Annotated in this window: 186 protein-coding genes and 1 pseudogene (1 of these 187 running past the window's edge); 96 read left to right on the top strand and 91 right to left on the bottom strand. The window is 64.9% G+C overall.

What is annotated here, in order from left to right; translation table 11 throughout:
• The 5 genes from BM382_RS01955 to BM382_RS01975 all read right to left on the bottom strand — a co-directional run.
• A protein-coding gene (locus BM382_RS01955) for an AraC family transcriptional regulator (RefSeq protein WP_072441640.1) crosses the window boundary here: on the bottom strand, positions 1-670 show its 5' portion. 209 nt of this gene lie to the left of the window's left edge; 670 of the gene's 879 nt are visible here — the first part of the coding sequence; it begins with the start codon at positions 668-670; the stop codon falls past the left edge of the window.
• Between the two features lie 25 nt (positions 671-695).
• A complete protein-coding gene (locus BM382_RS01960; RefSeq protein WP_011061598.1) occupies positions 696-1,199 on the bottom strand; it encodes a VOC family protein in 504 nt (167 codons plus the stop codon).
• A gap of 85 nt (positions 1,200-1,284) precedes the next feature.
• A complete protein-coding gene (locus BM382_RS01965) occupies positions 1,285-3,759 on the bottom strand; it encodes a TonB-dependent siderophore receptor (protein WP_072441643.1) in 2,475 nt (824 codons plus the stop codon).
• 98 nt (positions 3,760-3,857) lie between these two features.
• On the bottom strand, positions 3,858-4,829 hold the full coding sequence (locus BM382_RS01970; protein WP_072441645.1) for a FecR domain-containing protein: 972 nt from the start codon (positions 4,827-4,829) through the stop codon (positions 3,858-3,860).
• A gap of 3 nt (positions 4,830-4,832) precedes the next feature.
• The gene (locus BM382_RS01975) at positions 4,833-5,366 is read right to left on the bottom strand and encodes a sigma-70 family RNA polymerase sigma factor (protein ID WP_072441648.1); all 534 of its coding nucleotides are present in this window, start codon (positions 5,364-5,366) and stop codon (positions 4,833-4,835) included.
• 324 nt (positions 5,367-5,690) lie between these two features.
• Here BM382_RS01975 and BM382_RS01980 point away from each other — a divergent pair, with 324 nt between their 5' ends.
• Positions 5,691-7,778, top strand: a complete 2,088-nt coding sequence (locus BM382_RS01980; protein ID WP_011061594.1) for an EAL domain-containing protein — start codon at positions 5,691-5,693, stop codon at positions 7,776-7,778.
• Between the two features lie 9 nt (positions 7,779-7,787).
• On the opposite strand, the gene BM382_RS01985 is transcribed toward BM382_RS01980, so the two are convergent.
• Positions 7,788-10,232: a hypothetical protein gene (locus BM382_RS01985; RefSeq protein ID WP_072441651.1), complete on the bottom strand. Its 2,445-nt coding sequence runs from the start codon at positions 10,230-10,232 to the stop codon at positions 7,788-7,790.
• Between the two features lie 334 nt (positions 10,233-10,566).
• Here BM382_RS01985 and BM382_RS01990 point away from each other — a divergent pair, with 334 nt between their 5' ends.
• The 3 genes from BM382_RS01990 to BM382_RS02000 all read left to right on the top strand — a co-directional run bounded on the left by BM382_RS01990 (position 10,567) and on the right by BM382_RS02000 (position 13,050).
• Positions 10,567-10,824: a hypothetical protein gene (locus tag BM382_RS01990; RefSeq protein WP_011061592.1), complete on the top strand. Its 258-nt coding sequence runs from the start codon at positions 10,567-10,569 to the stop codon at positions 10,822-10,824.
• The gene (locus tag BM382_RS01995; RefSeq protein ID WP_011061591.1) at positions 10,811-11,983 is read left to right on the top strand and encodes an NnrS family protein; all 1,173 of its coding nucleotides are present in this window, start codon (positions 10,811-10,813) and stop codon (positions 11,981-11,983) included. The genes BM382_RS01990 and BM382_RS01995 overlap by 14 nt, the downstream gene beginning before the upstream one ends.
• Positions 11,984-12,081: 98 nt before the next feature.
• Positions 12,082-13,050, top strand: a complete 969-nt coding sequence (locus BM382_RS02000) for a sensor domain-containing diguanylate cyclase (RefSeq protein ID WP_019095501.1) — start codon at positions 12,082-12,084, stop codon at positions 13,048-13,050.
• 63 nt (positions 13,051-13,113) lie between these two features.
• Here the strand turns inward: BM382_RS02000 and BM382_RS02005 are convergent, their stop codons facing one another.
• The 9 genes from BM382_RS02005 to gloB form a co-directional block, all read right to left on the bottom strand.
• Complete coding sequence (locus BM382_RS02005; protein ID WP_072441654.1) at positions 13,114-13,989, bottom strand: hypothetical protein; 876 nt, start codon at positions 13,987-13,989, stop codon at positions 13,114-13,116.
• Positions 13,990-14,059: 70 nt separating this feature from the next.
• On the bottom strand, positions 14,060-14,854 hold the full coding sequence (gene fabI / locus BM382_RS02010) for an enoyl-ACP reductase FabI (protein ID WP_011061588.1): 795 nt from the start codon (positions 14,852-14,854) through the stop codon (positions 14,060-14,062).
• A 22-nt stretch (positions 14,855-14,876) separates the two neighbouring features.
• Positions 14,877-16,487 (bottom strand): ABC transporter ATP-binding protein, encoded by a 1,611-nt coding sequence (locus BM382_RS02015; RefSeq protein ID WP_072441657.1) that lies wholly within the window; start codon positions 16,485-16,487, stop codon positions 14,877-14,879.
• Position 16,488: 1 nt separating this feature from the next.
• The gene (locus tag BM382_RS02020) at positions 16,489-17,508 is read right to left on the bottom strand and encodes an ABC transporter permease (protein WP_011061586.1); all 1,020 of its coding nucleotides are present in this window, start codon (positions 17,506-17,508) and stop codon (positions 16,489-16,491) included.
• A gap of 1 nt (position 17,509) precedes the next feature.
• On the bottom strand, positions 17,510-18,583 hold the full coding sequence (locus BM382_RS02025) for a microcin C ABC transporter permease YejB (protein WP_011061585.1): 1,074 nt from the start codon (positions 18,581-18,583) through the stop codon (positions 17,510-17,512).
• Between the two features lie 2 nt (positions 18,584-18,585).
• Positions 18,586-20,439 carry an extracellular solute-binding protein gene (locus BM382_RS02030; protein ID WP_011061584.1) on the bottom strand — a complete coding sequence of 618 codons (1,854 nt, stop codon included), beginning with the start codon at positions 20,437-20,439 and terminating at the stop codon, positions 18,586-18,588.
• A complete protein-coding gene (locus tag BM382_RS02035) occupies positions 20,436-22,265 on the bottom strand; it encodes an extracellular solute-binding protein (protein ID WP_072441661.1) in 1,830 nt (609 codons plus the stop codon). Before BM382_RS02035 ends, BM382_RS02030 begins: the two co-directional genes overlap by 4 nt.
• A gap of 171 nt (positions 22,266-22,436) precedes the next feature.
• On the bottom strand, positions 22,437-23,864 hold the full coding sequence (locus tag BM382_RS02040; protein ID WP_072441664.1) for a transglycosylase SLT domain-containing protein: 1,428 nt from the start codon (positions 23,862-23,864) through the stop codon (positions 22,437-22,439).
• 99 nt (positions 23,865-23,963) lie between these two features.
• On the bottom strand, positions 23,964-24,731 hold the full coding sequence (gene gloB, locus BM382_RS02045; protein WP_011061581.1) for a hydroxyacylglutathione hydrolase: 768 nt from the start codon (positions 24,729-24,731) through the stop codon (positions 23,964-23,966).
• 65 nt (positions 24,732-24,796) lie between these two features.
• Here gloB and BM382_RS02050 point away from each other — a divergent pair, with 65 nt between their 5' ends.
• Positions 24,797-25,555, top strand: a complete 759-nt coding sequence (locus BM382_RS02050) for a methyltransferase domain-containing protein (protein WP_015635818.1) — start codon at positions 24,797-24,799, stop codon at positions 25,553-25,555.
• Positions 25,556-25,664: 109 nt separating this feature from the next.
• The gene (gene rnhA, locus BM382_RS02055) at positions 25,665-26,117 is read left to right on the top strand and encodes a ribonuclease HI (RefSeq protein WP_011061579.1); all 453 of its coding nucleotides are present in this window, start codon (positions 25,665-25,667) and stop codon (positions 26,115-26,117) included.
• A gap of 16 nt (positions 26,118-26,133) precedes the next feature.
• Here rnhA and BM382_RS02060 read toward each other — a convergent pair whose 3' ends face one another.
• Together BM382_RS02060 and BM382_RS02065 are read right to left on the bottom strand one after the other, a co-directional pair.
• Entirely contained in the window at positions 26,134-27,084 is a 951-nt protein-coding gene (locus BM382_RS02060; protein WP_072441667.1) for a glycerophosphodiester phosphodiesterase family protein, read from the bottom strand.
• A 146-nt stretch (positions 27,085-27,230) separates the two neighbouring features.
• A complete protein-coding gene (locus tag BM382_RS02065; protein WP_065364174.1) occupies positions 27,231-27,554 on the bottom strand; it encodes a DUF2388 domain-containing protein in 324 nt (107 codons plus the stop codon).
• A 196-nt stretch (positions 27,555-27,750) separates the two neighbouring features.
• Between BM382_RS02065 and dnaQ the strand changes: the two genes are divergently transcribed.
• From dnaQ to BM382_RS02085, 3 genes are all read left to right on the top strand, one after another.
• Positions 27,751-28,500 carry a DNA polymerase III subunit epsilon gene (gene dnaQ, locus BM382_RS02070; protein WP_011061576.1) on the top strand — a complete coding sequence of 250 codons (750 nt, stop codon included), beginning with the start codon at positions 27,751-27,753 and terminating at the stop codon, positions 28,498-28,500.
• A 312-nt stretch (positions 28,501-28,812) separates the two neighbouring features.
• A complete protein-coding gene (locus BM382_RS02080; RefSeq protein WP_015635813.1) occupies positions 28,813-31,068 on the top strand; it encodes an Orn/Lys/Arg family decarboxylase in 2,256 nt (751 codons plus the stop codon).
• A gap of 14 nt (positions 31,069-31,082) precedes the next feature.
• Complete coding sequence (locus BM382_RS02085) at positions 31,083-31,670, top strand: GNAT family N-acetyltransferase (RefSeq protein ID WP_015635812.1); 588 nt, start codon at positions 31,083-31,085, stop codon at positions 31,668-31,670.
• On the opposite strand, the gene BM382_RS02090 is transcribed toward BM382_RS02085, so the two are convergent.
• Together BM382_RS02090 and BM382_RS02095 are read right to left on the bottom strand one after the other, a co-directional pair.
• Positions 31,667-32,560, bottom strand: a complete 894-nt coding sequence (locus BM382_RS02090; protein WP_011061573.1) for a LysR family transcriptional regulator — start codon at positions 32,558-32,560, stop codon at positions 31,667-31,669. The two genes, BM382_RS02085 and BM382_RS02090, sit on opposite strands and share 4 nt — an antisense overlap.
• Before the next feature lie 93 nt (positions 32,561-32,653).
• On the bottom strand, positions 32,654-32,890 hold the full coding sequence (locus tag BM382_RS02095; RefSeq protein WP_011061572.1) for a hypothetical protein: 237 nt from the start codon (positions 32,888-32,890) through the stop codon (positions 32,654-32,656).
• 228 nt (positions 32,891-33,118) lie between these two features.
• On the opposite strand from BM382_RS02095, the gene BM382_RS02100 reads away from it, so the two are divergent.
• Together BM382_RS02100 and BM382_RS02105 are read left to right on the top strand one after the other, a co-directional pair.
• Positions 33,119-33,676: an NADPH-dependent FMN reductase gene (locus BM382_RS02100; protein WP_072441673.1), complete on the top strand. Its 558-nt coding sequence runs from the start codon at positions 33,119-33,121 to the stop codon at positions 33,674-33,676.
• A 116-nt stretch (positions 33,677-33,792) separates the two neighbouring features.
• Entirely contained in the window at positions 33,793-35,079 is a 1,287-nt protein-coding gene (locus tag BM382_RS02105; protein ID WP_072441676.1) for an arsenic transporter, read from the top strand.
• A 58-nt stretch (positions 35,080-35,137) separates the two neighbouring features.
• Here the strand turns inward: BM382_RS02105 and BM382_RS02110 are convergent, their stop codons facing one another.
• Positions 35,138-36,091: a DUF1853 family protein gene (locus tag BM382_RS02110; RefSeq protein ID WP_026019952.1), complete on the bottom strand. Its 954-nt coding sequence runs from the start codon at positions 36,089-36,091 to the stop codon at positions 35,138-35,140.
• A 162-nt stretch (positions 36,092-36,253) separates the two neighbouring features.
• Between BM382_RS02110 and BM382_RS02115 the strand changes: the two genes are divergently transcribed.
• The 6 genes from BM382_RS02115 to pepN are packed head-to-tail and all read left to right on the top strand — an operon-like array spanning position 36,254 to position 42,751.
• A complete protein-coding gene (locus tag BM382_RS02115; protein WP_007920913.1) occupies positions 36,254-37,144 on the top strand; it encodes an NAD(+) kinase in 891 nt (296 codons plus the stop codon).
• On the top strand, positions 37,141-38,115 hold the full coding sequence (locus BM382_RS02120) for a metallophosphoesterase (protein WP_169891843.1): 975 nt from the start codon (positions 37,141-37,143) through the stop codon (positions 38,113-38,115). Before BM382_RS02115 ends, BM382_RS02120 begins: the two co-directional genes overlap by 4 nt.
• Entirely contained in the window at positions 38,112-38,978 is an 867-nt protein-coding gene (locus BM382_RS02125; protein WP_019092920.1) for a rhomboid family intramembrane serine protease, read from the top strand. The genes BM382_RS02120 and BM382_RS02125 overlap by 4 nt, the downstream gene beginning before the upstream one ends.
• Positions 38,979-38,993: 15 nt before the next feature.
• Positions 38,994-39,254 (top strand): YeaC family protein, encoded by a 261-nt coding sequence (locus tag BM382_RS02130; protein ID WP_011061566.1) that lies wholly within the window; start codon positions 38,994-38,996, stop codon positions 39,252-39,254.
• Positions 39,251-40,081, top strand: a complete 831-nt coding sequence (locus BM382_RS02135; protein WP_019092921.1) for a DUF2797 domain-containing protein — start codon at positions 39,251-39,253, stop codon at positions 40,079-40,081. Before BM382_RS02130 ends, BM382_RS02135 begins: the two co-directional genes overlap by 4 nt.
• A 12-nt stretch (positions 40,082-40,093) precedes the next feature.
• Positions 40,094-42,751, top strand: coding sequence for an aminopeptidase N (pepN, locus tag BM382_RS02140; RefSeq protein ID WP_019092922.1), 2,658 nt, complete (start codon positions 40,094-40,096; stop codon positions 42,749-42,751).
• A gap of 149 nt (positions 42,752-42,900) precedes the next feature.
• On the opposite strand, the gene BM382_RS02145 is transcribed toward pepN, so the two are convergent.
• Complete coding sequence (locus BM382_RS02145) at positions 42,901-44,562, bottom strand: SulP family inorganic anion transporter (RefSeq protein WP_072441679.1); 1,662 nt, start codon at positions 44,560-44,562, stop codon at positions 42,901-42,903.
• A gap of 346 nt (positions 44,563-44,908) precedes the next feature.
• On the opposite strand from BM382_RS02145, the gene BM382_RS02150 reads away from it, so the two are divergent.
• From BM382_RS02150 to BM382_RS02180, 8 genes are all read left to right on the top strand, one after another.
• Positions 44,909-45,958, top strand: a complete 1,050-nt coding sequence (locus tag BM382_RS02150) for a WD40/YVTN/BNR-like repeat-containing protein (RefSeq protein WP_011061562.1) — start codon at positions 44,909-44,911, stop codon at positions 45,956-45,958.
• Between the two features lie 32 nt (positions 45,959-45,990).
• Complete coding sequence (locus BM382_RS02155) at positions 45,991-48,366, top strand: efflux RND transporter permease subunit (RefSeq protein ID WP_011061561.1); 2,376 nt, start codon at positions 45,991-45,993, stop codon at positions 48,364-48,366.
• A 214-nt stretch (positions 48,367-48,580) separates the two neighbouring features.
• Entirely contained in the window at positions 48,581-48,874 is a 294-nt protein-coding gene (locus BM382_RS02160; protein ID WP_011061560.1) for a DUF5629 family protein, read from the top strand.
• A complete protein-coding gene (locus BM382_RS02165; RefSeq protein ID WP_019094608.1) occupies positions 48,861-50,039 on the top strand; it encodes a lactonase family protein in 1,179 nt (392 codons plus the stop codon). Before BM382_RS02160 ends, BM382_RS02165 begins: the two co-directional genes overlap by 14 nt.
• Before the next feature lie 155 nt (positions 50,040-50,194).
• Entirely contained in the window at positions 50,195-50,374 is a 180-nt protein-coding gene (locus BM382_RS02170; RefSeq protein ID WP_015635803.1) for a hypothetical protein, read from the top strand.
• Between the two features lie 196 nt (positions 50,375-50,570).
• Complete coding sequence (locus BM382_RS32160) at positions 50,571-50,696, top strand: hypothetical protein (protein WP_015635802.1); 126 nt, start codon at positions 50,571-50,573, stop codon at positions 50,694-50,696.
• Positions 50,697-50,808: 112 nt separating this feature from the next.
• Positions 50,809-50,988, top strand: a complete 180-nt coding sequence (locus tag BM382_RS02175; protein WP_019094606.1) for a hypothetical protein — start codon at positions 50,809-50,811, stop codon at positions 50,986-50,988.
• Positions 50,985-51,245, top strand: coding sequence for a hypothetical protein (locus tag BM382_RS02180; protein ID WP_072441682.1), 261 nt, complete (start codon positions 50,985-50,987; stop codon positions 51,243-51,245). The genes BM382_RS02175 and BM382_RS02180 overlap by 4 nt, the downstream gene beginning before the upstream one ends.
• 60 nt (positions 51,246-51,305) lie before the next feature.
• Here the strand turns inward: BM382_RS02180 and BM382_RS02185 are convergent, their stop codons facing one another.
• Positions 51,306-54,404 carry an efflux RND transporter permease subunit gene (locus tag BM382_RS02185; protein ID WP_019095826.1) on the bottom strand — a complete coding sequence of 1,033 codons (3,099 nt, stop codon included), beginning with the start codon at positions 54,402-54,404 and terminating at the stop codon, positions 51,306-51,308.
• Positions 54,405-54,413: 9 nt separating this feature from the next.
• Entirely contained in the window at positions 54,414-55,568 is a 1,155-nt protein-coding gene (locus tag BM382_RS02190; RefSeq protein ID WP_011061553.1) for an efflux RND transporter periplasmic adaptor subunit, read from the bottom strand.
• A 202-nt stretch (positions 55,569-55,770) separates the two neighbouring features.
• Between BM382_RS02190 and BM382_RS02195 the strand changes: the two genes are divergently transcribed.
• The 5 genes from BM382_RS02195 (at position 55,771) to nudC (ending at position 60,682) form a co-directional block, all read left to right on the top strand.
• A complete protein-coding gene (locus BM382_RS02195) occupies positions 55,771-56,472 on the top strand; it encodes a response regulator (RefSeq protein ID WP_011061552.1) in 702 nt (233 codons plus the stop codon).
• A gap of 4 nt (positions 56,473-56,476) precedes the next feature.
• Positions 56,477-57,781: an ATP-binding protein gene (locus BM382_RS02200; RefSeq protein ID WP_011061551.1), complete on the top strand. Its 1,305-nt coding sequence runs from the start codon at positions 56,477-56,479 to the stop codon at positions 57,779-57,781.
• A gap of 276 nt (positions 57,782-58,057) precedes the next feature.
• Positions 58,058-58,834 (top strand): class I SAM-dependent methyltransferase, encoded by a 777-nt coding sequence (locus tag BM382_RS02205; protein WP_015635798.1) that lies wholly within the window; start codon positions 58,058-58,060, stop codon positions 58,832-58,834.
• A 198-nt stretch (positions 58,835-59,032) separates the two neighbouring features.
• Positions 59,033-59,845 (top strand): crotonase/enoyl-CoA hydratase family protein, encoded by an 813-nt coding sequence (locus BM382_RS02210; RefSeq protein WP_015635797.1) that lies wholly within the window; start codon positions 59,033-59,035, stop codon positions 59,843-59,845.
• A 6-nt stretch (positions 59,846-59,851) separates the two neighbouring features.
• Positions 59,852-60,682, top strand: a complete 831-nt coding sequence (nudC, locus tag BM382_RS02215; RefSeq protein WP_011061549.1) for an NAD(+) diphosphatase — start codon at positions 59,852-59,854, stop codon at positions 60,680-60,682.
• Here the strand turns inward: nudC and BM382_RS02220 are convergent.
• Positions 60,650-61,429, bottom strand: a complete 780-nt coding sequence (locus BM382_RS02220; RefSeq protein WP_011061548.1) for a TSUP family transporter — start codon at positions 61,427-61,429, stop codon at positions 60,650-60,652. The two genes, nudC and BM382_RS02220, sit on opposite strands and share 33 nt — an antisense overlap.
• Positions 61,430-61,717: 288 nt before the next feature.
• Entirely contained in the window at positions 61,718-62,953 is a 1,236-nt protein-coding gene (locus BM382_RS02225) for an acyl-CoA dehydrogenase family protein (RefSeq protein WP_011061547.1), read from the bottom strand.
• 334 nt (positions 62,954-63,287) lie between these two features.
• Here BM382_RS02225 and sfnG point away from each other — a divergent pair, with 334 nt between their 5' ends.
• Positions 63,288-64,382 carry a dimethylsulfone monooxygenase SfnG gene (sfnG, locus tag BM382_RS02230; protein ID WP_011061546.1) on the top strand — a complete coding sequence of 365 codons (1,095 nt, stop codon included), beginning with the start codon at positions 63,288-63,290 and terminating at the stop codon, positions 64,380-64,382.
• Between the two features lie 98 nt (positions 64,383-64,480).
• Here sfnG and BM382_RS02235 read toward each other — a convergent pair whose 3' ends face one another.
• Positions 64,481-64,960 (bottom strand): nuclear transport factor 2 family protein, encoded by a 480-nt coding sequence (locus BM382_RS02235; RefSeq protein ID WP_011061545.1) that lies wholly within the window; start codon positions 64,958-64,960, stop codon positions 64,481-64,483.
• Positions 64,961-65,018: 58 nt separating this feature from the next.
• The gene (locus tag BM382_RS02240) at positions 65,019-65,582 is read right to left on the bottom strand and encodes a TetR/AcrR family transcriptional regulator (protein ID WP_053151874.1); all 564 of its coding nucleotides are present in this window, start codon (positions 65,580-65,582) and stop codon (positions 65,019-65,021) included.
• Positions 65,583-65,856: 274 nt separating this feature from the next.
• Between BM382_RS02240 and pssA the strand changes: the two genes are divergently transcribed.
• Positions 65,857-67,200: a CDP-diacylglycerol--serine O-phosphatidyltransferase gene (gene pssA / locus BM382_RS02245; RefSeq protein WP_011061543.1), complete on the top strand. Its 1,344-nt coding sequence runs from the start codon at positions 65,857-65,859 to the stop codon at positions 67,198-67,200.
• A 334-nt stretch (positions 67,201-67,534) separates the two neighbouring features.
• Here the strand turns inward: pssA and BM382_RS02250 are convergent, their stop codons facing one another.
• The 8 genes from BM382_RS02250 to BM382_RS02285 form a co-directional block, all read right to left on the bottom strand.
• Positions 67,535-68,740 carry an MFS transporter gene (locus tag BM382_RS02250; RefSeq protein WP_011061542.1) on the bottom strand — a complete coding sequence of 402 codons (1,206 nt, stop codon included), beginning with the start codon at positions 68,738-68,740 and terminating at the stop codon, positions 67,535-67,537.
• A gap of 294 nt (positions 68,741-69,034) precedes the next feature.
• The gene (gene efeO, locus BM382_RS02255; RefSeq protein WP_011061541.1) at positions 69,035-69,859 is read right to left on the bottom strand and encodes an iron uptake system protein EfeO; all 825 of its coding nucleotides are present in this window, start codon (positions 69,857-69,859) and stop codon (positions 69,035-69,037) included.
• 35 nt (positions 69,860-69,894) lie between these two features.
• On the bottom strand, positions 69,895-71,205 hold the full coding sequence (gene efeB / locus BM382_RS02260; RefSeq protein WP_011061540.1) for an iron uptake transporter deferrochelatase/peroxidase subunit: 1,311 nt from the start codon (positions 71,203-71,205) through the stop codon (positions 69,895-69,897).
• A gap of 15 nt (positions 71,206-71,220) precedes the next feature.
• Positions 71,221-72,420, bottom strand: coding sequence for an iron uptake system protein EfeO (gene efeO / locus BM382_RS02265; RefSeq protein ID WP_072441686.1), 1,200 nt, complete (start codon positions 72,418-72,420; stop codon positions 71,221-71,223).
• A gap of 8 nt (positions 72,421-72,428) precedes the next feature.
• Positions 72,429-73,277 carry an iron uptake transporter permease EfeU gene (gene efeU, locus BM382_RS02270; protein WP_072441689.1) on the bottom strand — a complete coding sequence of 283 codons (849 nt, stop codon included), beginning with the start codon at positions 73,275-73,277 and terminating at the stop codon, positions 72,429-72,431.
• Between the two features lie 260 nt (positions 73,278-73,537).
• Positions 73,538-74,443 (bottom strand): AraC family transcriptional regulator, encoded by a 906-nt coding sequence (locus BM382_RS02275; protein WP_011061537.1) that lies wholly within the window; start codon positions 74,441-74,443, stop codon positions 73,538-73,540.
• 244 nt (positions 74,444-74,687) lie between these two features.
• Positions 74,688-75,986: a glycosyltransferase gene (locus tag BM382_RS02280; protein ID WP_072441692.1), complete on the bottom strand. Its 1,299-nt coding sequence runs from the start codon at positions 75,984-75,986 to the stop codon at positions 74,688-74,690.
• A gap of 83 nt (positions 75,987-76,069) precedes the next feature.
• A complete protein-coding gene (locus BM382_RS02285; RefSeq protein WP_011061535.1) occupies positions 76,070-76,429 on the bottom strand; it encodes a response regulator in 360 nt (119 codons plus the stop codon).
• A 256-nt stretch (positions 76,430-76,685) separates the two neighbouring features.
• On the opposite strand from BM382_RS02285, the gene BM382_RS02290 reads away from it, so the two are divergent.
• From BM382_RS02290 to BM382_RS02310, 5 genes are all read left to right on the top strand, one after another.
• Entirely contained in the window at positions 76,686-80,180 is a 3,495-nt protein-coding gene (locus tag BM382_RS02290) for a response regulator (RefSeq protein WP_011061534.1), read from the top strand.
• Positions 80,180-80,995: a CheR family methyltransferase gene (locus BM382_RS02295; protein WP_011061533.1), complete on the top strand. Its 816-nt coding sequence runs from the start codon at positions 80,180-80,182 to the stop codon at positions 80,993-80,995. The genes BM382_RS02290 and BM382_RS02295 overlap by 1 nt, the downstream gene beginning before the upstream one ends.
• Complete coding sequence (locus tag BM382_RS02300) at positions 80,992-81,600, top strand: chemotaxis protein CheB (RefSeq protein WP_011061532.1); 609 nt, start codon at positions 80,992-80,994, stop codon at positions 81,598-81,600. The genes BM382_RS02295 and BM382_RS02300 overlap by 4 nt, the downstream gene beginning before the upstream one ends.
• A complete protein-coding gene (locus BM382_RS02305) occupies positions 81,590-82,771 on the top strand; it encodes a hybrid sensor histidine kinase/response regulator (RefSeq protein WP_011061531.1) in 1,182 nt (393 codons plus the stop codon). The genes BM382_RS02300 and BM382_RS02305 overlap by 11 nt, the downstream gene beginning before the upstream one ends.
• 100 nt (positions 82,772-82,871) lie before the next feature.
• Positions 82,872-83,249, top strand: coding sequence for a response regulator (locus BM382_RS02310; RefSeq protein ID WP_011061530.1), 378 nt, complete (start codon positions 82,872-82,874; stop codon positions 83,247-83,249).
• 10 nt (positions 83,250-83,259) lie between these two features.
• Here BM382_RS02310 and BM382_RS02315 read toward each other — a convergent pair whose 3' ends face one another.
• The 8 genes from BM382_RS02315 to BM382_RS02350 form a co-directional block, all read right to left on the bottom strand.
• Complete coding sequence (locus tag BM382_RS02315) at positions 83,260-84,930, bottom strand: ATP-binding protein (RefSeq protein WP_011061529.1); 1,671 nt, start codon at positions 84,928-84,930, stop codon at positions 83,260-83,262.
• A complete protein-coding gene (locus BM382_RS02320) occupies positions 84,927-86,429 on the bottom strand; it encodes an ATPase domain-containing protein (protein WP_072441694.1) in 1,503 nt (500 codons plus the stop codon). Before BM382_RS02320 ends, BM382_RS02315 begins: the two co-directional genes overlap by 4 nt.
• A 315-nt stretch (positions 86,430-86,744) precedes the next feature.
• Positions 86,745-87,800 carry a tetratricopeptide repeat protein gene (locus tag BM382_RS02325; protein ID WP_011061527.1) on the bottom strand — a complete coding sequence of 352 codons (1,056 nt, stop codon included), beginning with the start codon at positions 87,798-87,800 and terminating at the stop codon, positions 86,745-86,747.
• A gap of 74 nt (positions 87,801-87,874) precedes the next feature.
• Positions 87,875-88,774: a bestrophin family protein gene (locus BM382_RS02330; RefSeq protein WP_011061526.1), complete on the bottom strand. Its 900-nt coding sequence runs from the start codon at positions 88,772-88,774 to the stop codon at positions 87,875-87,877.
• Between the two features lie 338 nt (positions 88,775-89,112).
• Positions 89,113-90,534 carry an efflux transporter outer membrane subunit gene (locus tag BM382_RS02335; RefSeq protein WP_072441696.1) on the bottom strand — a complete coding sequence of 474 codons (1,422 nt, stop codon included), beginning with the start codon at positions 90,532-90,534 and terminating at the stop codon, positions 89,113-89,115.
• Complete coding sequence (locus BM382_RS02340; RefSeq protein WP_011061524.1) at positions 90,531-93,710, bottom strand: efflux RND transporter permease subunit; 3,180 nt, start codon at positions 93,708-93,710, stop codon at positions 90,531-90,533. The genes BM382_RS02335 and BM382_RS02340 overlap by 4 nt, the downstream gene beginning before the upstream one ends.
• Positions 93,711-93,725: 15 nt before the next feature.
• The gene (gene mexE / locus BM382_RS02345) at positions 93,726-94,973 is read right to left on the bottom strand and encodes a multidrug efflux RND transporter periplasmic adaptor subunit MexE (RefSeq protein WP_011061523.1); all 1,248 of its coding nucleotides are present in this window, start codon (positions 94,971-94,973) and stop codon (positions 93,726-93,728) included.
• A 282-nt stretch (positions 94,974-95,255) separates the two neighbouring features.
• Positions 95,256-95,645, bottom strand: a complete 390-nt coding sequence (locus BM382_RS02350; protein ID WP_019095332.1) for a MerR family transcriptional regulator — start codon at positions 95,643-95,645, stop codon at positions 95,256-95,258.
• A gap of 74 nt (positions 95,646-95,719) precedes the next feature.
• Here BM382_RS02350 and BM382_RS02355 point away from each other — a divergent pair, with 74 nt between their 5' ends.
• Positions 95,720-96,790 (top strand): SDR family oxidoreductase, encoded by a 1,071-nt coding sequence (locus BM382_RS02355; protein WP_072441698.1) that lies wholly within the window; start codon positions 95,720-95,722, stop codon positions 96,788-96,790.
• Between the two features lie 166 nt (positions 96,791-96,956).
• Here the strand turns inward: BM382_RS02355 and BM382_RS02360 are convergent, their stop codons facing one another.
• The gene (locus BM382_RS02360; RefSeq protein WP_011061517.1) at positions 96,957-97,871 is read right to left on the bottom strand and encodes a LysR family transcriptional regulator; all 915 of its coding nucleotides are present in this window, start codon (positions 97,869-97,871) and stop codon (positions 96,957-96,959) included.
• A gap of 269 nt (positions 97,872-98,140) precedes the next feature.
• Here BM382_RS02360 and BM382_RS02365 point away from each other — a divergent pair, with 269 nt between their 5' ends.
• Both BM382_RS02365 and pgm read left to right on the top strand, forming a co-directional pair.
• Complete coding sequence (locus tag BM382_RS02365; RefSeq protein ID WP_072441700.1) at positions 98,141-99,163, top strand: zinc-dependent alcohol dehydrogenase family protein; 1,023 nt, start codon at positions 98,141-98,143, stop codon at positions 99,161-99,163.
• A gap of 210 nt (positions 99,164-99,373) precedes the next feature.
• Positions 99,374-101,020 carry a phosphoglucomutase (alpha-D-glucose-1,6-bisphosphate-dependent) gene (gene pgm, locus BM382_RS02370; RefSeq protein ID WP_072441702.1) on the top strand — a complete coding sequence of 549 codons (1,647 nt, stop codon included), beginning with the start codon at positions 99,374-99,376 and terminating at the stop codon, positions 101,018-101,020.
• A 73-nt stretch (positions 101,021-101,093) separates the two neighbouring features.
• Here pgm and BM382_RS02375 read toward each other — a convergent pair whose 3' ends face one another.
• On the bottom strand, positions 101,094-101,789 hold the full coding sequence (locus BM382_RS02375; protein ID WP_019095330.1) for a pirin family protein: 696 nt from the start codon (positions 101,787-101,789) through the stop codon (positions 101,094-101,096).
• Positions 101,790-102,064: 275 nt separating this feature from the next.
• Here BM382_RS02375 and BM382_RS02380 point away from each other — a divergent pair, with 275 nt between their 5' ends.
• Complete coding sequence (locus BM382_RS02380) at positions 102,065-104,530, top strand: UvrD-helicase domain-containing protein (RefSeq protein ID WP_072441704.1); 2,466 nt, start codon at positions 102,065-102,067, stop codon at positions 104,528-104,530.
• 45 nt (positions 104,531-104,575) lie between these two features.
• Here BM382_RS02380 and BM382_RS02385 read toward each other — a convergent pair whose 3' ends face one another.
• Positions 104,576-104,845: a DUF1652 domain-containing protein gene (locus BM382_RS02385; RefSeq protein ID WP_072441706.1), complete on the bottom strand. Its 270-nt coding sequence runs from the start codon at positions 104,843-104,845 to the stop codon at positions 104,576-104,578.
• Between the two features lie 277 nt (positions 104,846-105,122).
• Between BM382_RS02385 and BM382_RS02390 the strand changes: the two genes are divergently transcribed.
• Genes BM382_RS02390 through BM382_RS02405 form a run of 4 tightly spaced genes read left to right on the top strand, consistent with a single transcriptional unit; the run spans position 105,123 to position 108,934 of the window.
• The gene (locus tag BM382_RS02390; RefSeq protein WP_011061511.1) at positions 105,123-105,938 is read left to right on the top strand and encodes a helix-turn-helix domain-containing protein; all 816 of its coding nucleotides are present in this window, start codon (positions 105,123-105,125) and stop codon (positions 105,936-105,938) included.
• 51 nt (positions 105,939-105,989) lie between these two features.
• Positions 105,990-107,396 carry an NAD(P)/FAD-dependent oxidoreductase gene (locus tag BM382_RS02395; RefSeq protein ID WP_019095327.1) on the top strand — a complete coding sequence of 469 codons (1,407 nt, stop codon included), beginning with the start codon at positions 105,990-105,992 and terminating at the stop codon, positions 107,394-107,396.
• Positions 107,397-107,453: 57 nt separating this feature from the next.
• The gene (locus BM382_RS02400) at positions 107,454-107,795 is read left to right on the top strand and encodes a cupin domain-containing protein (protein ID WP_019095326.1); all 342 of its coding nucleotides are present in this window, start codon (positions 107,454-107,456) and stop codon (positions 107,793-107,795) included.
• Positions 107,796-107,842: 47 nt separating this feature from the next.
• A complete protein-coding gene (locus BM382_RS02405) occupies positions 107,843-108,934 on the top strand; it encodes a polyamine ABC transporter substrate-binding protein (protein ID WP_011061508.1) in 1,092 nt (363 codons plus the stop codon).
• A 163-nt stretch (positions 108,935-109,097) separates the two neighbouring features.
• Here the strand turns inward: BM382_RS02405 and BM382_RS02410 are convergent, their stop codons facing one another.
• From BM382_RS02410 to BM382_RS02430, 5 genes are all read right to left on the bottom strand, one after another.
• Positions 109,098-109,859 (bottom strand): SDR family oxidoreductase, encoded by a 762-nt coding sequence (locus BM382_RS02410; RefSeq protein WP_011061507.1) that lies wholly within the window; start codon positions 109,857-109,859, stop codon positions 109,098-109,100.
• Positions 109,856-111,238: an aspartate aminotransferase family protein gene (locus BM382_RS02415; RefSeq protein ID WP_011061506.1), complete on the bottom strand. Its 1,383-nt coding sequence runs from the start codon at positions 111,236-111,238 to the stop codon at positions 109,856-109,858. Before BM382_RS02415 ends, BM382_RS02410 begins: the two co-directional genes overlap by 4 nt.
• Positions 111,239-111,316: 78 nt before the next feature.
• Positions 111,317-112,132, bottom strand: a complete 816-nt coding sequence (locus BM382_RS02420; protein ID WP_072441708.1) for a molybdenum cofactor biosynthesis F family protein — start codon at positions 112,130-112,132, stop codon at positions 111,317-111,319.
• Positions 112,133-112,219: 87 nt separating this feature from the next.
• The gene (locus tag BM382_RS02425; RefSeq protein WP_019095321.1) at positions 112,220-112,894 is read right to left on the bottom strand and encodes a helix-turn-helix transcriptional regulator; all 675 of its coding nucleotides are present in this window, start codon (positions 112,892-112,894) and stop codon (positions 112,220-112,222) included.
• A 206-nt stretch (positions 112,895-113,100) separates the two neighbouring features.
• Positions 113,101-114,435 carry an aspartate aminotransferase family protein gene (locus tag BM382_RS02430; RefSeq protein WP_019095320.1) on the bottom strand — a complete coding sequence of 445 codons (1,335 nt, stop codon included), beginning with the start codon at positions 114,433-114,435 and terminating at the stop codon, positions 113,101-113,103.
• A 284-nt stretch (positions 114,436-114,719) separates the two neighbouring features.
• Between BM382_RS02430 and BM382_RS02435 the strand changes: the two genes are divergently transcribed.
• The 4 genes from BM382_RS02435 to feaR all read left to right on the top strand — a co-directional run bounded on the left by BM382_RS02435 (position 114,720) and on the right by feaR (position 119,627).
• On the top strand, positions 114,720-116,207 hold the full coding sequence (locus BM382_RS02435; RefSeq protein ID WP_011061501.1) for an aldehyde dehydrogenase family protein: 1,488 nt from the start codon (positions 114,720-114,722) through the stop codon (positions 116,205-116,207).
• A gap of 252 nt (positions 116,208-116,459) precedes the next feature.
• On the top strand, positions 116,460-117,980 hold the full coding sequence (locus BM382_RS02440; RefSeq protein ID WP_072441710.1) for an APC family permease: 1,521 nt from the start codon (positions 116,460-116,462) through the stop codon (positions 117,978-117,980).
• Positions 117,946-118,539, top strand: a complete 594-nt coding sequence (locus BM382_RS02445) for a DUF3156 family protein (RefSeq protein ID WP_019095318.1) — start codon at positions 117,946-117,948, stop codon at positions 118,537-118,539. The genes BM382_RS02440 and BM382_RS02445 overlap by 35 nt, the downstream gene beginning before the upstream one ends.
• A gap of 149 nt (positions 118,540-118,688) precedes the next feature.
• Positions 118,689-119,627 (top strand): transcriptional regulator FeaR, encoded by a 939-nt coding sequence (gene feaR, locus BM382_RS02450; protein WP_019095317.1) that lies wholly within the window; start codon positions 118,689-118,691, stop codon positions 119,625-119,627.
• Between the two features lie 373 nt (positions 119,628-120,000).
• On the opposite strand, the gene BM382_RS02455 is transcribed toward feaR, so the two are convergent.
• Positions 120,001-120,804, bottom strand: coding sequence for a helix-turn-helix transcriptional regulator (locus tag BM382_RS02455; RefSeq protein ID WP_011061497.1), 804 nt, complete (start codon positions 120,802-120,804; stop codon positions 120,001-120,003).
• A 204-nt stretch (positions 120,805-121,008) separates the two neighbouring features.
• Between BM382_RS02455 and BM382_RS02460 the strand changes: the two genes are divergently transcribed.
• The 12 genes from BM382_RS02460 (at position 121,009) to BM382_RS02515 (ending at position 140,998) form a co-directional block, all read left to right on the top strand.
• Positions 121,009-122,373, top strand: coding sequence for an APC family permease (locus tag BM382_RS02460; RefSeq protein ID WP_011061496.1), 1,365 nt, complete (start codon positions 121,009-121,011; stop codon positions 122,371-122,373).
• 9 nt (positions 122,374-122,382) lie between these two features.
• Complete coding sequence (locus BM382_RS02465; RefSeq protein WP_072441712.1) at positions 122,383-123,483, top strand: DmpA family aminopeptidase; 1,101 nt, start codon at positions 122,383-122,385, stop codon at positions 123,481-123,483.
• Positions 123,484-123,782: 299 nt separating this feature from the next.
• The gene (locus tag BM382_RS02470; RefSeq protein ID WP_011061494.1) at positions 123,783-125,231 is read left to right on the top strand and encodes a serralysin family metalloprotease; all 1,449 of its coding nucleotides are present in this window, start codon (positions 123,783-123,785) and stop codon (positions 125,229-125,231) included.
• Positions 125,232-125,324: 93 nt separating this feature from the next.
• Complete coding sequence (locus BM382_RS02475) at positions 125,325-125,711, top strand: AprI/Inh family metalloprotease inhibitor (RefSeq protein WP_011061493.1); 387 nt, start codon at positions 125,325-125,327, stop codon at positions 125,709-125,711.
• Between the two features lie 209 nt (positions 125,712-125,920).
• Entirely contained in the window at positions 125,921-127,702 is a 1,782-nt protein-coding gene (locus BM382_RS02480; RefSeq protein ID WP_072441714.1) for a type I secretion system permease/ATPase, read from the top strand.
• Positions 127,699-129,033 (top strand): HlyD family type I secretion periplasmic adaptor subunit, encoded by a 1,335-nt coding sequence (locus BM382_RS02485; RefSeq protein ID WP_015635758.1) that lies wholly within the window; start codon positions 127,699-127,701, stop codon positions 129,031-129,033. The genes BM382_RS02480 and BM382_RS02485 overlap by 4 nt, the downstream gene beginning before the upstream one ends.
• A gap of 2 nt (positions 129,034-129,035) precedes the next feature.
• A complete protein-coding gene (locus BM382_RS02490; protein WP_053151831.1) occupies positions 129,036-130,397 on the top strand; it encodes a TolC family outer membrane protein in 1,362 nt (453 codons plus the stop codon).
• A 49-nt stretch (positions 130,398-130,446) separates the two neighbouring features.
• Positions 130,447-132,132: a polyurethane esterase B gene (locus BM382_RS02495; protein WP_072441716.1), complete on the top strand. Its 1,686-nt coding sequence runs from the start codon at positions 130,447-130,449 to the stop codon at positions 132,130-132,132.
• Between the two features lie 193 nt (positions 132,133-132,325).
• On the top strand, positions 132,326-135,304 hold the full coding sequence (locus BM382_RS02500; protein WP_072441719.1) for an autotransporter serine peptidase EprS: 2,979 nt from the start codon (positions 132,326-132,328) through the stop codon (positions 135,302-135,304).
• 65 nt (positions 135,305-135,369) lie between these two features.
• Positions 135,370-138,486, top strand: a complete 3,117-nt coding sequence (locus BM382_RS02505; RefSeq protein ID WP_072441721.1) for an autotransporter serine protease — start codon at positions 135,370-135,372, stop codon at positions 138,484-138,486.
• Between the two features lie 113 nt (positions 138,487-138,599).
• Positions 138,600-140,453, top strand: a complete 1,854-nt coding sequence (locus BM382_RS02510) for a polyurethane esterase A (protein ID WP_072441723.1) — start codon at positions 138,600-138,602, stop codon at positions 140,451-140,453.
• A gap of 164 nt (positions 140,454-140,617) precedes the next feature.
• A complete protein-coding gene (locus BM382_RS02515) occupies positions 140,618-140,998 on the top strand; it encodes a hypothetical protein (protein ID WP_041774262.1) in 381 nt (126 codons plus the stop codon).
• 16 nt (positions 140,999-141,014) lie between these two features.
• Here BM382_RS02515 and BM382_RS02520 read toward each other — a convergent pair whose 3' ends face one another.
• Positions 141,015-141,239, bottom strand: a complete 225-nt coding sequence (locus BM382_RS02520; RefSeq protein WP_011061484.1) for a YgdI/YgdR family lipoprotein — start codon at positions 141,237-141,239, stop codon at positions 141,015-141,017.
• A 206-nt stretch (positions 141,240-141,445) separates the two neighbouring features.
• Here BM382_RS02520 and BM382_RS02525 point away from each other — a divergent pair, with 206 nt between their 5' ends.
• Positions 141,446-143,092, top strand: coding sequence for a VRR-NUC domain-containing protein (locus BM382_RS02525; RefSeq protein ID WP_072441726.1), 1,647 nt, complete (start codon positions 141,446-141,448; stop codon positions 143,090-143,092).
• Positions 143,089-145,365, top strand: coding sequence for an ATP-dependent DNA helicase (locus BM382_RS02530; protein ID WP_072441728.1), 2,277 nt, complete (start codon positions 143,089-143,091; stop codon positions 145,363-145,365). Before BM382_RS02525 ends, BM382_RS02530 begins: the two co-directional genes overlap by 4 nt.
• Positions 145,366-145,389: 24 nt before the next feature.
• On the opposite strand, the gene BM382_RS02535 is transcribed toward BM382_RS02530, so the two are convergent.
• From BM382_RS02535 to BM382_RS02560, 6 genes are all read right to left on the bottom strand, one after another.
• Positions 145,390-145,797: a TIGR03067 domain-containing protein gene (locus tag BM382_RS02535; protein ID WP_015635749.1), complete on the bottom strand. Its 408-nt coding sequence runs from the start codon at positions 145,795-145,797 to the stop codon at positions 145,390-145,392.
• 26 nt (positions 145,798-145,823) lie between these two features.
• Positions 145,824-146,471: a response regulator gene (locus tag BM382_RS02540; RefSeq protein WP_011061481.1), complete on the bottom strand. Its 648-nt coding sequence runs from the start codon at positions 146,469-146,471 to the stop codon at positions 145,824-145,826.
• Between the two features lie 74 nt (positions 146,472-146,545).
• Positions 146,546-149,725, bottom strand: coding sequence for a hybrid sensor histidine kinase/response regulator (locus BM382_RS02545; protein WP_072441731.1), 3,180 nt, complete (start codon positions 149,723-149,725; stop codon positions 146,546-146,548).
• Positions 149,726-149,831: 106 nt separating this feature from the next.
• A complete protein-coding gene (locus BM382_RS02550; protein WP_072441733.1) occupies positions 149,832-151,022 on the bottom strand; it encodes a response regulator cyclic di-GMP phosphodiesterase PvrR in 1,191 nt (396 codons plus the stop codon).
• Positions 151,009-153,846, bottom strand: a complete 2,838-nt coding sequence (locus BM382_RS02555) for an ATP-binding protein (protein WP_011061478.1) — start codon at positions 153,844-153,846, stop codon at positions 151,009-151,011. Before BM382_RS02555 ends, BM382_RS02550 begins: the two co-directional genes overlap by 14 nt.
• A 202-nt stretch (positions 153,847-154,048) precedes the next feature.
• Complete coding sequence (locus BM382_RS02560; protein ID WP_011061477.1) at positions 154,049-154,870, bottom strand: aldo/keto reductase; 822 nt, start codon at positions 154,868-154,870, stop codon at positions 154,049-154,051.
• Between the two features lie 222 nt (positions 154,871-155,092).
• Between BM382_RS02560 and BM382_RS02565 the strand changes: the two genes are divergently transcribed.
• Genes BM382_RS02565 through BM382_RS02585 form a run of 5 tightly spaced genes read left to right on the top strand, consistent with a single transcriptional unit; the run spans position 155,093 to position 158,867 of the window.
• Entirely contained in the window at positions 155,093-155,308 is a 216-nt protein-coding gene (locus tag BM382_RS02565; protein ID WP_011061476.1) for a TOBE domain-containing protein, read from the top strand.
• A gap of 41 nt (positions 155,309-155,349) precedes the next feature.
• Entirely contained in the window at positions 155,350-156,387 is a 1,038-nt protein-coding gene (locus BM382_RS02570; RefSeq protein ID WP_011061475.1) for an isopenicillin N synthase family dioxygenase, read from the top strand.
• A gap of 28 nt (positions 156,388-156,415) precedes the next feature.
• Positions 156,416-157,225, top strand: coding sequence for a MetQ/NlpA family ABC transporter substrate-binding protein (locus tag BM382_RS02575; RefSeq protein WP_011061474.1), 810 nt, complete (start codon positions 156,416-156,418; stop codon positions 157,223-157,225).
• A complete protein-coding gene (locus BM382_RS02580) occupies positions 157,222-158,199 on the top strand; it encodes a methionine ABC transporter ATP-binding protein (protein WP_011061473.1) in 978 nt (325 codons plus the stop codon). The genes BM382_RS02575 and BM382_RS02580 overlap by 4 nt, the downstream gene beginning before the upstream one ends.
• Positions 158,196-158,867 (top strand): methionine ABC transporter permease, encoded by a 672-nt coding sequence (locus BM382_RS02585; protein ID WP_015635740.1) that lies wholly within the window; start codon positions 158,196-158,198, stop codon positions 158,865-158,867. The genes BM382_RS02580 and BM382_RS02585 overlap by 4 nt, the downstream gene beginning before the upstream one ends.
• A gap of 18 nt (positions 158,868-158,885) precedes the next feature.
• On the opposite strand, the gene BM382_RS02590 is transcribed toward BM382_RS02585, so the two are convergent.
• Positions 158,886-159,797 (bottom strand): AraC family transcriptional regulator, encoded by a 912-nt coding sequence (locus tag BM382_RS02590; RefSeq protein WP_011061472.1) that lies wholly within the window; start codon positions 159,795-159,797, stop codon positions 158,886-158,888.
• Positions 159,798-159,901: 104 nt separating this feature from the next.
• On the opposite strand from BM382_RS02590, the gene BM382_RS02595 reads away from it, so the two are divergent.
• From BM382_RS02595 to BM382_RS02615, 5 genes are read left to right on the top strand one after another with little or no spacing between them, the layout of a single operon-like run.
• Positions 159,902-160,462: a carboxymuconolactone decarboxylase family protein gene (locus tag BM382_RS02595; RefSeq protein ID WP_015635738.1), complete on the top strand. Its 561-nt coding sequence runs from the start codon at positions 159,902-159,904 to the stop codon at positions 160,460-160,462.
• Between the two features lie 49 nt (positions 160,463-160,511).
• Positions 160,512-161,582, top strand: coding sequence for an acyl-CoA dehydrogenase family protein (locus BM382_RS02600; protein WP_011061470.1), 1,071 nt, complete (start codon positions 160,512-160,514; stop codon positions 161,580-161,582).
• Positions 161,579-162,418 carry an ABC transporter ATP-binding protein gene (locus BM382_RS02605; RefSeq protein ID WP_011061469.1) on the top strand — a complete coding sequence of 280 codons (840 nt, stop codon included), beginning with the start codon at positions 161,579-161,581 and terminating at the stop codon, positions 162,416-162,418. The genes BM382_RS02600 and BM382_RS02605 overlap by 4 nt, the downstream gene beginning before the upstream one ends.
• Positions 162,384-163,583 carry an ABC transporter substrate-binding protein gene (locus BM382_RS02610; RefSeq protein ID WP_011061468.1) on the top strand — a complete coding sequence of 400 codons (1,200 nt, stop codon included), beginning with the start codon at positions 162,384-162,386 and terminating at the stop codon, positions 163,581-163,583. Before BM382_RS02605 ends, BM382_RS02610 begins: the two co-directional genes overlap by 35 nt.
• Positions 163,583-164,347, top strand: coding sequence for an ABC transporter permease (locus tag BM382_RS02615; protein ID WP_011061467.1), 765 nt, complete (start codon positions 163,583-163,585; stop codon positions 164,345-164,347). Before BM382_RS02610 ends, BM382_RS02615 begins: the two co-directional genes overlap by 1 nt.
• Before the next feature lie 185 nt (positions 164,348-164,532).
• Here BM382_RS02615 and BM382_RS02620 read toward each other — a convergent pair whose 3' ends face one another.
• The 11 genes from BM382_RS02620 to BM382_RS02670 form a co-directional block, all read right to left on the bottom strand.
• The gene (locus BM382_RS02620; RefSeq protein ID WP_072441735.1) at positions 164,533-165,330 is read right to left on the bottom strand and encodes an ABC transporter ATP-binding protein; all 798 of its coding nucleotides are present in this window, start codon (positions 165,328-165,330) and stop codon (positions 164,533-164,535) included.
• Between the two features lie 9 nt (positions 165,331-165,339).
• Entirely contained in the window at positions 165,340-166,101 is a 762-nt protein-coding gene (locus tag BM382_RS02625) for an ABC transporter permease (RefSeq protein ID WP_015635737.1), read from the bottom strand.
• 10 nt (positions 166,102-166,111) lie between these two features.
• Positions 166,112-166,879 (bottom strand): ABC transporter permease, encoded by a 768-nt coding sequence (locus BM382_RS02630; RefSeq protein WP_019094960.1) that lies wholly within the window; start codon positions 166,877-166,879, stop codon positions 166,112-166,114.
• A 484-nt stretch (positions 166,880-167,363) separates the two neighbouring features.
• Positions 167,364-169,835 (bottom strand): TonB-dependent receptor plug domain-containing protein, encoded by a 2,472-nt coding sequence (locus BM382_RS02635; protein ID WP_072441736.1) that lies wholly within the window; start codon positions 169,833-169,835, stop codon positions 167,364-167,366.
• A 190-nt stretch (positions 169,836-170,025) separates the two neighbouring features.
• Positions 170,026-172,296 carry a TonB-dependent receptor gene (locus BM382_RS02640; RefSeq protein WP_072442430.1) on the bottom strand — a complete coding sequence of 757 codons (2,271 nt, stop codon included), beginning with the start codon at positions 172,294-172,296 and terminating at the stop codon, positions 170,026-170,028.
• Positions 172,297-172,692: 396 nt separating this feature from the next.
• A complete protein-coding gene (locus tag BM382_RS02645; RefSeq protein ID WP_019094957.1) occupies positions 172,693-173,751 on the bottom strand; it encodes an ABC transporter substrate-binding protein in 1,059 nt (352 codons plus the stop codon).
• 37 nt (positions 173,752-173,788) lie between these two features.
• Complete coding sequence (locus BM382_RS02650) at positions 173,789-174,841, bottom strand: ABC transporter substrate-binding protein (RefSeq protein ID WP_072441738.1); 1,053 nt, start codon at positions 174,839-174,841, stop codon at positions 173,789-173,791.
• Between the two features lie 19 nt (positions 174,842-174,860).
• Complete coding sequence (locus BM382_RS02655; RefSeq protein WP_072441740.1) at positions 174,861-176,018, bottom strand: LLM class flavin-dependent oxidoreductase; 1,158 nt, start codon at positions 176,016-176,018, stop codon at positions 174,861-174,863.
• A gap of 271 nt (positions 176,019-176,289) precedes the next feature.
• Positions 176,290-178,197 (bottom strand): ABC transporter ATP-binding protein, encoded by a 1,908-nt coding sequence (locus BM382_RS02660; RefSeq protein WP_011061457.1) that lies wholly within the window; start codon positions 178,195-178,197, stop codon positions 176,290-176,292.
• The gene (locus BM382_RS02665; RefSeq protein WP_011061456.1) at positions 178,190-179,971 is read right to left on the bottom strand and encodes an ABC transporter ATP-binding protein; all 1,782 of its coding nucleotides are present in this window, start codon (positions 179,969-179,971) and stop codon (positions 178,190-178,192) included. The genes BM382_RS02660 and BM382_RS02665 overlap by 8 nt, the downstream gene beginning before the upstream one ends.
• Before the next feature lie 241 nt (positions 179,972-180,212).
• Positions 180,213-181,460: an acyl-CoA dehydrogenase family protein gene (locus BM382_RS02670; protein WP_011061455.1), complete on the bottom strand. Its 1,248-nt coding sequence runs from the start codon at positions 181,458-181,460 to the stop codon at positions 180,213-180,215.
• Between the two features lie 465 nt (positions 181,461-181,925).
• On the opposite strand from BM382_RS02670, the gene BM382_RS02675 reads away from it, so the two are divergent.
• The 8 genes from BM382_RS02675 (at position 181,926) to glsB (ending at position 191,556) form a co-directional block, all read left to right on the top strand.
• Positions 181,926-182,981 (top strand): ABC transporter substrate-binding protein, encoded by a 1,056-nt coding sequence (locus BM382_RS02675; RefSeq protein ID WP_019094953.1) that lies wholly within the window; start codon positions 181,926-181,928, stop codon positions 182,979-182,981.
• A 15-nt stretch (positions 182,982-182,996) separates the two neighbouring features.
• A complete protein-coding gene (locus tag BM382_RS02680; RefSeq protein ID WP_072441742.1) occupies positions 182,997-183,728 on the top strand; it encodes a class II aldolase/adducin family protein in 732 nt (243 codons plus the stop codon).
• A 187-nt stretch (positions 183,729-183,915) separates the two neighbouring features.
• Positions 183,916-185,115 (top strand): LLM class flavin-dependent oxidoreductase, encoded by a 1,200-nt coding sequence (locus tag BM382_RS02685; protein ID WP_072441744.1) that lies wholly within the window; start codon positions 183,916-183,918, stop codon positions 185,113-185,115.
• Between the two features lie 10 nt (positions 185,116-185,125).
• A complete protein-coding gene (locus tag BM382_RS02690) occupies positions 185,126-186,697 on the top strand; it encodes an ABC transporter substrate-binding protein (RefSeq protein ID WP_072441746.1) in 1,572 nt (523 codons plus the stop codon).
• The gene (locus tag BM382_RS02695; protein ID WP_015635723.1) at positions 186,690-187,751 is read left to right on the top strand and encodes an ABC transporter permease; all 1,062 of its coding nucleotides are present in this window, start codon (positions 186,690-186,692) and stop codon (positions 187,749-187,751) included. The genes BM382_RS02690 and BM382_RS02695 overlap by 8 nt, the downstream gene beginning before the upstream one ends.
• Before the next feature lie 23 nt (positions 187,752-187,774).
• Positions 187,775-188,620, top strand: a complete 846-nt coding sequence (locus BM382_RS02700) for an ABC transporter permease (protein ID WP_072441748.1) — start codon at positions 187,775-187,777, stop codon at positions 188,618-188,620.
• The gene (locus BM382_RS02705) at positions 188,617-190,407 is read left to right on the top strand and encodes a dipeptide ABC transporter ATP-binding protein (protein ID WP_011061447.1); all 1,791 of its coding nucleotides are present in this window, start codon (positions 188,617-188,619) and stop codon (positions 190,405-190,407) included. Before BM382_RS02700 ends, BM382_RS02705 begins: the two co-directional genes overlap by 4 nt.
• A gap of 240 nt (positions 190,408-190,647) precedes the next feature.
• On the top strand, positions 190,648-191,556 hold the full coding sequence (glsB, locus tag BM382_RS02710; protein ID WP_011061446.1) for a glutaminase B: 909 nt from the start codon (positions 190,648-190,650) through the stop codon (positions 191,554-191,556).
• Here the strand turns inward: glsB and BM382_RS02715 are convergent, their stop codons facing one another.
• Both BM382_RS02715 and BM382_RS02720 read right to left on the bottom strand, forming a co-directional pair.
• Positions 191,557-192,018 carry an LEA/WHy family protein gene (locus BM382_RS02715; protein ID WP_011061445.1) on the bottom strand — a complete coding sequence of 154 codons (462 nt, stop codon included), beginning with the start codon at positions 192,016-192,018 and terminating at the stop codon, positions 191,557-191,559.
• A gap of 167 nt (positions 192,019-192,185) precedes the next feature.
• Complete coding sequence (locus BM382_RS02720; protein ID WP_011061444.1) at positions 192,186-193,625, bottom strand: nucleobase:cation symporter-2 family protein; 1,440 nt, start codon at positions 193,623-193,625, stop codon at positions 192,186-192,188.
• A 259-nt stretch (positions 193,626-193,884) separates the two neighbouring features.
• Here BM382_RS02720 and BM382_RS02725 point away from each other — a divergent pair.
• The 8 genes and pseudogenes from BM382_RS02725 to chrA form a co-directional block, all read left to right on the top strand.
• Positions 193,885-194,382: pseudogene (locus BM382_RS02725) on the top strand (RNA polymerase sigma factor); the annotation flags it as partial.
• Between the two features lie 7 nt (positions 194,383-194,389).
• A complete protein-coding gene (locus BM382_RS02730) occupies positions 194,390-195,349 on the top strand; it encodes a FecR family protein (protein WP_072441750.1) in 960 nt (319 codons plus the stop codon).
• A gap of 122 nt (positions 195,350-195,471) precedes the next feature.
• Positions 195,472-197,949 (top strand): TonB-dependent receptor, encoded by a 2,478-nt coding sequence (locus BM382_RS02735; protein ID WP_011061441.1) that lies wholly within the window; start codon positions 195,472-195,474, stop codon positions 197,947-197,949.
• Positions 197,950-198,198: 249 nt separating this feature from the next.
• On the top strand, positions 198,199-198,915 hold the full coding sequence (locus BM382_RS02740; RefSeq protein WP_015635716.1) for a helix-turn-helix transcriptional regulator: 717 nt from the start codon (positions 198,199-198,201) through the stop codon (positions 198,913-198,915).
• A gap of 52 nt (positions 198,916-198,967) precedes the next feature.
• Positions 198,968-199,297: a nuclear transport factor 2 family protein gene (locus BM382_RS02745; protein WP_011061439.1), complete on the top strand. Its 330-nt coding sequence runs from the start codon at positions 198,968-198,970 to the stop codon at positions 199,295-199,297.
• Between the two features lie 176 nt (positions 199,298-199,473).
• On the top strand, positions 199,474-200,601 hold the full coding sequence (gene zapE / locus BM382_RS02750) for a cell division protein ZapE (RefSeq protein ID WP_072441752.1): 1,128 nt from the start codon (positions 199,474-199,476) through the stop codon (positions 200,599-200,601).
• A 158-nt stretch (positions 200,602-200,759) separates the two neighbouring features.
• A complete protein-coding gene (locus BM382_RS02755; RefSeq protein WP_072441754.1) occupies positions 200,760-201,233 on the top strand; it encodes a GNAT family N-acetyltransferase in 474 nt (157 codons plus the stop codon).
• On the top strand, positions 201,233-202,420 hold the full coding sequence (chrA, locus tag BM382_RS02760; protein WP_019093622.1) for a chromate efflux transporter: 1,188 nt from the start codon (positions 201,233-201,235) through the stop codon (positions 202,418-202,420). The genes BM382_RS02755 and chrA overlap by 1 nt, the downstream gene beginning before the upstream one ends.
• On the opposite strand, the gene BM382_RS02765 is transcribed toward chrA, so the two are convergent.
• From BM382_RS02765 to BM382_RS31820, 5 genes are all read right to left on the bottom strand, one after another.
• Positions 202,417-203,841 carry a heavy metal sensor histidine kinase gene (locus BM382_RS02765; protein ID WP_072441755.1) on the bottom strand — a complete coding sequence of 475 codons (1,425 nt, stop codon included), beginning with the start codon at positions 203,839-203,841 and terminating at the stop codon, positions 202,417-202,419. The genes chrA and BM382_RS02765 overlap by 4 nt on opposite strands.
• A complete protein-coding gene (locus BM382_RS02770; protein WP_011061434.1) occupies positions 203,838-204,512 on the bottom strand; it encodes a heavy metal response regulator transcription factor in 675 nt (224 codons plus the stop codon). Before BM382_RS02770 ends, BM382_RS02765 begins: the two co-directional genes overlap by 4 nt.
• 318 nt (positions 204,513-204,830) lie before the next feature.
• The gene (locus BM382_RS02775) at positions 204,831-205,055 is read right to left on the bottom strand and encodes a hypothetical protein (RefSeq protein WP_015635710.1); all 225 of its coding nucleotides are present in this window, start codon (positions 205,053-205,055) and stop codon (positions 204,831-204,833) included.
• Between the two features lie 292 nt (positions 205,056-205,347).
• The gene (locus BM382_RS02780; RefSeq protein WP_011061432.1) at positions 205,348-207,090 is read right to left on the bottom strand and encodes a phosphoethanolamine transferase CptA; all 1,743 of its coding nucleotides are present in this window, start codon (positions 207,088-207,090) and stop codon (positions 205,348-205,350) included.
• 244 nt (positions 207,091-207,334) lie between these two features.
• On the bottom strand, positions 207,335-207,511 hold the full coding sequence (locus BM382_RS31820; protein WP_015635709.1) for a DUF6026 family protein: 177 nt from the start codon (positions 207,509-207,511) through the stop codon (positions 207,335-207,337).
• 408 nt (positions 207,512-207,919) lie between these two features.
• Here BM382_RS31820 and gnd point away from each other — a divergent pair, with 408 nt between their 5' ends.
• From gnd to BM382_RS02795, 3 genes are read left to right on the top strand one after another with little or no spacing between them, the layout of a single operon-like run.
• Entirely contained in the window at positions 207,920-208,900 is a 981-nt protein-coding gene (gnd, locus tag BM382_RS02785; protein WP_011061431.1) for a phosphogluconate dehydrogenase (NAD(+)-dependent, decarboxylating), read from the top strand.
• Positions 208,897-210,414, top strand: a complete 1,518-nt coding sequence (gene zwf / locus BM382_RS02790) for a glucose-6-phosphate dehydrogenase (RefSeq protein ID WP_072441757.1) — start codon at positions 208,897-208,899, stop codon at positions 210,412-210,414. The genes gnd and zwf overlap by 4 nt, the downstream gene beginning before the upstream one ends.
• Complete coding sequence (locus BM382_RS02795) at positions 210,396-211,232, top strand: HAD family hydrolase (RefSeq protein ID WP_015635706.1); 837 nt, start codon at positions 210,396-210,398, stop codon at positions 211,230-211,232. Before zwf ends, BM382_RS02795 begins: the two co-directional genes overlap by 19 nt.
• 90 nt (positions 211,233-211,322) lie before the next feature.
• Here the strand turns inward: BM382_RS02795 and nhaB are convergent, their stop codons facing one another.
• The 12 genes from nhaB to paaG all read right to left on the bottom strand — a co-directional run bounded on the left by nhaB (position 211,323) and on the right by paaG (position 224,226).
• On the bottom strand, positions 211,323-212,825 hold the full coding sequence (gene nhaB, locus BM382_RS02800; RefSeq protein ID WP_019093618.1) for a sodium/proton antiporter NhaB: 1,503 nt from the start codon (positions 212,823-212,825) through the stop codon (positions 211,323-211,325).
• Between the two features lie 502 nt (positions 212,826-213,327).
• Positions 213,328-215,382, bottom strand: a complete 2,055-nt coding sequence (gene paaZ, locus BM382_RS02805) for a phenylacetic acid degradation bifunctional protein PaaZ (protein WP_072441759.1) — start codon at positions 215,380-215,382, stop codon at positions 213,328-213,330.
• A gap of 60 nt (positions 215,383-215,442) precedes the next feature.
• A complete protein-coding gene (locus BM382_RS02810) occupies positions 215,443-217,089 on the bottom strand; it encodes a cation acetate symporter (protein WP_072441761.1) in 1,647 nt (548 codons plus the stop codon).
• Positions 217,086-217,394 (bottom strand): DUF485 domain-containing protein, encoded by a 309-nt coding sequence (locus BM382_RS02815; protein WP_072441763.1) that lies wholly within the window; start codon positions 217,392-217,394, stop codon positions 217,086-217,088. The genes BM382_RS02810 and BM382_RS02815 overlap by 4 nt, the downstream gene beginning before the upstream one ends.
• A 110-nt stretch (positions 217,395-217,504) precedes the next feature.
• Positions 217,505-218,581 (bottom strand): 1,2-phenylacetyl-CoA epoxidase subunit PaaE, encoded by a 1,077-nt coding sequence (paaE, locus tag BM382_RS02820; RefSeq protein WP_072441764.1) that lies wholly within the window; start codon positions 218,579-218,581, stop codon positions 217,505-217,507.
• Positions 218,582-218,610: 29 nt separating this feature from the next.
• A complete protein-coding gene (paaD, locus tag BM382_RS02825) occupies positions 218,611-219,141 on the bottom strand; it encodes a 1,2-phenylacetyl-CoA epoxidase subunit PaaD (protein WP_011061423.1) in 531 nt (176 codons plus the stop codon).
• Positions 219,128-219,889: a 1,2-phenylacetyl-CoA epoxidase subunit PaaC gene (gene paaC / locus BM382_RS02830; RefSeq protein ID WP_011061422.1), complete on the bottom strand. Its 762-nt coding sequence runs from the start codon at positions 219,887-219,889 to the stop codon at positions 219,128-219,130. Before paaC ends, paaD begins: the two co-directional genes overlap by 14 nt.
• Before the next feature lie 8 nt (positions 219,890-219,897).
• Positions 219,898-220,179, bottom strand: coding sequence for a 1,2-phenylacetyl-CoA epoxidase subunit PaaB (gene paaB / locus BM382_RS02835; RefSeq protein ID WP_011061421.1), 282 nt, complete (start codon positions 220,177-220,179; stop codon positions 219,898-219,900).
• Between the two features lie 69 nt (positions 220,180-220,248).
• Positions 220,249-221,238 (bottom strand): 1,2-phenylacetyl-CoA epoxidase subunit PaaA, encoded by a 990-nt coding sequence (gene paaA, locus BM382_RS02840; RefSeq protein ID WP_011061420.1) that lies wholly within the window; start codon positions 221,236-221,238, stop codon positions 220,249-220,251.
• A gap of 177 nt (positions 221,239-221,415) precedes the next feature.
• Positions 221,416-222,738, bottom strand: a complete 1,323-nt coding sequence (gene paaK, locus BM382_RS02845; RefSeq protein WP_072441766.1) for a phenylacetate--CoA ligase PaaK — start codon at positions 222,736-222,738, stop codon at positions 221,416-221,418.
• Between the two features lie 219 nt (positions 222,739-222,957).
• Positions 222,958-223,407 (bottom strand): hydroxyphenylacetyl-CoA thioesterase PaaI, encoded by a 450-nt coding sequence (gene paaI / locus BM382_RS02850; protein WP_011061418.1) that lies wholly within the window; start codon positions 223,405-223,407, stop codon positions 222,958-222,960.
• A 27-nt stretch (positions 223,408-223,434) separates the two neighbouring features.
• On the bottom strand, positions 223,435-224,226 hold the full coding sequence (gene paaG, locus BM382_RS02855) for a 2-(1,2-epoxy-1,2-dihydrophenyl)acetyl-CoA isomerase PaaG (protein ID WP_011061417.1): 792 nt from the start codon (positions 224,224-224,226) through the stop codon (positions 223,435-223,437).
• A 426-nt stretch (positions 224,227-224,652) separates the two neighbouring features.
• Here paaG and paaY point away from each other — a divergent pair, with 426 nt between their 5' ends.
• The 4 genes from paaY (at position 224,653) to BM382_RS02875 (ending at position 229,999) form a co-directional block, all read left to right on the top strand.
• On the top strand, positions 224,653-225,246 hold the full coding sequence (gene paaY, locus BM382_RS02860; RefSeq protein ID WP_011061416.1) for a phenylacetic acid degradation protein PaaY: 594 nt from the start codon (positions 224,653-224,655) through the stop codon (positions 225,244-225,246).
• Between the two features lie 64 nt (positions 225,247-225,310).
• Complete coding sequence (paaX, locus tag BM382_RS02865) at positions 225,311-226,234, top strand: phenylacetic acid degradation operon negative regulatory protein PaaX (protein WP_011061415.1); 924 nt, start codon at positions 225,311-225,313, stop codon at positions 226,232-226,234.
• 317 nt (positions 226,235-226,551) lie between these two features.
• Positions 226,552-227,520 carry a poly(ethylene terephthalate) hydrolase family protein gene (locus BM382_RS02870; protein ID WP_225368807.1) on the top strand — a complete coding sequence of 323 codons (969 nt, stop codon included), beginning with the start codon at positions 226,552-226,554 and terminating at the stop codon, positions 227,518-227,520.
• 331 nt (positions 227,521-227,851) lie between these two features.
• Complete coding sequence (locus BM382_RS02875) at positions 227,852-229,999, top strand: phosphocholine-specific phospholipase C (RefSeq protein ID WP_011061413.1); 2,148 nt, start codon at positions 227,852-227,854, stop codon at positions 229,997-229,999.
• Positions 230,000-230,177: 178 nt separating this feature from the next.
• Here BM382_RS02875 and BM382_RS02880 read toward each other — a convergent pair whose 3' ends face one another.
• Positions 230,178-230,444: a hypothetical protein gene (locus BM382_RS02880; RefSeq protein ID WP_015635695.1), complete on the bottom strand. Its 267-nt coding sequence runs from the start codon at positions 230,442-230,444 to the stop codon at positions 230,178-230,180.
• Positions 230,445-230,686 lie beyond the last annotated feature (242 nt).

Here is a 230,686-nt window from a genome sequence, read left to right on the forward strand (position 1 = left end):
TGCCGTACTGCTGCTTGAAGGCGCGGATCAGGTAGGAGGCCGAAAGCTGCGCAGCCTGGCAGATCTGTTCCAGGTCCAGGGGCTCGGTACAGTGCTGGCGGATGAACTGCGCGGCCCGTTCAAGCTTGTGGTTGTTCTCCCGGGGCGGGGCCTTGGCCGGGTTCAGGCGCTGTTGCAGCTCGCTGAAGAACGCCACCACGCAGCTGTGCTTGTGCAGCGTCTCGGCCTGTGGGTCCACGAGGGCGTGGTACAGCTGCTCGAGGTCGGCGAAGAGTTGCGGGTCGTCGCTGCTGGTTTCCTCGAAGGGCTGGAACTGCAACTCGGGGCTCACGCCCAGTTCATGTTGCAGGCGGGTCAGCCAGGGCGTGTCGACGTACAGCATGCGGTACGACCAGGGCTGGTCGTCGATGGGGTTGCAGGCGTGGACCACCCCGGGGTTCATCAGCACCACGGTGCCGGCGCCCACCTGCCTTTGCGTCTGCTCGCTGACGTAGGTACTGACACCTGCGGTGATGCAGCCGATGGAGAACTGCTCATGGGCATGAGCGCAATAGCAGACCTTGCGCCCGTCGGCGATGGAGCGGGCCTCGATGAAGGGCAGGGCCACATCGCGCCAGAAGAGGGGGGCGTCTGCAGAGGGCGGGGCGGTTTTCGTCAAGGCCATATCCATCGCTCAAGGACCGGCCACGAGTGTATTAGCTTCGCGCGTCGAAGGCGCGTTGCAGCGTCGCGATATCGAGTTTTTTCATCCCCAGCAGGGCCTGCATCACCCGCTCGGAACGGGCCGGGTCGGGGTCGCACATCATCTGCGCGAGCGTCTGCGGCACGATCTGCCAGGACAGCCCGAAGCGGTCCTTGAGCCAGCCGCATTGCTGGGCCTGTTTCGGGCCGCCAAACCCCAGGGCATTCCAGTAGTGGTCGAGTTCGGCCTGGGTGCGGCAGTGCACTTGCAGCGACACCGCTTCGTTGAAGGTAAACGCCGGGCCGCCGTTGAGGGCACTGAAGCCCTGGCCGTCAAGCTCGAACGTCACGTTCATCACCGAGCCTTCGGCGCGGCCATGGAACTCGAAGCCGGCCTTGCCGTAGTGGCTGACGTGGGTGATGCGCGAGTGCTCGAAGATCGAGCAGTAGAACTGTGCGGCCTCGTGGGCCTGATGGTCGAACCACAGGCACGGGGTGATGGTCTGGATGCGTTGCATGGGGGCGCTCCTCTGCGGGTTGAGCACGCTCGCACAAGCGTAGTCAACCCGCAGCCGGAGCGGGCTACCGTGGATCGGCGCGGGGCTAGAAGTCCCAGCGGGTGGCCAGTTGCAGGCTGCGCGGCTCGCCGTAGAAGCCGGTGCTGAAGTTGCCGATACCGGTGTAGTACTTCTTGTCGAAGAGGTTCTTCACGTTCAGGGTCGAGCTCAGGTGCTGGCTGAACTGGTAGCGGGCCATGGCATCCACCAGGAAGTAGCCGTCCTGGGTGATGCGCGAGTCATGCCCGCCATTGACCGTATCGCTCGGGTCGGGCTGGTACACCTTGCCGAAGAACTGGCTCTGCCAGTTGACCCCGCCGCCCACCGTCAGGCGGTCCCAGGCGCCGGGCAGGTGGTAGGTGCTGAACAGCCGCGCCACCTGCTGCGGTTCGGTGCTCTGCAGCACCGAGCCGTAGACGTAGTCGTGATTGGCGTCGCGGGTGTGGTTGTAGCTGTAGCCGGCCGACAGGTTCCAGCCTTCGCTAAGTTCGCCAGCCACCTCGACCTCGAAACCCTTGGTGGTCGCGCCTTTGGTCGGGCGGTAGATGGCGTCGATGCCCCAGCCGTCCACCAGTTGCGCGACGTTGTCCTGCTCGGTGTGGAACACCGCGAAGCTGGCGTTGACCCGGCCATCCAGGTACTCGGCCTTGATCCCGGCTTCGTAGCTGTCGCCCTGCACCGGGTCGAGGATCTTGCCGTCGACGTCCTTGCTCATCTGCGGCTGGTAGATGCTGGTGTAGCTGGTGTACAGCGAGTAGCTGTCGTTGAGGTCGTAGACCAGCCCGGCATAGGGGGTGACCACGCCGGTCTGCTGGTAGCGCTGGCGTGCGTCGGGGCTGTTGGGGTCGAGGTAGCGGGTGTTGTCGATGCCCTTGAAGTCGCTGACCCGGGTGCCGAGGATCACCGCCAGGTCGTCGGTGGGCTTGAGGCGGGTGGCCAGGTAGGCGCCGGTCTGGCGCTGGAGGATGTCGTTGTCGCCGATCTTCGGGATGTCCGGCTTGGCGAACTCGCCGCGCCAGTCGTAGATGCTGCCGCCCACTGGCGGGTACACCGAACCGTGGACCGGGATGTCCTGTTTGGCGTTCATCAGCATGAAACCGGCGATCAGCTCGTGCTCGCGGCCGAACAGGCTGAAGGGCCCATGCAGGTTGATGTCCAGGTTGTCCTGGCGCTGGTCGCCCTTGAACTTGCCCATGTACATGAACATGCCGTCGCCGGTGGTCGGGTTCGGATTGCCGCCGCTGGCGGAGCCCAACAGGGTGTCGTGCTGGCGGCGCAGGCGGTCGTAGCTGACCTTCAGGGTCCAGTCATTGGCCAGTTGCTGTTCCAGGGAGGTGAACAGGGTCTGGTTCTTGAAGTCGCGGCGGCTCCAGTCGGTGGCCGGGTTGAACGAGCGGGAGAAGCGGGTGCGCGAGCCGTCGCTGAAGTACATCGGGAAGCCGGTCCAGGTGGCGCCTCGGGAACGGGTGTTCTGCTGGTCCAGGCCGAAGGTCAGCAGGGTGTCCGGGGTCAGGTCGGCTTCGAGAATGCCGTAGGCGATGTCCTTGGTGTTCTGGTAGTGATCCAGGTACGAGCTGCGATCCTGATAGACCCCGACAAAGCGTCCGCGCAGGTTGCCGCTTTCGGTCAGAGGCCCAGAGATATCGCCTTCGCTGCGGTAGTTGTCCCAGGAACCGACGGTGCCGGTGACCGAGGCCTTGAACTCTTTGGTCGGCCGCTTGCGGATCAGGTTGACGGTGGCCGACGGGTCACCGGAGCCGGTCATCAGGCCGGTGGCGCCCTTGATGATTTCCACCCGGTCGAAGGTCGCCATGTCGGTGCTGGTGGTGCCGTAGTCGTAGACCCCGTCGTAGGTGGCGTTGACCCCGTCGTACTGGAAATTGGTGATGGGCAAGCCGCGGCTGGAGAACTCCCAGCGCTCGCTGTCGTAGTTCTGCACGCTGACCCCGGGGGCCCGGCGCAGGGTGTCGGCGATGCTGGTGGCGCCCTGGTCGTCCATCTGTTGGCGGGTGATCACCGTCACCGTTTGCGGGGTTTCGCGCAGCGACAGGTTGAGGCCGGTGGCCGAGGCGCTGGCCCCGGTGGTGTAGCTCTGGCTGCCTTCGGTGACGCTGCCCAGGCCCTGGGCGGAAATCTGCGTGGTGCCCAGTTGCAGCGGGCCGCTGGTGGCGGGAAGTACCTTGAGCACATAGCCGCCGCTGACCGCCTGGGCTTGCAGCCCGGAGTTTGCCAGCAGCAGTTGCAGGGCCTCTGCGACGCTGTAGCGGCCGTTCAGGCCGGGGCTCTGCTTGCCGGCGGCCAGGTCGTTGTGCCCGGCAATGAACACCGCGCTCTGCTCGGCGAAGCGGTTGAGCACCGTGACCAGCGGCCCGGGGCCGATGCTGTAGCTGCGCCGTTCAGCCTGGGGCTGGTTCTGGCCCGCATCGGCAGCAGCGTGGGCCCAGGGCGCGGCGCCGCACAGCAGTGCGGTGCACAGGGGCAGGGTATGAAAGGGCAGGCGCGAACGACGGGGTGATGGCATGGGGTTCCCTTGTGGGTCGGCAATGTGAGGACTGTTACCGGGTTAACCGAAGGGCGTCGGAAAAAGGGAACCTGCCAGGTGAAAAAAGTTTTCCGGCTTCAGGTACGTGGCTCCAGGGTCACCCACCAGGACGCCAGGCGCTTGACCCGCACCGGCAACGCCGCTTCCAGCAGGGCCAGGGCCTGGTCGGAGTCGTGCAAGGGGAAAGAGCCCATCACCGGCAGTTGGGCGATGGCCGGGTCGCAACCCAGGTGGCCGTTGCGATAGCGCCCCAGTTCCTCCAGCAGTTGCTCCAGGGGCAGGTTGTCGGCCAGCAGCAGGCCGTGGCTCCAGGCTTCGCGGGCGGCACTGGCGACCTGCAGCGGCCCCAGGGTGCGGCCATCGAAGCGCAGCTGCTGGCCGGCATTCACCACCTGCAAGCCACTGGCGCTGCGTACCTCCACCGCGCCGGCGTAGACGTTGAGCAGGCTGTCGCTGGCGCCGCAGCGCACGCTGAAGCGCGTGCCCAGGGCGCGCAGGCGGCCGTGTTCGGTCTGCACCAGGAATGGCCGCTGCGGGTCCTTGGCGGTGTCGATGAGGATTTCCCCCAGGTGCAACGCCAGCAGCCGCTGCTCGGTGCTGTAGCGCACATCCACCGAGCTCAGGGCATTGAGCCACAGGCGCGTACCGTCGCTGAGCAGCGTGTCGCGGACTTCCCCGGTGCCGGTGGCGTAGTCGGCACGCCAGCGGCTCAGGGCCTGGGGCAGCGGGCTGTTGCGCCAGGTGCCCCAGCCCAGGCCAGCCAGCAGCAGTGCACCGAGCACCTGGCGCCGTGCCAGGGCCGGACGTCGGGCGGCGCTCAGGGCGCGGCTGGCGGATGGGCGGGTGTTGGCCTCCTGCAATGGCAGCAGGCGCTGGCTGACCCGCTCGACATAGCTCCAGGCCTGGCGGTGTTCCGCGCTCTGCTCGAACCAGTCCCGCCACTGGCGACGCTGTTCGTCGCTGCTGCCCTGGTCCTGCAGTTGCACGTACCAGTGCGCGGCCTGTTGCAGGCAGGCGTGGCTGAGCCGGCCGCCGGGTCGAGGGTCCATGGTTCAGTCCACCAGCAGGCCGTCGAGTTCGGCCTCCAGCAGTGCGCAATGCAGCAGGGCCTGGGCCAGGTACTTCTTCACCATGCGCTCCGATACCCCCAGCTCATCGGCGATGGCCTGGTAGGGCCGGCCGTGCAGTTGAGCGAGGATGAAGGCCGTGCGCACCTTGGCCGGCAGGCGGCTGAGCATGGCGTCCACTTCGTACAGGGTCTCGACAATGATTGCCTGCTGCTCCGCCGAGGGTTGCACCGCCTGCGGGCGTGCAGCCAGCGCCTGCAGCCAGGCCTGCTCCAGTTGCCGGCGCCGCCAGTGGTCGATGCACAGGCCCCGGGCCACGGTGGCCAGGTAGGAACGCTGGTGGACCTCGTCACGCAGCACCGGCGGGCGCTTGAGCACCCGGACAAAGATGTCGTGGGCCAGGTCGGCGGCGTCCCAGGCGTGATTCAGGCGCCGGCGCAACAACTCGTAGAGCCAGCGGTGATGGGCGTCGTAAAGGCTGTGGACCGAGTCCGGGCTGGCGAGAGGCGTGGAGGGCAAGGAGGCGTGTCCGCTGGCGATCTGGTTGTAAATGGGAATTGATCGCGATTAAAGCAAAAGCCATCGGCCCCTGCAAACGATATCGCCGCGCCCTGGCGCAATCGACCGTGCTTGAGCGGGTGGCCGCGCAGGCAGTCAAGCCTGGCGTGAACAGGACGATAAAAGACTGGGATCGGGGCCATTCAGTGCTTGCTGAATGGGGTTTCTTCAGTGGTATCTTCGCCGGTATTCGCTTGTCATGGCCTGGCGCTGCATTGCGTATCCATGGGGCGGGCGGCAACGTTCGGGGGGTATCGGACGCGCAGCGGCAAAGGGGCGGGGCTTATGCGAAACGTGGGGTTCAAGCTGTTTTTCACCCATCGTCTGGCACTCCTGGCGGGTGCCGAGTCATTACGCTCGATCCGCGAAGGCCTGTTGTGGCTGCTGCCATGCCTGCTGGTCTCGGCGCTGCTGCTGATCCTCGGCCAGTGCGCCCAGGCGCTGGGTGCGCCGCCAGCATTGGTGGAGCTGCTGACCGGCCTGCACAACCGCATCAGTTCGATCATTCCCCTGCTGGTGGCGGCGTCCATCGGCTACATGCTGGCGATCAAATACCGCCTGCCCCAACTGCCGGTGGCCTTCCTCTGCCTGTCCCATGTGGTGATCGCCATCTACCTGCTGCGCGACTACCCGCGGGCGGCGGCGACCTTCGTGCTGTTCATCGCCATCGCCTCGCCCCTGGTCAATGTGCCGCTGATGGCCCGGCTGCACCGCCAGCGCTGGACCCGGCTGGTGGACGAAGGGCTGGTGGGGCACAACCTCAAGGGCACCATCAACATGGTGCTGCCGGGGATGGTGACCTCTTTGGTGCTGGTCTGCGTGTTGCAACTGCTGCTGCAGTTCCATGATTTTGCCTACGTCGAGCGGCCGATCGATATCGACGACCTGGACAACCCCTACCTCAACGCGATCTTCCTGACCTCGACCAATTCGCTGCTGTGGTTCTTCGGCATTCATGGCGCCCATGCCATGCAGCCGCTGATGGATGTGATGGACCAGGCCGTGACGCTCAACGCCGCGGATCAGGCCGCTGGCCGGCCATTGCGCTATGCCTTGAACAGCGGCTTGCTGGGCTGTTTTGCCTTCATTGGCGGCTCTGGCGGTTCCCTGGCACTGGTGCTGGCGATCCTCGGCTTCTCGCGCAACCGCTCCATGCGTCTGCTGGCCTTGGCGAGCCTGGCGCTGTCGCTGTTCAACGTCAACGAACTGCTGTTGTTCGGTGTGCCGATCATCCTCAACCCGCGCCTGCTGGTACCGTTCATGCTGGTGCCGATGGTCAATGCCTGCCTGGCGCTGCTGGTGGTGCAACTGGGGTGGGTGAGCCCGGCGCTGGTGAGCCTGCCCTTTACCTCGCCGGTGCTGCTCAATGCCTACCTCAGCACCCAGGGCGACTGGGGCGCGGTGCTGCTGCAAGGGCTGCTGCTGGGGGTCGGCATCCTGATCTACATGCCCTATGTGCGCAGTATCCAGCGCCAGGGCGAGCAAAGTGCCCAGGTCTACCTGAAAACCTTCGACACCACCTTCCATGGCCTGGAGGAGCGGGGCCGGCTGTTCGAGCTGGACCCGATGGTGGCGTCCTATCAGCAGGCCGCCCAGCAGTCCTTGCAACTGGCCCGTATCCAGCAGTTGAGCGACTACGACTTCCACCTGGAGTATCAGCCCCAGGTGATCAAGGACAGCGGCTTGTGCAGCGGTTGCGAAGCGCTGATCCGCGCCCGTGACCGCGAGGGCAAGGTGCAGTCGCCCTGGGAACTGCTGCAGTGGCTGGGCCAGGCCAAGCTGATGCCCGAGGTGGATTTCTGGGTGGCGTCCCAGGCGGTGCGCCAGCACCTGGCGTGGCGCAAGGTCGGCTTCGAGCTGCCCATCACCATCAATATCTCCAGCGCCACCCTGGCTTCCCGGGAACATGGCCAGCGCCTGCTGGAGATTCTGGCCCGGGCCCAGGGCCAGGTGTCGGTGGAGATTACCGAGGATGCCCTGGTGGGCGATGCGCTGCTGACCCAGCAATGGATCGGCAAGCTCCATGCGCTGGGCGCCCGGGTCTATATCGATGACTTCGGCACCGGCTTTTCCGCCCTGAGCTACCTGCACCAGTTCCCGGTGGACGGGATCAAGATCGACCGCAGCTTTGTCCTCGCCCAGCGTGAACCCAAGGGCGCCCAGGTGTTGAACGGCCTGCTGCGTTTTTGCGAAACCCTCAAGCTCAAAGTGGTGGTGGAAGGGGTGGAAACCCGCGAGCAGCTGGATTTCCTGCAATCGAGTGCCGAGCTGACCATCCAGGGCTGGTACTACAGCAAATCCCTGCCCGGGGAGCAGATCCCCGGTTTTGTCAGCCAGCGCGCGCGGGACGCCCAGGCACTGAAGGCCGATTGACCCCGGGGCTCAAGCCCCGGCGCGGAAGGCCGGGTGCGCCGGGCGGCGCAGCGCCTGCCACGCCCTGGCCTGGGGCCAGTCGGTGGCGCTCAGCCACAGCCCCTGGTGTTCACGCAAGGGTTCGGCGGGCAGGCGCAACAGGTCCTCCAGTGCCCACTCCAGGCTGTGGCCCGGATCGGGATCGTCCGCCACCTGCCAATCCCGTTCGAACAGCTGCAGCGCCAGGCCCCGGGCATCGAAGTGCTGGAACAGCGGGCGGTGGCGCAGCCAGTCGGGGGCGATGCGCAGGCTGCGTTCCTGCACATCGAGCAGCAGCAACTGCCAGGCGCGGTAGCCCTGCTGCGGGTCGCCGGCGCCGAGCCGGAGCCGGGTCAAGGCCAGGTAGCGGGCGTCGGTGGACCAGATCAGCGACGGAGCCAGATCGCCTACTGCACAGCCGGAGGCGGTGAGCAGGTGGCCGCCGAGCCGCGGGCTGGTTTCCCGCAGCCAGCTGTCGGCGTACTCGGTTTCGCTGCCAAACAGCCACGCGGCGTCGCGGCCATCGGGGGCAGGCTGGATAAAGTCACCCTCGGCGACCGCGGCCTGAGGCCGATCCACCAGGCGCCAGGGCGCCACGGGCTGCAATTGGTCATCGATCACCTGCCAGTCCTGGCGCTCATAGCAGGGCTGCGAGGCCGGGCCTTCGGTGCAGAACGCCGCGGCGTGTTCAGGTGCGGGCGCCGGCCGGTTGAAGCGTTGCAGCGGGCTGCTGGCGTGGTCCGGGTCGAGGCGCCCGACCAGCACGGCCAGGCTCAGGCGGCCCTGGCGAAAGTCCAGCAGGCGCGCCGCCAGCAGTGCCGGGCTGTAGATCAGGCGCTGCTGTTGCAGGTCCGCCACCACCACCTGGGGGGCAAGCTCCAGGGTCTCGCTCCAGGGCAGCAGGGCCAGGTAGCGCTGGCAATCGGAAACCCGATGGTCCAGCAACCAGCACCCGGGCAGTTGCCAGGTGCCGATCTGGCATCGGTAGGCACCCAGGCCCCGGGGGTTGTCCGTCAGCCAGCTGAACAGCGCGCGCTGCTCGCCCAGCAGGGGCTGGGACTGGATCCGGCTTTCGCCCCGGGCCCCGCTGCCGTCCAGGGGCTGCAGCAACTGGGTGCGGGTCAGCGGCAGTGGCGCCACTTGCAGGCAGCCTTGCCGGTCATGGCCGACGCCGGTTTCGCTGTCGCTGTGGGTACTGTGCAAGCGATAGCCGTAGCGCCCGTGGTCCGCCTCGGCCAGGTCCAGGTATGCGCTGTAGCCCAGCCAGTGGCGGTCCAGGCTGAGCAGCGGGCCAGGGTAGAAGGATGGTTCTGCATGGCTGGCGACCCAGGGCGCGGGCAATGCCCGCCAGCCCTTGTCGGCCTGCCACAGCCAGCAGCACGCGGCCTCAGGCTGCGCCTGCTCGTGGGCGATGCAGGCCAGGGCCCGGCCATCGTCGCGCCAGATGCGGGGTGCGTCCGCCCGCAGCAGTAAGCCGCTGGGCTGGCCGTCGATGCTTATGCGATAGGGCGGCGTGCGCAGGGGTTCCAGGGGTTGCTCCAGGGCCCTGAGGCTGGCCGGCAGCGCCAGGCTGGCGTGCAGCCGGTGGCTGCCGTGGGGTGCGCTTTCTTCGAAATCCTGGCAAGCCAGGGCCTCCAGCCACTGGCCCGGCTCCAGCCAGAGATCGGCTACCGCCACCAGATCGACGCATTCGGCCTCCTGCAGCAGGCTGTTCAGGCTGGCCTGGTGCTGGCCGTTGTCCACCAGCGGGCTGTGGCGGCCGCTGAGGGTGTCGGCGCTGAAGGCATCCAGCTCCCAGAAGTGTTCCCGGTTGCAGCGGTACAGGCGGCGCTGTTCACGGTCGAGGATGGCCAGCCCCCAGTGTTGCCTGGAAGGCAGCGGCGCGGCGAAGTAGCGCCCGTCACTGGAAAACCGCGCCGAGGACCCCAGCCCTTGCAGCAGCACCCCATCGGGGAACAGGTAGTCGCAATAGGTGGGCCCGCCCATGGCGATCTCGCCGTGATTGAACACCCGGATCGGCTGGCCCTCCGGGGTCTGTTGCGGTTCGTTGCCGCCCCAGGCGCTGATCGGTGTGGGGCTCGGCTGCACCAGCCCCAGGCGGCGTTCCAGGTGGCTGACCGCTGCCAGCCCGGCAAAGATGCTGGTGAAGGCGGCGGCGATATCCCAGTAGGCCGGCAGGGCCCGACCCAGGCTGAAGCCCAGGCCGAACGCGGCGCTGATCATCAGCCGCGCCAGGCCGCGGGCGGTTTTAGGCCAGCCCAGGCGCGCCGCCAGGGTCATCGCCGCTGCGCAGCCGAGCAACACCCCCAGGGCCGCCGGGGGCGGCAGCAGGGTGACGAAGAAGATCGGGATGAGCAGGGCGGCCAACTGCCAGAGCAACTCCAGCAACAGGCGTGACAGGCTCTTTTCGGATGCGGGGGAGGAAGCTTCGGGCATCGGCGACATCCTTGTATGGGAGCGAGCGAGCTCGCGATGGGCGTCAACGATAACGCGGGTCTACAGGAAGTGCGCGGCGTTTTCCGATGCATCGCGAGCAAGCTCGCTCCAGCAGAGGGGGGATTGGCTCAAGAGGGGCAGTCTGCCCTTGCCGGCGAAAAAGGGCAGCGGGGAAAAATGCAGTCATATTGACTGCGTTGGCGGTCTTTATGACTTCTTCTTTATCTGGTCATAAAGACTCTTGAGGTGGCAGGGCCCGGTTTTACGGGCTCTGCGCGCTGGCATGAAACGTGAAGGGCCAGTCATGCCATTGTGTGTTCGAGGAGTTGTCGACATGAGCCGTTACTTCGATTCGCCGCTGCATGTACTGCACCTGTCCAATGCGCTGCTGTGGTCGGGCAGCCTGTTGCTGGGCCTGGGGGTGTACGCCGCCTATGTCCATTCCGGCCATTTGCCTATCGCCACCCTGGTGCTGATGCACAGCCTGGTGATGATCGGGCCGACCCTGTTGAAGATCGGTTATGTCATGCGCCTGCTGGCCCAGCGGCGCATGGCCCAGTGCCAGGGGAGGGCTGCCTGTGTCTTTGCCTGAAGCCTGGCACCGCTGGACCGGCCAGCCCCTCTGGAGCCTGGGGTTCCGCCCGTTCTTCCTCGCCGGCGCCGGCTTTGCCTGCCTTGCCCTGGTGGGTTGGGGCCTGTGGCTGCATGGTGCGCTGGCGGGCCTGCAACCGGTGGCCGGGATGCTGGCCTGGCACCGTCACGAAATGCTCTTCGGCTTTGCCGTGGCGATCGTTGCCGGCTTCCTGCTGACGGCGGTGGCCAACTGGACCGGCCGCCCGGGCCTGAGCCGTACGCCGTTGCTGTTGCTGTGGCTGCTGTGGCTGGCGGGGCGCCTGGCCTGGTGGCTGCCGCTGCCGGGCCCGCTGTTCGTTGTGGTGCAACTGGCGTTCATGCCGTTGCTGGCGGCGGTGATCGGGCGCGAGCTGTGGTGCGCCGGCAAGCGCGAGAACTACCCCATGGTCCTGGTCCTGGGGCTGCTGGCGCTGTTTCAGGGGCTGACCCTGTGGGGCCTGTTGGAACACCAGGACAGCTGGCAGCGGCGCGGCGAACTGGGTGCCTTGTGGCTGGTGGCGACCCTGATGACGGTGATCGGCGGCCGGGTGATTCCCTTCTTCATCCAGCGCGGGCTGCAACTGCCCCCCCAGGCGCCGACATCGCCCTGGCCGACCCGAGTGTTGCTGGTGGGCAGCCTGCTGGCCGCGTTGTCCATGGCCCTGGGCGGCGGTGACGCTCCCCGCGGGTGGCTGGCGCCGCTGTTCGCCCTGCTGGCGGGGCTGCAAGGCTGGCGCTTGTGGCGCTGGCACCGGCCGGGGCTGTGGAGGGTGCCGTTGCTTTGGTCGCTGTACCTGGCCTACGGGTGGCTGGCCCTGGCAACCCTGGGCATGGCGCTCTGGCACCTGGGCTGGTCGATACCCCAGAGCCTGGTGACCCATGCCCTGGCGGTGGGCGGCCTGGGCGGGCTGGTGCTGGGCATGGTGGCGCGGGTCAGCCTCGGCCACAGTGGCCGGCCCCTGCAGGCTTCGCGGGCCATGGCCGGTGGTTTTGCGCTGCTGTTCCTGGCGGCCTTGTGCCGGGTCCTGCTGGTGCCGTTCAGCAGCCTGGGGCTGGGCCTTTCAGCGCTGCTGGCAGGCCTGGCGTTTGCCGTGTTCGTGGCTGGCTACGGGAGGATTCTGTTGACCCCCCGGTTGTGAGGGCCACCTGCTCACTGGCTCCTGCCGCGCCGCTTTAAATGATAAGCCGTCGTTATTCTGGACTACGCTTGGAATCTTAGCCGCGAATGGAGTCAGCGATGTTGTATCCCAGCAAACCCAACAATGAGGCCTTGAGAATCCAGACCCTGCGGGAGCTGAATGTGCTCGATACCTCACCGGAGGAGCGTTTCGACCGCCTGACCCGGCTGGCCAAGCGTCTGTTCAACGTGCCCATTGCCCTGGTCAGCCTGGTGGATGCCGACCGGCAATGGTTCAAGTCCTGCGTGGGGCTCGACGTCAGCGAAACCTCGCGGGACATTTCCTTCTGTGGCCACGCGATCCTCGGCGACCAGATCCTCACCGTGCCCGACGCCGGCCTGGACGAACGCTTCCACGACAACCCGCTGGTGGTGGGCGCGCCGGGCATCCGCTTCTATGCCGGTTGCCCGCTGACGGTCACCAATGGCAGCAAGCTCGGCACTCTGTGCCTGATCGACATCAAGCCCCGCGACCTGGACGACGAGGATCGGGCACTGCTACGGGACCTGGCGCGCATGGCCGAGCAGGAACTGGCGGCGGTGCAGATGGCCAGCATGGACGAGCTGACCCTGCTGTCCAATCGCCGCGGCTTCGAGGCCCTGGCCCGGCATGCCCTGGGGGTGTGCAAGCGCCTGGAAAAACCGGCGACCCTGCTGTTCTTCGACCTCAACGACTTCAAGCAGATCAATGACACCTACGGCCATGCCGAAGGCGACGGCGCCCTGAAGACCTTCGCCGACGTGCTGCGCATCGCCTTTCGCGAGAGCGATGTGATCGGCCGCCTGGGGGGCGATGAGTTCGTGGCCCTGCTGACCGCTGCCGACCATATCGAGACTTCGGCGATCATGGCGCGCCTGCGGGAGATTCTCGACGAGCGCAATGCCACCTTGAAGCGGGGTTATGACATCCGCTTCAGCGTCGGCCAGATCGAATACGACGCCGAACGCCATCCCGACATCGAGGCGTTGCTGGCGGACGCCGACAAGGCCATGTACCTGCACAAGCAGGCGAGCAAGCGGGCTCGCTGAGGGTTGCTGCCGCCAAGCCCTGCCCGGTGACGCGGGGCAGGGAAGGGCGTCAGTGGCAGGGCGCTATTGGCCGCGCTCCATCAGCGGTGGGCTATAGCTTTCCTCGATGTCGACCCCGGCCGCCCTGGCTCGGCTTTCAACTTCTGAGCGACGTTGCAGCCGTTCTTTCAAATGCGCAGGGAACAGGGTTCTCCATTGGGCTCTTTGTGCCTCTGCAAAGTCGCGGGTCCAGAACGTGTCCAGGGACATCAGGTTCAGGCTTATCAAGTAGACAGCGCTTTGCAGGGGGGCGCTTTTCGAGTCGTAGCGCAGGGCTCGGACATGCGCAATGTAGTTGCCGTGATAGAGATACCAGTCATAGAACATGTTGTTGCCCAGCCACTGCTCAAGGCTCATCTCATGGTTGGCATCGAACAGCGGGTGGCTGAGTGGCTGGGTACCCAGGAGGCTTTCCTTCCAGTCCAGCTTGTGCAACTCGCCAGCGGCTATTCGGGGGGCGGAAGGGAAGTAGTATTTTTGCCATCCAGCGTTCTTCAACGTCCTGAGAAGGTTATAGACAAGCGCCTTGTTGGCCTTGTGAGTGCTGTTGTCCGGCAGCCCACGAAGGTCGATGTTCAATGCCTGGATGGTGTTTGAGGTATTGCCATCAACGGCAATCAGCAGCCCGGCCACCTGATCCAGTTCAAGCGTGCCCTCGGGCTGGGCCAGGCTCAGGTCAAGGAGTGCTCCCTGACGATCCGCCTCATACCAACATAGGTGGACCGCATCCAGGCAGTCGGCGGTAAAGCTCACCGGGCTCTTTTCCAGGAACTCGGCAACCGGTGTGCCCAAGGAGATGTGCAGGCGTGCGACGCTGCTCCGGGTTTTATTCGAGGCGGTATCTTGGGTGTTGTCGCAGCCGGCTAGAAACAGCGCGAGCAACAGATAGCACAGCTTCATGTTTGGCCTTTCCAATGAGCAGGAAGGGGCAGGGTGGCGAGGGCGCAAGCCCCCTCGCCACCGCCGCAGATCACTCGTCGAGGTTGCCCATGGCGGTGGTGTTGAACCCCCCGTCCACGTACATGATCTCGCCGCTGATGCCCGAGGCCAGGTCCGAGCAGAGGAAGGCGCCGGCGTTGCCGACTTCTTCGATGGTGACGTTGCGCCGCAGCGGGGTTTGCGCCTCGTTGGCCGCCAGCATCTTGCGGAAGTTCTTGATCCCCGAGGCCGCCAGGGTGCGGATCGGCCCGGCGGAAACGGCGTTGACCCGGGTGCCCTCCGGGCCCAGGGAGCCGGCCAGGTAGCGCACGCCGGCTTCCAGGGAGGCCTTGGCCATGCCCATCACGTTGTAGTTGGGCATGGTGCGTTCGGCGCCCAGGTAGGACAGGGTCAGCAGGCTGCCGTTGCGGCCCTTCATCATTTCCCGACCGGCCTTGGCCAGGGCCACGAAGCTGTAGGCGCTGATGTCGTGGGCAATGCGGAAGCCCTCGCGGGTGGTGGCATCGGTGAAGTCGCCTTCGAGCTGGTCGCCAGGGGCGAAGCCCACGGAGTGGACGATGCAGTCCAGGCCGTCCCATTTTTTTCCCAGCGCGGTGAAGACCTGGGCGATCTGCTCGTCACTGGCCACATCGCAAGGGAAGCACAGCTCGGCGCTGGAGCCCCAGCCTGTGGCGAATTCCTCGACCCGGCCCTTGAGTTTTTCGTTCTGATAAGTGAAGGCCAGCTCGGCGCCTTCACGATGCATGGCGGCAGCGATGCCGGAGGCGATCGACAGCTTGCTGGCGACACCGACGATCAGGACACGCTTCCCAGCGAGAAAACCCATATGCTGCTACTCCTGTTTCAGGTTATTCGGCGCTTGCCGGAGCCAGGAAGGCGGCTTCCAGCAGTTGCCGTGTGTAAGGGTGTTGCGGGGCGTCGAAGATGCCCCCGGCGTCCCCCTGTTCCACCACCTGGCCGTGCTTGATCACCATCAACTGGTGGCTCAGGGCCTTGACCACCGCCAGGTCGTGGCTGATGAACAGGTAGGTCAGGTTGTACTTGCTTTGCAGTGTGCGCAGCAGTTCCACCACCTGGCGCTGCACCGTGCGGTCCAGGGCCGAGGTCGGTTCGTCCAGCAGGATCAGCCGCGGCTTGAGCACCAGGGCCCGGGCAATGGCGATGCGCTGGCGTTGCCCGCCGGAGAACTCATGGGGGTAGCGGTGCCGGGTGTCCGGGTCCAGGCCGACCTCCTTGAGGGCTTCGATGATGGCCTGTTCCTGCTCCTGCTCACTGCCTATCTTGTGGATGCGCAGGCCCTCGCCGACGATCTGGCTCACGCTCATGCGCGGGCTGAGGCTGCCGAAAGGGTCCTGGAACACCACCTGCATTTCCCGCCGCAGCGGCCGAACCTGTTGCTGGGTCAGGCTGTCCAGTTGCTGGCCCTCGAAGCGAATGCCGCCCTGGCTGGCAATCAGGCGCAGGATCGCCAGGCCCAGGGTCGACTTGCCCGAGCCGCTTTCACCAACGATGCCCAGGGTCTGGCCCTGGGGCAGGCTGAAGTGGATGCCGTCCACTGCCTTGACGTGATCCACGGTGCTGCGCAGCAGGCCTTTCTTGATCGGGAACCAGACCTTGAGGTTGTCAACCTCCAGCAGCGGCGGGCCAATCTCGTTGGCCGCCGGCAGGCCGCTGGGTTCTGCGGCCAGCAGTTCCCGGGTGTAGGGATGCTGCGGCGCGCGGAACAGATCTTCGCAGGATGCCTGTTCGACGATGCAGCCCTTCTGCATGACACAGACCCGGTGGGCAATGCGCCGCACCAGGTTCAGGTCGTGGCTGATCAGCAGCAGCGCCATGCCCAGGCGCGCCTGCAGTTCCTTGAGCAGCTCGAGGATCTTCAGCTGCACGGTGACATCCAGGGCTGTGGTGGGCTCGTCGGCGATCAGCAGTTCCGGCTCGTTGGCCAGGGCCATGGCGATCATCACCCGTTGCCGCTGGCCGCCAGACAGCTCGTGGGGCAGGGCCTTGAGACGCTTGTGCGGTTCGGGGATGCCCACCAGCTCCAGCAGTTCCAGGGTGCGCCGGGTGGCGACCTTGCCGGTCAGGCCCTTGTGGATGCCCAGCACTTCGTTGATCTGCTTCTCGATGCTGTGCAGCGGGTTCAGCGAGGTCATGGGCTCCTGGAAGATCATCGCGATGCGGTTGCCGCGGATATGGCGGATGGTCTTCTCTTTCAGGGTCAGCAGGTCGTGCCCGGCATACTGGATGGTGCCGCTGGGGTGGTGCGCCAGAGGGTAGGGCAGCAGCCGCAGGATGGAGTGGGCGGTGACCGATTTGCCCGAGCCGCTTTCGCCCACCAGGGCCAGGGTCTCGCCGCGCTTGATGTCGAAGCTGACGCCTTGCACCACCCGCTGGCGGTGCTCGCCGGTGACGAACTCCACCGCCAGGTCGCGGACTTCGATCAGGTTGTCCTGGGTCATGTCATTTCCTCGGGTCGAAGGCATCGCGGGCGGATTCGCCGATGAACACCAGCAGGCTGAGCATGATCGCCAGCACGGCGAAGGCGCTCATGCCCAGCCAGGGCGCCTGCAGGTTGGACTTGCCCTGGGCCACCAGCTCGCCGAGGGATGGCGCCCCCGGCGGCAGGCCGAAACCGAGGAAGTCCAGGGCGGTGAGGGTGCCGATGGCGCCGGTGAGGATAAAGGGCATGAAGGTCATGGTGGAGACCATGGCGTTGGGCAGGATGTGGCGGAACATGATGGCGCCGTTCTGCATCCCCAGGGCCCGGGCCGCGCGCACGTACTCCAGGTTGCGCCCGCGCAGGAACTCGGCCCGCACCACGTCCACCAGGCTCATCCAGGAGAACAGCAGCATGATCCCCAGCAGCCACCAGAAGTTGGGTTGCACGAAGCTGGCGAGGATGATCAGCAGGTAGAGCACCGGCAGGCCGGACCAGATCTCCAGGAAGCGCTGGCCCACCAGGTCCACCCAGCCGCCGTAGAAGCCCTGCAGGGCGCCGGCGATGACGCCGATGATGGAGCTGAGAATGGTCAGGGTCAGGGCGAACAGCACCGACACCCGGAACCCGTAGATGACCCGGGCCAGTACGTCGCGGCCCTGGTCGTCGGTGCCCAGCAGGTTGTCCGCCGAGGGCGGCGCCGGGGCCGGCACCCGCAGGTCGTAGTTGATGCTCTGGTAGCTGAAGGGGATCGGTGCCCAGAGTACCCAGGCATCCTTCTGCGCCAGCAGTTCGCGGATGTAGGGGCTCTTGTAGTTGGCTTCCAGGGGGAATTCGCCGCCGAAGGTGGTTTCCGGGTAGCGCTTGAGGGCCGGGAAGTACCAGCCGCCTTCGTAGTGCACCACCAGCGGCTTGTCGTTGGCGATCAGCTCGGCGCCCAGGCTGAGGACGAACAGCACCAGGAACAGCCACAGCGACCACCAGCCGCGCTTGTTGGCCTTGAAGCGCTCGAAGCGCCGGCGATTGAGGGGGGACAGGTTCATCTCAATGCTCCCGGCTGTCGAAGTCGATGCGAGGGTCGACCAGGGTGTAGGTCAGGTCGCCGATCAGTTTCACCACCAGCCCCAGCAGGGTGAAGATGAACAGGGTGCCGAACACCACCGGGTAGTCGCGGTTGATCGCTGCCTCGAAGCTCATCAGGCCCAGGCCGTCGAGGGAGAAGATCACTTCCACCAGCAGGGAGCCGGTGAAGAAGATGCCGATGAAGGCCGAGGGGAAGCCGGCGATCACCAGCAGCATGGCGTTGCGGAATACATGGCCGTAGAGCACCCGGCGCTGGGTCAGGCCCTTGGCCTTGGCGGTGACCACGTACTGCTTGTTGATCTCGTCGAGGAAGCTGTTCTTGGTCAGCAGGGTCATGGTGGCGAAGTGGCCGATCACCAGGGCGGTGACCGGCAGCGCCAGGTGCCAGAAGTAGTCGAGGATCTTGCCGCCCCAGCTCAATTGGTCGAAGTCGTTGGAGGTCAGGCCGCGCAGGGGGAACCAGTTGAAATAGCTGCCGCCTGCGAATACCACGATCAGCAGGATGGCGAACAGGAAGGCCGGGATCGCGTAGCCGACGATGATCGCCGAACTGGTCCAGACATCGAAGTGGCTGCCGTGGCGGGTGGCCTTGGCGATCCCCAGGGGGATCGACACCAGGTACATGATCAGGGTGCTCCACAACCCGAGGGAGATGGACACCGGCATCTTTTCCTTGATCAGGTCCACCACCTTGGCGTCACGGAAGAAGCTGTTGCCGAAATCCAGGGTGGCGTAGTTCTTGATCATGATCCACAAGCGTTCCGGCGCCGACTTGTCGAAGCCGTACATGTGCTCGATTTCCTTGATCAGCGCCGGGTCCAGGCCCTGGGCGCCGCGGTAGCTGGAACCGGCCACCGAGACTTCGGCGCCGCCGCCGGCGATGCGGCTGGTGGCGCCGTCGAAGCCTTCGAGCTTGGCGATCATCTGCTCCACCGGGCCGCCGGGTGCGGCCTGGATGATCACGAAGTTGATCAGCAGGATGCCCAGCAGCGTGGGGATGATCAGCAGCAGGCGGCGAAAGATATAGGCCAGCATGGTCAGTACACCGCTTCGGCCGGGGCCGCCTGGTTGTCCGGGGTCGGTTCAACGGCCGGCTTGGCGCCGGGCTTGATCCACCAGGTGTTGACGCCGATGTCGTACTTGGGCGCGACCTTGGGGTGGCCGATATGGTCCCAGTAGGCCACGCGCCAGGTCTTGATGTGCCAGTTGGGAATCACGTAGTAGCCCCATTGCAGGACCCGGTCCAGGGCCTTGGCGTGGGCCACCAGGCTGGCGCGGGAATCGGCGTTGATCAGGTTTTCCACCAGGCTGTCGATGGCCGGGTCCTTGAGGCCGATGTAGTTGCGGCTGCCGGGCTTGTCGGCGCTGGAGGACATCCAGAACTCGCGTTGCTCGTTACCCGGGGAGTTGGACTGGGGGAAGCTGCCGACGATCATGTCGAAGTCCCGCGAGCGCACCCGGGTGATGTACTGGGACACGTCGACCCGGCGGATCACCAGGTCAATACCCAGGTCGGCCAGGTTGCGCTTGAACGGCAGCAGTACGCGCTCGAACTCGGTCTGGGCCAGCAGGAACTCGATCACCACCGGCTTGCCCTGGGCGTCGACCATCTTGTCGTCGACGATGCGCCAGCCGGCTTCCTGCAACAGCTGGTAGGCCTGGCGCTGCTGGGCGCGGATCATCCCGCTGCCGTCGCACACCGAAGGGGAGAAGGCCTGGTCGAATACCTGCGGGGGGATCTTGCCCCGCAGCGGTTCGAGGATGGCCAGTTCCTCGGGCCCCGGCAGGCCGGTGGCGGCCATTTCCGAGTTCTCGAAGTAGCTGCGGGTGCGGGTGTAGGCACCGTTGAACAGCTGCTTGTTGCTCCACTCGAAGTCCAGCAGCAGGCTCAGCGCGTGACGCACTCGCACGTCCTGGAACATCGGCCTGCGGGTGTTGAAGACAAAACCCTGCATGCCGGTGGGGTTGCCGTTGGCGATCTGCTCCTTGATCAGGCGGCCCTGGGCCACGGCCGGAATGTTGTACGCGTTGGCCCAGTTCTTCGCGCTCATTTCCAGCCAGTAGTCGAACTGGCCGGCCTTGAGCGCTTCCAGGGCCACGGTGTTGTCGCGGTAGTAGTCGCTGGTGATCACGTCGAAATTGTAGAAGCCGCGGTTGACCGGCAGGTCCTTGGCCCAATAGTCCTTGACCCGCTCGTAGCGGATCGAGCGCCCGGCCTTGACCTCGGTGACCTTGTAAGGGCCGCTGCCCAGGGGAATCTCCAGGTTGCTCTTGGCAAAGTCGCGGCTTTGCCACCAGTGCTTGGGCAGGATCGTCAGCTGGCCGAGGATCAGCGGCAGCTCGCGGTTGTTGGTGTGCTTGAACTTGAACAGCACCCGCTGCGGGTCTTCGGCGATCACCTGGTCGACGTCAGCGTAGTAGCCGCGGTACAGCGGCGAGCCGGCGCTCATCAGGGTCTGGAAGCTGAACACCACGTCTTCGGCGTGGATCGGCTGGCCGTCGTTGAAGCGCGCCTCGGGGCGCAGATAGAAGCGCACCCAGCTGTTGTCCGGGGCCTTCTCGATCTTGCTGGCCACCAGGCCGTACTCGGTGAACGGCTCATCCAGGCTCTGGGCCATCAGGGTGTCGTAGACCAGGCCGATGTTCAGCTCCGGCACGCCCTTGCTGATGAACGGGTTGAGGCTGTCGAAGCTGCCGAAGCCGGCCATGCGGAAGGTGCCGCCCTTGGGCGCGTCGGGATTGACGAAGTCGAAGTGCTGGAAGTTCGCCGGGTATTTCGGCGCTTCGTTGTACAGGGTCACGGCGTGTTGCGGCGCAGCCTGGGCATAGCAGGCGATGGCGCTGAACAACAGGCCGCTGGTGCGCAGGAGCAGGGCACGCAGGGGCATCATTGGGCGTTCTCCATGGACTTCAGCCACCAGGCGCCGAGGCCCAGGGTATAGGGCGGCGTGGTGACGAAGGCGAACCGGTTACGGTAGGCCAGGCGGTGATAGTTGAGGTACCAGTTGGGAATCATGTAGTGCTGCCACAGCAGCACCCGGTCCAGGGCCCGGCCCGCGGCCAGTTGGTCGTCGCGGGTCTGGGCGGCCAGCAGCTGTTCCAGCAGGTGATCGACCACCGGGTTGTTGATGCCTGCGTAGTTCTTGCTGCCCTTGACCGAGACCTGGCTGGAGTGGAAGTACTGCCATTGCTCCAGGCCCGGGCTCAGGGTCTGGTTGAGGGTCATGAGGATCATGTCGTAGTCGAACTGGTCCAGGCGCTGCTTGTATTGCGCCCGGTCCACGGTGCGCAGGCGGGCGTCGATGCCGATGCTCGCGAGGTTCTCCACGTAGGGCTGGAGAATCCGTTCCAGGTTGGGATTGACCAGCATCAGCTCGAAGCGCAGCGGCTGCCCGGCACTGTTCTGCAGTCGCTGGCCATTGAGCTTCCAGCCCGCCTCGCCGAGCAGCCTCAGGGCCTTGCGCAGGGTGTCCCGCGGGATGCCGCGGCCGTCGGTGCGCGGCAGGCTGAAGGCCTGGCTGAACAGGCTGGCGGGCAATTGCTCGCGGTAGGGCGAGAGCAGCAGCCATTCATGGCCCTGCGGTACCCCGGTGGCGGAGAACTCGCTGTTGGGGTAGTAGCTCAGGGCGCGCTGGTAGGCGCCGCTGAACAGGGTGCGGTTGGTCCACTCGAAGTCGAACATCATGCCCAGCGCCTCGCGCACCCGCACGTCGGCGAAAGTGGCGCGGCGGGTGTTCATGAACAGGCCCTGGGTCTGGGTCGGGATCTGGTGCGCCACCTGGGCCTTGATCACCTCACCGCGGTTGACCGCCGGGAAGTTGTAGCCGTTGGCCCAGTTCTTGGCCTGGTGCTCGATATAGATGTCGAACTCGCCGGCCTTGAAGGCTTCGAAGGCCACGTCGCTGTCGCGGTAGAACTCCACTTCGACCCGGTCGAAGTTGTTGAAGCCACGGTTGACTGGCAGGTCCTTGCCCCAGTAGTCCTTGACCCGTTCGAACACCAGCTGGCGCCCGGGCTGTACCTGGGTGATGCGGTACGGGCCGCTGCCCAGGGGCGGGGTGAAGGTGGTGGCCTTGAAGTCGCGATCCTTCCAGTAATGCTGGGGCAGCACCGGCAGTTCGCCCAGGCGCAGGATCAGCAAGGGGTTGCCGGCACGCTTGAACACGAAGCGGATGCGCTGCGGGCCGAGGATATCCACCCGCTGCACTTCCTGCAGGTTGGTGCGGTATTGCGGGTGGCCTTCCTTGAGCAGCAGGCGATAGGAGAACGCCACATCGTAGGCGGTGATCGGCTTGCCATCGTGAAAGCGTGCTTCGGGGCGCAGGTTGAACACCACCCAACTGCGGTCCTCGGCGTATTCCACCGAGCGGGCGATCAGGCCGTAGCTGGAAGTCGGCTCATCACCGGAGGGCGCATACAGGCCGGTGCCCACCATCAAGGGTTCGTTGAGCTCGTTGACCCCGTATTGCAGGAAATTCGGCGTGGCGACCGGGCTGGTGCCCTTGAAGGTGTAGGGGTTGAGGGTGTCGAAGGTGCCAAAGGCCATGACCCGCAAGGTGCCGCCTTTGGGCGCAGCGGGGTTGACCCAATCGAAATGGGTGAACTTTGCCGGGTATTTGAGCGTGCCAAACTGCGCGTAACCGTGACTTTCGGTGATCGTCGCGCTTGCGGGAAAGCTCAAGGCCAGGCTGATGAAGAGCAGGAGCAGGGGACGCATCGAGACAGAGATCCGATCCAGGCGGCTTGGGCTTTGTGCTCCGTACAGTAACAGCTTGTATCAGCAGGAAAAAGCTCGCTGGCGCGCGCTTCGTGCAATTGAAATTTCCTGTAGGAGCCGGCTTGCCGGCGAAGGCTGTTCGCCGGCAAGCCGGCTCCTACAGGGGAGATTTCAGTGCGGCAGGTACACCGTCAGCATCTGGCCGGGCTTGAGGGCCTGGGCCGCGCGGGGGTTCCAGCGCTTGAGGTGCTGCATCTCGACATTGAAGCGCTTGGCCACCATGTACAGCGAGTCGCCCTGCTTGACCTTGTACTGAGTCGACTTCTTCTTGTTGCTGGCCAGGCTGGTTTTCTTGCTGGCCACCTTGCGGGTGTCCTGCATCACCAGCGTCTGGCCGACCTTGAGGTTCTTGCCGCTGAGCTTGTTCCAGCGCTGCAGGTCCTGGACGTCGACCTTGTTGGCCTTGGCAATGAGGGTCAGGTTGTCGCCATTCTTGACCCGGTAGATGCGCTTGGTCCGCAGCGAATCACGCCCCTCGTCGCGGTCGAAGACCGGTTTGAGGGAGCGCTTGCTGATCAGTTCTTCGGGTTTCATGGTGGACAGGCTGGTGGTCAGCAACTGTGCCTTGGAAGTCGGAACCAGCAGGTGCTGGGGGCCGTCGATGGTGGTGCGCTGCTTGAACGCCGGGTTGAGCTGGAACAGCTCGTCCTCGTCGATGTTGGCCACCGCCGCGACCTTGGACAGGTCCATGCGCTGGTTGATCTCCACCACCTGGAAATAGGGTTCGTTGGCGATCGGGTTGAGGTTCACGCCGTAGGCCTGCGGGGCCAGCACCACCTGGGACAGGGCCAGCAGCTTGGGCACATAGGCCTGGGTCTCGGCCGGCAGCGGCAGGTTCCAGTAGTCGGTGGGCAGGCCGAGCTTTTCATTGCGCTCGATGGCCCGGCTCACCGTGCCTTCACCGGCGTTGTAGGCGGCCAGTGCCAGCAGCCAGTCGCCGTTGAACATGTCGTGCAGGCGGCTCAGGTAGTCCATGGCCGCGGTGGTGGACGCGGTGATGTCGCGGCGGCCATCGTAGAAGCGGGTCTGGCGCAGGTTGAAGTAGCGCCCGGTGGCCGGGACGAACTGCCACAGCCCCACCGCATCGGCCCGGGAATAGGCCAGGGGGTTGTAGGCGCTTTCGATGACCGGCAGCAGGGCCAGTTCCAGCGGCATGTTGCGCTCTTCGAGACGCTCGACGATGTAGTGGATATAAAGGCTGCCGCGCTCGCCGGCATTTTCCAGGAAGGAAGGGTTGCTGGCGAACCACAGGCGCTGCTGTTCAATACGCGGGTTGACGCCCAGGCCTTCTTGCAATTGGAACCCCTGGCGCATGCGTTCCCAGACGTCCTGGGGTACTTGCGGGCTGGGCTGGTTGCTCAGCCAGATGGGTTTCTGCTTGATGCGGGCGTTGAAATTCTGTGTGTGTGTCGCGTCGCTCTGCGGGGCATGGCCGGTGCTTTGGCAGCCCGCAAGAGTCGCTGACACAGCTACCGCGATGGCCTGGGCCAAGCGCGTCAATGCGTCTGAACTGATGGAATAACGAATAGATGACGACATTGGCTGGAAGTAAGTTCCGGGCAAAAATGTCGGGCGATTCTAGAAAGCACCCGGGGTGCGGTCAACCATTCAGAATTTTTGTACCAATCGATAGCCTGCTTAGAACTTATCTTTCCAAGCCCTCAGAGCCGCAAAGACCGCACTCTGCGACTGGTTATCCTGGCCATTCCGTTCGTCCGCTTTTTGTTTAACGGATGTTTCACCGGTACGCAGGAACGGGTTGGTCAATTTCTCCAGGGCCAGGGTCGAGGGCAGGGTCATGCGCCCTTGCTCACGCATCTGCGTAACCTTCGCCAGGCGTTCGGCGATATCCGGGTTGGCCGGTTCCACCGCCTGGGCGAAGCGCAGGTTGCTCAGGGTGTATTCGTGGGTGCAGTAGATCAGGGTGTCGTCCGGCAGCGCGGCGAGGCGGCCGAGGGAGTGGTGCATCTGCTCCGGGGTGCCCTCGAACAGCCGGCCACAACCGGCCGCGAACAGGGTATCGCCACAGAACAGCAGGCCATGGTGGTAGTAGGCGATATGCCCCAGGGTGTGGCCGGGCACGGCGAACACCTCGAACTCCCAGCCGAGGATGCTAACCCGCTGGTTGTCTTCGAGGCCGATGTCGCGGGCCGGGATCTTTTCCCGGGCCGGGCCATGGACCGTGGCCGCGCTGTGCTGCTTGAGGCGTTCGACGCCGCCGACGTGATCGTGGTGATGGTGGGTGATCAGGATGTCGCTGAGCACCCAGCCCGGGTGCTGTTCCAGCCAGGCCAGTACCGGCGCCGCATCCCCCGGATCGACGACTGCGCAGCGCTGGCTGCGATGATCTTGTAACAACCAGATGTAGTTATCGGTGAAGGCGGGCAGGGCACTGATCTGTATCATCTTCGGATTCGCCAAGCGGAAAACAATGGCGCATCTTAGAGCTTCTTGGCGTGTTGGAGAATGCAATGACCGATAAAGCCTTCGCTCAGGCAGATCCCGACTGGCTGGCCCTGATCAGTGCGGCCCGGGAGTGGCTGTCCGGCCCCCTGGGGCAATTTCTGCTGGATGAAGAGCGGCGCATGCTCGAAGAGGAACTGGGACGTTTCTTCGGTGGCTACCTGGTGCACTACGGGCCCTCGGCGCAAACCCCGCCGGCGGCGCCCCAGGTGCAACGCAACGTGCGTCTCGGCGCGCCCTTGCCCGGGGTGGAGATAGTCTGCGAGGAGCAGGCCTGGCCCCTGAGCGAGCACGCCGCCGATGTGGTGGTGCTGCAGCACGGCCTGGATTTCTGCCTGTCGCCCCATGGCCTGCTGCGCGAGGCGGCCAGCAGCGTGCGCCCTGGGGGGCATCTGCTGATTGTCGGCATCAACCCCTGGAGCACCTGGGGCCTGCGCCATGTGTTCGCCCATGATGCGTTGCGCCTGGCCCGCTGCATCTCCCCGTCGCGGGTCGGCGACTGGCTCAACCTGCTGGGCTTCGCGCTGGAGAAACGCCGCTTCGGGTGCTATCGTCCGCCGCTTGCTTCAACGGCATGGCAGGCGCGGCTGGCCGGCTGGGAGCGCAGGGCCGGGCACTGGCAACTGTCCGGCGGCGGCTTCTACCTGTTGGTGGCGCGCAAGATCGCCGTGGGCCTGCGCCCGGTGCGCCAGGTGCGGCGCGAGCCGATGGGCAAGCTGGTACCGCTGCCCATGGCCAAGGTCAACCGCCGCAACAGCGAGCCTTGATGAACTGTTGAAACCCTCTTTTTATACACTCCCGGCCGGCGTAGCCCGGCCCTGGGCCCGGTCGATCGCGGTCGTCGGGCCAATGGCAATTTTCTGATGGAAGGCGTGGATGAGCGATAGCGTAGAAATCTTTACCGACGGTGCCTGCAAGGGCAATCCCGGCCCCGGTGGCTGGGGCGCGCTGCTGGTGTGCAAGGGCGTCGAAAAGGAGCTCTGGGGCGGCGAAGCCAACACCACCAACAACCGCATGGAGCTGATGGCGGCGATCCGCGGCCTGGAAGAGCTCAAGCGCCAGTGCGATGTGCAGCTGGTCACCGACTCGCAGTATGTAATGAAGGGCATCAACGAGTGGATGGCCAACTGGAAGAAGCGCGGCTGGAAGACCGCCGCCAAGGAGCCGGTGAAGAATGCCGACCTGTGGCAGCAGCTCGACGAACAGGTCAACCGCCACAACGTCACCTGGAAATGGGTGCGCGGCCACACCGGCCATCACGGCAACGAGCGGGCCGACCAGTTGGCCAACCGTGGCGTCGACGAGGTCCGCGGCTACAAGCAGCCCTGATGCCCTGAGCGGCCAATCAGCGACAAGGCAGCGGCCGTTCGAGCCGCTGCTTCATTTCCCCCATCGCACGGGGCGAATCCACCAGCACCGCATCCATCTTCAGGCAAGTGGCCGCCTGGTAGTCCTCGGCCGTATTGATGCCGATCGCCAGCATCCGCACCTTGCCCCGTGACTGAAAGCAATCCACCGCAGCGGGCGTCCACAGCCGGGCATCGACCTGGGAGCGCGCCTCGCCCAGGGTAAAGGACTCGACCAGTTGCACCGGGCGCCGGTACTCGAAAGCCACCCAACTGCCGGGTGCAGGTGGTGCGTTGCAGTGGTGGGCGAGGGCGACGCTGGCCAGCCGGTCCCGGGTACTGTCCCTGGATTCGAACAGCCGGGCCTGGGGATAGGGCGCGAAAGCCTGCTGGTAGCCGGCATCGGTGGAGTAGATCAGCACCCGGTTCCAGGCGTGCAGCTGTTCCAGCAAGCGGGCGACGGCCTGGGCCTGGGGGGCAGCCGGCAGGGCCTTCATGTCGAGAATCACCGGCACCGACTCGGGGATCGCCATCAGCGCCTGTCGCAACGACGGCAGGCTCACCGGCTGGGCGCGATAGGGAAAGCTCACCTGGCCATCGGCTGCTGTCTGCTTGAAATTCCACCCGGCATTGAGTGCCTGCAACTGCGCCAGGGTGTGCTGGTTGACTGCGCCTGTGGCCTGGGTATTGGTGCTCAGGTCGGCCGGTCGGTACAGCACCGGTACGCCATCGCGGCTTAGCTGCACCGTCAGCCAGAGCATGTCGACGTTATTGCGCAGGGCGTTGTCGATGGCCAGCAGGGTGTTCTCGGGAAAGTCCGCGGCGCCGCCGCGATGGGCAACGATCAGCGGCCGTTGTCGGCTGCCGCTGTCGGTGTGCGCAAGGGAAGAGCAGCCACTGATGCAGGCCAAGGCCAGCAGCAGTGGGAGCATCTGTCGAGTCTTGAGCATGGGAGGGCGGTTCCTGTGGAGTGAGTGCAACGCCGGGTATCAGCACCCGCGCGCCTGGGTGAGGCCGCACGGTAACGCAATAGCCTTGTTCGCATAAAGAAACGGCTGCGGCGCGCGATGAATTAGCTGCGGATGCGCCTGGGGGCTCAGAGCGCAAGCATGGCGCTGGCCAGTTGCAGGTCGCTACAGGGCGGGGCGCCTAGCACCTGGCGAATGTGCATCAGGGCGGCTTCCAACCGGGCGCCACGGATCTCGCCGGCGCTGGCCACGAAGGCCGCGGCATCGCTCTGGGCGGCGAGCACAAGTTTGTCGTCCTTGAATGAGCTGCTGGCTTTGGAGCTGCCCTCGGTTGAGCTCAGGGTCAGGCTCATGCTGATGTCGGTGCTGATCACCAGGGCGCTGGCCTGGACGAGGTCGGCGCACAGGCAGGCGCAGAGCGCGCAGGCCAGTCGGGTTTTGCTGGGGGTCATGGCAGGGCTGGGTCCGGCGGAAAATATCGTCGGGCACCCTAGCGCTTTGCGTTGCAACGAACTGCAGCAGCTTTGCTAAGGATTGTTAAAAACTGCACAGGCTGGGGGCTGATGAATCCGCCATGGGTGTCCTGCCGCCAGAGCGTGCTAAAATCCCGCGCTTTGAAACACTTCCACCGTTGAGAACTGACCCCTGATGGCCAACAGATCTGTTGTACTCGATACCGAAACCACCGGCATGCCGGTGACCGACGGCCACCGGATCATTGAAATCGGTTGCGTCGAGTTGATCGGTCGGCGCCTGACCGGCCGGCACTTCCACGTTTACCTGCAACCGGATCGCGAGAGCGATGAGGGCGCCATCGGCGTCCACGGCATCACCAACGAATTCCTGGTGGGCAAGCCGCGTTTCGCCGAAGTCGCCGATGAGTTCTTCGACTTCATCCAGGGCGCGCAGCTGATCATCCACAACGCGGCGTTCGACGTTGGCTTCATCAACAACGAATTCGCCTTGATGGGCCAGCACGAACGGGCCGACATCACCCAGCACTGCACCATCCTCGACACCCTGATGATGGCCCGCGAGCGGCACCCGGGGCAGCGCAACAGCCTCGACGCCCTGTGCAAACGCTACGGCGTCGACAACTCCGGCCGTGAACTGCACGGCGCCTTGCTCGACTCGGAGATCCTGGCCGACGTCTACCTGACCATGACCGGTGGCCAGACCAGCCTGTCCCTGGCCGGCAATGCCTCGGACGGCAACGGCTCTGGCGAGGGAGCCGGCCAGGCTTCGGAAATCCGCCGCTTGCCGGCCGATCGCCCGCGCGGGCGGATCATCCAGGCCAGCGACGCCGAACTGGCCGAGCACCAGGTGCGCCTGGAAATCATCGCCAAGTCCGCCGGTGCCCCGGCGCTCTGGACCCAGTTGCTCGAAACCCAGCAGTAAGCCTTTGCTGTGGCCGCTGCCGCTGCCGCTGCCGCTGCCGCTGCCGCAGGCGGCGAACGGCGCCGTAGGAGGCGCCGCGATATTGAGGGCCGCAGGGGCCTGGCGGGAGATCGCCAGGCAAGGCCCTTCGGTCCTTTTCACAGCTTCGCGGGCCCAGCAGCGGCTACAGGCGTGGCTGGGAATGGACCGGCAATTGTTCCAGAGCGACGTTTTGTTACACCCAGCCCATGCCTGGGGTGACACGAAGCGTGCGCAGCTTCTACCCTGAGTTGATTGGCGGGGCCTGCCCGCCGTTTCAGGACACTGAGCCCCATGTATAAAGACCTGCAGTTTCCGATCCTGATCGTGCATCGCGACATCAAGGCCGATACGGTCGCGGGGGACCGGGTCAGGGGGATCGCCCGGGAACTGGAAAAGGACGGGTTCAGCATCTTTTCCGCGGTGGACTATGCCGAAGGGCGGCTGGTGGCTTCGACCCATCACGGCCTGGCCTGCATGTTGATCGCCGCCGAAGGGGCCGGGGAAAACAAGCACCTGTTGCAGAACATGGTGGAACTGATCCGCCTGGCGCGGGTACGTGCGCCGCTGCTGCCGATCTTTGCCCTGGGCGAGCAGGTGACCCTGGAAAACGCCCCCGCCGACGCCATGAGCGAACTCAACCAGCTGCGGGGCATTCTCTACCTGTTCGAGGACACGGTGCCGTTCCTGGCCCGGCAAGTGGCCCGGGCCGCGCGGGGCTACCTGGATGGCTTGCTGCCACCGTTCTTCAAGGCCCTGGTACAGCACACCGCCGACTCCAACTATTCCTGGCACACCCCGGGGCACGGCGGTGGCGTGGCCTATCGCAAGAGCCCGGTGGGGCAGGCGTTTCACCAGTTCTTTGGCGAGAATACCTTGCGTTCGGACCTGTCGGTGTCGGTCCCGGAGCTGGGGTCGCTGCTGGATCACACCGGCCCGCTGGCGGAAGCCGAGGCCCGTGCCGCGCGCAACTTTGGCGCCGATCACACCTTTTTCGTGATCAATGGCACCTCCACCGCCAACAAGATCGTCTGGCATTCCATGGTCGGTCGCGATGACCTGGTGCTGGTGGACCGCAACTGCCACAAGTCGGTGCTGCACTCGATCATCATGACCGGGGCCATTCCCCTGTACCTGTGCCCGGAGCGCAACGAACTGGGGATCATCGGGCCGATTCCCCTGAGCGAGTTCAGCGCCGAGTCGATCCAGGCCAAGATCGATGCCAGCCCGCTGACCCGCGGTCGGCCGCCCAGGGTCAAGCTGGCGGTGGTCACCAACTCCACTTATGACGGCCTGTGCTACAACGCCGAGCTGATCAAGCAGAGCCTGGGCAACAGTGTCGAGGTGCTGCACTTCGACGAAGCCTGGTACGCCTATGCGGCCTTTCATGAGTTCTTCGCCGGGCGCTACGGCATGGGCACGTCCCGCAGCGCCGACAGCCCGCTGGTGTTCACCACCCATTCCACCCACAAGCTGCTGGCGGCCTTCAGCCAGGCCTCGATGATTCACGTGCAGGATGGCGGCGCCCGGCAACTGGACCGCGACCGCTTCAACGAAGCCTTCATGATGCATATCTCCACCTCGCCGCAGTACAGCATCATCGCCTCGCTGGACGTGGCTTCGGCGATGATGGAAGGGCCGGCAGGGCGCTCGCTGCTGCAGGAAATGTTCGACGAGGCCCTGAGCTTTCGCCGGGCCCTGGCCAACCTGCGGCAGAACATCGCCGCCGATGACTGGTGGTTCTCGGTGTGGCAACCGGAGCGGGTCGAGGGCATCGACCAGGTGCGCACCGAGGACTGGCTGCTGGAACCTGAGGGCGAGTGGCACGGTTTTGCCGGGGTCACCGATGACTATGTGCTGCTGGACCCGATCAAGGTGACCCTGGTCATGCCCGGCCTGACCGCGGGCGGCGCCCTGAGCGAGCACGGGATCCCGGCGGCGGTGGTCAGCAAGTTTCTCTGGGAACGCGGGCTGGTGGTGGAAAAGACCGGGCTCTATTCGTTCCTGGTGCTGTTCTCCATGGGCATCACCAAGGGCAAGTGGAGCACGCTGCTCACCGAACTGCTGGAGTTCAAGCGCAACTACGACGCCAATGTCAGCCTGGCCAGCTGCCTGCCCAGCGTGGCCGGGCAGGACCCGCAGCGCTACCAGGGAATGGGCCTGCAGGACCTGTGCGACCAGTTGCACGCCTGCTACCGCAGCAACGCCACGGCCAAGCACCTCAAGCGCATGTACACGGTGCTGCCGGAGGTGGCCATGAAGCCTGCCGATGCCTATGACCATCTGGTGCGGGGCGAGGTCGAGGCGGTTTCCATCGATCAGTTGCAGGGGCGTATCGCTGCGGTGATGCTGGTGCCCTATCCGCCGGGCATTCCGCTGATCATGCCGGGCGAGCGTTTCACCGATTCCACCCGTTCGATCATCGATTACCTGGCCTTCGCCCGGGCCTTTGACAGCAGCTTCCCGGGGTTTGTCGCCGATGTGCACGGGCTGCAGCATGACGATCTGGGCGACGGGCGCCAGTACACCGTCGATTGCATCAAGGCATGAGGAGTTTCCCGGCCATGCAACCTGTTGTGAATCCCCGTTATCCGGGCCTGGCGGTGCGAGTCGCCGATGAGGGCTTTGCCGCTTATATCTGGGGCAGCGACTTCAGCTTCGAGGTCAGCGCCTATGCCGTGGCCGAACGCGAAGTGCCGGTGGCGGACTGGGCCCTGCGACGGATCGTGCCCTATCGCAAATGCTATGGCATCGACCCGGAGGAGTTCAGCAGCTACCGCAATGCCGCGGACAGCGAGATCTTCATGGCCTATCTGGACGACCAGCCGGTGGGCCATGTGGTGGTCAGCACCAACTGGAACGGTTACGCCCATATCGATGAGCTGGCGGTGCATGCGCCGGCCCGGCGCCACGGGGTAGCCAGGGCGCTGCTGGATGTGGCGCAGTTCTGGAGCCGCAGGAAAAAACTGCCGGGGATGATGCTGGAAACCCAGAACAACAACCTGGGGGCCTGCCGCCTCTACGAGCAATGCGGCTATGTGGTAGGGGGCGTGGACCACCTGCGTTACCGCGGTATCGACCCGCAGACCGCCGAGGTGGCGATCTTCTGGTACCGGCTGTTCGCCAATGAGCTGGAGGGGCCGGCGCTTTAACCTGCCAGCAGGGCCTCGGCCTGTTCCGTGAGCAGCTCCAGCAGGGCAGTGGTCAGCGGCGAGCTGTCGCTGCCGTGGCGCCGCAAGGCGTACAGCGTGACGCTGATGGGGGGCGACAGCGGGCACACATCGAGCCCGGCGCTGCGGGCGCCGACGGCGGTGAAGGGGTCGACGATGGCCAGACCTTCGCCAGCTTCCACCAGGCTGCGCATCATCTGATAGGTCTGCACCCGGGTCTGGATCACCGGGCTGGGGCGCAGGTTCTGCAATTTGCTGGCAAGCATCACGCTCAGCGGGTCCTGGCCCTCCAGGCCGACCATGGCCTGGCCGGCCAGATCCTGCAGGGCGACGTATTTCTGCTTGGGTTGCAGCCAGCCGTGGGGCGCCAGGAGAAACAGCTTGCCCTGGGCCAGGGCCTGGCTGTGGATGTCCGGGTGCTGCGGATCGTGCAGGCTCAGGCCCAGATCGCAGTCACGCAGCAGCAGGCTGTGGACCATGTCCCGGGTGCTTTGGCCGAGCAGGCTGCAAGGGGTGTCGGCGAAGCGCCGGCGCAGGGCGGCGATGCACTGGGGTAGCAGTTGCTGAACCAGCGGCGGGGTGCCGACGAGGCGCAGCGGTGGCGCCTGGTGGAACCTCAGGCTGTCGGCCAGGCGCTGCACCGGCTCGAAAGCGTCATACACCCGGGTGATGGCTCCCTGCAGCTCCCGGGCTTCACGGGTGGCCTGCAAACGGCCGCGAACACTGGCGAACAGCATGAAGCCCAATTGGCTCTCGGCGTCGCGCAGCAGGGCCTCGACCTCGGCCACCGAAAGTTGCAGCAGTTCGGCGGCAGTGCCCAGGTGAGCGGTTTGCAGGAGCGCCTGAATCACTTCGATATGACGTAAACGCATGCTTGAAGTCCATCTCCAGCCGTCGAGGGGGCAAGCAACGAATCCTAACCCAAGTGTGGCGACACAACAGCTGGCGATGATGCTCGCGCAGAATCACTGAGCTACATAGGTCTCGGGTTCGCGCACGATGGTTACATCCGACTGCACCAGCAGGAACTGGTTGTCATCGAGTTTCTTGACCCGGTCGCCGATGGCCAGGCGGTAGGTGGTCACGGGCTCCGATCCGGCCGCGCCGTCCTCCGGGGGCATGGATTCCTGGAATTCGTGCACTGAGTACACCCGTCCCTCGGCATCTCTTGCATGGAATTGTCCGACAAGTACTGCTGCCATTCTTTAGAGCCTCTGGAGATAAAACACGCAAATTCGGTGGTGTAGACCCGGTGTCCCCAGGGGAAGTTTTACCCCGGGAAAAAAATAATCCGCTACCGGTGCCAGCCTCGTTATCGTGGGCTCGCTGGCAACAGGCCATGGCTTGGGAATTATCGGGGTGGGGTAGCAGACATCACCTCGGGTCATCTATAACTAACACCTTCTTTACGCCAACGGTTGGAAACTCCCATGAGCAATGTCTACAAGGTCGCAGTACTGGTCGGCAGCCTGAGAAAGCAGTCCCTGAACCGCAAGGTCGCCCTGGTCCTGGCCGAGCTGGCACCTGCCAGCCTCCAGCTGGACATCGTCGAGATCGGTGACCTGCCGCTCTACAACGAAGACATCGATGCCACGCCACCGGCGGCCTACACCCGTTTTCGCGAACAGATCAGCGGCGCCGACGCGGTGCTGTTCGTTACCCCGGAATACAACCGCTCGGTACCGGCGGCGCTGAAAAATGCCATCGACGTCGGCTCGCGGCCCTACGGTAAAAGTGCCTGGAGCGGCAAGCCGGGGGCGGTGATCAGCGTTTCTCCGGGGGCCATTGGCGGTTTTGGCGCCAACCACCACCTTCGCCAGTCCCTGGTGTTCCTCAATGTGCCCTGCATGCAGCAGCCCGAGGCCTACCTGGGTGGCGCTGGCTCGGCATTCGACGAGGCTGGCAAACTGTCCGAAGCAACCCGGCCGTTCCTGCAGGGCTTCATCAACGCCTACGGGCAGTGGGTCGAGCAGCAACGCAAGGCCTGATTCCCCACCATCATTCCCTGCTGTCGCAGGAGCCGGCTTGCCGGCGAAGAGGCCCTTGAGTCCCGTGGGGCACCTTCGCCGGCAAGCCGGCTCCTGCATACTCAAGACCCACTCTCATGTTGATTGCCGTATCGATTTTCCTGCTGACCATTACCTTGGTGATCTGGCAGCCCAAGGGCCTGGGCGTTGGCTGGAGCGCCGTGTTCGGGGCGGCCCTGGCGCTGTTGTTCGGGGTGGTGCAATGGGCGGATATCCCGGTGGTCTGGCAGATCATCTGGAATGCCACCGGTACCTTTGTCGCGCTGATCATCATCAGCCTGCTGCTGGACGAGGCCGGGTTCTTTGCCTGGGCCGCGCTGCATGTGGCGCGCTGGGGGCGAGGGCGGGGCAGGCGGCTGTTTGCCTTCATGGTATTGCTGGGGGCGCTGGTCTCGGCGCTGTTCGCCAATGACGGCGCCGCGCTGATCCTGACCCCCATCGTCATTTCCATGCTCCTGGCCTTGCGCTTTTCACCGGCCACGACCCTGGCCTTCGTCATGGGCGCGGGGTTCATTGCCGACACCGCGAGCCTGCCGCTGGTGGTTTCGAACCTGGTGAACATCGTCTCCGCGGACTTCTTCAAGATTGGCTTCAACCGTTATGCGCTGGTGATGCTGCCGGTCAACCTGGTGAGCGTGGCCGCCACCCTGGTGGTGCTGCTGTGGTTCTTCCGCCGCGACATCCCGCTGGATTACGACCCCCGACAACTGGCCGAGCCCGCCAGCGCCATCCATGACCGGGCGACCTTCATGGCCGGCTGGTGGGTGTTGCTGATCCTGCTGCTGGGCTGTTTTGCCCTGGAGCCGCTGGGCATTCCCATCAGCGCTATTTCCGCGGTGTGCGCGGCGCTGCTGCTGGCGATTGCCGCCCGCGGGCACCGGATCTCCACGCGCAAGGTGCTCAGGGAAGCGCCCTGGCAGATCGTGATTTTTTCCCTGGGCATGTACCTGGTGGTGTACGGCCTGCGCAATGCCGGGCTCACGGCGTACCTGGCCGGCTGGCTGGATGCCTTTGCCGGCGGCGGGATCTGGGGCGCGGCCCTGGGCACCGGGTTGCTCACGGCGGGCTTGTCATCGCTGATGAACAATCTGCCGACAGTGCTGATCGGCGCCTTGTCCATCGATGCCAGCCAGGCCACGGGGGTGGTCAAGGACGCGATGATCTACGCCAACGTCATCGGCAGCGACCTGGGGCCGAAGATCACCCCCATCGGCAGCCTGGCGACCCTGCTCTGGCTGCATGTACTGGAGCGCAAGGGTATTCACATTGGCTGGGGGTACTACTTCCGGGTCGGCATCGTGCTGACGCTGCCGGTGTTGCTGGCGACCCTGGCGGCCCTGGCGCTGCGCCTGTCTCTGATGTAGGCGCCGGCTTGCCGCATAGGGGCGTCTTCGCCGGCAAGTCCGCTCCTGCGGCAGATTGTCAGGAGGGCTGCGGGGGGATGTGGGGCCAGAGATCGGCCACCAGGAACAGGCGTTCGGCTTCTTCCCAGCCGCCTTCAGGGGTTTGCTCCAGGCGTACCAGCAACTGCGCCGGGGCCTGGGGGGCAAGTTCCGCCAGCCATTGCTGCAGTTGCGTGGCGGTCCAGGCCTGCTCGGCCGGGTAGTGGGCCGGCGCCAGCCAGGCGTGGCGGGGCAGGGGCTGCCAGCGCCCCGGGGCGCTCTGGGCGAAAAATGCCGGCCAGTCGCGCTGATGCAGCCAGCGCCCGCACAGGTGTTGCGGGTGGGCGCCCTGGGGCGGTTCGGCGCGACCCGGCCAGGGGTACAGCAGGTAGCCCCCCAGCCACAGGTGCGCGCTGAACTGGTGGATATCCAGTGCCGCCAGGGCTTCGCGGCTTTCGTCCCGGGCGGAAATCGGCAGTTGGTGCCCATCCAGGTGCGCCAGCTTGCGGTCCAGGCGGTCATGGCAGCCGGGGCCCAGCCATTGGGCGCTGTCCTGGCCATTGCCGGCCTGGGGGCCCAGGTACAGCTTGATCGCCAGTTCCAGGTGGTGCACGCCGTCACGGTCGCGCAGCAGCATGTCCAGTTCGCCCAGGGTGTGGCCGCCGCGGCGGATTGGCAGGTTGGCCGCCAGCAGCTCGACCCCGGGGGCGTGGCGGACGGCAAATTGCCAGAGGCGTTCGTAATACAGGCCCAGGCGCCGGGTCGGGCCCTCGGCCAGCCACTGGCGCAGGGCGCGGCTGTCCAGATCCTGGCAGCGCAGCCAGTGGGCCAGCAGTTGCGGCGCCTGGACCCAGTCGCTGCCGGCGAGTGGGTGGCGCTGTGGCCAGGGCGTGTGGCTGAGCATCGGCGGCGCGAGGATGACCCAGGCGAGGTCGCGGACTTCAGGTTGACGCAACTGGCGGGGAAGGCCGAGCAGATCAGGGAACAGGAGCATCTTGCGAGCATAGACGCAAACCCGGGCCGATCGCGATAAATGCGTGCCACTCGCAGTTGCGGCAGGGCTGGCTAAGCCCGTGTGGCTGAAAGGATTTTGTCTAACGCCGGGTTTCGCCCATAATCCTCCGTTTCGCCCGTACCCGAATTCCGCAGGAGCCCCATGGAGCAGTTTCGCAATATCGGCATTATCGGTCGCCTGGGCAGTTCCCAGGTGCTGGACACAGTTCGCCGACTGAAGAAGTTTCTGCTGGCGCGGCACCTGCACGTGATCCTTGAAGACACCATCGCCGAAGTGCTGCCGGGCCACGGCCTGCAGACCTCCTCGCGCAAGCTGTTGGGCGAGGTCTGCGACATGGTGATCGTGGTCGGTGGCGACGGTAGCCTGCTGGGCGCCGCCCGGGCCCTGGCCCGGCACAATATTCCGGTGCTGGGGATCAACCGCGGCAGCCTGGGCTTTCTCACCGACATCCGCCCCGATGAGCTGGAAGTTAAGGTCGCCGAGGTGCTCGACGGCCACTACCTGGTGGAAAACCGCTTCCTGCTGCAGGCCGAAGTCCGTCGCCATGCCGAGGCCATCGGTCAGGGCGACGCACTGAACGACGTGGTGCTGCACCCGGGCAAGTCGACGCGGATGATCGAGTTCGAGATCTACATCGACGGCCAGTTCGTCTGCAGCCAGAAGGCCGACGGCCTGATCGTCGCCACGCCCACCGGTTCCACGGCCTATGCGCTGTCTGCCGGCGGACCGATCATGCATCCCAAGCTGGATGCCATTGTGATTGTGCCGATGTACCCCCATACCTTGTCGGGAAGACCGATCGTGGTCGATGGCAACAGCGAGCTGAAAATCGTCGTGTCCAAAGATATGCAGATCTATCCGCAAGTTTCCTGTGACGGGCAGAACCATTTCACCTGTGCCCCGGGCGACACCATCACGGTCAGCAAGAAGGCGCAGAAACTGCGCCTGATCCACCCGCTGGACCACAACTACTACGAGGTCTGCCGGACCAAACTCGGCTGGGGCAGCCGGCTGGGCGGTGGAGGCGACTGATGCTCGATCCCGCGCGTAGCTACGACCTGATCGGTGACGTGCACGGTTGCGCCCTGACCCTGGAGCACTTGCTGGATCGGCTCGGTTATCACAAGCAGGCCGGCGTCTGGCGGCACCCGTCGCGCATGGCGGTGTTCCTCGGCGATATCATCGACCGCGGCCCGCGTATCCGTGAGTCCCTGCACATCGTCCACGACATGGTCGAGGCCGGTCAGGCCCTGTGCATCATGGGCAACCACGAGTTCAATGCGCTGGGCTGGAGCACTCCGGCGGCCGAAGGCAGCGGCAAGCAGTTCGTGCGCGAGCACACCCCGCGCCATGCCCGGCTGATCCACGAGACCCTGACCCAGTTCGAACAGCACCCGGGTGACTGGCACGATTTCCTGCAGTGGTTCTATGAATTGCCGCTGTTCGTCGACGCCGGCCGTTTCCGTGTGGTGCACGCCTGCTGGGATGCCGGCCTGATCGCGCCGCTGCGCCAGCAGTACCCCAACGGCTGCATCGACCGCGAGTTCCTGCAGTCCGCGGCCGTTCCCGACAGCTTTGCCTGTACCGCCTTCGACCGTTTGCTGCGGGGCACCGACATGCGCCTGCCCCATGGCCTGACCATGACCAGCGGCGACGGCCTGACCCGCGCCTTCTTCCGTACCAAGTTCTGGGAAGACGACCCGCAGACCTACGGCGACATCGTGTTCCAGCCCGATGCCTTGCCCGAGCCTGTGGCCCGCACGCCGTTGTCCCCGGCCGAGAAGAACAGCCTGCTGCGTTATGGCGCCGAGGAGCCGATGCTGTTCGTCGGGCACTACTGGCGCAGCGGCAAGCCGGCGCCGATCCGTCCCAACCTGGCGTGCCTGGACTACAGCGCGGTGCTCTACGGCAAGCTCGCCGCGTATCGGCTGGACCAGGAAACCCGCCTGGATCCGAATAAATTTGTCTGGGTCGACGTTGAACGGCCCGAGGTAGTGCGATGAGTGCGGTAGCGGTATTGCGCCTGCCCCTGGCGACGGACCTGAGCGGCTTCGTCAAGCTGCTGCAACGCATGCAGGTGCCTCACCGGGTCAGCGAGGAGGCGGGGGAGCAGGTGCTCTGGGTGCCGGAATCCATCAGCGAGGACGTGCGTGGCCTGTACCAGCGCTTTCCCCAGGGCGACCCCGAGCAGCAGCTGGACATTCCCCAGGCCAGTGCCCCGGCGCGCCCCGGCTTCGTCCAGCAACTGCGCAGCAGCCCGGTCACCGCGCTGATCCTGCTCTTGAGCCTGGCGGTATGCGGTATCACCTTGCTCGGCGACAACCTGCAGACCCTGAGCTGGTTCACCTTCCTCGAGTTCCGCGTGGTTGGCGACTACATCCAGTTCAGCTCCCTGGCCGACAGCCTGGCAGCGGGGCAGTGGTGGCGCCTGGTGACGCCGATGCTGATCCACTTCGGCTTCCTGCATATCGCCATGAACGGCATGTGGTACTGGGAGCTGGGGCGGCGCATCGAAATGCGCCAGGGCGGCATCAACCTGCTGGGCCTGACCCTGCTGTTCAGCCTGGTGTCGAATTACGCGCAGTACTACTTCAGCGGGCCGACCCTGTTCGGCGGCCTGTCCGGGGTGCTCTACGGCCTGCTCGGGCATTGCTGGATCTACCAATTGCTGGCCCCCAACCCCATCTACCGCCTGCCCCGGGGCGTGCTGGTGATGATGTTGGTGTGGCTGCTGCTGTGCCTGTCCGGGCTGGTCTCGATGATCGGTTTCGGTGAAATCGCCAACGCCGCCCACGTTGGCGGGTTGCTTATCGGATGCCTCACCGGCCTGTTGGGCGGCTTGTACAGCCGCCGACGGGCCCTTTAAACGCTGGAGTCTTGTATGTCGTCCTTTGTTGAAATGATCGAAAACATCACCCCCGAGATCTACCAGAGCCTGAAACTGGCGGTAGAGATCGGCAAATGGTCCGATGGCCGCAAGCTCACCGCCGAACAGCGTGAACTGTCCCTGCAGGCGATGATCGCCTGGGAAATGCAAAATCTGCCCGAGGATCAACGTACCGGCTACATGGGCCCGCAGGAATGCGCCTCGAAGTCGGCGCCGGTGCCGAACATCCTGTTCAAGTCGGATGCCATCCATTGATCGAGATTGGCCGCGGTTCCATCAGTAAAATGTCGGCGCGCCTTGACGGGTCGAACGTTGAATACGCTTTTCGCCTGGGCGACAGCGAGGTACCGGTCAACCCCTTGATCGGCACCACAGTGCGCCTGGAATACCTGGGTGCGATCCATTGCAGCCATTGCGGGCGCAAGACCAAGACCAGCTTCAGCCAGGGCTACTGCTACCCGTGCATGACCAAGCTGGCCCAGTGCGATATCTGCATCATGAGCCCGGAACGCTGCCACTACGACGCCGGTACTTGCCGCGATCCGTCATGGGGCGAGCAGTTCTGCATGACCGACCACGTGGTCTACCTGGCCAACTCGTCGGGGATCAAGGTCGGCATCACCCGCGCCACCCAACTGCCGACCCGCTGGCTCGACCAGGGCGCCAGCCAGGCGCTGCCGATCATGCGCGTGGCGACCCGCCAGCAATCGGGCTTCGTCGAAGACCTGTTCCGTTCCCAGGTGGCCGACAAGACCAACTGGCGCGCCTTGCTCAAGGGTGATGCCCAGGCAGTGGACCTGGTGGCAGTGCGCGAGCAGCTGTTCGCCGCCTGCGCCGAGGGCCTGTTGGCCCTGCAGGAGCGTTTTGGCCTGCAGGCGATCCAGCCGGTGACCGATATCGAGCCTCTGGAAATCCGCTATCCGGTCGTGGAGTACCCGACCAAGATCGTCAGCTTCAACCTGGACAAGAATCCGATCGCCGAAGGCACGTTGCTGGGGATCAAGGGCCAGTACCTGATCTTCGACACCGGCGTGATCAACATTCGCAAATACACGGCGTACCAGCTCGCCGTGCATCAGTAGAAGGAATTCGCCATGCGCACCGACCAACCGAAGATGATCTACCTGAAGGACTATCAGGCCCCCGAGTACCTGATCGACGAGACCCACCTGACCTTCGAGTTGTTCGAGGACCACAGCCTGGTCCATGCGCAGCTGGTGATGCGTCGCAACCCGGCCCGGGGCGCCGGCCTGCCGCCCCTGGTGCTGGACGGCCAGCAACTGGAACTGCTGTCGGTAAGCCTCGCCGATCAGCCGCTGAGTGTTGACGACTACCAGCTGGACGACAGCCACCTGACCCTGCACCCCACCAGCGCCAGCTTCACCCTGGACACCAGCGTGAAGATCCACCCGGAAAGCAACACCGCCCTGGAAGGCCTGTACAAGTCCAGTGGCATGTTCTGCACCCAGTGCGAGGCCGAGGGCTTTCGCAAGATCACCTATTACCTCGACCGCCCGGACGTGATGAGCAAGTTCACCACCACCGTGGTCGCCGAGCAGCACAGCTACCCGGTGCTGCTGTCCAACGGCAACCCGATCGCCAGCGGCCCGGGAGAAGACGGCCGGCACTGGGCGACCTGGGAAGACCCGTTCATGAAACCGGCCTACCTGTTCGCCCTGGTGGCCGGTGACCTGTGGTGCGTGGAAGACAGCTTCCGCACCCAGAGCGGTCGCGACGTGGCGCTGCGCATCTATGTCGAGCCGGAAAACATCGACAAGTGCCAGCACGCGATGAACAGCCTCAAGAAGTCCATGCGCTGGGACGAAGAAACCTATGGCCGCGAGTACGACCTGGACATCTTCATGATCGTCGCGGTCAACGACTTCAACATGGGCGCCATGGAAAACAAGGGCCTGAACATCTTCAACTCCAGCGCCGTGCTGGCCCGTGCCGAAACCGCCACCGACGCCGCGCACCAGCGGGTCGAGGCCATCGTTGCCCACGAATACTTCCATAACTGGTCGGGCAACCGGGTGACCTGCCGCGACTGGTTCCAGCTGTCGCTCAAGGAAGGTTTCACAGTGTTCCGCGACGCCGGTTTCTCCGCGGACATGAACTCGGCCACGGTCAAGCGCATCCAGGACGTGGCGTACCTGCGGACCCACCAGTTCGCCGAAGACGCCGGCCCCATGGCCCACGCCGTGCGTCCGGAAAGCTTTATCGAGATCTCCAACTTCTACACCCTGACCGTGTACGAAAAGGGTTCGGAAGTTGTCGGCATGATCCACACCTTGCTCGGCGCCGAAGGCTTCCGCAAGGGCAGCGACCTGTACTTTGAGCGCCATGACGGCCAGGCCGTGACCTGCGACGACTTCGTCAAGGCCATGGAAGACGCCAACGGCGTCGATCTGACCCAGTTCAAGCGCTGGTACAGCCAGGCCGGTACGCCGCGGCTGGCGGTCAGCGAGTCCTACGACGCAGCGGCGAAAACCTACAGCCTGACCTTCCGCCAGAGCTGCCCGCAAACCCCGGACAAGGTCGAGAAACTGCCGTTCGTGATTCCGGTGGCCCTGGGCCTGCTCGATAGCACCGGTGCCGACATGGCCTTGCGCCTGGCTGGTGAAGCCGCCGCCCAGGGCTCGTCCCGCGTGTTGTCGGTGACCGAGGCCGAGCAGACCTTTACCTTCGTCGACATCGCCGAACATCCGCTGCCCTCGCTGCTGCGGGGTTTCTCGGCTCCGGTGAAGCTGAGCTTCCCCTACAACCGTGACCAGCTGATGTTCCTCATGCAGCACGACAGCGACGGTTTCAACCGCTGGGACGCCGGCCAGCAATTGTCGGTGCAGGTGTTGCAGGAACTGATCGCCCAGCACCAACAGGGCCGGGCGCTGGTGATGGACGAACGTCTGGTGGCTGCCCTGGGCACTGTGCTCGCCGATGACAGCCTGGATCAGGCCATGGTCGCCGAAATGCTGTCCCTGCCGGGCGAGGCCTACCTCACCGAGATCAGCGAAGTGGCGGATGTCGAGGCGATCCACGCGGCTCGCGAGTTTGCCCGTCAGCAACTGGCTGACAGTCTGTTCGATGCCCTGTGGAAGCGCTATCAGGCCAATCGGCAGGTGTCCAAGGCCACCGCCTACGTGGCCGAGTCCGAGCATTTTGCCCGTCGCGCGCTGCAGAACATCGCCCTGTCGTACCTGATGCTGACCCACAAGCCCGAGGTACTGGCTGCGGCCATCGAACAGTTCGACAGCGCCGACAACATGACCGAGCGCCTGACCGCCCTGGCAGTGCTGGTCAACTCGCCGTTCGAGGCCGAGAAGGCCAAGGCCCTAGAAGTATTCGCCGAGAACTTCAAGGACAACGCCCTGGTCATGGACCAATGGTTCAGCGTGCAGGCCGGCAGCCCGTTGCCCGGTGGCCTGGAGCGGGTCAAGGCACTGATGCAGCACCCGGCGTTCAACATCAAGAACCCGAACAAGGTGCGGGCGCTGGTGGGGGCGTTTGCCGGGCAGAACCTGATCAACTTCCACGCCGCCGATGGTTCGGGCTATCGCTTCCTGGCGGACCTGGTGATCCAGCTCAACGGCTTCAACCCGCAGATTGCCTCGCGGCAACTGGCGCCGCTGACCCGCTGGCGCAAATACGACAGTGCCCGCCAGGCACTGATGAAAGGCGAACTGGAGCGCATCCGTGCCTCCGGCGAGCTGTCCAGCGATGTGTTCGAGGTGGTGAGCAAAAGCCTCGCCTGAGGCTTGTATCGCCCCCGGCATCCCTTCGCTGGCAAGCCAGCTCCTACGGACCCAAGCCACCGCATATCCCCCGTAGGAGCCGGCTTGCCGGCGAAGAGGCCCTCAAGCCTTGTACCGCCCTCGGCATCCCTTCGCTGGCAAGCCAGCTCCTACGAGAGCGGTGGTGGGGAGGCAGGGGGGATTTGGCTCTGTAGCGCTTCGCTCAAGTCGCGGTGATAGTTCTGCGCGCCGATGGCGTGCAGGATGCCGACCCGCTCCAGCTTGCCGTGCACCTTGAGGTTGGCTTCGCACAGCTTCACCACAATCGCGCGCTTGTGCAGCTGGCCTATCACTTCTTCCAGGGTCTGCAGCCCGGTAATGTCCATGAACGGCACATGCTTGAGGCGGATGATCAGCACCTGCGGGTCGCTGTGGGTCTGGGCCAGGGCCCGTTCGAAGGTCTCCGCGGCGCCAAAGAACAACGGCCCTTCGATGGTGTAGATCAGTACGCCCGGTGGCAGGTGCTGCTGGCCACTGCGGTGCAGTTCCTGCTGCAGATCCTGTTCCACCACTTGTTGCACTTCCACCGAGGAGGCCATGCGCCGCAGAAAATGCAGCATGGCCAGGACCACGCCGATGTTCACCGCGATCACCAGGTCGCTGAATACGGTCAGCACAAAGGTGCACAGCAGGATCGCCACATCGGCCCGGGGGGCTCGTTGCAGCATGCGCTTGAAGTGGTGCAGCTCGCTCATGTTGTAGGCCACCACGAACAGGATCGCCGCCAGGGCGCACAGCGGAATGTTCGCTGCCAGCGGCGCCAGGAACAGGATGATCAGCAGCAGCACCAGGGCATGGACGATACCCGCCAGCGGGCTGCTGCCGCCGTTGCGGATATTGGTGGCGGTACGGGCAATGGCGCCGGTGGCGGCGAAACCGCCGAACAGCGGGGTGACCAGGTTGGCGATGCCCTGGCCCATCAGTTCCTGGTTGGAGTCATGGCGGGTGCCAGCCATGCCATCGGCCACCATCGCCGACAGCAGCGATTCGATGGCCCCGAGCATGGCGATGGCGAAAGCCGGGCCGATCAGGTCCAGGATCCGCGGCAGGCTGACCTCTGGAAACTGCAACGCCGGCAAGCCCTGGGGAATGCCGCCGAAGGCACTGCCAATGGTGGCCACGCCCTGGAACTGGAACAGCGACTGCAAGGCCGTGGCCAGGGTCATGGCCAGCAGGGGGGCCGGCAGGCGCTTGAGCTGGGGGATGCGCGGCACCCATAGCAGCAGCGCCAGGCTCAGCAGGGCCAGCAGGGTGGTGCTCAGGTGCAGTTGGGGCAGGGCTTGCAGCAGGTGCCAGAGTTTCTGATGAAAGTGCTCGCCGCTGACCGCGGGCAGGCCGAAGAAATCCTTCCACTGGCTGACCCAGATGATTACCCCGATACCGGCGGTGAAGCCCAGGATCACCGGGTCCGGGATGAACTTGATCAGGGCACCCAGGCGGCTGATGCCCAGCAGGAACAGGATCAGCCCGGCCATCAGGGTCGCCAGTTGCAGGCCATCCACTCCGTATTGGGCGGTGACCCCGGCGAGGATCACGATAAAGGCCCCGGTGGGCCCGGCGATCTGCACCCGGCTGCCGCCGAACAGCGACACCAGCAGGCCGCCGACGATGGCGGTGTAGATGCCCTGTTCGGGCTTGACCCCGGAGGCGATGGCGAAGGCCATGGCCAGGGGCAACGCCACCACTGCGACAATCACCCCGGACACCAGGTTGCGGCCCCAGTGTGCATGTCCCAGCAATCCGGCTTTCCACGCCTCGCGTATGGCAATCATGGCTCTGTCCTGAAGTCTGCCCGGCTCATCATAGCCCCGGCCGGGGAGGGGTGGCCCCTGTCCTGGATCAGGCTTTGTCCCACTGTCGCGCAGACGCGGTTCAGGCCCATCCATCAGTCCTACGAATGGGCGGCCATTCAGGGTTTCGGCAGGGGCTGATGGTTAACAAAAGATAACGTGGCGTCGATTGTCAGACCTTTCCAAAGCCCGATAGGATAGCCCGCAGCCGAAGGGGCTCTAGATTGCAGGTTTCAGGTCGATCGTCATGATCGCCCAGGCCTGCGCAGCCCCCTCAAGGCGCCCTGAGAGGTTGAATGACCTGACAATAATAATGGGGGAATGGTCTATGAGTGAGCCTGTCATGGGTGTGGTTGTTGGCCGCCCGCCGGCGCTGCGCACGTTCGCACTGTTGGCTACAGCGCTCTCGCTGTTGGGTGTCGTGACGCTGTCGACACCGGTCCTGGCCGCTGCCACTGCAGCGGATTCTGTCTATTCCATCGAATCGCCCAAGGCGGCGAAAAGCCTGATGCTCGATGTGGTCCACGCCGGCAAGCGCCTGGTGGCGGTGGGCGATCGCGGGCACATTCTCTATTCCGACGACCAGGGCCAGACCTGGGTCCAGGCCAAGGTGCCGACCCGGCAACTGCTGACGGCGGTGTACTTCGTCGATGATAAGCGCGGCTGGGCGGTGGGCCACGATGCCCAGGTCCTGGCCAGCAGCGACGGCGGTGCCACCTGGACCCGGCAGTTCCAGGACCTCAAGCGCGAGGCACCCTTGCTCGATGTATGGTTCAAGGACACCCAGACCGGCTACGCCGTGGGCGCCTACGGGGCCCTGCTGGAAACCAGCGATGGCGGCCAGCATTGGGAGGACGTCAGCGACCGCCTCGACAACGAGGACCAGTTCCACCTCAACGCCATTGCCCAGGTCAAGGATTCCGGGCTGTTCATTGTCGGCGAGCAGGGCAGCATGTTCCGCTCCGCCGATGACGGGCAGACCTGGGAGCGCCTCGAAGGCCCCTATGAAGGCTCCTTGTTCGGCGTGATCGGCACCGGCCAGCCGGCCACTCTGCTGGTCTATGGCCTGCGCGGCAATCTCTACCGCTCCACGGATTTCGGCAGCACCTGGGAACAGGTGGAGTTGAACGCCGCCCGTGGCGCCCTGGAGTTCGGCCTGTCGGGGGCGACCCTGCTGGACGATGGCTCGCTGGTGATCGTCGGCAACGGCGGCAGCGTGATCCGCAGCACCGACCACGGCCAGACCTTCAGCGTATTCAACCGTGCGGACCGCATCTCGCTGTCGGCGGTCACCGCTGCCGGCAACGGCGACCTGATCCTGGCCGGGCAGGGCGGTGTACGGGTTTCTGCAGCAACGGGCGCTGAACTCGGCCAATAAGCCGGGCACATAATAAGAAGGTGGGGAATTCCATGAGCAGTCATCACCAGGACAAGGCGAACTTTCTTGAGCGCCTGATTTTCAATAACCGCCCGGCAGTGATCTTCATCTGCTTGCTGGTCAGCGCTTTCCTGTTCTGGCAGGCGACCCTGATCCGGCCGTCCACCAGCTTCGAGAAGATGATCCCGCTCAAGCACCCATTCATCGAGCGGATGATGGAGCACCGCAACGACCTGGCCAACCTGGGCAACACCGTGCGCATCTCGGTGGAGGCCCGCGACGGCGACATCTTCACCAAGGACTACATGGAAACCCTGCGGCAGATCAACGACGAGGTGTTCTACATCTCCGGCGTCGATCGCTCCGGGCTCAAGTCGCTGTGGAGCCCCAGCGTGCGCTGGACCGAAGTGACCGAAGAGGGCTTCGCCGGCGGCGAGGTGATTCCCCAGAGCTACAACGGTTCGGCCGACAGCCTCGAACAGCTGCGCAACAACGTGCTCAAGTCCGGCCAGGTCGGGCGCCTGGTGGCCAACGACTTCAAGTCCAGCATCGTCGATATCCCGCTGCTGGAGTCCTACCCGGACCCGCAGGACCAGGGCAAGCTGCTAGCCCTGGACTACCAGAAATTCTCCCACCAGTTGGAAGAGAAGATCCGCGACAAGTTCGAGGCGCAGAACCCCAATGTGAAGATCCACATCGTCGGCTTCGCCAAGAAGGTCGGCGACCTGATCGACGGCCTGATCATGGTGGTGATGTTCTTCGGCGTGGCCTTCATCATCACCCTGGTGCTGCTGTACTGGTTCACCTGGTGCATCCGCAGCACCATCGCGGTGTTGATCACCACCCTGGTGGCGGTGGTCTGGCAACTGGGCCTGATGCACGCCTTCGGCTTCGGCCTGGACCCGTATTCAATGCTGGTGCCGTTCCTGATCTTCGCCATCGGCATTTCCCACGGGGTGCAGAAGATCAACGGCATCGCCTTGCAGTCCAGTGATGCCGACAACGCCCTGACCGCGGCGCGGCGCACCTTCCGCCAACTGTTCCTGCCGGGGATGATTGCGATCCTCGCCGACGCCGTGGGCTTCATCACCTTGCTGATCATCGATATCGGGGTGATCCGCGAGCTGGCCATCGGTGCCTCCATCGGCGTGGCGGTGATCGTGTTCACCAACCTGATCCTGCTGCCGGTGGCGATTTCCTACGTCGGCATCAGCAAGCGCGCCATCGAACGCAGCAAGAAGGACGCTTCCCGCGAGCATCCGTTCTGGCGCCTGCTGTCTAACTTTGCCAGCCCCAAAGTCGCGCCGATTTCCATCGCCCTGGCCCTGGTGGCCTTTGCCGGCGGCCTCTGGTACAGCCAGAACCTGAAGATCGGCGACCTCGACCAGGGCGCGCCGGAGCTGCGTCCCGACTCGCGCTACAACAAGGACAACAACTTCATCATCAGCAACTACTCCACCAGCTCCGACGTGCTGGTGGTGATGGTCAAGACCGCGGCCGAAGGCTGCTCGCGCTATGAGGCCATGGCGCCCATCGACGAATTGATGTGGAAGATGCAGAACACCGAGGGCGTGCAGTCGGCGATTTCCCTGGTGACCGTCTCCAAGCAGATGATCAAGGGCATGAACGAGGGCAACCTGAAGTGGGAAACCCTCTCGCGCAACCCTGACGTACTGAACAACTCCATTGCCCGGGCCGACGGCCTATACAACAACAACTGCTCCCTGGCGCCGGTGCTGGTGTTCCTCAACGACCACAAGGCCGCGACCCTGGACCGTGCGGTGCATGCGGTGCAGGAGTTCGCCACGCAGCACAACAAGGACGGCCTGGAGTTCATTCTCGCTGCCGGCAACGCCGGGATCGAGGCCGCGACCAACGAGGTGATCAAGGAGTCCGAGCTGACCATCCTGATCCTGGTCTACATCTGCGTGGCCGGCATGTGCATGATCACCTTCCGCTCCTGGGCGGCGACCCTGTGCATTGTCCTGCCACTGGTGCTGACGTCGGTGCTGGGCAACGCGCTGATGGCCTTCATGGGCATCGGGGTCAAGGTGGCGACCCTGCCGGTGGTGGCGCTGGGGGTGGGCATCGGCGTGGACTACGGCATCTATATCTACAGCCGCCTGGAGAGCTTCCTGCGGGCCGGCCTGCCGCTGCAGGAGGCCTACTACCAGACCCTGCGCTCCACCGGCAAGGCCGTGCTGTTCACCGGTCTGTGCCTGGCCATCGGCGTGTGCACCTGGATCTTCTCGGCCATCAAGTTCCAGGCCGACATGGGCCTGATGCTGACCTTCATGCTGCTGTGGAACATGTTCGGTGCCCTGTGGCTGCTGCCGGCCCTGGCGCGGTTCCTGATCAAGCCGGAGAAGCTCGCGGGGCAGAAGGGCAACTCGCTGTTCGCCCACTGATCCCGTTGCATGAGTACTCAGCCGCACCCTCGGGTGCGGCTTTTTCATGCCCGGTGTTCCGAGGGGAAAGCGGGTGGTGCTGAAGAACCGGGCGGCCCCGGCAGTGCCTGTCGGAGGATGTATCCGGGGCAGTCGCTTGCGCGGCGCAATGCTGGCCCAACCCGGCAGCGCCAATCAGCTATCATTGCGCCTTTCCATCTGATGACTGATCGCTATGACCGCTGCTACCGACACCTTGATCTGCGCCCTTGAAGCCTGCGACATGCTGGAAATCGACGGCCTGCACGCTTTCGATTTCACCCTCGACGAGCAGCGCCTGCTGATCGAGTGCATGGACGGCCGCGCGGCCAAGCGCTGGAGCTTTACCCTGGCCCAGGTCCAGGCCGCGACCTTCGACCAGGACTTGCAGAGCTGGACCCTGGCAGGCGACTCCGGTGAGCACCGCCTGGTGTGCATGAGCGCGTTCAGTGCCCGCGACGAAGAGGAAGGTGAACATGAAGATGCGTAATTTCTGGCCCCTGCTGATGGCCGGCAGTGTCGGTGCCATGGCGGTCCAGGCCGCGCCGGCCACCGAAACCCATGAGCTGCTGGTGGGGTCCTATACCCAGGGCCAGAGCCAGGGTCTGTACCGCCTGCAATTCAATGAGCGCACCGGGCAGATCGACCCCAAGCCGCTGCAGGTGGTGAAGAGCTCCAACCCGTCCTGGCTGACCTTGTCCAAGGACCTCAAGTTCGTCTTCGCGGTGAATGAGAACAGCCCGGGGCAGGCCGACCCCATCGGTCGTGTCAGCAGCTACAGCCTGGCGCCGAAAACCCATCAACTGAGCCTGATCAACCAGGTGCAGAGCCAGGGTAACGAGCCCACCCATTCCAGCCTGAGTGCCGACGGCAACTACCTGTTCGTCAGCAACTATTCGGTGGATGTGGATCCGGGCGGCAGCCTGGCGGTGGTGCCGGTCAGCGATGACGGTCATCTGTCGCCGGTGGTGCAGCTCACCAGTCATCCGGCCAGCCGGGTCGACCCCGAGCGCCAGCAATCGGCCCACGTGCATTCGTCGGTGCCGTCCCCGGACGGCAAGTTCCTGTTCGCCAACGACCTGGGTGCGGACAAGATCTTCGTCTATCGCTATGACCCCAAGGCCAATGCGGAACACCCGCTGAGCCCGGCCGACCCGGCCTTCGTCCAGCTGCCGCCGGGCAGCGGCCCGCGGCACCTGCTGTTCAGCGCCGATGGCAAGCATGCCTACCTGACCATGGAAATGAGCGCTCAACTGGCGGTGTTCGACTACCAGGACGGCAAGCTGACTCAGCGTCAGATGCTCGACCTGGCGGCCAACGGCTCCAAGGAGAAAAAGGCCGCCGCGGCCTTGCACGCTTCCAAGGACGGCCAGTACCTGTATGTCAGCAACCGGGGCACCGCCAACCAGTTGCTGGTGTTTGCCATCGACCCGGCCAATGGCCAGCTCAAGGAAATCCAGCGGCGTTCGGTGGAAGGTGATCACCCACGGGAGTTCAGCCTCGACCCGAGCAACCGCTATGTGCTGATCGGCAACCAGAAAAGCAACGAGATCGTGGTGATCGAGCGCGACGCCAAGACCGGTTTCCTGGGCAAGACCGTGCAGAAACTGCCGTTCGATTCCCCCAGCGATATCAAATTCCTGGTGCGTCAATAGACCGCAGGCCCCGGCGTCCGGGGCCTGACTCCTTCTATTAACGACGCTGATAATGGCTACTGCCGCAAAGAATTTTTTCCCGCCAACCCTCGGGAGTAAGTTTGCTTCACGGCCCACACGGGCAAGCAAGCCAACTGAATACGAGGGTTATCGCCATGAACTTCAATCTCTTCTCCGTGATCGCAGCCTCCGCCATTTCCGCCACCGTGGCACTGCCTGCCAGCGCCAGCGTGGAAATCAGCCAGAAGAAATCCAGCACCAACACCTACACCCAGAAGTACCTGCAACAAAGCGCCAACTTCTACGCCGCCCTGGATCACAAAGCCCAGCAATGAGCGCTCCGGATCACCCCGCAAGCAGCAAACCCAAGGTATGCAGGAGCGACGTCACTGAAGCAGTGATGTCGCTCCTGCATCACCTGTTTGCGACTTATTCTTCCCGCCAGGCAAATTTTGCTTGGTAGTGTCATATAGCCATGTGTTTAAATTTGACGCTGAATTATTGACTCTTTCCCGAGCAAGGATCGATAGCATGGTGATGCGTCTGACCGTGGTTCTGCTGTTGCTCTACTCCACCCCCATCCTGTCCTCTGCCCAGCCTGTCGAAGGCGAGCCGGAGACTTCCCGCGAGCGTCTGACCAGCCTGTTGCAGGACTGAGACGCGAGTTTAAAGCATCAAGAAAATTGATGATGGTTATGGATATAAACGTCTTTTTACTGGCGTTTGATTGATAGATCCTCTGGGCACGAAAACGCCTCAGGAGATCACCATGGCCCGTTCGATCCTCAGTTCCGCCAAGCACGGCGCCTACCTGGCGCTGGGGCTTTATCTGCTTCTGATGCTCTGGGCCAGCCTGGCTGCGGACCTGCCGAGCGCTGCGTTGATTGATTCCGGCGCGGCAAGCGGCCAGGGCCCGGTACTCCATGCCGAAGCGGGGAGACGGCCATGAAAGGGCGCCGTCTGATGATCACCGCCTTCCTCGCGTTCTTCACCAATGGCACCAGCCTGCTGGGGCTGGGCCAGGGCTCGGCCGGAGCATTGGCGCGGGCCATCGAATGCAATCACCAGATCGCCCATCACAGCCAGGCGGCCAAGGTTCCGGCGCTGCTGGCGGGCAATCCACCGGGCAAATCCGCTGCGGCCTTTCCCGGGCCTTTCGCCCTGGATTGCCCACAGGCACGGGTATGCCCGGCCATGGCGGCCTGAGACGAGAAGAGGGGGGCAAGAGAAGAAGGGGCCCCGGAACCGGGGCCCCATGCAGCGATGTCAGTCCTTGGACGAACCGCGTTTCACCAGTTTCATCACCACCACGAAGAACACCGGCACAAAGATCACTGCCAGGGTTGCGGTGATCATGCCGCCGATCACCCCGGTACCGATCGCCTGCTGGCTGGCGGAGCTGGCGCCGGTGGCGATGGCCAGGGGCACCACGCCGAGGATGAACGCCAGCGAGGTCATGACGATGGGGCGCAGGCGCAGGCGTGCAGCCTGCACCGTGGCATCGATCAGATCATGGCCTTCGTCGTACAGGCTCTTGGCGAACTCGATGATCAGGATCGCGTTCTTCGCCGACAGGCCGATGATGGTGATCAGGCCGACCTTGAAGAACACGTCGTTGGGCATGCCGCGCAGGCTCACCGCCAGCACTGCGCCCAGTACCCCCAGGGGCACCACCAGCAGCACCGAAGTGGGAATCGACCAGCTCTCGTAGAGCGCTGCCAGGCACAGGAACACGATCAGCAGCGACAGGCCCAGCAGCATCGGCGCCTGGCTGCCGGACAGCCGTTCCTGGAGTGACAGGCCGGTCCATTCCAGGCCCAGCCCGGTGGGCAACTGCGCCACCAGCCGTTCGATTTCCTGCATGGCTTCACCGGTACTGTGGCCAGGGGCCGGCTCGCCGGAGACGGCAATGGCCGGGTAGCCGTTGTAGCGGGTCAGTTGCGCAGGGCCCAGGCTCCAGCTGGCGCGGACGAAGGCCGACAGCGGCACCATCTTGCCGGCGCTGTTGCGCACGTTCAGGCGCAGCAAGTCTTCGACCTGGCTGCGCTGGTCGCCTTCGGCCTGGATCACCACCCGCTGCATCCGCCCCTGGTTGGGGAAGTCGTTGACGTAGGACGACCCCAGGGCGGTGGACAGCAGGCTGCCGATATCGGCAAAGGACACGCCCAGGGCGTTGGCCTGCTTGCGGTCGACCTCCAGTTGCACCTGCGGCGCTTCGGCCAGGGCACTTTCCCGGACGTTGGCCAGGATCGGGCTCTTTTCCGTGGCCTTGAGCAGCTCGTCCCGGGCCTGCATCAGGGCCGCGTGGCCGACGCCGCCACGGTCCTGCAGGCGGAACTCGAAGCCGCTGGAGGTGCCCAGGCCATCGATCGGCGGCGGCAGCACGGCGTACACCACGGCATCCTTGATCGCGCCGAGGGCGGCGTTGGCGCGGTCGGCGATGGACATCGCCGAATCCTCGCTGCCCCGTTGCGACCAGTCCTTGAGCGTGGTGAAGGCCAGCGCGGCGTTCTGCCCGTTACCCGAGAAGCTGAAGCCGAGAATGATGGTGCTGTCGCCGACTCCCGGTTCGCTGGCGTTGTGCGCTTCGATCTGCTCCACCACCTTGATCGTGCGGTTCTGGCTGGCACCAGGTGGCAGCTGGATGTCGGTGATGGTGTAGCCCTGGTCCTCCACTGGCAGGAAGGAGGAGGGCAGGCGGCTGAACAGCAGCGCCATGATCGCCAGCAGCGCCAGGTAGATCAGCAGGTAGCGGCCGGTACGCTTGAGGGCATAGGTCACGCCGCCCTGATAGCTGTCGCTCAGGCGTTCGAAGCGCCGGTTGAACCAGCCGAAGAACCCCGTGCGTTCATGGTGTTCGCCCGCCGCGATGGGCTTGAGCAGGGTGGCGCACAGGGCCGGGGTCAGGGTCAGGGCGAGGAACGCCGAGAACAGGATCGAGGTGGCCATGGACAGCGAGAACTGCTGGTAGATCACCCCCACCGAGCCGGGCATGAAGGCCATGGGGATGAACACCGCTACCAGCACCAGGGTGATGCCGATGATGGCCCCGGTGATCTGCTGCATCGCCTTGCGCGTGGCTTCCTTGGGCGACAGGCCTTCGGTGGCCATGATCCGCTCGACGTTCTCCACCACCACGATGGCATCGTCCACCAGGATGCCGATGGCCAGCACCATGCCGAACATGGTCAGCACGTTGATCGAGAACCCCAGGGCCAGCATGGTGGCGAAGGTGCCCATCAGGGCCACGGGCACCACCAGGGTGGGGATCAGGGTGTAGCGGATGTTCTGCAGGAACAGGAACATCACCAGGAACACCAGCACCATCGCTTCGGCCAGGGTGTAGAGCACCTTGGTGATCGAGACCTTGACGAAGGGCGAGGTGTCGTAGGGGATCTTGTATTCCACGCCGGCCGGGAAATAGCGCGACAGCTCGTCCATCTTGGCGCGGATCAGGGTCGCGGTATTCAACGCGTTGGCCCCGGGGGACAACTGCACGCCCACCGCGGTGGACGGCTTGCCGTTCAGGCGGGTGCCGTACTGGTATTCCTGGCTGCCGACTTCCACCCGGGCCACATCGCCGATGCGTACCGTGGAGCCGTCGGGGTTGGCCCGCAGGACGATATCGGCAAACTCTTCAGGGCTGGACAGCTGGCCCTTGACCAGGATGGTCGCGGTGATTTCCTGGCTGGCGGGGTTGGGCAGGTCGCCGATGCTGCCGGCCGGAACCTGGGCGTTCTGCGCCGCCACCGCGGCGTTGACGTCGGCCGGGGTCAGGTTGAAACCGATCAGTTTCTGCGGGTCGAGCCAGATCCGCATGGCCCGCTCGGCACCGTACAACTGGGCCTTGCCGACGCCATCGAGGCGGCGGATCTCGTTCATCACGTTGCGCGCCAGGTAGTCGCTGAGGGCGACATCGTTCAGGCGGCCGTCACTGGAGGTCAGGGTGATCAGCAAGAGGAAGCCGGCGGAGACTTTCTCCACCTGCAGGCCCTGCTGGGTCACCGCCTGGGGCAGGCGCGGTTCCACTGCCTTGAGACGGTTCTGCACGTCCACCTGGGCCAGTTCCGGGTTGGTACCCGGCTGGAAGGTGGCGGTGATGGTGGCGCTGCCGAGGCTGCTCTGGGACGAGAAGTACAGCAGGTGGTCGGCACCGTTGAGCTCCTGCTCGATCAGGCTGACCACCGATTCGTCCAGGGTCTGTGCCGAGGCGCCCGGGTAGGCGGCGTAGATCTCGATCTGCGGCGGGGCCACGGTGGGGTATTGCGCCACCGGCAGTTGGGGGATCGCCAGGGCACCGGCCAACAGGATGAAGAAGGCGACCACCCAGGCGAATACCGGGCGGTCAATAAAGAATTGCGGCATGTGTACTACCTACTGGCCAGGGTTCTGGACGTGCGCAAGGGGGCTGGCGTCGATTTCCACCGGCTCGCCGGGGCGGGCGTGTTGCAGGCCTTCGACAATCACCCGGTCACCGGGCTTGAGGCCCTCGGTGACAATCCAGCGATCGTTCTGCACTCCACCCAGTTGCACCGGGTGCTGCACCACGTTGTTTTGCGCATCCACCAGCAGCACCTGGGCGATGCCGGCGCTGTCGCGCTGGATGGCCCGCTGCGGCACGCTGATGCCTTGCTGGTTGACCGCCTGTTCCAGGCGCACGCGCACGAAACTGCCGGGCAGCAGGTCGAGGTCCGGGTTGGGGAACTCGCTGCGCAGGATGATCTGCCCGGTACTCGGGTCAACGCTGATATCGGCGAACAACAGCTTGCCCGGCAGCGGGTAGAGGCTGCCGTCGTCCTGGATCAGGGTCGCCTTGGCCTGGTCCTTGCCCACCTGCTGCAACTGGCCGGCGCGGAAGGCCCGGCGCAGGTCGTTGAGTTCACGGGTGGACTGGGTCAGGTCGGCGTGGATCGGGTCCAGTTGCTGGATCAGCGCCAGCGGCGTGGTCTCGTTCTGGCCCACCAGGGCGCCTTCGGTGACCAGGGCGCGGCCGACCCGGCCGGAAATCGGCGCGGTGACGGTGGCATAGCCGAGGTTGAGCTTGGCCCGCTGCACCGCGGCCTGGTTGGCGGCGACGTCGGCGCTGGCCTGGCGTGCCGCAGCCCGGGCATTGTCGTATTCCTGGCCGCTGATGGCCTGGTCGGCGACCAGCTTGGAATAGCGCTGCTCCTGCAACTGCGCCTGGAAGGCGGTGGCCTCGGCCTTGCGCAGGCTGGCCTGGGCGCTGTCCAGGTCAGCCTTGAACGGGGCCGGGTCGATGCGGAACAAGACCTCGCCCTGCTTGACGTCGGAGCCTTCGCGGAAGGTCCGTTGCAGCACCACCCCGGCCACCCGGGCGCGGACTTCGGCGATCCGTGGCGCGGCGATGCGCCCGCTCAGTTCGCTGGTGATGGACAGGGCCTGGCTCTGTACGGTTTCGATCCGTACCTTGGCCGGTGGCGGCGTCTGCTCGCCTTCGGTCTTGCCACACGCGCTCAGCGCCGCTGCCAGAACGACCAGGCAGAATGGCGCAAAGAGTTTATTCGACATGCTGATACCCCAATAATGACCTCGGCATGCTAAGGGCATGGGTCAAGGCCCGCTGTGAAGCTGTGTAGGTGCTGTGTGAAAAAGTGTGAAGCCTGCGCACCGGTGCGGCCAGGGTTGTATATCCTTGGCGCCTTGCTGGTTTTGCCCGGTGCCTTATAAAGAACGCCGGTATTCTGTATTTCTTCAATAAAGATCGCTCTCCATGCCCAATATTCTTCTTGTCGAAGACGACACTGCGCTGTCCGAACTGATCGCCAGCTACCTGGAACGCAATGGCTATCAGGTCAGCGTGATCAGCCGTGGTGACCAGGTGCGGGAGCGGGCCAAGGCCAGCCCCCCGGACCTGGTGATCCTCGACCTGATGCTGCCGGGCCTGGATGGCCTGCAAGTCTGCCGCCTGTTGCGCGCCGACTCGGCGACCCTGCCGATCCTGATGCTGACCGCGCGGGATGATAGCCATGATCAGGTGCTGGGTCTGGAAATGGGCGCCGACGACTATGTGACAAAACCTTGCGAACCGCGAGTGCTACTGGCCCGGGTCCGTACTTTGTTGCGCCGCAGCAGCCTCAGCGAACCGCAGAGCGCCAGCGACCAGATCCTCATGGGCAACCTGTGCATCGACCTGTCGGAGCGCACCGTGACCTGGCGCGAGCAGTTGGTGGAGCTGTCCAGCGGCGAGTACAACCTGCTGGTGGTGCTGGCCCGGCATGCCGGTGAAGTGCTGAGCCGCGACCAGATCCTGCAGCGCCTGCGGGGCATCGAGTTCAACGGCACCGATCGTTCGGTGGACGTGGCGATCTCCAAGCTGCGGCGCAAGTTCGACGATCACGCCGGCGAGGCGCGCAAGATCAAGACCGTGTGGGGCAAGGGTTACCTGTTCAGTCGTTCCGAGTGGGAATGCTGATTCCATGCTGCGCATCCTGGTCCGTCTGTACCTGATCACCATCATTGCCTTCAGCGCCGCGATCTACCTGATCCCGGACCTGGTGATCAAGGTTTTCCACGAGCGTTTCCTGGACTACAACCTGGACCAGTCCCGGGGCCTGCAGAGCCTGATCGTCAAGCAGTTCCGCGCCTTGCCGGCGCAGCAGTGGCCGACCCTGGTCAAGGAGATGGACGAGGAGTTCCACCCGCTGCAGGTGGCCCTGGTGCGCATCGACGACCCGGATTTCAGCGATTACGAGCGCGAGCGCCTGCAACGCGGCGAGAAAGTGGTGCGCCTGGGCGATTGGGGCTGGCGCACCCTGGCGGTGTCGCCGCTGGATGAGCAACTGGCGGTGAAGCTGGTGGTGCCGCCGGACCCGCTGGACGTCAACCTGCTGTACTGGAGCATCAATGTCCTGATCGTCGCCGTGCTGCTGGCCTGCCTGCTGCTCTGGGTGCGCCCGCACTGGCGTGACCTGGAGCGCCTCAAGCGCACCGCCGAACGCTTCGGCAAGGGCCATCTGGGCGAGCGCACCCAGCTGCCCGCCAGTTCCAACATCGGCAGCCTGGCCAATGTCTTCGACACCATGGCCGGGGATATCGAAAAACTCCTGAACCAGCAGCGTGACCTGCTCAACGCGGTGTCCCACGAACTGCGCACGCCCCTGACCCGGCTGGATTTCGGCCTGGCCCTGGCGCTCTCCGACGATTTGCCGGCGGCCAGCCGCGAGCGCCTGCAAGGGCTGGTGGCGCACATTCGCGAACTGGATGAACTGGTACTGGAGCTGCTGTCCTACAGCCGCCTGCAGAACCCGGCGTGCCTGCCGGAGCAGATCGAGGTGTCCCTGGACGAGTTCATCGACAGCATCCTGGGCAGTGTCGACGATGAGCTGGAGTCGGATATCGTCATCGACGTCCTGCTGCACGGTGCCCTGGAACGTTTCACCCTGGACCCGCGGCTGACCGCCCGGGCCTTGCAGAACCTGCTGCGCAATGCCACCCGTTATTGCGAGAAACGCATCCAGGTGGGGGTGCTGGTCAGCGACGACGGCTGCGAGATCTGGGTCGACGATGACGGCATCGGCATTCCCGACGACGAGCGCGAGCGGGTGTTCGAGCCGTTCTACCGCCTGGACCGCAGCCGCGACCGCGCCACCGGCGGCTTCGGCCTGGGCCTGGCGATCAGCCGCCGGGCCCTGGAAGCCCAGGACGGCACCCTGACCGTGGAAGCCTCGCCCCTGGGCGGCGCGCGTTTTCGCCTGAGCCTGCCGCCCCCGCCCAGGGCCTGAATCCGTAGGAGCCGGCTTGCCGGTGAAAGGGCCGCAGAGCCCAGCGCTTGTCTCAAGGCCGCCTACCAGGCGGTGCGGCGCGGATTCGTTGGAGGAGCCGGCTTGGCGGCGAAGAGGCCCCTGAGCCGAGCGCCCCTGCGGATAACGCCTTCGCTGGCAAGCCAGCTCCTACAGCCTGCTCCTGCAACGGGGGTGCAACTGACAGGAGTTTCATGCTGTCTGTTGTCGGGCACGGTTTATCCTGTTCGTACTCACCCGCAATGAGGAGGTTCATCCATGAACGATCAGGCGATTCATCATGCTGCGGCCGACGGCTACCAACAGGCCGCCGATACCTATGTGCGGGGCCGGCCGGACTATCCGCCAGCCCTTGAGCCCTGGCTGCGGGAGACGCTGGGCCTCGGGCCGGGCAGGGTGGTGGTGGACCTGGGCGCCGGCACCGGCAAGTTCACCGGCCGCTTGCTGGCCACAGGGGCCCAAGTGATCGCGGTGGAGCCAGTCGAGCAAATGCGCGCCAGGCTGGCGGCGGCCCAGCCCGAGGCCCAGGTGCTGGAGGGCAGCGCCGAGGCGCTGCCGCTCAAGGATGCCTCGGTGGATGTGCTGGTCTGTGCCCAGGCCTTTCACTGGTTTGCCCACCGCGCGGCACTGGAGGAAATCCATCGCGTGCTCAAGCCCGGCGGCAAGCTGGCCCTGGTGTGGAACCTGCGGGATGCCCGGGTGCCCTGGGTGGCGCGCCTGGACGCCATCGTCAATGCCTTGCAGGCCGATACCCCGCGCTATTACACCGGTGCCTGGCGCCAGGCCTTTCCCCATCCGGGTTTCGGGCCTCTGCAGGAACAGCATTTCACCCAGGGCCACAGCGGCACGCCGGAGGACGTGATCTTCAACCGTGTGCGCTCCACCAGCTTCATCGCCGCCTTGCCCCAGGCCGAGCGCGAGGCCGTGGACCGGCAGATCGCCGCCCTGATCGACAGCGAGCCGCAGCTGCGGGGCAAGGCCCAGGTCACCGTGCCTTACACGACCGCCGCCTTCTATTGCACCCGGCAAGGCTGAGCTAATCACCCCCACATCGCCCCCATGTAGGCGCTGGCTTGCCAGCGAAGGCGTTATTCAGGGGCCTCTTCGCCGGCAAGCCGGCGCCTGCAGGGGCGGTGGCCAGTCCCGCTTTTGGCCGATGCGCTGCCTTACGGCCCGCCGCCGCCACTTGCTATAGTTCGGCCCTCATTTTCTGCCCAGTAAAGGATCACTGCCATGTCCGAATACCAAGCCTTTCGCGTCGAACTTGCTGACAACATCGCCCATGTGCAGATCAACCGCCCGGAAAAGATCAACGCCATGAACGCCGCGTTCTGGAGCGAGATCGTCGAGATCTTCCGCTGGATCGACGACACCGACGCAGTGCGCGTGGTGGTGCTCAGCGGTGCCGGCAAGCATTTCTCTTCGGGCATCGACCTGATGATGCTGGCCGGGGTGGCCAACGAACTGGGCAAGGATGTGGGCCGCAACGCGCGCCTGCTGCGGCGCAAGATCTTCCAGCTGCAGGCCTCGTTCAACGCCGTGGACAACTGCCGCAAGCCGGTGCTGGCGGCGATCCAGGGCTATTGCCTGGGGGGCGCCATCGACCTGATCAGCGCCTGCGACATGCGTTACGCCGCGGACGATGCGCAATTCTCGATCAAGGAAATCGATATCGGCATGGCTGCGGATGTCGGCACACTGCAACGTTTGCCACGTATCATCGGCGACGGCATCCTGCGCGAGCTGGCCTACACTGGGCGCACCTTCGGTGCCGAGGAAGCACGCAGCATTGGCCTGGTCAACCGGACCTACAGCGATGCCGCAAGCCTGCTGGACGGGGTCATGGGAATTGCCCGGGAGATCGCCGCCAAGTCGCCGATCGCGGTCAGCGGCACCAAGGAAATGCTCAGCTACATGCGTGACCACCGTATTGATGACGGCCTGGAATATGTCGCCACCTGGAACGCTGCCATGTTGCAGTCCAACGACTTGCGCGTGGCCATCGCCGCCCATATGAGCAAACAGAAACCCGAATTTCTGGATTGATTGACGATGATTGAACGCTGGACCACCGCAGTACTCGACACCGACCTTCCCGGCGGCTGGGCCGTGGCCCGCGGCCCGGACGGCTTTCTCTACGACGACAACGGCGCGCTGTTCCCCCGGCACTGGCTCAAGGGCCAGGACCTGCCGCTGCTGGCGGAACACGGCATCGGCCATCTCGATGGCGAGCCGGTGTACCTGCTGGAACTGAGCGCCCGCGCCGAAGTGCCGGGCTGCGGCTGGAAAGGCCTGCGGGCCTTCATGCTGGAGGGCGATCACACCCTGTACAAGGTCCTGGGCTATGCCGCGCAGATCGGCACCTGGGCCCGGGAGCACCGGTACTGCGGCAGTTGCGGGCGGCCCATGGCCCAGGTGCCGGGGGAGCGGGCGATGTATTGCCAGCCTTGCGACCTGCGCAGCTACCCGCGCATTTCACCGAGCATGATCGTGCTGATCACCCGCGGTGACGAAATCCTCCTGGCTCGTTCGCCGCGCTTCGTCACCGGGGTCTACAGCACCCTGGCAGGCTTTGCCGAGCCGGGCGAGTCGGCGGAGGACTGTCTGATTCGCGAGGTGCGCGAAGAGGTGAGCATTGAAGTCAGGAACATCCAGTACGTGGGTAGCCAATGCTGGCCGTTCCCCCATTCGATGATGCTGGGCTTTCACGCCGAATACGCCGGCGGCGAGATCATTCCCCAGGAAGACGAGATCGAGGACGCCCAGTGGTTCAGCGTCCATGCGCTACCGCCGTTGCCGGCCTCGCGCTCGATTGCCCGCTACCTGATCGATCTCTATGTGGCGCGCCGCCTAGGCCACGCTGAACCAGTGCTGCCAGGCTAGGCGCACGGTCAGCCCGAGGACCACGGTGATGAACACCGGGCGAATGAACTTGGCACCACCGCTAATGGCGGTGCGTGCGCCGAAGAAGGCCCCGACCATCACCGACAGGCCCATGCACAGGCCGATGATCCAGTCCACCTGCCCGGAAAACACGAACACCGACAGCGCCGCGATGTTGCTGACGAAGTTCATGCTGCGGGCCACGCCGCTGGCCTTGACCAGGTCGATGGGGTAGAGCAGCAGGCTGCTCACGGTCCAGAACGCCCCGGTCCCGGGGCCGGCTACGCCGTCATAGAAGCCCAGGCTAAAGCCCTGGCTCGATTGCCACTTCTTCTTGATCGGTGCGTCGCTGTCCAGTGGCGCCTTGGGCGTGCCGCCGAACAGCAGGTACAGGCCGCAGGCGAAGACGATCACCGGCAGCATCTTGTTCAGCCATTCCGCCGGCAGGTAGTGAGCGACGATGGCCCCGGTCAGGGCGCCCACCAGGGTGCCGACAATGGCGTGGGTCCATTGCCTGGGGTGGAACAGCTTGCGCCGATAGAAGGTGAAGCTGGCGGTGGCCGAGCCGAAGGTCGAGCTGAGTTTGTTGGTGCCCAGCACCAGATGCGGCGGCAGGCCGGCGGTGAGCAGGGCCGGGGTGGTGAGCAGGCCGCCGCCGCCGGCAATGGCGTCGATGAAACCGGCGATGAAGGCCACGAGGGCGAGAATGGCGAGGGTGGTCAGGTCTACGCTGAGTTCGAAGGGCATGGGGTCGGCTTATTTCGGCGAGAAGCGCAAAGGGGGCTGCGCGAAAGTCCGCCATATTACCTGCAACCCAGCCCGCCGCGCGACCGCCTCGACCTTGGTCGGATGCCTCTCCCTGAACCGAGCGCCCGCCTGGATGACGCCTTCGCTGGCAAGCCAGCTCCTACGGGGCGGTGCGCCGAGATTTCGCTGCAGGAGCCGGCTTGGCGGCGAAGAGGCCGCTGGGCCGAGCGCTCGCCTGGATGACGCCTCCGCTGGCAGGCCAGCTCCTACGGGGGGCGGTGCCTGAGGTCAGCGCTGGGGGCCGTTGCCAATCTGCCAGACAAAGGGTGGCTCGCTGCCGTTGATCTTCCAGTCGCCGACGATCCGCGCCTTGTAGATCACTGGGTTGTGCGAAGACACGGTGCGCGCATTGCGCCAGTGCCGGTCCAGGGCCTTGCCCTGGCGAATGTCCGAAGCCCCCAGGGCATTGAACAGCTCGCTGGTGGCGCGCTGGACCAGTTCGGTGACCACCACCTGGGCCGTGGCCGATTCGATTTCCGCCGCCACATTGGCCGCGCGCTCCTGGGCCGGATCCCCGGCAAAGCGCGCCAGGTAGGCCTGTTGCGCAGGGGCTGCAGCACGCAGGGCGGCGGCTTCGGCGGCATACACCAGGGCCGCGATCTCGCCCACCACCTGCTGCACCTGGGCATCGGCGCTGGCCTGGGGCGCGTTGCCGTGGCTATAGATGCGCTTGCGCACCCGCACTTCGTGGGCCACATCACGTAGCGCCGCGCGGCCGATGCCGGCCAGGGTCGCCAGCAGCACCAGCTGGTAGAAAGCGGTCTGGTATTTGAAGCGGGTTGCGAAGTCGATGATGTTCTCGGCGTCCACTTCAGCGTCCTGGAAGCGCGAGGTGCCGCTGCCGGTGGTGCGCTGGCCGAAGCCGTCCCAATCGTCGCTCTGCTCGATGCCCGGCTGGCGGGTGCGCACCGCGGCAATCACGTCGCCACCGGTGTCCGTGCGCTGGGCATAGACATCGATCCAGTCGGAGAAAATGCTTCCGGTGCTGTAGAACTTTTCGCCGTTGAGGCGCCATTTTTCGCCATCTGGAGAGACTTTGGTGATGACCTGGCCGATGTCCACGGCGCCGATTTCGGTCCAGGCGCAGCCGACGATATCGCCTTCGACAAAGCGCTTGAACCACAGGTCCCGGCCCGGCCCGGGCGTGGCATTGAGCCGATCCTCGACAAAGGCAAAGTGCCCGCGCAGGGCCTGGGGCACGTTGGCGTCGGCCTCGGCCAGCTCGATCAGCAGCTGGAACAGCTGGGGCAGGGAAGCGCCGCCACCGCCATATTCCAGCGGCACCCGTACCGCGCCGAATCCGGATTCCTTGAGCCACTGGATGGGCTCGTAGGGCAGTTTGCGTTGCTGTTCCCGTTCCACCGCGCCACTGGCGATGCGCTGGAAGATCGGGCGAAAGCCTGCGGCCAGGGTCTCGTAGTCGACCCCCACGGACAGCGGATTGATTACCTGGTGTTCAGTCATGGTGTAGCTCCTGGGTTCGGCAGAAAAAAGCGCTGCAGGGTCCAGGCCGATTGCACACACCATGCCGAAGCCGCAAACGCCGGTTTGCCGGGGCAAGGGCTCCGGCAGAGCGCCTGCAACTGTTGCTCCGCCAACAGTTCATCAACAAAACAGCCCGTTTCCAGGGTTGGCCGGCCCCGCGCCGCCGCAGGCAGCGAGCCTCAGCCATTGCCCGGGAGAGGGCGTGCTTGAGGCTCCACACGGCGTCTGGCGGCCTACGCGCCGAGGGCTTCCAGGCCCTGGCACGCTTGCTGCTCTGCTCCGGGGTACTTTCCCAAGTCCCGAGGACCGAACCATGAGTCAGCAAGCTGTGAAATTTGCCTACTGGGTGCCCAACGTCAGCGGTGGGCTGGTGGTCAGCAAGATCGAGCAACGCACCCATTGGGGCATCGACTACAACCGCAAGCTGGCGCAGATCGCCGAGCAGGCCGGCTTCGAATACGCCCTGACCCAGATCCGCTTCACCGCTGGCTATGGCGCCGAGTACCAGCACGAGTCGGTGGCTTTCAGCCACGCACTGCTGGCGGCCACCGACAAGCTCAAGGTGATTGCGGCGATCCTGCCCGGGCCCTGGCAGCCGGCCCTGGCGGCCAAGCAACTGGCGACCATCGACCAACTGACCAATGGCCGTATTGCGGTGAACATCGTCAGCGGTTGGTTCAAGGGTGAGTTCCAGGCCATTGGCGAGCATTGGCTGGAGCACGACGAGCGCTATCGCCGGTCCGAGGAATTCATTCGCTGCCTGCGCGGGGTCTGGAGCCAGGATGCCTTCACCTTCAGGGGCGATTTCTATCGCTTCGACCACTACAGCCTCAAGCCCAAGCCCCTGGGCCAGCCGGAGATCTTCCAGGGCGGCAGCTCGCGGGCTGCCCGGGACATGGCGGCCCGGGTTTCGGACTGGTACTTCACCAACGGCAACAGTGTCGAGGGGATCAAGGCCCAGGTCGATGACATCCGCGCCAAGGCCGCGGCCAACCAGCACTCGGTGAAGATCGGAGTGAACGCCTTCGTGATCGCCCGGGACACCGAAGAGGAGGCGCGGGCGGTGTTGCAGCAAATCATCGATCAGGCCGACCCGGAGGCGGTGAATGCCTTCGGTGACGCCGCCCGGCAGGCCGGCAAGGCGTCCCCCGAAGGCGAGGGCAACTGGGCCAAGTCGAGTTTCGAGGACCTGGTGCAGTACAACGACGGGTTCAAGACCAATCTGATCGGCACGCCACAGCAGATTGCCCAGCGCATCGTGGAGTTGAAGGCGGTGGGTGTGGACCTGGTACTGGCCGGGTTCCTGCATTTCCAGGAAGAGGTGGAGTATTTCGGCCAGCGCGTGCTGCCCCTGGTACGCGAGCTGGAGGCTCGGGCGCGGTCCAAGGAACAGGAAGCCGCCGCCTGAACCGCCCCTTGCCGGCGAACGGGCCTCGGAGCCTTGTGCCGGGCTTGAGGGCGCTTTCGCTGGCAAGCCAGCTCCTACAAGCGCGGAGGCGGTGGTGATTACAGGCCCAGTTCGCTCAGGCCCGGGTGATCGTCGGGCCGGCGGCCCAGGGGCCAGTGGAACTTGCGCTCCTGGGCCTTGATCGGCATGTCGTTGATGCAGGCAAAGCGCCGGGCCATCAAACCCTGTTCGTCAAACTCCCAGTTTTCGTTGCCGTAGGAACGGAACCAGTTACCCGAGTCGTCGTGCCATTCGTAGGCGTAGCGCACGGCAATACGGTTGTCGGTAAAGGCCCACAGTTCCTTGATCAGGCGGTAATCCAGTTCCTTGGCCCATTTGCGGGTCAGGAACGCCTTGGCCTCTTCGCGGTTGTGGGCGAACTCGGCGCGGTTGCGCCATTGGGTATCCAGGGTATAGGCCAGGGATACCCGCTCCGGGTCCCGGGAGTTCCAGCCATCTTCGGCCAGGCGGATCTTTTCAATCGCCGACTCGCGAGTGAAAGGCGGAAGGGGCGGGCGCACTTGAGCGTTAGACGACATGATCTGTCTCCAATGAAAGTTGCTGTTCAAACAAAGAGGCTGCTCTTGTTTAAAACAATCAGAGGTCCAATAACTTTCGCGCCATGCATTGCGCATTATCAGCAGCACTGTGATTGCCCATCACAAGGGCAACGGTAATGGCGCCATCGATCAGGATCAGCAGTTGCGCTGCCAGTTCCTCAGGATGTTGCACGCCATGTTCCTGGCAAAGCTCGGTCACGTAGTCGAGCAGGTTCTGTTTGTGCCGTTTTGCTACTTGGCGCACCGGGTCTTGCGGGTCGCCGGTTTCGCCACTGGTGTTGATAAAGGCGCAGCCGCGAAAACCGGGGGTTGCGAACCAGTCCTTGAGCACGTCGAACAGCGCCAGCAGGCGCAGGGCCGGGGTCGCGGCCTGGTTCACCGCGCTGCAGAACCAGTGCATCCAGCGCTGATCGCGACGCTCCAGGGCGGCCACCACCAGCTCGTCCTTGTTGGTGAAATAGCGGTAGACGCTCTTGCGCGAGACGCCGGCGGTCTTCACCAGAAGATCCATGCCGGTGGCGGCAATGCCGTTCTGGTAGATCAGTTTCTCGGTGACATCGAGGATGATGTCTCGGGTTTCAGAGTGCATGATTTCGTTCATGTGGCGAACAGTAGAACGATCGTTCTCCTTGGTCAATTATATTTTTTGTTTTTCTTCGAAACTGGCCATTACCCTTTGTAGGAGCTGGCTTGCCAGCGAAGGTGTCATTGCGCCTTGCGCAGGGCTGGGGGCCCATTCGCCGGCAAGCCGGCTCCTGCGCACAGCGGGCGGTTGCTTTGCTGAGGGAGGGCGTTATACATGCCAGGCAGGGGACTCCGGCCGGTCCATGGTGTAAGCTCTTGCGCTCTTTGGATTTGAGCCACTGCGAGCCCTAATGCCGTCGCTTTTCAAACGTTCCCTGCTGCCCAAGCTGCGCAGCTTCCCACTGGCCGCCGAGGCTTTCACCACGCTGACCGGCGCTGCGCAGTTTCGTCGCACGCTGCTGGAGCAGATTGCCCAGGCACGCCGGCGCATCTACATCGTCGCGCTGTACCTGCAACAGGATGAAGCCGGCCAGGAAATCCTCGATGCCCTGCACGCCGCCAAGGCCGCCCGCCCCGAGCTGGAAGTGGTGGTCGTGGTTGACTGGTTGCGGGCCCAGCGCGGCCTGATCGGTGCCGGCAAGCAGCCGGGCAACTCGGCCTGGTACCAGCAAATGACCCGCACTCACGCCAGCGAGGTGCCGATCTACGGCGTGCCGGTTCAGACCCGCGAGCTGTTCGGGGTGCTGCACCTCAAGGGTTTCATCATCGACGACTGCGTGCTCTACAGCGGCGCCAGCCTGAACAACGTGTACCTGCACAAGTTCGACAAGTACCGCTTCGACCGTTACCACCTGCTGCACAACCAGGCCCTGGCCGACTCCATGCACCACCTGGTGCAGCACGGCCTGGTGGAGTCGCGGGCAGTGCACCGCCTGGACCTGCCGAACCTGCCCACCACCCGCAGCCTGCGCAACGACATCGGCGATCTGCGCAGCCGCCTCAAGCACGCCACCTACGACACCACTGCCGGTGGCCTGGACAAGAGCGGGCTGTCGGTCAGCCCGTTGCTCGGGGTGGGCAAGGGCAACCCGTTGAACCGGGTGATCTGCGAGCTGATTGCCGGCGCCCAGCGCCAGCTGACCATCTGCACCCCGTATTTCAACCTGCCGCTGCCGGTGACCCGGGAGATCAACCGGGCCCTGGAGCGCGGGGTGAAGATCGACATCATCGTCGGCGACAAGACCGCCAACGACTTCTATATCCCGCCCAGCGAGCCGTTCAAGGTGATCGCCGCGCTGCCTTATCTGTATGAAATCAGCCTGCGGCGTTTTGCCAAGCGGCATCAGAAAGTGATCGACAACGGCCAGTTGAACCTGCACCTGTGGCGTGACGGTGACAACACCTACCACCTCAAGGGCATGTGGGTCGATGAGCGCTATACCTTGCTCACCGGCAACAACCTCAACCCGCGGGCCTTCCGCCTGGACCTGGAAAACGCCCTGTTGCTGGACGACCCCAAGGGCGAGCTGCTGCAGGCGCGCAACGCCGAACAGGCCGAGATCTATCGCCATACCCGCCGCATCGAGCACTTTCAGTACCTGGACAGCCTGGTGGACTATCCCGAGGCCGTGGGCAAGTTCCTGCGCCGGGTCAGCCGCGTGCGCATCGAGCGCTTGCTCTACCGCATGCTTTAACCCATAGCCGCCGCCGAGGTCCACAGGACCTTCAGCAATCTCAAGAGCGGCGTCTGCTTCGCAGCCATTCGCAGCCTGCGGCAGCGGCTACAAAAGCAGCGCAGTACCTGTAGCCGCTGCCAAGCCTGCGAGGCTGCGCAAAGGTCCGCAGGACCTTCAGCAACCTCAAGAGCGGCGTCTGCTTCGCAGCCGTTCGCAGCCTGCGGCAGCGGCTACAAAAGCAGCGCAGTACCTGTAGCCGCTGCCGAGCCTGCGAGGCTGCGCAAAGGTCCGCAGGGCCTTCAGCAACCTCAAGAGCGGCGTCTGATTTGCAGCCGTTCGCAGCCTGCAGCAGCTACAGGTCTTTGGGCTGCGGGGCGGGCCAGATCGCGATCAGTACCAGCAGCACCGCTGCCAGCAGGTAGGGCAGGCGCGGTTCGATAGCGTAGATCAGGCTGCCGGCCATGGGCCCGATGACCACGCCCAGGCCCTGGGCGGCGCCGATGCTGCCGGCAGTCGCGCCCTGTTCCGAGGCCTCTACGGCATTCGCCGCCAGGGCCGAGAACGACGGAAACACCCCACCCATGCCTGCCGCCGATACAAAGAACGCCAGCCACAAGCCCCAGGCGCTGTCCACCAGCATGCTGCCGGCATAACCCAGCGCCGACAGCAGGGCGCCGTAGCGGATCATCCGCAGCGGCGGCCATTCCAGCTTGCGCACCACCAACTGCGCGCAGATCAGCGCCACGCCGACCATGGCCAGGGCCACCCCGGCCGTCTGGGCGGCATCGGCGGGGCTCATGTGCAGCCGGTCCAGGGCATAGAAGCTGACGGTGATCTGGGCCACCGACACACAGAGCATGGCGACAAAGGCCACCACCATGGGCCGGCGCAGTCGCGGGTCGCCCAGGCGTACCCGGGTCGGGGCCTGGGCCAGGTGCAGTTCCTGGCGCGGCAGTTGGTAGCGCAGCACCAGGAATGCCAGCAACGGCAGCACCGCCATGGCGTAGAACGGCAGGCTCAGGCTGTAGCGCGCCAGCAGCGCGGCCACCGCCGGGCCCAGCACCAGGCCCACGGCGTTGGCGGCGCCCAGGGTGGCCATGGCACGGGCGCGGTGCTGAGGTTCGACGTTATCGGCGATCAGGGCGAAGCCGCCCACCGGGATCGCCGCGTAGAAGGCGCCGATCAAGCCGCGGCCGAGCATCAGGCCGAGAAAGGCCATGGCGACGCTGGGCAGCGACTGCAGCGACAGGTCGATGAACAGGCACAAGGCCCAGTAGGCGAGGGTGAAGCCGGCGGTGCCCAGCAGCAGCACCCGGCGCCGGCCGAAGCGGTCGCTGGCCTGGCCCCAGGGGCGTGCCAGGAGCATCCAGATCACCCCGGAAACGGTGACGGCCGCGCCGGCATGCCAGGTTTCCAGGTGCAGGGCCCGGGAGATCGGGCCGATCAGCGAGACGAAGGCCATCATCGACATGGTGCAGGCCATATAGGCGGCCATCAGTGGAACCAGCGAGAAGGGTCTGACGGTCAGCGGCGCGCTGGCGGCTGTGGAGCGAGGCATGAAGGGTCTTCCATGAAAGTCGATGGGCCGTGAACGTTAACGGGATAACGTGTCACAGCCCAGGCTTATCTGCATTCGTGATGATGTTGCCGGCGAAGAGGGCCTTGAGTCGGGCGTTGTGCCTAGGGCCGCTTTCGCTGGCAAGCCAGCTTCTACGGGGGTAGCGGGGTGCTGTTCTGCCTGTGTAGGAGCCGGCTTGCCGGCGAAGAGGGCCTTGAGGCGGGTGCTGTGCCTAGGGCCGCTTTCGCTGGCAAGCCAGCTCCTACAGGGAGGATGGCGTGTTGGGTTCCGGGCTCAGTTCAGGCCCAGTTTGCCGCGCAGGGTGGAGAGGTCTTCGGCCAGGGTATTGACCGGGCCTACCAGGGCCTTGCGGTCGTTTTCCTTGACCTTGTCGTAGGTCATGAAGCCGCCGTCAGGGGTTTTGTACTTGGCCAGGATCTTGTTCACCGTGGCGAAGTTCTTGTCCACCTTGGCGACAAAGGCCTTGTCCTGCTTCTCGATCTGCGGACGGAACAGGTCGACGATTTTCTTCGCCCCGTCGATGTTGCCCTGGAAGTCGTAGAGGTCGGTATGGCTGTAGCGGTCTTCTTCACCGGAGATCTTGGTTGCGGCCACTTCTTCCAGCAGCGCGGCGGCGCCACCCACGACTTTTTCCGGCGGGAAGGTCAGGCCGGCGACGCGGGTCTGCAGGTCCTTGACGTCCTTGTTCAGGCCGTCGGCCAGCTCGCCCAGGCCTTCGGTGCTGTTTTCCGAGAACAGCGAGTATTCCAGGCGGTGGAAGCCGGTGAAGTCTTCGGCCTTGACGCCTTTCTCGTGGTCGTCGACCCGGGAGTCGATGGACGCGTCCAGGTCACTGAAGAGCTCGGCGATCGGTTCGATCGACTCGTAGTAGACCCGGGTCGGCGCGTAGAGCTTCTTGGCGGCGGCCAGGTCGCCCTTTTTCACCGCATCGGTGAACTGCTGGGTGTGACTGGCCAGTTCGTCGAGCTGCTCGGTGACGTAGATCTTGTAGTCGGAGATCGGCCCCACCAGCTCCAGGGGCGCAGTTGCGGCGAACGCCGAAAGCGGCGCGTGGAGCAAGCCAAGGGTCAGCAACACAGCGAGAGGCGACTTTTTCATGGGACTTTTCCGTGGGGGTTGTTGTGTTAGGGGTGTCAGGCAGTGCTTTTAGGTCGGGTGGCATCGAGCAGCGAACGCCCGATGAAATCCTCTTCGCCGGTGACCCCCGGCAAGGTGAAGAAGTAACCGCCACCAGTGGGCTTGAGGTACTCCTCCAGGGGTTCGCCGTTCAGACGGGTCTGTACGGCGATGAAGCCTTTCTCCAGGTCGGCCTGGTAGCAGATGAACAGCAGGCCCATGTCCAGCTGGCCGTTCTTGTTGACCCCGTTGGAGTAGTTGAACGGCCGGCGCAGGATCAGGTTCTGCTGGCTCTGGGCAGTGCGCGGGTTGGCCAGGCGGATGTGGGCGTCGAGCTTGGTGACCTTGCCATGGGGGTCCCGGGCGTAGTCGGGCACCTGGCTTTCCTTCTGGCCGTCCATGGGCGCGCCACTGGTCTTGATCCGGCCGATGATGCTTTCCTGCTCCTGCAGCGGGGTGCGGTCCCAGCGTTCGACGAAGTTGCGGATGATCCGCACTGCCTGGTAGCTGCCATGGGCTGCCCAGGCCGGTTCGTCACTGCCGGGCTGGACCCAGACGATCTGCTGCATGGCCTTCGGGTCGTTGGAGTCGGGGTTGGCCGAGCCATCGCGAAAGCCCAGGAAATTGCGCGCACTCTGCGCCGGCTCGCCGGGCTTGGCCGGGGCCTGGGGCGGTACGCTGCCTTCCTGTTTCCAGCGCACCAGCAGCAGGTCGGGCAGGTTCTTCACGATGTCGCGCAGGGCGTGGATGTTGGTGTCGGCGGTGTTGGAGCAGAACTGCAGGCTCAGGTCGCCGTGGCAGCAGGCGGGCTCCAGGGCATCGTTGGGGAAGCCCACCATGCGGATCAGGCGCTTGGGTTTGGCCGCCTCCAGGCCGAAGCGCTCGTCGAACAGCGATTCGCCCACCGAGACGGTGATGGTCAGGTTGTCCGGGGTCACCACCGGGCCGAGGATGCCGGAGTCCAGGGGCGGCAGCTTCGGGTCCACCTGGGCCACCGGGCCACCGCGCATGAGAAAGGCAATGCGTTGGTCGAGGGTGCGAAACAGCCGTTCCAGGTCGTCGCGGTCGCTGGCCAGCACATCGAAGGACACCAGCATGCCCGCGGCCGGGCGCGGGGTGACGATACCGCTCTGATGCTGGCCATGGAAGTCGTGGCGGTCCTGGGTCTTGTCGCTGCTGGGGGCTTCGGTGACCTGGGCGGGCGCGGCGGCCATGGCCGGGCAACTCAGGCTGCTGCCGGCCAGGGCCACGCCGGCGGCGCCCATGCCCAGCAGCACGCGCCGACGCTGGGCGGAAAAAGACGGATTGGGCTGATCTGAATCGTTCATTGAAAACTCGTCTTGTTACAGGCCGGAAAGGCCAAGTGCGGGATCAATAGCGTCGAGGGCGTCGGCCAGGGCCTTGGCTTTGTCGGCGATCTCTTTGCGCTGCCGGGCGTCGACCTGGTCGTAGGCCACATAGCCGAAGCCGTCGCGCAGGCTGGCCAGGCGAGTGGCCAGGGCATCGGCGGCGCTGTCCACCTGGGGCAGCAATTGGGCCGCGGACTTGGCCAGCAGCGGCCGCAGCAGGTCGATGACCTTGCGCGTGGTTTCCAGGTTGGCGGCAAAGCCGTTGAGGTCGCTGTGGCTGTAGCGTTCTTCTTCACCGCTGCTGGCCCGCAGGTCGGCCAGGCTGCGCATGTTGCGCGCGATGATGCTCACCAATTGCTCCGGTGGCAGGGTCTGGGCCAGCAACTGTTCCTTGAGGCTGACCACGTCGCTGGACAGGCGCTGAGCTACGGGAGCCAGGCCTGCCAGGTCATTTTTCTGGAACAGGCCGTATTCCAGGCGGTGGAAACCGCTGAAGCCCGAATCCTGTTCGCGTTGTTCGAAATAATCGGCGCGGGCGTTGATGGTGTTGTCCAGCTCGGCCAGGCGCTGGGCCGCCGGGGCCAGGCGCTGATAGGCTGCGCGGGCCGGCAGGTACAGCGCCTGGGCCTGTTTCAGGTCGCCGGCGTCTATGGCCTGCTGCAAGGCGTTCACTGCCTTGACCAGGGCACTGCCCTGGGTGCTGAGGTAGACCCGGAACTCCGACAGCGGGCCGATAAAGGCCACCATCGACGGCCGCGCCTTGGCCTGGGCGTCGGACTCGGCGGTCGGGGTCACGTGCAGGGTGCCGCGGGGGTTGCTCAAAAGCCCGCAGGTGATGGCGTAGTCCCCTGGCTGCAGGTTGGCGTTGATCACCTGGCTCAGGCCCGGGGCGATGTTTTCCCGTTCCTCTACCACCAGCACGCCGTCGAGAATTTCCCATTCCACGGCGCGATCCGAACGGTTGACGATGCGGAAGCTGGCGCGCCCGGCCGGGACTGTCAGCGCGTTGGGTTCACAACTCTTGGGGTGGATGGTCACGGTGATCTCGCCCTGGTGGGCCTGGCGCTTGCTGGCGGCCAGTTGCGAGGCGTAGTAGAACAGCCCGCCGGCGGAGATCATGACGATCACCGAACCGGCAACCGCCCAGCGCAGAGCGCGGGGAGGCGAGGCCTGGGGAGAGGCTTGCTGGGTCATGGGGAGCCTTACTGACTGGAAACGGAAGACGTTGAGCCGGGCGCCTTGGCTGGGGCGCCGCCGGGCAGGAAGAACAGCACCAGGGTCACGGCCAGGTACAGCACATAGGCGCCGAGGGTGCTGATGGTGGGGGCGTCCTGGTAGCCGAACATGCCGGCCAGTACCGAACCCACCGGGCCATCCATGGGCAGGCTGGCGCTGAAGTCGAAGAGTACGGTCTGCAGGTGGTTCCAGACCCCGGCTTCATGCAGGGCCTGCACCGAATTGGCGAGGATGCCGGCGGCCACCACCAGGATGAACAGCCCGGTCCAGCGAAAGAAGGCGCCAAGGTTCAGGCGCATGCTGCCGGTGTAGATCAGGAAGCCGACGATGATCGCTGAGATCAGGCCCAGCAGGGCGCCTACGGGCGCGCCCGGGCCTTCGCTCTGCTGGAACACCGCCAGCAGGAAGAACACGGTTTCCAGGCCTTCGCGGGCCACGGCGAAGAACACCATGGCGATCAGCGCCGTGACCTGGTGCTTGGAGCCGGCCAGGGCGTGGTCCAGGGAGACATGCAGGGAATGTTTGATCGAACGCGCCACCTTGCGCATCCAGAACACCATGGAACTGAGGATGCCGACGGCCACCAGGCCGACGATGCCTTCGAAGAGTTCCTGCTGCTTCTGCGGGAATTCGGCGCTCATCAGTTCCAGGCCGCCGCCCACCAGCAGGGCCAGGGCCGCGGCGAGGAAGACCCCGATCCACACGGCGGGCATCCACTGGCCACGGCCAGTCTGTTTCAGGTAGCTGGCGATGATGCCAACGATAAGCGCGGCTTCAATCCCTTCGCGCAACATGATCAGAAATGGAACGAGCATTCAGCACCGGTGGGCAAATAGGCTAGGGGGTAATTTGTAACATAATGATACTCATTGCTAAATGAAGATTATTGACAACTGCTGAACGGAAGCTGAACGGGTCTCGTTTACCAAGCCTGGACCGGTTTGTTGGCTCTTGCGGGCGATTGTTCCTGGCGCCGGGCGTGGGGGCGCCTTCGCTGGTGTGATATTGGGGGTGCCCTTGTAGGAGCCGGCTTGCCGGCGAAGAGGCCCTTGAGCCCTGCGCCGAGCGTGGGTCCTCAGCCGAGGTTCTGTTCGGTCAGGCGTTGCACCGCCAGGCGGCGGTAGTGGGAGGGGGTCATGCCCTTGAGCTGCTGGAAGCGCCGGTTGAAGTTGGAAATGTTGTTGAAGCCCGACTCGAAGCACACGTCGGTCACCGGTTTGTCGCCGTCGGCCAGCAGTTCACAGGACTTGCTGATGCGCAGCCGGTTGACGAACTCGACGAAGCAGCGCCCCGTGGCCTGCTTGAACACCCGGGAAAAATAGCTGGGCTTCATGCCCAGGTAGTCGGCCACTTCCTCCAGGGGCAACTCCCGGGCGTAGTGGGCAAAGATGTAGTCCACCGCGCGGTTGGTGCGGTCGACGCTGTGTTCGTCCGCCAGTTGCACGCTGGTGGCGCCGGACAGCAACTGGTAGTCGTCGCAGGCCGCCAGCAGCTCCATGAGGATGAGGAAGTGGCCAAGGCGGGTGATGCCGCTGGAGTCGGCGATGCGCTGCATCAGCGGCAGGGCCTGGGCGATGGTTTGCGGGCAGCGGAACTCGATGCCGTACTGCGCCCGCTCCAGCAGCGGGCTGAGGTTCTTCAGCTCGGCGAACACCTGGCTGCCACTGTCGAACAGCTCATCGGTGAAGTTCACCAGCATGTCGCGCTTGGCCACCACTTCGTCCTCGGCCACCTGGCTGATCCAGTTGTGGGGCAGGTTGGGGCCGGTGAGAAACAGCGTCTGCGGGTAGAAGTTGCCGATGTAGTCGCCGATGAACACCTTGCCGGAGCTGGCGACTATCAGGTGCAGCTCGTATTCCTTGTGGAAATGCCAGCGCACCAGAGGGCAGGGGAAGCCGTGCTGGCGATAGATGATGGACAGGCCGTTGTGGTCGTCCATCAACTCATAGGAGGGGTCGGTGATCTTGCCGGGTCGGCTCATGGCGCGGGCCTGTTCTTGTTGTAGGCCCGGCTGATAATGCCTCGTGGCCCGCTCGCGCACCAGAGAAGGCGTTTTCAGGGTTGGCGCCCTGTTCGCCGGCAAGCCGGCTCCTAACAAGAACACCGCCGACATCACGCCAGCTGTAGGAGCTGGCTTGCCAGCGAAGGCGGCCTAACGTTCGGCGCAAATCCCAGGGCCTGTTCGCCGGCAAGCGCACCGCCGGCAGTGCGCCAGCGAAGAAGGGTCAGGAGGCCGGGCGGTTTTTCGCTTCGATCCACTGCGCCATGTACTGGGTGCTCTTGTGATGGTGGTGACGCAGCATGGCGCCAGTGAAGTTGTCCCGGCGCAGTTGCTCCAGGTGCTGGCGGCAGTGTTGCAGGCGCTGGATCAGCGCCGGGCCGTGGACTTGCTGGCGGTAGCGCGCTTCGAGCAACTGCCGGCCATCCGCCTGGGCCTGCTCCCACAGCTGCCGGTCCTGATAGAGGCGCACCGCGGCCGCCGCCAGGCCACTGGCGGATTCAGCCACCGCCCCCGGCCATGGCAGGCCGTCCTGGGACATGGATTCGCTGCCCACCGGGGTGGTGACGCTGGGCGTGCCGCAAAGCATGGCATCGAGCAGCTTGCCCTTGATCCCGGCGCCGAAACGCAGGGGCGCCAGGCAGATCCGCGCTGCACTCATCACCTGCAGCGCATCCTCGGCCCAGTTCATGATGTGAAAGCCCTGGGCCGGGTTGTGCAGCGCCGCGGCCTTGGGCGGGGTGTAGGCGCCGTACAGGTGCAATTGCGCGCCGGGCAATTGCTGGCGGATCAGCGGCCATACGCGGTTCTTCATCCATAGCACGGCGTCCCAGTTCGGCGCATGGCGAAAGTTGCCGATGCTCAGCAAGTGCGCCCGCTGCTCGAAGGGAGCAAAGCCCTGCGGCAGTTGCTCGAGCATCAGCGGGCACCAGTGCAGCAGGGCCGGCGGCAAGTGGAACTGCTGCACCAGCAGCTCGATTTCCACCTCGGAGATCATCAGGCTCAGGTCGCAGCGATAGATGGCGGCGATCTCGCGCTTGGCCAGGTCGGTGACGGCCATGTGCTGGAATTCCTGCTCCGGCGCCTGGGCGAACAGCGGGCTGAAGTCGTCTTCCTCGGTGCCCTCCTTGAGAACATCCTTGAGGCGCTGGTGCCGGGCATGACGCAGGCATTGCAGGTCGGAGGTCTCCAGCACCCGCAGGGCATTCGGGCAATGCTGCTCCACCCGCCAGCCGAACTGTTCCTCCATCATGAACTGGTCGAACAGCACGATATCCGGTGCCAGCTTGGCGACGAAACGGTCAAAGCTGGCGTTGTTGAGTTCGATCGGGCATTCACGAATGCCCAGGGCCGTCAGGTCTTCCTTGTGTTCGCCCTCGTTGGCCGGGCTGCTGAAGGTCAGCTCCCAGCCCTGTTCGAGGAAGCTCTGGAGGATCTGCATCATGTGCCCGCCGGCGGCGGAGGAGCGGGGTTCGGGCCAGACGTAACCAATGATCAGGACTTTGGTTGCGGCGGTGGGACTCATGAGCGGGCATTCCTGGCAGGCGGGGGGCAAAAAAGGCCGCCATTAAACCACAGCGCGCCAGCGCCCGAGCAGGCTGCCTGGCCTCAGCCGAGAATGCTGCGCACCTTGTCGCGCAGTTGGTCGATGGAAAACGGCTTGCCGATGACCGACATGCCGGCCGGCACCTCGATGGACTCGGCGTAACCACTGGCGAACAGCACCGGCAACTGCGGCCGCAGGGTGCGGGCACGCTCCGCCAGCTCGCGGCCGTTCATCCCGGGCAGGCCGACATCGGTCATCAGCAGGTCGATATGTTGCCCGGCGTCCTCCAGCAGGCTCAGGGCCGCTTCGCTGCCGTCGGCCTCCAGCACGCTGAACTCCAGTTCTTCAAGGACATCGACAATCAGCATGCGCACGATGGCATCGTCTTCGACGACTAGGATGGTGGAGGCGCTGGCGGGCATAGGGACACTCTCAAGAAATGAATTCGGCGGGGCAGTGCGGCAGTCAGCCCTGTGCATCAGTAAGTGCCGGCTTGCCACAAGTTCCCGAAGCTGTACAAAAAATTCCCCTTGTACAAGCGTCGGCAAGAATAACCGCTTCCTTTGTCCCACGGCAGGACAAATCGCAAGCGAGCGCTACCTTGGTTATAAAAAATAGCTGTCCTGGCTGAATGTGGGGCAAACTTCGTTTTTTTTCACCAGCGCCAAGGCCCATCAAATGATTCGTCCGTCCTCGGTTGATGAACAGAGTTTCCGCAAGCTGCTGACCCGCAACATCAGCCTGCCGCTGGGTGTCGGTGTACTCAGCGCGATTTTTTTCGTGTCCCTGATCACCTACCTGCTCTCGGTCATCCAGTGGGTGCAGCACACTGATCGAGTGATCAACAACCTCAACGAGTCGGCGCGCCTGACCATCGACCTGGAAACCGGCATGCGCGGCTTCCTGATCACTGGCGACGAGCACTTTCTGGACCCCTACGAAGTGGCCAAGCCGCGCATCGTCAGCGAACTGCGCAGCTTGCAGGAGCTGGTGGCGGACAACCCGCAGCAGGTGGACCGGCTCAAGCGCCTGGAAGCCCTGCAGGTGGAGTGGAACAACTTTGCCCAGGGCATGATCGACCTGCGCCGCCAGAGCGGTGATTACCGCGGGGCGGTGCAGGCCGGGCGTGGTAAGCGCCTGACTGACGAGATCCGCAAGGAATACGACGACGCGGTGGCCATGGAGCAGCAGTTGCGCCTGGAGCGTAACGAGAACGTTACGCGCACCACCATTTTCAGCGTGGTGCTGTACCTGCTGTTCGTGGTGGGCATCAGCGCGCTGCTGGCCTACATCGGCCGTCGTGACCTGCTGGCACTGTCCAAGAGCTACAGCGACAACCTCGAAGCCCAGGAAAAGAGCGCCCGGCGCCTGGAACAGCAGGCCTGGCTGCGCAACGGCCAGACCGAACTGGCCGAGCAGATGCTCGGCCAGCTGAGCCTGAACCTGCTGGGGCGCAACATCCTGCAATTCTGCGCCCAGTACCTGGGCACACCGGTGGCGGCGCTCTATGTGCGCGAAGAGCACGGTGGCCTCAGGCGCGTGGCGTCCTATGGTTTCTCCCGGGAACAGGAAGCCCAGGAACAGTCGCTGTACAGTGACGAAGGGCTGGTGGGGCAGGCCGCGCAGCACAAGCGCCTGATCCGTCTGGACGAGGTGCCCGCCGATTACTTCAAGGTCAGCTCCGGCCTGGGCGATGGTTCGCCGCGCAGCGTGCTGGTGGTGCCGACCCGTGACGACGACCGGGTCAACGGGGTGATCGAGCTGGGCTTCCTGCGGGCTTTGAGCGAGCGCGACGTCGAGCTGCTGGAACTGATTGCCGGCAATATCGGCACCTCCATCGAGGCCGCGCGTTATCGCCAGCGCCTGCAGGAAGTGCTGGCCGAGACCCAGCAGCTCAATGAAGAGCTGCAAGTGCAGCAAGAAGAGCTCAAGACCGCCAACGAGGAGCTGGAAGAGCAGTCGCGGATCCTCAAGGAATCCCAGGTGCACCTGGAAACCCAGCAGGTGGAGCTGGAGCAGACCAACGAGCAACTGGCGGAGCAGGCGCAGATCCTGGCCGATCAGCGCGACGCCATGGACCGCAAGAACAACGAGCTTAACGAGGCCCAGACCCAGCTCGAGGAGCGCGCCGAAGAGTTGCAGCGCTCCAGCAAGTACAAGTCCGAGTTCCTTGCCAACATGTCCCACGAGCTGCGCACGCCGCTCAACAGCTCGCTGATCCTGGCCAAGCTGCTGGCGGAAAACCCCCAGGAAAACCTCAGCCCCGAGCAGGTCAAGTTCGCCGAGTCGATCTATTCCGCGGGCAATGACCTGCTGAACCTGATCAACGACATCCTCGACATCTCCAAGGTCGAGGCCGGCAAGCTCGAAGTGCGCCCGGAGAACGCCAGCGTGCCGCGCCTGGTGGACGGGCTGCGCAGCCTGTTCCAGCCGCTGACCCAGGACAAGGGCCTGGAATTCAAGGTGGAGCTGCAACCGGGAGCGCCGCAGATGCTGTTCACCGACCGCCAGCGGGTCGAGCAGATTCTCAAGAACCTGCTGTCCAATGCGGTCAAGTTCACCGAGAAGGGCCAGGTGAGCCTCACGGTGTCCGCTCAGCCGGGGGCCGGTATCGCCTTTGCCGTGCAGGATTCGGGGATCGGCATTGCCCAGGATCAGCAGCAAAGCATCTTCGAGGCCTTCCGCCAGGCCGACGGCACCACCAACCGGCGTTATGGCGGCACCGGCCTGGGGCTGTCGATCTCCCGGGATCTGGCGACCCTGCTCGGCGGCTCCATCAGCGTCAGCAGCGAACCCGGCCGCGGCAGTATCTTCACCCTGGTGCTGCCGGAGCAGTACCAGGAGGCCGCCGAGCCGCTGGTGGCGCCGCCGGCCCCAGTCGCGCCCGTGGTCGCGCCTCAGCCTGCCAGCCTGCCGCAGCCGGTGGCCGAGGCCCCGGGGGCGGACATTCCGCGCTTCGCCGATGACCGCGACAAGGCGCCATTCAGCAGTCGTTGCATCCTGGTGGTGGAAGATGAGGCGAACTTTGCCCACATCCTCTTCGACCTGGCCCACGAGCTGGGTTACCACTGCCTGGTGGCCCACGGCGCCGACGAAGGTTACAGCCTGGCTGCCCAGTTCATCCCGGACGCCATCCTGCTGGACATGCGCCTGCCGGACCACTCCGGCCTGACCGTGTTGCAGCGCCTCAAGGAGAACGCCCAGACCCGGCACATCCCGGTGCACGTGATTTCGGTGGAAGACCGGGTGGAAGCGGCCATGCACATGGGCGCCGTGGGCTATGCGGTGAAACCCACCACCCGCGAGGAGCTCAAGGATGTCTTCGCCCGCCTGGAAGCCAAGCTGACGCAGAAGGTCAAGCGCGTGCTGCTGGTGGAGGACGACGACCTGCAACGCGACAGCATTGCCCGGTTGATCGGTGACGATGACATCGAGATCACCGCCGTGGGCCTGGCCCAGGAGGCTCTGGACCTGCTGCGCGAGAACGTCTACGACTGCATGGTCATCGACCTCAAGCTGCCGGACATGCTCGGCAACGACCTGCTCAAGCGCATGTCCACCGAGGATATCTGCTCCTTCCCGCCGGTGATCGTCTACACCGGGCGCAACCTGACCCGGGATGAAGAGGCCGAGCTGCGCAAGTATTCGCGCTCGATCATCATCAAGGGCGCGCGTTCGCCGGAGCGCCTGCTGGATGAAGTGACGCTTTTTCTGCACAAAGTCGAATCCCAGCTGTCCCATGAACGGCAGAAGATGCTCAAGACCGCCCGCAGCCGCGACAAGGTCTTCGAGGGCCGCAAGATCCTCCTGGTGGATGATGACGTGCGCAACATCTTCGCCCTGACCAGCGCCCTGGAACACAAGGGCGCGGTAGTGGTGATCGGCCGTAACGGCCATGAAGCCATTGCCAGGCTCAATGAGGTCGAGGATATCGACCTGGTGCTGATGGACGTGATGATGCCGGAGATGGACGGTTTCGAAGCCACGGTGCAGATCCGCAAGGATCCGCGCTGGCGCAAGCTGCCGATCATCGCGGTCACCGCCAAGGCCATGAAGGATGACCAGGAGCGCTGCCTGCAGGCCGGCTCCAACGATTACCTGGCCAAGCCCATTGACCTGGACCGGCTGTTTTCCCTTATCCGTGTGTGGCTACCCAAGATGGAAAGAATTTAGTGGAGCGTAATACCGAGATCGAACTGCGTTTGCTGATCGAAGCTATTTACCTCAAGTACAGCTACGACTTCCGCGACTACTCAGGTGCCTCGATCAAGCGCCGGGTCAACCACGCTTTGCGCCAGTTCGAATGCAAGACCATTTCTGCGTTGCAGGAGCGGGTGCTGCACGACCCCACCGCGTTCATGCAGTTGCTGCAGTTCCTGACCATTCCGGTGAGCGAGATGTTTCGCGACCCGTCGCACTTTCTGGCGATCCGCCAGGAGGTGGTGCCGCTGCTCAAGACCTATCCTTCGATCAAGATCTGGATCGCCGGCTGCAGCACCGGGGAGGAGGTCTACTCGATGGCCATCCTGCTGCGCGAAGAGGGGCTGCTGGAGCGCACCATCATCTATGCCACCGACATCAACCCCAGCTCCCTGGAGAAGGCCAAGCAAGGCATCTTTTCCCTGGAGAACGTGCGGGCCTACACCCACAACTACCAGCAGGCCGGCGGCCAGCGCTCCTTTGCCGACTACTACACCGCGGCCTACGACTACGCGATCTTCGACAAGAGCCTGCGCGAGAACGTGACCTTCGCCGATCACAGCCTGGCGACCGACAGTGTATTCTCTGAAACTCAATTAATTTCTTGTCGTAACGTATTGATTTATTTCAATAAAAAATTGCAGGATCGTGCCTTCGGACTGTTTCACGAGTCCCTCTGCCATCGTGGGTTCCTGGTGCTGGGCAGCAAGGAAACCCTGGACTTCTCCGCCTATGGCAAGCACTTCGAGCCCTTGGTCAAACAAGAACGGATCTATCGCAAGACATGAGCCAGGAGATTGTCAGCCAGGGTTTCTGGCCGCAGATCGAGGCGATCGTGGTAGGGGCCTCTGCGGGTGGGGTCGAAGCCTTGCTGAAGCTGTTCAGCGGTTTCGCCCAGGGTTTCCGCCTGCCGGTGATCGTGGTCCTGCACCTGCCCGACGAGCGCCGCAGCCAGCTGGCCGAAGTCTTCGACCGGCGTCTGGCGCTGGCGGTGAAGGAAGCCGACGACAAGGAGCAGATCGTGCCTGGCACCCTGTACTTCGCCGCGCCCGGCTATCACCTGTCGGTGGAGCAGGACCGCAGCCTGTCCCTGAGCCAGGAAGAACGCCTGCATCACTCACGCCCGGCCATCGACTACCTGTTCGAGTCCGCCGCCGACGCCTATGGCCGGAACCTGGCCGCGGTGCTCCTGACCGGGGCCAACCAGGATGGCGCCCGCGGCCTGGCCGAGGTCAAGCGCCAGGGTGGCCTGACCATCGTCCAGGACCCCAATGAGGCCCATGTCTCGACCATGCCGGACGCCGCCCTGGCCCTGCATCAACCGGACTACATTCTCCCTTTGCGCGGCATCAGCCGTCTGCTTGCCGAGCTGGAAGGAACCCATGTTAAGTAATATTCAAGCCAAGCTGCTGATCGTCGACGATCTGCCGGAGAACCTGCTGGCCCTGGAGGCGCTGATCAAGCGCGAGGACCGTACGGTGTACAAGGCGCTGTCGGCTGACGAAGCCTTGTCGCTGCTGCTCCAGCATGAGTTCGCCATGGCTATCCTCGATGTGCAGATGCCCGGCATGAACGGCTTCGAGCTGGCCGAGCTGATGCGCGGCACCGAGAAGACCAAGAACATTCCCATCGTCTTCGTCAGCGCCGCCGGGCGCGAGCTCAACTACGCCTTCAAGGGCTACGAGAGCGGGGCGGTGGACTTTCTGCACAAGCCCCTGGACATCCACGCGGTGAAGAGCAAGGTCAACGTATTCGTCGACCTGTACCGCCAGAGCAAGGCCATGAAGCAGCAGGTCGAGGCCCTGGAGCAGAGCCGGCGCGAGCAGGAAGCGCTGCTCCAGAAGCTCCAGGCCACTCAGAACGAGCTGGAGCAGGCGGTGCGCATGCGCGATGACTTCATGTCCATCGTCGCCCACGAAGTGCGTACGCCGCTCAATGGCCTGATTCTCGAGACCCAGCTGCGCAAGATGCACCTGGCCCGGGAGAACGCCGCGGCCTTCAGCCTGGACAAGATGCACGCCATGGTCGACCGCGACGAGCGCCAGATCAAAAGCCTGATCCGCCTGATCGAGGACATGCTGGACATCTCGCGCATCCGTACCGGCAAGCTGTCGATCCGCCCCTCGCGGTTCGATCTGGCGCAGCTGGTGCGCGGGCTGGTGGAAAACTTCGCGCCTCAGGTGGAAGCGGCGCAGTCGTCCCTGAGCCTGCAGGCCGAGCAGCCCCTGGAGGGCAACTGGGACGAGTTCCGCATCGAACAGGTGGTTTCCAACCTGCTGACCAACGCCCTGCGCTACGGCGCCAAGAGCCCGATCGAAGTGCGGGTCTATGCCCAGGACGGCGAGGCTCGGGTCGAGGTGCGTGACCACGGCATCGGTATCAGCGAAGACAACCAGAAGCGTATTTTTCAGCAGTTCGAACGGGTCAGCGCCAACCACGTGGCGGCGGGGCTGGGCCTGGGGCTGTTCATTTCCGAGCAGATCGTCACCGCCCACGGCGGCGCCATCAGTGTCGAGAGCCGGATCGGCGAGGGCGCGCTGTTTCGCGTCAGCCTACCGCTGTAGAGGCCCGTCGGCCGGTGAATCATTAAAAGCGTAACGCGCACGCAACCTCTGCGTGACCCAATGGTCGTAACAGCAGCAATTGACCGAGCAAAGGTTTTCCATGAGTGAAGATGCACAAGACGTCGTACTGATCGTCGAAGATGAACCAGTGATCCTGATGCTTCTGGCCGACTACCTGTCGGGCCTGGGATACCGGGTGCTGCAGGCCGAGAATGGCGAGCAGGCGTTCGAGATTCTCGCCAGCAAGCCGCACCTGGACGTGATGATCACCGATTACCGCCTGCCGGGCGGGATCACCGGGGTGATGATCGCCGAGCCCGCCGTGAAGCTGCGTCCGGATCTGAAGGTGATTTTCATCAGCGGCTACCCCAACGAAATCCTCGAATGCGGCAGCCCCATCACCCGCAAGGCGCCGATCCTGGCCAAGCCCTTCGACCTCAACAGCCTGCAGGAACAGATCCAGCAATTGCTGGCTTGAAGCCCGGCTATCAGTCGCGGATCATTTCCCGCACCTTGGCGGTCAGCAGGTCGAAGGTGAACGGCTTGGTGATCAGTTGCATGCCGGGTTCGAGAAAGCCACCACGGGCCGCCGCGTGCTCGGCGTAGCCGGTGATGAACAGGACCTTGAGCTCCGGGCGGATCTGCCGCCCGATTTCCGCCAGTTGCCGGCCATTCATGCCCGGCAGCCCGACATCGCTGATCAGCAGGTCGATGCGCTGCGCCGAGTCGAGGATCGGCATGGCGCTGCGGGCATCGCCGGCTTCGACAAAGGCGTAGCCCAGTTCGCTGAGCACCGCACAGACCAGCACCCGCACCGCCGGGTCGTCCTCGACGATCAGCACGGTTTCACCGTTCTGCGCATGGGGCGGTTGTTGCACCAGAGGGTGTTCGGCCTGCTCCAGGTCGCCGACAAAACGCGGCAGGTACAGGCTGACCTCGGTACCCCGGCCCAGGGTGCTGTTGAGGGTCACATGGCCGCGGGACTGCTTACTGAAGCCGTAGATCATCGACAGCCCCAGCCCTGTGCCCTGGCCGATGGGCTTGGTGGTGAAGAACGGATCGAACACGCGGTTGATGATCGCTTCGGGCATGCCGCAGCCGTTGTCGCTGACTCGCAGCAGCACGTAGTCCCCCGGCTTGAGGTTGTCGTGGGCCTGGGCGAAGTCCGGGGCCAGGCGCTGGTTGAGGGTTTCCACCAGCAGCCGGCCGCCGTTGGGCATGGCGTCCCGGGCGTTGAGCACCAGGTTGAGCAGGGCGCTTTCCAGTTGGTTGGGGTCGGCTTCGGCCACCCATAGCTGCGGGTCCAGGCGCATGTCCAGCTCGATGCTTTCGCTGAGGCTGCGTTGCAGCAGCTCGTCCATGGAGGTCACCAGGGCGTTCATCTCCACCGGCTTGGAGTCCAGCGACTGGCGCCTGGAGAAGGCCAGCAGGCGGTGGGTCAGGCCGGCGGCGCGGTTGGCCGAGGTCACCCCCAGGTCGATCAGGCTGTCCAGGTCCTCGGTGCGGCCCCGGGCCAGGCGCCGGCGCAACAGCTCCAGGCTGCCGATGATGCCGGTGAGCATGTTGTTGAAGTCGTGGGCGATGCCGCCGGTGAGTTGCCCCACGGCCTCCATTTTCTGTGACTGGCGCAGGGCTTCTTCGTTGTGCCGCAGTTGTGCGGTGCGTTCTTCCACCTGCTGTTCCAGGGTCTCCAGGGTGCGTTGCAGGCGCAGTTCGCTCTGGCTCAGGTCGATCAGCCGGTCGCGGGCGTCGTACTGCCGGCGCCTGCCCCGCAGGGCGGCGCTGACCAGGCTGATCAGGGTCGCCGGGTGGAAGGGCCGTTCCAGAAAGCTGACGTTGCCCAGGGGCTCGCTGAAGCGCGATGCCGGGTTCTGCTCGGGGCCGCCGTGCTGGGTCAGCAGCACGATGGGCAGGTCCGACCACGCCGGTTGCTGTTCCAGGTGGCGCAGCAGGGGCTCCAGGTCGACCCCGCGCAAGGCTTCGGCGGCGATGATCACCAGCCCGGCGCCGTGCTCCAGCTGCTCGCACAGGGCGGGCAGGTGCGGGGTGATCAGGCTGTTGAAGCCGGCCTCCTTGAGCATCATCTGCGCCAGTTGGCTGTCACGCCCGTGTGGCGTGAGCACCAGAGCCCGTTCGGAAAAGTCCAGGTCGGGGCTCATTGGCCCTCATCCCTGAGCAGCGGTTTGCTCTCGCCCAGGTAGGTGGGCACGCCCCGCAGCACGCCCTGGAAGGCTTCCAGGGGCTCGCCGATGGTCAGGCCACGAGCGCTGATGCGGTATTCGCGAATGGTCGACTCGTGGCTGCCGGTGCGTTTCTTGATGATGGAAATGGCCCGGCGCACCTTGCCCAGGGCCTCGAAGTAACGCAGCAGGACCACGGTGTCGGCCAGGTAGGTGATGTCCACCGGGGCCTGCATGTCGCCCACCAGGCCATGCTGGGCCACGGTCATGAAGGTGGCGGCGCCCTGGCGGTTGAGGTACAGCAGCAATTCGTGCATGTGCAGCACCAGGGCATTTTCCTCGGGCATCGCTGCCTGGTAGCCGTTGATGCTGTCGATCACCACGGTCTTGATCCGCTCCTGGTCGACGCAGCGCCGCACCCGGTGGGACAGCTCCCCCGGCGAGAGCTCGGCGGCGTCCACCTGTTCGATGATCAGGTTGCCGCTGGCCTGCAGCGCCTTGAGGTCGATGCCCATGTTGCGCATGCGCTCGAACAGCAGCCCCAGTTCCTCGTCGAAGATGAACAGCGCGGCTTTCTCTCCCCTGGCTACGGCGGCCGCGGCGAAGATCATCGAGATCAGCGATTTTCCGGTGCCGGCGGGGCCGAGGATCAGGGTGCTGGAGCCGGTCTCGATGCCGCCCCCCAGCAGCGCGTCCATCTCGGTGATGCCGCTGGTCAGGGTCAGGCGCTGGTATTGACCGCGGTGCTCGGCGGCCACCAGGCGTGGAAACACCTGGACCCCGTCGCCAATGATGGTGAAGTCATGGAAGCCGCCGCGGTACTTCTGGCCCCGGTATTTCACCACCCGGATGCGCCGGCGTTCGGCGCCGTAGCTGGGGGTCAGTTCTTCCAGGCGGATCACCCCGTGGGCCACGCTGTGCACGGTCTTGTCCAGGGATTCGGTGGTCAGGTCGTCCAGCAGCAGGACGGTGGCGTCATAGCGCACGAAGTAGTGCTTGATCGCCAGGATCTGCCGCCGGTAGCGCAGGGAGCTTTGCGCCAGCAGGCGGATTTCCGAAAGGCTGTCGAGCACCACCCGGGTCGGCTTGACCCGCTCCACCACTTCGAAGATCTGCCGCGTGGCTTCCCCCAGCTCCAGGTCCGAGGAGTACAGCAGGCTTTGCTGGTGCTCGGCGTTGAGCAGGCTTTCCGGCGGGATCAGCTCGAAGATGTGGATGTTCTCGTCCAGTTGCCAGCCGTGGGATTGCGCGCCCTGGCGCAACTCGCGCTCGGTTTCCGAGAGGGTGATGTACAGGCAGCGCTCGCCGGCGGCGGCGCCGGCCCGCAGAAAATGCAAGGCCACGGTGGTCTTGCCGGTACCGGGTTCGCCTTCCAGCAGGAACACATGGCTACGTGACAATCCGCCGGAGAGAATATCGTCCAGGCCTTCGATGCCGGTGGCGGCTTTTTCGCTGAGCAACGCAGATGAGGTCGACAAACAATGCCCTCGCAAATAGGTCCAAGTGATCGGCGACGGCGTCGAGCACCTTGATATCGCTGATAAATCACTTGACCGCCTGCCGCTGGCACGGTTCAACCTTTTGTCGCCGTGGAGCCGCTGCTGAGCACAGCAGGCGCAGGGGGGCAAGGGTGCCAAAGGTTCGGCTGGGGATTGCCAGGCAAGGCCCTGCGGGCCTTTTCGCAGCCTCGCAGGCTCGGCAGCGGCTACAGGTTTTGTGCTGGCTCTTGTAGCCGCTGGCGCAGGCTGCGAACGGCTTGGGCGGCATTCCGACGCAGCAGGCCCGGGGGGCGGCTACAGGCCCTGCTGCAGGGCCGGGTCGTCGGGGTTCTGCTGTTCCAGCTGGGCCAGCAGGACCTGGACGTTCTGCAACTGGCCGCTTTCCTTCCAGTAGCTGATCAGCAGCACCCGCGCCTTGCGGTTGTAGGGCTGGCGCTGGACGATTTCCTCCAGTTGCTTCTGCGCCGCTTCCAGCTCCTGTTCGCTGTGCAGGGTGGTGGCCAGGTCGTAGCGGTAGGCGGCGTTGTTAGGCTCCAGTTCCACCGCCCGGGACAAGCCGAGCAGGGCGAACTCACCCTGGCCATGGTGCAGCAGCCAGAGCCCCAGGGCATGTTGCAGGTAGGCCGAATCCTGCTGTGCCTGCAACTGCTTGGCCAGCAATTGCCGGGCGGCATCGCTCTGGCCCTGCTTGTCCAGCACTTCGATCTGCAGCACCACTGCCTGCAGGTTGTCCGGGGCCAGGCGCAGGGCCTGTTCCAGGGTCTGCTGGGCCTTGATCAGGTCGGCATTGTGCAGGTACAGGCGAGCCAGCTGGTACTGGGCCTCGACGTTGTCGCCGCGGGTCTTGAGCACTTGGGTGTATTCGTCGATCACCTGCTGCAACGGGCCGAAGTACAGGCCCTGGTCGTCGGGGCTCAGGCCCAGCAGGGCGTCCACCGCGGCGAAGCGCACGCTCTGTTCGTGATCGTCCAGCAACGGCCCCAGCAGCAGGCTGCGCTGGCCGCTGGGCACCAGGCCGAGCACGCTCTTGATCGCTGCTTTGCGCACCTCGGCGGAAGGGTGATAGAGGTCGGCGTCCGCCAGTTTCAATGCCTGGGGGCTGGGGTAGTTGGCCAGCACTGCCAGCAGGCGAATGCGCTGCTGGTCGTCGAGGTCGGGCCGGCCCAACTGCTGGTAGAGCACGCGCGCCGCGCCAGGCTGGCCGTTGCGGGCTTTTTCCAGTGCCGCGCTGTAGCCATGCTTGATGGCCTCGGGAACCTGCGGCGGGCTGCTGCGCAGAAAGCTCCAGGCCAGGGCCAGGACGACGACGGTAAGCAGGCTGATCAGCAGGTAGCGGCGGGGCTGGGACATGCAGGAATCCGGAAGCTGGCGACTTTTGGAAGGCGCAAGCTTCGGTCAGGAACCGGCTTGAGTCAAACCCCGGTTCAGGTCAGCACGTACTCCTGCGGCTCCAGCAGCGGCGGCAGCTCGGTTTGCCCCAGCGCCGCCAGGACTTCGCGCTCCAGGCCGCGCAATAGAGCGCTGCACGGCAGGTCGTTGTCGTCATAGCCGAAAGGGTCTTCGAGGTCGTCGCCGATCTCGTCCAGGCCCAGGAAGGTGTAGCTGACAATGGCGGTGAAGATCGGCGTCAGCCAGCCCAGGGGCTCGGCCATGGCGAACGGCAGGAGGATGCAGAACAGGTAGATGGTGCGGTGCAGCAGCAGGGTGTAGGGGAAGGGCAGCGGGGTGTTCTGGATCCGCTCGCAGGCGGCCTGCACCAGGCTCAGGCTGACCAGCCGGGTTTCCAGTTGGGTGTAGCGCCATTCGCTGATCAGCCCCTGCTGGGCCCACTGCGAGCAGCGCTGGCCGATGCGTTGCAACTGCGCGTCGGTGAGGTTCGGGTGGCCGGGGTCGAGGCTGGCCTGGGCCCAGGGGCGCAGGGCGGCGGCCTCGTCTTCATGGCGCAGGCGGGCGATCAGGCTGTGGGCAAAGCCGCACAGGTCGCGCAGCATGCCCTCGCGCTCGGGGTGGCCGTCGATGATCAGGCTTTCACGGATCAGCGAACGCACCTCGATGATCAACTGCCCCAATTGCTTGCGGCCTTCCCACCAGCGGTCGTAGCAGGCGTTGTTGCGAAAGCTCATGAAGATCGACAGCGACAGCCCCAGCAGGGTGAAGGGTGTGGCGTTGACCTTGGAGAAATAGCTCGGTTGCAGGGTTTCCACCAGCACGATCACCGAGGCCAGCAGTGTGACCAGTACGCAGCGCAGGGCAATGCGCTTGGCAATCGAGCCCTTGAGGGCGAAGAGGATGCCGATCAGGTTCGGCTTGGGGCGGACAATCATGGGGGGCTGAGGCCAGGGCGATTACGCGGCGAGTGAAGAGTAGGAGCGCGCCGTGAGGCTGTCCAATCGCAATGGCCAACCGCATGATCGACGGCCTCTATCAATGGGCTTGGGGTGGGCGGTGTTCTGGCGGGCGCCTTCGCTGGCAAGCCAGCTCCTACCGGGGCCATGTATTCGGGGCCATGCGTTTGGGGCCATGCGTTGCGCGGGCTCTTGTAGGAGCCGGCTTGCCGGCGAAGAGGCCCTTGAGCCGGGCAAAAAAAAGCCCCGCGACCGAATGATCCACGGGGCCAAACATTGGTTGGTTGCGGCCAACCAAAGGAGCTCGTTGCAAATCCTTACTTGCTGGCTACCGTCTCCGGTTGCCAGCCACCACCCAGGGCCTTGTAGATGGCGACGATGCCGCGGTACAGGTCGACTTCGGCCTGGGCCTGGGAGTCCTCGGCGGCCAGGCGTTCACGCTGGGCATCGAGCAGCACCAGGAAGTCCACGGTGCCTTCGCGGTAGCGAATCTCGGCCAGGTCCGCTGCGGCGCGGCTGGATTCGCTCTGGCGAATCAGGGAGATCAGCCGTTGCTGGCGCTTGCCGTAGTCGCTGAAGGCGTTTTCCGATTCCTCCAGGGCCAGCAGCACCTGCTGCTCGTAGCTGGCCAGGGCACCGTCGGCATTGGCGTCGGCGCCGCGCAGGCGGGCTCGCACACTGCCCAGGTCGAAGGCCGCCCAGGTGATGCTCGGGCCCAGGGCCCAGGCATTGGCCGCCGAGGAGCCGATCTGCGAACCGCGCCCGGCAGTGAAGCCGAGGAAGCCGCTGAGGCTGACCCGTGGGAACAGGTCGGCCTTGGCCACGCCGATGCGCGCGGTGGCCGCTGCCAGCTTGCGTTCGGCGCTGAGAATGTCTGGCCGGCGTTGCAGCAGCTCCCCCGGGTCGCCAATCGGCAGGGCCTTGGCAATGGCCGGCAACTGCGCCGGCGACAGGTCGACGCTGAGCTTGTCCGGGCGTTCACCCAGCAGGGTGGCGATGCGGTTGCGCTGGCGGGTCTGCTCGGCCTGCAACTGCGGCACGCTGGCTTCCACCGAAGCCAGGCGGGCGTCGGCGCGGACCACATCGAGCTGGTCGCCGACCCCGGCGTCGCGCAGGCTTTCGGTGATCTTGCGCGACTCCTGCTGGTTGTCCAGGTTGGCCAGGGCGATCTTTTCCCGCAGCTGTGCGCCGCGCAACTGGCCGTAGGCGTCCACCAGCTCGGCGATCATGGTCACCTGCAGTTGGTAGAGGTCGGCCTCGGCGGCCTGCTGGTCGGCGTCGGTGGCTTCCAGGTTGCGCTGGATGCGGCCGAACAGGTCCAGCTCCCAGGCCATGTCCAGGCCCAGGTCGTAGCGCTCGCTGTTCACTCGCTTGGTGGTCTGGCCGGGGATCTGCCCCTTGGCCAGGTCGCTGCTGGCGCGGCTGGTGATGGTGGGCATGGCGTCATTGCTGGCGTCATCGCGAATCGCCCGGGCGGCCCGCAGGCGGGCGAAGGCCACCCGCAGTTCACGGTTGCCCTGCAACGATTTGCTCACCAGCTGGTTGAGAGTCGGGTCATCGAACTGCTGCCACCAGATGCCTTCGAAGCGTGCGCGGTCGAAGTTCTTCTGGCCCGCAGCGCCATCGGTGGCGGCGCTGATGTGCGCCGCCTCGGTGGTTGGAGTCTGGTAGTCCGGACCGACGGCGCAGGCACCGAGGGCCAGCACCAGCAGGCTCGGCAGGAAGACTTTGGAACTCATTGTTGCGCCTCCAGTTGCAGAGCACGGGCGGCTTTGCGCGCCTCGCTGCGCTCCACGTAGTTGCGGATCAGTACATAGAACACCGGAGTCAGCAGCAGGCCGAAGAAGGTCACCCCGAGCATCCCGGAGAACACCGCGACACCCATGGCATGACGCATTTCCGCACCGGCGCCGCTGGAGATCACCAGGGGCACCACGCCCATGATGAAGGCGAAGGAGGTCATCAGGATCGGCCGCAGACGCAGGCGGCAGGCTTCCAGCACCGCGGCCAGCGGGTCGAGGCCTTCCTCTTGCTTGTCCTTGGCGAACTCGACGATCAGGATCGCGTTCTTGCAGGCCAGGCCCACCAGAACGATCAGGCCGATCTGGGTGAAGATGTTGTTGTCGCCCCCGGAGACGATCACCCCGGTAATGGCCGACAGCAGGGTCATGGGCACGATCAGGATCACCGCCAGTGGCAGGCTCCAGCTTTCGTACTGAGCGGCCAGCACCAGGAAGGCCAGCAGCACGCAGAGCGGGAAGACGAACAGCGCGGTGTTACCGGCCAGGATCTGCTGGTAGGTCAGCTCGGTCCATTCGTAGGTCATGCCGTTGGGCAGTTCTTCCTTGAGCAGTTTCTCGATCGCCGCTTCCGCTTGCCCGGAGCTGTAGCCCGGGGCCGCTGCGCCGTTGATTTCCGCGGTGACGAAACCGTTGTAGTGCATCACGCGGTCGGGACCTGCGGTGTCGCTGACCTTGATGAAGGTGGCCAGGGGGATCATCTCGCCCTTGTTGTTGCGCACTTTCAGCTGGCCGATCTGCTCGGGTTCGAGACGGAACTGCTGCTCGGCCTGGACATTGACCTGGTAGGTGCGGCCAAAGCGGTTGAAGTCGTTGGCATACAACGAACCCAGGTAGATCTGCAGGGTGTCGAAGATGTCGGAGATCGCCACGCCGTGGGTTTTGGCCTTTTCCCGGTCGATGGCAGCATCCACCTGGGGCACGTTGACCTGGTAGCTGGTGAACAGCCCGGCCAGTTCCGGCACGCTGCGGCTCTTGGTGATGACGTTCTGCACTTCCTTGTACAGCTCGTCGTAGCCCAGGCCGCTGCGGTCCTCCACCTGCAGGCGGAAGCCGCCGATGGTTCCCAGCCCCTGTACCGGCGGCGGTGGGAAGATCGCCATGTAGGCGTCCTGGATATCCGCGTACTTGCCGTTCAGGGCGCCGGCGATGGCACCGGCGGACATGCTCGGGTCCTTGCGCTCATCGAAGGGCTTCAAGGTGACGAAGACGATGCCGTTGTTCGGGCTGTTGGTGAAACCGTTGATCGAAAGGCCGGGGAAGGCCACCGCGCTTTCCACGCCGGGCTGCTTCAGGGCGATGTCGGACATGCGCTTGATCACGTCTTCGGTGCGGTCCAGGCTGGCGGCGTCTGGCAGTTGGGCGAAGGCCACCAGGTACTGCTTGTCCTGGGCCGGGACGAAACCGGTCGGGGTGTGGGCGAAGCCGAACCAGGTCAGCACCATCAGGCCTGCATAGAGGAACAGGGCGATGCCGCTGCCGCGGATGACCCGGCGCACGGTGCCGACGTAACCATGGCTGGCACGATCGAAGAAGCGGTTGAACGGCTTGAACAGCCAGCCCCCCAGCAGCTTGTCGAGGATCTTCGAGAAGCGGTCCTTGGGCGCATGGTGTTCCTTGAGCAGTACCGCGGCCAGGGCCGGCGACAGGGTCAGGGAGTTGAAGGCCGAGATCACCGTGGAGATGGCAATGGTCAGGGCGAACTGCTTGTAGAACTGCCCGGTCAGGCCACTGATGAAGGCCGCCGGTACGAACACCGCACACAGCACCAGGGCGGTGGCGATGATCGGGCCGGTCACTTCACGCATGGCACGCTTGGTGGCTTCCACCGGGTTCAGGCCCAGGCCGATGTTACGTTCGACGTTCTCCACCACCACGATGGCGTCGTCCACCACGATGCCGATGGCCAGCACCAGGCCGAACAGCGACAGGGCATTGAGCGAGAAACCGAACAGGTGCATCACCGCGAAGGTGCCGATCAGCGACACCGGTACGGCCACCAGCGGGATGATCGAGGCACGCCAGGTCTGCAGGAACAGGATCACCACCAGCACTACCAGGATCAGGGCTTCGAACAGGGTGTGCACCACGGCCTCGATGGAGCCGCGGACGAAGATGGTCGGGTCGTAGACGATGCTGAAGTCCATGCCCTGCGGGAAGCTCTGCTTGAGTTCGGCCATCTTGGCCCGCACTTCATTGGAGATCTCGATGGCGTTGGAGCCCGGACGCTGGAAGATCGGGATCGCCACCGCCGGCTGGTTGTTGAGCAGGGAACGCAAAGCGTACTGGCTCGACCCCAGCTCGATGCGGGCGATGTCCTTCAGGCGGGTGATCTCACCGTCCTCACCGGAGCGGATGATGATGTTCTCGAACTCTTCCTCGGTGACCAGGCGGCCCTGGGTGTTGACCGACAGCTGGAAGCTGGTGGCGGTGGGCGCAGGCGGCGCGCCCAGGGCACCGGCGGCGACCTGGCGGTTCTGTTCACGGATGGCGGTGACCACGTCGGTGGCGGTCAGGTTGCGCGAAGCGGTCTTGTTCGGATCCAGCCAGACCCGCAACGAGTAGTCGCCCATGCCGAACAGTTGCACATCCCCCACGCCACCCAGGCGCGCCAGCTCGTCCTTGATGTTGAGCAGGGCGTAGTTGGACAGGTAGAGCATGTCGTAGCGTTTGTCCGGCGAGGTCAGGTGGACCACCATGGTCAGGTCCGGAGAGGCCTTGTCCACGGTAATACCGATGCGCGTCACTTCTTCGGGCAGCTTGGGCTGGGTACGGGTCACGCGGTTCTGTACCTGCACCTGGGCGTTGTCCAGGTCGGTGCCCAGGGCGAAGGTGATGGTCAGGGTGATCTTGCCGTCAGCGGTGGATTGCGAGGACATGTAGAGCATGTTCTCGACCCCGGTGATCGCCTGTTCCAGGGGCGCGGCCACGGTTTCACCGATGACTTTCGGGTTGGCCCCCGGGAAGTTGGCGCGCACCACCACGGTGGGCGGCACCACTTCCGGGTATTCGCTGATGGGCAACTGGAACAGCGAGATGGCGCCGGCGATCAGGATCAGCAGCGACAGCACCGCGGCGAAGATCGGCCTTGAAATGAAGAACTGGGAAAAATTCATCTTGAGAGTCGTCCCTTAACCGCGCGGTGTCGCAGCGGCGAGTTTCACAGCCGGAGCCGCCTTGGCAGGGGTGACCTGCGGCAGGTTGCTGGCTTCCAGTGCTTGGCGTTGTTGGGCCAGGGCGGCGAGGGTTTCCTTGCTGGCCATGGGGATCACTTCAGGCGTGACCGGTGCGCCGGGACGTGCCCGCTGCAAGCCCTTGACGATGATGGTGTCGTCCTTGCTCAGGCCGTTGCGCACGATGCGCAGGCCTTCGATCTTCGGCCCCAGTTCCACGGCGCGGTAGGCCGGTTTGTTGTCGGCGTCCATCACCAGCACGAACTTCTTGCCCAGGTCGGTGCCCACGGCTTCGTCGTTGATCAGCATCGCCGAGTAGGTGCCACTGCCCACCAGTTTCAGGCGCGCATAGAGGCCCGGGGTGTAGCTGCCGTCGCTGTTGTCGAACACCGCGCGGCCACGGATGGTGCCGGTCTTGGGGTTGACCTGGTTGTCGACGAAGTTCATCTGCCCCAGGTGCGGGTGGCCTTCTTCATTGGACAGGCCCAGGTACACCGGGGTGGTCTGGCCGCGCTGGCCCTGGCGGGCGAGTTGGGTGTACTTGAGGTACACGCGCTCGTCGGCGTCGAAGTAGGCGTAGACCTTGTCGGTGGAGACCAGGCTGGTGAGCGGGGTGACATCGGCGGTCACCAGGTTGCCGGCGGTGATCTGCGCGCGGCTGACCCGGCCACTGATGGGCGCCACCACCCGGGTGAAACTCAGGTTGAGCTTGGCCACGTCCAACTGGGCCTGGATCGCATCGACCCCGGCCCGGGCTTCCTGGGCGGCGCTGGTGCGGGTGTCGGCCAGCTCGGCGGAAATCGCGTTGCTGGTCAGCAGGCGCTGGCCGCGCTGGGCTTCGTTGGCACTGCGGGTCGCGGTGGCCCGAGCCTGTTGCAGCTGGGCTTCGAGGCGGCGTACTTCAGCCTGGAAAGGCCGTGGGTCGATCTGGAACAGCAGGTCGCCTTTCTTCACCAGGGCGCCTTCGGTGAAGGCCACCTGATCGATCTGGCCCGAGACCCGAGGTCGGATCTCCACGGTTTCCGGGGCTTCCAGGCGCCCGGTGAATTCATCCCATTCGTTGACCGGCTGTTCCAGCACCTTGGCCACGCTGACTTTGGCAGCGGGCGGGGCGGAGGCGGTCTCAGGGGCTTTGCCGCACGCGCTCATCACCAGCACGGCGAGAACGGCGAGTGGAAAACGTAGGAGTTTGACTGACTGGTCCATGGTGCATCCGCCACTGTATTTGAGATGGGCGGATGATGCTCGGCAGGGTTGTATCTCACGAATCGAATGAAGCGAAGGTAACTATCATTCGGAATGATATAAGCGCCAAGCAAGCCCTCTAGCATGCACCTTTCGTTAGGCTGCTATCAATTCCCTGGCGTGCAATTAGTTATTGCGGCTGACGCAACATTGGCTGTTGTCGCAGGAGCCGGCTGGCTGGCCATCGTAGCCCCGTGCGTCGAGGTCCATGGTCTGCCAGCTCAGTTCGTAGCGCATTTCCAATCAGATGGAAGAGCTGTTGAGTTGCTGAAGCTCAAGTTGCCTGGCGGCACTGGCTTCGAGGTTTGCACGCTCTTGATCCAGGTACCGATAAATGCTTTGGAGGTTGGCGATTTTCTGTTCGATCTCTGCCATTTTTCTTTCAATGAGCTTGGCGCCGTCCGCACAATCGATCATCTGGTTGCGCTGCGCCTCCAGAATCTCGCCTATCTCCCCCAGGGAAAAGCCCATGCTTTGCGCGCGCTGGATAAAGTCCAGGTCCTGCAGCGTTTGTGCTGTGTAAACGCGGTAGTTGTTAGTTCGCCGCTGCGGTGAGATCAGGCCGATTTGCTCGTAGTAACGCAGCGTATGGCGGCTGGCGCCGCTACGGGCCTCGATTTCGCCAATTTTCATGAAAACACCGCTTGACCATAGAGTTGGGTCGATAGTTTACGTTTGGTTCCTTACCTTGAACAAGGAACAGGGAAATGAGCGTGGAGTGCTTTGTCACCGGGGGTACCGGCTTCATCGGTCAACATTTGCTGGCATGCCTGAGCGCAAAAGGCCACACCGTCGGGGTGTTGATGCGTCGCCCAGAGCGACTGGCTGAATTGCGGGAGCAAGTCGTCAATTTGGGAGGAGACGCAAGCCGGGTATTTGCCGTGGCCGGCGATCTGGAGCGGGATAACCTAGGGCTGAGTCCTGCTGACCGGGAAGCGCTAAGGCACGCCAGAGTCGTATTCCACCTGGGCGCACACTTCGCCTGGGGGCTGTCATTGGAGCAGTCTCGTGCGGTGAATGTCGAAGGGGCGAAGCGGGTGGCGCTGTTGGCGGCTGAGCAAAACAGCCGGTTAGTGATGATCGGCGGCTACATGCTGAAAAACCATGAGCATCTGCAACGCATCGGCATCGATCCTCGTTATCCGCGGCGGACGAACTGGCCTGCCGTCTACCGCCATGTCGGTGGTTACGAGGCGAGCAAGCTGGAGGCGCATTTCGCGACCTTGGAGCTCATGTCCGCCAGGGGCGGGGAGATCACCGTTGTCCACCCCGCGACGGTTTGTGGCCACAGCCGCACGGGGCATATCCTTGACGGCCAGCCACTGGTGGAGCTGATCCGCAACCTTGTGCTGGGAAAACTGACGGCAGTGCCCGGTACCGCCCAGCACTGGCTGCCACTGGTTACCGTGGATTACCTGGTTGAGCTGGTGGCGGCTTGTGCTTTTGATCCCGCCATGGCGGGTGAGGAGCTGCTGGCGCTGGATGCGCAAACTCCCAATTTGCGAGAACTCCTGGTCCAGGTGGCGCAACCTTTGGGCTTAAAGCCTCCCAGGCATCACATCTCGCTCCGATTGCTGAAGTGGCTGCTGAGCATTCCTCTCGTGGCGAGGTTCATGAATACAAAACCCGAAGCCTTGGACTTTATCCAGACCACTCGATTTGATACCGCGGCCGTCGAGCAATTTGCCAACAGGCATGGGCTAGCCAAGCCGGATATCCGTCAGGCCTTGCGGCACACGGCAACGTTCGTCAACGCATGTTTCATAGCCAAGGGCTAGCCGCTGCCTTCTTCCTTGGGGGCATCCCTTTCAAGCAGCCAGGGTTTGCCCCCACTTATGCCCCCGAATACTTCGCAAGCCAGCGGAACCTGACGGAAAGCTACAGACCGAATTAGTCGCTAAAGGACTCTTTTCAGAAGAATCTATGGATGCCTGTGGCACTTGATCAAAGACTGTCTGGATCGCCAAAGAACATCTGAATTCTTGAACGCAACCAGCGCTCGCCCGGGTCGTTGTCCTGTGAACCGCGCCAGGCCATGTGCAGTTCGAAGCTGCGTACTGGCAGCGGCGGGTCTTCGGCGCGTACGCCGCCGGCGGCGGTGAGGGCGTCGGCGGTGTAGTCGGGCACGGTGGCAAGGATGTCGGTGCCGGCCAGCAGGGTGCTCAGGCCGTTGAATTGCGGTACGGCGAGCACGACGTGGCGCTTGCGTCCGAGCTTCTCCAGCTCCTCATCGATGAACCCGCTCAGGTCCCCGGCGAACGACACCAGGGCGTGGGGGCGGGCGCAGAAGTCGTCCAGGGTCAGGGGGCCGGGCACGGTGTCGGCCCGCAGCAGTTTGGGCAGGCTGCGACGCAGGACCTTGCGCTTGGCGTTGGCCGGCAGGTCGGCGGTGTAGCTGACGCCGATGGAGATTTCGCCGGAGGCCAGCAGCGCGGGCATCAGCAGGTAGTTGGCGCGGCGCACCACCAGCACGATGCCCGGGGCTTCGGCGCGCAGGCGTTTGAGCAGCATCGGCAGCAGGGCGAATTCCACGTCGTCGGAAAGACCGATACGGAACACGGCGGTGCTGGTGGCCGGGTCGAATTCGGCGGCGCGGCTGACGGCGGTGGAGATCGAATCCAGGGCCGGCGAGAGCAGGGCGAAGATTTCCACTGCCCGGGCCGAGGGCTCCATGCTGCGCCCGGTACGCACGAACAGCGGATCGTCGAACAGGTTGCGCAGGCGCGACAGGGCTGCACTGATGGCCGGCTGGCCGAGGAACAGCTTCTCGGCGGCGCGGGTCACACTGCGTTCGTGCATCAGTGTTTCGAATACGATCAACAGATTCAGGTCGACACGACGCAGGTCATTACGATTCATCTGGAGTCCTGGCAGAGTCAGCGAGCTTGACGGGAGCGACCATATCGGAACAATGGCCGGCGTGAATCTTACGGGGAAAGGCTGGTACTCTGCATCGGCTAAATGTTGTTTGTTTGTAGCCGGGCAAGGTTCGAGCACGCTGTACGCCCCGATTTTCAAGGGCACGAAATCAATGCCAGGCATGTCGACTATTAATAGGCACTGATAGTCTTGCTTGCAAAGCCCGGATAAAGTTCGCGGCATTAGAGGTTAATTTGACGAGGTTTGCGATGTCCCGCACGATTCGTTTTCACAAGTTTGGACCGGCCGAGGTGCTCAAATGCGAAGAGCATGCGGCCTCGTTGCCTGCGCCAGGCGAAGTGCAGGTACGAGTCGAAGCCATCGGTATCAGCTGGTATGACGTGCTCTGGCGGCAGAACCTGGCGTCGTCCCATGCGCGCCTGCCCTCGGGCCTCGGGCACGAAATGGCCGGTGTGGTCACGGCCGTGGGCGAGGGCGTCGACGACCTGGCGGTAGGTGACAAGGTGGCGAGTTTTCCCGCCGAAAGCCCCAACGATTACCCGGTGTATGGCGAGCTGATCGTCCTGCCGCGTTCGGCCCTGACCCGTTATCCCGATGTTCTCAGCCCGATCGAGGCTGCTGTTCATTACACGCCGCTGCTGATCGCCTATTTCGCCTACGCCGACCTGGCGCGGGTCAAGCCGGGGCAGTTTGCCCTGGTCACGGACGCCAGCCATTGCGCCGGGCCGTCCTTTGTCCAGTTGGGCAAGGCCCTGGGTGTGCGGGTGATTGCCGCCACCAAGACCGCTGAAGAGCGTGAATACCTGCTGTCCCTGGGTGCCGAGAAGGTGATTGTCACCGAGGAACAGGACCTGCTGATGCAGATCAACAAGCTCACCGACAACCGCGGCGTCGACGTGGTGTTCGACGGCTTGGGCGGCCCGCAGATGTCCATGCTCGGCGATGTCCTGGCGCCCCGTGGCAGCCTGGTGCTCTATGGCCTGCAAGGCGGCAACCAGACGCCGTTCCCGGCCTGCGCGGCGTTCCAGAAGAACATCCAGTTCTTCGTCCATTGCATCGGCAACTTCACTGGCAAGCCGGAGTTGGGAATTGTCCAGGATCAGGTCGCGCTGCAGCGTGCGTTGCGCGACATCAACCAGCTCACCGCGGACCGGGTGCTGCTCCCCCTGAAGACTCGGGTATTCGCGTTCAACGAGTTTGTCGAGGCGCACCGCTACATGGATGAATGCCCATGCCGTGAACGGGTCGCGCTTCAGGTCGAATCGGTCTGATCCCAACGCCAGGCAAAGCCTGGCGTTTTTTATTGCCTCGATTTGCCGGCCCTTGCGCCGGCTTTTTAGTTTTTCCCCTGGCAGTCCTTTTACCGGCAAGCGGCTGCTGCATAAAAGGGCCTGGGCGCCGGGATAGATTCCATCGCGCTGCGGTCAAACTGCCAGTAAACTGCGGCCCATTTCCGAACCATCCTTTTCCAGAGGTTTTGCATGACTCTCAGTCCTTTTGCGGGCAAACCGGCACCGGCTGAATTGTTGGTCGACATCCCGCGACTGGTTACGGCTTATTACACCGGTCAGCCTGATGCATCGGTGTCTACCCAGCGTGTGGCCTTTGGCACCTCCGGGCACCGTGGCAGCTCGTTCGATCTGAGTTTCAACGAATGGCATGTGCTGGCCATCAGCCAGGCCATTTGCCTGTACCGCGAATCCCAGGGCATCGACGGCCCGCTGTTTGTCGGCATCGACACCCATGCCCTGTCGACTCCGGCCGGGGCCAGCGCCCTGGAAGTGCTGGCGGCCAATGGCGTGACCGTGATGATTGCTGCCGGCGACGAGTACACCCCGACCCCAGCGGTGTCCCACGCCATCCTCTGCTACAACCGTGGGCGTACATCGGGCCTGGCGGACGGCATCGTCATCACCCCGTCCCATAACCCGCCACAAAGCGGCGGCTACAAGTACAACCCCACCAATGGCGGCCCGGCCGACACCCACATCACCAAGTGGATCGAAGCCAAGGCCAATGAACTGCTGGCAGCCAAGCTGGCTGGGGTCAAGCGCATCAGTTACGAACAGGCGCTGAAGGCCGACACCACCCATCGCCACGATTACCTCAACACCTACGTCGCCGACCTGATCAACGTCATCGACCTGGACGCCATCCGCAACGCCAAGCTGTGCCTGGGCGTGGATCCGCTGGGCGGAGCAGGGGTGCGCTACTGGTCGGCGATCGCCGAGCACTACCGCCTGGACCTGGAGGTGGTTAACAAGCAAGTGGACGCCACTTTCCGCTTCATGTCGGTGGATTGGGACGGGCAGATCCGCATGGACCCGTCCTCCAGCTACGCCATGCAGGGCCTGATCGGCCTCAAGGAACGCTTCGACGTGGCCTTCGCCTGCGACCCCGATCACGATCGCCACGGCATCGTCACCCCGAGCGGCGGCCTGCTGGCGCCGAACAACTACCTGGCGGTGTCCATCGATTACCTGTTCCAGAATCGCCCGCAATGGCGCGCTGATGCCGCGGTGGGCAAGACCGTGGTCAGCAGCGGCCTGATCGACCGGGTCGCTGCACGCCTGGGCCGCCGTCTGTATGAAGTGCCGGTGGGCTTCAAGTGGTTTGCCGATGGCCTGTTCGACGGCTCACTGGGCTTTGGCGGCGAAGAAAGCGCCGGTGCCTCTTTCCTGCGCCGTGACGGTGGCGTCTGGAGCACCGACAAGGACGGCCTGATCCCGTCCCTGCTGGCGGCGGAAATGACCGCGCGTACCGGTCGCGATCCGAGCCAGGCCTACCGCGCCCTGTGCGACGAGCTGGGTGAGCCGTTCTCGGTCCGCGTCGATGCCAAGGCCAACCCGCAGCAGAAGGCCCTGCTCAGCAAGCTGTCGCCACAGCAGGTGACTTCGACCCAGCTGGCGGGCGAGCCGATCCAGCAGATCCTCAGCCATGCACCGGGCAACGACCAGGCCATTGGCGGCCTGAAAGTCATGACGGAGAACGGCTGGTTCGCCGCACGCCCGTCGGGTACTGAAGACATCTACAAGATCTACGCTGAAAGCTTCATCGGCGACGACCACCTCAAGCAGCTGGTGCAGGAAGCCCAGACCCTGGTGGACACCGCCATCAGCGGCAACTGACCGGCGCTCCGGGCCCGTCAGGCAAAAAAAGGGGCGACCATCACGGTCGCCCCTTTTTATTGGCCGCTGTATTTCACGCCAGATCCACCAGCACGATCTCGCTGTCCTGCAGGGCCGTCACCCGCAGCACCGGCTCATTCTCAACCGCGACGCCGTCTCGAGCTTCGGCGCGCAAGCCGTTGACTTCAATCACTCCGGTCGCCGGAACCAGGTAAGCCCGGCGCCCGTCGTCCAGGTGATACTCGGCCGTTTCCCCGGCCTTCAGGTTGGCCGCCACCAGCCGCGCATCGGCGCGAATCCGCAGGCTTTCCTCATCGCCAGCCTTGCCACTGGCCAAGGTCACGAAACCTTCACGCTGGCCCTTGGGAAAAGGCTTGGCTCCCCAGGAAGGCGCGGAGCCTGCCTGGTTGGGGATGATCCAGATCTGGAAGATCTTGGTTGGCGTGGCTTCCAGGTTGTACTCGCTGTGGGCGATCCCGGTGCCGGCGCTCATCACCTGCACATCACCGGCTTCGGTGCGGCCCTTGTTGCCCAGGTTGTCCTGGTGGCTGATGGCCCCTTCGCGAACGTAGGTGATGATTTCCATGTCCCGGTGCGGGTGCTGGGGGAAACCGGTGCCAGGGGCGATCACATCATCGTTCCAGACCCGCAGGTTGCCCCAGTGCATGCGCTTGGGGTCATGGTACTCGGCGAAGGAAAAATGGTGGTGGGCATCCAGCCAGCCGTGGTGCGCGCCGCCCAGGGAGCTGAAAGGTCTGAGTTCAAGCATGATCTTCTCCTCATTAAGGGCTCGTCATGGCACGTTGTACCCGGGCCAGAAAACGATAACCGTTGGTTGATGGCGAGCATCTTCCATCAGCTATAGATCGATAAAAAGCGCAAAAAATGCCGTAATCCAATCGTAAAATTAGATGATTATTTTGTCGCAAAGTTGGTGTTAAACCTTCGGTTCATCGCTTAAGTTAATGACCTGCAAGCAATTGGCTGGATACCGTGGAACAATCCGCCGAAGATTACTGCTCAGCCTCACACCCTGGAGTCCGCGTGTCGCAACACACCCCCGATCTGCCCCCCGAGCTTTTGCCCCTGGCCCAGATGCCCTTGTTGAAACGCCTCGCGGCGCGCTTCTTCGGCCATGGCCTGAACCGCCTGCGGGCCCAGCATCGGGCTTCCTGGCTGCATGGTCAGGCCGATGGCTTTCGCAGTGGCCACACTGCCGGCGTGGAGTACGGCTACCAGGAAGGCCGGCTCGAGGGGCTGGAGGAAGGCCGCCAGGTGCTGTTGATCCGCGACAGCCGCAACACCGAGCACCGCCCGCCCGGGGTGGATGACCGGCTGTTCGATGACTGGCGCCTGCCGTTGAGCGCCGAGCTGAAAAAGCGCTTCAAGGCCGATGTCGCCCGCCTGCTGCCCGCCGCCGCGCAACCCAGCGCCGCGCAGTGGAAGATGATTTTCAGCGACACACCCGCCACCGCGGTGATCGCCGGGGCCGGCGCCGGCAAGTCAACCTCGCTGGTGCTGCGCCTGCTGCTGTTGCATCACTATCTGGGCTTCGAACTGGACGCCATGACCGTGGTGACCTTCACCCGGGAGTCGCGCAAGGACTTCATCACCAAGCTCACGCAAGTCTTTGCCCTGTGGGGGCGGCAACTGGGCGCCAGGGAAGCCCGGGAGCTGGTGCGGACCTTCCACTCGCGGATTCTGCCCATGGTCCGCAGCCTGCCGGGCTTCGAGCGCCTGCAGGCCTTCGAGAACCTCAGCGATCGGCTCCAGGGCGGCGAAGACGAGGTGGACAGCAACCCATTCGATCTGCGCATCAACGACGCCCAGCGCCGGCACCTGAATGCCTGCTACCAGGCACTGTACCGCGATGACCCGCGCTTTCGCCTGGCGTTGCAGCCGTTGGTGCGCCACGCCCTGCAGCTCAAGGAACTGGAGCGCGATCACCCGGACGTGCAAAAGCGCATGGCGGTGACCGAACTGGCGGCCAAGCGCGATGAAGAGCTCTGCGACACCGTGGAAGACCTGTGGTTTCGCGCAGGCGCCTGGCCGATCAAGGGCATCGAGCCGCAGCGCCAGCGGTTCGAAATCAACGGTGCGACCTTTCACAGCCATGGCTATTGTGCGGAGCTGGACGCCTGGGTGGTGCTGGGTTTCGACCCGCGCGAGAGCCCGCAGCTGACCCGGCCCGGGGCCAAGCTGACGGTGCGGGCGGAGTGGGCTGTAAAGCGCACCCTGTTTCAAGCTTTTTGCCGTAAACCATTGATTTGGCTTGATAGTTACGAAGCTTCAAAGCGTTCTGCCGGCGCCTTTTCGGCCCAGGTCAATGGCGGTCCGGGTTTCGATTACAAGGTCAAGGGCGAGCTGGCGTCGGCGCCGCTGCTCGATTGCTTTGTCGCCGCCGCAGGCTTTATCGAGAACCTGGGCTTGGAAGTGGGCGATGCCGTCGCGGGCATGAGTTTTGCCCAGGACGATCCGGACCGGTTTTTCTTCGAGGCCCTGAGCCTGTTCTGGCGAGCGCTGGAGGACCATCTGCTGGATCAGTCGCCGCCCATCATGAGCTACAACCGCATGTTCGCCCTGTTCAGCGAGCGCTCGCCGGAGAACTTCAAGCTGCTCAGCGATGCCTGCCTGCGCCCGATGTCACACCTGATGATCGACGAGTTCCAGGATGTTTCGCCGCAGATCGTTTCCTGGATCAGGGCCAGCCTTGCGGCGATCCGCAGCCGAGGCGCCGCCTTGCACATCGGGCGCGCCGCCCAGCATTCCTCGCTGCTCTGCGTCGGTGACGACTGGCAGTCGATCTACGGCTGGCGGGGCAGCTCGCCCAAGTACTTCATCGAGTTCAACAAGGAGTTCCCGTCCCCGGGCACCACCCGGGTCATGCTCAGCGAGAACTACCGCAGCCATCAGCATGTGATCGATGCCGCGGAGCATATTGTCCGCGCGGCGCCGGCCATTGCCGGAAAGAAGGCCAAGGCCAGCGGCGAAGCTACAGAGCTGTGGCCGGTGCAGGTGCTCGATCGCGATGATCAGGGCCTGGCCCAGCGTCTGGCTGAGCACTATGAGCAGGGTGATTCGATCTTGATGTTGTTTCGAAAAAGTAGTGATAAGTTATTGATTGAAAATATTATTTCACAAATAGTTAATGTTGATTCTAGTCTGCCTCCAGGGTCGCGACGCCTGAAACAGCTGACCTATCACAGCGCCAAGGGACTGCAGGCGGATGCGGTATTCCTGCTGGGCGACTGCCAGCACCTGAGCAGTTCGCCGTACAAGAACCAGGTCTATCGCATGGCCGGGTTGGGCAAGGACGGCGATGCCGAGCCCTACGACAGCGCACAGAAGGACGAGATCCTGCGGCTGGCCTATGTGGGCATCACCCGGGCGGCCAAGCATTGCTACTGGTATGTGGACCGCCAGGAAGGCCCCTCGGGCAATGCGCCCAAGGCTTCGGACCGGGTACCGCGAGACAAGCCGTACTTCCAGGACTTGCGCCAGGCGACATGAAAAAAGCCCGCTGGCGAGGCGGGCTTCGGGTGAGGCAGCGGGGCTTCAGGCCTTGAGTGCCAGGGACGGGGAAAAGGCCTCCAGCTCATCTTCCACCGCCTCGATTATTCGTTCGACATCCGCAGCGCTCATCACCGTGGCACAGGGAATGCCGGCGATGGCGATTATGGTTTCGCCGCTGGCGCGATCGAAGAGCCGGGCGATCATGCTGCCGGGCGCATCCATGCTGGCTTCGAAACCCATGGGATGAAAATGCCAGCGCATCAGCTGGCAGGCGTTGGGAAAGGTGACTTTACTGGCCCAGACTCTGTTCATCGGTGGCCCACCTTGATTCATTGAGCGCTTCCTTGTGCTCGCGGTAGGAACGACCGGATCGTCAATGACCCGATCGGTTGAGGTTTTAAAAATAGCATTGGCTTGTGACGGTTCGCAGTTTTTTTGCCCACCGTCCGGCGGTTCACTCACGGATTATTGATGCAAGTCATGTCATCTCCCAGGCACCCCCCGGCGGCTGCCGTATCTGGCCGGCGGCCGGTCGTTGAAGCCCTTGGCGAAGTTCGGCAAGCTGCGCCTTTTCCTGTTCGAGAAACCTATGTCTGCCCCCGATGACGGGCCGCTGCACACCCAGGCCACCGGTGAAACCGTGATGCGCTACCACCTGTGCTGGAAGCACCGGGACCTGGATGGAGTAATGGCGCTGTACCACCCGGACATCCAGTACAACGACTTTTTCCAGAACCGTACCCTGGGCCTGGAGGAACTGCGCGAATACGTGCGGGCCAGCATGCCCCGGGCTCCCGACGAGGCCCTGGAGCACAGCGATCGCATCCGCCTGGATGGCAACACCGCGTTTATCCAGTACCAGGTGACCCTGCGCGGCGGCCAGGGCCTGGTGTCATTTCGCTCCAGTGAAGCGATCACCGTGCGCGACGGGCTGATCTGGCGGGTCAACGAGTACGCCTCACTGGTCCGGGAGCCGGCACCGAGCAAGTCCTCCGCCAGACTGCGCCCGGCGGCCAGCCGGCTGGGGCTGTCGCCGCGCCAGTTGAGTTTCATGGCCGAGGACCTGCAGCAGTATTTCCAGCGCCAGCAGCCGTACCTGGACCCCGAGCTGGACCTGCAGCGGGTGTCCCGGGAATGCGGTTACAGCCGCAACCAGATTTCCTACCTGCTCAACCAGGTGCTGGGGCAGAGCTTCTACCGCTACGTCAACCAGGCGCGCCTGCAGCATCTGCTGGCAGCGCTGGACCAGGCCACGCCGCCGCTGCGCATCGACGAGCTGGCGTTTGCCGCAGGGTTCAACTCGCTGTCGGCCTTCTACAGCTGTTTTCGCCAGCACACCGGCCAGTCGCCCAAGGCCTACGCCAAGCAAATTTCTTTGCGTGCACGCGCGCAAGACAGCCCCTGAGGCCAGGCACTAGGATCGCCGCATTCGAAATTCGGGTTGCGGAGTGCTTGCATGCCAGCGTGGCGCAGTATCAGTTTGTGGATGGACCAGCTCGACGAGCCGCTATTGCCGCGGCCGCAGCTTGCGCAAGACCTGGACCTGGACGTGGCGATCATCGGCGCCGGCTATACCGGGCTGTGGACCGCCTATTACCTCAAGCGCCAGGCGCCGCAGTTGAATATTGCGGTGATCGAAGCGCAAACCGCCGGTTTTGGTGCCTCGGGCCGCAATGGCGGCTGGCTGATGGGCAACCTGCTGGGAGAAGACCGGCTGCTGGCCGCTCTGTCGCCGCAGCAGCGCCGGGCCTCCTTCGACCTGTTGCACGGCATCCCCGATGAGGTGGCCAATGTCATCGAACGTGAGGGCATCGACTGCGATTACCTAAAGGGCGGGGTGCTGTATTGCGCCGCCCGCTACCCGGAGCAGGAAACCAGCCTGCGCCACTATCTGGACAAGCTCTATGCCCAGGGCCTGAACCAGGACGACTACCGCTGGCTCAACCCCGAGCAACTGGCCCAGCAGATCCGCCTGGCCAAGCCCTATGGCGGTATCTATGCCCCGCATTGCGCCACCATCCAGCCTGCCAAGCTGGTGCGCGGCCTGGCCCGGGCGGTTGAGCGCCTGGGGGTGACCCTCTATGAAAACAGCCCGGTGACCCATTGGCAGTCCGGCAGCCTGCAGACGGCCCAGGCTTCGGTGCGCAGCCGCTGGATAGTGCCGGCAGTGGAAGGCTATTCGGTCACCTTGCCGCCCCTGGGCCGCTACCAGTTGCCGGTGCAAAGCCTGCTGGTGGCCACCGAGCCGCTGGCGGAGTCCGTCTGGGAAGAAATCGGCCTGAGCCAGGGCCAGGCCTTCAGCGAAAGCAGCCGACAGGTGACTTATGGCCAGCGCTCCATGGACAACCGGCTGGTGTTCGGTGCCCGGGGCGGCTATCAGTTCGCCAGCAAGCTGCGCCATGACTTCGACCTGACCCGTGACGAGGTGGAACTGCGCCGCTACCTGTTCGGCGAGCTGTTCCCGCAACTCAAGAACGTGCGCATCAGCCATTCCTGGGGCGGCAACCTGGGCATGTCCCGGCACTTCAAGCCGCACATGCTCTGCGACCGGCGCAAGGGCATCGCCCTGTCCGGCGGCTATGGCGGCGAGGGCGTCGGCGCCAGCAACCTCGGCGGCCGGACCCTGGCGGACCTGATCCTGGAACGCGACAGCCCTCTGGTAAACCAGCCCTGGGTCATGCCCGAGTGCGGCCTGGAGGCCCTGCGGGCCTGGGAGCCGGAGCCGTGCCGCTGGCTGGGCTACAACGCGATCATTCGCAGCTTCGTCCACGAGGACCAGACCCTGGCCAACCCGGCCTCGGCTCCATGGCGGCGCAGGATGGCCAGCCGGATCGCCGGCTTCATGGAAGGTTTCATGCACTGAGCCGGCCTCTATGTACCGAACGCTGTCCGTTCGAATTTCCCGTCGAAAGGTAGAACCATGAGCATCACCCAATTCAAGCAAACCGCCACCGCCACCCTGGCCGAATCGGCACCAGTGGCGGTGCCCCTGGGCACTCCGGTGGCCGTGACCTCGGTGACCGCCGTCGAACGCAACGACGGGGTCGAGACCGGCATCTGGGAATGCACCCCGGGGCGCTGGCGGCGGCAGATCGTCGCCCAGGAGTTCTGCCACTTCATCCAGGGCCGTTGCACCTTCACCCCGGACAACGGCGAAACCCTGCACATAGAAGCCGGCGATGCACTGATGTTGCCGGCCAACAGCACCGGGATCTGGGATATCCAGGAAACGGTGCGCAAGACCTACGTCTTGATTTTCTGATCCCTTGATTGCCTGCCAACAACAAAACCAGCCACAGGTATCGACTCATGATCCGCAAGACTTGCGCGTTGCTATTGCTCAGCCCGTTGTTCCTGGCCACGTCCCTGGCCCAGGCCGATACGGTGAAGATCTACAACTGGTCGGACTACATCGCCCCGGACACCACCAAGGCCTTCCAGAAGGAAACCGGGATTGGTTTCACCTACGACGTCTATGACAGCAACGAGACCCTGGACGGCAAGTTGATGACCGGAAAATCCGGGTATGACGTGGTGTTTCCTTCCAACCACTTCATGGCCCGGCAGATTCAGGGCGGGGCACTGAAGAAGCTCGACAAGAGCCAGCTGCCCAACTGGAAGAACCTCAACCCGGTGCTGCTCAAGGCCCTGGAGGTCAACGACCCGGGCAACCAGCACGGCTTCCCCTACCTCTGGGGCAGCACCGGCATTGGCTACAACGTGGCCAAGATCAAGGAAGTGCTGGGCAACGATGCCCCACTGGATTCCTGGGACCTGATCTTCAAGCCCGAGTACATGCAGAAGCTGCAGAAGTGCGGGGTGGCGATCCTCGACAACGGCCCGGAACTGATCCCTACCGCTCTCAATTACCTCGGGCTGGCGCACCACAGCAAGAACCCGGCTGACTACAAGCAGGCCGAGGCGTTGCTGATGAAGGTCCGGCCTTATGTCAGCTACTTCCACTCGTCGAAGTACACCAGCGACCTGGCCAACGGCAATATCTGCGTGGCGGTGGGATTCTCCGGCGACATCCTGCAAGCGGAAAGCCGTGCCAGGGAGGCGAAGAACGGGGTGGAGATCGGCTACTCGATTCCCAAGGAAGGCTCGCCGATCTGGTTCGATATGGTGGCCATGCCAGTGGATGCCCCGGATGAGCAGGCCGGCTATGCCTTCATGAACTACCTGCTGCGCCCCGAAGTGATGGCCGGCGTGAGCAACTACGTGCACTACGCCAACGGTAACCTGCAGGCCGACAGCCTGATCGACCCGGCCATCAAGAACGACACCAAGGTCTATCCGAGCCCGGAAATGATGGACAAGCTGTTTGCCCTGGAGGCCATGCCGCTGGACATCGACCGCATCCGCACCCGCCTGTGGAACAAGATCCGCAGCGGCAGCTGACCTGACCCTTTCGTAGGAGCCGACTTGCCGACGAAGAGGGCCTCAAGCCCTGTGTTGCGCTCGGGGTCGCCTTCGCTGGCAGGCCAGCTCCTACGCCCGTCGTTCTCCCTGGAGGGCGCCAGCCGGTCCGCCTCTTAGGTGCCGGTGTGGAGGGCGGCAGTTTCTATAGCTGGGTGTTTTCCGGGAGCAGGGCGCCGCCATCCACCACCAGGGTCTGGCCGGTGATATAGCCCGCTTGCCGTGACGCCAGGAACAGCATGGCCCAGGCAATATCCTCGGCACTGCCCAGGCGCTTCAGGGGAATGCTCGAAGCCAGGGTCGAAGCGTCGCCGAGATTGTCCATGGCCTGGGTGGCAATCAGCCCGGGCTCCACGCCGTTGACCGTGATTGCATATTCCGCCAGCTCCAGCGCGGCAGCGCGGATAAAACCATTGACCCCGGCCTTGGAGGCCGCGTAGTGGGCGAGCCCGGGAATCGCCGTGCGCGGGCCGGTGACCGAGGAGGTGATGACGATCCTCGGCTGCTGGGACCGACGCAACGCGGGCAAGGCGGCCCGAGTCAGCCAGAAGCAGCTTTTCAGGTTCACCGCCAGGGTGCTGTCCAAGGTTTCATCCTCCAGTTCGGCCAGCTTCTGCATCGGAAAGATCGCGGCATTGTGCAGCAGCAGGTCGAGGCCGCCGAAGGCCTCCAGGGTTGCCGCCACTGCCTGTTCGGCGGCATTGCGGGTGCCCAGGTCCACAGGCAGCAGTTCGGCGGTGCCGCCGGCTTGGCGAATCAGCCGCAGGGTTTCATCGCCTGATGCCGCGCTGCGGGTCGCCAGCATGACGCTGGCCCCCTGGGCGGCGAACAGTTGGGCGATGGCCCGGCCGATGCCCTGGCCGGAACCGGTGACCAGGGCGATGCGCCCACGCAGATCCTGGCTCATGAGCCGGCTCCTGGCAGAACCTGGGCCAGGCACTGGTCCAGCAGGCGGTTGTGCAGGTCGACCTGCGCCTCGCTGGCGGTCGGGCACAGCAGCGCCATGTTGTGGAACGGCGTCAGCAACACCCCGCGATTGAGCAGGTACAGGTGCAGATAGGCTTCGATCAGCCCATGGCGGGCATGATGGGCCTCGCCGCCGTTGCGCGGAGGCTGCTGCATGAACAGGTATTCGACCCGGGCACCGATGCGGGTCACGTGCCAGGGCAGGCGGTGCTTGTGGATGATGGCTTCGACCCCGGCCCGCAGGCGCTCGGCGAGATGGAACATATGGGCGTAGCTGGCCTCGTTCATCACTTCGCTGAAGGTGGCGCGCATGGCCGCCATCTGCAGGGCGTTGCCGGCCAGAGTGCCGCCGAAGCCGAAATGGTTGATCGCCTGGCCCGGCTGGAAATGCGGCAGCACCTGCCAGATCCGTTCGGCCATGGCCTGGCTGGCGCCCCAGACCGCCGTGGGAATGCCACCGGCGATGGATTTGCCGAGAACGAAGAAATCCGGCTGCAACCCGTGCTCGCCGCAATAGCCGCCGGGGCCGCAGGACAGGGTATGGGTCTCGTCGATGATCAGCGGCACCTCGTAGCGCCGGGTCAGCTCCCGCAGGCCATCATGAAAGCCCGGGGCTGGCGGCACCATGCCGACGTTGGTCATGAAGGGTTCGGTGAGTACCGCGGCCACGTCGCCATGGGCCAGGGCCGCTTCCAGGGCCGGCAGGTCGTTGAACTCCACCAGCCGCGTGGTGGCCTGGTGCTGCAGGCCGTTGGCGTGCACGCCGTCCCGCGGGATCATCTGGCCCTGGGCGTCGAACTCCACCTGGGACTCGTCGACGCTGCCGTGGTAGTTGCAGTTGAACACCAGGACCTTCTGCCGCCCGGTGATCATCCGGCACAGGCGCAGGACAAAACGGTTGGCGTCGGTGGCCGAGGTGGTGACCTGCCAGTAGGGCAGGCCAAAGCGCCGGGTCAGTTCCTTGCCGACCCACAGGCTGTCGGCCGTGGGCAGCATCAGGGTCGAACCATGCAGAGCCTGTTCGGCGATGGCAGCGGCGACCGCCGGTTGGGCGTGGCCGAACATCGCTCCGGTGTCACCCAGGGCAAAGTCCACGTAGTGATGACCGTCGCAATCGGTGAGGGTCGCGCCCTGGGCGTCGGCCACCATGATCGGGTAGGAGCCGGGCCATTGCTGCATCCAGTGCAAGGGCGCGCCGTACAGCCAATGCTGGAGGTTTTCCTGGTAGAAAGCGCCGGAGCGCGGGTGTTTCTCGGCAAACAGTTGCAGTTCGGTCTGGTAGCAACTGGCGACGCGTTGCAGATCGAGGCCCAGAGTCATGGCAGTGTCCTGTGAGGAAGAGGGCTGGCTGGCCCAGGTGCCGGCCTGGGCCGGCAGCCTGGAGCCAGGGGGCGGGTATCAGCGGTGCCGGGTACGGTTGAGCACCTCTGCCAGGGCTCCCACCGGAAAGTTGGCGGCGCTGCTGAAGTCGGCACCCTGGTAGCCGAAGATCTTGCCGTCGCTGCGACCGGCCTTGAGGTCGATCAGCACCAGGCCCAGGGTCGGGACGATCTTTTCTCGCCAGACGAACAGGTACAGCTGCTCGGCGATCTTGTAGTAGTGGCAGCGGTCGGTATCCGCCAGCCCCTGTTCGACGCCCCGCAGGCATTGCCAGCTGTAGAAGTTGGCATTCAGGTAGATGTGCTCGTAGGCCTCGCTGGCGCTGTAGATGTACCGGTTGCGCAGGCCCACCAGTTCATCGGTGGGTTCATGGCGTGGCGTGCCGGCGGTGACCGGCGTGTCGATGGCGCCGTGGAGAAACTGGGCCTTGACCGAGGTCAGCTCGCCACCGGCCAGGGCCCGGCTGAACAGGTCGACGCTGGATTCGGCCTGGCTGGGCATCTGCCCGATGACGGCGCTGAAGCATTGCTGCTCAAGGTCCAGGACCAGGCTCACCGAGTGGATCTGCCCCTGTTCGTGCTTGAGGAAGTCCACCAGGTAGATGCCGGGGCGCAGGCAGGTTGCGCGATAGGGCAACTCGGCGCCGGCCGCTTCCCCGACGTTGTTCCAGCGCAGGGTGTGGGCGGCGAAATGGTGTTCGATCTGCCAGTGGTTGTCGAAGTGCAGGGTCAGGCGGCGACCGGCCAGGTCGTCGACCGCCGGGAGGATGTGATTGTCTTCGGCAAAGCCGTCGGCGAGGGCTCCGACGGTGATCCATTCAGGTTGCGGGTTCATGGCAAGGCTCTTGTCAGCAAGGAGAGCTGCATGTTCGGCCGCCAGCCCCGGGTTGCCCATCAACCTTATGGTTGAAGTGCCCGGGCTTTACAGGAACAGCGCCCTGACCAGCTCCGTACGGTTACTGGCGCCGACCTTGCGGAACAGGTTGATCAAGTGGGTCTTGACCGTGGGCAGGCCCAGGTCCAGGCGCCGGGCGATGGTCTTGTTGTCTGCGCCGTCGCGCAGCAGCCAGGCGATTTCCCGCTCCCGGGGTGTCAGGCCCGACAGGCGCTCATCGACCTGGGACCAGGGCGCCAGGGCCGCAATCTCCAGCAGGCCCTGCAAGGCATGCAGGGTGCCCAGTTCCTCCACGCTGAAGTGCCCCAGCCCGACGTCGCGCAGCAGCGACAGGCCGGCGACCGGCCGTTCGCCATCGCGGGCCAGGATTTCCACCACATCCAGTACCCCATGGCGCTGCAGGAACCCCTGATAAACCTCGCTCTCGTGATGGCCCTGGTGGGCCATGCCCATGTGCAGAGACAGCACCGGGCGCCCCGCCGCGGCGCAGTGACGGGGTTGCAGGGGGTCGTAGTGGCGAAAGTGCTGCAGGTAGGCCTGGTGCATCTGCTCCGGCATGCGGTACAGCGAAAAATCCCGGGCCTGCAGTTGGGCATCGATGCGGTAGAAGGCGCAGAGGCTGGCGGGTACTACCCGGGTGAAAGCGGCGATGCAGCGGTGGCCCAGTTCATGGGGGCCGGGCAGGGACGCGGGTGCGTTCATCGGATGGCTCCTGGCTGGACCTGGGGCAGTGGCTCGGTGAAAGGGGCGCAAGGACGTGGATTGATCCTGTCCGGAACCCGGACTGCCACAGTGAAACCCTGCAGGGCGTGCCTGGCAAGCCTCCAGCGCCGCAGGCTGCGATCGTGATTGCCTCCAGCGCCGCAGGCTGCGATCGTGATTGCCTCGATCGCAGCCTGCGGCCGGGGTTAGCGGCGGGCCTTGCTCAAGCCTTCGGCCAGGGCGTCGACTATGGCATCGGCCTGTGCCTGCTGGATCACCAGGGGCGGCGAGAGAATGATCTTGGTGCCCACCGGGCGCACCATGACCCCGTTGTCCCGGGCGATCTGTGCCACCTGATTGGCGTAGCCGCTCATGGGGTCGATGGGTTCGCGGGTGGTCTTGTCCGCCACCAGGTCCAGGGCCAGCATCAGGCCCTTGCCGCGCACTTCGCCGACGGTGTCGAAGCGCTCGACGAAGGGCTGCAGCTTGTCGAGCATGTAGTCGCCCATTTTCGCGGCGTTGGCCGGCAGGTCCTCCTTGACCACGATGTCCAGGCACGCCAGGGCGGCGGCGCAGGCTACCGGGTGCCCGGAGTAGGTGTAGCCATGCATGATGGCCCCGGTGAAGTTGGCGTTCTTCTCGAAGGCTTCCTCGATGCGCCGGTTGACCACCGTGGCGCCCAGGGGGATGTAGCCCGAGGTGATGCCCTTGGCCAGGCACATGATGTCGGGCTTGACGCCCCACAGGCGGCTGCCGAACATCGAGCCGCTGCGACCGAAGCCGGTGACCACTTCGTCGGCGATCAGCAATACGCCGTACTTGTCGCAGACTTCGCGGATCAGCGGCCAGTAGTTGGCCGGTGGCACTATCACGCCGCCAGCGCCCTGGATCGGCTCGGCAATGAAGGCGGCGACGGTGTCCGGGCTCTGGAACTGGATTTCCCGCTCCAGCAGGTCGGCGCAGATCTTGCCCAGCTCTTCCGGGTCCTGGCTGTAGGGGTTGCGGTACAGCCAGGGGGTATCGATGTGGTAGCAGCCCGGCAGCAGCGGCTCGTAGTTGCGGCGGAACACCGTGTTGCCATTGACCGAGGCGCCACCGAAGTGGGTGCCGTGGTAGCCCTGGCGCAGGGAAATGAACTTGGTGCGGTCGGCCTGGCCTTCGAGCTTCCAGTACTGGCGGGCCAGCTTCAAAGCGCTTTCGATGGCGTCCGAGCCGCCGGAGCTGAAGGCCACCCGGCGCATGTCCTCGGGTTCCAGCAGGTTCATCACCACCCGCGACAGTTCTTCGGCCCGGGGATGGCTGACTCCGTCGAACAGCTGGAAGTATTCCAGTTCATCAAGTTGCGCGGTGATCGCCGCCTTCACTTCCTTGCGGTTGTGGCCGACGTTGACGTTCCACAACCCGGCAACGCCATCCACCAGCTGGTGGCCCTTGTCGTCATACACATAGCAGCCGTCGCCACGGACGATGCGGATCGGCTCGCGTTGCTTCATTTCGTTGGGGTGCAGCATGGGGTGCCAGAAACGGCTTGGTTCGCTCACGTTGAGTCTCCTGATAACGCACGGACAGCGTGGAGATATTAGTGCGTCATTTATGCGCCCCTGGCTTGCCTCTGTGTGCCAGGGCACTTGACCCAGGCTGCCAGTGGCGGGTTTGCGGGCCTGTTCGCCGGCCAATGGCGCGCACCTGCGGGGGCTGGCTTGCCAGCGAAGGCCCTGGCGGGGCTGGCAGCCAGGGCCAAGTTTCGCGGCAGCCAGGGTCAAGACGGCGTGCGTCTTTGCGCTCAAAGTCCATTTCGAACTAGGTCTACCTGCGAGGATTCAAGATGAGCGTTGCCATCGACCCACGTGTCGCTGCATTCATAGACAGTCAGCATGGCCTGCTGATCGACGGTCACAGCCAGCCGGCCCTCAGCGGTGCGCGGATGGCGGTGTACAACCCCGCCAGTGGCGAACAATTGGCCGAGGTCGCGGCAGCTGCCCAGGCCGATATCGACCTGGCGGTGAACGCCGCGCGTCGGGCCTTCGAGGGGAGCTGGAAGGCGCAACGCCCCGCCGACCGCGAGCGCCTGCTGCTGAAGCTGGCGGACCTGCTGGAGGCCAATGGCGAGGAACTGGCGCAACTGGAGACCCTCAACAACGGCCAGTCGATCCACCTGGCCCGGGCCCTGGAGGTGGGAGCGGCCGCGGAGTTCACCCGCTACATGGCCGGCTGGGCCACCAAGATCGAGGGCAAGAGCCTGGATGTCTCCATCGCCGCAGTGCCCGGGGCGCAGTACCGGGCCTACACCGTGCCGGAGCCGGTGGGCGTGGTGGGGGCCATCGTGCCGTGGAACTTCCCGCTGCTGATGGCCATCTGGAAAATCGTTCCGGCCCTGGCCTGTGGCTGCACCGTGGTGCTCAAGCCGGCGGACGAAACCCCGCTGACCGCGTTGCGCCTGGGCCAGTTGTGCCTGGAAGCGGGGATCGCCCCCGGGGTGGTCAACGTGGTCACCGGCAGTGGCGCCCAGGCCGGCGCGGCCCTGGCCGCGCATTCGGGAATCGACAAGCTGGCGTTCACCGGCTCGACCCAGGTGGGCAAGCTGATCGGCCATGCCGCGGTGGACAACATGACCCGTTTTTCCCTGGAGCTGGGCGGCAAATCGCCGGTGATCGTGCTTGACGACTGCGACCCGCAGACCGCCGCCGCCGGCGCAGCCGGGGCGATCTTCTTCAACCAGGGGCAGGTGTGCACGGCGGGTTCGCGGCTGTACATCCAGCGCCGCATCTATAACGAGGTGCTGGAGCGCCTGGTGGCCATTGCCGGGTCCCTGAGCATCGGGCCGGGGCTGGACGAGCAGGCACAGATCAATCCGCTGATTTCCGCCAAGCAGCAAAAACGCGTGCTGCAGATGGTCCAGCGCGGAGTCGAAGAGGGCGCCCGGCTGCTCTGTGGCGGTGTCGCCCATGGCGAGCGGGGCTTCTATGTGCGCCCGACGGTGGTGGCCGATGTGCACGCCGACCAGCAACTGGTGCGCGAGGAGATCTTCGGCCCGGTGGTGGTGGCCACGCCGTTCGACACCCTGGACGAAGTGGTGGGCCTGGCCAATGACAACCAGTACGGGCTGGGGGCGAGCATCTGGTCCAACGACCTGGGGCGGGTCATGCAGCTGATTCCGCAGATCAAGGCCGGCACTGTCTGGGTCAACACCCACAACATGCTGGACCCGTCGATGCCCTTCGGTGGCTACAAGCAGTCGGGCATCGGTCGCGAGATGGGCCATGCGGCCATCGAGGCCTACACCGAGAACAAGTCGGTGTGCATCGCTTATTGAGCCGAACGCCTTCGCCGGCCAGCCGGCCCCTGCGGGGGCAGGGCCAACCGGTTTACTGTAGGAGCCGGCTGGCCGACGAAGAGGCCCCTGGATTGGGCGGTGATCTTGCCGACGCCTTCGCTGGCGAGCCAGCTCCTACAGGGTGTGAACATGAAGACAGCTGCGTCAGACAGCCAAGCACTCCGCCATCAGGCGTGCCCTTGAAATGCCTAGAACAACAATCATCAACCCATGCTTTCGAGGTTTACCACCATGTCGCTCAACGACAGACTCAGTCGCCACCTGGATCAAGGTGTAGTCGGCTTTCCCACGGCCCTGGCCAGTGCCGTGGGCTTGATCATGGCCAGCCCGGTGATCCTCACGGCCACCACGGGCTTTGGTATCGGCGGCGGCGCCTTTGCCATGGCGATGGTGATCGCCCTGGTGATGATGCTGGCGCAATCCACCACCTTCGCCGAAGCGGCCTGCCTGCTGCCCACCAACGGTTCGGTCTATGACTATCTGGCCTGTGGCCTGGGGCGTTTTTTCGCCATCACCGGGACCTTGTCCGCCTACCTGATCGTGCACGTGTTCGCCGGCACCGCGGAGACCATTCTCAGTGGAGTCATGGCCCTGGTTAACTTCGAGTCCCTCAACACCCTGCTGGAGCAGAGCGGCAGTGCCTGGCTGGTGGGGGTGGGGCTGGTGCTGTTCTTCGGTGCGCTGAACGCCGTGGGCATCACCGCCTTCAGCCGTGCCGAGGTGATCCTGACCTTCGGCATGTGGACCACCCTGATCATCTTTGGCGTGCTCGGGGTGCTCAAGACACCGGCGGTGCAGCTCGATGGCTGGTTCGGCGCCTCGATGGTGGGTACCGACCTGCCGACCATCCTGTCCCTGGTGGGCATGGCCATGTTCATGTTCGTCGGCTGTGAATTCGTCACGCCCCTGACGCCGGATGTGCGCAAGGCCGCCCGGACCATTCCCCGGGCCATGGCCCTGGGGCTGGTGGGGGTAGCGGTGTGCATGTTCATCTATGGCGCGGCGATGAAGCGCCAAGTGGAAAACATCGCCCTGAGCGAGGATGGCAGCGTGCACCTGCTGGATACGCCCATGGCCATTCCGCATTTTGCCGAGCAGATCATGGGGCCCTTCGGCCGTATCTGGCTGGGCATCGGCCTGCTGTTCGCCGGCGCCGCCACCATCAACACGCTGATGGCCGGCTTGCCGCGGATCCTTTACGGCATGGCTCTGGATGGGGCGTTGCCGAAGGTCTTCACTTACCTGCACCCGCGCTTCAAGACGCCGTTGCTGTGCATTGCCGTAGCCGTGCTGATTCCCTGCCTGCATGCCTGGTGGCTGGGGGGCAGCACCGACAGCATCATGCACCTGGTGCTGGCGGCGGTCTGTGCCTGGAGCACTGCCTATCTGCTGGTCACCCTGTCAGTGGTGATGCTGCGCATTCGCCGGCCGGACCTGCCCCGGGCCTACAAGTCGCCGTGGTTTCCGCTGCCGCAGATCCTGTCTTCGGTGGGCATCCTGCTGGGCATGTGGTTCATCACGCCGCCGGGCATGAATCCGCGGGACATCTATGTGCCTTTCGGCAGCATGCTGGGCCTGACCGCGATCTATGCGCTGGTCTGGACCCTGCTGGTGCAGAAGGTCAATCCGTTTCGCCCGGTGCCGGTGGAGGAGGTGCTGGAACAGGCGCTGGGCCTGAACCCGGATACCGCCCATAACCTACGGGAGAGCGCGCCTGATGAATCTTTCAAGCTGGCGGCAAAACCTCTTTGAACTGTGGAACCGCGCGCCATCGGGCTATCGCCCGGGGCTGACCCTTGGGCAGTTGCGTCGGGATCTGGCGGGGCTCGATTTCACTCCACGGAGCCAGGTGCAGGGCGGTTTTCATTGCCCGCAAAACGGTTTGAGGTTCGAGGTGCAAGAGCGCGCCCAGGCGCAGTTCCTGATGCACATCGTGGCCTGTGAGTGGCGCCTGCCGGTGCCTTGCGACACGGCCCGGCAGGCGCGGATCCGTCTGCGTCACACTGGCGCGATCCGCCGCCAGGGTGTCGCAGCTCGGCTGCTCACGGGGGAGGACGCTGAATGGGCGCCGCTGCTGCAGCGCCTGTGCAGTGACCAGCGCTTGCTGGAGTACCTGTTGCCCCTGGATTTCAAACACCTGGAATTGCGGCGCGATGCCCAGGGCTGGCAGGTGCACCTGGAGCATTTCGGCGCCAGCGAAGTGGTCAACCGCCTGCCCGGGTTCCGCCGCTATATCCGCTTAAGCGCTGAACAGCGGGCGGCGCTACTGGGCAGCTTCACTGAGTTGTACAAGCTACTGCGAGATTTCTGAGGGACATAACCGTAAGCGCTGGCATACAGCCTGCTTAAGCCATAACAGACTATCCATGCTGTCAGGCGCCTTGCCTGGCAAATAGATAACATGTTAATGATATCGCCATAACAACAAAGGCGGTTGGAACCGGCTTCTGGAGGTGCACAGTGCTTGCTTCGCATAGTTTCAGTTCCTGGGTGGGCGCCCTGCAGGGCGTCTGCGGTCGATTCGATGCCCGTCCGGCGCGCAATCCCGCCTTGTTCATTGGTGAAGTGGGCATGCAGGATTACGCCGGGCTGGAGGTGGCGCAGATCCGCACCAACGCCGGGCTGATCTCCCGCCAGAGCACCAAGGTCGATCATGAGGACGATCGCCATTGCTTCCTCATCATCCAGCGCAGCGGCCATGCGCGCTTGAGCCAGGGCGGCGAAAGTGTCGAACTGGCCCCGGGGGACATGGCGCTGCTGGACTCCGCCGGAGCCTGCGAGATCGTGCCCCATGGCCTGATCGAGCATGCTTCGTTCCATCTGTGCCGGGAGGAGGTCTACCGCCACCTGCCGGCCCAGCAGCGCAAGTTCGGCAAGCTGTCGCAAAATTGCGCCAGCGGGCGCCTGATGCGTTTGCTGGTGGAGCAGATCTGTGCCGGCGAATTGCAGGGTTGTGCGGCCCAGCAGGAAGGGCAGGCCTTGCAGGAAGCCCTGATTGCCCTGCTTGGTCCGACCTTGCGCCAGACCGTCAACAGCCTGGATGGCTTTGACGAGGGCCTGCATGGCGGATGCCTGCGTGATCAGGCGCGGCAGTTGATCAGCCAGTCCCTCAATGAGCCGGGCCTGACTCCGGTATCACTGGCCGGCCAGCTGAATATCTCGGTGCGCCAGCTGTACCGGCTGTTCGAGGAGCAGGGGGACAGCGTTTGCCGCTTCATCCAGCGCTCGCGGCTCAAGCGCAGCGCCGCGGACCTGAGCAATCCGCACCTGCGCAACGAATCCATCACCGACATTGCCTTCAAATGGGGCTTCACCGATTCGGCGCATTTCAGCCGTACCTTCAAGAAGCATTTCGAACAATCGCCCCGGGATTTCCGCGCCCGGTCCCTGAACGCCTGACGGCATGGCCCTTGCGGCCGCCGTCGTTGCCGGCGGCCGCACCGCAAGGCATGCGCCGCTCTTGAGTGCGCCTTCGCCTGTAGGAGCCGGCTTGCCGGCGAAGAAGGCCGCAAGGCATGCGTCGCTCTTGATTGCGCCTTCGCCTGTAGGAGCCGGCTTGCCGGCGAAGAAGGCCGTAAGGCATGCGCCGCTCTTGAGTGCGCCTTCGTCTGTAGGAGCCGGCTTGCCGGCGAAGAAGGCCGTAAGGCATGCGTCGAACTTGAGGGCGCCTTCGCTGGCAAGCCAGCTCCTACCGATAGCAGATAGCAGATAGCAGATAGCAGGTAGCAGGTAGCGGATGACGGGCGGCGGATGGCCGCTGGCAGACCGGCAATCACGGATTTTCCAGGTCGTGCCCCAGGGATTGGATAAACAGCGAGAACAGCTCCGGCTGGCTGGAGATATCCAGCTTGGCGTAGAGGTGGCGGCGGTGGACCTTGATGGTGTCCGGCGAGATCTTCAGCCGTTCCGCCATGGCCTTTGAAGAAAATCCCCGGAGGATCAGGCGGGCTATCTCCAGCTCCCGCTCCGAAAGTACGGCGCTGCCGAAATGGCTCAGGGCGTCGCGGATCTGGCTGGCCATTTCCTGGGGCGCAGGGCTTTGGGGGCGGGCCTGGCTGTGTTGCCAGTGCTGCTCCATCAGCGGCAGTACCCAGGCTGAAAAGGTGGTTAGCAGGCCGATCTCGTCGTGGCTGAAGACGCACTGGCTGCCCAGGGAAAGCGACAGGGTGCCAGCCTCGGGCAGTTGCAGAATCAACTGCACTTCGTCTTCCAGGACGTTGTCGTGGAAGTAGCTGAGAAAGTATTCGCTCTGGCGGAAATGGTCCGGGGCCACTTCTTCCAGGCGGTACAGGCCGCTGGGGTAGCCTTCGCGACAGGCCTGGAAGAAGGGGTCCAGCAGGTACAGGCCGTTGAGGTAGGTGAGCATGGACGCCGGCTTGCTGCTGGGTTCGGCGTCATATTCCTCCAGGGCCCGGGGCGGGCCGTCCAGCGGGTAGAAGATCGCCAGGGCGTTGTCGAACGGCGTAGCCTGGTGCAGCAGCAGGATCAGCTGTTTCCAGAAGCGTGGATTGCCGATCAATGTGAGGGTGCGGCCCAGGCCGGCATGCAGGCCCACTTCCCTGAACAGGTTACTCAAAGGCGTTGCTCCGTTGATCCGCTGAAATGTCGTGGCCCGGTTTCGTCGATTTAACCGCCGTCGTCAAGGGGAGTACTCCAATAGGGGAATTGGGTGATGGTCTGCATCTGCCTAGAGTAGCTCCCGGCAAGTGCGCCCCAGAACGCACCCGCCCGATGAATTTCGTTTCTGCCTCAGACCAACAATAAACACGAGGATAACGATATGAGCTCTCCCTCTGCGCCCGACGGTGCGCTGAAACCTACCTTGAGTGTGTTCGATGTGGTGGCCATCACCGTGTCCGGTGTGACCCCCGCCAGTTCAGTGTTCGTGATCGCCCCCTTCGCCATCCATCAGGCCGGTAGCGGGGTGTTCCTGGCCTTCGTCATGGCCGGGTTGCTGGCCCTGATGTTCGCCTTTTGCTACGCCGAGCTGGGCCGCGCCCACAACAGCGCCGGCGGCGAGTATGTATACGCCAAGCGAGTGTTCGGCGGCATGGCCGGTTATGCCACCTTCCTCACGGTGCTGGTGATGCTGCTGTTCATTCCGCCGGTGCTGGCCACTGGTGCCGCCACCTACCTGAACAATGCCCTGGGCACGAACTTCGATTCCCAGACCGTGGCCCTGGTGATCGTGGTCTGCAGTTACCTGCTGGGCATCCTCAATATCAAGCTCAATGCCTGGATCACCGGCACGTGCCTGCTGCTGGAAGTGGCGGCCTTGCTGGTGATCGTCTGGCTCGGCTTCGGCAATGCCTCGCAGCCGGTGAGCATTCTGCTGCAACCGCAGATCGTCGATCACGGCGCCTTGCAACTGGCGCCCTGGGCACTGGTGATCGGCGCGGTGGGCATCGGCCTGTTTTCCTACAACGGCTACGGCCCGGCGGTGCTGCTGGCCGAAGACATGAAATGCAAGGGCCGCGGGGTGCACAAGGCGGTGCTGTGGTCCCTGGTGCTGGTGGTGATCATCGAACTGGTGCCGCTCACCGCGCTGCTGATCGGCGCGCCGTCCTTGAGCGCGATGCTCGCCAGCCCCGACCCCATCGGTTACCTGCTCACCAGCCATGGCAACGAGACCCTGGCCCGGGTGGTCAGCGGCGGGATTTTCCTTTCGGTGTTCAATGCCATTGTCGCCATCGTCATCCAGATCGGTCGGGTGGTGTTCAGCAGTGGCCGCGATGCGCTGTGGACGCCCACTATCAATCGCCTGTTCACCCGCATTCACCCGCGCTGGGATTCACCCTGGCTGGCGACCCTGTTCCTGGCCATTCCCTCGGCGGTGCTGAGCTTCAGCTCGAACCTGGCGGACCTGACGTCCTTCAGCGTGCTGCTGATCATGCTGGTGTACCTGATCGTCGCCCTCAGCGCGCTGATGAGCCGGGTACTGCTGCGCGACCGCGAGCATCCCTACCGCATGCCGCTGTGGCCGCTGCCGGCCTTGCTGGCGGTGCTCGGCGCGGGTTACCTGCTGGTCAATCTGTTCCTCGAAGCGTCCCTGCGGGACATCATGGTCATCATCGGGCTGCTGGCGCTGTCGGTGATTCTTTATGGCACCAACGGCCGGTACAGCCCGGCGTTTCAGAAACTGTAAGGAGTGGTTATGCGAGCACGTCAATTGGGCATCCGCCTGGGCCTGGGGACGCCAGGCCCGTTCAATGCGATCACCGATGTTCCCGGGGTGCGGGTCGGCCACAGCACCTTGAATGCCAGTGTGGACGGCAAGCAGGTGCGCACTGGGGTTACCCTGGTCCAGCCCCGGGCCGGGCACGCCCGCCAGCAGCCGTGCTTTGCCGGTTGCCATGTGCTCAACGGCAATGGCGATGCCACGGGCCTGGAGTGGATTCGCGAGGCCGGCACCCTGACTACGCCGCTGGCGATCACCAACACCCACAGTGTGGGCGTGGTGCGCGATGCCTTGATCGCCCTGGAGCGCGAGGCATTGCAAGACCCGGCGGTGTACTGGTGCATGCCAGTGGTGATGGAAACCTACGACGGCCTGTTGAATGACATCTGGGGCCAGCATGTGGGTGTGCAGCAGGTGCGCGAAGCCATGGCCTGCGCCGAGTCCGGGCCGGTGGCCGAGGGCGCGGTCGGCGGCGGCACCGGGATGATCTGCCATGAGTTCAAGGGCGGCATCGGTACGGCGTCGCGGCGGCTGACGGCCGAGCAGGGCGGCTACACCGTCGGTGCCCTGGTCCAGGCCAACCACGGCAAGCGCGAGGAACTGCGGGTCGATGGCTATCCAGTGGGGCGCCGGCTGGGGCATATCCCTTCGCCGTTTGCCGAGCGCGGGACCCCGGGCATGGGCTCGATCGTGGTGATACTGGCCACCGATGCGCCGCTGTTGCCGCACCAGTGCCAGCGCCTGGCCCAGCGCGCATCCATCGGCATCGCCCGCACCGGCGGAGGCACCGAGGATTCCAGCGGCGATATCTTCCTGGCCTTTGCCACGGGAAACCGGGACTTGCCGACGGCGGACTACGGGCGCAAGGGCCTGGGTTTCAGCACACCGCTGGCGATGCTCAACAACGATCACATCTCGCCCTTGTTCAGCGCAGCCGCCGAAGCGGTGGAGGAAGCCATCATCAACGCCCTGCTGGCGGGGGTGCCCATGACCAGCGCCGACGGCGTGCAAGTGCCGGCCCTGACTGCGCAAGTGGTGCTGGAAACATTGGAACTAACTGGTTGGAACAGAAGTTAACGGACTAAGAAGTGCGACGCGGTCGACATAACTGTTTATATGGATATTTAATAATTAAATTGTAGATTGTCGGACAATGACTGCCGTTAATCAGTTGGAAAAGAATCTTTCGACTGTACAGTCATTGTTTGCTGGAGTTCGCTGGAACAGTGAGATTTGACGTCAAAAAAGTAGTGGACGCCTGATTTCAAATTGTGTCAGTTTTCTTGCGCCTGCTTAGGGCGAGTGATAGGACGATCTCGCCAGGGATTGTCGCTATCTGACAAAAACTGTTCCATTGATTACAAGGAAGTGTGTTTATGTCGAAAGTAACAGAGAACGCTATTGCATCTGCCGAACAACAACTGGTGCCTTTGGCCGCAGCAAGTTCGGCGTATAACCAGATCAATAGCTTCAGCCACCAATACGATCGTGGCGGCAATCTCACGGTCAATGGCAAACCTTCGTTCTCGGTCGATCAGGCCGCCACGCAACTGCTGCGTGACGGCGCTGCCTATAAGGACCTGAACGGTAACGGCAAGATCGATCTGACCTATACCTTCCTGACCTCGGCTTCCTCGAGCACCATGTACAAGCATGGCATCTCCGGGTTCAGCCAGTTCAGCGCCCAGCAGAAGGCCCAGGCAGTCCTGGCCATGCAGTCCTGGGCTGACGTGGCCAACGTCGTGTTTACCGAGAAAGCCTCGGGTGGCGACGCCCACATGACCTTCGGCAACTACAGCGGTGGCCAGGATGGCGCGGCGGCATTTGCCTACCTGCCAGGTACCGGCGCCGGCTACGACGGCACCTCGTGGTACCTGATCAACAGCAGCTACACCCAGAACAAGAACCCCGACCTGAACAACTATGGCCGTCAGACCCTGACCCATGAGATCGGTCACACCCTGGGCCTGGCTCACCCTGGCGACTACAACGCCGGCGAAGGCAACCCCAGCTACAAGGACGCCAGCTACGGTCAGGACACCCGTGGCTACAGCGTCATGAGCTACTGGAGTGAAAGCAATACCAGCCAGAACTTCAGTAAGGGCGGGGTCGAAGCCTATTCGTCCGGCCCGCTGATGGACGATATCGCGGCTATCCAGAAACTCTACGGTGCCAACTACAGCACCCGTGCCGGCGATACCACCTACGGCTTCAACTCCAACACCGGGCGTGATTTCTACAGCGCCAGCTCGTCTTCCGACAAGCTGGTGTTCTCGGTGTGGGACGGTGGCGGCAACGATACCCTGGATTTCTCCGGTTTCACCCAGAACCAGAAGATCAACCTCAATGAAGCCTCGTTCTCCGACGTTGGCGGCATGGTGGGTAACGTTTCCATCGCTCAGGGCGTGACCGTGGAGAACGCCATCGGCGGCTCGGGCAACGACCTGTTGATCGGCAACAACGCCGCCAACGTGCTCAAGGGTGGTGCCGGCAACGACATCATCTACGGCGCCGGCGGTGCAGATCAGCTGTGGGGCGGCTCGGGCTCGGACACTTTCGTGTTCGCCGCCAGCACCGACTCCAAGCCGGGTGCGGCCGACCAGATCATGGATTTTGTCAGCGGCCTGGACAAGATCGATCTGACCGGGATCACCAAGGGCGCCGGCCTGCACTTCGTCAACGCCTTCACCGGCGCGGCGGGTGACGCGATCCTCACCACCTCCGGGGGTGTGAGCACCTTGTCCGTGGACTTCTCCGGGCATGGCGTGGCGGACTTCCTGGTCAGCACCGTGGGCCAGGCAGCGGTCAGCGACATCGTCGCCTGAGTGAAATGAGCACAGGGCCGCGCAGTCGAGCGGCTCTGCGTTCTTGCTTTGGGCCCTGGCCTGAGCGAGTCTACCGGGCGAACGGAGCACCCTATGACCCTGCATATTTCCTGTTGCCGGGCGGCCCGATGGCTGCTGGCGACACTGATGATCTTTTATGGAGCAATCACCATGGCAAGCAGCCTGCGCTTGGCGGACCCCTCGGAACTGGTTGGACACTGGCAGCTGCAACAGGCAGCCGCACCCGCTGAAGGTTGCACCCTGGACCTGCTGCACAACGCCGCCCTGGGCGACGGCGCCGACTGCCTGTCGAAATGGCTCGGGGAAGCCGCGGTGGGCTGGTTCCCGGAGCCCGATGGCATTGCCATTACCGGCCGCGAAGGCTCGAAAATCATTTTCTTCAGTCGCCAGAAAGAGGGCCTCTACGAAGCCCGCCTGAAAGCCGACGGTCTGATTGTGTTACAACGCGCCGCTAATTAAGCGATGAGTGTGTTCGTCTAATAAACGACGGCCATTATATCGCCACTCTCTTGGCCGGCAGGAACATGTTCGGGCTGCTGTTGGATACAGCTGTCCGAATTATTCGTGTCCGCAGGATTCAGCAACTAAGTAGTGCGGGTTGTTAGTTGTAGGCTACATTGGTTCCACGCTAGCGGGCGCGGATTAACAGCTCAGGGAAAATGTTAGAAATGGTGAAGAACAATCATCCTGCACCACTGTTCAAGGCACTGGGCGAATATAAGGGCATCCTCATCAGTGTCGGTTGTTTCACTGCGTTGATTAACGTGCTGATGCTGGTGCCTTCCATCTATATGTTGCAGGTCTACGACCGGGTACTGTCGTCGCAGAATGAAACCACCCTGGTGATGCTGTCGTTGATGGTGGTGGGCTTCTTCGTCTTTATCGGTCTTCTGGAAGTGCTGCGCAGCTTTATCGTGATCCGCATCGGCAGCCAGCTGGAGCGCCGCTTCAACCTGCGGGTCTACCAGGCTGCGTTCGAGCGCAACCTGTCCCGGGGCGAGGGCCATGCGGGGCAGTCCCTGGGAGATTTGACCCATATTCGCCAGTTCCTCACCGGGCCGGCACTGTTCGCCTTCTTCGATGCACCCTGGTTCCCCATCTACCTGCTGGTGATCTACGCCTTCAACGTCTGGCTCGGAGTGTTCGCCACTGTAGGCGCGTTGTTGCTGATTGCCCTGGCGTACCTCAACGAAGCCATGACCAAGAAGGACCTGGCCGAGGCCAGCGGTTTTTCGCAGCGTTCCACCCAGCTGGCCACCAGCCACCTGCACAACGCCGAAACCATCCAGGCCATGGGCATGCTTGGCGCCTTGCGCAAACGCTGGTTCGCCGTGCACTCGCGCTTTCTCGGCCTGCAGAACCAGGCCAGCGATACCGGCTCGGTGATCAGCTCCCTGAGCAAGACCTTGCGTCTGTGCCTGCAATCCCTGGTGCTGGGCCTGGGTGCCTTGCTGGTGATCAAGGGCGACATGACCGCCGGGATGATGATTGCCGGTTCGATCCTCATGGGCCGGGTGCTGAGCCCCATCGACCAGTTGATCGCGGTGTGGAAACAATGGAGTTCGGCCAAGCTGGCCTACGGCCGCCTGGATGTACTGCTGCGCGAGTTCCCGCCCAGCGATACGGCGATGTCCTTGCCGGCGCCCAAGGGGCAGGTGAGCTTCGAGCAGGTCAGCGCCGGCCCGCCCGGACGGCGGATGGCGACCCTGCAACAGGTGAACTTCAGCATCAATGCCGGCGAAGTGCTTGGCGTGCTGGGGGCCTCCGGTTCCGGCAAGTCGACCCTGGCCCGGGTACTGGTGGGCGTATGGCCGACCCTGGGCGGCACCGTGCGCCTGGACGGGGCCGATATCCATCGCTGGAACCGCGACGAACTGGGGCCCTACATCGGCTATCTGCCCCAGGATATCGAGCTGTTTACCGGCAGCATCGCCGAGAACATCGCACGCTTTCGCCAGGCCGACCCGGAGCAGGTGGTCCAGGCCGCGCAGATGGCCGGGGTGCATGAGCTGATCCTGCGCCTGCCCCAGGGCTACGACACCGTGCTCGGCGATGACGGCAGCGGCCTGTCCGGTGGCCAGAAGCAGCGGGTGGCCCTGGCCCGGGCGCTGTATGGCAGCCCGAGCCTGGTGGTGCTGGACGAACCCAATTCCAACCTCGATACCGTGGGCGAAAGTGCCCTGGCGGCGGCCATTGCCCAGCTCAAGGCCCGGGGCACCAGCGTGGTGCTGGTGACCCACCGTTCCTCGGTGCTGGCCCTGGCCGACAAACTGCTGGTACTCAACGAAGGCCGCTTGCAGGCCTTCGGCCCGAGCCAGGAAGTGCTCAAGGCCCTGGCCGGCGGCCAGCAAGCCCAGGCCCAGGAGGCGCCCAAGCCCGTTGCAGCGGCACCCGGCGGCCTCAGCATGAGCCGGCAATACCAGGCTCCGACACGGAATTCAGGCGCATGAGCAAGGACAGCAACATGATGATCGAAGAAGGTTACGCGCCGGAACGGGTCGAGCGTGACGCGGGCTTTTTCGCCCGCATGGGCTGGATCCTGGCCCTGGTGGGGGCGGGCAGTTTCTTCGTCTGGGCGGCGCTGGCGCCCCTGGACCAGGGCATTCCGGTGCAAGGCACGGTGGTGGTGTCCGGCAAGCGCAAGGCGGTGCAGTCCATGAGCAGCGGGGTGGTCAGCCGGATCCTGGTGCGCGAGGGCGAAAGCGTGAAGCAGGGCCAGCCGCTGTTTCGCCTGGACCAGACCCAGGTGGCGGCGGACGTGCAATCGCTGCAAGCCCAGTACCGCATGGCCATGGCCAGCCTGGCGCGCTGGCGCAGCGAGCGCGACAACCTCAAGCAGGTGGATTTCCCCGCGCCCCTGAGCGACAGCGACGATCCGCGCCTGGCCCTGGTGCTGGAGGGCCAGCGCCAGTTGTTCAGCAGCCGGCGCGAGGCATTCTCCCGGGAGCAGGCGGGCATCCGTGCCAATATCGAAGGCGCCACCGCGCAACTGGCCGGCATGCGCCGGGCCCGCACCGACCTCGGTAGCCAGGCCGAATCCCTGCGCCAGCAACTGAGCAACCTGCAACCTTTGGCGGACAACGGCTACATCCCGCGCAATCGCCTGCTGGAATATCAGCGCCAACTGTCCCAGGTGCAGCAGGAACTGGCGCAGAACACCGGGGAAAGCGGGCGAGTGGAGCAGGGCATCCTCGAATCCCGGCTCAAGCTGCAACAGCACAGCGAGGAGTACCAGAAAGAGGTGCGCAGCCAGTTGGCCGAAGCCCAGCTCAAGACCCAGACCCTGGAGCAGCAACTGACCTCTGCCGGTTTCGACCTGCAGCACAGCGAGATCATCGCCACCGCCGACGGCATCGCGGTCAACCTCGGGGTGCACACCGAGGGCGCGGTGGTGCGCCAGGGCGAGACCCTGCTGGAAATCGTGCCCCAGGGCACTCACCTGGAGGTGGAAGGGCGGCTGCCGGTGAACCTGGTGGACAAGGTCGGCACCCACTTGCCGGTGGACATCCTGTTCACCGCCTTCAACCAGAGCCGCACGCCACGAGTGCCGGGCGAAGTCAGCCTGATTTCCGCCGACCAGATGCTCGACGAGAAAACCGGCATGCCCTACTACGTGCTGCGCAGCAGTGTCAGCGACCAGGCCATGGAGAAGCTCAACGGCCTGGTGATCAAGCCCGGCATGCCGGCGGAAATGTTCGTGCGCACTGGCGAGCGTTCCCTGCTCAATTACCTGTTCAAGCCACTGCTCGACCGGGCAGGTTCTGCACTGACCGAAGAATAAGGATGTCGCGTCGTATGAGTAAGCTTTCCATTCTCGCGGCGGCTCTGGCGCTGTTGGCCTGCCAGACGGCCCAGGCGGTGGGCCCGTTCCAGATCTACGAACAGGCCCTGCGCAACGACCCGGTGTTCCTCGGCGCCATCAAGGAACGCGACGCCGGCCTTGAAAATCGCGCCATCGGCCGTGCCGGGCTGCTGCCCAAGGTCGGCTACAGCTACAACAAGGGCCATAACAACTCCAAGGTCAGCTACCTGGATACGGTGCGCGGCACCATTACCGAAAAACGCAACTACGACAGCTACGGTTCGTCCCTGACCCTGCAGCAGCCGCTGATCGACTACGAGGCCTACGCCAATTACCGCAAGGGCGTGGCCCAGGCGCTGTTTGCCGACGAGAACTTTCGCGGCAAGAGCCAGGAGTTGCTGGTGCGGGTGCTGAGCTACTACACCAAGGCGCTGTTCGCCCAGGACCAGATCGACATCGCCCTGGCCAAGAAAAAGGCCTTCGAGCAGCAGTTCCAGCAGAACCGGCACATGTTCCAGCAGGGCGAGGGCACCCGCACCGACATCCTCGAAGCCGAGTCGCGCTACGAATTGGCCACCGCCGAAGAGATCGAAGCCCGGGACGAGCAGGACGCGGCGTTGCGCGAGCTGGCGGCCCTGACCGGCGAGCCGAACCTCGATGTGCGGGATCTGGACCCCTTGCAGGAAGACTTCCAGTCCTTCTCCCTGACCCCGGCCAACTACGACACCTGGCACGAGATGGCCCTGAGCAACAACCCGGTGCTGGCTTCCCAGCGCCAGCGGGTCGAGGTCGCGCGCTACGAGGTGGAACGCAACCGCGCCGGGCACCTGCCCAAGCTCAGCGCCTACGCCACCATGCGCCAGAACGAATCGGAAAGCGGCAACACCTACAACCAGCGCTACGACACCAACACCATCGGTATCGAAGTCAGCGTGCCGTTGTATGCCGGGGGCGGGGTCTCGGCCTCGACCCGCCAGGCCAGCCGCTCCATGGAACAGGCCGAGTACGAACTGGACGGCAAGACCCGGGAAACCCTGATTGAACTCCGCCGCCAATTCAGTGCCTGTCTATCGGGGGTGAGCAAGTTGCGGGCCTACCAGAAAGCCCTGACTTCGGCCGAGGCCCTGGTGGTCTCGACCAAGCAGAGCATCCTGGGGGGCGAACGGGTCAACCTCGATGCACTGAACGCCGAACAGCAGCTCTACACCACCCGCCGCGACCTGGCCCAGGCGCGCTATGACTACTTGATGGCCTGGACCAAGCTGCACTACTACGCAGGCACTCTGCGGGAAGAGGATCTGGCCAGGGTCGACGAGGCTTTCGGCCAGCGCGCGCAGCCTTAGGAGGCCTTGCCGACCGCAGGCTCAGGGACAATAAAAAAGAGGAATGAGCATGAGTATCTTCGATTACAAGACCGCCCTTGGCGGTGACGGCAAGGCCCTCTACAGCGAAGCCATTACTCTGGCGCTGTACGCCTCCACACCCACCGGCGAGGCGCTGCCGGGCACCGCCTGGCGCCCCATCAGCGCCAGCCAGCTGGGCTACCAGGGCAACATCAGCGCCCAGGGCACGATTTCCGGCGAGCAGGCGATTGTCAGCGACGCCCAGGTCGAGGTGCTGGGCAAATACGACGCGGCCGGGCAACTGCTGTCCATCGGCATCAGCTTTCGCGGCACCGACAGCCTCAAGGACGGTATCAACGACCTGCAGGCGGCCTTTGTGTCGGGCTTTGCCGACAACTACAGCCGCCTGGCCTTCGACAACCTGCTGGGCAAGGTGGCGGCCTTTGCTGCGGCCCAGGGCTTGAGCGGCAGCGATGTGCTGGTCACCGGCCACAGCCTGGGCGGCCTTGGGGTCAACAGCCTGGCGGCCATGAGCAGCGATCACTGGGGCGGCTTCTACCAGGACGCCAGCTACGTGGCCTTCGCTTCGCCGACCCAGAGCGCCAACAGCTCGCAGGTGCTGAACATCGGTTATGAAAACGACCCGGTGTTCCGCGCCCTGGACGGCACTCATTTCAACGCCTCGTCCCTGGGCACCCACGACAAGCCCCAGGAATCGGCGACCAACAACATCGTCAGCTTCACCGATCACTATTCATCGTTCCTGGGCAAGTTGATTCCCCAGAGCATCCTCAATCCGCAGTCCTGGTCGGCCCATAGTGCGGTGGACTACGCCGGCGGCCTCAACCGCCTGATCAACTCGGATTTCTATGACCTGACCAGCCGCGACTCCACCGTGGTTATTTCCAACCTGTCCGAGGGCAAGCGCGATCAGGTCTGGGTCAAGGACCTCAACCTGTACGCGGAAAAACACACCGGCAGCACCTTCATCATCGGCACCCAGAGCAACGACCTGCTGCACGGCGGCAAGGGCAACGACTACCTGGATGGCGGGGCCGGCGATGATCGCTTCCGCGATGACGGCGGCTACAACATCATCCATGGCGGGCAGGGCCATAACGTGCTGGAACTGCAACAGCCGCTGAAGAACTTTTCCATCGCCAATGACGGCGACGGCACCCTGTATATCCGTGATGCCTACGGCGGCATCAGCATGACCCGGGACGTCGGCGCCCTGGTCAGCCACGAGACCGGAAGCTGGTGGCAACTGTTCGGCAAGGACGTGAGCCACAGCGTCACCGCCGACGGCTTGCAGAACGGCAACCAGTGGACCGCCTACAACCATTCCCTCAACGGCGATGCCTACGGCAATGCGCTGGTAGCCAGCGTCGATGGCGACTGGCTGTTCGGCCATGGCGGCGATGACCTGCTGAGCAGCGACAAGGCCAACGTGACCTTCGTCGGCGGCACCGGCAACGACGTCATGCACTCCAGCGGTGGCGGGGGCAATACCTTCCTGTTCAGCGGCAACTTCGGCTTCGACCTGATCCACGGCTACCAGAACACCGACAAGCTGGTGTTCATGGGCGTGCCCGGGGTCGACGCCCATTACGACTACAGCCAGCATTTGTCGCAGAACGGCAACGACACCCTGCTCAGTGTCGGCGAGTTCTCGGTGACCCTGGTGGGGGTCGGCATGGACAGCCTTTCGGGCTCGGGCCTGGTCTTCGCCTGACCCTCACCGATATCCAGCGCTAGAGGCCCCGCAGCCCCCTGAAAAGGGCTGCGGCGGCGACAGCTTTGCCCGCAGCAGGCGCCCCTGGGCGTGGGGCGCGACCCCTCAAGGAGCCAGTCCCATGAAGTAAGCCGTGGTTGCTGATCGGTTACGGAAAGTCGATCCCAGAACAACAACAAGAGAAGTCATCAACATGGATGTGAATGTTCATCAGCTCAATGTGCTGGCGGCCGGGGTGTTCCTGGCGTTTGCCGCGAACCTGCCCGGTGGGGCCCAGGCGGCCTACCAGGAAACCGGTCGCCCCGGTGATGCCGCCAGCTGGCGCTCCGCCGAATACCTGCAGGACTGGGGCCTGGACCGGATGCAGGCGAACCAGGCCTACGCCGCCGGCCTTACCGGTAGCGGGGTCAAGATCGGTGCCCTGGATTCGGGCTTCGATGCGGCCCATGCCGAAGCCTCGTCCCTGCGCTTTCACCCGGTGATCGCCAGCGGCAACTACCAGGACGGCAGCGGGTTCCAGGTGTCCGGGGTGCTCAACGCCAACAACGACACCCACGGCACTCACGTCACTGGCACCATGGGCGCCGCCCGCGACGGCAACGGCATGCATGGGGTGGCCTTCAATGCCCAGGTCTACGTCGGCAACACCAACGGCAACGACAGCATGCTCTTCGGCCCGGGCCCCGACCCGCGCTATTTCCAGGCGGTGTACGGTGCCCTGGCCGACGCCGGGGTGCGGGTCATCAACAACAGCTGGGGCAGCCAGCCCAAGGACGTCAGCTACCAGACCCTCCAGGGCCTGCACGCCGCCTATGCCCAGCACTTCGGCCAGGACACCTGGCTCGACGCGGCGGCGCAGGTCTCGCGCCAGGGGGTGATCAACGTCTTCAGCGCCGGCAACAGCGGCTATGCCAATGCCAGCGTGCGATCGGCACTGCCGTATTTTCAGCCGGAGCTGGAAGGGCACTGGCTGGCGGTCTCGGGCCTGGATAAGAACAACCAGCAGAAATACAACCAGTGCGGGATCGCCAAGTACTGGTGCCTGGCCACGCCCGGCGCGGCCATCACCAGCACTGTGCCCGGGGGCGGCTACGCCACCTACAACGGCACTTCGATGGCCGCGCCCCATGCCACCGGGGCCCTGGCCCTGGTGATGGAGCGCTACCCCTATCTGGACAACCAGCAGGCCCTGCAGGTGCTGCTGACCACCGCCCGCCAGCTCGATGGCTCGCTGACCCAGGCCCCTGGCAGCCTGGTGGGCTGGGGCGTGCCGGACCTGGGCCGGGCATTGCACGGGCCCGGGCAGTTGCTGGGGGAACTCAAGGTCAACCTGGAGGCCGGGCAGGGCGATGTGTGGAGCAACGGCATCTCCGACCAGGCCCTGGCCCAGCGCCAGGTGGAGGATGCCGCCGAGCACCAGGCCTGGCAACAGACCCTCAAGGATCGTGGCTGGGAGCAGGGCCCGGGGGCCCAGGCCAGCCAGCAGGAACTGACCGACTACGCGGTCGGCATGGCCCGGGATGCGGCGGCCGCGCAGCGCCTGTACCAGGGCAGCCTGGTCAAGTCCGGGGCCGGCTGGCTGTTGCTCAGCGGTGACAGTAGCTATCGCGGGCCGACCACGGTCGATGGCGGGCTGCTGGTGGTCAATGGCAGCCTGGTATCCGCGGTCACGGTCAACAGTGGCGCGAGCCTGGGTGGCAGCGGGCAGGTCGCGGCGCTGACCGCGACCCGCGGCGCGCGCGTGGCCCCGGGCAACTCCATCGGCACCCTGAATGTGGCCGGCGATGTGAGTTTCCAGCCAGGTTCGACCTACGCCGTGGAGCTGTCGCCGACCGCCAGCGACCGTATCGTCGCCGGCGGCCGGGCGCATCTGGAGGGCGCCCAGCTCAGCCTGAGCCTGGAACACAACGCCAACCTGCTCAGCGCCGGGCAGGTCCGGGGGCTGGTCGGGCGCCAGTTCGACATTTTGCAGGCCGCGGGCGGTATCGATGGCCAGTTCGCCCTGGTGCAACCCAACTACCTGTTTCTCGGCGCGGTGGTCGATTACTCCGCCAGCGGCGTGCAACTGGGCCTGGTGCGCAGCGCCGCGACCTTTGCCAGCGTCGCCGCCAGCCCCAACCAGCGCGCGGTGGCCACGGCGGTGGAGCAGTTGGGCACGGCCGACCCGGTCTACGAAAGCCTGCTGCTGTCGGCCTCGCCGGCTTTGGCTCAAGGGGCGTTGCAACAGTTGTCCGGGGAGATCTACCCGGCCCTGGAGCAGACCCTGCTCAATCAGGGCCGCGACCTGCGCGAGGCCTTTGGCCAGCGCTTGCAGCGCCCGGGGCCAAATGCCGGGGAGGGCGAGGCGAGTTTCTGGATCAAGGGCCTGGGTGGGCAGGCGCGCACTGACGGCGACTCGGGCCACAGTTCCTACCAGGGCAAGGGCAGTGGGGTGCTGCTGGGGCTGGACCGCGACCTGGACGCGGACACGCGGGTCGGCCTGGCCGCCGGCTACAGCGACACCTCGCTGCGCATGGGCGGCGCCAGCCACTCCAGCGCGCAGATCGACAGCTACCACCTGGGCGCCTATGCCGGGCGCGACCTGGGCGACCTGCGCCTGAGCCTGGGGGCCAGCCACAGCTGGCATAGCGCCCAGGTGCGCCGCGACCTGCAATACGCCGAAGCCAGCGCCAAGCAGAAGGCCCGGATCGACGGCCGCAGCAGCCAGCTGTTCAGCGAGGCAGCGTATCGGCTGCAGCTACCGGCCCTGACGTTGGAGCCCTTCGCCAACCTGGCCTACCTGCACCTGCAGCGTGACGCCTTCCACGAGAAGGGCGACGCCGCTGCCCTGCGCGCCGGGGAGGACAGCGCCGAGGCCCTGCTGGGCAGCCTGGGGGCCCGGGGCCTGAAGCGGCTCAGCCTGAGCCGCGGCCAGCCCCTGGAGCTGTCCAGCAGCCTGGCCTGGCAGCACCGCCTGGGGCATGACACTTCCAGCCAGCACCTGGCATTCGCCAGCGGCGGCCCGAGCTTTGCCGTGGACAGCGCAAGCGCGTCCCGGGATGCGGCGCTACTGGGGCTTCAGGCGCGCCTTGGAGTCACCGCCCAGCTGGACCTGAGCCTGGATTACCAGGGCCAGCTGGGCAATGCCGAACAGTTCCACAACGTGGGGCTGAACCTCGACTGGCGCTTCTGAAGCGCCGGTCGCCATACCCCGGCGCAGAGCGTCGTCGCGCCGGTCGATTGCCCATACAACTAAGGATGGTCGTAGTGAAGCAGTTTCAACCTGGACAACCGCATCTTCGCAATACCCGCTCCGGATGGCCTCGCTGCCGGCAGCTACCCTGGGCGTACAGCCCGCTGGCCAGCGCCCTGGCCGGTTGCCTGGCCCTGGCCACTGGTGCCCAGGCGGCGCCCTATGTGGAAACCGGCAAGCTCGGCGACGCCGCCAGTTGGCGCAGCGCCGAATTCAAGGCCGACTGGGGCCTGGGGGCGATACATGCCGACAGTGCCTATGCCGCCGGCTACACCGGCCAGGGCATCAAGCTGGGGATCTTCGACCAGCCGGTGTATGCCCAGCACCCCGAGTTCGCCGGCAGCGACAAGGTCATCACCCTGGTGACCAGCGGCATCCGCCAGTACACCGATCCCTACATTCCGGTAAAGGCTGGAGACGCCTTCCGTTATGACGGCACGCCTTCGGTGGGCTCGGACGGCAAGCTCGGTTCCCACGGCACTCACGTGGGCGGTATCGCCGCCGGCAGCCGCGATGGTGGCGCCATGCATGGGGTGGCCTTCGACGCCCAGATCATCAGTGCCGAGAACGGCGACCCCGGCCCCGAGGACGGCATCATCCTGGGCAACGATGGGGCGGTGTACAAGGCCGGCTGGGACGGCCTGGTAGCCAGTGGCGCGCGGATCATCAACAACAGCTGGGGCATCGGCATCACCGACGCATTCGCCAAGGGCGGGCGCGATCCGGCGTTCCCGCACTTCGGCCTGAGTGACGCCCAGGCCCAGTTCAGCCAGATCCGGCCCTTGCTCGGCACCTTGCAAGGCGGTGCCTATGACGGTGCCATCAATGCGGCCCGCAGTGGCGTGCTGACCATCTTCGCCGCCGGCAACGACTACAACCTGAACAATCCGGACGCCATCGCCGGGCTGGGCTATTTCGTCCCGGAAATCGCCCCGCAGTGGCTGACAGTGGCGGCCTTGCAGCAGAACCCGGACACCAGCAGCGCAGAGCCTTACACCATCAGTACCTTTTCCTCACGCTGCGGCTACACCGCGAGCTTCTGTGTCTCGGCCCCGGGTACACGGATCTACAGCGCCGTGATCGGTGGCACCAGCCTGGAAGACATGACGGTCGGCTACGCCAACAAGAACGGCACCTCGATGGCCGCGCCCCATGCCGCCGGTGCGGCAGCGGTACTGATGGAGCGCTTTCCCTACATGGATGCGGCGCAGATCGCCGGGGTGCTGCGCACCACCGCCCGGGACATGGGCGCCCCGGGCATCGACGAGCTGTATGGCTGGGGCATGATCGACCTGCAAAAGGGCATTCGCGGCCCGGGCATGCTGGTCACCGAGCAGGACATCCCCCAGGAACTGCGGATCGATGGCGCCTATGGCTCGTCCCAGTGGGTAGCCAACCTGCCGGGGGTGGGAGCGCTGCTGGACGCCGGCAAGCCCACCCAGCGGCGCTGTACCCAGTTCAACTGCGGCTTCGACATCTGGAGCAACGACATCAGCGGCCATGGCGGCCTGACCAAGGAGGGCATCGGCACCCTGGTGCTCAGCGGCAACAACAGCTACGCCGGCCCGACCCTGGTCAACCAGGGCCGCCTGGCGGTCAACGGCAGCCTGACGTCGGCGGTGACGGTGAACCAGGGCGCAACTCTCGGCGGCAATGGCCGGATCGGCGGGCTGACGGCCAACGCCGGGGCCACGGTGGCCCCGGGCAACTCCATCGGCACCCTGAACGTGGCCGGCGACGTGACCTTCCAGCCGGGCTCGACCTACGCCGTGGAGGTGTCGCCGACCGCCAGCGACCGGATCGTCAGCAGCGGCCAAGTGACCATTGCCGGGGCCAACCTGGCCATGGTCCTGGAGCCTTCGGGCACTGGCAGCGGCAGCGTGCTGGGGCGCCAGTTCGACATCCTCGATGCGGCAGGGGGGATCCAGGGCAGCTTCGGCACGGTGCTGCCCAGCTACCTGTTCCTTGCCGGCAGCCTGGACTACTCGGCCACTGGTGTGCAGTTGGCGGTACAGCGCAGTGCACGCTCGTTCGCCAGTGTCGGCCTGACCGACAACCAGGTGTCGGTGGCGGCTGCCGCCGAGCAACTGGGGGCCGGCAGCCCGCTGTTCGAAAGCCTGCTGCTGGCGCCGACTGCCGCCAGTGCCCAGCAGGCCTTCCAGCAATTGTCCGGGGAGATCCACCCGGCGGTGGCCAGTGTCCTGATCAACCAGGGCCGTCACCTGCGCGACACCATGGGCGAGCGCCTGCGCCAGGACGCCGGGGCTGACGGCAACGGCACCCAGAGCCTTGATGAAGGCGCCTGGTTCAAGGTCCTGGGCGCCTGGGGCAAGGTCGATGGCGGGCATTCCCAGGCCGGCTACAACACCTCCATCGGCGGCTTGCTGGCCGGGGTGGATGGTGAAGTGGGCGAGGGCCGGCGCCTGGGGCTGTTCGGTGGCTACAGCGACAGTTCCCTGAACATGGGCGACGGTACCCATTCCTCGGCCAAGGTCGACAGCTACCACCTGGGGGCCTATGTCGGCCAGCAACTGGATGCCGTGCGCCTGAGTGTGGGCGGTTCCTACAGCTGGCACCGCATTGACGTCAAGCGCGAGTTGCAGTTTGCCGGGGAATCCGAGCGGCTCAAGACCAAGCGTGACGCCCAGAGCGCCCAGCTGTTCACCGAGGCCGCCTGGAGCCTGGACCTGCAACCCCTGGCGCTTGAACCCTTCGCTAACCTGGCTTATGTCAATGTGGCCAGCGACAGCTTCAAGGAGAAGGGCGGCGACGCGGCCTTGAGGGGCGCGGCTGACCACCGCGAGGCCTGGCTCACGACCCTGGGCCTGCGCGCTGGCCAACGCCTGCAACTGAGCTCGACCCGAAGCCTGGAGCTGTCGGCTACCCTGGGTTGGCAGCACCACCTGAGCCCCACCGATGCCACGATGAACCTGGGGTTCGTCGAGGGCGGGCAGGGCTTCAAGGTGCAGAGCCTGTCCCTGGATCGCGACGCCGCGGTCATTGGCGCCCGGGCCGGCATGGCCGTGGGCCGAGGGACTCGGGTCAACCTGGATTACAACGGGTTGCTGGGGGCCCGGGACAAGAGTCACGGGGTCGGCTTGACCCTGGACTGGCAGTTCTGAAGGCCGGGTAGCCAGCAGTCCCCCGGCCCTTCACCGAGTTGCCCGAGTCCCGCCATGGGGCTTGGGCGGCATGCGTTTGCTCTGACAATTCCAACAACAGAAGAGGCAATACCATGGGTGTGTTTGACTACAAGAACTTCACTGCAAGTGACTCCAAGGCGCTGTTTTCCGATGCGCTGGCGATCACCCTGTACTCCTACCACAACATCGACAACGGCTTTGCCGAGGGCTACCAGCACAACGGCTTCGGCCTGGGCCTGCCGGCGACCCTGGTCACGGCGCTGATCGGCAGCGGCAATTCCCAGGGGGTAATCCCCGGCATTCCCTGGAACCCCGACTCCGAGAAGGCCGCGCTGGATGCCCTGCACCAGGCCGGCTGGTCCACCATCAGCGCCCAGCAACTGGGCTACGACGGCAAGGTCGATGGCCGGGGAACCTTCTTTGGCGAGAAGGCCGGCTACGGCACGGCCCAGGTGGAAATCCTCGGCAAGTACGATGCCCAGGGCCACCTGGAGTCCATCGGCATTGCCTTTCGCGGCACCAGCGGGCCACGGGAATCGGTGATCAGTGACACCATCGGTGATGTGATCAACGACCTGCTGGCGGCCCTGGGGCCCAAGGACTATGCGAAGAATTATGCCGGCGAGGCGTTCGGCAAGCTGCTGGGAGATGTCGCGGCTTTCGCCCAGGCCAATGGCCTGTCGGGCAAGGATGTCCTGGTCAGCGGCCACAGCCTGGGCGGGCTGGGGGTCAACAGCCTGGCGGACCTGAGCAGCGAACGCTGGTCGGGGTTCTACAAGGACTCCAACTACATCGCCTACGCCTCGCCGACCCAGAGCGCCAGCGACAAGGTGCTGAACATCGGCTACGAGAACGACCCGGTGTTCCGCGCCCTGGACGGCTCAACCTTCAAACTGTCGTCCCTCGGGGTGCATGACGCCCACCAGGACTCGGCGACCAACAACATCGTCAACTTCAACGACCATTACGCCTCGACCCTGTGGAATGTGCTGCCGTTCTCGATCCTCAACATTCCCACCTGGCTCTCCCACCTGCCCACCGGCTACGGCGACGGCCTGACCCGGGTGCTGGAGTCGAAGTTCTACGACTTCACCAGCAAGGACTCCACCATCGTGGTAGCCAACCTGTCGGACCCGGCCCGGGCCAGTACCTGGGTCCAGGACCTCAACCGCAATGCCGAGACCCACAAGGGCAGCACCTTCATCATCGGCAGCGACGGCAACGACCTGATCCAGGGCGGCAGCGGCAACGACTACCTGGAAGGCCGGGCCGGCAACGATACGTTCCGCGACAGCGGCGGCTACAACATCATCCTCGGCGGCCAGGGCAGCAACACCCTGGACCTGCAGCAGTCGGTCAAGAACTACAGCTTTGCCAGCGACGGCGCCGGGACCCTGTACCTGCGCGACGCCAATGGCGGTATCAGCATGACCCGCGACATTGGCGCGATCCAGAGCAAGGAGCCGGGCTTTCTCTGGGGCCTGTTCAAGGACGATGTGATCCACCAGGTCACCGACCAGGGCCTCAATTCCGGCGGGCAGGTTACCCAGTACGCCTCGTCGGTCAGGGGCGATGCGGGCGACAACGTGCTCAAGGCCCATGCCGGCGGCGACTGGCTGTTCGGCCTGGACGGCAACGACCACCTGATCGGCGGCCAGGGCAACGACGTGTTCGTTGGCGGTGCCGGCAACGACCTGATGGAAGCCGGAGGCGGCAACAATACCTTTCTGTTCGCCGGGCATTTCGGCCAGGACCGCATCCTCGGCTACCAGGGTGGCGACAAGCTGGTGTTCATGGGGGTGAGCGGCGTGCTGCCGGACCAGGACTATCGGGCTCATGCCAGCAGCAGTGGTAACGACACGGTGCTGACCTTCGGCCAGGACTCGGTGACCCTGGTGGGGGTCAGCCTGGAGCACCTCAACGGTTCCGGCATCGTTCTCGCCTGATGCCGGCGCGGCGCGAGGCCTGCAATAGGCCTCGCACCGTTCATTGCCGGGGGAAAGTGACCTGCCAGTCGATTTGCGACTCCAATAGCGGTAAAGCTGAAACGTGTCAGCTCGTTAGTACAGGCAGGCATTCACGCTACGGCAATGACAGGAGAGTTTTGACGGTGAATAACAGCAAGAGGTATGCGAGCGGTGTGGTGCTGGCCCTGTGGGTGGCCATGGCATCCGCCGAGGAATTGCCTCACAGCTCGATTTTGAAGCGTTATGGGGTGACCCCGGACCAGTTGCCGGCCGGCCAGCCGGCGCCTGAAGTGAAGGAGGAGCCGGCCCCGAGCCGCTTCCATGTGCAACCCGAACAACCCTGGGCCCAGGTCCGTCTGGGGGACGACAAGAGGCCGGATACCACCGGCAACATCAGCATCGACAACGCCGAGGCCCGGGAGCGCGAGCGTTGCCAGCAGGTGCGTAACGAATTGTCCAGGCGCGGCAAGCCCCTGGGGATTTTCTGCGAGCCAGGGCAGGGGCCCTTTCCCTGGTCGCACTGACTTCAACCGCAGCGGATCACTTTTCCTGGCGGACGGTGGCTACATCGTCCGCCTTGACCCGGATGGTCTTGCCGGAAATGTCCTGGAATTCATAGAAGCCGTCGGCGGTCTTGGTCTTGGGCTGGTCCCGGGTCAGGTATTGGGTGCCGTTCTGCAGGGTCACCACAGTGGGCGAGGCGCAACCGGCCAAGGCCATGGCGCCGCAAGCGGCCAGAAACAATCCCAGGTTCTTCACTTTCATACAGACCTCTCATCAATGATGCGTACGCGCATTGGCGCCGGACACTATAGCCATGGGCCCTTGGTGTAGTGAAGACGACGAAAGTTCGCCAGGGAATTGTAAAAAACTTCGCTGTGCCATTTATCCAATAGTGTTTGCCAGACCCGGTCGCCGGCTGTTATCTGTATGCATAACCAGTATCCGATCAGCCGTGGCGCTTGCGTTCAGTGACTTCCAATCCCCTCGAAAACCCCCTCTATTACCTGCACAACTTCCGCCAGGTATTGAACTGGCTGCAGCTGCGCTATGCCGATGTGCTGAGCGCCGATGAACAGCGCTTCATCCTTGATTTCGCGCAACTGGCCGAGCCTTCCCAGGCCTTGCTGGTGCGCATGGTGATGCGCAAGGGCCGGCACTTTCGCCTGAGCAAGCTCAGCTACCCGGAGATCGGCGACAGCGCCGCGGCCCTGGAGCCGTTGCTGGCGCTGGGCTGGGTCGATGAGCAGGCGCCGCTCTGCCTGGAGGAACTGTTCGGCCTGCTGCAAAAGGCCGAGATCCTGCAGTGCTTCAACGGGCTTGCGGCCAAGGCCAGGAAAGACCAGTGGCTGGAAGAGCTAACCCAGCAGGGCCTGGCGCCCCAGGCATTCGCCCAGTGGTGCCCGGCGCTGCCAGACCGGCTCCTGAGCCTGACGCTGATGCCGCTGTGCGATCGCCTGCGCCTGATGTTCTTTGGCAACCTGTATCAGGACTGGTCGGAATTCGTCCTCGCGGACCTGGGCATCTACAGCTACGAGAAGGTCGAGATCAGTGCCGATGCCCGTGGCCTGCGCAGCCGCGAAGACGTGGACGGCTTCCTCTATCTGCATGAGTGCCAGGAAGCGTTCGAGGCCGGCGCCGAATTGCCCGAGGTGCTGGCGCACATTGCCCGCTTCCAGACCCTCAACCCCTGGCTGGAAAAACGCCGGGCCAAGCTGCTGTTTCAGCTCGGCCAGCAGTGCGAGCGCCTGGCGCAGTGGGCGCTGGCCCGGCAGATCTACCAGGAGTGCGCCTACCCGGGCGCGCGATCGCGATTGATCCGGGTGCTGGAGCGCAGCGCCGAATACCAGGCCGCCCTGGCGCTGGCCGAGCAGGCCGCTGCCGCGCCCGAGAGCGCCGCCGAGGCCCAGCATCTGCTGCGGATCATGCCCCGGCTGCGGCGCAAACTGGGCGGGCCGCCGGCGCCCCGGGCGGCCAACCGCGAGGTGCAGCGCCTGGACCTGTGCCTGGCGCGTGACGCCGACGGCCTGGCGGTGGAACTGCATGTCCAGGCCCATCTGCACCAGCCCCAGGCGCCGGTGCACTACGTGGAGAACAGCCTGATCAATTCGCTGTTCGGCCTGTTGTGCTGGCCGGCGATCTTTGCCCCCTTGCCCGGTGCGTTTTTCCACCCGTTCCAGCGTGGGCCGGTGGACCTGTTCAGCGAAGACTTCCATCAGCGGCGCAGCGAACTGTTCCAGGCCTGCCTGGCAGAACTCGACGATGGCCGTTACCGGCAGAGCATCCGCCAGCGCTTCGTGGCCAAGTGGGGGTTGCAGTCGCCCTTCGTGTTCTGGGGCGCGCTGAGCGAAGAGTTGCTCGATCAGGCCCTCGACTGCCTGCCCGCCGAGCACCTGAAACACTGGTTCCAGCGCCTGCTGCTGGACATCAAGGCCAACCGCGCCGGCATGCCGGATCTGATCCAGTTCTGGCCCGAGCAGAAGCGCTACCGGATGATCGAGGTCAAGGGCCCGGGGGATCGCTTGCAGGACAACCAGCTGCGCTGGCTGGATTTCTGCCAGGAACATCGGATGCCGGTGGCGGTGTGCTACGTGCAGTGGCAGGACTCCAGCACGTGAGTTATCGCATCGCGGTGCGCGCCCTGTGCGAATTCAGCGCCAAGGCCGGCGATCTGGACCTGCGCTTCACCCCATCGCCCACGGCGCTGGAGGGCATTGCCGGGCACCGTACCGTGGCTTCGCGACGCAACCCCGGCTACCAGAGTGAAGTGGCCCTGGAGGGGCGATACGCCGAGCTCTTGGTCAAGGGCAGGGCGGACGGCTACGACCCGGCGCAGAACCTGCTGGAGGAGATCAAGACCTACCGTGGCGACCTTGAGCGCATGCCCGACAACCATCGGCAATTGCACTGGGCCCAGGCCAAGGTCTATGGCTGGCTGCTGTGCCAGAGCCTGCAACTGCCGAGCATCCGTGTCTCGCTGGTGTATTTCGATGTGCTCAGCGAAGGCGAAACCGCGCTGGTGCAAGAGCACAGCGCCGAGGCGCTCGAAGAGTTCTTCAATCGCCAGTGCGCGCTGTTCCTGCACTGGGCGCAACAGCAAATGCACCATCGCGCGACCCGGGACCAGGCCACCCGGGACCTGCGCTTTCCCCACGCCGAGTTTCGTCGCGGCCAGCGCCCGCTCGCCGAGTCGGTGTACAAGGCGGTGAGCACCGGGCGCTGCCTGCTGGCCCAGGCCCCCACCGGCATCGGCAAGACCCTGGGCACGATCTTTCCCATGCTCAAGGCCATGGCTGCGCAGCAGCTGGACACACTGCTGTTTCTCACCGCCAAGACCCCGGGCCGGCAACTGGCCCTGGATGCCGCCCGGGTGCTGTTCTCAGGGGTGCCGGGGCTGGCGTTGCGGGTGCTGGAGCTGGTGGCCCGGGACAAGGCCTGCGAACACCTGGACAAGGCCTGTCACGGCGAGTCCTGCCCGCTGGCCAAGGGCTTTTACGACCGCCTGCCGGCGGCACGCCAGGCCGCCAGCCAGGTGCCATTGCTGGATCGTCAGGCGCTGCGCGAGGTGGCCCTGGAGCATCAGGTCTGCCCCTACTACCTGAGCCAGGAAATGGCTCGCTGGAGTGACCTGGTGGTGGCCGACTACAACTACTACTTCGACTTCAGCGCCTTGCTCTTCGGCCTGGCCCAGGCCAACCAGTGGCAGGTGGCGGTGCTGGTGGACGAGGCCCACAACCTGGTGGAGCGCGGGCGTGGCATGTACAGCGCGAGCCTGGACCAGCAGCAATTGGCGAGCGTGCGCAGCAGCGCGCCCCAGGCCTTGAAGAGCCCGTTGCAGCGGCTCAATCGCGAGTGGAATGCCTTGCACAAGGAGCAGGTGGCCGAGTATCAGGCCTATGCACATCTACCTGCCGCGCTGCTCAAGGCCCTGGCCCTGTGCGTAGCGGCCCTGGGGGACTATTTCAACGAACAGCCCCGGGGCCTGGACAGCGGTTTGCAGGGCCTGTATTTCGAACTGCTGCAGTTTGCCCGGGTGGCGGAGCTGTTCGATGAGCAGCAGTTCATCTTCGACATCAGCAAGCGCGCCCTGGGCGCCAAGCGCAGCCTGTCGCGCCTGAACCTGCGCAATGTGGTACCGGCGGCGCTGCTGGGGCCACGGTTGGCGGCGGCCCGCAGTACGGTGCTGTTCTCCGCCACCCTCAATCCCCGAGGTTACTACGCTGACCTGCTGGGGCTGCCGGACAACACCGTGTGGCTGGATGTGGAATCGCCGTTCGACGCCGGGCAGCTGGAGGTGCAGATTGTCAGCCGCATTTCTACCCGCTATGCCCACCGGCAGGCTTCCCTGGCGCCGATTGTCGAGCTGATGGCCCGGCAGTTCGCGGCGCGCCCGGGCAACTACCTGGCGTTCTTCAGCAGCTTCGACTACCTGCAACAGGTGGCCGGGTTACTGGCGCGCGAGCACCCGGACATTGTGCTCTGGTGCCAGTCCCGAGGCATGGACGAGGCTTCGCGCCAGGACTTTCTCCAGCAGTTTCGCCCAGAGGGGCAGGGTATCGGTTTCGCCGTACTCGGCGGTGCTTTCGGCGAGGGCATCGACCTGCCGGGGTCGAAACTCATCGGGGCCTTTGTCGCCACTCTCGGCCTGCCCCAGCTCAACCCGCTGAACGAGCAGATGAAACAGCGCATGGCGGCGCTGTTCGGCTCCGGCTATGACTACACCTACCTGTACCCGGGCCTGCAGAAAGTGGTGCAGGCGGCAGGACGGGTGATCCGTGGCCAGTCCGACCGTGGGGTGCTGGTGCTGATCGATGATCGCTTTGCCGAACCCAGGGTCCGCCAGCTGCTACCGAGCTGGTGGGCCCTGGACGCGCCGCCGGCTGGCGGCTAGGCCGGGCAGGAGGGGTGCGCCGGTTCAGGCCTGGCGAGCGCGGACAAAACGGCGCAGGGTCTGGCCCGGGCCCGTGCGGAAATGGCTTGGCCGGGGTTGGCCGGCATCGGCGGCGATGAATACGAACTCATCGTCGCTCAGCTGGTAGCTGGCCGGCAGCGCCTGGCCGGCGTCTGCGCCCATGGAGTCGGTCCAGGTGATCGACTTGGGATGGGTGCTGCTGTCGAGGGTAAAGGTGCCGGCCAGCAGCAGTTCACCGGCCGGGGTCACCACGCGAAAATCCTGCCCTTCGATAAAGGTCAGGGCGCCGGGGGCGCTGTGTTCGTCCGGTGGGTTGAGCACGCCGCTGTCTTCCATCGCGATCTGTTCCCAGGCCCCTTGCAAGCGTTGCAGCTCCAGCAGGTCGGCGGCTTCGGGTGAAATCAAATCCATTTTCAGGCAGTTCCTTGGGCTGGAAATCAGTTGAATATATTGCGGCCAATGCAGTAGGTCAGTAGGTCCTGGTCGCTCTGCACCTCCAGTTTACGCATGGCGGAGATCTTCTGCGCGCTGATGGTCTTGGCGCTGCGGTTCTGGCTGCGGGCGATCTCGCTGACACTCTTGCCGGAAACGAACAGGCGCAGAATCTCGAATTCCTTGGGCGACAGGGTGGAGATGCGCTCGTCGATGGCGACATTGGATTCCAGCACCGAATTGGGGGCCGGCTCCAGGCTGCGATACACGGCTTTCTGGGCAATGGCCTTGAGGGCGATCTGGATTTCCTCGTGCAACTGGCTCTTCTGGATCACCCCGACCACACCCAACTCCCGCAGGCGGGTGAGGATCAACTGATTGGAAATCATGGTCAGGATCAGGATCTGCACGTGCGGGAAGTTGCGCTTGAGGTATTCCACCAGCTTCAGGCCATCACCGTAGGGCGAGTCCCCGGGCATGTTGTAGTCGGTGATGACCACATCCACCTGGCAGCTTTCCAGCTTCTGGATCAGGCCTTGGGAAGACAGGGTTTCGCCGACGATCTCGAAGCGCTCATCACGCTCCATCAGCTCACGCACACCGAGCAACACGATAGGGTGATCGTCAGCGATGACTACTTTCAGTTTTTCCATGGCAAACACACCCGTGCAATACGCAATTTAGTAAAGGAGCTAGGGACCGTCGGTACATTAAACCCAGCAGGCCATTATTCAAGGGGCAACAGGAGTCTGGACAAGCGTTGCATCAGTTGCCTGGCCTGGGCTTGCAAATCCGCAGTCAGAGCACCTTCCAGCAATCGGCACTCCAGTTCGGCGCACGCCTTGGCCAGTGGGGCTGCCTGCACCGCCCCCATGGCGCCGGCGATGCTGTGCAGTCGTGCGGCGGCGATCTTGCCGGCGCCGCTGTCCAGCGCCTCGGCCAGCCGCCGCAGATCCTCGTGCATGGTACTGAGAAACAGCGGGCGCATTTTCTCGGTGACTTGAATCCGGTCGCCTTGCGCTGTGTCGGGGGGAGGCCGGGACGGTGCGGCCGGCGGAATGCTGGGCGCTGCGGTCGCGGTGCTGGTGGGGCACAACTTCGACAGATGCCCTCGCAGGGTCTGCAGGTTCATGGGTTTGACTATCCAGGTGTTCATGCCGGCGGCGAGGCAGCGGATGCCTTCCTCGCGCAATGCATTGGCGGTGACACCGATGATCGGCAGTTGCGGGTCGCGGCGACGCAGCTCCCGCGCCAACTCGTAGCCGTTCATGAGTGGCATATTGACGTCGGTGATCACGATGTCGAAGCGCTGTGGCTGCCAGTGTTCCAGGGCCTGCTTGCCATTGGCCGACAGGGTCACCTGGCAGCCCAGGGCCTGTAGTTGTTCCTTGATGATTGCCTGGTTGATCGGGCTATGTTTGGCCACCAGGATGCGCAGGTTCAGTTGGCCCATGCGGCCGGCTCTGTGCTGTGCCTGGTACAGGGGCAGGCCCTGGTGGGCCAGCACCGCGGCCTGGGCGATGGCGCGAATATCGTGGGCGTCGACCTGCCAGGAGGTGGCCTGCGGCAGGCGGCCACTACGGCCCCCGGAGACGGCACTGACGCATGGGCCAGGCCAGGAGGCCAGGCCATCCCGGGGCAGCATGTCGATGAGCACGCCAGTCTGCGGCTCGTCGTTCCAGCCGAGGGGGGCCGGATAGGCCGGCACTCCCAGGCGGCCGAGCCAGTCACAGGTGTTTTTCAGCAACTCCGGCACCGGAGCCCGGACATACACCGGCGCACCTTCGGGCCATGGCAGCAATGGCGGCAGCCCTCCTGGCAGGCAGCGCAGCGTCAGGCGCAGAGAGAAACTACTGCCCAGCCCCGGCTCGCTGGTCACCTGCATCTGCCCACCCATCATCTGGCACAGGCGCTCGCAGATCGCCAGCCCGAGGCCGGCCCCGGCTTCGTTGGAGGCGTCGCGTACCTGGAAGAAGGGGACGAACAGCTGGGGTTGCTGCTGGGCTGAAATGCCGATCCCGGTATCGGTGACCTGCCATTCGATACGGGCTTGCTGGTCCCGCAACTCCAGCACCCGGACCCGCAACACCACCCGGCCGCTGTCGGTGAACTTGATCGCATTGCTCAACAGGTTGTTGAGAATCTGGCTGATTCGCGCGGCGTCCCCCAGCAACAGGTCCGGCAGGTTGGGGTCGATGCAGGCATAGAACAGCAGGCCGCGCCGCTGGGCAGAGGCAGCGTGAGCGTGCAAGACATCCTCCAGCATGTCCAGCGGGCAGAACTCCAGCGGATCGATGCTCATTTGCCCGGCCTCGATCCTGGAGACGTCGAGCACATCGCTGATCAACTGGAACAGGGTGCTGGAGGAGCGCTGGATGGTCTGCAGGTAGTCGCTCTGGCGGCTGTCCAGGCGGGTCAGGCCGAGCAGTTCCAGGGTGCCGAGCACGCCGTACAGCGGGGTGCGGATTTCATGGCTCATGGTGGCCAGGAACAGGGTCTTGGCGGCATTGGCGGCGTCCGCCGAGCGCCTGGCCCGGTCCAGCGCCCTGGCATCTTCCACATGCCGAGTGACATCGTTGAAGGTACACACCAGCACATCCTGGCGTTGGTAGCGGGTCGAGACGAACTCTACCTGCAGGTAGCGCCCGTCGATGTCGAGGCTGGTTTCGCCGCCGTCGATCAGGCTGCGGTCCTGTGCCAGCCGAGACAGCAGTTGCGCCGTGCCTTGCCATTGCTCGGCCTGACGGTTCTGCAGGATTACCTGGAGGTTGTCGCGGCTCACCACGCATAGCCCCGAGGGAACGGTGTCGATGACCACACGGTTGAAGTCTTCGCTTTCATTGAGGCATTGCTGCGCCCGTTGCGCCGGGACCACCACCTTGTTGCGGTACCAGCGGCTGGCGGCCCAGCCGCAGGCGATGCTGCCTACCCCGAGGGCCAGCAGGCTCAGCATGGCCCACAGTGCGTAGTCGAGGTAGTTCCTGTAGCTGATGGCATAGAGCCCGGTCCACAGCTGCGGAGTCTGGCTGGTCACCTTGACGATCATCCCCTGTAGGCCGAAGTTGAGGCCTTCACCCAGCACGTCGGCAGGCGCCGGGTCGCCGGTGAGGGCGGTGCCGGAAGGCTCGATGAGGGTGAAGTCGTCGTAGATCGACCAGTGTCTGGTGTGCTCGAGGTGATTGAGGTCATCCAGGCTCAGCAGTGACGCGACCACGCTCCAGTCGTTGCCTCCCTGGACATCCAGCGGTGGAGCCGGCTCATGCAGGTTGATGTACGCCAGGAACCTGGTCGGTAGAGCTTCCGACGCGGGCGGCCTGTACTGTTGCCAATGGATCTGGTGGTCGGCAAAGCCGTCGCTCTTCACGAGCTGCTGGTGCAGCACCTGGTCTGCCACCCCGATGTCGGGCGCGGTGTTTCCCTCGGGGTGGCTGATGTCGAAATGGCCGAAGGTGTTGAACACAAAGGTTCGCGGAGCGACATGCTGCGAGCCTGACCAGAAGGCGCTGTAGAAGCTCGACAGCTGTAGCCCCAGGGCGAACACCCTGGGCAGCTCGCCGGCCGCTGGCTGCTGGGGGGACAAGCTCAGGCTGAAGGGCGTTGCGAAGGGGGATTGCTGGCCTGCGGTGGGCGGGAAGGCTTGCAGGTTCAGGTGATGAGGGGCGTCGAGGCTCAGGGCGTCGATCGAATGGCGCGCGGCCAGGCGTTTGAGAAACAGCTCCTGCTCCTGGATGTTCTCCATCAGTTGGGCGAAATGTAAGCGCACGTTGCTGTTCTGTTCATCGAACAGACGCTCGAGGGTCCAGTACAGGGTGGCGAACAGCAGCAGCGCCAGGCCCAGCAGTATGCCCATGTTCAATCGGGGCAAGCTGCGAGCCAGGTTCTGCAGCAAGGTGCTGCTTTCTTTCATCACTGATTTCCCAAACACATATAAGGGCCCTGCCGAGATTCCTATCTCTGGGGCAGGACCGTCAGCGATGAGTGACTGTTGCGCGGGCAGGCAATGGGTTCATCGGTTAATACACCGTGGCCGGCCCGTCTTGGGCCAGCAGTTGCTGAAACTGTTGCGAGGAGACCGCATGGGAAATCAGGAAGCCCTGCACCTGGGTGCAGTCGATCTTGCGCAACAGAGCCAGTTCGTGGGCGCTTTCCACGCCTTCGGCGACGACCGTCAGGCCCAGTTGCCGGCCCAGGGCGATGATGCAGGTCAGGGCCTGGGCTATTTCTTCATTGTTGTGACAGCCCTGGACCAGCCCCCGGTCGATCTTCAATTCGGTGAAGGGTGTCGATACCAGGTTCATGTAGGAGCTGTAGCCCTTGCCGAAGTCGTCCTGGGACAGGCCGAAGCCCTTGATGCGCAGGCGGCAGGCTCCGGCGTAGAAGTTGCTGATGTGCTCCGGGGTCGAACATTCCATGAGTTCGAAGCAGATCCTGGCCGGCATACCGTTGTGCTGGATCACGAAGTCGTACAGGCGGTCGGCCAGGTCGGCGCTGTTGAGCAGGTGGGTCGGCAGGTTGATGGACACCGGGATGTCATAGCCGTCTTCGCGCCAGTGCACCTGGGCCTCAAGGGCCTGCTCCAGGATCAGCCACAGTAGTTCTTCTTCGAGGCGGGCCACGGTGAGTGCCGGCAGGAAGTCGCAAGGCAGGAGCATGCCGTGTTGTGGGTGGATCCAGCGCACCAGGGCTTCGGCGGCGACGATGCGACCGTTGTTCAAGGCTTTCTTGGGTTGGAACCAGGCCTGGATCTGCCCGTTGCGCAGGGCTTCACGCAGGGTCTCTGGGCTGCATTCGACCCCGATCTGTGGGGGGCTGCTGTCATTGGCGAGCCCTGGCAACTGAGCGGTGAGTGCACGCAGTGCAGCCAGGTTCACGGGTTTGGAAATCAACCCGATGACCTTCAGCCCCAGGTTGCGGGCCACCAGGCTGGCGCCCATCAGCATGCGCCGGGATGACGCACTCATGATCGCCAGGGCCGGGCGCACGCGATGGGTGGCCAGGCTCTGGATGAACTGCACGCCATCCATGCCGGGCATCAGCAGGTCTGTCAGTACCAGGTCGAAGTGCCGCTGCTTGAGGCGTTCCAGCGCTTCTTTGCCGCTGCTTGCCACCTCCAGCTGGTAGGGCCCCAGCTCGTTGAACAAGTGTTGCAGGTACATGTACTGAAACGGCTGATCTTCGACGATCAAAATGCTACAGGACTTCATGGGGGGCTCTTTCATAGGGCGCCAGATAGTTGAACAACGCTCTTAATGCAAAGGGCTTCACCAGGCAGTGGTTCATCCCGGCTGCAAGACAGAGCTCTTCTTCTCCGCGCATTGCATTGGCCGTTGCCCCGATGATGGGGATCGAACAGCCTTGACGCCGAAGCTCCTGGGCCAGTTCATAACCGTTGAGTTTCGGCATGTTCACATCGGTCAGCACAACGTTGAAACGACCGGCCTTCCAGATGCAGAGGGCCTCTTCACCGTTCGAGGCCAGCTCCACGCTGCACCCCAGTTCTTCCAGTTGGTCCTTGAGGATCAACTGGTTGATCACGTTGTCTTCGGCCACCAGGACATGCAGGCTGAGCTTTTTCAGCTCGCGGTGATCGGAGTGATCCTCGCTCTGGGCCACCCAGACCCCCTGGGCCTGGCTGACGGCCTGATGGATCGCCCGCAGGTTGTTGGTGTTGATCTGCCAACTGCCGCCGTCGATCCGCGGTTCGTTATGGCCATCGCCGCTGGCGAGCACCAGGGGGCCCTGCCAGTCGGGTTCCAGGCGCTGCTCCACGCTGCCGGGGTGTAGTTCGATCAGTACGTTGCCCCGGGCCCGGTCGGACGGGCTCGGCAGGCTGAACTGGGCCCGGGCACCCCAGCGGCGCAGCCAGCCAGCCACCGATTCGGCCAGTTCACGCACCGGGGACACCACATAGACCATCTCCGGCAGCAATGGGCTGATCAGCGGGGTGTCGCCCTGCACGGCAGAGGCCTCCAGCGGCAGAGTCAGGGTGAAGCTGCTGCCCAGGCCGAGCTCGCTGACCATGCGGATATTGCCGTTCATCAATTGGGTCAGGCGCTGGCAGATCGGCAAGCCCAGGCCGGTGCCGGCGATCACGTTGGTGTTGCCTTCGGTCTGGTAGAAGGGCTCGAAGATCAGTGTCTGGTCGTCCTGGGCAATGCCCCGGCCGGTGTCGGAAACCTGCCAGAGGATGTTGCTGCGCTCGCCATCGCGGCTTTCGGTGCGGACCCGCAGGACAATGCGCCCGGTATCGGTGAACTTGACCGCGTTGTTCAGCAGGTTGCTGAGGATCTGGCGGATCCGGGTGACATCGCCGAGCAGGATCTCCGGCAACTGCGGGTCGACACAGGCATAGAACTGCAGGCCCTTGGCCTGGGCGGCCGCCGCGTAGCCCTGGATGATCTCGTGCACCAGATCCAGGGAGGAGAATTCGCTGAGCTCCAGGGCCAGTTGCCCGGCTTCGATCTTGGACACGTCGAGCACGTCGCAGATCAACTGCAGCAGCGTACCGGAAGAGCCTTCTATGGCTTGCAGGTAATCCTTCTGCTGGTTGTCTAGCTGGGTCCGCGACAGCAGCTCCAGGGTGCCGAGCACGCCATACAGTGGCGTGCGGATCTCGTGGCTCATGGTGGCCAGGAACAGGGTCTTGGCTTCATTGGCGGTATCGGCCAGGCGCTTGGCTTCTTCCAGCGCCGCCTCGATCTGCTTGCGAGCGCTGATATCGCTGAAGGCGCAGAACAGCACGTCCTCACCGTTGTAGCGAGTGGGGGCGGAGCTGAGGTACAGATGGCGCCCGTCGGCGGTTTCAAAGTAGTCCGAGCTGTTGGGGCGGGCCGGGTCGAAGGCCTGCTCGATCCACCCGGAACACAGCTGGTCGCGTTCGCTGCCGTTGCCCAGCCATTGCTGGGACAGGGTGTTTTCCAGCACCACCCGGCCATCGCTGCGGCGCAATACACAGAGTGCCACCGGGGCGATCTGGATCACGTCGCGGCTGAAGGCCTCGCTTTCGACCAGGGCCTGGATCCGGTGCAGGGCGGGGGCGATCAGGCGCACTTCGACCCAGTGGGTCAGCAGGCCGATCAGAGCCATGCCGGTCAGGCTGATGAGCAGCGCCGCCAGCAACTGCGGCCAGAGGCTCTTGAGCAGGTTCTGCAGGTCGAAGGAGTACACCAGCTGCCAGTCGGTAGCCCCCAGCTGCTTGCGGATCACCAGATGGTCGGGCCACCAGCGGCCGCCGAGAAAGCCGAAGAAACTGCCGCCCTGGACGTGGCGTACGTCGGCGCTCAGTCGGGCACTGGGCGCACTGCTGAAAATCAGCCCGCCCTGGGAATTGAACATCATGAAATCCCCGGCGCTCTGGTCGCTGAGGGCGGCGGAGACGCTCTTGCCGTCCATCTCCAGTCCAAGCCAGCCGGAGTGGGCGAAGCGTTCGTCAAGGCGAGTGAAGATGTACAGATGGGCGCCCGCCGCGGAGTTGTCCATCAGCCAAAGTTCTTCGCCGACAGGGATCTGCTCGGGCTTCAGAGCGATCAGCTTGTCCAGCAACCCGCCGGGCAGATCGCTGGTCTGTGGCCGGGTGCTGAACAGGCGTTGCACCTGCAGATCGCGGGTGCCGGGAATGTAGAGCAGGTTCAGTTGCTTGTTTTGCAGGTAGTTGCGCATGCGCAGGGTCAGCCAGATCCCCCACTGGTTGCCCTGCGGTCCACCCAGTTGCAGGTACGTCTCTTCTTGGGAGGCACCGCTGGCGCCTGGGGGGCTGATATGTTCCCCAGGGTCGTAGACCGCCGCCAGGCTCAGGCTTTCCAACAGGGCCGAGCGGCTGGTGAAGAATGCCTGGGCCTCGGCAATGGCGCTGCTCATGTAGCTTTGCCGTTGTGAGAGTTCGTTGTGCAGGCTGGAGCGAAGAAAGTTGTAGACCGCGCCGAACAGGCCGACCAGAAAAATCAGCGCCACGACACGAAGCAGCCGGCGGGCTGCTTCAGGACTGGAAAATAGGGGATTGATCTGATGCAGGTAGCTTTTTAATCTCATGCGCCAACTGTAATTGGGGGCATGCCAAGCAGGGATCAGACAATTCTTAAATCGCCGGGTACAAAGTAGGTTTGTGGCACTTACAGTGTTCAGGCACTTCCTTATCCGTCGAACCTCGCAACTTTCCTCGCCTGTTCATTTTTTCAATGACTATCGTGCAGCCTTCGCGGTTTGAAAAATGCTCGTTGCGTCGATGTTGTGCCTAGACCATTTCCAGGCGCTGCTTGCGCCGTGGCGGAGCAAACACCTGATCCAGGGCCTGCAGGTCCTCGTCGGGCAATTGCAATTGGCCGGCCTGGGCATTCTGACGGATGTGTGCCGGGCGCACCGCCTTGGGAATCACCAGCACGCCGTCCTGGCGCAGCAGCCAGGCCAGGGCCACCTGGGCCGCGGTGACCCCATGGCGCTGGGCGACCTGCAGCAGCACCGGTTCGGCCAGCAAGGCGCCACCCTGGCCGATCGGGCAATAGGCCATGAGCGGCATCCGCCGTTGCTGGCAGGCGGGCAGCAGGTCGAACTCGATACCCCGGGACTCCAGGTTGTACAGCACCTGGTTGGTAGCGCAGGCCGGGGAGTCGAGTTCGTCCAGGTCGGCCACATCGAAGTTGGAGACTCCCCAGCGGCGGATCTTGCCGGCTTCGCGCAGGCGCTCCAGGGCGTCCACGGTTTCCGCCAACGGATACTGGCCGCGCCAGTGCAGCAGGTACAGGTCGATGAAGTCGCTGCCCAGGCGTTTCAGGCTGCGCTCGCAGGCCAGGGGCAGGCCTTTGCGACTGGCGTTGTGGGGGTAGACCTTGCTTACCAGGAACACCTGGTCGCGACGCCCGGCAATGGCCTGGCCGACCACTTCCTCGGCACCGCCTTCGCCGTACATCTCCGCGGTGTCGATCAGGGTCAGGCCCAGGTCGATACCGGTGCGCAGGGCAGCGACTTCCTGATCCCGCAGGTGGCGGTCCTCGCCCATCCGCCAAGTGCCCTGGCCAATCACCGGAACCTGCGTGTCTGCCAGCATCAACGTGCGCATGCTTACCTCCTGGTATCTATCGAGAGTGATCAGTGCAGGGCACAGGGAAGCAAAGCCGGCGGGCAGGGTCAAGGCTGCGCGAGGGCGGGAGGCTGGGTCTTTTATATTCCTAAAAGAGATAACTATCTAATTATTTATTCCTTTTAAGGCTTTTGCCAAAGGCGCATGTTTAGCCCCAGCCGCTCAACTCCTGAGCCCGGTGCCAGCAAAGGACTTTTCAGCATGACCATTCAAGCGATCAACGTACGCAACCAGTTCAAGGGCGTGATCAAGGAGATCCACGAAGGCCAGGTGGTTTCGGAAATCGACGTGCAGACCGCCTCGGGCATTGTCACTTCGGTGATCACCACCCGCTCGGTGCGCGACCTGGAACTCAAGGTCGGCAGCGAAGTGATCGCTTTCGTCAAGTCCACCGAAGTCTCCATCGCCAAGCTCTGAGCCGCACCTGCGGACATCGTCCATTCACAGGGGAGTGAAGCATGCCGCACTCGCTGGATATCACCGCGCTGCCGGTCCTGGACCTGAGCCAATTGCAGGGCCACCCGGAGCAGCGTCGGATCTTTCTCGACGGCTTGCGCCAGGCGGCGCGGGACGTGGGTTTCTTCTACCTGACCGGGCACGGAGTCGACAGCGGCCTGCTGCGCCGGGTGCAGGACCAGGCGCGGGCGTTCTTTGCCTTGCCCGAGGCCGACAAGGCGGCCGTGGGCATGATCCACTCGCCGCACTTTCGCGGCTATAACCAGGCGGCTTCGGAGATCACCCGGGGCCAGCCGGACCTGCGGGAACAGTTCGACCTGGGGGCCGAGCGCCAGGCCTTGCCCCTGGATCCCCACAGCCCGCCCTGGACCCGCTTGCAGGGCCCCAACCAATGGCCGGCGCAACTGCCGGCGTTCAAGCCCGTGCTGCTGGAGTGGCAGCAGGCAATGACCGCCATGTCCCTGCGCCTGTTGCGCGGCTTTGCCCAGGCATTGTCACTGCCGGAACAGGCCTTCGATGGGCTGTACGGCGAACGGCCCAACGAGCACATCAAGCTGATCCGCTACCCTGGCCGCGCGCCGGGGCAGAGCAACCAGGGCGTGGGGGCCCACAAGGATTCCGGGTTCCTCAGCTTTCTGCTGCAGGACCAGCAGGCCGGCCTGCAGGTGGAAGTGGAGGAGGGCCGCTGGATCGACGCGCCGCCCCGGGACAACACCCTGGTGGTGAACATCGGCGAGCTGCTGGAACTGGCCACCCACGGCTATCTGCGCGCTACCGTGCACCGGGTGCAGTCGCCGCCCGCGGATCGCCAGCGGCTGTCCATCGCGTTTTTCCTCGGTGCCCAACTCGATGCCCGGGTGCCGCTGTATCCCTTGCCCGAAGCCTTGTTGCGCGAAGCCCGGGGCCCGGCCAGCGACCCCGACAACCCGCTATTTCGCGAAGTGGGCTGGAACTACCTCAAGGGCCGCCTGCGTTCGCATCCGGACGTGGCCCGGCGTTTCTACCCCGATGCCCTGGTGCCCAAGGCACTGAGTGCCTGACCTTCATCCGCTGCTCAAGGACACTGCCATGCTGAAGAACACCGTCTTGACCCTGGCGTTGCTGGCCAGCCTGGGGGCGGCCCTGCCGACCACTGCGGCGCAGCCGTTGCGGGTAGCCGCCGACCCGGTGCCCCATGCCGAGATCCTCGCCTACGTACAAAAACTCGACCCGCAATTGCAGCTCAAGATCATCGAGATTCCCAATGGCGTGAACTCCAACGAACTGCTGGCCCACGGCGATGTGGACGCCAACTACTTCCAGCACCTGCCGTACCTCAAGTCTCAGGAACAGGCCCTGGGCCAGCCCTTCGCCGTGGCTGCCAGCGTGCACATCGAGCCCCTGGGGATCTATTCCAAGCGTCACCAGCGCTTCGAGCAGTTGCCCCAGGGCGCCAGCGTCGCGGTGCCCAACAATGTCACCAACCTCAGCCGCGCGCTGTACCTGTTGCAGAGCTACCAGTTGATCCGCCTCAAGCCCGGTTTCACCGACCCGGCCCGGGATCAGGCGACCCCCAGGGACATCGCCGACAACCCGAAACAGCTGAAGATCCTGGAGATCGAATCGCCGCAGATCCCCCGGGCCCTGGACGACGTGGACCTGGCGGTGATCAATGGCAACTACGCCCTGGAGGCCGGGCTGGTGCCGGCCAAGGATGCCCTGGGCCTGGAAAAGGCCGAGCACAATCCCTACGCCAACATCCTGGTGACCACCCCCAAGCTGCAGGATGACCCGCGCATCCGTCAGTTGGCCAAGGACCTCAACTCGCCGGAAGTAGCGGCGTTCATTACCCGCACCTACTCGGGCTCGGTGATTCCCGTCACGGACCGCCAGCCATGATCGAGGTCCAGCAGCTTTGCAAGGTCTACGGCGAAGGCCAGCCCGCGGCACTGGATCGGGTTTCGCTGACGGTTCCCGACAGGGCGGTGTACGGCATTCTCGGGCGCAGCGGCGCCGGCAAGTCGACCCTGTTGCGCTGCCTGAACCTGCTGGAGCGGCCCAGCAGCGGGCGCATCCTGATGGACGGCCAGGACCTTGGCGCTTTGTCCGCGAGCGAGCTGCGCCGGCAGCGCCAGGGCATCGGCATGATCTTCCAGGGCTTCAACCTGCTGCATTCGCGCACGGTTGAGGACAACGTCGCGGTGCCTCTGGAAATTGCCGGCCTGGGCAAAAGCCAGCGCCGCGCGCGGGTTCTGGAACTGCTGGAACTGGTGGGTCTTGGCGACAAGGCCCAGGCCTATCCTTCGCAACTGTCCGGTGGCCAGAAGCAGCGGGTGGGCATCGCCCGGGCCCTGGCCGCCGGGCCGCGTTACCTGCTGTCGGATGAGGCCACCAGCGCCCTGGACCCGGAAACCACGGCGTCGATCCTGCAATTGCTGGCGCAGATCAACCGCGAGCTGGGGCTGACCATTGTGCTGATCACCCACGAGCTGGAAGTGGTCAAGGCCATTTGCAGCCACGCTGCGTCCCTGGCGGGCGGCCGGCTGATGGAGAGCGGGGCGGTGGCCGAGCTGCTGGGCAACCCGCAGTCGGCCCTGGGCCGGGCGCTGTTGCCGGGCTACAACCTGCCGTTCAACGGCAGCCAGCCCCAGGCCGAACTGACCTTTTTCGACAACCAGCGCGCGGCGCCGCTGCTGGAGCAACTGAGCCGCCAGCAGGCGCTGGAGCTCAAGGTCCTGGCCGGTGGTGTCGAAGCGGTAGGCGGCCGGCGGGTAGGGCGCCTGCGCATCGCCGCCGCCCCCGCCGACGCCGGCAAATTCCAACAACTGCTGACGGCCCTGGCCCAGCGAGGAATTCGGAGTGAACGCCTGTGAACCGCAGCCTCGATTGGCAGGAACTGGCGCAGCTGCTGCTGACTGCCACGGGTGAAACCCTGTACATGGTGCTGCTGGCCTCGCTGTTCACCCTGTTGATCGGCCTGCCCCTGGGGGTGCTGCTGTTCATCAGCCGCAAGGGCGGCCTGTACCCCATGCCAAGGCTCAACCGGCTGTTGGGCGGGCTGGTCAATCTGGGGCGCTCGCTGCCCTTCGTGGTGCTGCTGATTGCGCTGATCCCCCTGACCCGGCTGGTGGTGGGTACCACCCTGGGCAGCACTGCCGCGGTGGTGCCCATCACCATCGGCGCCTTTCCGTTTTTTGCGCGGATCGTCGAGAACGCCCTGGATGAAGTGGACCGCGGTCGGGTCGAGGCGATCCTGGCCATGGGCGGGCACATCGGCCATGTGATCTTCAAGGCGCTGCTGCCGGAAGCCTTGCCGGCCCTGCTGGCAGGGCTGACCCTGACCCTGGTGATGCTGATCGGTTTTTCCTCCATGGCCGGCGTCATCGGCGGTGGCGGCCTGGGGGACCTGGCGATCCGCTACGGCTATCAGCGGTTCAACAACCAGATCATGGTGGCCACGGTGCTGGTCCTGGTGCTGCTGGTACAGGGGGTACAGAGCTGCGGCGACCGCCTGGTGCGGGCCCTGGCCCATCGCCGCTGAGTACATTCGGGGCGCGTTTCAGCGCCCTTCGTGCTGCTTGCGATAGGCCCCGGGCTGCAGGCCCACGGCCTTGGTGAAGGCCCGGGTGAAGGCGGCGATCGACTGATAGCCCACGGCGGCGCCCACTTGCTCCACTGTCTGGTTGGCCTTGAGCAACTGGCAGGCGTGGCGCATGCGCAGGGCCAGCAGTACCTGCCCCGGGGATTGCCCGGCCAGTTCATTGAACCGCTTGAAGAACGCCGAGCGCGAAAGCCCGGTCAGGGCCGCCATGCTTTCCAGGGGCCAGGCTTCTCCGGGGCGCTGGATCAACTGCTCCAGCAGCGGTGCAAACCCCGGGTGGCGGGCCAGGGCCACCAGGCCGCCGAGGTCCTGGTTGGCGTTGACCTGTTGGCGCAGCACATACAAAAACAGCAGATGGCTCAGGCGTTCCAGCAGCGCCGAGGAGGGCGCCGGGGTGCGCTGGCATTCTTCGAGAATCAGCTGGAACAGCGCCCGGGCTGCGCTCAGGGACGGGTCGCCGGCCCTCAGGATGAGCCAGCCCGGCAGGCTGTCGATGATCAGCGAGGACAGCCCGGGCTTGAAATGGAAAAAGCCGCAGACCAGCCCCACACCGTCCTGGGCTCCCGGCTCCAGGGGCACCATGGGCGTGCGCGGCAGTTGCTGCGCCGCTTCAGCCTGCTGGGCACTGGACAGCCGGTAGCCCAGGTCCTGCAGCAGGAATACCGCGTCCCCGGCATCCAGGCGCAGGGCCTGGGGCGCGCCGTCGATATGCAGCCAGCAATGGCCCTGGACGATCAGGTGGAAGCTGGCCCGGGCCAGGCCCTGGGTGCTGGCGTGCCAGCCTCCGCAGTAGCGTCCGACGTGAAACAGGCTGGCATCGAGTTCCAGGCCTTCTAATAACCAATCAACCAGTGGGCTTGACGAAATCATCTAAGGGAAACACTCAGAAGCAAGTAATCGCTACTTTAGAATATGGATCGGAATTCTTATAACCAACAGACTTGACGCACACCTACACAGCAGGAGTCCACTCCATGTCCCGCGTCACTCTACACACCTTGCACACGGCTCCAGAAGCCGCTCGGCCCTTTCTTGAGAACGCGCTGAAGAACTCGGGCTTTATCCCCAATCTGCTGGGCATCCTGGCCAATGCCCCGGCGGCCCTGGAAACCTACGTCACGGTGTCCGCCCTCAACGGCAAGGCCGAGTTGAGCCTGGCGGAGCGTGAAGTGGTGCAATTGGTGGCCGCCACCACCCATGGCTGCGATTTCTGTGTCGCAGGTCATACCTCGGTGGCCCTGAACAAGGCCAAACTTGCGGACCCGGTGGTCAGCGCCCTGCGCGAGCAGAGCACCTTGCCCGAAGCCCGGCTGGAAGCCCTGGCGGCATTTGCCCGGGAAGTGATCGCCACCCGGGGCAAGGTCAGCGACGCCGGCTATGCCCAGTTCAAGGCGGCAGGATACAGCGAAGGCAATGCGCTGGAAGTGATCCTGGGCATCAGCCTGGCCACCCTGTGCAACTTCGCCAACGTGTTCGCCGGCACTGAACTGAACCCCGAGCTGGCCAAGTATCGCTGGTCAGTGCAAGGTCAATGAGCCAGGGCGCCGGCGGTTGCGCGGCGCCCCCTTTCAAGGAGAAAACCACATGCTCGATGCGCAATTGAGTGAATGGCTGGATGCCCAGGCCCAGGCACTCGACCAGGGCCAGTGCGACCCGCAGCAGGTCCTCGCCCGGCTGGCGGGCGCCGAGGTACTGCGGGTCGGTATCGACCCGGCTCAGGGCGGCAGCGGCGGCGACCTGACCGATGCTCTGGAAGTCATGGCCAGCGTGGCCAGCCATTCCCTGGCGGCGGCCTTTGTCTGCTGGGGCCAGCGAGCCTTTATCGAATACCTGCTGCACAGCCCCAATGCCGGTTTGCGCCAGCGCCTGCTGCCCTCGTTGCTCAGCGGCGAGCTGGCCGGTGCCACCGGGCTGTCCAATGCCATGAAGTTTCTCTCGGGGATCGAGGCCTTGCAGGTCCGGGCCCGGGAACAGGAGCAGGGCTGGAGCCTCAACGGTCGTTTGCACTGGGTCACCAACCTGCGCAAGAGCGGGTTCGTGGTGGCGGCGGCCATCGAGCGCGAGGAGGGCGGCGCGCCGTTCATCCTGGCGATCCCCGATGCCTTGCCCGGGTTGCAGCGCTCCGATGACCTGCAACTGATGGCCCTGCAATCGAGCAACACCGCTGCCCTGGAACTGAACCAGGTGGCGGTGGCCCGTGACTGGCTGCTGCACGAGGATGCCCGAGTGTTCCTGCCGGCGGTGCGCCCGGCCTTTCTCGGCCTGCAATGTGCCCTGGCCATCGGCCTGGCGCGCCGGGCCCTGAGCGAGGTGGAAAAGCACGTCGAGGGCGCCCGTTCGATCCTCCACGAACCCTTGCTGGAACAACGCCAGCACCTGGAGCAGACCGTCGGCGAACTCAAGAGCGGCCTGCTCGACGGGCGCTTCCTGAGCCAGCCCGGGGCGCTGTTCCGGGTGCGCATCGCCCTGGCGGAAGCCACCGCCAACGCCGTGCAACTGGAGCTGCAGGCCAGCGGCGGCAAGGCCTACCTCAGCGAGTTCGGCAGCGGCTTTGCCCGGCGCTGGCGCGAGTCGGCCTTCGTGCCCATCGTCACCCCGAGCCTGGTGCAACTGCGCGCCGAACTGCAACGCCAGGCGCGGAATGCGGCAGCATGAGCGGCCTGTTGAACGCACAGGCGATCAGCCTCGGCTACCCCGCGGCGCAAGGCTGGCACACGGTGCTGGAGGATTTCGACCTGCACCTGCAGGCCGGCGAGGTGGTGTCCATTCTCGGCCCCAGCGGGGTCGGCAAATCCAGCCTGCTGCGGGTCCTGGCCGGCCTGCAGAAGCCCCACGCCGGGCAGGTCAGCCTGTTGGGCGAGCCCCTCGACGGCCCTCATCCGCGGGTCGCGGTGGCATTCCAGGACCCCAGCCTGCTGCCCTGGCTGAACCTGGAGCACAACGTCGCCTTCGGCCTGGATTTTGCCCGCCAGCCGCACCTGAGCCCGCGCCAGCGCAAGGAACGCATCGACCAGGCGATTGCCGCAGTGGGCCTGGAACACGCCCGCCAGCGCTATCCGGCCCAACTGTCCGGCGGCATGGCCCAGCGCACCGCACTGGCCCGCTGCCTGGCGCGCCAGCCCCAGGTGCTGCTGCTGGATGAACCCTTCGGCGCGCTGGACGAGGTGACCCGCGCCGACATGCAGCAACTGCTGCTCAAGGTGATCGGCCAGCACCGCACCGCGGCGCTGCTGATCACCCACGACATCGACGAAGCCCTGCTGCTGTCCGATCGGGTGCTGCTACTGGGTAACAGCCCGGCGCGCACCCTCGGCCAGTGGCACATCGAGCTGCCGGCGCCGCGCGCCGAGCGGATCGAGGAACTGGGCGCGCTGCGCATCGAGATTCTCAAGACCCTTCGGCGGGCGAGCCGCAACCCCCACACTTCCCCTTTGCCTGCACCGTCGGAGATTGACCATGTGCCTGGACGACTTCACTCATACCCGTCGTGACTTTCTCAAGCTCAGCGCGCTGCTGACTGCCGGCGGCGCCTTGCCGCTGCTCAACAGCCTGCAGGCCCGCGCCGCCCAGGAACCGGACGCGCCGGTGCGCATCGGCTACCTGCCGATCACCGACGCCACGCCCTTGCTGGTGGCCCACAACAACGGTCTGTTCGAGGCCGAGGGCATCAAGGCCGAGCGCCCGGTGCTGCTGCGCAGTTGGGCCCAGGTGATCGAGGCGTTCATTTCCGGGCAGGTCAACGTGATTCACCTGCTGTCGCCGATGACCGTCTGGGCCCGCTACGGCAGCCGGGTGCCGGCCAAGGTGGTGGCCTGGAACCACGTCGGCGGTTCCGGCCTGACCGTGGCCCCGGGCATTACCGAGGTCAAGCAACTGGCGGGGCAGTCGGTGGCGATCCCGTTCTGGTATTCGATCCATAACGTGGTGGTGCAGCAACTGTTTCGCGACAACGGCCTGGTGCCGGTGAGCAAGGCCGCCGGCAGTGCCCTGGGGGCCAACGAGGTCAACCTGGTGGTGCTGCCGCCTTCGGACATGCCGCCAGCCCTGGCCAGCAAGCGGATTGCCGGCTACATCGTCGCCGAGCCGTTCAATGCCCTGGCCGAGGAACTCAAGGTGGGCCGGGTGCAGCGCTTTACCGGGGATGTGTGGCGCAACCACGCCTGCTGCGTGGTGTTCATGCACGAGCATGACCTGGACAACCGTCCCGAATGGTCGCAGAAGGTGGTCAACGCCATCGTCAAGGCCCAGCTGTGGACCCGCGACCACCGCGCCGAGGCCGCGCAACTGCTGTCCAAGGACGGCGCCAACCGCTACACGCCCCACGCGCCCCAGGTGCTCAACCGGGTGCTGGCGCCCGCGGCGGCCGACCGCGAGGCCTACCTGGCCAGCGGCGCGATCCAGCACAGCCACTGGGACGAGCAGCGCATCGACTTCCAGCCGTATCCGTTCCCCAGCTACACCGAAGAGTTGGTCAAGCGCCTCAAGGACACCCTGATCGAGGGCGACAAGGGCTTTCTGGCCGGCCTTGACCCGGCACACACCGCCAAGGACCTGGTGGACGATCGCTTTGTGCGCAACGCCATCGCCTCGGTGGGCGGGCTGAAGGCCTTCGGCCTGGCGGACAGCTTCGAGCGCAGCGAGGAGTTCGGTCTTTGATGGGCAAGCAACCTTCTTCCCTGAGCCATTGGCTCCTGGGGCTTGCCGGGCTGTCGAGCCTGCTGCTGGGCTGGTGGCTGGGGGTGCACCTGCTGGGTGATGGCAACGGCCTGGCTGCGCGTTTCTCCCCCGAGGCGACCTTCGCCAGCCTGCTGGAACTGCTGGGGCGTGGCGAGCTGTACGAGCATGTGCTGGTGAGCCTCAAGCGGATCCTGGTGGGTTTGCTCCTGGCCTTGCTGATCGGCGTGCCCCTGGGCCTGCTGGTGGGCAGCTACCGGCACCTGGAGGCAGCCACCACCCCGGCGTTCCAGTTTCTGCGGATGATCTCGCCGCTGTCCTGGATGCCGGTGGTGGTGATGCTGATGGGGGTAGGGGACCAGCCGATCTACTTCCTCCTGGCGTTCGCCGCGCTGTGGCCGATCCTGCTCAACACCGCGGCCGGCGTGCGCCAGCTGGACCCGCGCTGGCTGCAACTGAGCCGCAGCCTCAGCGCCACCCGCTGGGAGACCCTGCGCAAGGTGATCCTGCCCGGGGTGCTGGGGCATGTGCTGACCGGGGTACGGCTGTCCATCGGCATCTTGTGGATCGTCCTGGTGCCCTGCGAAATGCTTGGGGTCAGCGCCGGCCTGGGCTACTTCATCCTCGACACCCGGGACCGCCTGGCCTATTCGGAACTGATGGCCATGGTGCTGCTGATCGGCGTGTTGGGTTTTGCCCTCGACGCCCTGGCCCGTGGCCTGCATCGCCGCTGGTCCCACGCCTGAGGCCCGCCGGTGGGCCCGGCGCGACACCGGCGGCGCCCCCGTAGGAGCCGGCTTGCCGGCGAATGGGCCCTCAAGCCTTGCACCGCCCCTGCGGGCGCCTTCGCTGGCAAGCCAGCTCCTACGGCCCAGCGTAATCGCGGTGCTACCTGCGTAGGAGCCGGCGCAGCGCCGGGGTGCCTGGACGATCAATGCCCCACCAGTTCCTCCAGCAACTGCTCTTTGTAGCCTTGCAACACGGGTGAAGAGCGGTCCCGGGGATGGGGCAGGTCGACGCGGATCTCATGCTTGATCCGCCCCGGATGCGCGTCCATCACGATTACCCGGTCCCCCAGGTACAGCGCTTCTTCAATGTCATGGGTGACCATGATCACCGTGCAGCGCTGCTGCACCCAGATACGTTGCAGTTCGTGCTGCAGGCGCACCCGGGTCAGGGCATCCAGCGCCCCCAGGGGTTCGTCCAGCAACAGCACCTTGGGCTGGTTGATCAGCGCCCGGGCAATGGCGCCGCGCTGGGCCATGCCGCCGGAGAGCTGATGGGGGTAGGCCTGCTCGAAGCCTTGCAGGTTGACCAGGGCGATGTGCTCGGCCACCCGGCGCTGTTTCTCGGCTTCGGACAAGGGGTGGTTCTTCAGTGCCAGGGCGATGTTCTGGGCCAGGGTCATCCAGGGAAACAGCCGATGGTCCTGGAACACGATGCCCCGCTCCAGGCTGGTGCCGGTCACTGGCTTGCCGTCCAGCAGCATCTGCCCCTGATAGTCACCCTCCAGGCCGACGATCAGCCGCAGCAGGGTGGATTTGCCGCAGCCGCTGGCACCGACAATGCTGACGAACTCTCCGGGCTGGACGTCCAGGTCGATGCCTTGCAGCACCGGCAGGGCCTGGCCCTGGATCCGGTAGCTCTTGTTCAGGCCGCGCAGCTGCAGGGCCCCGGTCAGGGCGTGGAGATGAGTGGGGAGCGGGGCGTGTTGGGCGATCGCATTCATGGGGAGGCCTTAACGGGTAGGGCGCCAGCGCAGCAGGCGGCGGCTCAGAAGGGTCAGTAGCAATGTCATCAGGTAGCCGCACAGGCCGATGCACAGCACGCAGAGCACTATCACTTCCATGCGTGAGCCGGCTTCGGCGTTCATCATCAGGTTGCCCAGGCCGGCCCCGGAGGACAGGAACAGCTCGCTGCCCACCGCCGTCACCCAGGCAAAGGCCAGGGCCTGCAACAGGCCGGTGGCAATGCTCGGCAGGGCCGCCGGCAGGAGGATGTGCCGCAGCCGCTGCGCCGGGTTTAGCACCAGCACCTGGCCGACCTCGCGGTAGCGCCGTTCCACCTGGCAAAAGCCCTGGTAGGTGTTGAGCACCATGGGGTAGAAGGCCGCGAGGCTGACGATCAGCATCTTGGAAAACTCACCGTTGCCGAACCACATGGCAATCAGCGGAATCCAGCCGAGCATCGGCACCTGGCGGATCGAATGGAACAGCGGGCCGATCAGGCGGTTGGCCAGGGTCGAGAGGGCCATCAGGGCTCCCAGCATGACCCCGGCCAGGGTCCCCAGCAGCAGGCCGCCGCTGGCCCGGCCCAGGCTGGCCAGCAGGTTGACCGGCAACTCGCCGTTGCCCAGCAGCTCCAGCAAGGCGCTGGCGATGGTGGAGAGCGGCACGAAGGCGTAGGCCCCGGCGGCGTCCTGGCGGGACAGGTATTCCCAGCCGCCGATCAGCAGCAGGGGCAGCAGCAGGCCGCGAAACTTGGCCAGTAGAGTCGTCATGCAAGGGCTCCTAGCGGGTTTGCCAGCGCAGCACGCGCTGTTCCAGGCGGCGGAAGGAGAAGTCCAGGGCAAAGCCGATCACGCCGGTGACCACTATCCCCACCATCACCACATCGATGCGCAGCATCTGCCGGGCCATCTCGATCATCTGCCCCAGGCCGCTGTCGGCGGCCAGCAGTTCGGTGGCCACCAGCACCACCCAGCAGCGGGTCAGGCCGATGCGCAGGCCGGTGATGATCGGTGGTGCCGCGGCGGGCAGGGCGATCTGGCGCACCAGGGTCGGCCAGCGCAGGCGGTAGACGTCGGCCACCTCGAAGTAACTGCGGGGAATGGCCTTGACCCCCTCGCTGGCGGCCAGGGCCACGGGGAAGAACGCAGTCTTGGCGACGATGACGATCTTGAAGGTTTCATCGATGCCCAACAGCAGCACGAACATCGGGATCAGGGCGATGCTGGGGATCTGCCGCAGGGTATGGAACAGCGGCGCGCAGTACGCCTCGACGGTCTTGGACAGGGCCATCAGCACCCCGAACACCAGGCCGCCAAGGGCCCCCAGGGCAAAGCCCAGGCCCAGGCGCGACAGGCTGTTGTGCAAATGCTCCAGCAACTCGCCGCTGGCCAGCAGGGTTTCGAAGGTGTGCAGCACCTGGGCCGGCGGTACCAGCAGGTTGCGCGGGAAGATCCCGGCCTGGGCCACCAGGGTCCAGAGCAGCAACAGGGCCAGGGGCGAGACCAGCCAGGTCAGGGAGGTGAGCGTGCAGCGCAAGGAATGAGCCATGGCGGTTCTTATATCGGCGAAGTACCCGATGCCTATCGCAAGACCTGTGCCATCGCGCGCTCGTAGGAGCTGGCTTGCCAGCGAAAGCGTCGGCCGGGGCGGTGCAAGGCTTACGGGCCTGTTCGCCGGCAAGCCGGCTCCTACGGGGCGGGCGGGCCTGCGGGATGCATCTGGCGGCTGTAGGAGCTGGCTTGCCAGCGAAGGCGTCGGTCGGGGCGATGCAGGGCTTACGGGCCTGTTCGCCGGCAAGCCGGCTCCTACGGGGCGGGCGGGCCTGCGGGATGTATCTGACGGCTGTAGGAGCTGGCTTGCCAGCGAAGGCGTCGGCCGGGGCGATGCAGGGCTTGCGGGCCTGTTCGACGGCAAGCCGGCTTCTACGGGAGGAGCGGCGTGTGGGTGGGTTGTGGGCGCTGGCGTGCCAGCGAAACTGATGCCTGGGCAGCAGCCACTGCTGCCAGGGCAACACCCCGGCAGCAGTCCGGCCTCAGAAGTCGTAGCTGAGGCTGGTGTAGTAGAACGCGCCCTGGGCGCCCTCGGGGCTGGTGATGGAGTATTTCGGCACGCCATACAACTGTGCCCCGGATGCCTTGTCCGGGTGGGTGTCGAACAGGTTGATGGCGCCCACCGACAGCTTCAGCGCCTTGTCGAAGTGGTAGCTGATGTCCAGGTCAGTGACCCATTGCGCGCTGAAGGTCTGGTCCAGGGTCGGGTTGCTGGCGTTGAGGCTCTTCCATTGCCCGTACCGGCGTTGTGCCAGGGTCAGGCCCCAGCTGTCGTACAGCCAGTTGGCGCTCAGGGTCAGCTTGTTCTTCGGGGTGCCGTCCTCGATCAGGCCCTGGGTGGTGCGGCCGACGATCTGCGAACCGGCGATGTTGCCCACGTCCCGCAGGGCGGTGATCCTGGTGTTGTTCTGGCTGTAGCCGCTGGACAGGTTCAGGCGCCCCCATTGCTGCAGGTCCAGTTGGTAGTTGCCGGTCAGCTCGACGCCATCGGTGCGGGTGTCGGCGACGTTGGTGTAGAACGCCGCGCTCTGGATGTTGGCGTAAGGGGTGCCGGCAAAGATCGGCGTGACCACCGAGGCCGGCAACTGGTCGGACAGGGTGATGCGGTTGTCGATGTTGATCCGGTACGCATCCAGGGTCACCGAGGCGTTGGCCAGCGGCCGCCAGACCAGGCCCAGGGAGTAGTTGGTGGACTCCTCGGGCTTCAGCGCCTTGCCCCCCAGCAGCTTGGCTTCCGGGCTGTCGGCGCGCAGGGTGCGTTGCTGCACCTCGACGTAGTTGCCGCTGCCCGGCGGTTGCTCCACCACCTGCACGCTGAACGAGGACAACCCGCTCTGCACCAGGGACGGCGCCCGGTAGCCGGTGCTGGCGGTGGCCCGCGCGGCGAGCTGCGGGGTGAAGTCGTAACGCAGCGACAGCTTGCCGTTGGTGGTGTCGCCAAAATCCGAGTAGTGCTCGGTGCGCACCGCGACCCCGGCCTGGAATTTCTCGGTGATCTGGCCTTCGACGTCGATATAGGCGCCCCAGACCTTGCGCTCAAGGGATGCGGCGTCGACCTGGGTAATGCCCGAGTAGTAGCCGGGAATGCGCCGCCCGGTGACCGGGTCCACGGTATTGAACAGCGGCCCGTTCTGCCAGCCCGCCGCTTCGCCGGCGCTCAGTTCGTAGTTCTCCTGGCGCCAGGCCAGGCCCGCCGACAGGGTCAGGGGCTTGAACAGCAGGTCGGTGGGGAAGTCCCGCACCCAGTCCAGGGTCAGGTTGGTCTGGTCGGCCTCGCGCTTGCCGGTGTAGATCTTCGCCGGGCTGGCCTCGCCCCAGCTGGGGTTGATGGCGTTGCGGTCGGCGGATTTCAGGCTGTTGTCACCGTGGTTCAGCGCCAGGTCGAACTTGCCCAGGCGTTCGTCCTCGTAGCGCAGGCCACCGGTCAGGGCATAGTCCTCCAGCGAGTAGCGGGTGATCGGCAGGCGGCCGTCGGGGTAGCGTTGCAGGGCGTCGCTGCCGTAGTTGTTGCGCAAGGTGGTGGGCGGGTCGAAGAAGCCTTCGGCGTCGGTGTTCTTGTGGGAGTAGGTGGCAAAACCGTAGGCGGTCAGCCCCTCGCCCAGGCCGAACTCGCTGTTGGCGGCGAAGTTGTACTGGTCCGAGACATTGCCCGAGCCCCAGCGCCAGGTGCGGTAGCGGTTGTTCTGCTCCCGCGGCGTCTGGGTGCTGGTGGAGCCGGGGTAGAAGATCCGGTTGTCGGGGTTGGTGTCACTGGCCGGGTCCTGGCTGCCGGCATCGAAGCTCAGGGTCAAAAAGCCGTCGTTGGGCAGGCTCAAGCCCTTCCAGCCGCTGAGCTTGCGTTGCAGGCCATCGCCCTTGTCGTAGCCGCCGAAGCGATAGCCGAGGTTGCCGCCGTCGTCCTTTTCCTTGAGCACGATATTGATCACCCCGGCGATGGCGTCGGAGCCGTACTGGGCGGCGGCGCCGTCGCGCAGGATCTCCACTCGTTCGATGGCGCTCAGGGGGATCAGGCTCAGGTCCACCGCGGCGGCGCCGCGGCCGTTGACCAGGCTCTGGCGGGTGACGTTGGCGCTGGTGTGGCGGCGCTTGCCATTGACCAGCACCAGCACCTGGTCTGACGCCAGGCCGCGCAGGGAAGCACCCTGGGCGATGGAGCCGGCGAAGGCGCCCTGGGGCGACTGCGGGTAGCTGAACGAAGGCGAGAGGGCGGTGAGGGCACCGGACAGGTCGCTGGCCCCGGTCTGCTGCAACTGCTGGGCGGACAGCACGTCCACCGGTGCGGCGCTTTCCAGGGCCGTTACATCACTGCGCCGGGTGCCCAGCACCACCACCGTGTCCAGGTGATCGGCGCTGGCGCCGGGGGCATTGCTTGAGGTCTGGGCAGCGAACGCGGGCACGGCAAGGCTGCCGACGACCAGCGCCACGGCGCCGGCCAACGGATTGCGATGGAACATCTTTGGATTCCTTGTGAAATGAATGACCCCAATCGCCCCTGTAGGCGCTGGCTTGCCAGCGAAGGCGTCGTCATGGACGGCGCAAGGCTTGCGGGCCTCTTCGCCGGCAAGCCGGCTCCTACAGGGTGGGTGCGGTGGTGGGCGATACCGGCGGCCCGGAAATCAGGGTTCGGGTGGCCTGCCGCGGGCGTCAGAAGCGGCTGGTGACGCTCAGGCCCACGGTGCGCGGGTCGCCGTAGGTGATGACGTATTGCCCCAGGGTGCCGTTGGGCCGGCCATGGACCTGGTAGCGGCGGTCGGTGAGGTTGTTGACGAAGCCGGTGACGCTGAGCTTTTCATCCGGGCTGAACCAGGTCAGGCGGGTGTTGGCCAGGGTGTAGTGGGGCTGGCTCAGGGTCTTGTCGGCGCTGCTCTGGCGGTCGGCGAGGAAGTACTCCTTGTCGCGGAAACTCACGTCGCCGCCGGCCACCAGCTTGCCGCCGATCTCCAGGGGAATGGTGTAGTCGGCCCCCAGGGACACCACGTTGCGCGGCGAGCGCACGAAACTGTTGCCGCTGTAGTCGCCGGTGACCGCGCCGGTGTTGGGGTTGGTGTTCTTGAAGTCGGTGTACTCGGTATCCAGGAACGAGATCGCCGCCCGCAGGTGCAGATAGTCGGTGGGCTGGCCTTCGAACTCCAGTTCCGCGCCCTTGACCTTGCCCTTGGCGCCATTGGTCAGGGCCGTGGTGAGCACGCCGTTGTTGACCGTCAGCAGGTTCACCTGGATGTCCGAGTAGTCGTAGTAGAAGACGTTGGCGTTGGCCGTCAGGCGGTGGTTGAACCATTCCGACTTGAGGCCGATCTCGTAGGCGTCGAGTTTCTCCGGGTCCACCGTGGTCAACTGCGCCAGGCTGGTGGACAGCCCGGTATTGAAGCCCCCGGAGCGGAAACCGTGGGCGTAGCGCAAGAACACCCGGACGTTGTCGTTGATCCGGTATTCCGGGGTCAGATCGTAGGTCCAGGCTTCCCAGGTCTTGCTCTCGTCGCGGCTGCCATTGCTGCCGGCGGCGCCCAGGGGGATCAGCGGGCCGTTGGCCGTGGCCCGGGTGAGCTGGGTCAGGTCCAGGTCGATGTCTTTCTTTTCCTGGGTCCAGCGCAGGCCGCCGGTCACGGTGAAGTTGTCGGTGAAGTCGTAGGTCAGGTTGCCGAACAGCGCGTAGCTGTCGGTGGTGTGCTGGTAGTTGAGGTCGCGAAAGTCGGTGGCGCCGCCGGTCTGGTTGGAGCCGGTGCCGTTGGGCGTGGGGCCCGGGGTGATGAGGCGCTTGGCCGAGCTGTCCAGGTCCTCATGGAAGTAGTGCACCCCCGCCAGCCAGCGCAGGGTTTCCTGCTGCGGCGAGGCCAGGCGCAGTTCCTGGGAGTACTGGTTGTAGCGGTTGTCGCTGATGGCCGCGCCGTTGACTTCGTAGGGGGTGTAGTCGGCGTCGCTGGTGGACTGCCCGCGAATGTAGTCGTAGGCGCTGATGGAGGTCAGGGTGTAGTCCCCCAGGTGCCAGTTCAGGGTCAGGGACGTACCGTCGTGATCGAGCTTGGCATCCTCGTTGACGTTGAGGGCGATGTTGCGTCCGTCGGGCCGCTGGTAGCCGACGTTGTAGTAACGGCCCACCGGCAGCGAGCCGTTGCTGCCGTCACCCTTGTATTCCCGGGCGTGGATCTTCAGCAGGGCGTCCAGGTCCGGGTTGAGCCTGGCCAGGAACTGCAGGCGCACGGCCTTCTTGTCGACGTCGCCGTAGGTATGGTCGTCGGTGAGGTTCTTCTGGAAGCCGTCGCGTTCTTCCGAATACAGCGACAGCCGCGCCGCCAGCCTGTCATCCACCAGGGCACCGCCGATGGCGCCATTGAGGATGCGCTCGCTCTTGCTGCCGATGCCCAGGGTGCCGTAGCCGTCGGTGTCGAAGGTCGGCTTCTTGGAAATCACATTGACCGCACCGGCAGTGGTGTTCTTGCCGTACAGGGTGCCCTGGGGCCCGCGCAGGATCTCGATGCGCTCCAGGTCGAACAGCGGCCCGCCGCCGGCGATGGGCGCGTTGAGGTAGACATCATCGGCATAGATGCCCACCGGGAACACCGTGGCCGCCCCGGTGTCGCCCGTGCCCAGGCCGCGGATGTACCAGCGTGGGCGGCCGTCGCCGTCGGGGTTCTTGGCCGAGGCGTTGGGGATGAAGGTGGTGATGTCGCCCATGTTGCGCACCCCGTCGGTCACCAGGCTGGTGCCCTGTACGGCGGACACCGCCACCGGAACCTCTTGCAGGGTTTCCTCCCGGTGCTGGGCGGTGACGGTGACGGTCTTCAGGGCGGGTTCGCTGCTGTTCCCGGTGGTGTCGGTGTCTGTGGTTTCGGCGGCCAGCAGGCCCTGGCTGAATGTGCCCCCGGTGAGCGCCAGTGCCAGCCATAGACTCTTGGTGATCGGATTAAGCTTATGCATGTTGAACTCCCCCATTTAAAGTTTCGCTAAGAGGGCTAGAGCAGAGAACGTGCCAAGAGGCTTAGTGGGTTTTATGGGTAAGCGTTAGTTTGATCAACTCATTGAAAAACAAGGTTTATTTTTAATTGGTCTGAGTGTTTTAGAGGGGTGTTTGGCAGGCGTGAAAAGTTGCGGGCCAGAGGTTTAAAACATCCTGCGCAGGATTCAGCAGAAGTTGCTTGGCTGGTGCTGCTGGAGCAGCACCGATTGCCCGCTGGACTGTTGCTGCGCCAGCACCGGCCCCCCAGCCCGTAGGAGCCGGCTTGCCGGCGAAGAGGCCCGCGAGACATGCATCGCCTGGGCTGGCGCCTTCGCTGGCAAGCCAGCTCCTACGGGTTCCACCGTCAGTTCGTCGGGTTATACCGCCACGCGAGAGGTGGAGCCGATGACCGCCTCCAGCACACTGAAGTCGATCCACTCGCGCACGTCGAAACGCCGGGGAATGAACTGCCAGCGATGCAGGAAATCGGTGAAGTCCTGCAAGGCCTCGATGGATCGCGCATCCAGGGTGGTGCGCAGGCGTCGGTGGGCATCCTCGCCATAGGCGGCCGCCACCCAGTACTCGCTGGTGTTCAGTTCCCGGGCTAGGAAGCGCCGGGTTTCCTCGGGGTTGGCCCAGGCCCATTGTTCGGTGCGCAATACGGTGTCGACGATCTTCACGCTGGCGTCGAAGTGCTCGCGCAGCAGGTGGGTGTCCACGGTCAGGGTACGCGGGGTGCCGTTGTTGGAGCGGATCAGCGGGTCGGGGTGGGAACCGGTGTCCACCACCACCTGCAGGCCGAACTCGTTGGCCAGGTGCACGGCGTGGGCGCCCTTGAGGAAGATCGCGTCGATATCGCCCCGCAGCAGGCCGATCAGTTCGTTGTTGCGCCGGCTGAAGCGGGTCACCCCAAGGCTCACTTCGGAACCGTACAGGTGCTGTTTCTGCTCATCGCTGTAGGTGCCGCCGTAGGGGTAGTCCACCAGTTCCACGTCGGCCACTTCCAGGCCTTCTAACCTGAGGGCGTTCTCCAGGCCGCGCAGGGCCTGGGCCCGGGTGAAGTCGATCTGCACGTTGGCCCACTTGGGCAGGCCGAAGCGCCGGTTCTTCAGGTCGCGGATGCTCTTCACGCCGCTTTCGGCGGTGGTCAGGATCAACTGCACCTCGTCGCTCCAGGACAAGCCCAGGACCCGGGTCTGCACGCCGCTGGAGTAGGCCCAGATGGCCGGGATGTTGCCGCCGTGGCGCACCGAGTTCTGCAGGTGGTGGTCGTAGTGGGCCTCGCGCACTTCGCGTTCGCTGGATTCGCGCAGGGACTGGATATTGGTGCCGAACGGCAGGAAGGCCTCTGCCAGGCGTCCGGACTGTACCGCGATGCCGAGCCCGGTGGGCACCGGGCTGTGGGTGTACCAGAGGGTATCGAGTGATTTGCTCATAAGGGTCTTCAGTTCGAATCCATGAAACCTGGCGCGGTCAGCCGGCCAGAGCGGTAGGGGTAGCCAGCAGCGCATCCAGCGGCCGGCGGTCGATCCATTGGCGCACATCCACCTGCTGCGGGATGAAGCGCCAGCGCCGCAGGAAGGCGCTGAAATCCTGCAGCGCGTCGATGGCCTGTTCTTCCAGGCCGGTGCGCAGGCGCAGGTGGGCATCCTCGCCATAGGCGGCGCTGATCCAGTACTCGCTGCTGTTGGTTTCCCGGGCCAGGTAGCGGCGGGTGTCTTCCGGGTGGTGGTGGGCCCAGTCTTCGGCCCGCAGCACCGCGCCGAGAATCCCGGTGGCGACGTCCAAGTGCTGCTCCAGCAGATGACTGTCCACTGTCAGGGTGCGCGGTGTGCCGTTGTTGCAGCGGATCAGCGGGTCGGGGTGGGCGCCGGTGTCGATCAGGGTACGCAGGCCGAACTCGTGGGCATGGCGGGCGGCGCTGGCGCCCTTGAGGAAGATAGCGTCGACTTCGCCTCGCAGCAGGCCCTGCAGTTCCAGGTTGCGTCCGCTGCTGGGCTGGGCGCTGACCGGGGTGTCGGCCAGGGTCTGCACCTGGGGGTCGCTGAAGGTGCCGCCGTAGCGGTAGTTCACCAGTTGCAGGTCGCCCACTTGCAGGCCGTCCAGGCCCAGGGCGTTTTCCAGGCCGCGCAGGGCCTGGGCGCGGGTGAAGTCGATCTGTGCGCCGGCCCAGTCCGGCAGGCCGAAGCGTCGGCCCTTGAGGTCCTTGATGCGGTGGATGCCGCTGTCGGCACGGGTCAGGATCAGTTGCACCTCATCGGCCCAGGACAGGCCGATCAGCCGGGTTTCCCGGCCCTGGGCCCGGGCCCAGAGGGCCGGGATGCTGCCGCCGTGGCGCACCGAGTTGCGCAGGCTGTGATCGAAGTGCGACTCGCGCACGGCCTGGTCGCTGGACTCGCGCAACGACTGCACCTGGGTGCCGAGGGCGCCGAGGCTCTCTTGCAGCCAGCCTTTCTGCACGGCAATGCCCAGGCCCGTGGGGACCGGGCAGCGGGTGTACCAGAGGGTATCCAGAGGATGGGACATGAACGGGCTCCTTATAGGCTCAGGCGCGGGCCTGTAGCGGCGTCGCCTGGGCGACGGGGCGTTGCTGCACCAGGGGCAGGACTTCCTGGCCGATGCGCAGGGCTTCTTCCAGGTGCGGGTTGCCCGCCAGGATGAAGGTGGAGAAACCGGCATCGCGGTACTCCGCCAGGCGCTCGGCAACGTTCTGGTGGCTGCCCACCAGGCCCACGGTGGGCCCCGGCTTGGCCTTGGCGAAGCCGGCCCAGAGGTTGGGGCCGAGGATCAGGTCGTCGAAGCGGTCGACGTTCTGGTGGTAGGCGGTCTGCCGCGCTGCGCCCACCGAATCCGAGCCGCTGGTGAAGTTCTTGGCGATCAGGCTGCCCTTGCCTTCGAGCTTGTCGAACTGGCGGCGCAGGTCGGCCCAGGCCTGCTCTTCGGTTTCCCGGGCGAACAGATCGACCCGCAGGCCGAAGCGCACCGTGCGCCCCTGTTTGTCCGCCAGCTCGCGAACTCGCTCGATGTGGGGCTTGAGCTGGTCGATGGGCTCGGCCCAGTTGAGGTAGACGTCGGCGTGCCGCGCCGCCACGTCCAGGGCCGCATCGGAGAAACCGGAAAAATACACCCCCGGCTTGCGCTCCTGCTGCAGGCCCGGGGGCAGGGCGCCGTTCTCCAGTTGGTAGATATCGCCGTCATAGGAGAAGCGTTCGTTCTGCCACAGGCCCTGGATGATGTCGAGGAACTCGCCGGTACGCTGGTAACGCCGGTCGTGGTCCAGGTAATCGCCATTGGCTCGCTGGCTGGCCGGGTTGCCGCCGGTGATGATGTTCCAGTCCAGGCGGCCGTGGCTGAGGTTCTGCAGGATCGCCGCCTGTTGGGCGGCGTAGGCCGGCAGGGTCCAGGTGGCCTGGAAGGCGATCAGAAAGCGGATGCGCCGGGTTTCCCGGGCCAGGGCCGCGGCCACCACCCAGGGCTCGGGGCCGGTAGGCAGCAGGGCGCCTTCGAAGCCCGCCAGCTCGGCGGCCTTGGCCACCTGGGCGATGTAGTCGATGTAGGTGAAACCGTCGGGCTCGCCGTTGGCCAGGCGCCCGGGGGCGATATGCCCGGCACGGGGGTGGGGGTTGCCGCGATTGTGCTTGTCGGTGCTCAACTGCGGGCCGTCGGTGCCCAGCGGCAGGCGCCAGAAAAATTCAGTGCTCATGGGTGCTCCTGATTCAGTAACGCGTTGCGCCGCGCGGGTGCGAAGACGCCTGTCAGGGGGTAATTGCAACGGCCATGCCATGGCCGTCGCAGCCCACCATGGCGGGGGTTCGGGGGCTTCAGCCGGCCTCGCGCAGGGCCCTGGTGCTGCTGTAGCAGCACCCCGGCAGCAACCGCTGCTGAGCGCGCAACAACCCAGTGCCTCCTTGCCGGCGAAGAGGCCCTTGAGCCTTGTGCTGTCCTTGCGGGCGCCTTCGCTGGCAAGCCAGCGCCTACAGCTGGCGTGATACCGGCGGTGCTTGTGTAGGAGCCGGCTTGCCGGCGAAAGGGGCCGCGGGGTTTGCGCCGCCGGGTTGGTCGGCGCTACGCAAATAGGCCTGGTACAACGCCGCATAGGCGCCGTTCTGCCGGATCAACTGCTGATGCGGTCCCTGTTCCACCAGTTGGCCGTGGCGGATCACCGCGATCCGGTCGGCGTCGCGGATGGTCGCCAGGCGGTGGGCGATGATGATCGCCGTGCGCCCCTGGCACAGCCGGCGCAGGGCGCGCTGGATGCGCCGCTCGGTGTGGATGTCCACCGCCGAGGTGGCTTCGTCCAGTACCAGCACCGCCGGGTTGGCCAGGTAGGCCCGCACCAGGCACACCAGTTGCCGCTGGCCATGGCTCAGGTGCCCCCCCAGGGGGCCGACCTCGCTGTGGTACTGGTGGGGCAGGCGTTCCAGCACCTCGTCGGCCCCCAGCTCCCGGGCCGCGGCAATCAGCGTTGCATCATCGGCGCCGGGGGCTGCCAGGCGCAGGTTGTCGAGGATAGTGCCGCTGAACAGCACATTGTCCTGCAGCACCACGCCCACGGCCCGGCGCAGGTCGTGCTGGGCCAGGTGCCGGATGTCCACGCCGTCGAGCGTCACGGCGCCGCCCTGAACGTCGTAGAAACGGGTCAGCAACTGCACCAGGGTACTTTTGCCATGGCCCGAGGGGCCGACAATCGCCAGCACTTCGCCGGCCTTGATCTGCAGGTCCAGGTTCTGGATCACCGCGCTTTTGCTCCTGGGGTCGTAGGCGAACCGCACCTGTTCGAAACCGACCTCGCCCCGGGCCCGCTGCATGCGCTGGGGCTGGGCCGGGTCGAGGACCTGGGGCCGGGTGTCCAGCAGCAGAAAGATCCGCTGCGCCGAGGCCGAGCCGGTGGCGTAGCGTTCGAACAGGTCAGAGAGCTCCTGCAACGGGCCCAGAAACAGAAACACGTAGAACAGGCTTTCCGCCATCTGGCCAACGCTGATCTGGTTATCGGCCAGCCCATAGCCGCCCACCAGCAGCAGCGCGGCCATGCCGGCGGTGCTGAGCAGCGCGGTGAATGGGGCGAACCAGCTGGAGCGTAGGCTGCCGCGGATCAGCGCCTGGTTGAAGTCATCCAGCAGGCCGCGATAGCGCTGCAGGTTGGGTTCCTGCTGCCCGCATTGCTGGAGCATGCGCGCGCCGCTGACGCTTTCCACCAGGTGCGCGGTGAAGCGGCTGCGGTTCTCCGCGACCCTGGCCCAGTTGCGCTGGGAGATGCGCTTGAAGCCCCAGGTCGCCAGCGCCAGCAGCGGCACCGTGGCCGCCAGGCTGAGGAAGAAGCGCGGGTCGATGCGCCACAGCATCAGCGCCGCCAGGCCGCAGCGCAGCAGGGCCCCCAGCAGCTCCGGCGGACCCTGGATCAGCAGCGGTTCCAGGCTGTCGACGTCGCGGTCGGCGCGGGAAATGATGCGCCCGGCGCGGGTCTGGTCGAAGTAGCTGACGCTCAGGGCCTGGATATGGGCAAAGACCTTGACCCGCAGGTCGTTGAGCACTCGGATCGCCGCGCTGCCGGCGACGAACTGCGACAGCCCGGCCAGGACGAAGCGCCCCAGCCAGCTGGCCGCCAGCCCCAGGCCCAGCCACAGCACCAGGGACTCGTCCAGCAGCCAGTGACCCTGGTCCGGGACCAGCCCGCGGTCCAGCAGTTCGCGCACGAACCAGGGCCGCAGGAACACCGTGAACACCAGCAGCAACTCGATGCCGATCACCGTCAGGATCGGGCCGCGGATCGGCCGCAGCAGGGGCAGCAGGCGCGACAGCATGCTGCGGTCCAGGGCCTGGCGGGCAAGCATTTCCTCGATTTCGATATCGCTCAGGGCCTTGCCGGCGATTGGATTAGCCATGGTCGACTCCCAGCAGGTCGCGGTAGTGGGCGTTGGTCTTGAGCAGCTCGGCGTGGCGGCCGCTGGCGCGGATTCGCCCGTCCTGCAGCAGCAACACCCGGTCCGCCAGGAGAATGGTCGAGAGCTTGCTGGAGATCACCAGCAAGGTGGTGGCCCGGCCCTGGTCTCGGCGCAACTGGCGGATGTTGTCCAGCACCTGGCGTTCGCTGATGGCGTCCAGGGCGCTGGTGGCGTCGTCGAGGCAGAGAATGTCCGGCTCCCCCAGCAGCGCCCGGGCCAGGCTCAGGCGCTGGCGCTGGCCACCGGAGAGGGTGACCCCGCGATCGCCGAGGCGGCTGTCCAGCCCTTGGGGCAAGCGTTCCAGTACGTCTTCGGCGGCAGCCAGGGCCAGGCCCTGGCGCAGTTGCCGGTGGCTGGCGTCGGGGGCCGTGAGGCGCAGGTTGGCCGCCAGGGTGTCGGAAAACAGGAAGCTTTCCTGGGGCACCACATGCACCCGGCGCCGCAGCTGTTGCAGGTCCAGGTCGCGCACGTCCTGCCAGCCGCTGAGTTCCGAGCCCAGCAGCACCCGGCCGGCACCGGACTCGGTGAGGCGCGGCAGGAGGCTGGCCAACAGGCTCTTGCCGGTGCCGGTGGCGCCCACCAGGGCCACCACCTCGCCGGGCTCAAGGCTCAGGGTGCAGTCATCGAGAATCTTCCGGCCACCGCCGGGGGCGCTGACGCTGACCCCCTCCAGGCGCAACCCCAGGGGCGCCTGGGGCAGCCGGGCGTTGCCACTGCGGATGTGCAGCGGCTCGTCCAGCAACTGCCAGATGCGCTCGGCACTGGAGCGGGCATCGGCGAAGGTCTGCATCACCCGGCCGATGCCTTCGATGCGAAACACCAGGGTGGTCACGATCAGCAGGGCGCTGACCAGCTCGCCGATCCCCAGCTGCCCGGCCGCCACCTGATGAGCGCCGTAGACCAGGATCCACACGTGGCTGAGGGCGACCACGGCCTGGGGCAGGGGGATACGCGAACTGGAATAGGCCAGGGCCCGGCGGGCGTGCTCGGCGAACAGCCCGACCTGGGCGGCAAAACCCTGGATGCGGCTGTGCTCCAGGGCGAAGGACTTGATCACCCGCACCCCGCCGATGCCCTCGCTGAGGTCCTGGTTGACCCGGTCGTAGGCAGCGCCCACTGCGCGGTCGAGGCTCACCAGGTGCTCGGTCTGGCGCACGAAGATCCACAGTCCGCAGGCGGTGAGCAGCAGCGGCACCACCGCCAGCCAGGGGCTGTACCAGGCCAGCAGGCCGACCGTGGCCAGCACCACCAGGGGCGTTTCCACCACCTGGCGCCAGAAGCTGATCAGGGCATCGCGGACCTTGTCCGCATCGCGGGTGGTGCGGGTGATCATTTCACCCATGCCGTGCTGCCAGTGGTAGCCCAGGTGCAGGCCCTGGACCTGCTGCAGGATGCGCTCGCGCAGGCGGGTCAGCAGTTCCTGGCTGAGCACCAGGGACAACACCGTGGCGGCGTACTGCAACAGGCCGCGGCCCAGGGCCACCGCCAGCAGCAGCCACAGCCAGTACCAGCCCAGGCTGGCATCCAGGCTGCCGTCGGCCAGGTGCTTTACCGCCTGCCCGCTGCTGACATCGTTGACCGCATGGCCGATCAGCCACTGCTGCCAGACCAGCCCGAGGTTGACGGCGACATAGAGCAGCGCCACCAGGGTGAAGCGCCACGGCACTTCCCGGTAGATCGCCAGCGCGCGCAAAAGAGGGTGTTTTTCGATCATGCAGGGCTCGTTCAAAAATCGGCCACCCCCCGTAGGAGCCGGCTTGCCGGCGAAGAGGCCCTCGAGCCTTGTGTCGGTCTTGAGGACGCCTTCGCTGGCGAGCCAGCTCCTACGGTGTGCGTGATGCCATGGTTATTGGTAGGAGCCGGCTTGCCGGCGAAGAGGCCCCCGAGCCTTGTGTCGGTCTTGAGGACGCTTTCGCTGGCAAGCCAGCTCCTACGAGGGATGGCGGTGGTTGGGGTTATGGCGCGGGGCGGGTCGCGCCCTGTTGCTCCTTGGCGTTGAGGATCGCGGTGTATTCGCCCGGGTCGACGCCGTTGAGGTAGTAGTTGCCCACGTGGTGCAGGCGCCAGCGGATCGGGTCGTGGGTGGTGTGCACCCGGGCATTGCGCCAGAAGCGGTCGAGGTTCCATTTGCTCAGGGAGGAACTGGCCCCCAACAGCGAGAAGATGTCGCTGGAGATCTTCAGCGAGGCGCTGTCGGAATGGGCCCGGGCGGTGGCCACGGACAGGATCAGCTGGTCCTGCAGTTCCTTGTTGTCCGGATCCTGCTCGTGTTCGTCGAACACCCGCGCGGCATCGCGCAGCAAGGATTCGGCAGCACGCAGGGCCACGGCGTATTCACCGATCTGCTTGATGATGTGCGGCTCTTCGCTGGCGTGGTCGACGCCGCTTTCCACCCAGGGCCGGGCGTGCTGCTTGAGGTAGTCCACCGCGGCCCCCAGGGCTCCGGCGGCGATCCCAGTGTCGATGGCCGCATGGAGGATCTGCGGGAAGGTCAGGCCGGTGCGTTTCATCGGGCCCTTGCGCGGCGAGACAAAGTCTTCGTCCAGTTCGATGTTGTCGAACAGCACCGTGCCGCTGACCGAATTCTGCTGGCCGAAGGCATGCCAGTCGTCCACCAGGGTCAGGCCCGGAGCGTTGCGGTTGAGCAGCACCCCGGCGCCGCCTTCTTCGCTGGCGGCGGTCAGGGAAATCCATTCGGCCAGGTAGGAACCGGTGGAGTAGAACTTGCTGCCGTTAAGGATCAGCTTGCCGTCGGCGCGGCGCTCGATACGGGTCTTGAGGGCGAACTTGTTCTTGCCGCCGATCTCCGCCAGGGCATTGCCCAGGCGCTTGCCGGCCAGCACGTCGCTGACCACGCGGTCGCGCACGGCATCCGGGTAACCGTTGAAGATGCCCCGCAGCATCACATTGTGGATCTGCAGCAACTGGCCGACACCGCCATCGGCCACCGAGATCAGGCGCACCGTTTCGACGATGGTGGCCACCGAGGCCCCCAGGCCACCGAAGGCCTTGGGCACACCGATGGCGGTCAGGCCGCTGTCGGACAGCAACTGCGCCTGGCGCCGCGGCAACTGGCCGTTGGCCTGGCTGTCGGCGGCGATGGCGGCGATTTCCGTGGCGATTTCCCGGGCCACGGCGATGGCTTCGGCCTCGCTGCCCAGGACACGGACCGGAGTGACAGGAAGGGCTTGAACGCTACTCATGCTGGTACCTCTATCTGAAGAAATCTGCCCCCAGGGGCGTGTGTATCGGCCTGATCCGTAGGAGCCGGCTTGCCGGCGAAGGGGCCCTTGAACCTTGCGCCGGTCTTGGCGACGCCTTCGCCGGCAAGCCAGCTCCTACGAAAAAGGGCTGGGTTTGAGGAGGCTTGAGCAAGTTCTGCGCCAGGGCCTTTTCAGTGTGCTGAAAATCCGTTGCAGGCCTTGTGCGACACGGCTGGCGGGCGGGTGCGCAATGGGTGTTAAAACGCCTGCTGCTGCTCCAGCAGCAATGTTCGTCGGCCCGTTGCTCCGACAGCAGCAGTCGCTGCGCAATGCTGCTGGTCGGGCAGCAGTCGGCGAGGTGCCGGTTTCGCGGGCAGCGGCCCAGGCCCCGTAATCCGGGGCCTTGCCCGGTTGGCACGGGCGCTGCAATAGCCCTGGCAACAGCCATTGCACAGGAACTCGTTCATGACGCTTGCCGCCACATTGCCCACGTCCGCTGCCCAGCCTGAACTGGAGCAGATCTGGTTCACCCGCTGCCCGGTGCCCACGGCTTCCGGGATCGCCTACAAGCTGGGCTGGCTCAGCGAGGAGTTTGCCGCCGACGGCCTGCCGGTCGCGACCCTGCAGGAAGCCCGGCAACTGGGCCATCACCATTACGATCACCAGTTGCCCGGGCTGTTTCGCGAGGGCGGCAACGTGCCGGCCCTGGCTGCCCGCGCCGCCGGTTCCCCCAGCCGGCTGATCGGCCTGACCTGGATCGAGGAATGGCAAACCTTGCTGGTGCGCCCGGATTCCGGCATCAGCCGCCCCGAGCACCTCAAGGGCAAGCGCCTGGCGCTGCCGGCCTGGGGCGAAAACCGCCCGGGTAGCATCGCCCGGGCCATGAGCCTGCACGGCTACAAAGGCGCGTTGAGCCTGGCGGGCCTGGGTTTCGACGACGTGCAACTGGTGGAAGTGGCATTGCAGGACCAGGAGCGCGCCGCCTCGCCCCAGGAAGGGTTGCAGCGCCTGTGGTCGGGCCTGGACTACCTGGTGCGCGGCGAGGTGGACGCGGTCTACGTCAAGGGGGCTGCCGCCGCCGATGCCGCGCGGCGCCTGGGGCTGGTGGTGGGCATCGACCTGGACCTGATCGCCGAACCGCGCTACCGCATCAACAACGGCACGCCACGGCCGATCACCGTGCACCAGAGCCTCTTGGACAATCACTTCGACCTGGTGGTGCGCTTTCTTGCCCAGACCCTGCGCGCCGCCGACTGGGCGGCCCACAACCGGCCGGCCCTGAACGCCATCCTGGAAGAGGAAACCCGGGCCGGCAGTGCCGGGGTGAATGAGGCCTACCGCGGCGATTTCCACACCACCCTGGCGCCCGACCTGTCGCCGCAGCGCCTGGAGTTTCTCGATATCCAGAAAAACTTCCTCTATCGCCATGGCTTCCTCGAACGGGATTTCGCCATTGCCGACTGGGTCGACCCACGTCCCTTGCACGCCGCCCATGAACTGCTGGCCCAGCGCCGCGCCTGAACCCGGAGAATTGCCATGGCTGTATTGATCAACGAAACCCCGATTACCCAGGAACTGCAGGCCTTCATCGATCAGGTGCTGCTGGAGGCCGAACAGGCGTTCACCGTGTTCCGCGAAACCCAGACCATCACCGCCAACGGCACCGTGGGCTTCATCGAGCGGGTACCGGGCCAGGAACTGCTGGTGTCGGTGAACTACGGCGGCCCGTGGAACTACCGCAAACCGTTGCAGGCCACGGTCACCGACTTTGCCGGCAAGGTCATCCTGGGCCAGGGCAAGGGCGGCCTGGGACGCTATACCAAGCTGTTCCAGCAGCATGCCGACATCACCACCGTGTCCCATGTGCACTCGCCGTACCTGGGCGCCTGGGCGCAGACCCACCGCACGTTGCCGTTCCACTATGTGCCGGTGCAGCGCTACCAACTGGCCCGGGAGCTGCCGGTGTACATCGACCGGCGCCAGCCCGAGGTGGACTTCATCCTCGACAGCATTGCCCAGAACCCCTTCAACCTGGCGATTCTCGAAGCCAACGGCGGCTCCACGGTATGGGGCAAGCAGGGCCTGCGGGCCACGGCGGAATTCATCCTGTTGCTGGAAGAGGGCGCGCAACTGCAACTGCTGGCCGACGCCCTGGGTGGCTCCCGCCCTTATGGCCCAGGCGTACTGACCCAGCAATGGAAGATGAGCGGCCTGTACGAGCGCGCCACGGAGCTGGGCCTGGTGCCCGCCATCGACCGCCGCAGCTGACCTGCCGCTCCCCGGGCAGCGGCTATCGGAGCTGTTGTAGGAGCTGGCTTGCCAGCGAAAGCGCCCGCAAGGGCGATACAAGGCTTGAGGGCCTCTTCGCCGGCAAGCCGGCTCCTACGCGGTGGGGGTGGGCGGTGGGCGGGGCAGCGATGGCTGCACAGGCTTCAATCATTCAAGGAACAGCTACATGGCAGTCAAGATTCTCTGGTACCTCACCACCCCCGACGGCCCCTATCCCTGGGAGCCGGAAGGGCGCTGGAACACCGATTTCCAGCACCTCAAGCAACTGGCGGTGGCCAGCGATCGCCTGGGCTACTACGGTTCGCTGCTGGGTTCGAGCCCCAATGAAAGCCTGGCGGTCTCGGCGGCGCTGATCGATGCCACCCAGCGCTTGCGCTTTTTGGTGGCACAGCACCCGGGGGAGTTGTCGCCGGCGGTGCTGGCCAAATGGGCGCTGACCTTCGATCAGTTCTCCAACGGCCGCCTGCTGTTCAACGTGGTCAACGGCAGTGACGCCGGGCTGGCCACCCTGGGGGTGCACTATCCCCACGATGAGCGCTATGACTTCAGCCTGGAGTACTGGCGGGCGTTCCAGGGCTTCTATGCCGGGGACACCGACGGCTACGACGGCCGCTACGTCAAGCTGGCGCCGCGCTCGCCGGCCGCGGCCGGCCATCCCCTGGGCGGCTGGCACGCGCCGAGGCAACGCCCCGGCATCCCGCTGTGGGGCGCCGGCACCTCCGGCCCGGGAGTGGCCCATTCAGTGCAGTTGCTGGATGTGTACCTGAGCTTTGCCGACACGCCGCCGAAACTCGGCGAGAAATTCCGCAAGGTGGCCGCCGAGGCGGCGAAGATCGGCCGTGAGCTGAGCTTCGGTACGCGCCTGCAGATCATCGTCCGGGAAACCGAGGAGGAGGCCTGGGCCCACGCCGAGAAACTGCTGCAGCGCACCTCGCTGCAGACCGCCCGGGCTTCCATCGAACGCCAGTTGCCGCCGGGGGAAACCCTGGACAGCTTCCACAGCGACGACCCGCAGATCCAGCGCAATGTCGAGGCGATCCGCACCGGCCGCCTGCCCAAGGCCCGGGACCTGGAGATCTACCCCAATGTCTGGCTCGGCCCGAGCCTGTTCGGCTTCAACATTCTCGGGCCCGCCGCCGGCACCTACCTGGTGGGCAGCGCGCGGCAAGTGGCCGAGCGCATTCGTGAATACGAAGAGCAGGGCACCTCGGCCTTCATCCTTTCGGGCTTTCCGCTGATCGACGAAGCCCACCGGGTGGCCGACCTGCTGTTCCCGCTGCTGGAGCTGGACCACGGTTTCGAGGTGCCGCGCCTGGGCGCCACGCTGGCGGCCAGGCAACCGGCCAAGGCCACCGAGCAGGCCTGAGGAGCGAGCCATGAGCGAGGCATTTTCCCGCCGGGTATTCCTCGGCCATTCCCTGGCCACCGGTGGCGGCCTGTTGCTGGGCAGCAGCCTGCTCAGCGGCTGTGACAACGGTGCGGCGCCCGGTGCCGCGCCGCTGCTGCCCGGCACCCCGGTGCGCGGCGGGCGCCTGCGGGTGGGGATCATCGATGGCGACCAGTCCGGCAATCTCGACGCCCACAAACCGGTGGGCGGCGGGATCATTCGCGGCTGGGCGCTGTACAGCAAGTTCTGGGAATGGAACCCGGACGTCAGTACCCGGCTGGCCCTGGCGGAGTTCGCCGAGCCCAATGCCGACGCCAGCGTCTGGACCATCCGCATCAAGCCGGGGCTGGAGTTCCACCACGGCAAGAGCATCGGCGCCGACGATATGCTGTTTTCCATCCTGCGCCTGACCGACCCGCAACTGGCTTCGCCCTTTGCCGGGCTGGTGGGGGCCATCGATCGCCAGGCCCTGCGCAAGCTCGATCAGCGCACCATCGAAATCCGCTTCAAACAGGGCCAGAGCTTCTTTCCCCTGGACGAAACCCTGATCAGCTTCGGTGCCATAGTGCCCACCGACTACCACCCGCAGACCAACCCGGTGGGCGCCGGCCCCTACCGGCTCAAGCGCTTCATTCCCGGCCAGCGCTCGCTGTACAGCCGTTTCGAGAACTACTACAAGCCCGGCCAGCCCTACGCCGACGAACTGGAAATCATCGAGTTCAAGGACCAGGTGTCGCGGGCGGCGGCGCTGCGGGCCGGGCAGATCGACGTGGCCAGCGGCGTACAGGCCGAGCACAGCGCGCTGCTCAAGGCCGATCCGCGGCTGCGCTTCTACGCCTCGCCGAGTACTTCTTTCACCGGCTTCAACCTCAATCTGGCCAAGGCGCCGTTCCAGGATGTGCGGGTGCGCCAGGCGTTCCGCCTGCTGGCCGACCGCCAGGAGCTGGTGGACCGTGGGCTCAATGGTTTCGGCCGAGTCGCCAATGACCTGTATTCGCCCCACGACCCCACCTACAACCACGGCATTGCCCAGCGGCCCCATGACCTGGAACAGGCCCGTTCGCTGTTGCGTCAGGCCGGGCACAGCGACCTGCGGGTGGAGCTGACCACCACCCCGGGCCCGGGGGTGAGCGCGGCGCTGGTGTTCGCCCAGCAGGCGAAGAGGGCCGGGGTCGAGGTCAAGGTGACCCAGGTTGACGCTTCGGTGTTCAACGGCCCCCAGCGCGAACAGTGGCTGCTGTCGCCCGGGGCCACGCCGGCCCGGGGCTTTCTTGCCTCGGCGCTGCACAACGACGCCCCCCAGGCCATCTACAACCGCAGCAACTTTCACGACCCGCGATTCACCCAGCTGTACCAGCAGGCCCTGGCCCAGCCCGATCTGCAACTGCGCCGACAATGGGTGCACGAAGCCCAGGCCATCCAGCACCAGCGCGGCGGGCTGCTGATCTGGGGCTTCAACGATGTGCTGGACGCGGCCTCGGTGCGGGTTGGCGGGCTGGTGCCGGAACAGACGACCTTCGCCTCCTGGCGCTTTGACGAAATGTGGTTGAACCATGCCTGACACCTGCCGCAACACGCCCCGTACCCCGGCCTGGCTGTCCTGGTTCGTCGGCCGCCTGGGCTACGGCCTGCTCACGGCCTGGGTCATCAGCCTGGTGGTGTTCATCGCCACCCAGGCGCTGCCCTCGGACCCGGCGCGGGTGATCCTTGGCCCCGACGCGCCCCTGGAAAGCATCCTCACCCTGCAACGGCAACTGGGGCTGGACCGGCCACTGCTGGAGCAGTACCTGCACTGGCTGGGCCAGACCCTGGAAGGCGATCTGGGGCAGTCCCTGGATTCCAGCGCGCCTGTGGCCGACGTCCTCTTCGCGCGCCTGGGCTACACCCTGGCGTTGCTGGCCGGGGTCATCGCGTTGGTGGTGCCCGCGGCGCTGCTGCTGGGGGTGACCCTTGCCCTGCGTCGTGACAGCCGCCTGGACCGCTGGAGCCTGTCGTTGCTGATCTTCCTCAAGGCTACCCCGGGCTTTCTCCTGGCCATTGGCCTGGTGCTGCTGTTTTCCATGCCCCACATGGACCTGCTGCCGGCGGTGTCGATCCTCGACCCCCAGCTGGCACTGTGGCGCCAGCTGCAATTCCTGGTACTGCCGGTGCTGGCCTTGAGCCTATCGGCCTTGCCCTACCTGACGCGCATGGTGCGCGCGGCAATGATCGAGGCCCTGGAATCGGACTATGTGATCGCCGCGAGGCTGCGGGGCATCCCTGAGTGGCGCATCGTCTGGCGCCACACCCTGGCCAATGCCCTGGTGCCGGCGGTGCAGGGGCTGGCCCTGACCCTGCGCACCCTGATCGGCGGGGCCTTGCTGGCGGAAGTGGTGTTCAGCTATCCGGGGATCGGCACCGCCCTCAACTCGGCGATCCAGATGCGCGATCTGCCGATGATCCAGGCCATCGTGCTGGTGATCACCCTGGGGGTGGTGCTGATCAACCTGTTGGCAGACCTGGCCACGGTGCTGCTGACCCCCAAGTTGCGTACGGCGCGGCGGGCCGGCCTGATCCGCCGCAACCGACGAGGCCTCCAGCCCTGGTGGCGCCGCTCGGCGCCCAAGGCTCCCTGAACCTGCGGCATGAGAACCTATCCATGAACGACTTACGCATTTCCCGCTGGCGCCTGTGGCTGGGCGAACCGCAAACCCGCAAGGGCGCATTCATCACCTTGCTGGTGGTCCTGCTGGCGCTGCTCGGGCCCTGGCTGGCGCCCCATGGCAGCACCGACATGCTGGGCCCGGTGTACGGCGCGCCCGCTGCCGGCGCCTGGCTCGGCCATGACTTTCTTGGCCACGACGTGCTTTCGCGGTTGCTCAGCGGGGGCCTGTCGGTGTTGTGGATGTCCCTGGCGGCGGCCTCCATCGCCCTGCTGGTGGGCAGCGTCCTGGGGTTGCTGGCCGGCCTTTCGCGGCGCCGGCTGGACACGTTGATCAGTTGGCTGGCGGATGTTTCCCTGGCCTTTCCCGACCTGATCCTGGTGCTGCTGATCGTTTCGATGCTGGGGCGCGCGCCCTGGTTGATCGTGCTCACCGTGGCCATCGCCTTCACCCCCGGGGTGGTGCGCCTGGCCCGGGGCAGCGCGGTGGCGGTGGCGGGGCAGGAGTTCGTCGAGGCGGCGCAGATGATGGGCTATTCGCGCTGGCGGATCCTCTCTGGGGAAATCCTGCCGAACATCCTCACGCCGCTGCTGGTGCACTTCGGCAACATGCTGACCTGGGGCGTGGGCATGCTGTCGGGGCTGAGCTTCCTCGGCTATGGGGTGGCGCCGCCGGCCGCCGACTGGGGGCTGATGATCAACGAGAACCAGGCCGGGCTGCTGGTCCAGCCCTGGGCGGTGCTGGCCCCGGCGCTGCTGATCGGGGTGTTCGCCTACGGCACCAACATCCTCGCCGAGGGCATCGGCCGCAGTCAGGCGCGGATCGGGGAGAAAGGCCCATGAACGCCGTGGTGGAAGTGACCCGAGAGGCCCGGGTGCTGAAGGTTGAGGGATTGCGGGTGGAGCTGGCGGGTGGCGTGGAGGTGTTGTCCGGAGTCGGCTTCAGCCTGGCCGCGGGGGAAATTCTTGGCCTGGTGGGGGAGTCGGGCTCGGGCAAGACCACCCTGGCCACGGCCCTGCTGGCCCATGCCCGGCGGGGCGCGCGGATTGTCGAAGGGCGGGTCGAGGTGGCCGGGCAGTCGTTGCTGGACCTCTCGGCGCAGGACCTGCGCCGGGCCCGGGGCGGCCTGATCGGCTATGTGGCCCAGGACCCGGCCACCGCCCTGAACCCGGCGCTGCGCATTGCCGACCTGCTGGAGGAAACCCTGGCGGTGCATCCATCGCACCTGGACCGCCACGGGCGGCAGCAGCGGATACGCGACACCCTCAAGGATGTGGGCTTGCCGGCGGATCGCGAGTTCCTGCGGCGCTTTCCCCATCAGCTGTCCGGCGGCCAGCAGCAGCGAGTGATGCTGGCCCTGGCCTTTGTCCTGCGGCCCCGGCTGATCGTGCTCGATGAGCCCACCACGGCCCTGGATGTGACCACCCAGGCGCACATCCTCGGCACCTTGCGCCACCTGTGCAAAAGCCTGGGTGTGGCGGCGATCTATGTGTCCCACGACCTGGCCGTGATCAAGGACCTGGTGGACCGGGTGCTGGTGATGTACGCCGGGCGGATCGTCGAAAGCGCCTCCCGTGATGCGCTGTTTCGCCAGCCGGCCCACCCCTATACCCGGGGCCTGCTGGCGGCGATTCCCGATGTCGGCCAGCGCCGGCCCCTGCTGGCGATACCTGGGCAGGCCCCGGCGCCGGGGCAGCGGCCGGCGGGGTGTGCCTTCGCCCCCCGGTGCCCGCGCCGGGGTGCCCAATGCACAGCGGGCGAGCCGTTGCTGCAAGGGCTTGCAGCTGATGTCCAGGTGGCCTGTATCGACCCTTATCGGCAGGCGTTGCCCATGCCGGCGCCCGTGGTGGCGGTGCAAGCGGCTGTGTCCGGCAGCGAACGACGGCCGCTGCTGGAGGTCCAGGGCCTGAACCTGGCCTATGACCGCCAGGTGCTGTTCGACGTCAGCCTGCAAGTGGTGGCGGGGGAGTGCCTGGCGCTGGTGGGCGAGTCCGGCTCCGGCAAGACCAGCCTGGCCCGGGCCCTGGCCGGGCTTGGCGAGCACGCCGAAGGCCGGGTGCGGTATGCCGGCCAGCCTCTGAGCCTGTCGGCCCGGCAGCGGAGCAAAGGGCTGCGGCACCAGATCCAGTACATTTTCCAGAACCCCTATCGGGCGCTGAACCCGCGGCACACCCTGTACCAGACCCTGAGCGCACCCCTGGAGCACTTTTTCGGCATCCGGGGGGCCGAGGCCAGGGCGCGGGTCCATGCGGTGCTGCAACGGGTGTCGCTGTCGCCGGCCCTGGCGGACCACTATCCCCACAGCCTGTCCGGGGGCGAACGACAGCGGGTGGCGATTGCCCGGGCCCTGGTGTGCGAACCCAAACTGCTGATCTGCGATGAAGTCACCTCGGCCCTGGACGTCTCGGTACAGGCCTCGATCCTCGCGCTCCTGCGCCAGTTGCAAGACGAAGGCCTGACCCTGCTGTTCGTCACCCATGACCTGGGCGTGGTACGGGCCATTGCCGACCGGGTGCTGGTGCTCAAGCAGGGACGGGTGGTGGAGCAGGGCGCAGTGGACGCCGTGCTGGACCGACCCGAGCACATCTACACCCGGACCCTGCTGGAGAATTCGCCACGGCTTGGGTGACATCTTCAGAAACCCTTGCACCGCCTTCGCTGGCAAGCCAGCTCCTGCAAGGCCAGCGCTCACCCGCAGGAGCCGGCTTGCCGGCGAAGGGGCCCGAAAGGCAGGTGGCTAATCTGCCGACGCCTTCGCTGGCAAGCCAGCTCCTACAGGGGGGGCATTTGCCGGTGGACTGTGCTGCGCCGGCCCTGGCGTGCGTCTAGCTGCCATAGCCCCGCAGTCGTATCGGTAATGAGCCAGAACATGCAAGACCTGTTGAACCAGATTCTCGATGAAGTCCGCCCCCTGATCGGCCAAGGCCAGGTGGCCAATTACATTCCGGCCCTGGCGGATGTGCCGGCCAATCAGTTGGGCATTGCCGTGTATGGCAACGACGGCCAGGTGTTCAGCGCCGGTGACGCCGATACGCCGTTCTCGGTGCAGAGCATTTCCAAGGTCTTCAGCCTGGTGCAGGCCATCGGTCATTCCGGCGAGGCGATCTGGGAGCGCCTGGGCCACGAGCCCTCGGGGCAGCCGTTCAATTCCCTGGTGCAACTGGAGTTCGAGCGTGGCCGGCCGCGCAACCCCTTCATCAATGCCGGGGCCCTGGTGATCTGCGACATCAACCAGTCGCGCTTTGCCGCGCCGGCCTTGTCCATGCGCGACTTTGTCCGGCGCCTGTCGGGCAACCTGCAGGTGATGGTGGACGGTCGGGTGGCCGAGTCGGAGTACCAGCACCGCGCCCGCAACGCGGCCATGGCCTACCTGATGCAGTCCTTCGGCAACTTTCACAATGATGTGGAGGCGGTGCTGCGCAGTTACTTCAGCCACTGCGCCTTGCGCATGAGCTGCGTGGATCTGGCCCGGGCCTTCTGTTTCCTGGCCAACGACGGCTTCTGCAAGCACAGCGGGGAGCAGATTCTCACCCGGCGCCAGACCCAGCAGGTCAACTCGATCATGGCCACCAGCGGCCTGTACGACGAGGCCGGCAACTTCGCCTATCGGGTCGGCCTGCCGGGCAAGAGCGGGGTGGGCGGGGGAATTGTGGCGGTGGTGCCGGGGCAGTTCACGGTCTGCGTCTGGTCGCCGGAGCTCAACAGCGCCGGCAACTCGCTGGTGGGCATGGCGGCCCTGGAACTGCTCAGCCAGCGTATCGGCTGGTCGGTGTTCTAGTTACCAGGCGCCGGGGTTGCTCAGGCTGAGCTGCCCGCGATCGATGAAGCGCTGGGTGCCGAACAGCCCGCCGGCGAGCTTGCCGCGCAGCACGTAGGGCAGGTTGTCCAGGCTCTGGGTCTGGCTCAGGCCCAGGGTCTGGCGCAGCACCGAGAAGGCCGAGACGCTGACCGGGATCACCAGGATGTCTTCCGAGTAGCGGCCGATATGCCCCTGCTGGTCGCTGACCCCGGAGGCCAGGGGGCGGCCGTTGACTTCCAGGTCCAGGGCCACGCCGTTGTAGTCGATGGGGCTTTCGTTGGGGTTCTGCAGACGCAGTTTCACCGCGAAACGCATTTCCAGATCCTGGCTCGGCAGTGGCTCGATGCCCACCACATTGATCGCCAGTGGATCGCGATTGGGCAACAGCGCACAAGCGCTCAGGCTGAGCAGTACCAGGGTCAAGGCGATCAATCTACGCATGGAATACCTGTCGGCAATGGAAATGAATGGCTGGCCGGCACCTTGTAGCCGCTGCCGACCCGCGAGGCTGCGACAAGGCCCGCAGGGCCTTGCCTGGCAAACCCCCGGCCAGCCTTCCACGGCCGAGGGCCCATCACCAGCGCTCGCAGCATAGACGCCTGCGAGCCTCAGGAGTTCGCTTTGCCGCTCATGTCCGGGTCTTGCATGACCTTGAGGGTCGCCGCTTCCGGATCGAACTCGTCTTCTTCCAGCTCAAGGAATTCCTCCGGCAGGAAGATGTTCAGGAAGATCGCGCAGAAGGCGCCCACGGTAATCGGCGACTCGAAGATGTTGTGCAGCGCCTTGGGCAGCTCGCGCAGCACTTCCGGCACCGCCGCCACGCCCAGGCCCATGCCCAGGGAGATGGCCACGATCAGCACGTTGCGCCGGTGCAGCCCGGCCTCGGCGAGGATCTTGATCCCGGCCACGGCCACGGTACCGAACATGATCAGGGTGGCGCCGCCCAGTACCGGCTTGGGCATCAGTTGCAGCACCGCGCCGATCACCGGGAACAGGCCCAGCAGCACCAGCAGCCCGGCAATGAAGTAGGCCACGTAGCGGCTGGCCACGCCGGTCAGTTGGATGACCCCGTTGTTCTGGGCAAAGGTGACCATCGGCAGGCTGTTGAACACCGCTGCCACCGCCGAGTTGAAACCGTCCGCCAGCAGCCCGGACTTGATGCGCTTGATGTACAGCGGGCCCTTGACCGGCTGCTGGGAAATCATCGAGTTGGCCGTCAGGTCGCCGGCTGCTTCCAGGGGGGAAATCAGGAAGATCACCGCCAGGGGAATGAAGGCGATCAGGTCGAAGGAGAAGCCGTACTTGAACGGCACCGGCACGCTCACCAGGGGCACCTCGGGCATGGCCGCCATGTCCACCCGGCCGAGCATCCAGGCCACCACGAAACCCAGGGTCAGGCCGATGACGATGGAGCCCAGGCGCAGCATCGGGTGGTTGAAGCGGTTGAGCACCACGATGGTCAGCAGCACCAGCGCCGCCAGCCCCAGGTTGCTCGCCGCGCCCAGGTCACTGGCACCGTAGCCGCCGGCCATGTCGGTGACCGCCACCTTGATCAGCGACAGGCCCATCAGGGTGATGATGGTGCCGGTCACCACCGGGGTGATCAGCTTGCGCAACTTGCCGATGAACTGGCTGAGGAACATCTCGATAAAGGCTGCGACAAAGCAGATGCCGAAGATGGTGGAGAGGATTTCGTTGGTGTCGCCGCCCCGGCCCTTGACCATGAAGCCGGCACTGAGCAGCACGCTGATAAAGGAAAAGCTGGTGCCTTGCACGCACAGCAGGCCGGAACCGATGGGCCCCAGGCGCCGGGCCTGGACGAAGGTGCCCAGGCCGGAGACGAACAGCGCCATGCTGATCAGGTACGGCAGCTCGCTTTCCAGCCCCAGGACCCCGCCGAAGATCAGGGTCGGGCTGATGATGCCGACGAAACTGGCCAGCACATGCTGCAGGGCGGCGAAGATCGCCGCGCTGAAATGCGGACGGTCGTTGAGGCCGTAGATTAGGTCTGACTTGTAGCGGGGAGGGGAGCGGTCGGGTGCGGTCATGGGAAAAGGCCTGCCAGTGACGTGTGAAAACTACGGGGGCACACGTCGGAAAGTGGACGGGACTTGGGCCGCAACGCCATGTCATGGACAAGACGTGCGCACCCGGTCAGAAAAAAGGAGGCGCAGGATGCCAGAAAGGCGCCGCAGCCAGAAGGGCAAACAGGCGGAAAAAGCCAAGTTGGAAAGGATACGAAAGATACTGTTTCTCATTTGCCTTTATGGAATAATCCGCCTCCCCGATCTGCGGACCGCCCCCCCGATGCTGCCGACCCCCAGCCTGCTGCGCAGCTTTCAAGAGCATTACGACGACCTGCTGAAGTTTCTCACCCGGCGCATGAGCGATCGCCAACGGGCGGCGGACGTGGCCCAGGAGACCTACCTCAAGTTGCTCAAGGTCGATCCGCAGACGGTGGAGGTGCACAACGATCGCGGTTTCATTTTCCGTGTGGCCGGCAACCTGGCCATCGACACCCTGCGCCGCGAGCAGCGCCTGGCGGCCAACCTCAGCGACGGCCAGGAGCACACCGAAGCGGTGGACCCGGCCCCGGCACCGGAAGCCGTGCTGCTGGCCAAGGAGCGCCTGGCGGTGCTCGACGAGGCCCTGGCGCAACTCTCGGACAACGCCCGCCAGGCCTTGCTGCTCAATCGCCTGGAAGGCCTGACCCAGGCACAGATCGCATTGCGCCTGGGCGTTTCCGAAAGCATGGTGGCAAAATACATCGGCCAGGCCCTGCGCCATTGCCGCGACTGGCTGAAAGTCCACCATGAATGATTCCTTCTTGCCTGCCGCCGATGCCATGACCGACCACCCCGAAAGCCTCGAAGACGCCGCCATCGACTGGCTGGTGCTGCTGCACTCCGGCAACGCCACGCCGGCCCAGCGCATGGCCTTCCAGCAATGGCGCCAGCGCAGCCCGGCCCATGCCGCAGCGGCCGCCGAGGCCCAGCAACTGTGGGGTGACCTGGGGCAGACCGAGACCGCGCGGCAACACCAGGTGCCGCCCGTCATGGTGCGCCGGCCACGGCGCCTCTGGCCGGCGCTGGCCGCTTCGCTGCTGCTGGCGCTGGGGGCTGGCCTGGGCTGGCAGCAGTGGCCGACCTTGACCTCGGACTACCACACCGGGGTCGGCCAGCAACAGAGCATCACCTTGGCGGACGGCTCGCGGGTCACCCTCAACAGCGCCAGTGCGCTTTCGGTGGCCTACTCGGCGGATGAGCGCCGGGTGATCCTGCGCAGCGGCGAAGCGCTGTTCGAACCGCTGGCCGACCCGCAGCGGCCCTTCGTGGTCCAGGCCCAGGCCCAGCAACTGCAAAGCGCTGCCAGTGCCTTCAGCGTGCGCCGCGACGGCCACCAACTGACGGTGGTGGTGCGCGAAGGGCAGGTGCAGTTCAGCGGTGACCACGCACCAGTGCTGCTCCAGGCCGACCAGCGCCTGCAATACCAGCCCGGCCAGCCGCTGCTGGCCCAGCAGACCGTGGACGCCGCCAGCCTGACCGCCTGGCAGCGCGGCAAGCTGATCTTCAACGGCCGCCCGCTGGGTGAGGTGATAGGTGAACTGGAGCGCTACCAGCACGGGCGCATCCTGATTTCCGACGGTCAGTTGGCGGCCCTGGCCATCAGCGGTGTGTTCGACCTGCATGATCCGCAAGGCTCGCTCAAGGCCCTGCAGCAGCGCTACCCGCTGCACGTCACCTACCTGCCATGGCTGGCGGTCCTGCACTGAGTCGAATTTTTTTTGCCTGGGCACTGCAAGTTCCCCTGGGGGAAATCGTCGTAGTGAGACTGAGAAGACAATCATTCTCATTGACGTCATTTCAACCGGCTGGGAAGGAACACGTGAAAGCAATGTTCAAGCTGTCGACACTGGGGCGCGGTCACCACATCATGCGCCGCACATTACTGGCCCAGGCCCTGTTCGCCGGGGCCTTGAGCCCGGTCCTGGCCCAGGCCCAGGAGGCCGCCACGGTCAGCCAGGCCGGCAGCGCCCAGGAGCGCCGGGTCTCGTTGAACCTGCCGGCCCAGCCCCTGGACCAGGCGCTGACCCGCTTCGCCGATCAGGCCGACCTGCGCCTGCTGTACACCACCAGCGATGTCGAGGGCCTGCAATCCACCGCCCTCAACGGTGAGGTCACGGTGGCCCAGGCCCTGCAAAGCCTGCTGGCCGGCAGTGGCATGAGCTGGTCGTTCAGCGACGGGCACACGGTGATCCTGCGTCGGGCTGGCGTGCCGGCCGCCAGCCTCAACCTCAAGCCGACCCAGGTCACCGTGGCGTCACGCACCAGCGCCGCCATCAGCGAGATTCCCGGCACCGTGTGGGTGGTGGAGCAGAGCCAGCTGCGCGAGCAGTTGAGCACCGGGGTCAGCCTCAAGGAAGCCATCGGCAAGCTGGTACCGGGCCTCGACCTGGCCCCGGAAGGGCGCACCAACTACGGCCAGAACATGCGCGGGCGCAACGTGCTGGTGATGATCGACGGGGTCAGCCAGAACAGTTCCCGGGGCCTGTCCCGACAGTTCGACAGCATCTCGCCGTTCAACGTCGAGCGGGTCGAAGTGCTGTCCGGGGCCAGCGCCATCTACGGCGGCGGCGCCACCGGCGGCATCATCAATATCGTCACCAAGAAAGGCGAACCGGGCCCGGCGCGCTTCGAGACCCAGCTTGGGGCCAGCAGCGGCTTCAACAACAGTGACGACCTGACGACCCGCATCGCCCAGTCGGTGAGCGGCGGCAACGAAGCCATCAGCGGCCGGCTGGCGGTGGCGGGGGAGCAGAACCAGGCGTTCTATGACGGTGCCGGCAAGCAGATCTTCATCGACAACACCCAGACCGACCTGCAGTACAACCGTACCCTGGACCTGATGGGCAGCCTGGCTCTGCAGTTCAACGAAGAGCAGAGCCTGGACCTGCTGGCCCAGTACTACGACTCCGGCAACCATGGCAGCACCGGGATCTACTTCCCCAACCTCAAGTACAAGGCGCCGTCCAACCTGGAAGACGCCGAGCTGCGCGGCGGCTACTCCACCGACCTGGAACCGCGTACCAAGCGCCTGCTGCTCAACGCCAACTACCACCACAGCGACGTGCTGGGCCAGGATTTCTACCTGCAGGCCTCGTACCGCAAGGAAGACGACAACTTCTTCCCGTTCCCCTACTACAACAGCGGCAGCCCCGCAGGCTCCAAGGGTGTGTACTTCGCCGCATCCCAGCAGAATTTCGAAGTCACCAGCCTCAAGGCGCTGTTCGCCAAGGAGTTCGAGGCGTTCAAGCTGACCTACGGCGTGGACCTGGACCGCGAGCGTTTCAATGCCCAGCAGAGCACCTTCGACCAGGGCATCTCCTCGGGCAGCGGCGGCCTCGACCTGGTGACCCAGAGCAAGGCGCCGCGCTATCCCAGCTACCGGGTCGACGGCCTGTCCGGCTATGCCCAGCTGGACTGGCACGCCTCCGACAACCTGACGGTATCCGGCGGCTACCGGCGCCAGCAGATGGACGTGGACGTGGGCCAGTTCAAGAACGTACCCGGCGGCAGCAACGACTATGCGGTCAACCTCTACAACCTGGGCACCATCTACGACTTCAAGAACGGCCACCAGCTGTGGGTCAACTACGGCGAGGGCTTCGATCTGCCGGACCCGGCCAAGTTCTACGGCAAGCCGGGCCTGAGCGTGGACGACAACCCCCTGGCCGGGATCAAGAGCCGCCAGGTGGAGACCGGCTGGCGCTTCTCCGATAGCGACTGGGATGCCCAGGCGGCGCTGTACTACATCTGGTCGGACAAGGTGATCACCACCGACCAGGCCACCCTGACCATCGACGTCAAGGACCAGAAAAGCCGCGACTACGGTTTTGAAAGCGCCCTGACCCGGCACTTCCAGAACGGCTGGGAGCTGGGCGGCACCCTGCACGCGGTGCGTTCCGAAGAGGAGGGCAAGAACGGCGGCTGGCAAAAGCGTGATGCGCGGTATGCCTCGCTGTCCAAGCTCACCGCCTTCGTCGGCTGGAAGGACGACAGCAGCAGCGTGCGCCTGCAGGGCAACCACGCCTTCACCCTCAAGGACGACGCGGTCAAGCAGATCGACGCCACCCACAGCGTGGATGCGCCCAACACCATCGACGGCTACACCACCTTCGACCTGCTGGGCAGCCACGACACCGAGTTCGGCACCTTCAGCGGCGGCATCCAGAACCTGCTGGACAAGCAGTACAGCACCGTCTGGGGCCAGCGCGCCAAGCTGTTCTACTCGCCGACCTACGGCCCGGACTACCTCTACGACTACCAGGGCCGTGGCCGCACCTACACCCTGACCTGGACCATGGCCTACTGATGCCCCGGGGGCTCTTGCGGCCCCTGTAGCCGCTGCCGAGCCCCAGCGAGGCTGCACAAAGGCCCGCAGGGCCTTGCTTGGCACCCCCAGCCGAACCCCGCGACGCAGTGCCTTCGCCGCCTGCGCCAGCGGCTACAGGACCCCGGCAGAACCATGCCGGGCAATGTCCCGCCAAACCCCATCCTCCTGACAGAAACTGTCAGGAGGCTCTGGTAATCTGCGCCGGTGTTTTTTCCGGAGTGCACCTGCGTGTCGCGAGCCAGTCGTTTACTCACCCTGCTGCAGATGCTGCGGGGCAAAAGCCGTCCGGTGACCGCCGCGACCCTGGCCTCGGAGCTGGAGGTTTCCGAGCGCACCCTGTACCGCGATATCGCCGAGCTGACCGCCCTGGGCGCGCCGATCTACGGTGAGGCGGGGATAGGGTACGTGCTGCGCAGCGGGCTCTTCCTGCCGCCGTTGATGCTCAATGCCGATGAGACCGAGGCCGTGGTGCTGGGCCTGCGCTACGTCGATCAGCGCGGCGACGAGGAACTGAGCAAGGCCGCCGCCGATGCCATGGCCAAGATCGCTGCGGTGCTGGCCCCCGCGGCCCAGGACGCACTGCGCAATCCGACCCTGTTGCCCGGCCCGGCGGGCTACGGCTTCCCCGACAACCCGGTGTCGCTCAATGTGTTCCGCCAGGCGATCCGCCTTCAGGCCAAGCTGCTGATCGACTATGCCGACGTCAACCAGAATCCCAGCCAGCGCCGGGTCTGGCCCCTGGCCCTGGGCTTTCTCAACGAGGCCCGGGTGATCGTGGCCTGGTGTGAATTGCGCGAGGATTACCGCACCTTCCGCACCGACCGCATTGCCGCCGCCCAGGAACAGGGCGAGCGGTATCCGGGGCGGCGCAGCGACTGGCTGCGAGCCTGGCGCAAACGCATGCACAGCGATGAGCAGGGCCGTTTCACTGCTGACAGGAAATGACACGCGGGGGCTTTAGCATGGCCCGCTCATTCAACAGCAAGGAGCTTTTGTCATGTCGGCCACAGACCCTTCCCTGGCCCCGGCCATCGCCGCTTATGTCACGGCCATCAACAGCGGCGACAGCGCAGTGGTGGCGTCGATCTTCGCCGACCGCGCCCAGGTCTTCGATGAACGCGAGCACTGCGTGGGGCCCCAGCAGATCGCCCGCTGGATGGGCAAAGGCGCGTGCCGCCTGGAAATCCTCGGGGTCCAGCAGCGCACCGGCAAAGTGCTGCTCGACAGCCGGGTGTGCGGTGACTTCCCCGGCAGCCCCCAGGCCCTGCGCCACACCTTCCGCCTGGACGCCCAGGGGCGGATCGAACGCCTGGATATTTCCCGCTGATGTAGCCGCTGGCGCAGGCGGCGAAAAACCTGAGCATGCCCAAGGTTTTGCTGGAGACCGCCAGGCAAGGCCCTGCGGTCCTTTTCCCAGCTTCGCGGGCTCGGCAGCGGCTACAGGTCGGCCTGGAGCGGCTCATGCTGGCATACTGCGGCTCTTTGCCAGGAGGCCCGAGCCCCATGCCATTCGATTCCCCCATGAGCGCCTACCAATACGCCCTGGAGCAGCAGGGCTTTGTCGCCGACGCGGCGCAGGCGCGGGCGGTGCAGGCCTTGCAGCAATGCCATGAAGCCCTGCATCAAGGGCGCACGGCGGTGCCCGGGGTCTATCTGTGGGGGGCGGTTGGGCGGGGCAAGACCTGGCTGATGGACCAGTTCTACCAGAGCCTGCGGGTCCCGGCGCGGCGCCAGCACTTTCATCACTTCATGGGCTGGGTGCACCAGCGTTCGTTCCAGCTGACCGGTATTGCCGACCCCTTGCAGGCCCTGGCCCGGGAGCTGGCCGAAGAGGTGCGGGTGCTGTGTTTCGATGAGCTGTTCGTCAATGACATCGGTGACGCGATCATCCTCGGGCGCCTATTCCAGGTGATGTTCGACCAGGGCGTGGTGCTGGTCTGCACCTCCAACCAGCCCCCGGAGCAGCTGTATGCCGATGGCTTCAACCGCGAGCGCTTCGTTCCGGCGATCAGCGCCATCCGCCAGCACATGCAGGTGGTGGCGGTGGACGGCGAGCAGGATCACCGCCTGCACCCGGGCGCCGCCGAGCAACGCTACTGGCTTGGCGCCGAGGGGCAGCCGAGCGCCCTGGGGCCGGTTTTCGAGCGCTTGAGTGCCGGGCAGCCGGCGAGCAGCGAGCCGCTGTTGCTCGGCTATCGCCCGTTGCAGGTGGTCAAGGCGTGCGGGACGGTGGCCTGGTGCAGCTTCGTCGAACTGTGCGAACAGCCGTTTTCCGCCATGGACTTCATGGCCCTGTGCGACCGCTTCCAGGCCATTCTCCTGAGCGATGTGCCCAACCTCAGCGCTTGCCAGCGCCCCGCACGCATTGCCCGGGGCACCGAGGATGGTGCCGAGCGGGTGGTGGCCGGGGATCGTGAGTTGCCGCAGCTGTCGGTACATGACGACGCGGTGCGGCGTTTCATCGCCCTGGTGGACGAGTGCTACGACCGCAAGGTGCCGCTGTACCTGGAAGCCCGGGTGCCCATGGAACAGCTGTACACCGAGGGCTACCTGGAGTTCGCTTTCCGCCGCACCCTCAGCCGCCTGCAGGAAATGCAGTTGCAGCGTTTTGCCGGTGGGCCCGCGGCCTGAAGGGAAACCTTTCCGGCTGCCGTGGATCCCGGCCGCTGCTTAGGATTTTTTCTGTAGTGCGCGGGTTAAAAATCTTCGTTTGGTCAAATCCCCCAGCCTACAATCGAGGCTGCCTGAGCCCTGAGCGCTCACTTTCAATACGTTGATCGAGGATGAACATGGACGTTGCCGATGTCGTGGTGTTGCAAGCCAGTTACAGCAACCCGGTGCATGCCGAAGCCATAGGCGTGTTGCTCAACCACTATGCCGAGGACCCCCTGGACGCAGACCGGCTCCAGCAGTTGCCGGCGGAGCTGGCCAAGCGGCCCCAGGCGTTCAGCGTGCTGGCCTTTGCCGGCGGGCAGCCGGTGGGCCTGGTGAACTGCTTCGAAGGCTTCTCCACCTTTGCCTGCCGGCCCCTGGTGAATATCCATGACGTGGTGGTGCTGGACAGCTACCGCGGCCAGGGCCTGAGCAAGCGCCTGCTGCAGAAGGTCGAGGACATCGCCCGGCAACGGGGCTGCTGCAAGGTCACCCTGGAAGTGCTGGAGGGCAATGCCCAGGCCCAGGCCGCCTATCGCGCCTGCGGTTTCGCCAATGCCATGCTCGACCCGGCTCACGGGCGCATGCTGTTCTGGAGCAAAGCCTTGTAATGCACGCCCCCAGCCCCTGCGCGCCGGTCCCGGTAGAAACACCCTGGCGGATCTTCCTGGTGTTTCTGCGCCTGGGCCTGAGTTCGTTTGGCGGGCCGCTGGCGCACCTGGGCTACTTTCGCCAGGAATTCGTCCAGCGCCGGCGCTGGCTGGGGGAGGCGGCCTATGCCGAGCTGGTCGCGCTGTGCCAGTTTCTTCCCGGACCTGCCAGCAGTCAGGTCGGCATCGCCCTGGGATTGTCTCGCCGTGGCCTGCCCGGGGCCCTGTGTGCCTGGGCCGGCTTTACCTTGCCTTCGGCCCTGGCCCTGGCACTGCTGGCCCTGGGGGTGGGGGGCGGGGTCCCGGCCGGGGCGCTCAAGGGCTTGCAACTGGTGGCGGTGGCGGTGGTGGCCCAGGCCTTGTGGGGCATGGCCCGCAGCCTGTGCCGGGGCGCCTTGCAGATCGTCATTGCAGTGCTGGCCGCGGCGCTGGTGCTGCGCTGGCCGGGCCTGGGCGGGCAGTTGCTGGTGATGCTGCTGGCGGCGCTGCTGGGCCGCTGGCTGATCAGGCCGGTGTTCCAGGTGCAGGTCCAGAGCCCTCCCTCTGGGTCGAGTCGCCGCCTGGGGGCGTGTTGCCTGGGGCTGGCGCTATTGCTGCTGGTGCTGTTGCCGGGGCTGGTGCTGCTCTGGCCGGGGCGCCTGCTGAGCCTGTTCGATGGTTTCTACCGGGTCGGCGCTCTGGTATTCGGCGGCGGCCATGTGGTGCTGCCGCTGTTGCAGGCGCAGGTGGTGGAGCCCGGCTGGGTCAGCAGCCCGCTGTTCCTGGCCGGGTACGCCAGCGCCCAGGCGATGCCCGGCCCGCTGTTCAGCGTCGCGGCCTTTCTCGGCGCGGCCATCGATGGCTGGAGTGGGGCGGTGGTGTGCCTGCTGGCGATCTTTCTGCCAGGGCTGTTGCTGGTGATCGGCGTGGTGCCCTTCTGGCAGCGGCTGCGCCACCGCCAGGGCATCCAGGCGGCCCTGGCCGGGGTCAATGCCGCGGTGGTGGGCCTGCTGGCGGCAGCGTTGTACCAACCCCTGTGGACCAGCAGCGTGACCGGCGCACCGGAACTGGTGGCGGTGTTGCTGGCGCTGCTGCTGTTGCGCAGCGGCCGGGTGCCGCCCTGGGCCCTGGTGCTGCTGGGGGCCGGTGCCGGTGCCTGGCTGCTCTAGAGGTCGTGCTGCGCCGGGTCGAGCCGGGGGAATACCAGGCGGAACTCGGTCAGGAGTTCCGGGATGCTGTTGACCTCGGTGCGCCCCTGGTGCAGGTTCATGATCGAACGGACGATGGCCAGGCCCAGTCCGGTGCCGCCTTCGGCCCGGGTGCGGCTGCTGTCGACCCGATAGAAGCGCTCGAACAGATGGGGCAGGTGGCTGGCAGCGATGCCCGGGCCGGGGTTGCCTACGCTCAGGCTCACGGCCTCCATGGTCTGCTCCACCCGCAGGCTGATCTGCCCCCGCGGCGGGCTGTGGCGAATGGCGTTGGACAGCAGGTTGGAAATGGCCCGCTGGATCATCAGCCGGTCCCCCAGCACCCAGGCATCGCCACTGGGCTGCAGTTGCAGCTGCTTCTCTTCGGCGCTCAGGGCGAACAGGTCGATGACCCGGCGCGCTTCTTCCCCCAGCGAGACTCGGGCGAACCGGGCCTGGGACGCCGGCTGGCTGACCTGGGCCAGGAACAGCATGTCGGCGACGATCCGCGTGACCCGCTCCAGCTCTTCGATACTGGCCTCCAGCACCGCCTTGTACTCCTCTGGCGGGCGTTCCCGGGACAGGGTCACCTGGGCCTTGCCCATCAGGTTGCTGATGGGCGAGCGCAACTCGTGGGCCAGGTCGTCGGAGAACTGCGACAGGCGCTGCACGCCGCCGTCCAGGCGTTGCAGCATGACATTGATGCCCTGGCCCAGCTCCGCCAGCTCCCGGGGCAGGCCCTGCAGCTTCAGGCGGTGGGTCAGGTCCTGGGTGGTCACCCGCGCCGCGACCCGGCTGAACTGCTGCAGCGGCAGCAGGCCCCGTTGCACCAGCCACCAGGCGCCGAAACCGATCAGCAGCAGCAACAGGGGCAGGGCGATCACCGTGGAGCGCAGGTAGGCGCTGAGCAGCGCCTGATCGTTGCTGCGGTCCAGGGTCAGTACCACCTGGACCTGCTCGCCGTTGCGCAGGCTCATCTGCCGCAGGGCGCTGAGCAAGGGGTTGCCGCGGCTGTCGCGCCAGTCGACATAGCCATCGCCACCGATATTGCCCAGGGGCTCGGGCAGGGACTCCTGGGCCATGCCGCCGACAATCAGCAGGGGTTCGGCCAGCGGATCGCTGCCGAGGATGCTCAATTGCAGGTTGTCGTGGCCCATCACCAGGTCCAGCAGGGAATGGGGGCGGGCCGCCAGGTCACTGCTCTTGAGGTCGCTGGTGAGGCTGTGCCGGATCTGCTCCAGCTTGCTGTCCAGGCCCTTGCGCGCCAGGTTGTCCAGCTCATGGTTCAACGCCAGGTAGGCCAGGGTTGCCAGCAGCACCACCAGTGCCGCGCCCATTAGGGCGACGGTCAGCCCCAGGCGCATGGACAGGCTGCTGGCCGCGGCGGCGGGGCGCGCTGTCATGGGCGTGCTTCCAGGACATAACCGACACCGCGCAGGGTATGGATCAGCTTGACGTCACTGGCGTCGTCGATCTTGCCCCGCAAGCGGCTGATGGAGACTTCCACCACATTGGTGTCGCAGTCGAAGTTCATGTCCCAGACCAGGGAAATGATCTGGGTGCGGGTCAGTACTTCTCCGCTGTGGCGCATCAATACATGCAGCAGGGTGAACTCCTTGGTCGTCAGGTCGATACGCCGACTGCCGCGATAAGCCCGATGACGGCGCGGGTCAAGTTGCAGGTCGGCAACTTGCAGAACTTCCGGTTGGACAATGACTTCACTACGACGCATCAGGGTACGAACCCGGGCCAGCAACTCGGGAAATTGAAACGGTTTGACCAGATAATCATCGGCGCCCATATCCAGGCCCTTGACCTTGTCTTCCAGGCGCCCGCGGGCAGTCAACATCATGACCCGTGCGGGATAGTTTCCCTGCAGTTGTTCAAGAACTTGCCAACCATCTTTGCCGGGCAGGTTGATATCCAGGATTACCAATTCATAGGGCTGTTGTTGAATCAGGTGCAGGCCGTCCACGCCATTGTTCGCCCGGTCCACCACATAGCCACTTTCACTCAGGCCCTGATGCAGGTAGTCGGCCGTCTTGGGTTCGTCCTCAATCACCAGAATGCGCATTGCAATATCCTCTTCAAAGCTGTCGGGGCTGTCGAGCGAGCGCAGGTTAAAGTCTGTAGTAGCTATAGGGTCAATAAAATAACCCAGCTAATTCAACTGATTAACCAGGCTGTCCGATCAGTGGCGAGTGGCATGGTGCGGCGATACTAATTGAGCCGGGGCACTGCGGGCGGCAGATGACCGGGTTGTCATCTGCCTGTCATGCGGGTGCAAGAGAAGGAGGGCAGCCCCTATGAAAAAGGCGCCCGCAAGGGCGCCAAACATCCACTTCTGGCAAAGGAGCAGATTGCCGAGAAGGGGTATCGCTGGAACTGGGGGTCAGGCACCAGGCTGTTGTTGCTTGGCATCCGAGGCGGAATAGTTGGGCTCGGATTTCTGCTTTTCGGCTTTTGCGGTGTTTTCGGTCTTGTCGCCATGAAGTTGCTGCTGGCTAACGCGGAAGTTGTCATAGAAGCGCTGCATATTTTCCGAGCCACCTTCGGCAAAGGCCGCGCTGGAACCTACCAGAATCAGGCCGCTTAATACCAAAGTTGAAAGTTTCATGCTGTTTTTCCTGCTTAAGAATGTTCGGTACTTGTTACGTCCCTGCACAAGAAGTGATGGGCGAAAGTTTCACCGAAGTGTATTAAGCGAGGGTTAACGTCAGCCTGAAGTGCTGATTACAATTTCGACATCATGTGTCTTTGCCGGCGCTTGGCTGCGCTGGCCGGCAAGGGCACCGCCTTGAAGGCGCCGCCTGCGGACGCGGCCTGGTGCAAAAAAAAGCCCCGGGAACCGGCCAGGGTTCTCGGGGCTGTTTGCCGGCAAGCCGGATCCTGCGGGCGTGACAGGGGGCTTACTTCTGTACCACCGTGGCTTCGACCGGAGCCTTGGGTTTCATCAGGCTGAAGTCGATCAAGGGCTTGCTCTGGCGCGAGTAGGGGTCGCCGATCAGCAGCGGGCGTGGCTTGAAGCTGTCGCTCACCAGGCTGCGGCTGTGGTCCAGCTCATCGAAACTCAGGCCCGCCAGGTCCGCCCAGGTGTGAATCAGCTGGGAACTCATGTAGGGGCGGCTGAGGTCCGAGGCAAAGCTCCAGTCATGGGTTTCCCGCCATTTCGGCGAGGCCCAGGCCATGAACGGAATGGTGTACATCGGCGCCGTCGGCCGGGCTTCGTTGCGGCCCAGGGTGTCATGGCCGGCGGAGTCGAAGACGTCCTCGCCGTGGTCCGAGAGGTACAGCAGGAAACCGTTGGGGTCGGTCTTGGCGTAGTTCTTGATCAGGTTCGAGACCACGAAGTCGTTGTACAGCACGGCGTTGTCGTAGCTGTTGTAGGTGGGCAACTGGTCGTCGCGCACGCCGGCCGGTACGCCCTGGCGATCATTGAACTTGTCGAAGCTGGGCGGATAGCGGTACTGGTAGCTCATGTGGGTGCCCAGCAGGTGGACCACGATGAACTTGCGCGGTGCGCTGTCGGCCAGGGCCTTGGAGAACGGTTCGAGCACGTCGCCGTCGTACTGGCGGGCGTTCTGGTTGCGGTTGTTGTTCAGGTAGACCTGCTCGTCCGCCTGTTCGGAGAAGGTGGTGAGCATGGTGTTGCGCTTGGTCATGGTCTGCTGGTTGGTGATCCAGTAGGTTTTGTAGCCGGCCTGCTTCATCACGCTGACCAGGGACGGGCTCTTGAGGTACAGGTCGGGGTTTTCTTCGTCGGCGAAGGTCAGTACCTGCTGCAGCGCCTCGATGGTGTAGGGGCGCGGGGTGATGACGTTGTTGAAGATCGCCAGCTGATCCTTGAGCTTGTCCAGCTCCGGGGTGGTCTGGCGCGGGTAGCCGTACAGGCTCATGCGCTGGCGGTTGGTGGATTCGCCGATGACCAGTACCAGGGTCGCCGGCTGGTTGGCCATGCTGTCCTTGAGGTTGGTCAGGGGGGCGATCTTGCTGGCGCTGGCGAGCATGCCCTGCATGCCGTCCAGTTGCTCGCGGTAGCGGCGATAGGCAATCACCATCTGCCAGGGCACGGCGGGCTCGATGCGGGTTTCGAATTTCTCCAGGCCGGCGGCCAGGGTATCGGCGCGGGAGATCTGCTTGACCAGCGGGTAGCCGACGATGGCCACCAGGATTGCGGTCGCCGCCACCAGGGCCTGGCCCCGAGGCAGGTAGACCGGGCGCAGGCGGGTCCAGAGGAAGAAGGCGAATGCGCTGTGGGCGAGGAACGCCAGGAGCATCCACCAGGCAAAGTACTGGGTCAGGTATTCACCGGCTTCCGAGGGGTTGGACTCGAACATGATGAAGATGACGCTTTGCGAGAACTCCTGCTGGTAGACGAAGAAGTAGCCCAGGCTGGCCATGGAACAGGCCCAGAGCACCACGCCGATCACGGCGGCCATGACTTTGGTGCGCGCCGGGAACAGCAGCATCGGTGCCAGCCAGATGGCGCTCATGAAGAACGCCTGGCGGAAACCGGTGAAGCCGGAGGTGTCGGTCAGCTGGATCAGCAGTTGGGTGATGCCGGAGAAATACCAGAAGAACAGGAACAGCCAGAGCAGCCCCATCCAGTCAAAACCTTTCGCAGATGCACTACTGCGTTTGAACAATGCCATTGAGCGCTCCCCAGGGATCCAGATTCATTGCGCGCCAAGGGCGTCGCGAATGAGCGCCGTCTTGTAACAAGACGGCCACAATGGCCGGGAGTATCGACAGGCAAGTGTGAAAACTTTGTCAGCTGAACGTCGCTATTTTGTGGTCTGCAACGGGGGGCTATGGCGGTATGGCGAGGGAAGGCGGCTTGGCCCGGGACCTGCAGCGGGGCTGAACGCAGGTCGGGCCTGCGTTCAGGGGCGAGGCTCAGCTCGCGGAGGAGAGGTGTAGCGGCGCCGGTTGACCCTGGCTTTGCAACTGCAGGCGCAATTGTGCGAGCTCCCGTTGCAGTTGATCGCGTTCGTCTTTGAGTTGACGCAATTCGTCACGACGAATGGTGACGTACAGGGTTTGTGCTGGTCGTGCCGGTAGTACTGTGCCCATTGCTTCACCTCGCAAATGGCGTGTCTCAACTATGCTTCGCTGGCCGCATCCCTTGCGCAAAGCACTATCGGCGGCAATTTTATTTCTTTTTCGGGCAAAGGGAACTTTTTTATTTTTCGCGGTCGCTGTGTCTTCGCGCAGACTTGCAGCGTTATCCACCCAGGGCCAGGGAAACTTCAGGGGCTGGCACGGGACTAATCTTCATTGCTCTGCTGCCCGTCAGGGGAATTGGCTGGGGCCGGTCGATGGGTAATTCGCGCCGTCGGGGGTAAAAACTCGGAATCTGTCTGAAGATTGCGCTGTCTTGGGGCTTCTTGCCTTGTATAGTTGCGCCCCTCGGGATTTTGCCCCGGCCCACTGGGCTATAACTTTTTTTGATCAGAATTTTTGCAGTAGGAGCATCAGCACATGCAACTGGGGATTATTGGACTGGGCCGCATGGGCGGCAACATTGCACGGCGCCTGATGCTCAATGGGCACGAGACCGTAGTCTTTGACCGCAACACCGACTTCGTCAGCACCCTGGCCGCTGAAGGCGCCAAGGGCGTCGCCGACCTGCCGGCCCTGGTGGCGGGCCTGGAAAAGCCCCGGGCGGTCTGGGTCATGCTGCCCGCGGGCGCACCCACCGAAGACACCATCGACACCCTCAGCCAGTTGCTGGAGCCGGGCGATGTGATCATCGACGGTGGCAACACCTACTATAAAGACGACATCCGCCGCGCCCGCGACCTGGCGCAAAAGGGCCTGAAGTACATCGACGTCGGCACCTCCGGCGGCGTCTGGGGCCTGGAGCGTGGCTACTGCATGATGATCGGCGGCGACGCCGCCGAAGTGCTGCGCCTGGACCCGCTGTTCGCCGCCCTGGCGCCCGGCATGGGCACCATCCCGCGGACCAAGGACCGGGTCGCCGATGACGACCGTGCCGAACGCGGCTACATCCACGCCGGCCCGGCCGGCTCCGGGCACTTCGTCAAGATGATCCATAACGGCATCGAGTACGGCATGATGCAGGCCTTCGCCGAGGGCTTCGACATCCTCAAGACCAAGGCCTCGGAAAGCCTTCCGGAAGACCAGCGCTTCGACCTCAATGTCGCCGATATCGCCGAAGTCTGGCGCCGTGGCAGCGTGGTGTCCTCATGGCTGCTGGACCTGACCGCCGATGCCCTGGCGGGCGATCCGAAGCTCGACGGCTTCTCCGGCTCGGTGGCCGACAGTGGCGAAGGGCGCTGGACCATCGAAGCGGCCATGGAGCAATCGGTGCCGGTGCCGGTACTGTCCAACTCGCTGTTCTCCCGCTACCGCTCCCGCGGCCAGGGCACCTACGGTGACAAGCTGCTGTCGGCCATGCGTTTCGGCTTTGGCGGCCATGTGGAGACCGGGAAAAAATGACCACCACGCGAAAGAAGTCCAAGGCGTTGCCGGCGCCGCCGACCACGCTGTTCCTGTTCGGCGCCCGCGGTGATCTGGTCAAGCGCCTGCTGATGCCGGCGCTGTACAACCTCAGCCGCGACGGTTTGCTGGATGAGGGGCTGCGGATTGTCGGCGTTGACCACAACGCGGTGAGCGACGCCGAGTTCGCCACGCTGCTGGAAGACTTCCTTCGCGATGAAGTGCTCAACAAGCAAGGCCAGGGGGCGGCGGTGGATGCCGCCGTCTGGGCCCGCCTGACCCGGGGCATCAGCTATGTCCAGGGCGATTTTCTCGACGACTCCACCTATGCCGAACTGGCGGCGCGGATTGCCGCCAGCGGCACCGGCAACGCGGTGTTCTACCTGGCCACCGCACCGCGCTTCTTCAGTGAAGTGGTGCGCCGCCTGGGCAGCGCCGGGTTGCTGGAGGAGGGGCCGCAGGCTTTTCGCCGGGTGGTGATTGAAAAGCCCTTCGGCTCCGACCTGCAGACCGCCGAAGCCCTCAACGGCTGCCTGCTCAAGGTCATGAGCGAGAAGCAGATCTATCGCATCGACCATTACCTGGGCAAGGAAACGGTCCAGAACATCCTGGTCAGCCGTTTTTCCAACAGCCTGTTCGAGGCATTCTGGAACAACCATTACATCGACCACGTGCAGATCACCGCGGCGGAAACCGTCGGCGTGGAAACCCGTGGCAGCTTTTATGAACACACCGGTGCCCTGCGGGACATGGTGCCCAACCACCTGTTCCAGTTGCTGGCGATGGTGGCCATGGAGCCGCCCGCTGCCTTTGGCGCCGATGCGGTACGTGGCGAAAAGGCCAAGGTGGTGGGGGCTATCCGCCCCTGGTCCGTGGAAGAGGCCCGGGCCAACTCGGTGCGCGGCCAGTACAGCGCCGGTGAAGTGGCCGGCAAGGCCCTGGCGGGCTACCGCGAGGAAGCCAACGTGGCGCCGGACAGCAGCACCGAAACCTACGTTGCGCTGAAGGTGATGATCGACAACTGGCGCTGGGTCGGGGTGCCGTTCTACCTGCGCACCGGCAAGCGCATGAGTGTGCGCGACACCGAGATCGTCATCTGCTTCAAGCCGGCGCCCTATGCACAGTTCCGCGATACCGAGGTCGAGCGCCTGTTGCCGACCTACCTGCGGATCCAGATCCAGCCCAACGAAGGCATGTGGTTCGACCTGCTGGCGAAAAAGCCCGGGCCGAGCCTGGACATGGCCAACATCGAACTGGGTTTTGCCTACCGCGACTTTTTCGAGATGCAGCCCTCCACCGGCTACGAAACCCTGATCTACGACTGCCTGATCGGCGACCAGACCCTGTTCCAGCGCGCCGACAACATCGAGAACGGCTGGCGCGCGGTGCAACCCTTCCTCGATGCCTGGCAACAGGACGCCAGCTTGCAGAACTACCCGGCGGGCGTGGATGGCCCGGCAGCCGGGGATGAACTGCTGGCCCGGGATGGCCGCGTATGGCGACCCCTGGGGTGAGTGGCGTGCAGGCGCGGCCTGTCGAGTTCCTCCTCAGTGACATGGACGGCACCCTGTTGCGCCCCGACCATAGCCTCAGCCCCCGCACCCTGGACGCGGTCCGTGCGCTGCGCGAGGCCGGGGTAGCCTTCAGCCTGGCCACCGGACGGCCGCCGCGGGCCATGCTGCAGCAGATCGAGGCCCTGGGCGTCGACCTGCCCACTGCCGGCTTCAACGGCGGCAGTATCGTCAAGCCCGATGGCAGTTTCCTGGCTCGCCACCATGTTCCGGTGGAAGCGGCGGTCACCGCCTTGCTGCTGTTCGAACCCTGCCCACAGGTCGAGACCTGGGTGTTTGCCGACAACGAATGGCTGCTGCGCAACCTGGACGGTGCCCTGATGCCCCTGGAGCGCCAGGCGCTGGGTTACGCCCCCAAGGTGGTGGACAGCTTCGAGGAATACCTGCCGCGCATCGACAAGATCGTCGCCGCCAGCAGCGATCACCGCTTGCTGGTGCAGTTGGAGGCCCGCTTGCAGGCCGCCACTGCAGGGCAGGCCCAGGCGTCCCGTTCCCAACCCAGGTTCCTCGATCTCACTGCCTTGCAGGCGGACAAGGGGCAGGCCCTGGTGACCCTGGCCGAATACCTGGGGGTGCCGCTGGAGCGCACCGCGGCCCTGGGCGATGGCGGCAACGACCCGGCGATGTTCCAGCGTGCCGGCTTGTCGATTGCCATGGGCCAGGCGGAAGAACAGGTCAAGCGCCAGGCTGATGTGATCACCGGCAGCAACCTGGAAGACGGCGCCGCCGAAGCCATCGAGCGCTATATCCTCATGCGTTGAGGGCCGTGGCCCGGCATCGCGCCGGGCCACGGCCCCCAGTCCTGCACCCATTGCGCCCCATCTGCAGTCCCGAGGCGCCCCAAGCGGCGGTTACAACCAGTAGCTCACCGCGTACCAGCCCAGCAGCCCCATCACCACGGTGTAGGGCAGGGCCATCCACACCATCCGTCCGTAGGACAGGCGTACCAGCGGCGCAATCGCCGAGGTCAGCAGGAACAGGAAGGCCGCCTGGCCGTTGGGCGTGGCCACGCTCGGCAGGTTGGTACCGGTATTGATGGCGATCGCCAGGGTTTCGAAGTGCTCGCGGCTCATCTGCCCGGAGATGAAGGCCTGTTTCACTTCGGTGATGTAGATGGTGGCCACGAACACGTTGTCGCTGATGGCCGAGAGCAGGCCATTGGCAATGAACAGCATGCCCGGCTGCTGGTCCGCCGGCAGCGCCAGCACCCACTGGATCAACGGGGTGAACAGCTGCTGCTGGTGAATCACCGCCACCACGGCAAAGAACACCACCAGCAGGGCGGTGAAAGGCATGGCGTCCTTGAACGCGTTGCCCAGGCGGTGCTCGTCGGTGATCCCGGTAAAGGCGGTGATCAGTACGATCACCAGCAGGCCGATCAGCCCGACCTCGGCCACATGCAGGGCCAGGGCGACGATCAGGATCAGTGCCGCCAGCCCCTGCACCAGCAGGGCCGCGCGCTGGCGCGAGGTGCGCTGGGCATCGTCCTCGGCGGCGTAGTTGGCCAGCACCTGGCGCACGTTGTCCGGCAGCAGGGTGCCGTAGCCGAACCAGCGCAGCTTCTCCAGCAGTACGCAGGTCACCAGGCCAGCCGCCAGGACCGGCATCGAAACCGGTGCCACCTTGCTGAAGAAATCGGCGAAGTGCCAGCCCATTTCATGGCCGATCAGCAGGTTCTGCGGTTCCCCCACCAGGGTGCACACACCGCCCAGGGCGGTGCCCACGGCGCCATGCATCAGCAGGCTGCGCAGGAAGGCGCGGAACTGCTCCAGGTCGTCATGATGCAGGGCAGGCAACTGTTGGTCGTCGGCGAAGGCGCTGTCCTGGCGCGGGTCATTGCCGGACGCCACCCGGTGATACACCGAATAGAAGCCTACCGCGGCGCTGATGATCACCGCGGTGACGGTCAGGGCGTCGAGAAAGGCCGAGAGGAAGGCCGAGAGAAAGCAGAACAGCAGGCCCAGCAGCGCCTTGGAGCGCACCCCCAGCAGCAGCCGGGAGAACAGGTAGAGCAGCAACTCCTTCATGAAATAGATGCCGGCCACCATGAACATCAGCAGCAGGATCACCGGGAAGTTGTGCACCAGCTCGTCATACAGCGCCTGGGGCGTGGTCATGCCCAGCACCAGTGCCTGTACCAGCAGCAGGCCGCCGGGCATCAAGGGGTAGCACTTGAGGGCCATGGCCAGGGTGAAGATGAATTCGATCACCAGGCACCAGCCGGCGGCGGCCGGGCTGACAGCGAAGAACAGCAGAGGGTTGAGCAACAGGAACGCGACAATGCTTGCCTTGTACCAGCGGGGTGATTGGCCGAGAAAATTGTGGGCGAACGCCTGGGCCATTGAACCGGACATTGGCGGCTCCTTGTAGTGAGAAGCGCGCAACTTGCCCCATGGCGGATTGAGAATCAAGAATTGATGAAATCTTTTGCGACAAACTTCGCCAGCGCCCCAGCGGCCGCCAGTGCACGACCTTCCGTAGGAGCCGGCTTGCCGGAGAAGAGGGCCTCGAGTCTTGCGCAGTCCTCAAGCACGCCTTCGCTGGCAAGCCAGCTCCTACGGGGGGGCTGGCGGCGCAAAACTGTTGTAGGAACCGGCTTGCCGGCGAAGAGGGCCTTGAGCCTTGCGCAGTCCTCAAGCACGCCTTCGCTGGCAAGCCAGCTCCTACGGGGGGCTGGCGGCGCAAAACTGTTGTAGGAACCGGCTTGCCGGCGAAGAGGGCCTTGAGGCTTGCGCAGTCCTCAAGCACGCCTTCGCTGGCAAGCCAGCTCCTACGGGGGGCTGGCGGCGCGAAACTGTTGTAGGAGCCGGCTTGCCGGCGAAGAGGGCCTTGAGTCTTGCGCGGTCTTCAACGGTTTTACTCAGTACGCTTGGCCACCAGGGTCAGGATGTCGTAGCTGGCCACCACCTCGCCCAGCTGGTTGCTGACTTCCACATCCCAGGCCACCACTCCTTGCGGCGTGCCCTGGGGGCTGAGCTTGCCCTGGTCGATCTTGCGCTTGCAGGTCAGGCGCGCCTGCAGGGTGTCGCCAATGCCCACCGGGGTGATGAAGCGCAGGGTGTCCAGGCCGTAGTTGGCCAGCACCGGGCCGGGGCCCGGGGAAACGAACAGCCCGGCCGCCGCCGACAGCACGAAATAGCCATGGGCGATGCGCTTGCCGAACTGCGACGCCTTGGCGGCAATCTCGTCGAAATGCATGTAGAAGTGGTCCCCGGACAGGCAGCCGAAGTTCACCAGGTCGGCCTCGGTCACGGTGCGCCGGTGGGTCAGCAGGGACTCGCCGATGCGCAGGTCCTGGAAGTAGCGGCGGAAGGGATGGACCTCGGTCTCGAGCACTTTGGCGCCGCGCACGTATTCACCGGTTACCGCCGCCAGCATGCTCGGCGAGCCCTGGATCGCCGCCCGTTGCAGGTAATGCTTGACCGCTCGCAGGCCTCCCAGCTCTTCACCGCCGCCGGCGCGCCCCGGGCCGCCGTGCTTGAGTTGCGGCAGCGGCGAGCCGTGGCCGGTGGATTCGCCGGCGCACTCGCGGTCCAGCACCAGCAGGCGGCCGTGCCAGGCCGCCGCCCGGGGAATGACCTGGGCGGCAATGGCCGGGCTCTTGGTGACCAGGCTGGCCACCAGGCTGCCCTTGCCGCGAGAGGCCAGCTCCAGTGCCTGGTCCAGGTCGTCATAGGCCATCAGGGTGCTGACCGGGCCAAAGGCTTCGATGTCGTGGGCGCCGCCCTCGGCCATGGGATCGCGCGCCAGCAACAGGGTCGGGGCGAAGAACGCGCCCTGGCTGACGTTTGCGCCCCGGGGCTCGAAGCCGTCCCGGGCACCGAACAGCAGGTCGCTGCTGTGCAGCAGGCTTTGCAGGCGCTCGGCCACATCGCGCTGCTGTTCATGGGAGGCCAGGGCGCCCATGCGCACGCCTTCCACCGCCGGGTCGCCCACCACCACCTTCGACAGGCGTTCGCGCAACCTGGTGGCCACCGCATCCAGTTGTTTGGCAGGGACGATGGCGCGGCGGATGGCGGTGCATTTCTGCCCGGCCTTGACCGTCATTTCCCGTGCCACTTCCTTGATGAACAGCTCGAATTCCTCGTCGTCCGGGCTTACGTCCGGGGCCAGGATCGCGCAGTTCAGCGAGTCGGCCTCGGCATTGAAGGGTACCGAATGACGGATCAGGTTCGGGTTGGCCCGCAGTCGTCCGGCGGTGCTGGCGGAGCCGGTGAAGGTCACCAGGTCCTGGCCTTGCAGGCGGTCCAGCAGGTCGCCGGTAGCGCCTATCACCAATTGCAGGCTGCCTTCGGGCAGCAGCCCGGATTCATGCATCAGCCGCATCGCGGCCTCGGTCAGGTAACTGGTGGCGCTGGCCGGCTTGACGATGCAGGGCATGCCGGCGAGGAAGCACGGGGCGAATTTTTCCAGCATGCCCCAGATCGGAAAGTTGAAGGCGTTGATGTGCACCGCCACGCCACCCCGGGGCACCAGGATGTGGCTGCCGGCAAAGCTGCCGAGCTTGCTCAGGGATTGTGCCGGGCCTTCGTGCAACAGGTTGCCCGACGGCAGTTCCCGGGCGCCGAGGCCGGCGTAGCTGAACAGGGTGCTGTTGCCGCCCTCGATATCGATCCAGCTGTCGGCCCGCGTCGCGCCGCTGTGATGGGACAGGGCATAGAGCTGCTCCTTGCGCTCGCTCAGATACAGCGCCAGGGCCTTGAGGCGCTGGGCCCGCTGCTGGAAATCCAGGACCAGCAAGGCCTTGCCGCCCTGATGGCGACCAAAGGCCAGGGCCTCGGCGAAGTCCGGGGCCTCCTCGTGGGTGCGCGCCACTTCATGCCCATCAATGGCGCTGCGCAGTGACTGGGCCGGATGCTGGCCGAACCAGCGGCCGGCGATGAAGCTTTGCAGGGTAGGAGCCTGTGGCATGGGGATTCCTCCAGAGGGTGAACCGGGTTCGAGCGCGGCAGCCCGCGCTCATGGATGGGGTCAGTGATGAGTGGCGCCGGATGCGCCAATGCCGGTCATGGAACGGATGAACTGCGCCAGGTAGCGCCCGCGCTCCAGTTCGGCCCGGGGCGAGCGGTCGCTGACGGAGAAGGCCCAGGCACAGAAGAACGCCAGGCTCATGGAAAACAGCGCCGGGTTGGCATAGGGAAACAGCGCCTGGGGGTGATGCAGCACATTGACCCAGACCGCCGGGCTGAGCATCAGCAGCACAATCGCCGAGACCAGGCCAGCCAGGCTGCCGCCCACCGCGCCGCGAGTGGTGAGGCCTTTCCAGAACATGGAAAGAAACAGCACCGGGAAATTCACCGAAGCGGCGATGGCCAGCACCAGCCCCGAGAGAAAGGCAATGTTCTGCGATTCGAACAACAGCCCCAGCAGCACCGCCAGCACCCCGATGCACAGGGTGGCGATCCGCGAGACGCGCATTTCCTGCCGGGTGCTGGCCTGGCCCTTGCGCAGCACGCAGGCGTACAGGTCGTGGGAGACCGCCGAGGCGCCGGACAGCGCCAGCCCGGCCACCACCGCCAGGATGGTGGCGAAGGCCACGGCCGAGATGAAGCCCAGGAACAGGTTGCCGCCCACCGCCTGGGCCAGGTGCACGGCAACCATGTTGGCGCCGCCGATGATCGCGCCGCCGGCATCGCGGTACTGGGGCTCGGTACCGACCATGACGATGGCGCCGAAGCCGACAATGATCAGCAGCAGGTAGAAGTAGCCGATGAAACCGGTGGCGTAGAACACGCTCTTGCGCGCTTCCCGGGCATCGCTGACGGTGAAGAAGCGCATGAGGATGTGCGGCAGGCCGGCGGTGCCGAACATCATGCCCAGCCCCAGGGAAATCGCATCGATGGGGTTCGACAGCAACCCACCCGGGGCCATGATCGCGCTGCCCTTGGCGTGCACCGCGCTGGCCTGGGCGAACAGCGCCTCGCTGCTGAAGCCGAAGTGCTTGAGCACCATGAAGGCCATGAAGCTGGTGCCCGAGAGCAGCATCAGCGCCTTGATGATCTGTACCCAGGTGGTGGCCAGCATGCCGCCGAAGGTCACGTAGCAGACCATCAGCAGGCCCACCAGCATCACCGCATAGAGGTAGCTGATGCCGAACAGCAGCTCGATCAGCTTGCCGGCGCCGACCATCTGCGCCACCAGGTACATCAGCGCCACGCTCAGGGTGCCGAAGGCCGAGGTCAGGCGCACCGGCGTCTGGGCCAGGCGATAGGACACCACGTCGGCGAAGGTGTACTTGCCCAGGTTGCGCAGGCGTTCGGCGATCAGGAACAGGATGATCGGCCAGCCGGCCAGCACCCCCAGGGCGTACAACAGACCGTCGTAGCCATTGAGGAACATCATTGCCGAGATGCCGAGGAAGGACGCCGCGGAAATCATGTCGCCGGCGATCGCCAGGCCATTCTGCAAGCCGCTCATGCCGCCACCGGCGGTATAGAAGTCGCTGGCGGAGCGGGTGCGCCGGGCGGCCCAGCGGGTGATGCCGAGGGTCATCAGGACAAACACCAGGAACATGCCGATGGCGTTCCAGTTCAATGGCCGCGCCGGCGTGTCGGCCGCCAGGGCCAGATCGGTGGCCAGCAGGCAGGGCAGCAGGAATAGAGCGAGCAGGCGCTTCATGGCTGGCACTCGCGCTTGAGCTTGTCGTTCAGCGGGTCCAGCAGGCGGTTGCTGCGGTAGACGTAGAAGCCGGTGAGGGCAAAGGCCAGGCCGATCATAGCCACGCCCACCGGCATGCCGACGCTGGTGGCTCCGCCGGCCAACGAGCGCCCCAGCAGCCCGGGGCGGAAAGCCACCAGCAGTACGAAGCCGTAGTAGGCCAGGAGCATGATCAGGGTCAGCGACCAGTAGAGGCGCTGCTTGCACCGCACCAGCTGGATGAAGTCCGGATGGCGGGTGATGCGGGCGATCTGTTGTGGGGTCATGGCGCGTTCTCTTGTTTTTGTTGTTGGTGGCACGTGAAGGCGCTGCGCGGCCTTTCGCAGCTTCGCTGGGGCTCGGCAGCGGCTACGGGCGGCTGCGGGGAGCGCCGGAGTCAGAGCTGGTCGAAGTCCAGTACCACCTTGTCGCTGAGCGGGAACGATTGGCAGGAGAGGACGTAGCCGGCCGCGACTTCGTAGTCTTCCAGGGCGTGGTTGCTGTCCATTTCCACTTCGCCTTCGATGACCTTGCATTTGCAGGTGGAGCAGACTCCGGCCTTGCACGAGTAGGGCAGTTCGGCGCCCTGGGCGTTGCCGGCGTCGAGAATGCTCTGGCTGTTGCGCGGCAGGTCGAAGGCCAGGGCGCGGCCGTCGCTGATGACGGTGACCCGGCTGTGCCGGGCATCCAGGGCATGGGCGGTTTCCCGGGCCTGGCGCTTGTGCCCGTCGCTGTCGGCGTGGAACAGCTCGAAGTGGATGCGCTCGGCCGGCATGCCGGCAGCCTTGAGGCTGTCGCGCACGGTTTCGGTCATGGCCTGGGGGCCGCAGATGAACGCGGCCTCCAGTTGCTGGACGTCGAGCCAGCGGGAAAACAGCTGCTGGCACTTGTCCTGGTCGATGCGCCCGTTGTACAGGTCGATGTCCTGCCGTTCGCGACTGAACACGAACATCAGGTTCAGCCGCTGCAGGTAGCGGTTCTTCAGGTCCTCAAGCTGTTCGCGAAACAGCGCCGAGTTACTGGAGCGGTTGCCGTAGAGCAGGGTGACCCGGCTGTGAGGCTCGGTTTGCAGGGTGCTCTTGATGATCGACAGGATCGGCGTGATACCGCTGCCGGCCGCCACCGCCAGGTAATGGCCGCGCCGCGCCGGGTCCAGCTCCACATGGAAACGCCCGGCCGGGGGCATCACGTCCAGGCTGTGGCCGGGCTGCAATCGTTCATTGGCGAAGGCCGAGAAACGCCCGCCGGCCACGCGCTTGACCGCGATGCGCAGTTCACCGTCGTTGACCCCGGTGCAGATCGAATAGGAGCGGCGCACTTCCTCGCCTTCAAGCTCGGTGCGCAGCACCAGGTGCTGACCCTGGGTGAAGTGGAACTGCTGTTGCAGGTGCGGGGGAACCTCGAAGGCGATGGACACCGCGTCGCGGGTTTCATTGCGCAGGTCCTTGATGGTCAGGCGGTGGAACTGGCTCATGGTGGTTCTCCACTGCGGCGCCGGGCCGCTCAGATGCACTTGAAGTAGTCGAAGGGTTCCAGGCAATCACGGCAGCGATACAGGGCCTTGCAGGCGGTGGAGCCGAACTCGCTGAGGCGCTCGCTGTGGGCGCTGCCGCATTGCGGGCAGAGCACCTGGGGCGTTTCTCCCAGCAGGCTGCGCTTGCTGCTGCCCGAGGGCGGTGCAATGCCGTAGGCCTGCAGGCGCTGGCGCCCGCGCTCGGTGATCCAGTCGGTGGTCCAGGCCGGGGTCAGCTGGCGCAGCAGCCTGGGGGCCTTGAAGCCGGCGCGCTCCAGGGCCTGGCGGATGTCGCTTTCGATCACCTCGGTGGCCGGGCAGCCGGAGTAGGTCGGGGTGACCGCCACCTGCAGGTGCCCCTGGTGCCAGTCGAGGTGGCGCACGATGCCCAGGTCGAGCACGCTGACCACTGGCACTTCCGGGTCCATGACCCGGTCGAGGGTGGCCCAGGCGGTGTCCAGGTCCCCGGGCAACGGGTCGCGTGCCCCCAGGTCGCTGCCGATCAGCTCACCAGACCGCATCGGGATAGGCTCGCGGCAGTGATTGCATCTGGGCCAGCAGCAGGCCCAGGTGTTCGGTATGCAGGCCTTTGCGCGCATCCAGGTAGAAGTGGCTGGGCGCTTCGGGCACAGGCAGGGTGGCCCGGGCGAACACCGCGGCGACCCTGTCCTGCCAGGCGGTGGCGACCTGAGCCGGGTCTGCCAGCAGCCCGGCCTGGTGCAACGCGTTCTCCGCAGGATCGGTGGCGATCAGTTCCCCGGTAAAGCGCCACAGCCGCGGCAGGGCCTGGAGCATGCGCCGGTGGCTTTCCTCGGTGCCATCCCCCAGGCGCTCGACCCATTCGCTGGAGCGACGCAGGTGGTAGGTGACTTCCTTGAACGCCTTGGCGGCGACCCCGGCGATGCGTGGATCGCTGGAAAGGCACAGGCCACGAAGGGTTTCCAGGTGCCAGGCGTCGTAGAAGAACTGCTTGAGCATGGTCACCGCGAAGTCGCCATTGGGTTGTTCCACCAGCAGCAGGTTGCGGTAGGCGCGTTCGTCGCGGCGAAAGGCCAGATGGTCGGCATCCCGCCCGTCCGCCAGCAGTTCGGCGGCATAGTCCAGCCAGTTGCGGGCCTGGCCCACCAGGTCGAGACCGACGTTCATCAGTGCCAGTTCTTCTTCAAGGGCCGGGGCCCGGCCGCACCATTCGCACAGGCGCTGGCCCTGGACCAGGGCACTGTCGCCCAGGCGCAGCAGATGGTTGAGCAGATCGTTTGCAGGGTTCATGGCCGGCCTCACATGTGTCCGACTTCGGGGGGCAACTGGTAGAAGCTGGCGTGGCGGTAGACCTTGTCGTCCGCCGGGTCGAACAGCGGCTCCTTTTCGTCCGGCGAGGAGGCGACGATCTGCGCCGACGGCACCACCCACAGGCTCACGCCTTCGCTGCGCCGGGTGTAGAGGTCGCGGGCGTTGGCCATGGCCATCGGGGCATCGGCGGCGTGCACGCTGCCGACATGCTTGTGGTTGAGGCCGTGCTTGCTGCGCACGAAAACCTCGTAGAGGGTCCATTCAGACATTGCAGTGACTCCACATCAGGGCTGGAGGGCCATTGCCCCTGGGGGCAGTGGCCGGGGGTGAACGGGCTCTCAGGCGGCGTCGCGAGCGGCCTTCCGGGCGGCGTGGGCCACGGCGGCAGCCCGCACCCAGGCGCCGTCCTCGATGGCCTGGCGGCGGGTGTCCAGGCGTTCCTGGTTGCACGGGCCGTTGCCCTTGAGCACTTCGTAGAATTCTTCCCACTGGATTTCGCCGAAGTCGTAATGGCCGCGCTCGGCGTTCCACGCAAGCTCCGGGTCGGGGCAGGTACAGCCCAGCAGCTCCAGTTGCGGGATGGTTTGGTCGATGAAGCGCTGGCGCAGTTCGTCGTTGCTCTGGCGCTTGATCTTCCAGGCCATGGACTGGGCACTGTTGGGGGAGTGTTCGTCGCTGGGGCCAAACATCATCAGGGCCGGCCACCAGAGACGGTTGATGGCGTCCTGGACCATGTCCCGCTGCGCCTGGTTGCCCTCGCGCATCATGGTCAGGAGGATTTCGTAGCCCTGGCGCTGGTGGAAGCTCTCTTCCTTGCAGATGCGCACCATGGCCCGGGAGTAGGGGCCGTAGGAGGTGCGTTGCAGCACCACCTGGTTGACGATGGCCGCGCCATCCACCAGCCAGCCCACGGCGCCCATGTCGGCCCAGTTCAGGGTCGGGTAGTTGAAGATGCTCGAATACTTGGCCTTGCCGCTGTGCAGCCGGGCCACTTCTTCGTCGCGGTCGGCCCCCAGGGTTTCCATGGCGCTGTACAGGTACAGGCCGTGGCCGGCTTCGTCCTGGATCTTGGCCATCAGTTGCAGCTTGCGCTTGAAGGTCGGGGCGCGGGTGACCCAGTTGCCTTCGGGCAGCATGCCGACGATTTCCGAATGGGCGTGCTGGGAGATCTGCCGGATCAGGGTCTGGCGGTAGGCCTCGGGCATCCAGTTCTTGGCTTCGATCTTGATCTCGTCGTCGATCCTTTGCTGGAAGCTGCGTTCCTGTTCGGACATCTCGGCCAGTGGCGTGACGCGCTTGACCCCCGTTTCTACCAGCTGTGCGTACATGTGGCGTCTCCCGGTGTGAAGGTGTGGCTGGGCATGGGAATGTTTATATGTGATACGCAAATTAATATCAAACATAAAATAACGTGTCATGTTTGATTTTGGTATCGCATTGCCCCCCTGGGCCTTTGCCAAGGCAAAAAAAAGCCCCGCATCAGCGGGGCTTCCAGGAAGGATGGATTAGCGGTTGCGTTTGTCGATTACCCGGCAGGCCTTGCCTTCGGAGCGCTTGATGCTGAATGCCGGCTGCAAAACGATACGCGAGCTGATACCGATATGGGTCTTTATGTGGCGGCTGAGATCGCCGCAGAGGGCCCGCTGTTGCTCGTCCCCCAGTTGCTGGTGCTCAGGCTTGAGCTCGACGTGGATATCAACGCTGTCGAGGTTGCCGTGGCGGTACAGGTGGATCTCGTAGCAGGGGGCCAGTTGCCCGACCTTCAGCACCTGCTCTTCGACCTGGGTGGGGAACACGTTGACCCCGCGGATGATCAGCATGTCGTCGCTGCGCCCGGTGATCTTGTCGATGCGCCGCATGGGCCGCGCCGTGCCCGGCAACAGCCGGGTCAGGTCGCGGGTGCGATAGCGGATCATCGGCAGCGCTTCCTTGGTCAGGGAGGTGAGCACCAGCTCGCCCAGTTCGCCATCGGCCAGTACCTGGCCGGTGATCGGGTCGATGATTTCCGGGTAGAAGTGATCCTCCCAGAGGGTAGGGCCGTCGCGGGTCTGCGCGCATTCCATGGCCACCCCGGGGCCGATGATTTCCGACAGCCCGTAGATGTCTAGGGCAGTGATGCCCAGGCGCTGTTCGATGGCACTGCGCAGTTCGTCGGTCCAGGGTTCGGCACCGAAGATTCCCAGGCGCAGCGCCAACTGGTGCGGATCCAGGCCCTGGCGCTCGATCTCGTCGGCGATGTTGAGCATGTAGGAGGGGGTGACCATGATGATGTCCGGCTGGAAATCCTTGATCAGTTGCACCTGCTTCTCGGTCTGGCCGCCGGACATGGGGATCACCGTGCAGCCCAGGCGTTCGGCGCCGTAGTGCGCCCCCAGGCCGCCGGTGAACAGGCCGTAGCCATAGGAAATATGCACCTTGTCCCCGGGGCGGCCGCCGGCGGCGCGGATCGAGCGCGCCACCACCTGCGCCCAGATGTCGATGTCGTTGCGGGTGTAGCCGACCACCGTGGGCTTGCCGGTGGTGCCGCTGGAGGCGTGCAGGCGTACCACCTGGTCCATGGGCACGGCGAACATGCCATAGGGGTAGTGGTCGCGCAGATCGGCCTTGGTCGTGAAGGGCAGGTGCGCCAGGTCTTCCAGGCGCTTGATGTCCTGGGGGTGCACCCCGAGCTGGTCGAAGCGCTGGCGGTACAGCGGGACCCTGTCGTAGGCGTGGTTCAGGCTCCAGCGCAGGCGTTCCAGCTGGTGCTGGCGCAGGTGGTCGATGCTGGCGGTTTCCATCGGGTCCAGCAGCGCGTCGGGCACGGTTCCGGCAATCGGCATGTTCATGGTGTCACTCGAATTGTTGTTGTCTTGTAGCCCGCCGGCGGGCGGGCTCTGAGTGCATGCCCCGGGGCGCAGGCGAGCCCCGGGGGAGTCTTTTTACTGTGCTTGCAGCCGCTCGCTGATCAGCGCGATGCCCGGGTCGACACCGATGCACATGGTGCACAGCGCGTAGCGGCCCCGGCGCTGCCAATGAGGATACGGACGGCATCGATGGGCAGTGGGTCATTCATGGGAGGTCTCCTGTGTCAGCACCGGGCCGTGCACTTGGTAGGATTTGCCTTGGAGCAGGGCGATGAGCCGGCCCTGCTGGTTTTCCACGCGCACCGCGTAGTGGCCGGTGCGGCCGCCGCGGTTCTGTTCATGGCAGTCGGCGGTCAGGGTGTCGCCCAACTGCGCCGGGGCGATGTACTCGATGCTGCAACCCAGGGCCACCGTGGCCCGGTCATGGCTGTTGCAGGCAATGGCGAAGGCCGAGTCGGCGAGGGTGAAGATCAGGCCGCCGTGGCAGGTGCCGTGGCCCTGCAGCATGTCGGCCCGCACGCTCATGCCCAGGCGCGCCGCACCGGGCGCCACCGACAACAGGCGCATGCCCAGGGCGTTGCTTGCCGGGTCACGTTCGAACAGGGTCCGGGCGCAGCGCCGGGCCAGTTCCATGGCGTCATGTTCAGTCATGCAGGGGCCTCCTTGGAGTCGCCGTGGTCAGCAGCCCTTGAACACGGGGCTGCGTTTTTCCATGAAGGCGCTGACGCCTTCGCGGTAGTCCTCGCTGCAACCGGCCAGGCGCTGCAGGTCGCGCTCCAGGTCCAGTTGCTCATCGAAGCTGTTGTGCAGGCTGGCATTGAGGCTGCGCTTGATCAGGCCCAGGCCGTAGGTGGGTTGGGTGGCCAGGTGCCGGGCCAGGCTCAGGGCCTGGTCCCGCAGTTGGGCATCATCCACGCACTGGTAGATCAGGCCCCACTGCTCGGCCTGTTCGGCACTCAGGCGGTTGCCGAGCAGGGCCAGGGCCTTGGCCCGGGCCATGCCCACCAGGCGCGGCAGCAGCCAGGTACCGCCGGAATCGGGAACCAGCCCGAGCTTGCAGAAGGCCTGGATAAAGCTTGCCGAGCGTGCGGCCAGTACCAGATCGCAGGCCAGGGGCAGGTTGGCCCCGGCCCCGGCGGCCACCCCGTTGACCGCGCAGATCACCGGCAGCGGCAGGTCCCGCAGGGCCCGCACCAGGGGGTTGTAGAAGGTTTCGATGGAGGCCCCCAGGTCCGGCGCGGCGCCGCCGGGTGCCACGGTGCGCTCGCCCAGGTCCTGCCCGGCACAGAAGCCCCGGCCTTCCCCGGTCAGCAGCAGGACCCGCACCTGCGGGTCATTGCGCACCAGGTCCAGGGCTGCCTGAACCTCGCGGTGCATCGTCGGGTTGAAGCTGTTGAGCTGTTCGGGGCGGTTGAGGCTGAGAAGGGCCACGCCCTCGCTGATGGAGAACAGGATGGTGGTGAAGTTCATGGGCGGGGCGCTCTGTGCTGGGCGATCAGGCGAACACCACCGACAGGCGTGGAGGCAAGGCGTTGAGGCATGGTGAATGTCCTCGGGGTGGCCGGTGGTCGGCTCGATTGTCGGGTCGGCTGGTTGGCCGGTTTTCGTCGAGTATATCGCCAATGCGATACATAAAAACAATAGCGACGTGAATTTAATGTGTCTTGATTTTGAGTGTCGGTCCAGCTTTTTTTGTAGCCCCAGGCTCACGACAAAAGCCTCCAGGCTGCCTAAGGCTTTGATAAATACGGGACTGACAAGTCTTTGTGGAGCAGCCAGGCTGGCTGATTGCGGCGGCGCCGGTCTTGTGCGTGGCCAATAATCTGATACAAACTGCCATCCGCAGTTCATCGTATTTCCTGCTTTCAGATGACGTGTTCTTCAAGGAACCTCTCCATGACCTGTTACAGCCTCGATGGATTGACCCCGGTGGTCGACCCCAGCGCTTATGTGCACCCTTCAGCGGTGCTGATTGGTGATGTGATTGTCGGCGCCCATTGTTACGTCGGCCCGTTGGCCAGCTTGCGGGGCGATTTTGGGCGGATCGTTCTGGAGGAGGGGGCAAACCTGCAGGATACGTGTGTGATGCATGGTTTTCCCGACAGCGATACGGTGGTCGAGCGCAACGGCCATATAGGTCATGGCGCTGTCCTGCATGGCTGTCGAATTGGCGCCGACGCCCTGGTGGGCATGAATGCGGTGGTGATGGACAACGCGCATATCGCGCCCCGTTGCATCGTTTCCGCGGCAGCCTTCGTCAAGGCCGGCTTCGAGTGTGCGCCACAGTCGCTGATCATGGGTACGCCGGCCCGGGTCAGCCGCCCGCTCAGTGATGCGGAGCTGGCCTGGAAGCAGGCGGGGACCCGCGAATACCAACAGCTGGCCAGGCGTTGCCTGGAGCAGATGCGGCCTTGCGAGCCGCTGCGGGAGGCAGAGCCCGGACGCCCGCGAATCGGCAACAGTGCGCTGCGCCCCAAGGCTCGCCCATGAACCTGCCCGGGCGCTATAGCTGCCTGAAACCCGCTATATTCCTTCCTTTTTTACCGGTACATCCATGTCGTCCCTAGCGCCACTGAACCACCTGATCAAACGTTTCCAGGAGCAGACTCCGATCCGCGCCAGTTCGCTGATCATCACCCTGTACGGCGATGCCATCGAGCCCCACGGCGGCACGGTGTGGCTGGGCAGCCTGATTCAGTTGCTGGAGCCCATGGGGATCAACGAGCGCTTGATCCGCACCTCGATCTTCCGCCTGAGCAAAGAGGGCTGGCTGAGCGCTGAAAAGGTCGGCCGGCGCAGTTACTACAGCCTGACCCTGACCGGACGCCGGCGCTTCGACAAAGCCTTCAAGCGCGTGTACAGCGCCGGAGTGCCGGCCTGGGACGGCGCCTGGTGCCTGGTGATGCTCTCGCAACTGTCTGTCGAGTTGCGCAAGCAGGTGCGCGAAGAGTTGGAATGGCAGGGGTTCGGCGCCATGTCGCCGGTACTGCTGGCCTGCCCGCGCAGTGATCGGGCCGATATCAACGCCACCCTGGCGGAGCTTGGTGCCCAGGAAGACACCATCGTCTTCGAGACCACGCCCCAGGATGTCCTGGGTTCCAGGGCCCTGCGCCTGCAAGTGCGGGAAAGCTGGAACATCGATGAACTGGCAGCCCACTACAGCGAGTTCATCCAGCTGTTCCGCCCGCTCTGGCAGGCCCTGCGCGAGCAGGAGCAGTTGCAGCCCCAGGATTGCTTCCTGGCCCGGCTGCTGCTGATTCATGAGTACCGCAAGCTGCTGCTGCGCGATCCGCAACTGCCCGACGAACTGCTGCCCGGGGATTGGGAAGGCCGCGCGGCGCGCCAGTTGTGTCGCAACATCTATCGCCTGATCCAGGCCCGGGCCGAAGAATGGCTGGCCACTGCCCTGGAGAACGCCGATGGCCCGTTGCCGGATGTCGGCGAAAGCTACTACCGGCGTTTTGGCGGGCTGGTCTAGCCCGCCCATCCAAGGGGTGCCAGCTGTGATGCCTGAGGCCCCGGGCGTTGCAGCCCGGGTCTATCACAGTCCGGATGTTAAATAGTCATTGACCTGCGAATTTGTCCTGATCTAGGGTCGCGAACGTATTCAATGCAACTAAGTAGAGAATGTTTCAGCGCTATTGCAGTTGAATGACGTGCACTGCAAGTTTGAAGATATTTGCAATATAGGGAGCATGGCCAGGTACAGGTATTCGGTCCTGCAGGGAAAGCAGACAGATAAAGGAATTATCGATGAAGTGGATTCGCAACCTGGCTACAAAGTTCGGCCTGGCCATGATGTTGGTTATTTGGGGCAAGTTGGCTATTGCTTCGCAACTGGTTCCGGCATTTGGGCTGGCCAATGATCAATATGCCAAGTCTCCGGGGCCCTATGCAGTCAGCACCAATGCTGTTCTGAGTGATTGCCGTGGGTTGTTGGGGGTATTGGCGCGGATCATGCTGTTGGATAACAGCCTGCAATGCAATCAGTCCTTTCCTTACGGATTCTCCAATCCGATTTCCACCAGTGTCTATTACCCGTCCAATATCAAGCAATTGGACAAGTTGCCAGTGGTCAACTTCGTCGGCGGCATTCTTTCCAACCAGGGGCAGTACACAGATCTGCTGCGGCTGTGGGCGAGCTACGGCTTCATCGTGATCATCTCCTCGGACTTCATCAACACCGCCCCCACCATGCATGTGCTCGGCGCCCTGGAACTGAGCAAGCTCAACCAGGACCCGACCTCGCCACTGTTCGGCAAGGTCGACCTGTCGCGCACCATTGTGGCGGGGCATTCGGCAGGAGGAGGCGCATCGATTCTATCGGCAAGCCTCTTGCCAGAGACCTTGAAGGGCATCGACCCGCAGTTGCGCTATATCGGCTCGCTGCCGATCGAACCCGGGCCGATCGGCCTTGGCTCCACGGTAAAGACACCGACCCTGGTGCTCACCGGCGCAGCGGACGTAGTGGTCCCGGCCTGGGCCTGGCCAAGGCTGTGGCAGGGCGGGCTGATCAAGGCCGTGCCGGGCTGGAGCGCAACTGCCCATAACGCCACCCATTTCAGCCCGGTCAGAAGCGTCAGGGAAGATGAGTTTGCCGGTATTACCACGGCCTGGATCTTATATATCGGCAAGAATGACCCGGCCGCCAAAGAATACTTTGTCGGTGAAGATTACAAACTGGCCCGAGATCCGCAGTTCATTCGCCTGCTATTCAACCCGCTGCGGGTCCAGCGCAATGAAGTAGCCGATAGCCTTCAATAGCACTGTGCTTTCTCCGGTAAAACGGATACAGCCCAGGGAGTGTGCGAAGACTGTTTTCTGGCCCATTCAATAGTGCATTTCGCCAGCGCAAAGTTAAGGCGGCGGCGAAATGTACCGGGCGTTTCTTGAACTCGGGTGTTTTATTCATGAAATATTCTTCCTGCGTTACCTGGCAATGCGTTATTGCCGAACTGGCAAGGTAGGGCAGTGGCGGGTAGTTGTACGCTTCATGAACCAACTGCAATGGCAATGTCACTGCATTGTTATTTGCGCCCAATACCTTGGGGGCAGCGTTATATATCGCGCTGCAACCATAAGGACTCAATAACCCATGCCCAGTCTTACACGCAGGAAGCTCTTGCAAGCGGCCGCCATCGGTACTTTCTTTTCCTCATTGCCGGCATCCATCCGCCAGGCCCTGGCGATACCGGCGAACAACCGGACCGGGACCATCAAGGACGTCGAGCACGTGGTGATCCTGATGCAGGAAAACCGTTCGTTCGACCACTACTTCGGCACCTTTCCCGGGGTACGCGGCTTCAGTGACCGCTTCACCATCCCCCAGACCGGTCAACGGGAAGTGTGGGAGCAACAGGGCAAGGGCCGGCTGGTGATGCCTTATCACCTGGACAGCAGCAAGGGCAACGCCCAGCGCGTCAGCGGCACCCCGCATTCCTGGGCGGACGCCCACTCGGCCTGGGGCGAGGGGCGTATCAGCGCCTGGCCGACCTACAAGACCAATACCTCCATGGGCTACTACCGCGAGCAGGAACTGCCTTTCCAGTTCGCCCTGGCCAACACCTTCACCCTGTGTGACGCCTACCACTGCTCGGTGCACGCCGGCACCAACCCCAACCGGCTGTTCCTCTGGACTGGCAGCAATGGCGCGAGCGCAGCCAAGGTGGCGGCGGTGGTCAACGAATGGGACGGCCCGGGGCCGGTGAATGTCGGCTACAGCTGGAAGACCTACCCCGAGCGCCTGGAAGAGCAGGGCGTGAGCTGGAAGGTGTACCAGCACCTGCCGGACAACTTCGGCGACAACCCGCTGGCGGGGTTCCGGCAGTACCGGGCCGCCAGCGTGCAGGTCGGCAACCCGGCCCAGCCGCCGAAGGATTTCAATGCCTTCGTGCCCTACAGCGACGGGCTCAACGCCGTGGCGCCGCTGTACAAGGGCAATGGCAACACCCTGCCGGCCAGCAGCGGCAGCAACCTGGAGACCATCATTGGCGGGTTTCGCAACGACGTGCAGGCCGGCAAGCTGCCCCAGGTCAGCTGGATTGTCGCGCCGGCAGCCTATTCCGAGCATCCCGGGCCTTCGAGCCCGGTGCAGGGCGGCTGGTTCACCCAGGAAATTCTCCTGGCCTTGACCAGCAACCCCGAGGTCTGGAGCAAGACGGTACTGCTGGTGACCTACGATGAAAACGACGGCTTCTTCGACCATATGCCGTCGCCCTCGGCGCCTTCGCGGCGCAAGGACGGCAGCTTTGCCGGCAAGTCCACCCTGGGTTTCGACAGCGAACTGTTCACCCACCCGGCCCCGGCGGGCTCGACCCAGCAACCCTTGCCCGATGGCGGCGTATACGGGCCGGGGCCGCGAGTGCCGATGCTGGTGCTGTCGCCCTGGAGCCGTGGTGGCTGGGTCAACTCGCAAGTGTTCGACCATACCTCGGTGCTGCAATTTCTCGAGAAACGCTTTGGCGTGCGAGAGCCGAACATCAGCGCCTGGCGGCGGGCAGTCTGCGGCGACCTGACCTCGGCGTTCAACTTTGCCGACCCCAACCATGAAACCCTTCCCGCGCTGCAGACCACTACCCGCCAGGCCGCCGACAGCCTGCGCCAGCGCCAGGAGAAACTGCTGCCGGTACCGCTGCCCTCGGCCGGCCAGCAACTGGCGCCGCAGCAGCAGCGCCTGGCCCGGCCTTCCCGGGCCTTGCCCTATCGGCTGCATGTGGACAGCCAGGCCGATCCCAAGGCTCGCACCTTGTCGCTGAGCCTGCAGAACACTGGGGAGCAAGGGGCGGTATTGCATGTCTACGATGGCCTGCACCTGAGCGAGATTCCCCGCCGCTATACCGTGGAAGCCGGCAAGGCCCTGCAGGACAGCTGGCCGGTGGTGGAGCGCTATCAGCTCTGGGTCCTGGGCCCCAACGGGTTTCACCGCAGTTTCCACGGCGACCTGAAAACCCTGCAGCCCGAACTGCTGGTGACCACCAGCAACAGCCAGTTGCAACTGACCCTGAGCAATCCGGGGGAACACGGGGTGGTCATCAGTATCGATCGCTGCCCCTACACCCAGCAGGGCCCATGGACCTTGGCGGTACCGGCCCGGGGCGAGGTGCGCCAGGTGTTTGCCTGCGAGGGTAGTGGCGGCTGGTACGACCTGACGCTGCGCAGCGACGGCGGCTGGCTGCGCCGGATCGCCGGGCGCCTGGAAACCGGAGCACACAGCATCAGCGACCCCTTGATGGGCCGGGCATGAAGACCTTGGCAAAAACGGGGGCGCTTTCGAAGTGAAACCGGAAGCCGGGCTGGATAACGACAAGAGCAACTAATACCCGGAAGGTAGAAGTTGTAGAGGAGGGCAGGATAGATAGGGTGCTTAGTTGTTTGCTTTAAATAACGGATCACCCCTTCGGGTGATCCGTTAACAGCATCGCTTACTTGGGCATGGCCCAGGACTGCAAGGTATAACCGTCCTGGCTCAGTTCGGCGCGGGCCTGTTTGAGCAGGTCTTCCAGCTGGGCTGGATCGGAGTAGGCACTGCTGGGAATCTGGGTGTGGCCAATACGGGTGCTGGTGCGGTCGATGACGGTCAGGCTGAGCTCGCCATTACCGTCCTGTGGAGCCCAGGCCACGCATTGAAAAGGCTGGAATGCGCGGTCGGCGATCAAAAGTGCTTCGTTGATACGGAGCGGGGCGTTCATGGGGTCTTCTCTCTGTGTGCCCAATCAAATGATGTGCCGTCGGTTGGGCTTACCGTTCGGCTGGTCATTTGTACTGATGCACCGAGGTAGCACTCGGGTCACACTGAAAAACAAGTTTTTACAACTTTCGTGCATAGGCCTTGTGGCCGGGCCCTTAGTTGCGGGGGCTGGATAAAACAACTGCGACAATCAGTCGCTCGTGAACAGCTTGGAGTCCCACGTTAGTTCCTTTGGTAATCAGC

The sequence above is a fragment of the Pseudomonas sp. NFPP25 genome, assembly GCF_900116505.1.
Taxonomy (GTDB): Bacteria; Pseudomonadota; Gammaproteobacteria; order Pseudomonadales; family Pseudomonadaceae; genus Aquipseudomonas; species Aquipseudomonas protegens.

Excerpts from the sequence above, each read along its gene's own strand:
- BM382_RS02050 (WP_015635818.1), top strand. The coding sequence starts at position 24,797 with ATGACCGATAAAGCCTTCGCTCAGGCAGATCCCGACTGGCTGGCCCTG.
- chrA (WP_019093622.1), top strand. The coding sequence starts at position 201,233 with ATGCACGCCCCCAGCCCCTGCGCGCCGGTCCCGGTAGAAACACCCTGG.
- nudC (WP_011061549.1), top strand. The coding sequence starts at position 59,852 with ATGATTGAACGCTGGACCACCGCAGTACTCGACACCGACCTTCCCGGC.
- BM382_RS02090 (WP_011061573.1), bottom strand. The coding sequence starts at position 32,560 with ATGCGTTTACGTCATATCGAAGTGATTCAGGCGCTCCTGCAAACCGCT.
- BM382_RS02590 (WP_011061472.1), bottom strand. The coding sequence starts at position 159,797 with ATGATTTCGTCAAGCCCACTGGTTGATTGGTTATTAGAAGGCCTGGAA.
- rnhA (WP_011061579.1), top strand. The coding sequence starts at position 25,665 with ATGAGCGATAGCGTAGAAATCTTTACCGACGGTGCCTGCAAGGGCAAT.
- BM382_RS01960 (WP_011061598.1), bottom strand. The coding sequence starts at position 1,199 with ATGCAACGCATCCAGACCATCACCCCGTGCCTGTGGTTCGACCATCAG.
- fabI (WP_011061588.1), bottom strand. The coding sequence starts at position 14,854 with ATGGGTTTTCTCGCTGGGAAGCGTGTCCTGATCGTCGGTGTCGCCAGC.
- zapE (WP_072441752.1), top strand. The coding sequence starts at position 199,474 with ATGCCATTCGATTCCCCCATGAGCGCCTACCAATACGCCCTGGAGCAG.
- BM382_RS02505 (WP_072441721.1), top strand. The coding sequence starts at position 135,370 with ATGGTCGTAGTGAAGCAGTTTCAACCTGGACAACCGCATCTTCGCAAT.
- paaE (WP_072441764.1), bottom strand. The coding sequence starts at position 218,581 with ATGAGCCAGTTCCACCGCCTGACCATCAAGGACCTGCGCAATGAAACC.
- paaG (WP_011061417.1), bottom strand. The coding sequence starts at position 224,226 with ATGAACTTCACCACCATCCTGTTCTCCATCAGCGAGGGCGTGGCCCTT.
- BM382_RS02275 (WP_011061537.1), bottom strand. The coding sequence starts at position 74,443 with ATGAGCCGACCCGGCAAGATCACCGACCCCTCCTATGAGTTGATGGAC.
- BM382_RS02600 (WP_011061470.1), top strand. The coding sequence starts at position 160,512 with ATGCTCGATGCGCAATTGAGTGAATGGCTGGATGCCCAGGCCCAGGCA.
- BM382_RS02310 (WP_011061530.1), top strand. The coding sequence starts at position 82,872 with ATGAGTGAAGATGCACAAGACGTCGTACTGATCGTCGAAGATGAACCA.
- BM382_RS02400 (WP_019095326.1), top strand. The coding sequence starts at position 107,454 with ATGAGCATCACCCAATTCAAGCAAACCGCCACCGCCACCCTGGCCGAA.
- BM382_RS02220 (WP_011061548.1), bottom strand. The coding sequence starts at position 61,429 with ATGCCCTTCGAACTCAGCGTAGACCTGACCACCCTCGCCATTCTCGCC.
- BM382_RS02470 (WP_011061494.1), top strand. The coding sequence starts at position 123,783 with ATGTCGAAAGTAACAGAGAACGCTATTGCATCTGCCGAACAACAACTG.
- efeO (WP_072441686.1), bottom strand. The coding sequence starts at position 72,420 with ATGACCCAGCAAGCCTCTCCCCAGGCCTCGCCTCCCCGCGCTCTGCGC.
- BM382_RS02035 (WP_072441661.1), bottom strand. The coding sequence starts at position 22,265 with ATGCGTCCCCTGCTCCTGCTCTTCATCAGCCTGGCCTTGAGCTTTCCC.
- BM382_RS01970 (WP_072441645.1), bottom strand. The coding sequence starts at position 4,829 with ATGGACCCTCGACCCGGCGGCCGGCTCAGCCACGCCTGCCTGCAACAG.
- BM382_RS02650 (WP_072441738.1), bottom strand. The coding sequence starts at position 174,841 with ATGTCCCATCCTCTGGATACCCTCTGGTACACCCGCTGCCCGGTCCCC.
- BM382_RS02580 (WP_011061473.1), top strand. The coding sequence starts at position 157,222 with ATGATCGAGGTCCAGCAGCTTTGCAAGGTCTACGGCGAAGGCCAGCCC.
- BM382_RS02700 (WP_072441748.1), top strand. The coding sequence starts at position 187,775 with ATGAACGACTTACGCATTTCCCGCTGGCGCCTGTGGCTGGGCGAACCG.
- BM382_RS02735 (WP_011061441.1), top strand. The coding sequence starts at position 195,472 with ATGTTCAAGCTGTCGACACTGGGGCGCGGTCACCACATCATGCGCCGC.
- BM382_RS02500 (WP_072441719.1), top strand. The coding sequence starts at position 132,326 with ATGGATGTGAATGTTCATCAGCTCAATGTGCTGGCGGCCGGGGTGTTC.
- BM382_RS02175 (WP_019094606.1), top strand. The coding sequence starts at position 50,809 with ATGGCCCGTTCGATCCTCAGTTCCGCCAAGCACGGCGCCTACCTGGCG.
- BM382_RS02880 (WP_015635695.1), bottom strand. The coding sequence starts at position 230,444 with ATGAACGCCCCGCTCCGTATCAACGAAGCACTTTTGATCGCCGACCGC.
- dnaQ (WP_011061576.1), top strand. The coding sequence starts at position 27,751 with ATGGCCAACAGATCTGTTGTACTCGATACCGAAACCACCGGCATGCCG.
- BM382_RS02410 (WP_011061507.1), bottom strand. The coding sequence starts at position 109,859 with ATGAGCCAGGATCTGCGTGGGCGCATCGCCCTGGTCACCGGTTCCGGC.
- BM382_RS02420 (WP_072441708.1), bottom strand. The coding sequence starts at position 112,132 with ATGAACCCGCAACCTGAATGGATCACCGTCGGAGCCCTCGCCGACGGC.
- BM382_RS32160 (WP_015635802.1), top strand. The coding sequence starts at position 50,571 with ATGGTGATGCGTCTGACCGTGGTTCTGCTGTTGCTCTACTCCACCCCC.
- efeO (WP_011061541.1), bottom strand. The coding sequence starts at position 69,859 with ATGAAAAAGTCGCCTCTCGCTGTGTTGCTGACCCTTGGCTTGCTCCAC.
- BM382_RS02205 (WP_015635798.1), top strand. The coding sequence starts at position 58,058 with ATGAACGATCAGGCGATTCATCATGCTGCGGCCGACGGCTACCAACAG.
- gloB (WP_011061581.1), bottom strand. The coding sequence starts at position 24,731 with ATGATACAGATCAGTGCCCTGCCCGCCTTCACCGATAACTACATCTGG.
- BM382_RS02645 (WP_019094957.1), bottom strand. The coding sequence starts at position 173,751 with ATGAGCAAATCACTCGATACCCTCTGGTACACCCACAGCCCGGTGCCC.
- BM382_RS02005 (WP_072441654.1), bottom strand. The coding sequence starts at position 13,989 with ATGAAGCTGTGCTATCTGTTGCTCGCGCTGTTTCTAGCCGGCTGCGAC.
- BM382_RS02095 (WP_011061572.1), bottom strand. The coding sequence starts at position 32,890 with ATGGCAGCAGTACTTGTCGGACAATTCCATGCAAGAGATGCCGAGGGA.
- BM382_RS02565 (WP_011061476.1), top strand. The coding sequence starts at position 155,093 with ATGACCATTCAAGCGATCAACGTACGCAACCAGTTCAAGGGCGTGATC.
- zwf (WP_072441757.1), top strand. The coding sequence starts at position 208,897 with ATGACCACCACGCGAAAGAAGTCCAAGGCGTTGCCGGCGCCGCCGACC.
- BM382_RS02065 (WP_065364174.1), bottom strand. The coding sequence starts at position 27,554 with ATGACCCCCAGCAAAACCCGACTGGCCTGCGCGCTCTGCGCCTGCCTG.
- paaC (WP_011061422.1), bottom strand. The coding sequence starts at position 219,889 with ATGAACCCTGCAAACGATCTGCTCAACCATCTGCTGCGCCTGGGCGAC.
- BM382_RS02440 (WP_072441710.1), top strand. The coding sequence starts at position 116,460 with ATGTCGCTCAACGACAGACTCAGTCGCCACCTGGATCAAGGTGTAGTC.
- paaI (WP_011061418.1), bottom strand. The coding sequence starts at position 223,407 with ATGACTGAACATGACGCCATGGAACTGGCCCGGCGCTGCGCCCGGACC.
- BM382_RS02195 (WP_011061552.1), top strand. The coding sequence starts at position 55,771 with ATGCCCAATATTCTTCTTGTCGAAGACGACACTGCGCTGTCCGAACTG.
- BM382_RS02250 (WP_011061542.1), bottom strand. The coding sequence starts at position 68,740 with ATGCCTCGCTCCACAGCCGCCAGCGCGCCGCTGACCGTCAGACCCTTC.
- BM382_RS02305 (WP_011061531.1), top strand. The coding sequence starts at position 81,590 with ATGTTAAGTAATATTCAAGCCAAGCTGCTGATCGTCGACGATCTGCCG.
- BM382_RS02730 (WP_072441750.1), top strand. The coding sequence starts at position 194,390 with ATGAATGATTCCTTCTTGCCTGCCGCCGATGCCATGACCGACCACCCC.
- BM382_RS02575 (WP_011061474.1), top strand. The coding sequence starts at position 156,416 with ATGCTGAAGAACACCGTCTTGACCCTGGCGTTGCTGGCCAGCCTGGGG.
- BM382_RS02715 (WP_011061445.1), bottom strand. The coding sequence starts at position 192,018 with ATGCGTAGATTGATCGCCTTGACCCTGGTACTGCTCAGCCTGAGCGCT.
- BM382_RS02615 (WP_011061467.1), top strand. The coding sequence starts at position 163,583 with ATGGGCAAGCAACCTTCTTCCCTGAGCCATTGGCTCCTGGGGCTTGCC.
- BM382_RS02285 (WP_011061535.1), bottom strand. The coding sequence starts at position 76,429 with ATGCCCGCCAGCGCCTCCACCATCCTAGTCGTCGAAGACGATGCCATC.
- BM382_RS02870 (WP_225368807.1), top strand. The coding sequence starts at position 226,552 with ATGATGTTGGTTATTTGGGGCAAGTTGGCTATTGCTTCGCAACTGGTT.
- BM382_RS02300 (WP_011061532.1), top strand. The coding sequence starts at position 80,992 with ATGAGCCAGGAGATTGTCAGCCAGGGTTTCTGGCCGCAGATCGAGGCG.
- paaY (WP_011061416.1), top strand. The coding sequence starts at position 224,653 with ATGACCTGTTACAGCCTCGATGGATTGACCCCGGTGGTCGACCCCAGC.
- efeU (WP_072441689.1), bottom strand. The coding sequence starts at position 73,277 with ATGCTCGTTCCATTTCTGATCATGTTGCGCGAAGGGATTGAAGCCGCG.
- BM382_RS02280 (WP_072441692.1), bottom strand. The coding sequence starts at position 75,986 with ATGAGTCCCACCGCCGCAACCAAAGTCCTGATCATTGGTTACGTCTGG.
- pgm (WP_072441702.1), top strand. The coding sequence starts at position 99,374 with ATGACTCTCAGTCCTTTTGCGGGCAAACCGGCACCGGCTGAATTGTTG.
- sfnG (WP_011061546.1), top strand. The coding sequence starts at position 63,288 with ATGAGTCAGCAAGCTGTGAAATTTGCCTACTGGGTGCCCAACGTCAGC.
- BM382_RS02405 (WP_011061508.1), top strand. The coding sequence starts at position 107,843 with ATGATCCGCAAGACTTGCGCGTTGCTATTGCTCAGCCCGTTGTTCCTG.
- BM382_RS02595 (WP_015635738.1), top strand. The coding sequence starts at position 159,902 with ATGTCCCGCGTCACTCTACACACCTTGCACACGGCTCCAGAAGCCGCT.
- BM382_RS02115 (WP_007920913.1), top strand. The coding sequence starts at position 36,254 with ATGGAGCAGTTTCGCAATATCGGCATTATCGGTCGCCTGGGCAGTTCC.
- BM382_RS02365 (WP_072441700.1), top strand. The coding sequence starts at position 98,141 with ATGTCCCGCACGATTCGTTTTCACAAGTTTGGACCGGCCGAGGTGCTC.
- BM382_RS02125 (WP_019092920.1), top strand. The coding sequence starts at position 38,112 with ATGAGTGCGGTAGCGGTATTGCGCCTGCCCCTGGCGACGGACCTGAGC.
- BM382_RS02795 (WP_015635706.1), top strand. The coding sequence starts at position 210,396 with ATGGCGACCCCTGGGGTGAGTGGCGTGCAGGCGCGGCCTGTCGAGTTC.
- paaZ (WP_072441759.1), bottom strand. The coding sequence starts at position 215,382 with ATGCCACAGGCTCCTACCCTGCAAAGCTTCATCGCCGGCCGCTGGTTC.
- efeB (WP_011061540.1), bottom strand. The coding sequence starts at position 71,205 with ATGAACGATTCAGATCAGCCCAATCCGTCTTTTTCCGCCCAGCGTCGG.
- BM382_RS02060 (WP_072441667.1), bottom strand. The coding sequence starts at position 27,084 with ATGCTCAAGACTCGACAGATGCTCCCACTGCTGCTGGCCTTGGCCTGC.
- pepN (WP_019092922.1), top strand. The coding sequence starts at position 40,094 with ATGCGCACCGACCAACCGAAGATGATCTACCTGAAGGACTATCAGGCC.
- BM382_RS02695 (WP_015635723.1), top strand. The coding sequence starts at position 186,690 with ATGCCTGACACCTGCCGCAACACGCCCCGTACCCCGGCCTGGCTGTCC.
- BM382_RS01980 (WP_011061594.1), top strand. The coding sequence starts at position 5,691 with ATGCGAAACGTGGGGTTCAAGCTGTTTTTCACCCATCGTCTGGCACTC.
- BM382_RS02745 (WP_011061439.1), top strand. The coding sequence starts at position 198,968 with ATGTCGGCCACAGACCCTTCCCTGGCCCCGGCCATCGCCGCTTATGTC.
- BM382_RS02000 (WP_019095501.1), top strand. The coding sequence starts at position 12,082 with ATGTTGTATCCCAGCAAACCCAACAATGAGGCCTTGAGAATCCAGACC.
- paaB (WP_011061421.1), bottom strand. The coding sequence starts at position 220,179 with ATGTCTGAATGGACCCTCTACGAGGTTTTCGTGCGCAGCAAGCACGGC.
- BM382_RS02545 (WP_072441731.1), bottom strand. The coding sequence starts at position 149,725 with ATGAAAGAAAGCAGCACCTTGCTGCAGAACCTGGCTCGCAGCTTGCCC.
- BM382_RS02145 (WP_072441679.1), bottom strand. The coding sequence starts at position 44,562 with ATGATTGCCATACGCGAGGCGTGGAAAGCCGGATTGCTGGGACATGCA.
- BM382_RS02240 (WP_053151874.1), bottom strand. The coding sequence starts at position 65,582 with ATGAACGAAATCATGCACTCTGAAACCCGAGACATCATCCTCGATGTC.
- BM382_RS02290 (WP_011061534.1), top strand. The coding sequence starts at position 76,686 with ATGATTCGTCCGTCCTCGGTTGATGAACAGAGTTTCCGCAAGCTGCTG.
- BM382_RS02685 (WP_072441744.1), top strand. The coding sequence starts at position 183,916 with ATGGCAGTCAAGATTCTCTGGTACCTCACCACCCCCGACGGCCCCTAT.
- BM382_RS02675 (WP_019094953.1), top strand. The coding sequence starts at position 181,926 with ATGACGCTTGCCGCCACATTGCCCACGTCCGCTGCCCAGCCTGAACTG.
- paaA (WP_011061420.1), bottom strand. The coding sequence starts at position 221,238 with ATGTACGCACAGCTGGTAGAAACGGGGGTCAAGCGCGTCACGCCACTG.
- BM382_RS02100 (WP_072441673.1), top strand. The coding sequence starts at position 33,119 with ATGAGCAATGTCTACAAGGTCGCAGTACTGGTCGGCAGCCTGAGAAAG.
- BM382_RS02130 (WP_011061566.1), top strand. The coding sequence starts at position 38,994 with ATGTCGTCCTTTGTTGAAATGATCGAAAACATCACCCCCGAGATCTAC.
- BM382_RS02540 (WP_011061481.1), bottom strand. The coding sequence starts at position 146,471 with ATGGAAAAACTGAAAGTAGTCATCGCTGACGATCACCCTATCGTGTTG.
- BM382_RS02210 (WP_015635797.1), top strand. The coding sequence starts at position 59,033 with ATGTCCGAATACCAAGCCTTTCGCGTCGAACTTGCTGACAACATCGCC.
- BM382_RS02415 (WP_011061506.1), bottom strand. The coding sequence starts at position 111,238 with ATGACTCTGGGCCTCGATCTGCAACGCGTCGCCAGTTGCTACCAGACC.
- BM382_RS02480 (WP_072441714.1), top strand. The coding sequence starts at position 125,921 with ATGGTGAAGAACAATCATCCTGCACCACTGTTCAAGGCACTGGGCGAA.
- paaK (WP_072441766.1), bottom strand. The coding sequence starts at position 222,738 with ATGAACATGCCGATTGCCGGAACCGTGCCCGACGCGCTGCTGGACCCG.
- BM382_RS02445 (WP_019095318.1), top strand. The coding sequence starts at position 117,946 with ATGAATCTTTCAAGCTGGCGGCAAAACCTCTTTGAACTGTGGAACCGC.
- BM382_RS02535 (WP_015635749.1), bottom strand. The coding sequence starts at position 145,797 with ATGGATTTGATTTCACCCGAAGCCGCCGACCTGCTGGAGCTGCAACGC.
- BM382_RS02325 (WP_011061527.1), bottom strand. The coding sequence starts at position 87,800 with ATGTCCCAGCCCCGCCGCTACCTGCTGATCAGCCTGCTTACCGTCGTC.
- BM382_RS02040 (WP_072441664.1), bottom strand. The coding sequence starts at position 23,864 with ATGTCGTCATCTATTCGTTATTCCATCAGTTCAGACGCATTGACGCGC.
- BM382_RS02510 (WP_072441723.1), top strand. The coding sequence starts at position 138,600 with ATGGGTGTGTTTGACTACAAGAACTTCACTGCAAGTGACTCCAAGGCG.
- BM382_RS02180 (WP_072441682.1), top strand. The coding sequence starts at position 50,985 with ATGAAAGGGCGCCGTCTGATGATCACCGCCTTCCTCGCGTTCTTCACC.
- BM382_RS02020 (WP_011061586.1), bottom strand. The coding sequence starts at position 17,508 with ATGAACCTGTCCCCCCTCAATCGCCGGCGCTTCGAGCGCTTCAAGGCC.
- BM382_RS02395 (WP_019095327.1), top strand. The coding sequence starts at position 105,990 with ATGCCAGCGTGGCGCAGTATCAGTTTGTGGATGGACCAGCTCGACGAG.
- paaD (WP_011061423.1), bottom strand. The coding sequence starts at position 219,141 with ATGCGGTCTGGTGAGCTGATCGGCAGCGACCTGGGGGCACGCGACCCG.
- BM382_RS02185 (WP_019095826.1), bottom strand. The coding sequence starts at position 54,404 with ATGCCGCAATTCTTTATTGACCGCCCGGTATTCGCCTGGGTGGTCGCC.
- gnd (WP_011061431.1), top strand. The coding sequence starts at position 207,920 with ATGCAACTGGGGATTATTGGACTGGGCCGCATGGGCGGCAACATTGCA.
- BM382_RS02340 (WP_011061524.1), bottom strand. The coding sequence starts at position 93,710 with ATGAATTTTTCCCAGTTCTTCATTTCAAGGCCGATCTTCGCCGCGGTG.
- BM382_RS02775 (WP_015635710.1), bottom strand. The coding sequence starts at position 205,055 with ATGAAACTTTCAACTTTGGTATTAAGCGGCCTGATTCTGGTAGGTTCC.
- BM382_RS02640 (WP_072442430.1), bottom strand. The coding sequence starts at position 172,296 with ATGCATAAGCTTAATCCGATCACCAAGAGTCTATGGCTGGCACTGGCG.
- BM382_RS02190 (WP_011061553.1), bottom strand. The coding sequence starts at position 55,568 with ATGTCGAATAAACTCTTTGCGCCATTCTGCCTGGTCGTTCTGGCAGCG.
- BM382_RS02670 (WP_011061455.1), bottom strand. The coding sequence starts at position 181,460 with ATGAGTAGCGTTCAAGCCCTTCCTGTCACTCCGGTCCGTGTCCTGGGC.
- BM382_RS02015 (WP_072441657.1), bottom strand. The coding sequence starts at position 16,487 with ATGACCCAGGACAACCTGATCGAAGTCCGCGACCTGGCGGTGGAGTTC.
- BM382_RS02155 (WP_011061561.1), top strand. The coding sequence starts at position 45,991 with ATGAGCAGTCATCACCAGGACAAGGCGAACTTTCTTGAGCGCCTGATT.
- paaX (WP_011061415.1), top strand. The coding sequence starts at position 225,311 with ATGTCGTCCCTAGCGCCACTGAACCACCTGATCAAACGTTTCCAGGAG.
- BM382_RS02560 (WP_011061477.1), bottom strand. The coding sequence starts at position 154,870 with ATGCGCACGTTGATGCTGGCAGACACGCAGGTTCCGGTGATTGGCCAG.
- BM382_RS02105 (WP_072441676.1), top strand. The coding sequence starts at position 33,793 with ATGTTGATTGCCGTATCGATTTTCCTGCTGACCATTACCTTGGTGATC.
- mexE (WP_011061523.1), bottom strand. The coding sequence starts at position 94,973 with ATGGACCAGTCAGTCAAACTCCTACGTTTTCCACTCGCCGTTCTCGCC.
- BM382_RS02460 (WP_011061496.1), top strand. The coding sequence starts at position 121,009 with ATGAGCTCTCCCTCTGCGCCCGACGGTGCGCTGAAACCTACCTTGAGT.
- BM382_RS02690 (WP_072441746.1), top strand. The coding sequence starts at position 185,126 with ATGAGCGAGGCATTTTCCCGCCGGGTATTCCTCGGCCATTCCCTGGCC.
- BM382_RS02780 (WP_011061432.1), bottom strand. The coding sequence starts at position 207,090 with ATGGCATTGTTCAAACGCAGTAGTGCATCTGCGAAAGGTTTTGACTGG.
- BM382_RS02770 (WP_011061434.1), bottom strand. The coding sequence starts at position 204,512 with ATGCGCATTCTGGTGATTGAGGACGAACCCAAGACGGCCGACTACCTG.
- BM382_RS02610 (WP_011061468.1), top strand. The coding sequence starts at position 162,384 with ATGTGCCTGGACGACTTCACTCATACCCGTCGTGACTTTCTCAAGCTC.
- BM382_RS02490 (WP_053151831.1), top strand. The coding sequence starts at position 129,036 with ATGTCGCGTCGTATGAGTAAGCTTTCCATTCTCGCGGCGGCTCTGGCG.
- BM382_RS02425 (WP_019095321.1), bottom strand. The coding sequence starts at position 112,894 with ATGAACGCACCCGCGTCCCTGCCCGGCCCCCATGAACTGGGCCACCGC.
- BM382_RS02495 (WP_072441716.1), top strand. The coding sequence starts at position 130,447 with ATGAGTATCTTCGATTACAAGACCGCCCTTGGCGGTGACGGCAAGGCC.
- BM382_RS02765 (WP_072441755.1), bottom strand. The coding sequence starts at position 203,841 with ATGACAGCGCGCCCCGCCGCCGCGGCCAGCAGCCTGTCCATGCGCCTG.
- BM382_RS02620 (WP_072441735.1), bottom strand. The coding sequence starts at position 165,330 with ATGAATGCGATCGCCCAACACGCCCCGCTCCCCACTCATCTCCACGCC.
- BM382_RS02225 (WP_011061547.1), bottom strand. The coding sequence starts at position 62,953 with ATGACTGAACACCAGGTAATCAATCCGCTGTCCGTGGGGGTCGACTAC.
- BM382_RS02465 (WP_072441712.1), top strand. The coding sequence starts at position 122,383 with ATGCGAGCACGTCAATTGGGCATCCGCCTGGGCCTGGGGACGCCAGGC.
- pssA (WP_011061543.1), top strand. The coding sequence starts at position 65,857 with ATGCCGTCGCTTTTCAAACGTTCCCTGCTGCCCAAGCTGCGCAGCTTC.
- BM382_RS02165 (WP_019094608.1), top strand. The coding sequence starts at position 48,861 with ATGAAGATGCGTAATTTCTGGCCCCTGCTGATGGCCGGCAGTGTCGGT.
- BM382_RS02350 (WP_019095332.1), bottom strand. The coding sequence starts at position 95,645 with ATGAAAATTGGCGAAATCGAGGCCCGTAGCGGCGCCAGCCGCCATACG.
- BM382_RS02605 (WP_011061469.1), top strand. The coding sequence starts at position 161,579 with ATGAGCGGCCTGTTGAACGCACAGGCGATCAGCCTCGGCTACCCCGCG.
- BM382_RS02360 (WP_011061517.1), bottom strand. The coding sequence starts at position 97,871 with ATGAATCGTAATGACCTGCGTCGTGTCGACCTGAATCTGTTGATCGTA.
- BM382_RS31820 (WP_015635709.1), bottom strand. The coding sequence starts at position 207,511 with ATGGGCACAGTACTACCGGCACGACCAGCACAAACCCTGTACGTCACC.
- BM382_RS01990 (WP_011061592.1), top strand. The coding sequence starts at position 10,567 with ATGAGCCGTTACTTCGATTCGCCGCTGCATGTACTGCACCTGTCCAAT.
- BM382_RS01965 (WP_072441643.1), bottom strand. The coding sequence starts at position 3,759 with ATGCCATCACCCCGTCGTTCGCGCCTGCCCTTTCATACCCTGCCCCTG.
- BM382_RS02635 (WP_072441736.1), bottom strand. The coding sequence starts at position 169,835 with ATGTTCCATCGCAATCCGTTGGCCGGCGCCGTGGCGCTGGTCGTCGGC.
- BM382_RS02680 (WP_072441742.1), top strand. The coding sequence starts at position 182,997 with ATGGCTGTATTGATCAACGAAACCCCGATTACCCAGGAACTGCAGGCC.
- BM382_RS02435 (WP_011061501.1), top strand. The coding sequence starts at position 114,720 with ATGAGCGTTGCCATCGACCCACGTGTCGCTGCATTCATAGACAGTCAG.
- BM382_RS02570 (WP_011061475.1), top strand. The coding sequence starts at position 155,350 with ATGCCGCACTCGCTGGATATCACCGCGCTGCCGGTCCTGGACCTGAGC.
- BM382_RS02355 (WP_072441698.1), top strand. The coding sequence starts at position 95,720 with ATGAGCGTGGAGTGCTTTGTCACCGGGGGTACCGGCTTCATCGGTCAA.
- BM382_RS02150 (WP_011061562.1), top strand. The coding sequence starts at position 44,909 with ATGAGTGAGCCTGTCATGGGTGTGGTTGTTGGCCGCCCGCCGGCGCTG.
- BM382_RS02110 (WP_026019952.1), bottom strand. The coding sequence starts at position 36,091 with ATGCTCCTGTTCCCTGATCTGCTCGGCCTTCCCCGCCAGTTGCGTCAA.
- BM382_RS02705 (WP_011061447.1), top strand. The coding sequence starts at position 188,617 with ATGAACGCCGTGGTGGAAGTGACCCGAGAGGCCCGGGTGCTGAAGGTT.
- BM382_RS02335 (WP_072441696.1), bottom strand. The coding sequence starts at position 90,534 with ATGAGTTCCAAAGTCTTCCTGCCGAGCCTGCTGGTGCTGGCCCTCGGT.
- BM382_RS02625 (WP_015635737.1), bottom strand. The coding sequence starts at position 166,101 with ATGACGACTCTACTGGCCAAGTTTCGCGGCCTGCTGCTGCCCCTGCTG.
- BM382_RS02390 (WP_011061511.1), top strand. The coding sequence starts at position 105,123 with ATGTCTGCCCCCGATGACGGGCCGCTGCACACCCAGGCCACCGGTGAA.
- glsB (WP_011061446.1), top strand. The coding sequence starts at position 190,648 with ATGCAAGACCTGTTGAACCAGATTCTCGATGAAGTCCGCCCCCTGATC.
- BM382_RS02815 (WP_072441763.1), bottom strand. The coding sequence starts at position 217,394 with ATGACCCCACAACAGATCGCCCGCATCACCCGCCATCCGGACTTCATC.
- BM382_RS02160 (WP_011061560.1), top strand. The coding sequence starts at position 48,581 with ATGACCGCTGCTACCGACACCTTGATCTGCGCCCTTGAAGCCTGCGAC.
- BM382_RS02520 (WP_011061484.1), bottom strand. The coding sequence starts at position 141,239 with ATGAAAGTGAAGAACCTGGGATTGTTTCTGGCCGCTTGCGGCGCCATG.
- BM382_RS02755 (WP_072441754.1), top strand. The coding sequence starts at position 200,760 with ATGGACGTTGCCGATGTCGTGGTGTTGCAAGCCAGTTACAGCAACCCG.
- BM382_RS02655 (WP_072441740.1), bottom strand. The coding sequence starts at position 176,018 with ATGAGCACTGAATTTTTCTGGCGCCTGCCGCTGGGCACCGACGGCCCG.
- nhaB (WP_019093618.1), bottom strand. The coding sequence starts at position 212,825 with ATGTCCGGTTCAATGGCCCAGGCGTTCGCCCACAATTTTCTCGGCCAA.
- BM382_RS02385 (WP_072441706.1), bottom strand. The coding sequence starts at position 104,845 with ATGAACAGAGTCTGGGCCAGTAAAGTCACCTTTCCCAACGCCTGCCAG.
- BM382_RS02315 (WP_011061529.1), bottom strand. The coding sequence starts at position 84,930 with ATGAGCCCCGACCTGGACTTTTCCGAACGGGCTCTGGTGCTCACGCCA.
- BM382_RS02630 (WP_019094960.1), bottom strand. The coding sequence starts at position 166,879 with ATGGCTCATTCCTTGCGCTGCACGCTCACCTCCCTGACCTGGCTGGTC.
- BM382_RS02475 (WP_011061493.1), top strand. The coding sequence starts at position 125,325 with ATGACCCTGCATATTTCCTGTTGCCGGGCGGCCCGATGGCTGCTGGCG.
- BM382_RS02030 (WP_011061584.1), bottom strand. The coding sequence starts at position 20,439 with ATGATGCCCCTGCGTGCCCTGCTCCTGCGCACCAGCGGCCTGTTGTTC.
- BM382_RS02555 (WP_011061478.1), bottom strand. The coding sequence starts at position 153,846 with ATGAGATTAAAAAGCTACCTGCATCAGATCAATCCCCTATTTTCCAGT.
- BM382_RS02330 (WP_011061526.1), bottom strand. The coding sequence starts at position 88,774 with ATGATTGTCCGCCCCAAGCCGAACCTGATCGGCATCCTCTTCGCCCTC.
- BM382_RS02025 (WP_011061585.1), bottom strand. The coding sequence starts at position 18,583 with ATGCTGGCCTATATCTTTCGCCGCCTGCTGCTGATCATCCCCACGCTG.
- BM382_RS02200 (WP_011061551.1), top strand. The coding sequence starts at position 56,477 with ATGCTGCGCATCCTGGTCCGTCTGTACCTGATCACCATCATTGCCTTC.
- BM382_RS02485 (WP_015635758.1), top strand. The coding sequence starts at position 127,699 with ATGAGCAAGGACAGCAACATGATGATCGAAGAAGGTTACGCGCCGGAA.
- BM382_RS02550 (WP_072441733.1), bottom strand. The coding sequence starts at position 151,022 with ATGAAGTCCTGTAGCATTTTGATCGTCGAAGATCAGCCGTTTCAGTAC.
- BM382_RS01985 (WP_072441651.1), bottom strand. The coding sequence starts at position 10,232 with ATGCCCGAAGCTTCCTCCCCCGCATCCGAAAAGAGCCTGTCACGCCTG.
- BM382_RS02875 (WP_011061413.1), top strand. The coding sequence starts at position 227,852 with ATGCCCAGTCTTACACGCAGGAAGCTCTTGCAAGCGGCCGCCATCGGT.
- BM382_RS02080 (WP_015635813.1), top strand. The coding sequence starts at position 28,813 with ATGTATAAAGACCTGCAGTTTCCGATCCTGATCGTGCATCGCGACATC.
- BM382_RS02720 (WP_011061444.1), bottom strand. The coding sequence starts at position 193,625 with ATGACCGCACCCGACCGCTCCCCTCCCCGCTACAAGTCAGACCTAATC.
- BM382_RS02660 (WP_011061457.1), bottom strand. The coding sequence starts at position 178,197 with ATGGCTAATCCAATCGCCGGCAAGGCCCTGAGCGATATCGAAATCGAG.
- BM382_RS02810 (WP_072441761.1), bottom strand. The coding sequence starts at position 217,089 with ATGAAGCGCCTGCTCGCTCTATTCCTGCTGCCCTGCCTGCTGGCCACC.
- BM382_RS02375 (WP_019095330.1), bottom strand. The coding sequence starts at position 101,789 with ATGCTTGAACTCAGACCTTTCAGCTCCCTGGGCGGCGCGCACCACGGC.
- BM382_RS02170 (WP_015635803.1), top strand. The coding sequence starts at position 50,195 with ATGAACTTCAATCTCTTCTCCGTGATCGCAGCCTCCGCCATTTCCGCC.
- BM382_RS02085 (WP_015635812.1), top strand. The coding sequence starts at position 31,083 with ATGCAACCTGTTGTGAATCCCCGTTATCCGGGCCTGGCGGTGCGAGTC.
- BM382_RS02235 (WP_011061545.1), bottom strand. The coding sequence starts at position 64,960 with ATGTCGTCTAACGCTCAAGTGCGCCCGCCCCTTCCGCCTTTCACTCGC.
- BM382_RS02665 (WP_011061456.1), bottom strand. The coding sequence starts at position 179,971 with ATGATCGAAAAACACCCTCTTTTGCGCGCGCTGGCGATCTACCGGGAA.